This window comes from Pandoraea cepalis (assembly GCF_902459665.1).
Classification (GTDB): Bacteria; Pseudomonadota; Gammaproteobacteria; order Burkholderiales; family Burkholderiaceae; genus Pandoraea; species Pandoraea cepalis.
This window is the reverse complement of the sequence record NZ_CABPSL010000004.1, coordinates 1-230686: the sequence shown is the minus strand read 5'-3', so window position 1 is coordinate 230686 and position 230686 is coordinate 1. Positions and strand designations below refer to the sequence as shown.

Sequence of the window (230686 nt, the reverse complement as noted above, 5' to 3'; positions counted from 1 at the left end):
AATGCCAACTCGCGCTCGCTGAACCCCACCCGGTCCTCGTAACGGGTACCGTCGGGCAAGGGGCCCCGAATCTCGTAATACGTCACCCCGTCACGCGAATACTTCCCGACTTTGGCTGCCATCTTGTCTCAGTACTGTTCGGTTTTTCCCGCCCCAAGTGTTCATTAGTATTTTTTTCGTTTCCGGGGCGTGAACGAGATTGTCACTTGAAGGGTTCAAATTGGCAACCGCGAAAGTGCCCTCGTGGCGGTCGTACCACGGGGCGTTCACGGCGATCAAGCGAATACTGAACGTCGAATTTTTATTGAAACATTGGATCTCGAATTAAAGGACGGTTTTAAATCGCGTCGCAATGATACCGGGGCGACCGACATAGCCTTGCCGCGTTGCGCCGCCACCGATCGATGCGCTTGACGCCGCCTGCGTATAGCGGATAGAGTCTGCGCATGACGAATTTCCTCATCCCCTTCTCGCCGTGTATGCGCATTGTCCCGATGGGACAGCCGGGGGCGTTCGTCAAAAGCAAAAAACAGTCGCTCAACTGACCGGAGCGTACTGTTCCGTCAGTTGAGCGACGGAACAGCTACGTGGACCCGGCAGTCCCGCACCTTGCGCCGCCCAGCCTCACCCGGCGCGCCTGCCTCGAAGTTTCCCACGCGCCTGCCTTTGCCCGTCGCCCCGCTGAACGGTTTTCATACCGGTCGACGCACGTTCGTTCCGTTTCGTTCGTAACGTCCAGGGAGACACTTATGCAAGTCACGCAATCGCAACCCCAGTCGCCCGCTTCATCGCGCTCCCCGCTCTTTCGCGGCATTTGGGTGCCACTCGTCACGCCTTTCACCAGAGATGCCGCCGACACGCCGGTCGATCACGCGGCATTGCGTCGATTGGTCGCGCACTATCGTCGTTCGGGCATCGCCGGCCTTGTCGTGTGCGGTACGACGGGTGAGGCGGCAGCCCTTGACGACGCCGAACAGCTCGCCGTGCTCGACACCGTGCTGACCGAGGCTGGCGACCTGCCGGTGATCGCTGGGCTCGCCGGCAATCACCTGGGTCACACGCTGGCGCGCCTGAACGCCCTCAACGCCCTGCCCCTGGCGGGTGTGCTGACACCTGCACCGTATTACATCCGGCCCGCACAGGCGGGGCTCCTCGACTGGTTTCAGACACTGGCGGATCGTTCGCGTGCGCCGGTGGTGCTGTACGACATTCCGTATCGTACGGGCACAACCCTGACGCTGGAGACGCTGCTCACGCTCGCGGGTCACGACAATATTCGCGGTATCAAGGATTGCGCGGGCAACGCCCACACCACGCAGACACTCATCGCCGACGGACGCCTATCGGTGCTGGCAGGTGAGGACCATCAATTGCTGTCCACGCTCGCGATGGGCGGCCATGGCGCGATCATTGCAACGTCGCACTGTCGGCCGGCGCATTTCGTGGCCTTGTATCGCGCGGTGCAAGCGCAGCAGCTGGATGTGGCGCGCGTGCTGTTCCATGCGCTCATGCCAATGGTGCGGCTCATGTTTGCCGAGGCGAATCCCGGCCCGGTCAAGGCTTGGCTCGCACATGAAGGCCTGATCGCCGATGTGCTGCGTGCGCCGATGACAAGCGCATCGCCTGCGCTGACCCAGCAGTTGGTCGCGGCCGTTGCCGCCATCGACGCCGCGTTCGGCGCGAAGGCGGCTAATGCCGCCTGAGGCGAGATAGAAGACGAGGGGGTGGAACAGCGGACGTCAGGCCGCCGCGCGCTGTCGTCCTGGCGCCGTCGTGCCGCGCTCGCCGCGGGACGGCAGTGGGCCTGTCAACGCCAATGTCGGCGTACGCGGCGTCATGCCCGGGTGTGCGCTGCCGTCGCGTTCAACGCGGAACTTCGCAGTCTCGCCGACCAGTTCGGCGGCCTGCTGACGCAGGTGGTCGGCCGCCGCCGCGGCTTGTTCCACGAGGGCGGCGTTCTGCTGCGTGACCTGATCCATCTGCGTGACGGCTTGCCCCACCTGCTCGATGCCGCGCGCCTGGTCGTCGCTTGCGGCGGCGATCTCGGCGATCAGCTCGCTCACGCGCCGCACCGACACGACGATCTGGTCCATGGTACGGCCCGCGACTTCCACGCGCGATGTGCCATCTTCGACCTGCTGCACCGATGCCGCAATCAATTCGCGAATGTCCTTGGCGGTGCCTGCGGAGCGCTGGGCTAGCGTGCGCACTTCGCCGGCCACCACCGCGAAGCCACGACCCTGCTCTCCAGCGCGTGCCGCTTCCACCGCCGCATTGAGCGCGAGAATATTCGTCTGGAAGGCAATGCCTTCGATAGCCTTGATCATGTCGCTCATGCGCGCCGACGCGCTGGCCATCGCCTGCATCGTCTCGACGACCGCACGTACGCTCTGCGCCCCGGCATCCGCCACCCCGGTCGCTTCGTGCGACAGTCGTCGCGCCTCCATCGCATGTTCGACATTCTGACGCACGGTCGACGTCAGTTCTTCCATCGACGACGCCGTCTCTTCGAGCGAGGCAGCCTGCTCTTCGGTGCGTTGCGACAGGTCGGTGTTGCCCTGCGCGATTTCGCGCGCCGCGTTGTCGATCGCTCCCGACGCGCCCTGGATATTGCGCACGAGATGGCTGAGTTGTTCAACGGCTGTGTCGAGCGCACTCGCCATCTGGCCGATTTCGTCGGCACGCTCGGCATTGACGCGATGCGTCAGGTCGCCACGCGCGAGCGCCGAGGCCCCTGCCACCGCCGCACGCACCGGGCGCGTGACCGAGCGCGTAATCGCCACCGCCGACACCACGGACAGCACGACCGACGCGAGCATCGTGGCGAGCAGCCACAGGCGGGCGGATCCATATGCGGCGGTCGCATCGGCCGCCTCCTTCGCGCTGACCACCTTGCCGACCTCCATCAAACCGTCGAGGGGGGCGAAATACGCCACCTGCGCCTTCTGCAGCGGCCCCATCAGTTCGGTCTTGGCTTGCGCAAAGTTGCCGCTGCGAACCAGTGCCACGACCGCGTCGAGCTGCTTTCCATAGTCCGCGTTCGTATCGGCCAGCGTGCGGTAGAGCGCCTTGCCCTTGTCGGTATAAAAGATCGTCGCCATGCCCGCGATGCTCTTGTTGTTGGTCTGGCGCATCTCGTCGATCTTGGCCAGACGGGCATCGAGTTGTGTGTTGTCTTCGGACATCACGATATCGCGCAGGAGTACGGCAACGTGCGCCGCGCGATCCTTCAGGCCATGAAATTCAAGAATCTTGGTGTTCAGGTCGGAGACGATGAGCTGGGTATTCGTATCCATCGTCGCCATTTTCGTCACCGCCACCACGGCCACGACCAACAGCATGAATACATTGACCGAAAAGGCGGCGGCGAGCCGCTTGCTGATACTGAGGTTCTTGAACATTGCCTTGCGCGCGTTAAGCGATTCGTCCTGCGGTGTTGTCGTGACTTCAGCCCGCCGCCGGCAAGCCTGGCAGGCCAGTGACTCTCTCTGTACCTCTGTGCAGGTATAACGAGTGCATTTGACGAAACTTGAGCCTCTGCGCGACAAATTCGCCGAATCTTCCGTCTGTGCCGTTCAGACAGGCCGCCATCGAGGGATATCCGCACCAAAACGGCGCAAACGACGCCTGTCAGCCTGGCAACTGATAGGGTCCGCCACGCGCCAGAGCGCGCTGATACGCATCACGCGCATGAATGCGTTGCAGAAAATCGGCGATCGCGGGCCAGCGCCCCTGCGCGTTGCCGCGCGCGCTCGCGGCTTCGAGCGGGAAACTCATCTGGATGTCCGCTGCGCTGAAGCGATCGCCGACGAACCAGCCGGTCTTCGTGAGCGCGTCGTTCATGTAGTCGAAGTGCAGGCGCAGTTGCGGATCGACGAAGCTCGACTGCAGCGTGTCGCTGATCTTGCGGGCAATGGGGCGAGCGAAGAACGGCATGGGCGCGCTCGCGATGCGCAGGGCGACGAGCTTGAGCAGCAAAGGCGGCATGGCCGACCCCTCGGCGTAGTGCAACCAGTAGGTCCAACGCAGCCGCTCCGGTGTGCCTCGCGGCGGGGCCAGTCGCCCGAGTTCGTCGCGATCGGCGAGATACTCGATGATGGCGCCCGACTCGGCGAGCGTCAGTTCGCCGTCGGTCACGACCGGCGACTTGCCGAGCGGATGCACCTCGCGCAGTGCCGGCGGCGCGAGCATCGTCTTCGGGTCGCGCGCATATCGACGCAGGTCGTAGGGAATGCCCAGCTCTTCGAGCATCCACAGCACGCGCTGCGAGCGCGAGTTGTTCAAATGGTGAACCGTCAGCATAGGGTCTGGCTCCGGCGGGACGTCCGCTCGCCATTGTCGCCGCAACGCCGGGTTTAAGGGTAATCTTGTCCATCGGCCGATCCGGAATCGACCCTGCGCCCTCTCCCTCTCTTTCATCCCTCATGGACCGAATCGATGCCATGAAAGTCTTCGTCGCGATCGTCGACGAAGGAAGCCTCGCCAGTGCAGCCCGGCGCCTCGGGCGCTCTGCCGCGGCGGTAAGTCGTGCCATCGGCTATCTCGAAGCGCATACGGGTACGGCCCTGCTCCATCGCACGACACGTGCGGTCAAGCTGAGCGTTGCAGGCGAGCGCTATGCCGCTGCCTGCCGACGCATCCTGCTCGATCTGGACGAAGCCGACGTGATCGCCGCCGGCGAACGCTCGGCGCCACGCGGCCTGCTCACCGTCTCCGCGCCGCTCGCCGCCGGAGAAACATTCATGCGCGAGATCGTGGACGCCTTCATCGAACGCTATCCGGAAGTCGTCGTCCGCCTGCAATTGAGCGACCTGCCCGTGAGCCTGATCGACGAGGGCATCGACGTCGCGATGCGCGTGGCCCACCTGCCCGACTCCTCGCTCGTGGCCACGCACGTGGGCGAGGTTCGGCGAATCATTGCCGCCGCTCCCGCCTATCTGGCGTCCCACGATCCTATCGAGTCCCCCGCCGATCTGTCGAAGCAGCAAATCGTGTCCATGACGTACTTCGGCATCGACTCGTGGCGCTTCCCCGCCACGGGACGCGGTTCCGTGCCACAGGTCGTACAGTTCACGCCGCGACTGGTCGTCAATTCGATCCGGGCCACGATTGCCTCGGTCGTCGCAGGACACGGCGTGGCGCGAATGTTGACCTATCACATCGTCGACGAATTGGCGCACGGCACGCTGCACATCGTCTTGCAGGACTACGAACACCCGCCCATGCCGGTTCACGTCATCACACCGCAAGGACGGTTGGCCGTGCCCAAGGTGCGCGCCTTCGTCGACTTCGCGGTGCCGCGTCTGCGCAAGCATTTCGCACGGGTACACAAGCTGGCGAGCCAGGCATAAGGGATGGGCAGTGCCGATGAAGCGGCGTCCTGCCGCCCCGCCATTCCAACATTGTTACGCCGCGCGGAAGAATGACTTCCAAGACATGACCGTTCCCCGGCGCGCCGCCACCGCCTAGACTGAGTCCGTTGCCGTGACGCCTCGCACCGACCGACGTCGGGGCGAAGCCGGTGCTTCCGGAGTCCTCATGTCCCACGCCGCCCTTGGCAGCCCAACCACCGCCACCTTCAACGCCTGGCGCGCCACGCTGTCGGCCGCCTGCGCCAGTCTCATCGGCATTGGCTTTGCCCGTTTCGCCTACACCGCGCTCTTGCCCGCGATCATCGGTGCGCACTGGTTCGCGCCCGCGACCGCCGCCTATCTTGGCGCGGCCAATCTCGGCGGCTATCTGGCCGGCGCCTTGGGCGCCCGCGTGCTGGCGCGCCACGCGTCGAGCGTGACCCTCGTGCGAACGATGATGCTGGTCGCCGTATTCGCCTTCTTTGCTTGCGCGTGGCCCCTCTCGTTCGTCTGGTTTTTCGGATGGCGCTTCGCCTCGGGGTTTGCGGGTGGCGTACTGATGGTGACGGCAGCACCGTCGGTGCTGGCGCACGTGCCCCCCTCACGGCGCGGCATCGTGAGCGGCGCAATCTTCGCCGGCCTCGGACTGGGCATCGCCGCGTCGGGCACGCTCGTGCCGCTCTTGTTGCGCGACGGCCTCGCCGAAACGTGGAGCGGCCTCGGCGTACTTTCGCTCGTGCTCACGGCGGTGGCGTGGCGCGGTTGGCCCGACGGCGCCCCCATGGCAACGGCCGCCAGCGCCCCCGCTCATATCAGGCGCCCACCCACCAGTCCGGTGGCGCTGCGCTCGCTCTACATCGAATACGCGCTAAATGCCGTCGCGTTGGTGCCGCACATGATTTTCCTCGTCGACTATGTCGCGCGCGGGCTGGGCAAGGGACTAGACGCCGGAGCAAACTATTGGGTGTTGTACGGACTCGGGGCGATCGTCGGTCCGCTTTTTGCAGGGCACCTCGCCGACCGGATCGGCTTTGCGCGGGCCTTGCGTGTCGCTTACGTTGCGCAGTTGTGTGCGGTGCTGCTGCCGGTGCTCGGCCTCGGCTTGCCCGCCCTGATGGTCTCCAGCGTGGTCATGGGCGCCTTCACCCCGGGCATCGTGCCGCTGGTGCTCGGACGCGTGAACGAACTACTCGTCCATCATCCTGGCGGGCAAAAAGCCGCCTGGAGCACTGCCACGACCAGCTTCGCGACGTTGCAGGCAGGTGCCGCCTACGGCCTATCGTTCCTGTTCGCCGCCACGTCGGGCAACTATTTGCTGCTGTTCATGGTAGGCGGCGCCGCGATGGCGATCGGGCTGCTCGTCAACGTGGCCTCCGCTCGCCTGGCGCTCCACTTTCCGGGCGACACGCCGAACGCTCGCCGGAAGTAGCGGGTGAAGTGGGACAGATCGTTGAAGCCTTGCGCGACGGCAACGTCGGTCGCTGGCGCGCCGGCGCGCAACGCGGGCAAGGCCCGCACCAGACGCAACTGATTGCGCCAGGCATGCGGCGCCAGGCCAGTTTCCCGCGAGAATAGCCGCGCGGCGTGAAACGGCGACAGGTCGACCGCTTCGGCCAATGCCGTCAGCGACAACGGCTCGGTGAGATCGGCCGAGAGCCGCGCCTTCATGGTCTCGACGCGCACCGCATCGCGATATAACGGCGTGTCCGGCACCCGCGCCTGCGCATGGCGCGCCAGCATGAACGACACGGCCTCGATCAGTACACTTTCCGCCAGCAACGGGTCGGCGCCGGCCTGAAGCAGACGGTGCGCCGCCGTCAGCCGATGCATCGCCTGCGTGTCGCGGATGACCTGCTCGCCAAACCAGGGATGCGCGTCGCCCGGCGTCGTCAGCCCCGCCAACGGACGCGTCACCTGACGCTGTACGCCTTGCACGAAGCCGACCGGCAGGTAAAACACGCGATAACGCCACCCGAAATCGGTTTCGCGCGCGCCGGTATGCACTTCGCCTGGGTGAATGACGGCCACGGATCCGGCGTCCGCCACATGCTCGCCGCCCCGGTAAGCGTAGCGCTCGGCCCCTTCCACGATGCACGCGAACGTATATGCATCATGCCAATGCGGTGCGAAGGTATGGTCGTTGTACTCAGCGGTGACCATATCGCCACCAGGAACCAGCGACGAGCGCCAGTAGTGGGGGGCGTTGCGAAACGGCTGAATCGGCGGGGACAGGACGTTCATGTACGTCACTTTACACTGGTCGTCAAACCGTTTGCCGTGCGCGCATCTCGCCTGCCCGCCCCCCCTTGCGCGCGGCGACCTCAGCCTATCCCGTCCATCAGCGCGTCGCCACCATGAAGAGCCTTGGAAACGGCAGCAATACCGTACCGTCGGCCAGCGCCGGATACGCCTTGGCGATCTCGTCGGTGTAGCGCGTCAGAAACGCCGCTCGCGAAGCATCGTCGAGCTTCGCGAGGAACGGCCGCAACGCACTGCCCTTGAACCACTCGACGACCGCCGGTGCCCCGCCCGCGAGCGGGTGGTAGTACGTCGTGCGCCAGATGTCGACGCGCGAGCACAGCGCGCGAAGCAGCAGGTAGTAGAACGTCGCCGTGTGGCGCGCCGTACGCTCCACCCCTCTGAGCGTTGCGGCCCAACGCGGATCGGCCGCCACTTCCCGCATCAGCCGGTGCGCGGGCTCGTCGAGATTGTCAGGCATCTGCACGGCCAGCGAACCACCGGGCGCAAGACAACCGACCAGGCGTGGATACAGCGCCTCATGATCCGGCAACCATTGCAGCACGGCGTTGGCGAGAATCACGTCGAACGGACCATCGGTCCATGTCGCGATGTCGGCCAAGTCAAAGCGGTATTGCGGCAGTCGCGCACGCGCCGCGTCGACCATGTCCTGCGAACTATCGAGCCCGAGCACGTCGGCGCGAACGTAACGGGCGGCGAGCACCTCGGTCGAGTTGCCGGGGCCGCAGCCGATATCGACGACGCGTGCCACCCCGCGATTCGCAAGGGGCGGAATGGCCGCCACGAGCTCGCGCACGGGACGCGTGCGCTCGTCTTCGAACTTGACGTATTGTTCGGCCTGCCACGCAAGATTCACCGGGGCATTCGACGAGGGGGCTTTCGACATGACGCTCTCCATGGGGAATCGGGCAAGCGTCTTACGATATCAGGTCGCCGCCTGCAACGCCTCCACAAACACGCGCAGATGTGGCGGCTCGGCATCGGTGATCGCCCAGTACGTCATGCCGCCGCGCCGCCAGCGCGCGATGGCATAGCCATCGGACCCCGTGATCGTCGGCGCCGCCGCGCCCATGTCGCGCGCCGGAAACACGTAGACATCGATCGGATGCTTGTCCGTGCGGTAGACGAGCACGGCCACCGTGCGTCCGCCAACGTAGTCGACGCGTCCGCCTTCCAGCGGGAACCCCTTGGCCGACAGATCGGTGACGGGCGGCGCGTAATCGATGCGTCCGTTGAACCACGGCTTGACGGTGTGCTGATCGGTTGAGACCACGTCAATCGGATGTTGCGAGAGCAGCGCACGCACATGGCTTGCCACGATCTCCTGCGGTTGCAGGCCCATGACAGCCGGTTCCTCGATCCCCTGCGGCGTCGCGGGCGGACGCGCCGCCAGCAGCGCCATCGCAACCGCGAGCCCGCCGAGGATCGCGCCACCGGCGCCGCCGAACAACCAAGGCGCAAGGCTCGGCCCCCACGCCAGTTCCGCCGGTCGATCCACCGGCGGCGGCGTCGGAGGCAGGCCCGGATGGACTGGATTCGTCGGGTCCGCCCCGGGCTTCGCTGCCTGCGCAGGCGCTGCCGTGGCAGGCTCCGCCGCCAAGCGCACTTGACGTTCGGCGAGCACCACGTCGTCGCGCAACGGCTTGCCGAGCGGAGTGGCTTCGCCAGCGACAGGCGTTTCGCCGGCACTCGTCCCCGGCGTCCTATCGTTGGGGTCGTCAGGCTTGTTCATCGAGCCCTCCCCGCATGGTGCCCTCGAGCGGCAGACGTGTCAGACGTGCGATCTGCGCCGCACCGTCGCGGCGACGCCACTCCGTCAGCCAGCGCGCGAGGGTGTACGTCGCATCGAGGTGCGGCAAGGCCAGTACATCGAATCGTTCCGACGCAGGCGCGCCGGCTTTTTCAGCGTCGGCCACAGGAGTCTCCCCAGTGCGGGCAACGCGGTGCCCGGGTGAATCGGTCTGTTGTCGCCAATACGACGTCAATGGCCTCATTGAATCACATCTGCCTTTCCCCACGATGATTTCGCGATGACTTCACGAGGATCACTCCGGTCATATGCGGATGAATCGCGCAGTAGTAGGGATACGTCACCGGTTTGTCGAACATGAATGAGAACGTGCCGTTGGTATCGAGCGCGCCCAACGCAAACGCACGCGAGATGATTAACGTCGCCTGCGAGGGCCCGGCGACGCGACATGCGCCGCGACGGGTCGCCCTGGGCAGTCGATTATGACGCGCCCCTTCAGAGCGGCGAGTACTGCCATCGAGTGGCCACCCCGGCCCCCCCATGGAGATGCCACGATGGCACGCCATTGAGCACACTCTGGCAAGGGCGGCCTGTGCCCGCCGGCGATTCGCTCATCTTGGCCGTGCGACGCAGCAACGGACGCGGATCGGCTGGCACACCTTGGCGGCGCAGTTCGAAATGCAGGTGCGGGCCCGTGACCATACCCGTCTTGCCGACCGCACCGATGACGCGGCCCGCCGCCACCGTCTCGCCGACGCGCAGCCCGCGCGCCGTGGCGGACAAGTGGGCGTAGATCGTCTCGCTATCGTGCCGATGCGCGATCACGATGTAACGCCCGAACCCCCGGCGCTCGAAGCCGATGGACTTCACCACGCCGTGCGCCACCGCGCGCACCGGCGTGCCCGAAGGCGCCACGAGATCGATGCCGGTGTGCCGATGCTTCACGCGCCGCACCGGGTGGGAGCGCGTGCCGAAATCCGACGAAACGCGCGAATAGGTCACCGGCATGACGAGCGGCTTCGACGCCTGCACCGTCAGGGGCATGGCATACAGCGGCGTTACCTTGCCGCAGACGGATTGCGGCAACGCCACGCTCAAGTGCGGCGACGATGCGTCGGCCGACGCGCTCGGCGTCGTCGGCGAGAAGGAAAACGACGGGGTCAGACGCGGGTGCAGGCGCAATGTGTCGGCCATGCCGCCAGTTTCGGCCATGGCAGCCGCCGGCACCGCCATGCACAGCCAGACGCACGCCGCGCGCCAGCGAGAGCGGCGGCCTTCGCCTTGCCCCCGCAGGCCTTGCGCGCCGCCGTCCAACGCGGCGCACCTGCGCTTGGAGGAAGGAGAAGAGAAAGACATCGCTCGAGAAACCTGTTCGAAAACGACGCAGTCTACGGGGCATCACGGCGATAATTGACGGGAAAATACGCAAAACATCCATCAAACCCCCGTTAAATGGCGTCATTTGGGGGGGCATGCCCAACGCAAGCCCCCGTTCCGCGCCTTGCATCCGTGCAATGCCGGGCCAGCATTTGTTCTCCCCAGCGTCGCGCGCGTAAGATAGCGCTTTCGCCCGAGGCCCTCCGCCCTCGGGCCTTCATTTGCCAGTCATGTCTAGCTTCTGGATCACGATTACCAATTTCGGCGGTGCCGCCGTGACGGTGCCCGCCGCCGCCGCCCTCACCCTCTGGTTGCTCTCGGCCCGTGCGTGGCGTATGGCATTGACCTGGGTCGCGCTGTTTGCGGCCGGTGCGCTTGTCGTCGCGGCCTCCAAGGTCATGTTCCTCGGCTGGGGGCTCGGGGTCCGCGAACTCGATTTCACCGGCGTGAGCGGCCATACGATGCTTGCCGCCACCGTGTACCCGGTCATTGCATGGTTGCTTGTGCGTCACTTCAAGTGGCCGTGGCGCGTGCTCGGCATGGCCGCCGCCACGGCGGGTAGCGTGGCCGTCGGGGCGTCGCGCGTCGCCCTGTCGGCGCACTCGATTTCGGAGACGGTGGCCGGCTGTGTCGTGGGCTTCGCCATTTGCGCAGCCTTTGCCTGGCACACGCGTCGCGACGCCACGCCCAATCTCAAAACCCTGCCGATGGCGGCCAGCCTGTTCATTCTCGTGATGTGGCTGCACGGCGAGCGCGTGCCGACGCAGCGCTGGATCACTCACGTTGCGCTCACGCTGTCCGGTCGCGAGCACCCGTTCCGTCGCATCAGCTGGCACGCACGAAAGCCCACGCCGCCGTCGACCCTGCAGCCCTCGCGACCCTTGCCGGCGATACCCGCCACCTCGCCCGATACGCCCACGCCAGCCCAGGCGCGATGAACCGCCTCACGGGCGCGGCGCCAGTGTCTGCGCGCAAGTTGTCGCAGATCACGGTAGGGGTACGACGTCTGCGATATATTTGCTGAAACGCCCCGTGACGTATTGACGTCGCGGCACCGGGGGCGTTGCCCATTGCATCCTCCTCGCTTCGTCGTCTGCGGCGCGCGTTCGCACGAGCGTGGCGAGGTAGAACGGAGTCCGTCATGCCCGCTCGCACTGCCAAGACCTCCGACGCGCCGGTGTCCCCATCGTCCCAGTCGTCCTCCGCATCGCGCTCGCGCGGCGCGCCCAAAGCCGCGAACCCGCCGACGCGCCGTGCGACGCCACCGGGCCCGGTGCCCGCCGCCGCAGCGAGCCCTGTCTCGACCACGGCGGGAAGCTCGTCTGCGCCCGCGGATACGCCCGAGGTGGCATTTCCGTCGCCAGCCGCCTCGTTTACAGACAGTCTCGACCGCGCCGCGATGGCGGCGACCGCGCGGTTTACCGGCAATGTCTCTCCCGCAGCGGTGGCGCTCGCCTGGGCCGACTGGGCCATGCACGTCGCGACGGCGCCCGGGCATCAGCTCAACGTCTTCAAGGCGTTCGCCGCCATCGACAAGCCGACGGCCAGTGATCGGGCCAAGGCCGGCGGTCCGCCCGTCGCCGACCGGCGCTTTCGCGACCCACTGTGGGATCAACTCCCGTTCGCCTGGTGGCGTGAACGTTTCCTTCGAACGCAGGATTTCGTCGACACGATGACGGGCGAAATTCCGGGTGTCGACCGGCATCACCGCGACGTGGTGCGCTTCATGGCGAGGCAATGGCTCGACGTGTTCGCGCCAAGCAACGTCTGGTTCCTGAATCCGGAAGTCATCAACGCCGTGCGCGACACGCATGGGCAAAACCTCGTCAGTGGTGCGCAACGCTGGTGGTCCGACCTGCGCGATATGGCGGCGGGCCATGCGCCGGGGGCGGGACCAGAGGCGTGCAAAGCATTCTGCGTCGGCCACGATATCGCCGCGACGCCCGGCAAGGTCGTCTTTCGCAACGCGTATTTCGAGTTGCTTCACTACGCCCCGGCGCAGGCGCAGACGTGGCGCGAACCGATTCTTATCGTGCCGTCGTGGCTGCTGAAGTACTACATCCTCGACTTGGAAGCGCAGCATTCGCTTGTGCGCTATTTGGTGGCGCAAGGCCATAACGTCTTCATGATGTCGTGGCACAACGCCGGGTCGAAGGCTCATGACCGTGGGCTGGACGACTACCTGAACGCCGGACTGCTGACCGCCCTGCGGGAGGTGCATCGCCTGACGGACAACGTGCCCGTGCATGCCTGCGGCTACTGCCTGGGCGGCACGCTGCTCGCCATCGCGGCGGCCACGCTTGCGCGCGGAAACCCGACCGGCGGTGAAGACGGAAGCGAGATCAGTCGCGATAACCGAGGCGGCGACGGACGTTCGAAAGGCGGCGCGCCAGGAAGCGACCTGCTGGCCAGCGTGACGCTGCTGGCGGCGCAATCCGACTTCAGCGAGCCAGGCGAACTGGGACTATTTATCGACGCCAGCCAGGTGGCGTATCTTGAAGCGATGATGTGGCGCCAGGGATTCATCAGCGGCGAGCAGCTCGCGGGGACGTTCCAGTTGCTCAATTCGCGCGATCTGATCTGGTCGCGGCTCATGCACGACTACCTGCTCGGCAAACCGGCGCAAACGACCGACTTCACGGTGTGGAATGCCGACACCACACGGATACCCGCGCGGCTGCACAGTCAGTGCCTGCGCGAGCTGTATCTGAACAATGCGCTGGCGACGGGCACACTGAAGGTGGGCGGACTACCGGTCGCGCTATCGGATATTCGCGTGCCGATGTTCGTGGTGGCGACCGAACGCGATCACATTTCCCCGTGGCGCTCGGTCTACAAGATGCATCTGCTCTACAACGGCGATCTGACGTTTGCGCTCGTCTCGGGCGGGCACAACGTGGGTATCGTTTGTGAGCCGGGACATCCGACCAGTCACCATCGCGTCGCCACGCGCACGGCGGGCGCCGCGTATCGCGATCCCGACGAATGGTTCGGCACTACGCCCGCCAAGCCAAGCTCCTGGTGGCCAGCATGGCAGGCGTGGCTGCTGGCCCACGGCAGCGAAAAATCCGTCGCCGCCGCCTGGCCACCGGCGCACTCGCTATGTGATGCGCCCGGCGCTTACGTGCTCGAGCGTTGAGCCGGAGCCCCGCCGCGCTTGGGCGGTACGCGGCCGTTGAGCGGCGACTGTTGGGAGACGGCCGCCTCGGTGGCCTGTGCCGCCTGCGTCGACAAGCGCCGCCAGGCGTCCATCGTGCCCAGTGTGGCGTCGTTGAATGCCTGGAACCACTTCTGCAACGGCGCTTCGGCGGCCTTGGCGGCGTCTCCGGGCATGGTGCCCGCCCCCATCAAATCGGGCAGCGTCATCGCACCCGCCATGCCGTGCTGCAATTCTTCGCCCGTCTTGCGCAAATGCTCGGTCCAGAGCAGTTGATTGTTCGCGCACACCGCCAGCCACTCGCGCCAGAATTCGTTCTGTTGCGCGAGCTGACCGTTGAGCATCTGCAAGTGCGCGGTCAAGAGCCCATTGAAGTCCTTGGCGCCGCCGAGCGACTTCGCGGCGTCGGCATGCGCCTTGAGCAATTCGGTGTCGCGCTCTGCCTGCAGTTGGTGCATGTGTTGCGCCGCTTCCAGCAGAATGCCGTAGGCGCCCAGCGCGCTCGCGGTGCCGAGTTTGACCATCGTGAGTGCCGGATTCGTTTCCTTTGACATCGTGACTCTCCTGAGTATGTAGTAGGCAGCGTCGCTGCAAGTCACTCCATATGCATGCCACCGTTGATGGCAAGGTTGCTGCCGGTGATGAAGCCCGCGTCGTCCGAGGCAAGGAAGGCCACCAGGGCGGCCACCTCATCGGGCCGCCCCAGTCGGCCGACCGGAATCTGCGGAATGATGCGCGATTCGAGCACATCGGCCGGAACGGCCGTGACCATCTTCGTGGCGAGATATCCCGGCGAGATCGTGTTGACGGTCACCCCGGCCTTGGCGACCTCCAGCGCCAGCGACTTGGTGAACCCATGCATGCCGGCCTTCGCCGCCGCGTAGTTCGCTTGTCCAAACGCCCCACGGCTGCCATTGACCGACGAGATGTTGATAATGCGGCCCCAGCCGCGCGCGACCATGCCACCGAAGACCGGCCGGGTCATGTTGAATACGCTATCCAGATTCGTGCGCAATACCAATTGCCAGTTTTCGGACGTCATCTTGCGCATCGTCGCGTCGCGCGTGATTCCCGCGTTATTGATCAGGATGTCCACCGGACCGGTATCGGATTCGACGGCTTTCGCGCACGCCTCGCACGACGCAAAATCGGCGACGTCGACACGGTAGGCGGCGAACTCTCGGCCAGCGGCGCGCATGCGCTCGACCCACCCTTCGCAATCGTGATTCTGGGGCGAACAAGTGACCGCAACCCGATACCCGGCATCGGCCAGGCGCAGGCTGATGGCCTCACCCAAACCGCCCATACCGCCTGTAACCAAAGCGATGCGTGTTGTCATGGCTATCCATCTCCGGTGAGCATCAATCGCGAAACGTCAGATACCTCCAGCATAGCCGCGAACCCCCAGCTTGCCGCCGCGCGCGATGCCCGCGCGTGCCCTTCGCTTGACCTTGGTCAAAGTCGGACGCCCGTGCGGCGCCGTGCGCGCGAAGACTCACCGATGTCCACGGTGGTTGCGGCGCGTACTCGCTAGGCATCGTACTCCAAATTAATTCGGCGGTTGGCCTTTCCCGGCTTGCCGACAACAATCCAATGACACGCTCCCCGTCGATAGTCACAGGGCGGCAGAAAGTCGTGCGCAACGCCGTTGCACCCCGTCGGCAATCCATATATCATCGCCCGTAGATTTAATCCCGATGTCTCACTTTGTGAGTTACGAGCGCACGATGCCCCTTCTGTCCGACATCGCACCACGCCGCCTTGCCCTGGCCGTCGCCATCACGGCCATTGCCGCCATCTTGAGCGCGTGTTCGCGCAAAGCCCCGCCGGAGGCCCCCCCGCGCCCGGTCGTGGCCGTGGCGGCCAAGGTCGCCGAGCACGCACCCGTTGTGTCGCTACCGGCACAAATCGAGGCGCGCTACGTCACGCCGCTCTCGTTCCGTGTCGCGGGCCAGATCATCGAGCGCAACGTGCGACTCGGCGACGCCGTCAAGGCGGGCCAGATCGTCGCCCGGCTCGATCCGGGCGATCTCTCGAAGCAGGCCGCCAGTGCTCGTGCTCAGCTCGACGCCGCGCAGCACCAACTCGATTACGCGACGCAAACCGTCACCCGTGACCGCGCGCAAGCCCGCGAGAACCTCATCGCTCCGGCGCAGTTGGAACAATCAGAGAATGCCTACGCAAGCTCGCTCGCTCAGCGCAATCAGGCGACGCAGCAGGCCGCACTGGCCGGCGATCAGTTGAACTACGGCAGCCTCAAGGCCGATCGCGACGGCGTCATCACCGCCGAGCAGGCCGATACGGGGCAGAACGTCAGCGCCGGTCAGCCGGTGTACCAGTTGGCATGGACGGGCGAGGTCGACGTGATTACCGACGTGCCCGAAGTCGCGCTCGCCGCGCTGCGCGTCGGGCAGATGACGACCGTCTCGCTGCCCGCCGTGCCGGGCAAGACGTGGCAGGCGCGTGTGCGTGAAATCGCGCCGGCGGCCGATCCCATGAGCCGCACATACCGCGCCAAGCTCTCGCTGCTCGCGCCTGGCCCCGACGTCAAACTCGGCATGACGGCCAACGTTGCGTTCGCACAACCCTTCGCGCCGCCGGCCGCCCCACCCGCGGCATCGTCGCCGACATCGGCCACGCCCGTCGCAATGGCGTCCGGCGTGCCTGCCGCCACCCCGCTCGCGGACGGCCCGCCCATCACACTGCCGTCGACCGCGCTCTTCCACGAGGGCGATCAACCCGCGGTGTGGGTCGTCAAGGCCGACGACACATTGGTGCTGCGGCGTGTGAAGATCGTTCGCTACGGCGAGCGCACCGTCACCGTCGCGGGCGGCATTCAACCCGGCGAGCGCATCGTCTGGCAAGGCGCGCACACCGTCACCGCCGGCGAGAAGGTTCGCGTGGTTGCGCCGCTGCACCCCGAGGACTTCGCGTCATGAGCCCGCAGGACGGTAAGCCGCCCGCGCCCGTGGCATCCTCTGCCACGCCGCCCTCCGCACCCAAGGACTATCGTCACGAGGAGGGCCGCTTCAACCTCTCCGCGTGGGCCCTGCGGCATCGCGCACTCGTGATCTTCCTGATCGCGATGGCCACGATCTTCGGCATTCTGGCCTACTCGCGCCTCGCGCAATCGGAAGATCCGCCCTTTACGTTCCGCGTGATGGTCATCCGCACGTACTGGCCGGGCGCGACCGCCAAACAGGTGCAGGAGCAGGTCACCGACCGGATCGCGCGCAAGCTCCAGGAGATGCCGGCGATCGACTTCCAACGCAGCTATTCACGCCCTGGCGAATCGCTGCTGTTTTTCTCGATGAAGGATTCGGCGCCCGCGAGCGACGTGCCGGAAGAGTGGTACCAGGTGCGCAAGAAAGTCGGTGACATCGCATACACCTTGCCGCAGGGCGTGCAAGGACCGTTTTTCAACGATGAATTCGGCGACGTCTACACGCACATCTTCACGCTCCAGGGCGACGGCTTCGGTCCCGCCCAGTTGCGCGATTACGCCGACTCGTTACGCACCGTGCTGCTGCGCGTGCCTGGCGTGGCGAAGGTCGACTACTTCGGCGACCAGGAGCAGCGCATCTATGTCGAGATCAACAACACACAACTGACGCGACTCGGCATTTCGCCGAACCAGATCGCGCAGGCCGTGGGCGCGCAGAACGCGGTCTCGCCCGCGGGCACGATCGACACGCCCAACGACCGGCTGGTCGTGCGCCCGAGCGGCCAGTTCCGCAGCGTGGATGACCTTGCCGACACGCTCATCCGCGTGAACAACCGATCCTTCCGGCTGGGCGACATCGCCACGATCAAGCGCGGCTATGTCGACCCGCCCGTCTCGGAGATGCGCTTCGGTGGCAAGCCCGTGCTCGGCATTGGCATCACCATGCAAAAGGGGCAGGACGTCGTTCACCTTGGCAAGGCGCTGGCCGGCAAGATGGGCGAGCTGCGTGCTCAGTTGCCCGCAGGCCTCACGCTCACTGAAGTCGCGAGCATGTCGAAGTCCGTGTCACAGTCCGTCGACGACTTCCTCGAAGCGGTGGCCGAAGCCGTCGCCATCGTGCTCATCGTGAGCCTCGTCTCGCTTGGCTTGCGCACCGGCATGGTGGTGGCCATTTCGATTCCGGTTGTCCTCGCCGTGACGTCGCTGTTCATGTACCTCTTCGACATCGGGCTGCACAAGGTGTCACTCGGCACGTTGATCCTGGCGCTCGGGCTGTTGGTGGACGATGCGATCATCGCCGTCGAAATGATGGCCGTGAAGCTCTCCCAAGGCTGGAATCGCAAGCGTGCGGCTGCCTTCGCCTACACGAGCACGGCGTTCCCCATGCTGACCGGCACGCTCGTGACCGTGTCCGGCTTTCTGCCCATTGCCCTGGCGAAGTCGAGCACGGGTGAATATACGCGCTCGATCTTCGAGGTCTCGGCCATTGCGCTGCTCGCCTCGTGGCTGGCCGCCGTCGTGCTCATTCCGCTGCTCGGCTACAAGCTGCTGCCCGAGCGAGCGCGCGAGGCCCATCACGGCGACGATCATGAGCACGAGGTCTACGACACCCGCTTCTACAATCGTCTGCGCGGCTGGTTGACGTGGTGCATCGAGCGCCGCTTGATCGTGCTTGCCATCACCGTTGTGCTGTTCCTGATTTCGATGGCCGGCTTCTCGCTCGTGCCCCAGCAGTTTTTCCCGAGTTCCGACCGGCCCGAACTGATGGTCGATCTCCGTCTGCCGGAAGGGGCGTCGTATCAGGCGACACTGCGCGAGACGCAACGCCTGGAAAAATTGCTCAAGGGTCGGAAGGAGATTGATCACACGGTGAGTTTTGTCGGCACCGGCGCGCCCCGCTTCTATCTGCCGCTCGATCAGCAACTGCCCACGCCGAACTTCGCGCAACTGGTTGTTACCGCCAAGTCCGTGGACGACCGGGAGGCGCTCGCCCAATGGCTCGAGCCGAAGCTGCGCGAAGCCATGCCCGGTGTGCGCACCCGGTTGTCGCGACTGGAAAACGGGCCGCCCGTCGGCTTTCCCGTGCAGTTTCGCGTGAGCGGCGATGACATTGGCACGGTGCGCAAGATCGCCGAGCAGGTGGCGGCGGTCATGCGCAAGAACGGTGACACCGCCGATGTCCAGTTCGACTGGGACGAGCCCTCACAACGCTCGGTGCGCTTCGAAGTCGACCAGCAGAAAGCACGCGCACTGGGCGTGAGTTCGACGGACATCTCGAACTTCATCGCCATGACGCTCACGGGCTACGACATCAGCCAATACCGCGAACGCGACAAGCTGATCTCGATCACACTGCGCGCCCCCAAGGCCGAGCGGGTGGATCCGGCGAAGCTCGCCACGCTCGCCATGCCCACGCCGAACGGCCCGGTACCGCTGGCCACGCTGGGGCATGTGGTGAACGACCTGGAATATGGCGTGATCTGGGAGCGCGACCGCCAGCCGACGCTCACCGTGCGCTCGGATGTGCGCGCGGGCAAGCAGGGGATCGACGTGACCGACGCCGTCTACCGATCGCTCGGCGATATTCGCAAGGCCCTCCCGGTGGGTTATCGCATCGAGATCGGCGGATCGGTCGAAGAGTCCGCCAAGGGACAGTCGTCGATCATGGCGCAGATGCCGATCATGATCATTGCGGTGCTCACACTCCTGATGATCCAGCTCCAGAGCTTCGCGCGCACCCTGCTCGTGGTGCTCACGGCGCCGCTCGGCATGATCGGTGTGGTCGCCACGTTGCTGCTGTTCGGCAAGCCGTTCGGTTTCGTGGCAATGCTCGGCGTGATCGCGATGTTCGGCATCATCATGCGAAACTCGGTGATCCTGGTCGACCAGATCGAACAGGACATCGCGGCTGGACACCCGCGCTTCGACGCCATCGTGAGCGCCACGGTACGGCGCTTCCGGCCGATCACGCTCACGGCCGCCGCCGCCGTGCTCGCGCTGATCCCTTTGCTGCGCAGCAACTTCTTCGGCCCGATGGCTACGGCGTTGATGGGCGGCATCACCAGCGCCACGATTCTGACCGTGTTTTTCCTGCCGGCGCTGTACGCCACGGCATTCCGCGTGCGTCACCACGAACGTACCTCGCCCGCCGACCCCGCACACGCGGCTAACCCGCAAGGAGACCGCTCATGATGCCGCGTCTCGCCCGGCGCTGGTGCGCCCCGCTCGTTCCGATCCTCCCATTGTGGCTGAGCGCCTGCGCGTTCACCCCGGGCGACACGCCGCCTGCCATGCCCTCACCCGCGCACTATGGCGCCAGCGCGCTGCCCGCCCATACCGACTCGGCGCAAGGCACGGCACAGCAGTTCGACGTGGGCGCGGCCCCCGTGAACGCGTGGTGGCATGCCTATCGCTCGGACACCCTCAATGCCCTCGTCGACGAAGGGCTGCGCAACAGTCCCTCGCTGTCTTCGGCGGAGCATGCCTTGCAGGGCGCGCGCGAGCAGTTGAAGGCGCAGATCGGCGCGTCGCTCTTCCCGTCGATCGACCTTGGCGGCGAAGCAGCGCGCGAGCGCAATCTAGGCATCCCGAATCTCGGACCGCCGACGGCGCTATACAACATGTTCGTGGGACAGGTACAGGCACGCTACACGTTCGACTTATTCGGCGCCGCTCGCTTCGCCGATGCGTCGCTGGCGGCCCAGGTCGATCAGCAGGCGTTCCAGCTCGAATCGGCGCGGCAGGCGCTTGCGGCGAATATCGTCTCCGGCGCCATCGGGGCGTCGGTGCTCGGCGCACAGGTCAAAGCGACCGAGCGGCTCGTCGAACTGGCGCAGGCCGACGCCACGGAGATGGCCCGGCGAGAGGTGCTCGGTGCCGTCTCCCGCGCCGACGCGCTGGCGTCCGCTCAAAACGCCGAGACGCTCGCAGCGTCGCTGCCCGGGCTGCGCGCGCAGTGGCAGTCCACGCGCCACGCGTTGGCGGTGTTGCTCGGGCGCACGCCCGATCGCGCCCCCGACGATGTGCCGCTGGGCGCGCTGAAGGTCCCCGAACGGGTGCCGGTCGTCGTGCCGTCGACGTTGCTGCAATCGCGGCCCGACATCCAGGCGGCCGAAATGGCCCTCAAGGCAGCCTCGGCCGAGGTCGGCGTGGCCACGGCGCAGATGTTCCCGAGTCTGACGCTCAGCGCGTCGATGGGCAAAGGCGGTTTCCATTGGCCGATGGTGCTCTCCGGTGCCGGCGCGCTCTGGAGCGTAGCCGCGTCGATCTCGCAGCCGATTTTCCACGGTGGCGCATTGCTCGCGCAGCGTCGGGCGGCGAGCGCCGCATATGCGGCCGCGGTCGACCGATACAAGCAGACGGTGCTCGCCGCCTTCAAAAACGTGGCCGATACGTTGGCGTCGCTCGAAGCGGACAACACATCGCTGCAGCACGCGGACCTTGCCAGCGCGGCGGCCGAGCAGATCTATCGCGACACGGCCGCCCGCGTGCGCCTGGGCGCCCTGCCGGTGTCGGCGGCGCGCGGGCGCGAACAGCAGTACTGGAACGCCTATCTCACGACAGTGCGTGCAACCGGCGCACGTTTGTCGGATACTGCGCTCCTCTTCTACGCAATGGGGGTGCCGCCGGCGCCGGTGGCCGATACGGCCCAGGCCGCTGAGGCCACACGCCCCGCGCACGACGTTGTCCGACAATGACTGCCATATCGACCCCGCGGGGCCGTCGCCCCAAACACCTGCCCGAAGGCCGTGCGGCGTTGCTTGCCGCCGCCATCGACGCCTTTTCGCAACTGGGCTATGACGGCGCCAACCTGCGTGGCATCGCGCGGGCGGCGAAGGTCGACGCCAGCCTGGTGCGCGTGCACTTCGGCTCGAAGGAGCAACTGTGGCGCGCATGCGTGGACACGCTCGAAAGCGCGCTCGAGGGTCCGACCGAGCGGCTGCGCGCGTTGTCGCTCGACACTGCGCGTCCGGTGACCGATCGTCTCAAGGAAGCCATTGCGATCATCGCCGCCCACGCCATCAACCATCCGGAGCACAAGCAGTTCATCACGCAGCACGCATCGGAGACCGGCGAGCGCGGCGCCATCTTGCACCGTCATCTGGTGACGCCCGTCTACGACTGCATGGAGCCCCTCATCGTGCAGGGCATGCAAGCGGGTGTCGTGCGTGCCGAACATCCGGCCATGTACTTTTGCGTGCTTGTCCACGCCCTGCACCCACCGCCCGGCTCCCCGGTGCTGATGCAATTGATTGCGCCGCAGGTCGGCGGCGACGCGTTCGGGCCGGCCCTGATCAAGCAGGTCGAATGCCTGTTCTTCGCCGAACCCAACGCCCCAAAAGACTGACGCCCGTCAGCGCCAAGCGACGCGGCGGTGTCACGAACGCATCTTGACGGTATCCGGGACGCGACAGGTGCGCCGATGCATTACACTGGCGGCCGCCTTCTTTTGCTTTCATCCTCATGTCCGAAGCTACCTCCACCACCGTCATTCTCGGCGCCGGTCAAGCCGGCGGCGAAACCGCCCTCGCCCTGCGTCAACTGGGTTATGCCGGGCGCATCGTGCTCGCCGGCAGCGAAAGCCATCTGCCGTATCGCCGCCCGCCGCTCTCCAAAGCGTTTCTGTCCGGTCAGGCCGATGAAGCCAGCCTGCTGATCCGTCCGGCGGACGCCTGGGAAAAGGCCGAGATCGACGTGCGTCTGGGCGTGACGGCCACTGCCATCGACCGCGCGGCGCGCACCGTCACGTTCGACGACGGCCAGACACTCGGCTACGACCATCTGGTGCTGGCGCTCGGCGGCCGCGTTCGCCATCTGCCCATTCCGGGCGGTGACGCCCCGAATGTCTACTACCTGCGCAACATCGCCGACGCGACGCGTCTGCGCGAAGCGCTCGCACCGGGCAAGCGTGTCGTCGTGGTCGGCGGCGGCTACATCGGGCTGGAAGTGGCGGCAACCGCCGTCAAGGCGGGCGCCGCGGTGACCGTGCTCGAAGCGGCCCCGCGCCTGCTGGCCCGCGTGGCGGAAGCCGATCTGGCGGAATTTTTCGCGACGCTGCATCGCGAGAACGGCGTCGACGTGCAGGTGGGCGTCGGCGTAACGGCCCTCGAGCAGGATGCGGCCGGTCAGGTCGTCGCGGTCGTCGCCGGTGACAAGCGCCTGCCGGCTGACGTGGTGGTCGTTGGCATTGGTCTTGTGCCGAACACAGAGCTGGCACAGGCCGCGGGGCTGGCGGTCGAGAACGGCATCGTCGTCGACGAATTTGCCCGTACGAGCGATCCGGCGATCCTGGCGGTGGGCGACTGCGCGCATCACGAACACCCGGCGCTGGGCCGCCGCATTCGTCTGGAATCGGTGCCGAGCGCGAGCGAAATGGCCAAGGTGGCCGCGAGCGTGGTGCATGGCGATGCGCCCAAGGCCGTCGCGACCGCGCCGTGGTTCTGGTCGGATCAGTTCAACGCGAAGCTGCAAATGGTCGGCCTGACCGACGGCCATGACGCCATGATCGAGCGCCGCTTGCCGGATGCGCAAGGGGCCGCCGTGTTCATGCGCTTCTATCTGCGCGAAGGTGCCGTCGTGGCGGCCGTGAGCATCAATCGGGCACAGGAGTTTCTGGCGGCACGCGAACTCGTCGGCCGCCGCGCCGTGGTCGACCCGGTGCGTCTGGCCGACGCTGCCACGCCCCTCAAAACGCTTCTCGCAGAACTCGGCCCGGCCGCCTGAGGCCGAACGCATTCTTCTGATGTGCCAAACGCCGGGCGCTTCCGCCCGGCGATCAACGCGCCGCCTGACGGCGCGCGCGTCACTCCACCGGTGCGTGCGCGGGCAACAGCAACACCGGCCGACCCGCGTGACGGGCCGTGTCCTCCGCGACGCTGCCCAGCGTGAAGCGTCGGAACCCGCGCCGCCCGTGCGTGCCAAGCACGATGACATCGGCGTCGGTCTCTTTGCCTGCGCAGATAATCTGATCGGCAACCCCCTCGCCGACCGGCTGAAGCTCCCGCATCTCGACGTCGCCGGGCACGCCCGCCTCGTGCAGGCGTCGCATCGCCCACTTCAGCGCCTGCTCGCCCACGGCGCGCACCGCGCCAAGCAGCGGGGCCGAGTCGAAGCCTTCGGGAAACGGCCCCGGCATATCCAGTACATGGACGACGCGCAACGACGCCCCATGCGCGCGAGCCAGGGAAATCGCATATTCAAAGGCGCGGTGCGACGTCTCGCTGTCGTCGAGCGCGACGAGTATCCGTTCGTAGTGTCCGCCCGCACGCGACGGCGAACGCGGACGCGCCTCGCCCGCCACCAGCATCACCGGCACCTCCGCGCTGCGCAGGATCTGTTCGGCCACGCTGCCCAGCATGGCGCGTCGCACACCGCCCCGGCCGTGCGTGCCGACGATGATGATGTCGGCACCCCACTCGTTGGCCTCGCGGGTGACGGCCTCGGGCACGGTCTCGCCGGTCGTGCGCAGATCGAGCAAATGCGCCTGTGGGTCGAGTCCTTCCTCGCGCAGATACAACACCGCGCGCGCCAGATGTTCCTCGCCCTCGCGCTGCATGTCGCGACGCACCTGCTCCAGGTCGATAAGCTTGGCGAAGGCGGAAGTCACCGGCGTGACGGGATCTTCCACCGTGTGAATGACGCGGATCATGTCGCCGTTGCGCGCAAAGGCGGCCGCCTCGCGCAGCGCACGGCGTGACGATTCGCTACCGTCGGTCGCCAGCAGAATGCGTTTTGTCATGAGCAGCCTCGCAAGGAGCGTCAGAGGAAAGCCTCGCACGCAGGCGGCGTGTCCGGCATCGTGCCGCCGCGCGAGTCGCTTCGACTGTCGAACCGTGACACGATGCGCCTACTATAGCGCTCGATCGTAGCGGAAGACTACCTTCGCGGGCTCGAGAATCCCTCTTAAGACGCGCTTGCTTGATGCAACGCAAAAACGCCACGGGCCCGACGTATCGGGCCTGTGTATGCCGCCAGTCCAGCAGAGAACCAGTGGCGGGACGTTGCGCTTATCGGGCGGCGTCGCCCCAGCGATAAGCATGCGACACGTCGTCGAGCTTCGCCTTGAGGCCGACGTCGAGCGCGTAGTCGACGGTGCCGAGTGTTTCGGTCAATTGTTCGACGCGGCTGGCGCCGATAATCGCCGACGTGACGACCGGGTTCGCCAGCACCCAGGCGAGCGACAGACGCGTCAGCGACTCACCCGCGTCCTTCGCAATGCCTTTGAGCGACTCGATCGTCTCGAACTCACGCTCGTGCCAGTAGCGTTGCTGGTACATCGAGCCGGCTTTGCCGACCGTCGCCGTGGTGAAGCGACCTTCGCTGGGGGCGGCGTCGTGTCGGTATTTGCCCGTCAGCAATCCCCCGGCAAGCGGGTTGTAGGGGATGACCGCCAGACCTTCTTCACTGGCCAGCGGCAGCAGTTCGCGCTCGATCTGACGGAACAGCAGGTTGTAGCGCGGCTGCACCGACACGAAGCGGGCCACGCGCAGCACGTCCGCGCGGCCCAGGGCACGTGCGAGGCGATAGGCGAGGTAATTCGACACGCCGACGTAGCGGGCCTTGCCCGACTTCACGATGGTGTCGAGCGCCTCGAGCGTTTCGTCGATGGGCGTGTCGGTGTCGTCGGAATGCAGTTGGTACAGGTCGACGTAGTCGGTTCCCAGGCGGCGCAGCGACGCATCGATGGCATCGAGCAGATGCTTGCGCGACGCCCCCTTGTCCCACGGTGACGGTCCCATCTGGCCGCAAGCTTTGGTCGCGACGATGAACTGGCTACGGCGCCCCTTGAGCCAACGACCGACGATCTCCTCGGTACGTCCGGACAACGAGATGTCGGCGCCGAGCGGGTAGACGTCGGCAATATCGATGAAGTTGACGCCCGCGTCGGCAGTACGGTCGAGAATCGCGTGGCTGGCGGCCTCCTCGGTTTGCAGACCGAACGTCATGGTGCCCAGGCACAAGCGGGAAACGCTCAGGCCGGTGCGGCCGAATTTGGTGTATTGCACAGTAACTCCCGGAAGTTTCGAATGCGTCCATGCCAGGCGACGATTGCGGGCCGCGCCGGCCACGCCCGCTGGCAAGAGCGCACAGTATGCGCGATTCCGGGAAAACGCGTGCGCGAGCCCGAACGCGCATTCGCGTGCGGATCCGGCGAGGATTCGCGCGGGGTTGGCGCGTCACTCCATCGATTTGATGGTCCACCCAGACACCGTCAGTGCCTCGAATGCGCAATCGCAGGCCATCGGTCTCGCCCAACTGGGCAAACGTGACCGTGCGCAGGCGGTTACCGGTCGGAGCCGGGGCGAGCGCAGCGGTGGTGCCGCTATCGCCAGCCGAGTGCCCGCAAGGTCCATCGCTGTGTCAACTAGCAGACAGATGGCAGAGATTTTTTTATAACGCGACCAAGACGCTCGAAGCTGCATGTGCGATGCCTCATCTGTTCTTGTGCTGCATTATTGCCGCTCTCACATCCGGCTTGCTCGAAGGACCCGACGTCTCACCACGTCGTTGTCCGGCAATCCTAAGATTGCCAGTGTCCGGCGGAACTGCACAGCATGTGTGTCTGACAGCGGTAGATGCGCCATGCCAGCCTGCCTGAGTGAGCGGAATCAAGCGAACCTTGGTGTTCGGTCACTGAACGCCCGGTGCACCGGCTGACCGGCCGCCAGCGAAATTGCCCTGCCTTCGAGGCACCTATACAATGCCTTGCATGCGCCAGACCGAACCCTCATCAGCCAAGGTCACGTTGCCCATGACAAATGTCACGCCCAACCCGCAAACCGCCGACGCGATGATCGAGCATCGTTATCCGTCGGATATCGATCGGTTGCGCGAAGTCGTCGGCGTCGATGCGCTGCCGTTCTATCGCGACGAACAAGCGATCGTTGCCAACCGGCAGGCGCGCGAACGCTGGCCGCATCTGGTCGCCTTCGCTGACTCACGCAGCGCTGCATCGACGCTGTCGGCCGCATCGGCGGTGACGACTGCCGCGCCGCTCTCCAGCGCGAGCTGACCTCGCATGCGAGACACCTCGATCGTCGCCGCCTTCGATTTCGACGGCACCATTTCCACCACCGACAGTCTTCGCATCTTCGTGCGCGAGACGGTCGGCACACCGCGCTTCGTGGCTGGCGCCCTGCTCGCTTCGCCGTGGCTGATCGGCGCAGCGCTGCGTGTGGTCGACCGGGGCACCGCGAAGGCCGCGTTCCTGCGCGCGTCGCTGGGCGCACGCACACGGGCTCAGCTTGAGTACGATGCCAAGCGGTTCATCGCGCAACATTTGCCCCGCCTGCTTCGTCCCGAGATGCTCGCGCGTTTGCGGCAGCACCGGGCGATGGGACACCGTATCGTGCTGGTCAGCGCCTCACCCGGCTTGTACTTGCGCCTATGGGCCGCCTCCGTCGGTTTCGATGCCGTTCTCAGCACCGAACTGGCCTATGACGAACTCGGACGTTTCGCCGGTCAATTTTCCGAGCCGAATTGCTGGGGACCGGAAAAAGTGCGACGTCTCGAAGCTTGGTGGGCGGCCTCGCCGCCGCGCGTGCTGTTCGTCTATGGCGACAGCCGGGGCGACAAAGAGATGGCCGAGCGCGCCGATTACGCCTGGATCCGTGGTCAGGGCAAGCTCATGCCACTGCCCGATGCCGACGCATCGCGGCAGGCGCCCTGACGATGACGGATCGTCCGCACATGCCCGCGACGCCAGAGCCCGGCCGCCGCGTTGCGTGGATGTCGCGGCTGGTGCGACTTGAACCCGTGGCATTCTCCCGATGGGACGCGGTGCATGCCGCGCTCTCCGTTGCCGTGCCCACCGCCATCGGCGCGGCCATCGGTCATGGCGCAGACGCCTCGCTCATCGCGCTCGGCGCGCTGCCCGCCATCGTCGGCGACCGAACCGGCCCCTATCACACGCGGGCGCGCTCCATTTTGCTGACCGTCGCCACCGGCGTCATGGGCTTCTACGCCGGCATGCTCATCCACGACCTCGGCATGTCGCACCCGTGGGCCGCGCATGGGCTGCTGCAAGCGGCGATCCTGCTGCTCAGCTTCATTGGCACATTCGGGAACGTCGCGTCGGCGGCGACCTTGCAGGGCGCCGTATACCTGATCGTCGGCTGGGGCCTGGCCCTTCCACCGCCCGAATGGCGCGCGCCGCTGCTGCTTGCGGCGGGCGGGGTTTTCAGCGTGCTGCTCATGGCCGTTCACTGGCTGCGACACCCGGGCGCCGCCGAGCGCGACGCCGTCGCCGCCATCTATCAGCAACTGGCCAACGTACTCGACGCGAGCGGCACGCCGCGCGTCAGGCTCGCGCGCCGTTCGCTCGAGAACGCCATTGCCGCGGCCTACGACACGCTGTTGAGCGCGCGAGCGAGCACAGCGGGCGGGTGGGAAGTGCTTGAGCGCAGGGCCGCCCAGATTCTGGCGGCCGAGCCCATCACCTCGGCCGTCATCGGTCTTGCACAGGGCGGCAGGCCGCTTCCCGCGCCACTCGGACGCGCGTTATACGGTATTGCCCGGCGCATCGCGCGCGATCGGCAGCTCGACGTAGCGGCCACCGTAGCGGTGGCGAAAGACAACCACGCGCCGGCGCTCGCGGCGGCGTTGCATCGCGCCGAGCCGCTGCTCACCGGCGCCGCGCATGCGGCCGAAGCACCCCTGGTTGCCTTGGCGCGTCATCGGGCGCGCGCTGCGCCCGGACGGCAATGGATACCGAAGTGGCCGTGGCCCGACGTATGGCGGTACTTGCTGCGAATTGGCTTGTGCGTGCTGGCCGCGCAAATCTTCATTGCGCTCACGGCACTGCCGCGGTCGTATTGGGTGCCGCTCATCGTCGTGGTCATCTTCAAGCCGAACTATGGCTCCGTGTTCGCCCGCGCGTTGCAGAGTGGCCTGGGCAGTATCGTCGGCGTCGCCGTCTCGGCGGCCGTCGTCGCCATCGACCGTAACGGGTGGGTCAGTCTTGCCGCGCTCGTCCCGCTGGCGGCGTGTCTGCCGTGGGCGTTGCGGCGCAATTACGGGTTATTCAGCGCCTTGCTGCTACCGATACTGATGTTGGTGATGGGCGCATTGCAGCCGGGCAGTCAGGGCATTGCATTTGCGCGGTTCATCGATGCCGTGGCGGCGTGCGCGATCGTGTTGCTCGTGGGGTATTTACCGTGGGCCAAGTGGGAGCGGCATCAACTCGACGAGCGCGTTGCCAATGCGCTCGATGCGCTGGGTCGATATGCGGCGCTTGCCGACACGCAAGATGTCGATGCAGCGTTTGGTGCTCGGCGGGTGGCATACAAAGCGCTCGACGACGCGCGTATTGCGTTACAGCGGGCGTTGTCCGAACCGCCGATGGTGAGTCGTCGGGCGGCGCGCTGGTGGCCGGCGCTCACGGCATTGGAGCGGGTGGCCAATGCCATCACAGACATCGTTCCCCGAGCGGGGACGCATGACGCTCTGGTCAATCCGGGGGCAGCGGTGCTAACGCGGATGGCGGCGGCGATTCGGCATGGTGGGTTGGGGCCGGCGATGCCGTCGGCGCCGGTTGCGGCTATGGATCGGGCGTTGGACGAGGCCTTGCGCGCGGCCATTGGCGCGTTGTTCGGCGCAGCGGAAAAACCGGTCTGAATGGCATGTTGGCGGCAACCGGACGGCACTGATTCCGGTCGGAGGGGAGACAACGCAGGCATAATGCGGGCTTCCGGCGCATCCTGAGGGAAGTGACGAAGACGGACCGGAGCCCCTTTCTGCAGCGAGTTGGGTTTATGTTTGAGAGGCGGAAAGGGGCTCCGGTCCGTCTGGGGCAGGCTTCCCGACAGAGGTTGATCTGCCGACCGAGGCAGGCTCCCGTCACAGGCGGGCGTCCCGCCCAAGCTTCCGTGCGCCGCCACGCTATTCAGAAGACATCGCATGAACACTACCCCGACGCTAGCCTGGACCGAAGACGGTCGCCCCGTCACTGCACGCTGGCGTTCCGAAGCGGGCGTAACGCCGCCGCACCGAGTGGAAGTCGTTGACGACACCGTGACGGCCGACGAGGCCTATCATCTTGCCTGTGGCGGAACGGCGCTGCTGTACCGAGGCGACTACCAGAATGCGCGTCAGTTACTGCAGGCGATGGCGCGGCGGGTAGATCGTCCGCCGCATCGTCCGCGTCGCAAGCCTTCGGCCAAGGGCGAGGCGGTGGTCGTCAGCCCGGCCGACACCTTCCACAAGTATCGGATGGCGCAAGCGCAGCGTGCTCGCATTCTTGGCATGGTGCTGATACCGCTGGACGCTGACTATGGCATTCCGTTGCGCCGCGCGCCGGACGTTCGCGAGGCGTGCACCGAAGCTTGGGGTGCGCCGGACGCCACCCCCTCGGTGGCATCGCTGCGAGAAATCCTCGGCTTGATCGGGGCCCATGAATGGCGCAAGAAGGGTGTGCCGATTGCGGCGTTGGCCGCGTCGATTCACCCCTGGTACGGCGTGTATTCGCCCATACGTGGCGAGTATCTTCAACTGATCGACCAGGCGCCGCTGCCGGCCAAGACGTTGGCGTTCGACATTGGCACAGGCACCGGCGTGATTGCCGCAGTGCTTGCCCGTCGCGGCGTGCAGCAGGTCGTGGGTACGGAGCGCGATGCCCGTGCCCTGGCGTGTGCGCGCGAGAACATTTCGCGGCTTGGTTTCGATCGCGCCGTAAAGATCGTCGATGCCGACCTGTTTCCCGAGGGCAAGGCACCGCTGATCGTCTGCAACCCACCGTGGGTGCCGGCCAAGGCAAACGCGCCCATCGAGCATGCCATCTACGATCCGGACAGCCAGATGCTCAAGGGCTTCCTGAACGGGCTCGCCGCCCACCTGAGTCCTGGCGGCGAAGGCTGGCTGGTGCTGTCCGACCTGGCGGAACATCTGGGCTTGCGCACGCGCGAGACCTTGCTCTCGTGGATTCACGGCGCCGGTCTCGTGGTGCTCGCGCGTCACGACGTGCGCCCGCATCATCCCAAGGCCGGCGACGCGAACGATCCGCTGCATGCGGCACGCACCGCCGAAGTGACGTCGTTGTGGCGTCTCGGCGTTCGTCCGGCATGAGGGTCTGCGATCCCGATTGACGTTCGGTTCACGTAGACCACGCCCGGCGGCCACCTCGCCGCCGGCGGTCGTGTGTTATCAGCGCTGGGCCTGAAGATAGGCCGCGGCGCCGTCGCCTGCTACGCACGCGCTCGCAAAGCACGCCGTGAGCAGATAGCCGCCGGTGGGCGCTTCCCAATCGAGCATCTCCCCGGCGCAGAACACGCCGGGCAAAGTCTTCACCATCAAGCGCGCGTCAAGCGCTTCCAGCGCGACACCCCCGGCACTGCTGATGACCTCGGCAATCGGGCGCGTGCGCAACAGCGTCAACGGCAAACGCTTGATGCCGGCGGCCAACGCCGCCGGATCGTCGAACGCCTCACGCGGCAGGCACTCGCGCAGCAGCGCGGCCTTCACGCCCGCAAGCCCCAGGCGACTCTGCAGATGGCTCGCCATCGAGCGCGAGCCTCGCGGCCGACCCACTTCCTCGGCGACACGCTCGAGACGCCAGTCCGGCAACAGATCCAGATAGACCTGCGTGCTGCCCTCGGCACGAATCGCATCGCGAATGGGCGCGCACAACGCATACACCAGACTGCCTTCGATACCGTGCGCCGAGATCACAAACTCGCCTTTGCGCGTCGTGCCGTCACGTAAAGTCATCGTGACCGACTTCACCGGATGGCCCGCGAACCGCTCGCGCATGTGCGGCGTCCAGTCCGTCTCGAAGCCCGCGTTGGCCGGCAACAACGGTGCGACAGCCACGCCGTGATCGCGCAGCCACGTCACCCAGGCGGCGTCCGAGCCGAGTTGCGGCCAACTCGCGCCGCCCAGCGTCAGCACCACCGCCCTCGCCCGCACCCGGCGCTCGCCCCCGGGCGTTGCGAACCGCAAATCGTCCGGACCGGCCGGCGATCGCGCGTCCCAGCCCAGCCACCGATGCCGCACATGCAGCCGCACGCCCGCCGCGCGCAAACGGGTAAGCCAGGCCCGCAACAGCGGTGCCGCTTTCATATCGACGGGGAAAACGCGACCGGAACTGCCGACGAAGGTATCGATGCCCAGCCGATGCGCCCATGAGCGTACATCGTCCGCGCTGAACCGACGCAACCACTGCGCCACCGCGACCGCACGTTTGCCATACCGAGCCACGAACGGCGCTGCGGGCTCGCTGTGCGTGAGATTCATACCGCCCTTGCCCGCCATGAGGAACTTGCGCCCGACCGACGGCATGGCGTCGTACACATCGACGCGCCACCCCGCCGCCGACAGCACCTCGGCCACCATCAGACCGGCAGGCCCCGCGCCGATCACGGCCACGTCGATCGTCTCGGCGGGGGCAAGGGTGGAAGTGTCGGACGGCGAGAGAGAAACGCTGGATGGGGGCATGCTTGGGAATGATGTCGCGGAATCACGGCTGTCGCACAACGTCGGACGGTCGCAAAATGCTCACAGACGCGGCGGCGAAGGCCACTATTGTCCCACAGCCCCCGCAGACCGTCCTTTCTTTGGCGTTACAATCGCCCCCCGTCCATGCTTCCCCCTGGAGTCGCGCATGTCGTCAGCCGATCTCGCGTCGATCGGACGTACCGCTTACGCAGGTTTTGCCGAGCGCTACGCCGAGATTGCCGTCAGCAAACCGCATAACGCCTTGTACGAGCGCCCTGCCACGCGCCACCTGCTCGGCAGCGTCCACGGCCTGCATGTCCTTGATGCCGGCTGCGGCCCGGGCATCAACAGTGCGTGGCTCGCCGAGCAAGGGGCGACGGTACACGGCATCGACGTCACCCCGGAGATGATCGCACTGGCGAGAAAGCGCTGCGAAGGACTGGCGGCAACGTTCGACGTGCAGGACCTGAGCGCGCCGTTCGCCACGCTGGCTGACCACCGCTTCGACGCCATCGTCAGCGCCCTCGCGCTCGATTACGTGGAAGACCTCGGACCGACGTTTCGTGAGTTCGCCCGGGTTGCCAAGCCCGGCGCGATGCTCGTCTGGTCGATGGGGCATCCGATGCGCGACTGGCTCGACGAGCGCACCCGGCGCAACCGCCCCTACTTCGACGTCACGCGATTCGGCATGTACTGGAGTGGCTTCGGCGAGCCGAAGCCCTATGTAGAGTCATACCGGCGCCCGCTCGCGCACATTCTGAATGCCGCGGCAGACGCGGGCTGGCAACTCGACCGCATGGTCGAACCGCTGCCGTTGCCGGAGATGGCCGCCGTCGACCCACGGCTTTACCGCGAACTGTCGCAAGCACCCGCCTTCCTTTGCCTGCGGGCACGCCTCGCCAACCCGGTGGGCTAAAGTGCCCGCGCGGATGCGCCTGTCGGCGCGTCGCGTCACGACTCGTCGCGCGAACCCCACGGAATAAGCATCGTGGCCGTGCACGTCGCCCCCGCCAAAACCGCGGCCACGCCGTAGCGCGACACCTCCGGCAGGTTGAACAGCAGGCCATGAATGGTGGCGAATATGCCGCCCAGCGTCACGAATGCGGCGATGGAGGCAATCACGACGCGGGTATCGGAACACATACGGCACCTCGCAACGAGACCACGCGCGTTGCGAAGCGTTTCATGCGGGGAAATCGATCCGACGTGGGGCTTGCCCGGTCGGGGCTGCACGACTTTCGGCTGACTTCGACGGCGTCCCTCACTTAGCAGTGTAGAACGCGGCGAACCAAACGGTTACCCCGACTCAGGGCTTGCCCTGGGTATCCTTGCGTTCGCGCTCGTCGTCGCTCGGCCAAGGCGTGAGCATCGCCACGATGAACAGAATGCCGAACAGCACCGTCACCACGCCGCCTTTCATGACGTGCGTTTGGTCGTAAAGCAAACCGTGAATGGTGGCGAACGCGCCGGCCAGCGTCATGAAGGCCGCCACCGAGGCGATGACGACGCGAAATTCCGAACCCATAGCGGCTCCTGATCGTAATCGACGAGGGTGCCGCTGACGTAACCTCCCGAGCGGCAATGCCAGCTTACGCCGATCCTTGCGGCTCGCCTATTGCGTCGTATGACGAAACATTCCCGGGTTTGACGCGAATCAACTCGGCACCGAGAAGTCGTCCCATGGCGGGAAGCCGTTGATAAACGACGATGTGCGTCGATCAGCGCCGCGCGGCTTGCCGCCGGGCTTCGCGCACCCAGCGAAAGTGCCCGCTGCGTAACAATACGGGGCCCGAAAGCCCCATCGTCAGATATTCACGCGTGAGCGCGTGAATATCCGTTCGCCCGTGTTCGAAGGCATGCAACAAATCGTCCGCGCGCGCCGAGTAGGCGCCGAAATGATCCTCCAAGGCTTCGGCCGACACCGCGCAGTCGATCGGCCGGCCATTGACGACAACCGCGAACTCAATCGTCAGATCTTCATAGTTGAATACGGGACGGTGATCCGGAAACTCGATTTGCATGGCTGCACCCCCGGTTGACGAAAGGACGCGTTCGACGTATCGGCCGATACGTTGCATTCAGCATAGTGCATCGCCCAACAATCCGTGAGTCGCATCGCTTATCGGTTCGCCATTGACGATTGGACCAGGCTCCGCACGTCCCATTATCGCATCCATTACACGAGAAATTTTATGCAACCAATTGATTTTTATCAGTAATTATCCAATCGCGCCCTCTCTATGCTCGATAAACTCGACGAATCCGGAGACAAACGCCGCCAGCTGCTGACGAACGGCGTCGTCCTGGAGATTCCCGTCGGCGTCGATGATCTTGTTCGCGCGCGACACCATCAGGCGCCCTTGCCACCAGGGCGTGGTCTGCAGCGTGCGCAGCACCGGCATCCACGCGTTCTGGCTGAGAATCGTGCCGAAGCCACCGGGCGACGCTCCCATGACCGCCACCGGCTTGTCGCGGAACACTCGCTCACTATCGGCAGGGGGCCGCGATAGCCAGTCGAGCGCATTCTTGAACACGCCCGGCATGCCGTTGTTGTACTCCGGCGTAGCGAGCAACAAGCCATCGGCTTGTGCAATGGCGTCCTTCAGCGTGGCGACGGCAGTTGGAATTCCCTCGCTTTCTTCCACGTCGCCGTCATATAGCGGAATGCCATGCAATGTGCGAATGTCCAGCGTGACGCCAGCGGGCGCCACCGCCTTCGCCGCCGCCAGCAACGCCGTGTTGTATGAGCCCTTGCGCAGGCTGCCGGACAAACCAATGATCGTCGTCATCGCGTCGACTCCCGATGGCGCTTACGCGCCGCGTTGAAATGAATAAAGACTGCCCAGGTCGAGCAATTGCGTGAGATCGTCAAGGGCGCTGCGGCTCTCGTCGAGCAAGGCCGGGTCGGCGAGATCGCCCAGTGCCAACCGGTCACGATAGTGCCGCTTCACCCATTCGGTGAGCGTGGCGTACCGTGCATCGTCGATCCAGAGCCCCGGGTGGGTCGCCTTGCGCTCGTCGTCGGTCAACACCACACGCAGACGCAGGCACGCCGGCCCGCCGCCGTTGCGCATGCTCTCGCGCAAGTCGAACACATGCAACTCGCGAATCGGACCACCACTGGCCACCAGCGATTCGAGAAAGCGCCACACGGCCGGGCGCTCACGACACTCCTGCGGCACCACGAGCGACATCCCGCCGTCCGCCGCGGGTGCCCGCGCAAGCAACTGGCTGTTGAAAAGATAGCTGCCGACGGTGTCCTCGATCGAGACGTCGTCCGTGCCGACCTCCACCACCTCCAGCGAGGTGCCCCGGGCCGCCAGCCGCTCGCGAAGCGTCGCAAGCACCGCCGCCTGATCGACGAACGCGCGGGCATGGCAGAACAACACGTTGCCATTGCCCACGGCGATCACATCGTTATGGAAGACGCCGGCGTCGATGGCGTCGGGATGCTGCTGCGCGAACACCACGTCGTCTGCCGCCAGCCCATGCAGACGGGTAACCGCCTGACTCGCCTGCAGCGTCTGGCGTGCCGGGAACCGGCGCGGTACTGGCGCGCTCGCCAGATCGTCTCGTCCGTAGACGAAGAACTCGACCCCGCGCTCCCCGTAGGCCCCGCACAGCCGCGTATGGTTCGCCGCGCCCTCGTCGCCCAAGGACGGCCAGCCCGGCAAGGCGTCGTGATGGGCGAAGCGGGCTTCGTCCGGGAACGCGGTACGCAGCACGCGTGACGTCGTCTCGTGCTCGAACGCGCGGTGCAACTTGCTGCACAGATTGGCCGCCGTGAAATGCACCCGGCCGTCAGCCGTGTCCGCCGAGGGGCTGACGGTGGCGGCGTTGGCCGTCCACATGCTCGCGGCCGAACACGCCGCCCCCAGCAACTCGGGGGCAGTACGAGCCGCCTCGCGTATGACCGTCCGGTCGTTGCCGGAGAAGCCCAGCGTGCGCAACAAGGCAACCGACGGACGCTCTTGCGGCGGCAAGACACCCTGGGCGTAGCCCAGATCGGCCAACGCCTTCATCTTGGCCAGCCCTTGCAGCGCTGCCTCGCGCGGATTCGATACGCGATTGGCGTTGTTTGCAGAGGCAACGTTGCCGAACGACAACCCCGCATAATTATGCGTGGGGCCAACCAGTCCATCGAAGTTGGCTTCGAGGGCAAAACGCGTCATATCCATTCCTAGGAAAGCGGAAAACAAGTCGATATCGAAAGATCAGCACGCGGCAAAGTCCAGGCCAGGGCTGAGGGGCTCGGGCAGGGTCACCTGCGAGGCTTCCATCGAGGCTATCGGGTAGGCACAATAATCGGCCGCGTACCATGCACTGGGACGATGGTTGCCGGACTCGCCGATGCCCCCGAACGGGGCCGCCCCGGCCGCGCCCGTCGTCGGCCGGTTCCAGTTGACGATGCCCGCGCGGATCTCGGCGAGAAACTGTTCGTAACGCGCGGGATCGTCGGACACCAGACCGGCCGCCAGCCCATAACGAGTGCGATTCGCCAGCGCGAGCGCCTCGTCGAACGTGTCGTAGCGCAGCACCTGGAGCAACGGGCCGAAATACTCTTCATCGGGTAGCGCATCGCGCGCGGCCAGCGACGTTACGTCGATCAGCCCCGGCGTGAGCAATGCCGAGCGACCGTCCGGCTGGGCGAGCGGAAGGATCAAGCGGGCGCCAAGCGTCACCAGGTCGGCCTGGGCCGCCGTCATGCGACGCGCCGCCTGAAGTGACACCACCGCGCCCATGAATGGCTGCGGATCGGCATCGTAACGTCCGACGACGATACGTTGCGTCACCCACGCCAGCCGTTCGATGAACGCGTCGCCCTGCGGCCCCCGCGGCACGAGCAGGCGTCGGGCACAGGTGCAACGTTGCCCTGCGGAGAGGAAAGCGGACTGAACGCTCACATGGACGGCAGCGTCGATGTCGGCAGGCGTATCGACGATCAGCGGATTGTTGCCGCCCATCTCCAGCGCAAGGAGCGTGCCGGGCCGCCCTGCGAAGTGCCGGTGCAGGGCGCGGCCCGTGGCGGAACTTCCGGTGAAGCACAGCCCGTCGATACCGTCATGCGCGGCGAGCGCCGCCCCCGTCTCGCGCCCGCCCTGCACGAGGTTCAACACCCCGGGCGGCAGGCCCGCTTCGATCCAGCACTGCATCGTTCTATCGGCCACGCCGGGCGCCAGTTCGCTGGGCTTGAAGACGACGGTGTTGCCCGCGAGTAGCGCCGGCACGATATGCCCGTTAGGGAGATGCCCGGGGAAATTGTACGGTCCGAAAACAGCCATCACGCCATGCGCCCGATGGCGCACGACGCTCTGCCCGTCCGCCACGGCACTGCGTCGCTCACCCGTGCGCTCCTGGTAGGCTTTCGCCGAATGCGTGACCTTCGCGGCCATCGTCGCCACTTCGGTGCGCGCTTCCCACAGGGGCTTGCCGGTCTCTCGACCGATGGCGTCGGCAAGCGTTTCCGTTTGCGCGGTCACGATCGCTGCGAAGCGCTGCAATACGGCCAGTCGCTCGTCGACACTTCGACGCGCCCAATCGCGCTGCACACGACGCGCAGCCTGGACGGCGGTGTCGACATCGGCCGCGTCCGCCGCACGGCCCTGCCAAACGACATCGCCCGACATGGGATCGAGCGTGCGGAATTCTGCTCCGTTGGCAGTGCGCCAGACACCTTCGACGTACAGATCGGTCATGAACGGCAATCCCCAAGGCCACGCTCGATGGAACGGCGTGCGATGCGGATCATGATGACACGGATTCGACCGCCGGAACAATGCGCGCACGCCGAACAGACCGGCAAAACCGCATGTACAGGGCGTTGCCCTGCATGGACGACGTGATACACCGAACCGGCCAACGACGCGCATAAAATACGAGTCTGCATTTCTGGAGATCCTTCATGATGACCGATGCCAATCGTTCGGCCCTGCGCCACTGGCTAAGCGACGTGCGCGAATCGCACGACAGTGTCCCCAGCGAAGGTATCGAGCCTTGTGGCGTACGCTGGCAACGCCACGCTGAAGGGGTGCTCGAACTGACACCCGCCGACGCGGACCAGGTCACCGGCACGATCGACGCGCCTGGCGGTCAACGCTTCGACGCCATCCTCTCGTGCGGGATTCACGGCGACGAAACCGCTCCGATCGAGATCGTTGACGGCATTCTGCGTGACATTGCCGACGGCCGCCTGACGTTGCGCGAGCGTGTGCTCGTCGTGCTTGGCAACCCGGACGCCGTACGTGCCGGCAAGCGTTATCTTGAATACGACCTGAACCGGCTGTTCCAGGGCGCTCACGCCAAGCGTGCGGAGTCGCCCGCCGTGCAGCGCGCGCGTGAACTCGAAGTGATCGTGGCGCAGTTCTTCGCCGAGACGCGCGACGCACGTCGCCTGCGTCGGCACGTGGACATGCACACGGCGATTCGCGCGTCACTCTTCCCCCGCTTCGCGGTGGTGCCGAGTCCGCCGCAGCGTCCAGCAAGCGACGACTGGATCGAGACACTTGCCGCGGCCGATATCGAAGCGGTGATGTTGACCGAGCAGCCGTCCGTCACGTTCTCGTATTACACCTGTGCGAACTTCGGCGCCGAGAGCTGTACGCTCGAGCTGGGAAAAGTCGCGCCTTTCGGCCAAAACCGTCTTGACGATTTTGCCGGCATCGACGCCGCCCTGCGCCGTTGGTTGTCCGGCGCGCAGATGGGCAAGCGCGATGACGGCAAGGTGCCGCGCGCCCGACGCTTTCGCGTGGCCGCCGAGATCGTGCGCCGCACGGACGCATTCGTGCTCGACGTCCCGGCCGACACACCGAACTTCACGCCCTACGTCGCCGGCACCGTGCTGGCGCGCGACGGCGAGACCACCTATACGGTTTCGCATCCGGAGGAACGCATCGTGTTTCCCAATCCCGATGTCGCGAACGGACTGCGTGCCGGGGTCATGGTCGTGCCCGATGCGTAACGTGTGATGCAAAGCACGGTCAATGCCTGATCGCGCATCGCGGAATGGCCTGATGCCGCTACGCAACTTCGCGAATGAACGACTTCAAACGACTGTTCAGGCGTGGCCGTCAAGGGCAGACGGGCGTAGCATCGCCCGCTTCATTTCGTCCCTTCCTGTCTGAGGCCCGGCACCTCGCCGCCGGCCTAGTCCTGCCCACGACGCCATGCTCCGCAACTGCTTCTCGTGCCTTCCAACCATCCTTCTTGCGCCTGATACCCCGCTCGCAACCACCGAGGTGACCGACGCCGAGCGACGCGAGCCCGTCACCCCGCTGGAGGAGGATTTCGCGCGCGCCCAGCAAGCTGCCGCGCAGGCCGGCCTCGCGGCCGGGTCGCCGACCGCTCCCATGGCGCTGACGTACGCGTGCCCGAGCCCAGGCACACTCAGAGAGCCTGCGGCACTCGCACCACGCCCCGTACTCCGAACGTCCTCGGCCCCCGCCGCCCCGACTCGGCCGTCGACAGTCGACGCCCCCACATTCACGATCGACATGTACGCGGGACCGGGCGCAAGCCGCGCGCTACGCATCTTCGATGCGCTATGGCAGGAGGTTGCCTTGCCGGCCCTGAATGCGTTGGGTCCGCCCGCCGTCACCAACGGATGGCGCGCCCCACTCACGCCGCTTGCGCCTCCTTGGCCTGACGACCTGCCAGCGGCCAGCGACATGGCGATGCAACCATGGCACGAGACCTTGCACACGCATCTGCATCGCCAGGCCCGAACGCTTGCCCTCCATGGGTTCGACGTCGGCGATGTGAGCGATCGTCTGGAAGCGCTCTTGCGCGAGCAGCGACCGGTGTTCTCCTGGCGCGCGTTCTGCATCGGCACCCTGCGCGACGCGCTGCCGTTCGCCGTCGGGTCGACGCTCGCCTCGTTGCTGACGGAGACGACCGATCCCACCGGTTCCCAAGCGCCGCTCTGGCCGCCCGTGGCCGCGCTGGCGATCGTGCTGATCAATCTGCTCGGCATGGCGGGCTTCAACGTGACCCAGCGGCAGTATCGCAACCGGATCGCGCGCACGACGCCGGCGCCTGACCTGGAAGGGCTAAGCGCGATCCTCTCTACCCCTTATCGGGCGGCCTTTGCACAAGTGCTCGGCTTCGTGTTTTGTTACGGGGTGCTGCGCAATGGGGCGCGATACGGCATCGAACGCGGCGTGTCACGCTGGTTTCCCGGGATTTTCACCCGGCGATTCGGCGACACCCTCCACGCGGCGCTGGAAATTCCACTGGCGCCCATCCCAGGATTGACGCTGTTGCCTATCATCCACCAGTTGGGCACGAGTCGGCATAACGCCAGCCTGCAAATCCTCACGCAGGACAATCTGGCCGAGTTGCTGCTCGAGACCGCACGACGTGAGCCCGACGACCGGGAAGGGCTCGCATACCTGCAGGCGTTCGTCCGCGATGTCCGTGGCATGCTTCGCTCTGCCCCGCCCCGGCTCATCTGGTTCGCGCTCACGGCCACGTTCTACTACCTTGCCTGGATGGGCGACGGCTCGGCGCACGGCCATGGTCGCGACAACGCCACGCGATGGGACGACGGCGCCGATGCCTTCAACGCCACGCAGCTCACGCCTGGCGACGATTCTCCTAGTCTGGTGGAAGACGCGCATGTCTTTGCAGTGCTCGACGTGCTCTACGGTCTCATCGGCCTCATCTTCTCGATCGGCCATAGCGCCGCGCAGCGCGAGGACATTCGCACTGCGCACGAACGTCGTGCACCGCGACCGAAAATCAGCACCATCACGGTGGTCACGATGGCCGACTCGGGCGTATCGACGGCAAGCGCCATGTCGATGCGCCCCAACAGCCCGCACGGCGCCGTTACCGGGGAAGTCAACAACAACGCCCCAACGCCGACGCTCGCCATCCGCGCCCTCCCCGCCCCCCTCGCATCGCACACCGCGTCGCCGCCCTTCGCGGGCAACCGCCACGTCGATGACGGGCATGCGAGCCTTCGCCCGCCGGGGTCACGCCGACACGGCACGACGACGGCGCCCGGCGCGCTGAGCCCACCGCTGCGCCGTACAAGGTGGCCCAGCCCATCATCCGACGACTCCGACGACGAGCCCCGCGAAACAACACCCCTGTGAGGCGGCTGCGCGGCGCACTTGCCGTGCCTGCGCAGGCATGGCATGGTGCTTCTCACCTGCACACCTCGTGCAACCTGTACGTCCGGACGCGTGTTGATGCGCGTTCGCCCCCCTGCCTGTCGGAGCGACCATGCTTTCCACCACCCCGAGCGAACTCGCCCGTAACCTGCTCGTGATTCTCGTGCTCAGCCTGCTGATGATCGGTACGTTATGGGTCCTGCTCCCGTTTTTGCCGGCATTCATCTGGGCGGTGACGATCGTCGCGTCGACCTGGCCATTGCTCGTTGGTCTGCAACGCCGTCTGTGGGGCAAACGGTGGCTCGCCACCACCGTCATGATCTTCGGGATGCTCGTGATCGTCGTCGCGCCGCTGTCCGCCGCGATCGGCACGCTGATCGGGCACGCGTCCGACATCAGCGAGCAAGTGCACTCCATCGGGCAGCGTGGCCTGCCGATGCCGCCCGACTGGCTGATCCGCATCCCCGTAGTCGGCCAGCGCGCCACCGAAGAGTGGCAGGCGCTTGCAGCCGCCGGCCCCGGCGGTCTCGTCGCGCGGATTCAACCCTATGCGGTCAAGGCAGCGTCGTGGGGATTCACGAAGCTGGGGTCGATCGGCTTGCTCGTGGTTCACCTTGGCCTCACGCTGATCATCTCCGGCATCCTCTTTATGCAAGGAGAGCGCGCGGCGCGTGCGCTGATTCGGATGGCGCGGCGCCTCGGCGGTGATCGGGGAGAAGAATCGGTCCGGCTTGCCGGAATGTCGATTCGCGCGGTGGCGCTCGGGATCGTGGTCACGGCCGTGACGCAGTCGCTGCTCGGTGGCCTCGGCCTGTGGTTGACGGGGGTGCCGCTGTCGGGCTTCCTCACGGCGCTGATGCTGGTGCTTTGTATCGCCCAGATCGGTCCGTTCCCCGTGCTGCTCTCAAGCGTGGCGTGGCTCTACTGGCAGGACAGTCCGACGCTCGCCACGCTGCTGCTGGTGCTCTCGGTCTTCATCGGCATGCTCGACAACGTCATGCGACCGATGCTGATCCGCCGGGGGGCCGATCTGCCGATGACGTTGATTCTCGCGGGGGTACTCGGGGGCATGTTGACGTTCGGGATCGTTGGCCTGTTCGTCGGGCCGGTGATTCTGGCTGTGACCTATACGCTGCTGAACGCGTGGATCAATGAGGGTCTGGCCCGTCCGCCACTGTCGCCGAGCGGCGCACCGGCGGCGCCAACGTCCGCCGCACCTGCGTCGGAGGCGTCGCCGACTGGCCCGGTGGCGGCCGAGCCCCCGGCAGTGCCGGACGACAAACGTCGATGATTGCTCCTGTCTGCGACGGTGGGCTGTCACGCCCATCGGACGCATTTTTCGGATTGCTTCACCTGTCGCCGCTCGCCGCGACGTGGCTAAATATTTCCCGTCTTCACATGATTCCGGGAAATATCAAATGTCACACGCCACCGCCTCCCCGCTACCCGTTGCGCGCGCGCGCCGCTCGCTGCGCGTGCCGCACCGCGCCCGTCTCGGCGACCCGCCGCTGTTACGCCGGGTCGGCAACGAACTCGCCTATACACCCACGCGTTGCCGCGTGAGTGCGAGCCTGATCGTCGGCCGCATCAATCCGTGGTGGCAACGACTGTCGCCGGCACACCTCGATCACACTCACATCTGCGAGATTTCGCCAGGGCCATAAACGAAAAACACGCCGCCCGGGGAACCGGAACGACGCGTCGCGGGTGCATCCGTCAATACGCCCGGCTAACCTCCGGGCATACGTCCGCACATCACGCCGCTCCCGCTTATCTCGCCTTCGCGGGCAGGATCTGGCCCGAGACTTCGCCGAAGCCCACGCGGTAACCATCCCCCTGGCACCAGCCGGTCATCACCACGGTATCGCCGTCTTCGATGAACGTGCGTTTCGCACCGCTGGCGAGCGTGATCGGGTTCTTGCCGTTCCACGTCAGTTCGAGCAGGCTGCCGAACGAGTCCGGCGTCGGGCCGCTGATCGTGCCCGAGCCCATCAGGTCGCCCACGCGCACATTACAGCCTGAGACCGTATGGTGAGCGAACTGTTGCGCCATGCTCCAGTACATGTGACGGAAGTTGGTGCGGCAGATGGACGTCGCCTGCGTGTCGCCGTCGGCTTGCAGCAGCACTTCAAGCGCGATGTCGAAGGCATGCTTGCCCTGCTGCTGCAGGTACGAGACCGGCTGCGGATTCTGCTCGGGGCCGGCCACGCGGAACGGTTCGAGCGCTTCCATCGTCACCACCCACGGCGAGATGGACGTGCCGAACGACTTCGAGTTGAACGGACCGAGCGGCACGTATTCCCACTGCTGCAGGTCGCGCGCCGACCAATCGTTGAGCAACACCATCCCGAAGATGGCCGCTTCGGCCGCGTCCACGCTCAGGCTGTCGCCCAGCGACGTGTCACGACCGACGATGAAGCCGGTTTCGAGTTCGAAGTCGAGCTTGCGGCACGCGTCGAAAATCGGGCGCGGCGCATCGGGCAACTTGATCTGTCCGTTCGGGCGATGAATCGGCGTGCCGCTCACGACCACGGAGCTGGCCCGACCGTTATAGCCGATGGGGATTTCCAACCAGTTCGGCAGCAGCGCGTTGGCCGGATCGCGGAACATGCTGCCCACGTTGGTCGCGTGCTCTCGCGACGAATAGAAGTCGGTGTAGCCGGGCACTTGCACCGGCAGATGCAACGTGACCTGTGCGAGCGGCACAAGTGCCTGAGCCCGCAACGCGGCGTTTTCACGCAGGGCGGCATCGCCGTCCACGGCGAGCAGCGACGTCAGGCGCGCGCGCGTGGCGCGCCACGCCGCGCTGCCCAGTGCCACGAACGCATTGATGGCGGGCTGCGAGAAGACCGTCGCGCCACCGGCCTCGGCGACCTTGAGCACGCCGGCGGCTTCGAGCGCCGCCAGGTCCAGTACCTGATCGCCAATGGCCACGCCAACACGCGGCGTCGGTTGCGACGCGGTGCTGAACACGCCGTACGGCAGGTTTTGCAGGGGGAAGTCGGTCACGCCAGTGTTGGCGGACGCGACCCAGCTTTGTGGGAGTGCTGACATAGGGAATTCCTTGTTTGAGACAGCGCATCGGCCGGCGCTGCACCATCGAAGGGTGCGGCCGGCCGTGTCAGGGGTTGGCGACGTTGCGACGCGAGGCCGCTTACTTCTGGTTCGGGTTGAAGTGCTTCTTCAACCCTTGCCAGCAGGTGTAGTAGTTGTCCTGCCGCTGCTTGGTCTCCAGCGCGAAGCGTGTGGGGCGGATGATCGCCGGCGTCTCGAACATGAACGCCATCGTCGCGTCGACCTTGTGCGGCTGGCTCGTGTCAGCGGCAGAGGCCTTTTCAAACGTGTCCGCATCGGGGCCGTGGCCCGTCATGCAGTTGTGCAGACTGGCGCCGCCCGGCACGAATCCCTCGGCCTTGGCGTCATAGACGCCTTGGATCAGCCCCATGAACTCACTGGCGATATTGCGGTGGAACCAGGGCGGGCGGAACGAGTTTTCCATCGCCAGCCAGCGCGGCGGGAAGATCACGAAGTCGATGTCGTCAACGCCCGGCGCATTGCTTTGCGATTGCAGCACCAGGAAGATCGACGGATCCGGGTGGTCGAAGCTGATCGATCCGATCGTGTTGAAGTGACGCAGATCGTACTTGTAGGGCGCATAGTTGCCATGCCAGGCCACAACGTCAAGCGGCGAATGACCGATGTCGGCACGCCACAGCGCACCGCCAAACTTCGCCACCAGCTCGAAGTCGCCTTCGACATCCTCATAGGCCGCCACGGGCGTGAGGAAGTCGCGCGGATTCGCCAGGCCGTTCGAGCCGATCGGACCGAGATCCGGCAGACGGAACAACGCGCCATAGTTCTCGCATACATAGCCGCGCGCGCGGCCATCGGGCAGCGTCACACGGAAGCGCACGCCACGCGGCAGCACGGCGATTTCGTAGGGCGCCACGTCGAGCACACCGAATTCCGTCGCAATCCGCAAACGGCCTTCCTGCGGCACGACGAGCAACTCGCCGTCGGCGTTGTAGAAGAAGCGGCCGTCCATCGACCGGTTCGCCGCGTACAGATGAATGCCGCAACCGCGCCCGGCATCCGGGCTGCCGTTGCCGGCCATCGTCACCATGCCGTCGACGAAATCGGTCGGCGCCTCGGGCATCTGCAGTGGGTCCCAACGCAACTGGTCCGGGGGCGTCGGCACGTCGTCGAAACGGCTCAGCCAGCGCGACGCCGCGACGGCGGTGAACGGCTTGTGCATCGCGGCAGGACGAATGCGATACACCCACGAGCGACGGTTATGACCACGCGGTGCCGTGAACGCCGTGCCCGAGAGCTGTTCCGCATACAGGCCGTACGGCGCACGCTGCGGAGAGTTCTGCCCGACAGGCAGCGCACCGGGCAATGCTTCGGTCGCGAACTCGTTGCCAAAACCGGACAGGTAGCCCAGCTCCCCCTGTATTTGATCTGCTTGACGCATAAGTAGCCTCGTCTCCTGATGTCGAATGGAAATATTGTCCGACAAGCGATGACATTTTGCGATATAAATAGACGAATCCACTCTATTCATAACGCGAATAATATCGCCGCCTCATGATTTCCTTACGCGACGTCGATTTGAACCTGTTGGTCGTCTTTCAGGCGGTACTCACGCATCGGAGCATTTCTCAGGCCGCACGCGAATTGGGGCTGTCTCAACCCGCAGTCAGCAACGGGTTGGCCCGCCTGCGGCAGACGTTCGACGATGAACTCTTCACACGCACCGGCGCGGGCATGCAACCCACGCCGTTCGCCGAGGCGCTCGCCGAGCCTGTCTCGGTGGCCCTGGCCGGCATCTCGCGCGCCATCAATCACCGGGAGGCGTTCGATCCGGCGAGCAGTCAGCGGGAGTTTACGTTGGCAATGACGGATGTGGGGGAGGTGTACTTCATGCCGACGCTCGTCGATCTATGCACCCGGCTTGCGCCTGGGGTACACCTGCGCACCGTCCGAACGACGTTGCCCGACCTGAAGGACGCCATGGCGTCGGGGCGCATCGACCTCGCGGTGGGCGCGTTCGACGATCTGACCGGGCCATTTTTCCAGCGCCGGTTGTTCCGTCAGCAGTATGTGAGCCTGTTCCGCATCGGCCACGCGCTCGACACGCCGCATGCAGGGCTGGCGGAATTCCAGGCCGCACGCCATCTGTTCGTCGCCACGGGCGACAATCCTTATGCGCGCGTGAATCAACTGCTGGCGCAGGCCGGCTTCGGGGCCGACGCGAATGTCTGGGTCCCCCACTTCATCGCCGTGCCGTACGTCGTGAGCGTCAATGATCTCGTGGTCACCGTGCCGCAGAAGTTTGCAGAGCGTGCCGCCGCGCCGTTCGGGCTGCGCTTCGTCAAACCGCCGCTCCGGCTGCCCGCGCTGCAAACGAATGTGTTCTGGCACCGTCGCTACCATCAGGACGGCGGGAATCAGTGGCTACGCCAATTGATTTCGGAGCACTTCGCCGAGTCGTGACGACGAGCGCCTGACGCTGCCGTCAGGCGTCGTTGGCAATGGCATGTCCCTGTGCACGCAGCCAGTCGTTCCACGCGGCGTCGAGCACTTCGAACGCCGATTCCATCTGTCCGACGGACGCCTGGGGCGCCAGATGCTCCACCTGCGCCGCGAGCGATGCCAGCGAACTCAGCCCGAATGCCATGAAACCGCCCCGCAAACGATGCGCGGAATGACGGAGAGTGTCGCGCGATGGGTCGACCAACGCTGCCCGGCAATTGGCGATGTCCTGATCGGCAATCTTCACGAACGTGTCGAGCATGTCGGACAGCGGTGGCCGCCAGTCCTTCGCCGATGTCGAGTCGGAGGACGGCGTCGGTCCGCTGTCGATCAGGTCCGATGACGCTGGAAGCGGCGCGATGTCCACGCACAGCGAGGGATAGCGCGCCCGTATCCGTTCAATCACGCGCAACAACGAGCGCGCATCCACCGGCTTGTAGACGATGGCGTCGAACGGGGACGTCTCGTCGCGGTCGGTGCGCATTGTGACGTCGGCCGTCGCGACGATCACCGGCACATGGGCCGCGCGCGCCTTGATCTGCGTAGCCAACGCATGCCCGGAGAGGTGCGGCATGTTGGCATCGGTGATCACCAGCATGTGGGATTCCGCATCGAACGCGTCAAGTGCCTCGCGCGGGTCGTGATAGCAATCGACCATCGCGCCCAGTCCTTCCAACTGCCGGGACAGCAACATGCCGCTGATCGGATGATCGTCCGCGACAAGCACGTACCACCCGGCCAACGGCTTGATACGCGCCTGCGCGCCGGGGGCGCCCGGCAAGTCACCGCTCGCGGCAAGCCCGGGCGCCGACACGAGGCCGAGCGCATCCCAGAGCTCCGCCTGCTGGAACAACGCGATGTCGCGCGGCCACGCGGGGGCGCTGCCGGCCGGACGATCGACCGGCGTCGAGCGCAGCAGATACACCTCCGAGCCCGCCATACCGCGCACCGGCCATTCGTCGGCAAACATGAGCAAGCCCGCGTCCTGAACGCGGCCACTGCCCGAAGACCACGATACCGCGTCGTCATATCTGACCGGCAGGTAACCCGCCCGACGAATCAATGCGTCGAGATACGCATGGCGGCGAGCGAGTCCGCTCACATACGCAAACGTCTCGCCTCTCCCGACGACGGGCAACATCTCGCTGTCCGACGCCCAGGGCAGACGGAGCGTGAAGCGCATTGTCGTGCCCTCGCCCTCCTGACTGTCGACCTGCAGCACGCCGCCGAGCATACCCACGAACTGATGCGAGATCGCGAGCCCCAGGCCGGTGCCGTGCTGCATGCCCGGCTCCGACGTACTCTTGCCGAACGGCCGGAACAAGTCCGCCAGATCGGCAGGCGCAATGCCAACGCCACTGTCGCTGACCGTGAAGGCCACGTCACAGCCCTGAGGGTCAGTGCGCGTCACCATGGCGCTGAAGGCGACGTACCCTTTCTCGGTGAACTTGATGGCATTGCCGACAAGATTTGTCACGACCTGTCCGAGTCGCAGCGCATCGGTATGCACGGCACGCGAGAGCTGCGGGTCGATCATCCAGTCCAGCGTGAGTCCCTGCAACCGCGCACGTCCCGTGAACGACAAGCCGATGGCTTCGAGCTCCTTGAGCAACAAGCCATCGCGGCCATTCAGTTCGAAGCGACCGACCTGAATCCGAGAATAGTCCAGCAGATCGTTGATGAGATCGAGCAGATTGCGCGTCGAGCTTTCCATCACATCGACGTAATACCGATGATCTTCGCCCAGACGCTGCGCGCTCAACAGTTCAAGCGACGCGAGCGTGCCATACAACGGCGTACGCATTTCGTGGCTAACGGTCGTCAGGAAGACATCCTTGGCGCGATTGGCGCTCTCGGCGGCAAGCCGCGCCTTGCGTTGCTCCAGTTCGAAGCGGCGTTGCTCTGTCACGTCGGACAGTGTGGCGATGAGCACCGACTGTTCACGAAAGACAGTATCGACGAAGCTCACGGCGTAGTGACGCTCGCCGGCGTCGTCGATCGCGCTCAGCAAACGCCGCACCGGACGCGCCACCACACCGCTGTGCAGTTGGCGGTACATGCGCCTCAACTCGCCATCGCCCAGATTTCGAAGCAAGTCGACGGTGCCCGCATACGCAGGATTGCTCATCACCACACTGGGCTCGAAGGGATCGATGATCGCCATGCCGACGGGGGCCGTCTCGATCAGGGTTTGCGTGAAGGCGTCTCGTTCGAGCAGGGCCGTCGTACGTCGACGCGCCGGCTCGATCATGCGTTGGCGCATGTAGCGCATCCCGGCGTACACGGCGGCCGCATAGAGACACAACAGCAACGTGGCGCCGATCAACAGCGTGGCATTTTGCTGCAGTAAATCTATCGGACGAACGGTATACCGGACGAACCACGGCGACGACGCCGGATGACGCTCGAAGACCAGACGCTCGCCGTCGTAACGCACCGCCATTTGCGCGTCACCAAAGAGCGGCAACGTGGCGAGCGTACGCAAATGTCCCAACGACGAGAGCGACGCGCCGGCGCTTGCCACCACGAACCCGTCCGCCGACACCAATTGGAGGGCTTCGCCCGTGTGCTCCAGCGTTCGCAGCCGCGGCGGCACAATGCTGTCGGGCGCCATGGTGGTGCCGACGTAGGCCATCAGATGACCGTCGAGATCGCGAATTGGCACGAAGCTCGAGACCGCCGTCAAACCGGAAAGTGCATTTTTGTAGTTGTAGGTCCAGAACGGACCGTCGTTGCTCGTGGGACGACGCGCGGCATAACGCTCGACCTTGTTGATCTCGGCGAGCGTCGCGTTGGTGTCACGCGCGAGATCCGTCGCGCTGACGGGCTGCAGGTCGAACGACGTACGGCGAGCGGCAAACGCGCCGTCCGCCGAGATGATGAAGGTTTCGTCCTGCCCACCCAGCGCACTCCAGAAGTTGGCATCGAGAATCATCAACCGGAGGGTGAGGCGCGCCAATCGCTGCGCTCGCTCAGCCGGGATCTCCGCCAGCTTGACAATCTGGAAGTCGCCATCGAACCCCACGCCGGCAACGCGCTTCGCCGTGCCGACCGGCATGGTAAGCAGCGGGCCCAGAATCCGATCGGTGAGTGATTGTGTAACACCGCCCGGACGAACGTTGCTCGCCAGTGCGGCTTGCGCCATCGTACTGGCCTGCTCGTTGAAAATTTCGACGTCGCGGATCTCGTGGCCCACGGTCGCGAAGAACGTCGCCGTCTTCTGCCCCCCTTGCCAGACCATGCCGAACAACGCGTAGGACACCACAGCGACCCAGACCGACAAACCAAAAAGCAGGGCCAGCAAGCCACCGATACGAAGCAGGCGGCCTGCAATCGCGATGTCACGCGTCATCGTCGCATCGGACGCGGACGCCAATGTCGTATGTCGAGTCAAACTCAGACGGCGCTCGGCATTTCGACTTCGCCGTGACGCGAAAACTGAACCGGGCTCGAGACGTGCAGCTTGAACAGCTCCATATCGGTACGGCAGCCCAACTTGCTCATCGCCATGCGTTTCTGATTGTTGATCGTCTTGGCCGAACGCTTGAGGGCATCGGCAATCTGCGACACGTTCAGACCGTCCAGGTACATGCGCAGCACTTCCATTTCCTTCGGGGAAAGCGGACGGCGAGCGGTCGGCTTGCGGCGCATCTGCTCTTCGAGAATCTGCTCGGCGCGCCCCCCCCGATAGCTCATGCCACGTCGGCAACGCTCCACACACACCGTGATTTCGCGCAGATCGTCGGACTTGGTCATCACGCCCAGCACGCCGCAACTGTCGAGCGCGTGGATGATGGCCGGTTGTTCGATCGAGGTGAACACGATGATCTTGACGTCCGGATACTTGCGACGCACACGATTGATCATGACCAGGCCGTCGCCAAAGGTGCCGCCGGGCATGCAGTAGTCGGTAATCAGCACGTCGACCGAATTCGTCTCCAGTGCCTTGAAGAGCTCGGTCGAGTTGGTGACGGGCGGCAGCACGTGGAAACCCGGATCCGGGGACAGCATTTCACGCAGTGTCGAGGCGATGATCGGATGATCATCCGCGATCAGAATTTTTACCATCATTTTGCAGAATCCTTTTAAAAGAAGTCAGCCGTGGGCGCGCGCGATCCTTCGCCGTGTCTACGCGTCATGGCTTCCCAAAAGAGGAATGTGGGTCGAGCCAACACACTCGGTGGTCACGAAGGCGTAACCGCGTTACTACTGTGGACGCCGGCAGGCCGCGACCCGGCGGCGCATCGCCACCTCCGGCCCGGTGCGCCGGAAACGTCATCGCTATCCGGCAACGCCGGCGGCGCCCGCACCCTCGACCGTCGTCCAGCCAGAGCACGTCTTGTGGCCCGTCAAGCGCGCTGCGCCAGTGCCCATGACAGGCTTGACGCAATAGCGAAGGCGCACGCCGCGCAAACCCGCCGACGGCATCATCTCGCGTGCTCGTGCGACAACGCGAATACGCGTCGGTCCCGACGCCGCTTCCCATTGATGCACGCTGTGGGTCTCAGGCCAATCGGCCATCCATCGATACGTCCCGCTCACCACCTGACCGACCTTCGGCGTGGCACTCATCGCCACGGCGGCGGCGACCGGCCGCATCCGCGTTTCAACCGCACGCGGGGCCGCAGCCAGTTGCGCTGCCACCGACGGCGGCGTGCCGACGCGTTCCGACGCCTGCCCCGCCGCCGACACACCCGGTGTCGATGCCTGGTATTCACTGCATCCCGCGAGCCACGTCATCAGAAGGGCGCCGCTCAGGCGTGTCAGCGTAGCAAAAGTGAGGTGGCCCATGACTCGCTTGGCACTCGAACAGCGGAACGAGGAGGACGCCGAAGCGTCAACGTATGTCGTGGTCATCGATGCAAAGCCAATCGACATACCGCGTGACACTTCAACGTCACGCGCTGATTTGCGACCAGCAGAAATATAGGATAAATCTACAAAATCCAGCCATTTTGGATCTCCTTATGGGAAACATCCTAGTCCAAATTAGGCGGATTACCGAATGCGAGGCGCGCAGCGCACGCAATATGCGGCGCCTCCATGCGGGAACAACTCGGATTACGTACCCGTCATGCAAGCACCACGTCTCAGTGGACAACCGGGCGACGGAAAGATTCATTCCATGCATTCCCGGGATGTCAACCACGATGGGTACGCAGCGGGTACGAGAATGCAAGTGACGTCGTGAGTCACTCGCAAGGCGTAGCGATTTTTGAAGGATCTGCGTGTGCCGCGCGATGGCACAACCGCCGCTGCGGCATGTCAGACGCCGAAGGCTTTGGCGAACATGCCCAGGGCGACCGCGGCCATCAGTGCCGAGAAGATTTGCTGCAGTCTGGACGCCGCGATGTGCGGTGTCAGGGCGCGCCCGAGCAGCATGCCGACGATGCCGCCAACCACGAACATCCACCCTTGGGGGCCCGGATGCATGCCGTTCCACCAGGCGTTGGCCACGGTGCCCGCGGAAATCAACGCGATGACGAAAAGCGACGTCGCCACGACGCCGTGTACCGTGATGTCGGTGAAACGCCGCAACGCGGGGACGATCACGAATCCGCCCCCCACGCCCAGCAGTCCCGACGCGAAGCCCGACACCGCGCCGATGAGGCCGAGCGTGGCGGCGACGCGCCGCGTCCAGTGCAACCGTCCCGTCTCTGGATTCATTCGGCATGGCGGTTGCGGCGCGGCACCGGCCGACGCCGCCAGATCGGTGCCTTTATCGGTGCCCGCTGTCCCGGCGCGCGACGCGCGATACATGCGCACCGCCACGACCATCATTGCGATGGCGAAGAGTCCAACGAGCCAACGTTCCGGCAGTCGGTGAGCCATCCACGTGCCAAGCGGCGCCACGGCGACCCCGATCCCGGCCATCAGCATTGCCGCGCGATAGCGCACGAGGCCGACACGCAGTCCATGGGCGCTCCCCACGGCGGCACTTGCGCCTACGGCGAGCAGGGCCACCGGGCCGGCCTGCGGCACGCCCCACCCCAGCCCGAAGACCAGCGCCGGCACAGCAAAAATGCCGCCTCCCGCACCGGTCAAACCCAGCACGAGGCCGACCGCGGCCCCGAGCAAAGCAGCCATCGGGGAAGCACTCAAAAATTCTAGGGACATGGCAAGGAATCCAGCGGAAAGCGACTTGGCGGCCCAAATCACTATTAGTCATATGCTTATGACCATGGATTATATAGAGTCTACAAACAACGGAAAAGTCCCAATCGGTGGGGGAATCGCGAGGCCTGATGCGTCAAGCAGGCAGGGCAAAGCAGGCAACGTCATTCAGACGTCGCCGTACCGGGAAGCGGCAAGCCGCAAACAACGATGGAAAGGTTACCCGCCTTGTGGCGGTTCATCGCGCCGGGTCGAAGGCCCATCCGCGGCATCGAGTTCGGCGAGGATATCGCACGTATGGGCCCCTGGCGCAGGCGGATCCTGATACGTGACCGGGCGCTGGCCATTAAGCCGGACGGGCGAAACGATGGTGTGAGTCGTCTCGCCGCTGGGCAACACCACCGGCCGCACCCAGCCCATATGGGCCACCTGCGGATCGGCCAGAACACGCGAATAGGTGCTGATCTCCGTACATGGCACGCCCACGGCAACCAGCCGGGCGAGCCACTCACTGCGATCCTCCTGCACAAACACGGTTTCCAGCACGTCGCGCAGCGCAGCTTGATGGCGCGCTCGCTCGCGCGCGTTGACGAAACGCGAATCGTCGAGCAGATCGACGCGATGCATCAGCGCGCAAATCGCCTGCCAATGCGCTTGTCCATCGAGATCCATGCCGAAATAGCCATCTCTGGCCCGAAACGTGGGCCACGGTGCCGACGGCCCACCGAAGCGCGCGGCCTCCTCGTCGTCAATTGCCAGCGGCGAAAACTTGCTTCGTGTGGCGGCCACCGTCCCGCCGTATCGATGCCGCTCCGTACCCTGCGCAACATCGGAGGCGGCGGCCGACGCCTCCCCGGGCACCAACCCGGCGCGCTGCGCGGCTAGCGCGCCCTGCTCACCCGCGTGAAGTGACGCGATGGCAAGCGTTGTGCCGAGCATCGGCACGTCGATGTGAACACCGCGGCCTTGCTGTTTGGCAGCGACCAGCGCCGAAGACACGGAGAACGCGGCATAGAGTCCCGCGGCCAGATCGGCGACCGGCAAGTCGCGGGGCGGCTCCAGCCCCCCCGGCGACGCCCCCAGCATGCCTCGCAACGCGTCGAGCGCTGGCACGCCGGGCTGCGGCGCCGCGCGCGGGCCATCCTGACCAAACGCGGAGATCGACACGTAGACCAGGTGCGGCTGTACGGCCGACAACGCGTCGTAACCGAGCCCGGCGCGCGCGAGCGTTCCCGGTGGCAAACATTCGACGACAACGTCCGCGCCGCGCACCAGCGAATGGGCAAGGTTGCGGCCGTCGAGCGTGAGCAAATCGAGTGCGACGGAGCGCTTGTTGCGCCGCAGGCCGACCTGGGCCGATGCGCCGAGCGGACTCGAGTTGTCGTTGGCATTGTCGTCGACCGGATCGTCGACCAAGATAACGTCTGCGCCCATGTCGGCCAGCAACAAGCCGCAGTAAGCAGCGGCCGCGCCACGACTGAATTCGATGACGCGGATCCCCGAGAGTGGTGCGTTCAATATCTGACCCCTATTTGCCTGGCGTTTCTTGTTGTTCTCAACCCTTGGCAACCGTCTGACGCGGCGTTCACGCATTCTAGAGCAAATATTCCACGCCGGTCACGGCAGAAAATGCGGCATCCACGAGGCGCGTTGCCACCGGGCAACAGGGCTGCCGAAGGGGACATCGCAACATGCGTCTGACATAGACGCCGTGCATGGGGACGTACAGGAAACGCTCATATCGGCGCCCGCTCGCGGCCCCGTCGTCACAGCCAGCCGGCCTTGCGGAACTTGACGAACAGCAGCGCATCGATGGCGATCATCACGGCAATGCACAGGGGGTAGCCGTACTGGAACTTCAGTTCGGGGATATCGGCGAAGTTCATGCCGTAGATTCCCGCGATCATCGTGGGCACGGCGAAGAGCGCCGCAAATGAACCCAAGCGCTTGGTTGTCTCGTTCTCAGACAGCGAGATCATGCCGAGATTGACCGACAGCGCGGTCGTGACCATTTCGCGCAGCAGATCGATATTCTTCGTGATGCGCTGAAGATGGTCGAAGACGTCGCGAAAATACTCTTGCATGCCGCCACAGAGCTTGGGCGCCATCGCCCCGAACAGCTTGCTGACCGCCTCCATCAGCGGCACGCAAGCGTGCTGCAGTGTAATGAGCCGGCGCTTGAGTTGATACAGGTCTTCGATGATCGCGCGTCCCTTCGCGGGGGCATTCGGCGTGAAGATCTGCTCCTCGATCGCTTCGAGCTGTGCCTCGAGTTCGTTGAGTACCGGGAAGTAGCTATCGACGATGGCATCCATGAGCGCGTAGAGCACGAAGATCGAGCCCTGACGCAGCAGATTCGGCTCCTTCTCCGCGCGGGCCCGCACGATGCCGAGCCCCTGCGTGGCGTTCGAGCGCACCGACAGCACGTAGTTGTGCCCAGCGAAAATCGCCACCTCGCCCGTCGAAAAATCCCCGTCGGCATCCTTGTTCAGCACGTGCAGCACGGCGAACAGCGAGTCGCCGTACTGCTCGATCTTGGGTCGCTGGTGACCGTGCTGCGCGTCTTCGACGGCCAGGTCGTGCAGACCGAACTCATGTTGCATCTGCGACAATTCGCCGGGCCCGGGGTCCTTGAGCGCCACCCACACGAAGCAGTGCGGGCGCTGTAGATAGTCCGAGATTTCATCGGGATGCAGATCGGCAATCTTGCGGCCATCCTCATAGGCCACGCAATTCACTAGCATTCGTCTTCCTGGTCTAGGCGACCGCCCTGCCCCCGGCGCGAGCCCGGGACACCGTGAGCGGGCCGGCCTCGACCGTCACGCCCCGCGGGTGTCCTGCGCCTGCGCCGTGCGTTGCAGCGGCAGCCGGATATGAAGGACGCCCGCTTCCATCTCCTTGTCCTCGACAAAGCCGAGATGACGGGCGAGGGTCAGCATACGCGTATTTGCCGTGAGCACATAGCCGATCAGTTCCCCGGTGCCGCGCTTGCGGCTGTAGTCGACGATATGCTCCATGAGCGCCCGCCCGAGGCCGCGCCCTTGCGCCTGAGGGCTCACTGTCACGGAGAACTCGGCCACCGTGTTGTCCGGATCGGCGAGCGCCTGCACCACGCCGAGCAGACACGCGTTGCCCGCTTCGTCCTTTTCCGTGGCGACGAACGTCATCGCACGGTCGTAGTCGATCTGCGTCACACGTGCCATCTGCGAATGCGACAGTTCCTTGATCAGGCCGAAGTAACGGAACTGCACGTCCTGTGGCGTGAGCGTGTGGAAGAATGCTTTATAGGCCGGCTCGTCCTCCGGCCGGATCGGACGCACCCGCACCGGCCTGCCTCCCGCATCCACGGTAGACTCCAGTTCCTGCGGATAGGGACGGATCGCCAGGCGCCCGTGGCCCGGCAAGGCAGGCGGCCGCACCACGATACGTGCGTCGAGCGCGAGCACGCCGTGCGCGTCGGCGAACAACGGATTGATGTCGAGCTCCGCGATCTCGGGCACGTCGCACACCAGTTGCGAGAGCTTCACGAGCGTGAGGTAGATGGCTTCGTGATCGGCAGCCGGTCGGTTGCGATAGCCGGCGAGCAGCTTCGCCACGCGCGCGCGCGCCACCATGTCGCGCGCGAGATTGAGGTTGAGCGGCGGCAGACCGATCGTACGATCGGCGATCACTTCCACCGCCGTGCCGCCCTGCCCGAAGAGCAGTACCGGACCGAACACGTTGTCCGTCGCCACCCCGACGATCAATTCGAACGCCTCCGCGCCGTTGGCCATGCGTTGCACGGAATAGCCCGTTACGCGCGCCTCCGGCTTGGCCGCGAGCGCACGCTTGCGAACCTGGCACGCCGCCTCGCGTGCCTGCTCGGCCGATTCGATATTGAGCACCACGCCGCCAACGTCCGACTTGTGCGTGATGTCCGGCGAAATCAGTTTGACCGCGACCGGGAAACCGATCCCTTGCGCCAGTTCGCCCGCTTGCTCGGGGGTCGTGGCGACGAGCGTCTCCACGACCGGAATGCCGTACGCGGCCAACACGCCCTTCGCTTCGGGCTCGGTGAGCAATGCCCGGCCCTCGCCCATGGCGCGCTCGACCATTGCGCGCACGCGGGCCACGTCGGGCGCGAAACCGGGCGGGATCGACGGCGGCGTTTCCATCAGCAGCGACTGGTTGCGACGATAGTTGACGGCTTCCAGAAACGCGCGGGCGGCGTTCTCGGGCGTGTCGTATGTCGGCCATCCGGCTTCGCGGCAAATGCGCCGCGCACGCTCGGCCGTCTCACCGCCCAGCCAGCACGTGAACACGTTCTTCGACGGCTTCGGCAGCGCGGCAAGGCCGTTCGCCACGTCCAGGCTCGGCATGACCGCCGTGGGCGCTTGAATAAACAGCACGGCCGCCGTGTCGGGATCTTCGCACAACGCTTCCAAGGTGGCCGTATAGCGCGCCAGATCGGCATCGCCGCCGATGTCCACCGGGTTCACACGGCCGAGCGTTGTCGGCAGCACGGCGTCGAGGGCGGCGCGCGTCTTGTCGGTCAGATGTGCCAGCTTGCCGCCATCGAGCACGAGGGCGTCGGTGGCCATCACCCCGGCGCCACCGCCGTTGGTCATGATCGACAGCTTGTCTCCGTAGAACGGGCGCAGCCGTGCCAGCGTCTCCACCGCCGCAAACAGGTCGTCGGTCGTGTCGACGCGCAACATGCCCGCCCGCCGGATCGCTGCGTCGTAGACATCGTCCGAGCCCGCCAGTGCCCCTGTATGCGACGCTGCGGCTTGCGCGCCTTCTGGCACCCGCCCCGACTTGATGACGACCACCGGCTTGTTGCGGGCCGCGGCACGTGCGGCGGACATGAACTTGCGCGCGTGCCGAATCGATTCCATGTACATCAGGATGGCGTCCGTGCCGGGATCGCTCGCCAGATAGTCGAGCATGTCACCGAAGTCCACATCGGCACTGTCGCCCAGCGAGACGAAATGCGAGAAGCCGATCTCGCGCGCATCGGCCCAGTCGAGCACCGCCGTGGTGAGCGCGCCCGATTGCGACACGAAGGCGAGCTTGCCCTCGCGCGCCCCCATATGAGAGAAGCTGGCGTTCAGCCCGATACCGGGACTGAGCAGCCCAATGCAATTCGGTCCAAGGATGCGCAGCACATGCGGCTTCGCGTGCTTGAGCATGCGCTCCTGTAGTGTCACGCCGTGGCGATCGCGTTCGCGGGCAAGCCCCGAGGTCAGCACCACGACGGCACGCGTGCCGCGATCGCCGAGCTCACGAATCAAGTCGGGCACCGTCGCCGGCGGCGTACAGATCACCGCCAGATCGGGGGCGTGCGGCAATTCGCCGATGTCGCGATAGCACTTGAGATTCGCGAGCGTCGAATACTTCGGGTTGACCGGATAGATCTCGCCCCTGAAGCCGCCGTCGATGACGTTTTTCAGCACCGTCGTGCCCACTCGCCGCTCGCGCAGCGACGCACCAATCACGGCAACCGACTTCGGCGCGAACATCTGGCTCAGATTACGCGTGGTCATGGAAACTCCGGGTGGATCGAGAGGAACGCATGCGAACGCGCGCACCGGGCATGGCCGGGGCGCGCGTTCGTTGTCGCTTCGCGGGCAGGCGGTCTAGCGGGGCTGCGACCGGGCTCCCGCAAGGGCGCCCGTCGTCATCGCCATTAGTCGCCCCGCAGGTGCGCTTCGACCTTCCAGAGATGGTCGTCCACGCCACGCGAGATTTCCGTGAAGACGTCCGACGTCGTGGCGTCGCCGATCTCTGCCGAGGCGTCGATCAGGCCGCGAATGATCTCGCCGTAGGCCGCGAGCGCTTCGGCCAGCGCGGCCGCGTGATCGAGACCGCGTTTGAATTCGTTCTTGTAGACCGGCAGTTCGGTCTTCTCGGCAACGGACTTCACGCGACCGTCGGCCACACCGCCAAGGGCAACCAGGCGTTCCGCACACAGGTCGGCCCATTCGAGGGCCGCGTTGTAGACGTCGTCGAACAGCAAGTGCAGCTCGATGAAGCCCGGACCGTGCACGTTCCAGTGCGCTTGCTTGGCCTGCCGCTGGACGTCGATGCCGTTGACCAGTCCGCGATTCAGCAGGTTGACCGATTCGATACGAATCTTTTCACCGAGGGTGTTACGCGTATGATTCAGAGCCATTTCACACTCCTGACGTCTGGCAGCCCGCGGGCTGCCGGGGAAGGCGTCGGCATCGGGGCGTCGCAGACCACCCCATGCGGACGAAGGGAACCGCGCAAGACTCGGCACCTCGGCGTGACCACGTCAGCCGATGTCCGAGCGGGATTGCGACGCGCCGTGCGTGACGCCCCGCAACGTGAAGCCTGCCATCACCGACGACACCTACAGGCACAGGGGCCGCAGCGCGATGGCCTATATCACACCGTTGGCGCAAAGTATGTCCGATGCATAGCACCAAGTCATTCTAGAGACTGCTTACTTTCGAGATCAAGTGAAATATGCGCGTCGTCGAGTGCCATCCTCACGCGCTTTGATTGACATCATCGCGCCGCCATTTTCTCGTCGCGCCAGCACTCGCCTCCGCGGGAATTTCGCCTTGCCAACGCCGCCAGCAACGAGGCAACCGCTCATCCATGGGATGAAACTTGCGCCATTGCGTTCCCCAGACGATGTCGACGGGGACAGCGCCGTGCGCACTGCGTCATGCTGATACATGCGCTTTGCGCGTATTCGGTCGATACGTGACGTGCGGCGTCCCGCCGTGAAGATGGGATGATTCCGAAAGCCTTTCGTCAACGCCGAAATCAGGCAAATACCTTCATAGACTACGTAAAAAGCGGCCGCGAAGGACGTTAGAACAGACGCGATTTGCGTAGTTCCCGAGTCTCACTTCAGCAACCTCCCATAGGACTCCAAAGGAGAATGACGATGCATCGATCTCTACTGTGCCTGGCCCTTTCCGGAATCGTCTACCTGCTGGCGCACGGCGCGCCGGCACGCGCCGCCGTCTATACCAACGGGTCGGCGACGGCGCAAATGCGAGTGCAATTGACGATTCTCCCTGGCTGTACCATTGCCGCCACACCGATGACGTTCAACGCGGTGCAGGGATCCGCGACCGGACCGGTGGCAAGTACGTCGTCGCTGAGCGTGACCTGCACGGCGACGACGGGGTACAACATCGGGCTGAATGCCGGTACGGTGCCGAACTCGACGGAGGCGGATCGTCTGCTGGCGGGCACCCTCTCCGGCAATACCACCACCATTCCGTTCGGCCTCTATCAGGACGCCGGCTACGCGACGCCGTGGGGCAACACGCAGGGGGCGAATACGTTGAGCGATTCGGGCACCGGCGCGGTGAAGGTGCATACGGTCTACGGACAAGCGACGCTCTCGGCCACGATGCCGGCCCCGGACGTCTATTCGTCGACGGTCACCGCCACGGTGTACTTCTGAGAAACGGGATCGATCATGCGCCCAAGAAGCCCCATGCGCCCCGCCGTTCGCCGCCCAACGGCCTACGCTTGCGGCGGCGCGTTCGTCGCGCTGTTGACGCTGTACGTGACCGACGGCAACGGCGCCACGCTGCAAGTCTCGCCGGTCATCGTCAATTTCCTGCCCACGCAGCCGGCCACCACGCTGACGCTGGGCAACTCCGGCGACGTGCCGATTCACGGTCAGCTCCGGCTGTTTGCGTGGACGCAGCGCCATGGCGACAACGTGCTCACCCCGAGCGACGCGCTCGTCGCCAGCCCGCCGATCCTGCGCATCGAACCCGGCGAGCGGCAGATCGTGCGGCTCGTGCGCATGGCGCAGGTCGCCGAGCCGCAAGAGCAGAGCTACCGGCTACTCGTCGACGAACTGCCCTCCACCGGTGCCACGCCGGTCGAGGGCATCTCGATCCGCCTGCGTTACTCCTTGCCGGTGTTCGTGCAGGCAAGCGATGCGCGGGCGCCGTCGTTGCGCTTCGATGTGCGCATCACCCAAGGCGAACTGGAGGTGCACAACGATGGCGAACGGCATGCGCAACTTGGCGCCACGCGCGTGCTGGACGCCTCCGGGCGCAGCGTCCAGTTGACGCGCGGCCTGCTCGGTTATGTCCTCGCGGGGCAGACGCGCCGCTTCGCCGTGCGTTGGCCCGCTGGCGCCCCGCCAGTTGCGCCGTTCACGGTCGAGTCGCGCGTCGACGCCGTACCGATGCGCTTTGCCGCGGGCACCGCGTCGGATGGCGAGCGCTAAGCGTGTCCGCCGGGGCCGTGCCGCTACCCTCTCGACTCCCCGGGTCTGTCACTCGCGAACTCCCGGGGCGCAGGGTTGGAGCGGCGCCACGTCCGGAGCGGTGGCTACGGCGCTCGCCACGTCGATGGCGCTCGGCGCGGCCGCCTTCGGCGAGGCCGGCGATGCGCACGCTGCCGCTGCTGCGACGGTGTCGGAGGATGGACCAGCCGCAACCTCTGCACCGGACGCCGCAGGCACCGCGCGGTTCGACAATGCCGCGGTGTCTGACACGGCCACGCCGTCTGCGCAGCGCGCCGGCAGCGTGTCCCGCCTTGACGGAACTTATGTGCTGGAGGTCATCGTCAATGGCGAGTCGACCGGCCGGATCGCGCCGTTTTTGCGTCGGAAGGGGCGATGGTTCGTGCGAGCAGGCGATCTGCGCCTGCTCGGCTTGACCTCGCCCCAACGGCCACCACGCGACGCGACCGACGTCGCGCTCGATTCGCTCGACGGCGTGCGTGCGACGTACGACGCCGCACACCAGACGCTCGCCCTGCAAGTCGGCGACGCGTGGCTCACGCCCTATGCGTTAGGCCGTGCGCCCCCAGTCTTCATGGCCGCGACGTCCGGCACGGGCGTGCTGATCAATTACGACGGGTATGTGCAGCGGGACCGGTTCACGCGGGCGTCCGTCTGGAGCGAAGTTCGCGGCTTCTGGCCCGGCGGCACCGTGCGTCAGACAGGGCTGGCGGAGCACTCCGCCTGGCGCCACGGCTATCGGCGCTACGACACATGGTGGCAGCACGACGACCCCGCCCGATTGACGACCTGGGTGGCGGGTGATCTCATCACCGGCTCGCTCGCGTGGACGCGCTCGCTGCGCATTGCCGGCCTGCAATGGCGGCGCAACTTCAGCCTGCGTCCGGACCTCGTCACCTTCCCGATACCGACGCTGCACGGCAGCGCCGTGGTGCCGTCGTCGGTCGACGTCTATCTCGATGGTGTACGCCGCATGAGCGGACACGTACCGCCCGGACCGTTCGTCATTCAGGATGCCCCCGGTCTGACCGGCGACCTGCAGGCGAGTGTCGTGACACGCGACGCGCTCGGACGCGAGCGGGTCACCACCGTCCCGCTCTACATCGACCCTCGGCGGCTGGCCAGCGGCTTGTCGAGCTTTTCAGTGGAAGCGGGCCTGCCGCGCGACGATTACGGCGTGCGCTCATTCTCGTATCGACGCCACCCTGTGGCGTCGGTGACCGCGCGCTATGGTGCGACCGACGCCGTCACGGTGGAAGCGCAGGCACAAGCCGGCCGCCGACTCGCGCTGGGCGGCGCAGGCGCCCTGATGGCGCTCGGCCAGATGGGCGTCGTCAGCGCGTCGGCCGCGATCTCGGGCGGCCGGGGCACCGGCACACAGTGGAGCGCGGGATACCAATACCTATCGCGACGGATCGGCGTCGACGTGCAAATGATCCGGACCACCGGACGTTATCGCGATATCGCGTCGCTCGACGGTGCGCCCGCGCCACGCGCCAGCGACCGCGTGAGTGTGTCCGTGCCGTTCGGACGCAGCCGCACGGCCTCGCTTGCCTGGTTTTCACAGCGCGTGCCGGGCCAGCCGGCCACCCGCGTGCTGTCGGCCAGCCTCGCACTGCCGGCGGGCACGCGCGGCATGTTCTCCGTCGGCGGATTTCGCGACTTCGCTCGCCACCGCGTCCATGGGGTGTTTGCCATGCTGAGCGTGTTGCTCGGCGGCGGCGCGCTGGGTAGCGTGTCGTTCAACCAGCAGGACGGGCAGACGCAGGTATCGGTGGGTGCCAGCCGTGCCCCGGACTACAGTGGTGGCTGGGGTTGGCAGGTCATTGGCGGACGCGCCTTCTCGCAACGCACCGTGCAAGGCGAATTGCAGTATCTCGGGCGACACGGCCAGATCTCCGCCCTCGCGCAACAGGTGGGACGACGTACCGGCACCGCCCTCGGCATGACCGGCGCGCTGGTCGTCATGGACAACAGCGTGCACGCGACACGGCGCACCTACGATGCGTTCGCCCTCGTGAGCGCCGATCGACAGGTCGACGTGCCGGTGCTGCGCGAATCGGTGCCCATCGGCCGCACCGATTCGCGCGGCTACTATTTCGTGCCGGATCTGAATGGCTTCGAAGCCGCGCGCATCGGCATCGACCCCATGCAGCTACCGGTCGATATGGAAGTGCTGACGACCGAGCGCCGCATTGCGCCTCAGGCGGGAAGCGGCGTGCTGGTGCGTTTCCCGGTGCGGCGCTATCGTGCGGCGCTTGTCACCCTCACAGGCGCCACGGGCCAGCCGCTGCGCCCCGGGACGGCGGTGCGCCATGTGCAGAGCGGCGTCGCGACGGTGGTCGGCTATGACGGGGAAGTCTTTGTCGATGCCCTTGCGCCGAGCAACACCCTGGAGTCCCGAGACGCTGGGCAGCGCTGCCGCGTCTCGTTCGAATGGGCCGCGCCCGCCGAAGGCCGCATCGCCCGCATCGGTCCGCTGGCCTGCGTCGCATTCGGCACGCTCGCCAACGAGCGCCCGGCGCCCTTTGGCCCCGTCCCCGTCCGCTGGGGACAGGAGGATCCGTCATGACCCCTCCCACCGGGACCCTGCCGACGCGGCGGCGCCCGATCGCGGCCGCCGGTGTCGCATTCCTGTGCGCGTACGCGCAGGCGCAGACTTGTTCGGTGGGGGCACCGACGCTCGCGTTCGCGGCCTTCAGTCCGATCTCCGGCGCCGCGCTCTCGGCAACGGGCACGGTGCCCATTTCGTGCACGTGGCCGTTGCTCGGCGGCAGCGCCAACGTCAAGGTGTGTCTCGCGCTGAATGCGAGTCAGCCCCTTGCGCTGACGAACGCGGGCGATACCATCAATTTCGGTCTCTATGTCGATCCCTCATTCGCCACCCCATGGGGAAGCGGTCCGAGTCAGGCGATCGCGTTCACGATGACCCGCAACCTTCTGGGCGGGACGGTGACACAGAACGTCAATGTCTACGGGAGAATCGCAGCGGCGCAGACCACGGTGCCCACGTCCGGCAACGGCAACACGGTCTACACGCGGACATTCACGTCGGCCGACACGAGCCTGCACTATGCGCCCTACGGCCCGCTGTCGCCCGTCCCGGACTGCGGCAGCGCCATGACCGCCGTGCCGGGCACGCCGTTCACTGTGAACGTGAGCGTCATCAACAACTGCACGATCGCCGCGACAAACATCACGTTCGCCACGCAAACGGCGCTCGACCGCCCGGTGACCGGTGCGGGCCAGCTTATGGTGCAATGCACGCAAAACGACGCATATCGCGTCAGCCTGTCCGGCGGGCTGCTGGGCACGGTCACGTCGCGCCTGATGGCTGGCGAGACCGGCGCCAACGTCGCCTATCAACTCTACTTGGACAGTGGTTACGCCACGATCTGGGGGGATGGCTCATCGGGCACGTCGCCACTGACCGGCATCGGCACCGGCCTCGTTCAGTTCATTCCGATCTACGCGCGCGTGCCGTCGCAATCGACACCGGCCCCCGGCGTCTACACGGACACGGTGACAGCAACGATTCAATTCTGAGACGGCGGCGAACCGCCGTCGGCGCACGATCAGATCGCGTCGGCGCGCGGCGGCTTGAGCGGCAGCACCTGAATGCGGTCGCCCTGCTTCACACCCAGCGCCTGCGCCGCGAGCGGGCTGAGCGCGAACGCGCGTCGCTCGGGACGCCCCGTGACGAGCGTGGCGCGAAAGCCGTCCAGCCCGAGGCACGCCACGAGGTAGGGCTCCGCGTTGGGGACGGCCGGCGCCGCCCCCTCGTCCTGACCGGCCGTGCCCGTGAGGGTCACGCTGAGATAACGGCTGTCGCGTGCGGCGCGCAAGTCGGCCACGCGCGCTTCGAGTACCGGGCCGCTGTCGAAGATGTCGACATGTGCCCCGGAGCGCATGCCCTCCTGTTCCAGCAACCGGCGCGCCGGAAGCGTATCGCGATGCGTGACCCCGATGGCGGCCTGCGCCGGCGGGGAGAGGAAGTCGACGTAGATGGGGTACTTCGGCATCAACTCGGCCACAAACGACTTCTTGCCGATCGAGGTGAGGTAATCCGCCTGATCGAAATCGATCTTGAAGAAATGTTGCCCGAGCGACTGCCAGAACGGACTCTGCCCGTTGTCGTCGAAAAAACCGCGCAGCTCGGCACACACATGCGGACCGAAACGCTCGGGGAACTGCGCCATGAACAGAAAACGCGCCTTCGAGAGCAGTGCGCCATTGCCATGTCCGCGCCACGAAGGATCGAGCAGCAACGAGCACAGTTCGCTATAACCGGTGAGGTCGTTCGAGAGCGAGAGCGTCAACATTCGCGACCAGACGTTCAGCTCGCGACTCGCATGCACGATCGTATCCTTGCGATACGTATAGAACGGTTGCTCCAGCCCGACTGCGGCCTCCAGACCGCACACGCCGGCGATCTCGCCGGAGGTGACGTCTTCCATCACGAACAGATACCCTTGCTCTGCCGTGGGGGCTTGCCCCGCCAAGGTAGCGGCAACGCGGGCCAGGCGCGCCTCGAGCGCCGCTTCATCAGGCTTGAATGACGTCATGCCGGGGCCAGCCTGCGCCGCCAGCTTCAACAGCGCGGGAAGATCGCCGCGACGCGCCAGGCGCACGACGCGCAGCGAGGTCGTCGCTGCCGCGTCGGGCGAGTCCGTGTCGGCGGCCGGGGGCGTCGCCATGGTCGATTGACGGGTCATGAGCACCTTCCGCGAATTGAGTAAAACAAAGGCCGGAGCGACGTCATCCGTCGGTCCGGCCCGAAGTCCTGCATACCGTCAGGTCGTGACGTCGGCCGGTGCGATCAGATCGCCTTCACCGTCGCCGCCACGACCGCGACCGCCTTCTCCAGCGACGCGAGACCGGCGTCGATATCGGCGAACGGAATGTTCAGCGACGGCGCAAAGCGCACCACGTCGCCCCCGGCCACAAGCACCATCAAACCGTGCTTTTCGGATTCCGCCACGATGTCCTTCGCGCGACCAGCGAATGCCGGCTTGAGCACCGCGCCGATCAACAGCCCCATGCCGCGCACGTGGTCGAACACGCCATGACGCGCGTTGATCGCCTCGATGCCCTTGATGAAATGATCGTGACGCGCCTTCACGCCGTTGAGCGTCTCCGCCGTGTTGATCAGTTCCAGCACACGCCCGGCGATGGCCGTGGCAAGCGGATTACCGCCGTACGTGCAGCCATGCGTGCCGGGCGAGAAGCTCGCGGCGATCTTGTTCGTGGTGAGCATGCCGCCAATCGGATACCCATTGCCCAGTGCCTTGGCGGTGGTCAGAATATCCGGCGTCACGCCGTATTGCTCATACGCGTACAGCGTGCCGGTGCGGCCGACGCCCGTCTGCACTTCATCGAAAATCAGCAAGGCGTTGTGCTTGTCGCACAGCGCGCGCAGGCCCTGCAGGAATTCCGGATCGGCGGGCAGCACGCCGCCCTCGCCTTGCACCGGCTCGACGATGACCGCCGCCGTAGCGTCCGAAATGGTCGCCTCGACGGTCGCCAGGTCGTTGTACGGCAGGTGCATGATGCCGGCCGGGATCGGGCCGAACCCTTCGGTGTATTTCGCCTGACCGCCAACGCTCACGGTGAAGAGCGAGCGGCCGTGGAACGAGTTGTAGAACGAAATGATCTCGCTCTTTTCCTTGCCGCCGCGCTCGGCCGCATGGTCGTAGGCGTAGCGGCGCGCGAGCTTGAGTGCCGCTTCGTTGGCTTCAAGGCCCGAATTGCAGAAGAACGCCTTGTCGGCGAACGTGGCGTCGGTCAGAGCCGTGGCCAGACGCAGCACCGGCTCGTTGGTGTAGCCGTTGCCGATGTGCCAGACCTTGCGCGCCTGCGCTTCGATGACCTTCACCAGTTCGGGGTTGGCGTGGCCAAGCGCATTGACCGCGATGCCGCCGGTGAAATCGACATACTCGCGACCCTGCTGGTCCCACATGCGCGAGCCTTCGCCGCGCACGGGCACCATCTGGGCAGGAGCGTAATTGGGCACCATCACGTCGTCGAACGTCTGGCGGGTCACAGCGATTGGCTGGCTCATGACTACCTCGTGAAATCGGAGTGCAATCGTCGATTGCGGGGCAGGCCTGGACAAAGGTCACTGCCCTGTGAAAAGAACCTGGCTGGGGGCTCAGGGGGCCGGCGGCGCGCCAATGCCGGACGGCAATGGCACTTGGCGCGCGTACCCTCGCATTGTAATCAGATGCGGCCCTCGGATATACCTCCGCGGGCCTCGCCATCGTGAGAATTACAGGACTTTGCGCAAGAATTCGCGCGTGCGCTCGTGCTTCGGGGCCGAGAAAATCTGCTCCGGCTTGCCTTCTTCCATGATCACGCCCTGATCGATGAACAGGACGCGGTCGGAGACTTCACGGGCAAACCCCATTTCGTGGGTCACAACGACCATCGTCATGCCTTCGTCGGCCAGCGACTTCATGACTTCGAGCACTTCGCCCACCAGCTCCGGATCAAGCGCCGAGGTCGGCTCGTCGAAGAGCATGACCTTGGGCTGCATCGCGAGCGCACGGGCAATCGCCACGCGCTGCTGCTGACCGCCGGAGAGCTGGTTCGGGAACGCATCGATCTTGTCGATCAGGCCGACCTTGCGCAGCAGTTGCTCGGCGATGGTCACGGCCTCGCCACGCTTGATGCCGTTGACCTGCATCGGCGCGAGGATCAGGTTCTCGAGCACCGTCATGTGCGGAAACAGGTTAAAACGCTGAAACACCATGCCCACGCTCGCGCGCATGGCGTTCATGTCCGTCTTCGGGTCTTCCACGTGAAAACCGTTGACGAGCACTTCACCGCCGCTCACGTCTTCCAGGCCGTTCAGGCAGCGCAGGAACGTGCTCTTGCCCGAGCCCGACGGCCCGATCACACACACGACTTCGCTCTCTTCGATGCGGCACGAAATGCCGCGCAGTACGTGCGCCTCGCCGTACTGCTTCTGCAGGTTATTGACGACGATCACCTTTGCCGTACCTCGATTCCAGATGTTGAACAAATGCCGACAGCACCAGCGTGATCACCCAGTAGATGAGCGAAATCGTCAGATACGGCTCCCAGTAACGAGCGTATGCCCCCGATACTGTGCGCGCGGCATACGCCAGTTCCGCCAGACCGATGGCCGACGCCAACGACGAATCCTTCACGATCGCAATGGCGTTGTTGCCCAGCGGCGGCAGCATGCGGCGAAAGGCCTGCGGCAGCACGACCTTGCGCAGCGTCTGCATATAGGTCATGCCCAGCGAGCGCGCCGCTTCCGCCTGCCCACGATCGATCGACTGAATCCCGGCGCGGAAAATTTCGGACACGTAGGCCCCCGCGTTCAGCGAGATGGCCAGCACCGCCGACATGAAGGCGCCGTATTGCGAACGGATTTCCCGCGCGAGGTCGCCACTCACGAGCAACCCTTCCGAGGGGTTGATCAGCACCGGCATCAGCGCGAAGTGAATCAGCAGGATCTGCACGAACAGCGGCGTGCCGCGGAAAAAACTGACGTAGAAGCGCACCGGGTATTGCACCGCGTAGCGCAGGAAATACTTGTAGAAGCCGTGACGCGCTTCGGCCAGTCGGCCGACGCCCAGCACGAGCCCAAGTAACGTGCCGGCGATCACGCAGATCACCGTGCACTTGAGCGTCATCAGCGTGCCCTCGACGAACAGGGGCATGTATTCGCTGATGATGTTCCACTGGAACCCACCCATGAAGCACCTTTCTCACAAAATGAAACGAACCGGCGGGCCGGCAGAAAAACGCTCGCGGCCCGGGGGTTGACGTCGGAAGTCGACGATCAGCTCACGGGCCGCGAGTGGCCAGGTCTCTGGCGAGCGTGGCGCGAATCTTACACGCGTTGCTTACTGTTGCGGCAGCGACGGCACGTCGGCGTCGAACCACTGCTTGTAGATCTTGGCGTAGGTGCCGTCGGCCACGATCTTCTTCAGACCGGTGTTGATCTTGTCGAGCGCAACCTTATTGCCCTTCTTCACGGCGATGCCGAAGTACTGGCGCTTGAACTTGCTGTCGTAGACCAGCTTGAACGGCTTTTCCGGATGGCTCTTGATGTAGAACTTGATGACGCCCACGTCGCCCACGGCGGCGTCAACACCCCCGCGATACAGCTCTTCGAGCATCAGCGGCGTATTGTCGAAGCGGCGGATCGCGGTGCTCGTGCGGCCCAGTTCTTCCGACACGGAAATGTCGCCGGTGCTCGAGTTGACCACCCCCACCTGAAGCTTCTTCAGATCGGCCAGACCCGCGACCTTGGCACCCGGCGAGGTGATGATGACCTGATCGGCCGGGAAATATGGGGCCGAGAAGTCCACCATTTCACGACGCTTGTCGGTAATGGTGATGCCCGAAATGATGATGTCGCGATCGCCCTGGTCGAGCGTGGCGAAGATGCCTTCCCACGGCGTGCTGACCAGCTTCACATTGAACCCGCCGGCCTTGCCGATGGCTTTGATGATATCGACGTCGAAACCGGCCAGCTCCTTCTGCGGCGTTTCGAACTCGAACGGGCGATACGTACCGCCTGCGCCCACCGTGTACGTGGGATCGGCGGCCTGCGCCGCCGGCAACGCGGCGAAGGTCGTCAGAAAACAGGCGGCGGCCAGCACGAGGCGCTTCGTCAACATGTTGATTTCCTTGGCGAGAATTCTTGAAAGAGCGCAATGATACTCCGCGCCGTCACCGAAATGAAAAAAAGCCACCGCCTCGGTTTAGGACGTTGCGATCTCGCGACGTGCGATCCAATTCCCGCCGGATGAGAATGAAAACGCAAGGTTGGCACGCGCCAGAGCCCGCCCGCACGGTCGCGCCTCGCCTGCCGGGCCCGTGCGTCAGAACGCTCCCACCGCGATGGGGCCTGCCGTCTGGCCGGGACCGAAGACCATATCGCGATACGACTTGCCTGCGGGAATCATCGGATAAACGTCGTCCTCGCGGGCGACGAGGACGTCCAGCAGATACGGCTCGCTCGGGTCTTCGAGCATGCGGGCGAGGGCGGCGGGCAACGCGTCTGCCCGGGTCACACGGGCGCCCGCCACCCCATACCCCGCGGCAATGGTGACGAAGTCCGGATACGGACGCCCGTCGCCGGCCCCGTCCGGCGCGTTCGGGTCGACAAGCGACGACGCGACGCGATTGCGTGCGTAGATCATGTCCTGCCATTGGCGGACCATGCCCAGCCACTGGTTGTTGATGACCAGCACCTTGACGCCCAGCCCATAGCGGCGGCAGGTCGACAGTTCGTTGACGGACATGTTCAGACTGCCGTCGCCGTCGATGTCGATGACCGGGACGTCCGGCAACGCCACTTTGGCACCGATCGCTGCCGGCAAGCCGAAGCCCATCGTGCCGAACCCCGCGCTCGACAGGAACGTGCGCGGCTGGCGAAGTCGCAGGTGCTGCATCGCCCACATCTGGTGCTGTCCGACGCCCGTGGTCACGACCGCTTGCGGCGGCAGAAGCGCCGCGAGTGCCGTGATGACAGCGACGCCCGTCAGCGCGCCCACAGAGTCGGCCTCATTGACCGCATCCGCTGCGCCCGCCTGCCGGAGCGCCCGCAGCGGATGCGCCTCACACCGCTCGCGCAAGTAGGCGTGCCAATCCGGCACGTTGCGGCGCGACGCGTGCGCCAGCAGGCCGGCGAAGGCGTCGCGCAGATCCGCATGCACGCCGAGCGCGACGGGCTTGTTCTTACCGATTTCGGCGGCGTCGACATCGATATGGACGATCGTGGCATGCCGCGCGAATGAGGCCGGATCGCCGATCACCCGGTCGTCGAAACGCACGCCGAGCGCCAGCACAAGGTCGGCTTCATTGACCGCGACGTTGGCCGCGTAGGCGCCATGCATGCCGAGCGGGCCGAGCAGCAACGGATGGTTGTCGGGCATCGCACCCAGCCCCATCATCGTGAGCGCCACCGGGCAATCGAGCGCTTCGGCCAGTGCCACGAGCTGCGACCCGGTCCCCGAGGCGATGACGCCGCCCCCGGCGTAGATCACCGGGCGCTCGCTTCGGGCAAGCAAGGCCGCGATCCGTTGGGCGGTCTCGTCGCTCATGCCCGCCGGCACCGGCGCTGTGACACGCTTGTCGGTCGGATGATCGGGACGCGCCTGTTGAATATCCTTCGGAAAATCGAGCAAGACAGGCCCTGGCCGCCCCGCCATGGCGCAGGCGGACGCTTCGCGCAACGCGGCGGGAATGTCCCGCGCCTCTCGGACCTGCCGGGCGAGCTTTGTCACCGGCTGGGTGATAGCGACGATGTCGACTTCCTGAAACGCGTTCTTGCCGAGCCAATGCGTGGCGACGTTGCCGGTGATGGCGAGAATCGGCACGGAATCGCTTGCGGCGTCGGCAATGCCCGTGACGAGATTCGTCGCGCCGGGGCCGGAGGTCGCCAGACATACGCCGAGCTTGCCCGTGGCACGCGCATAGCCTTGCGCACCGAAGACCGAGCCTTGTTCGTGCTCTGTTCGTACCAGTGTGATGGCCACACGCGAGAGCGCGTCGAGCATTTCGAGGTTGGCGCCACCGGGATAGCAGAAGACGGTATCCACGCCAATCTCGACCAAGGTCCGCGCAATCAACTCGGCCCCCTTCGCAGACAACGGGGCAACAGGCTGGGCGACGGCGCCGGTCGCGGTTTCGGCAGCGGGGAACGTCAGATCAAGTTTCATGGGTACGTGTATTCCTGCGGGATCCATCGAATCGGGAGGCATTGTGGCGGCGATTAGGCCCAATGAGAACCCAGCTTACCGGGATCGGCCAGCAAATGCTTCGCGTATCGTTGACAAAACGCCATTGATTTCACATGATTCATTCAAATATTCAGGCCATTGAGAATTAATCATGCAAATTGACGAATTCGACGAGAAAATTCTCGCACTGCTTCAAGAAGACGCTTCGCTCTCGGCCGCACAAATCGGCGAGCGCATCGGACTGTCGCAATCGCAGTGCTGGCGTCGCATCGACCGACTCGATGCCGAAGGCGTCATCGAACGACGCGTTGCGCTCGTCGATCGCAAGAAGGTCGGATTGAACGTGATGCTGTTCGCTCACGTAAAACTGGCCGGCCACAATCGCAACGCGCTGCCCGAGTTCTCGAAGGCCATTCAGGATTTTCCGGAAGTGCTCGAATGCCACGTGCTCATGGGCAATGTCGACTTTTTGCTGCGCATCGTCACACGCGATGTCGAGGCTTATGAGCGATTCTTCTTCGAACGTCTTTCGCAATTGCCAATGGTCCAGGAGGTCAACTCGATGATCGCGCTCTCGCAGATCAAGTCGACGACGGTTCTGCCGATCGGCAACGGTAACGAGCGGTGAGGAACGGTGGGGAACGGTGAGGAGCGCCAAGAAGCGGTAACGCGCCGCAGGCGACGCTCAGGCAGGGCGGCCGCGATCGCGGCGAGCCTGCCGACGCGACCTCGCACGCTTCATGACACGACGGTGACCGAATCGTGTCACGATTCCCGCAGTAGACTGCCGACTGCCCTGCCCCGATGGCTGCGGCATGGAGGGATATCCTCCCCGTTGGACACCGCCGTCGCGAGCCTCTATGCTTAAGCATTCACTCCAGGAGTCCTGCATGAAACGTTGGTTCGGAATCGCTGCCGCAGCCGCCATTGTCGGGGTGACGGCCTGGTGCTTCATTCCCGCGCACGCCGCCCTGAAGAACGGCACCCCCGCCCCTGTTTTCTCTGCCCAAGCGTCGCTCGGCGGCAAGGTCTTCACGTTCTCGCTGGCCGACGCCCTGAAGAAGGGCCCCGTCGTGTTGTACTTCTATCCGGCCGCGTTCACCGAAGGATGCACGATCGAAGCGCACGACTTCGCGGAGGCCACCGACAAGTTCAAGGCGATGGGCGCCACGGTCATCGGCGTTTCGCACGACAACATCGAAACGCTCAACAAGTTCTCCGTGTCCGAGTGCCGCAGCAAGTTTGCCGTGGCGGCCGACACGGATCAGCGCATCATGCGGGCCTACGACGCCGTGCTTTCGCTCAAACCCGACTATGCCAATCGCGTCTCGTATGTCATTGCCCCCGACGGCAAGGTGATCTACAGCTATGTGAGCCTCGATCCGGATAAACACGTCACCAACACGATGGAAGCGGTTCGCAAATGGCGCGACGCACATCCGTCGTGATCGCGAGATCCACACAGGAGAAGGCGGCATGAAAGCGACCGGACGCGCACAGACGCGCGGCGAAGAACTCGCCAATAGCGCGAGTCACGGCATTGCCTGCATGGCCGCCCTCGCCGCCACGCCCGCCCTGTTCACGGCGGTCCGCCCGCCGTTGCCAAGCACGGGAGAGCAGATCGGCATCGGCGTGTTCGCCATCACCATGGTGATCGTCTATCTGGCGTCCGCGCTGTATCACGGCTTGCCCGATGGCCGTGCGAAACGGCTGTTCATGCGTGTCGATCATTGCGCCATCTTTCTCTTCATTGCCGGGACGTACACCCCCTTTACCGTCAAGATCCTTCACGACCCGTGGGGCTGGCCGCTGCTGACCGGCGTATGGGCCATGGCCATTGCCGGGCTGGTTGCCAAGGGACTCGGCCTGCTCGACCGGCCGCTCGTCTCCACCCTGCTCTACGTTGGGCTAGGCTGGATCGCCGTACTGGTCGCCGGTCCGGTGCTCGCCGCCATCCCCGGCCCTGGCGCAGACTGGCTGTACGCCGGCGGCGTTGCCTACACCGTCGGCGCCCTTTTCTACTCGCTCGACGGCCATATCAAATTCGGCCATCTGGTCTGGCATCTATTTGCCATCGGCGGTACGGCCTGTCACTTTCTCGCCGTCTACCGCTACGTCTGATTGTCCAGCGCGATTCGGCAGTCCGTGAGCTTCTCGGCCAGCCGATCGCATCGCGCCGTCAACGCCGGATCGCCGAACATGCGGCACGCCCCGCGCATGCGATGCAGCAGTGCCTGCGCCGCGTCGATGTCCTCCGCGCGCCGTGAGGCGATCAGGCGGCGAAAGCGCGCAAGATCCTTCGCCATTTCCTCGCGCATCAAGCGACGTGCGTACGGATCGTCATGCAGCGGCGGCCGCGATGCCTTCGGGCGCTCACCCGCATTCGGCGGCGCAACGCATTCGCTCACCTCGTTCACCTCGCTCGCCTCGCAAGGCCACCGCACCGCCAGCATCTGCGCCAGCCGTTGGCGCGATACCGGCTTCGTCAACACGCCGTCGATACCGGCGTCTCGTGCTGCCCGCGCGCCGACGACCGACCCCGTCACCGCGAACACCACGGGCGATGCGCGACCGAGCACCGGGGCCAATGTGCGAAGCGTCTTCGCCAGCGTCAGGCCGCATGCACCGCCGAGCTGCACATCGGTGAGCACGACATCGACCTCTTGCGCCGTCCATTGGAGCAACGCGTCGCTCAGTTCACCCGCACGCGCGACGACGCAACCGAGCGACGACAACTGGTCGCCGAGGATCCTGCGATTCATGACGTGGTCGTCCACCACCAGCGCCCGCAACCCGGGACGCACGTCAACGTGTGCGACAGGCACCGCCGGCGCCGATGCGGGCGGCGAAGCCATTGGCGTCGCTGGCGACGCGGGCGACTCGCACGCCTCAGCGCGAGCTACGCCGGAGGAAGGCACGGCATCGGGTGTGGCGAAGGGTACCGACAAGCGAAAGCGGGCGCCGGTCGTCGACGGCTCAACGCTGAGCGCGCCCCCCATGCGCCGCGCCCATTGCTGGGCGATCCACAATCCCAGCCCGGAGCCGGGCACCGAGCGGTCGGCACGGGCAAATGCCGCGAAGACGGCGTTTTCCATGCCCGCCGGAATGCCGGGCCCGGTGTCGCAAACGTGAATCGTCAGTTGTCCCGTACCGGCGTCGCGCCGCTTCCCGGTCAAGGCAGCGTCGTGCGCCGCAGCGGCGCGCCACGATGCCTTGACCGCCACACCGCCACAAACGGTGTATTTCAGCGCATTGTCGAGCAGCGTTCGCAGGATCTGGCGCAATCGGGCTGCGTCTCCCTGAATCATGACGGGCACCTCGGTGGGAATATGGCATTCGAGCACGAGCCCTTTGGTGTGCGCCGCCCCAGCAAACCCGTCGACCTCCGCGTCGAGGCACGCGCGCACCTCGAAAGCGGCCTCGCGAAGCGGGAGTTCCGTGACGTCGTCCTGCCCCAGGTGCAGCACGTCGTCCACCGCGCTCGCAACGACGTCGAGCATATTGCGCATGGCGCCAAGTCGTTCCCTTGGCGCCATCGCGCCCGCATCGACAGGCGGGTCACCCAGGTCACGCCTATCCTCCAGGCGGCCGCCCTCGCCCCAAAGCGCATCCAGATGCCCTTGCAGCACCTGCAACGGAGCACGCAATTCGTGCACCAATGCCAGTCGAAAGGTACTGGCAGCCCATGGGGCATCACTACCCCACCCCTCCGGCCCGCTTGACGTTGCCACGTGTGCCCCGTCGGAGGAAAACCCGCCGACATCGCGGCCGCCGCGCGGGAATTTGAATTTGTCGAGATTCATCGCGTCGTTGACGCCGCATCACGATTCGCGCGTTTTGGCGTACTGAAGAAACCGTAAGAGTCTTCAAGTCTGGCCTTTTGCAAGTCGTTTGCGACTGCGCAAATTCCGATCTTCTCTTGTGGACGCCGCACTTTCGGAATCGCCCGAGCCGAACGGTTCAAGTTCTGCCTCTCATCTGCCGATAATCCCTATGACCCGTTCTGGAGACACCGACGGGCAGGGAGGCCGCGCGCGCTGACTCTGCGGCCCAGGCATTCAAACTATCGATCCCTATGTATAAGAACATTACGATTCGGACCAGTCTGACACTGGTCCTCGGTTTGCTTGGCGCACTACTCGTCCTCGTTAGCGTCCTGGGCCTCCAGGCGCTAGGGTCCAGCAATGCCTCCCTGAGCGAGATGGCTACGCAAGACACGCCGGCCCTGGCCGAGGTCAAGGGAACTGCAGAGCAGATGCTGCGCAACCGCCTGGCGATGGCGGCCTATGCGTCATACGTCAGCCTGGGCGCCGACCCGGACGAGTCGGCGAAAGTCCTCAAACGAGGCAGCCAATACATCGCGGCGTCGGACGCTCTGTGGAGCGATTATCTGAAACGTCCCAAAGAAGATGCGCACGAAGCGGAGTTGGCGAAGTCAACCGACGCCAAGCGCCGCGCCTTTTTCGATCAGGTCGTCACGCCTGCGCTCAACGCCCTGAAACAAGGCGATGTCGCTGGGTTCCATCAGATTCAGGCGCGCGTCGCCCCGCCGGCCTATGCGGCGCTCGACGCGGCCATGCGCGAGTTGCAGGAGATCCAGATCGCGCGGCAAAAGGCCCGATTCGACGTGGCCCAGCACCGCTACAACGTCATGCGCATCACCCTGGGGGCAACCCTGGCCGTTGCGCTGCTCCTCGCGCTGTGGGGCCGCGCCATGCTCGCGCGCGCCGTGCTGCGTCCGATTCGCGACGCCATCTCGCATTTCGAGCGGATGGCCGCCGGCGATCTGAGCCAGCGCGTCGAGCAACACACGCGTAACGAGATGGGTCAACTGTTCGGTGCCCTCGGCCGGATGCGCGACGGTCTCGCCAGCACGGTCGGCACGGTGCGCGAGAGTACGGAAGCCATTCACGCGAACGCTCACGAGATTGCCGAAGGCAACGCCAACCTCTCGCAGCGTACGGAAGCGCAAGCGTCGTCGCTGGAGCAAACAGCGGCGAGCATGGAAGAGCTGACCGCCGTGGTCAAACAAAATGCCGAAAACGCCCGAGCCGCCAGCCAACTCGCCGTCACCGCGTCGGAGACCGCGTCGCGCGGTGGCGACGTGGTGCAGGAGGTCGTGACGACGATGCGCGACATCGCCGCGGCGTCGCAAAAAGTCACCGATATCCTGACGGTCATCGACGGCATCGCCTTTCAGACGAACATCCTGGCGCTCAACGCAGCGGTCGAAGCCGCCCGCGCTGGCGAGCAGGGCCGCGGCTTTGCCGTGGTGGCAGGCGAGGTCCGCACGTTGGCGCAGCGCAGCGCGTCGGCGGCCAAGGAAATCAAGGGCTTGATCGAGGCGTCGGGTAACCGCGTCGAGACGGGCACCCGCCTGGTCGAGCGCGCGGGCGCGACGATGGTGGATGTCGTGCAGTCGGTCAAACGCGTGACCGACATCATGGGCGAAATCTCGGCGGCCGGTGTGGAGCAGTCGAGCGGGATCGAACAAGTCAACCGGGCCGTGACGCAAATGGACGAGATGACGCAGCAGAACGCCGCGCTCGTGGAAGAGGCTTCCGCCGCGGCTGCCGCGCTGGAAACGCAGGCCATGCGCCTGCGCGAGTCGGTCGCGCTGTTCCGACTGTCGGCTCACGAAGCCGCGCGGCCCCCCGCGCTCAACGAGACCGTCGCGACGCTCGACACGCCCCAGGGCAGACTGGCGCTCGCGGCTTGAGGATCGCCACCGCCGATCAAATGCTCGCGCGCTGCTCGAAGCCTTTGATCGGCGAATCCGCAACCCAGGCCTTGTCGACTTCGCACGACGAGACCTGCGCGTGCTGCGGCCCCTCGCGCATCCATTCGCACAACGCGAGTAGCTGATCGGGCTCCCCCTGCGCGATGGCCTCGACCGTACCGTCGCGCCGGTTGCGTACCCAACCGCGGAGTCCGATCCGGCGCGCCTCGTCCACGCACGCGGCGCGATAGCCGACGCCCTGCACCAGCCCATGCACTACGATCTGCCACGTTGCCGTCATGGCCCCTCCTACGGTGATGGACGATGGGCAAGTCCACGCGAAACCAACGGACGAGGGGCCCGATCGAGACCGGGCCCTGTCACTACGTTAGCACACCGCCTCGGCACGTCTAATACACGTCGCGGCGATAGCGTCCCTGCGCCGACAGGTCGAGCAGGACGTCCGTTCCGATGGCGTCGGCCAGCGCGGCATCCACTGCGGGCGCCATGCCGGAGAGGCTGCCGCACACATAAATCGACGCGCCGCGCGCCACCCAGGCCGCAATGTCCTGTGCGGCTTCGCGCACCCGATCCTGGACGTAGCGGCGTTGCGCCTGGTCACGCGAATACACGCGGTCGAGGCAGGCAATGCCGCCCTGCGCGTGCCATGCACACAACGTCGCGTCGTGGAAATCATCGTGCGCCGCGTGACGCTCACCGAAAATCAGCCAGTTGCGCCGCTGTCCGTTAGCGATACGTTCGGCAAGGTGCGCTCGCAGTCCGGCCAATCCCGTGCCGTTACCGATCAGGATCATGCCGCGCCCCGCCGCCGGGCCGTGAAAGCCGGGATTCGGACGCACCCGCATCGACACAGACTCGCCCAACGCCACGCCCTCGGTGAGCCAGCCGGAACCCAGGCCCAGCGAGCCATCGGGATGGCGAACCTGGCGCACGAGCAACATCAGTCGCCCCTCGTCGCAGGTCGATGCAATCGAATACTCGCGCACGGGCAACGGCGCCAGACGCGCCAGCCAATCGTGCAGATCGATGCCTGCCGGCGGAGCGGTGTCGGGCAACAGGCGTTCGCGCAACGCGTCGCCCAGCGTCGTCTCGCGCCCAGCGACACTCACCCGCACGTCGCGTGCCCAGACACTCCTCGAGAGGAAAGTGTCCACGCGTGCGACCGAGTGGCGCGGCCGCACGTCGACCCGATCGCCCGCCATCCATTGCACGCCCGACGGCGGGGTGAACGCCAGGTGAAAGGCCGGCAAACCAGCGCTGCCGGGATTGAGCAGGTCGCGCTCGACCAACGTCCACGGCTGAAAGCGGGGGCCGTCGTGTGGCTTCGACGCCGCCAGCGGATGGCCGAACCACTCGCCAAGCCGGTCTTGCCAGCGCACCCACGCGCCCGGATCGCCACGGTCGACTTCGATGGGCTCGAATGCCGCCACGCCGCCCTGCGCACGCAGCCAACCATCGAGTTTGCGGCCGAATCCGCAGAATCGGTCGTAATGACTGTCCCCCAACGAGAGCATCGCGAAGCGCAACGTCGGCAAGGCCATCGCCCGATTCATCAATTGCTGTGCAAAGCGGCGCGCGCTGTCGGGCGGCTCGCCATCGCCGAACGTGCTGACGATGAACAGCGCCCGCCTGGCCGAGCCGAGTTGCGCCTGACCGATGCGCGCCAGCGGCTGGATCTGGGCCCGGACGCCCGCGCCTTCGAGCATGCCGGCCGTCTGCCACGCAAGGTCTTCCGCCACGCCACTCTGACTGGCGTAGCCGATCAACACCCCATCGTCCGCGAACGTCCCCCCCGCAGCGACCGGCGAGCCAGACCTCGCCACGACCGGGCGCGATGCCGCCAGCGCGCGTTGCTTCCTGCGCCGGTCCAGATACAACATCCAGCCCGTGACGAAAAACACCGGCATCATCAGGCTCGAGAGCATCATGACAACGACGCCCGCGGGTCCAAAGAAGCTGCCGCGATGCAGCGCGTAGATGCTCGCCATCCATTGGCCGCCCGTGGTTTTCTGAGCGTACCGGTCTTCGTTGCGAATCGCGCCGGACGCCGCATCGATCTCCAGACGGTTGAACGCCCGCTCGTGCGGCGCCGACGTGTCGAGCCACGTCACCTGCAGCGGACCACCGGATTTCTGCGCCGGACGCAGGGACACCTTGGTGTAGTCCGGCACGTGCCCGGTGAAGCTGCGCCACGCCGTGGTCATCTCGGATGTCGTCGTCGCGGCCAGATCCGGCAGCGCCGCCGGCTTGCCTTCGCCGTGCGCGCGCCGCGTCGGCGGGGCAGCCGGCTTATTGCGCACCGGCGGCGACACACCCGCGATGGAAAACAGCATGCCGCGCCACCAGTCGTATGACCAATACAAGCCTGTCGTGGCGGAAAGCAGATACGGCACCAGCACCACCGTGCCGATCACGGCGTGCAGGTTCCAAAGGAATGGACGACCGCGCTTCTTGAGATCGATATGTAACCAGGCTCGCCAGTGACCTACCCGTCGCGGCCAACGCAGATACAGGCCGCTCAGCGCCAGCACGAACAGCAGCATGGTGGCCGCCGCCGTAATCTGCTTGCCGATTCCGTCCACCGTGAGGAAACGGTGAATATCCATAATGAACCGGAAGACGGCATCGGCCTGCGACCGGCCAAGCATCTGCCCGGTGTAGGGGTCGACGAAATACGTCTCGCCGCGCGGCCCATCGCCCACGGACAGCCGCACGCCGACCGCGTCTTGCGGCGCGCGCGTCATCGTCATGAGCAGAACGCGCCGGTCGGGCGCCGCCTCATGCACGCGCGCGAGCAACTCGGGAATCGGCAGCGGCGCCGTGTCGCGCACCGCTACGGTCATCACGCCCGGACTGAAGGCCCGAGTCAGGGCGTCGTCATAAGAAAGCAGCGCGCCGGTCAGACCGACGACGGCCAACACCAGCCCGGCGGTAATGCCGAAAGCCCAATGCAACTGAAACCAGAGTCTTTTCATCATCGTTATCGTCCGGCGCACATTCGAGCGCCGGAATCGGCGCATGCGCGGCAGGTATGCCGTGCCGCCGTCCCCGATCGTCTACTTTACGGCAATTGTGGAATGTTATTGCAAACGATTCTCATATTCAATACCAATTTAACTTTCCAAACCTTGTAGGCGTCATCCGACAAGCGTTTCATTGAACGGACGACTTCCTGTCGGTTTTTGACGGGGTAGGATGATGTCTTCCGCGCGGATGTCCGCGCTCCCGCCCACCGAACCGCCGCACGTCACGTCTCGTCTGCCCTCCCCTGCGCCCGCCGCTCGGCCCCGGCGATGACCTATCGACCTGCGGCACGATAGCGACGGAGTGCCATGCAACCCCTAGCGTCTTCCCCGCCCGCGACACGCGACACGACACCGGCCGACACTTGCCACGTCGATGTCACCACGGTCGCCTTCTTTTTCGACCTCGACGGCACGTTGGCCCCGCTCGCACCGCGTCCCGACGCGGTCAGGCTGCCGCTCGACACGGCCAATGTTCTCGCCAGCCTGTTCCACCGCGCGTGCGGCGCCATCGCCGTCGTCTCGGGGCGCGCCATCGACGATATCGACGGCCTGCTCGCCCCGTTACGCGTGCCCGCCGCCGGCCTGCACGGGGCGGAAATCCGCCATGCCGACGGCGAACGCGTTCGCGCCGAGGGCTATGCCGTCGACGCGGAGCGAATTGCGTCGATGATCGCGCCGCTGCACGCGCTCGTCGCCCAGCACCCCGGCCTATTATTGGAGAACAAGGGCAGCGCGCTGGCGCTGCACTACCGTGGGGCCCCTGAACTGGCAAGCGTGGCGCGCGACACCATGCGCGCCCTGGCCGAACTGCATGCCGAGCGCTTCGTGCTGCAACCCGGCAAGCTGGTCTTCGAGCTGCGTGCGCGCCACGTCAGCAAGGGCCGAGCCATTACCACCTTGCTGCAAGAGGCGCCGTTCGCCGGTCGAACGCCGCTCTTCGCGGGCGACGACCTGACCGACGAGGCCGGGTTTGCCGAGGTGAATGCGCTGGGCGGCATCACGATCAAGATCGGCGACGGCGAGACGTGTGCCCGCCACCGTCTGCCGTCGCCCGAGGCCCTCACGGCCTGGCTGCTGACATTGCCCCCCGCCAGCCCGCCCCCACCCTCAAAGGAGAACGGAGCATGAGTCGCTTGGTCATCGTATCGAATCGGGTCGCCCCCATCACCGAGGGCAAACCGACCGCAGGCGGACTGGCGATCGGTGTGTACGAAGCACTCAAGGATACCGGCGGCATGTGGTTCGGCTGGAATGGGGAAATCGACGCCGAGCCGGCCACGGTGCCCGAGATCGCCCACCGCAACAACGTCACGTTCGCGACCGTGCCGCTCACGCGCCGCGACTACAACACCTACTATCGTGGCTTTTCGAACGCGACCCTGTGGCCGACCTTCCATTACCGCGACGACCTCACGCGCTACCAGCGCGACGACTACAACGGCTACCGCCACGTCAACGCGCGCTTTGCCGCGCTGCTCGCACCGCTGCTTGAGCACGACGACCTGATCTGGGTGCACGACTACCACCTGTTGCCGTTCGCGCAGGCGTGTCGCCAGATCGGCGTACAGCAGCGACTCGGCTTCTTTCTGCACATTCCGTTCCCCTCGCCACAGGTCCTCATGACCGTGCCGCCGCACGAAGCGCTGGTGCGCGCGATGTGCGAGTACGACCTCGTCGGCTTCCAGACCGAAACCGACCGCACGGCGTTTACCGACTATCTGGTACGCCACGCCGGTGCGACCCTGCACGACGACGGCACCGTCACGGCCTTTGGTCGCACGCTGCGCACGGGCGTCTACCCGATCGGCGTGTATCCCGACGAGATTGCGCAGCAGGCGACCGCGCGCGCGACGGTCAAGCACATCCTCGATCTGAAACAGGGGCTGCAGGACCGCAAGCTCATCATGAGCGTGGATCGCCTCGATTATTCGAAGGGGATGCTCGAACGATTTCGCGCGTTCGAGCGCCTGCTCGAACTGTGGCCGAACCAGCAAGGAACCGTGAGTTTCGTTCAGGTCGCACCGCCCAGCCGCTCGGACGTGGCGGGCTATGGGGAAATTCGCCAACAGTTGGAAACCGAGGCGGGGCATATCAACGGGCGCTTCTCGGATCTGGCCTGGACGCCGCTTCGCTATATCAACAAACGCTACGCTCACGAAGTCCTGATGTCGTTCTTCCGGGCGTCGCAGGTGGGTTACGTCACGCCGCTGCGCGACGGCATGAATCTCGTGGCGAAGGAATACGTGGCGTCGCAGGATCCGGCGGATCCCGGCGTGCTGGTGCTGTCATGCTTCGCGGGCGCCGCTCAGGAACTGGACGGCGCGCTGATCGTGAATCCCTATGACATCGACGGCATGGCCGAAGCGTTGCGCACGGCGCTGAACATGTCACTTTCGGAGCGCCAGACGCGCCACGCCAGCATGATGGCGACGCTGCGCGAGCACAATCTGTCGACGTGGCGCAACCGGTTCATCGCCGATCTGCGACCGCCGACGACCGCCGCTAAACCAGCCTTGCTGCGTACGCAACCGGCCGCGGCCTCAGTCGACGGGTGAACGTCGCCAGAGGGCGCGGCGAGCCGCACGACGCGCCGCCATGATCTGCCACGATAAGGTCGCGACGGGCGGACGGTCTTACTTGCCCGCCGGACGCGACTGCTGCACCTGTGCCAAACGTTTTTGCAGGCCGTCCGCGATTTCCTTCTGGTGGGTTTGCTTGGCAAAGTCGATGGCCGTCATGCCGATCTGGTTCTTGAGACGGACATCCGCGCCCCCATCGAGCAGCACCTTGCACGTGGTGATGTGCCCCCCGCGAGCGGCCATCATGAGCGGCGTGGTGCCGTTGGGCGACTCGGCATCGACGTAAGCCGACGCGTCCAGCAGGATCTGCACGATGTCATCGTGCCCGTTGGTCGCGGCGTAATGCAGCGGCGCCCAACCCTTCTTGTTGACTTCGGCATCCTTGTCGATGAGCAGCTTGACCATCGGCGTGAGGCCTTGCAGCGAGGCGATCATCATCGCGTTCTCGCCTGCCGCGTTGGTCGCATCGAGATCCGTGCGCTTATCGTCGATGAGCAGGCGCGCCACGTCCACCGACTTTTCGCGCATCGCGATCACCAGCAGCGGGTTGCCCTTTTCGTCCGTCGAATTCGGGTCGACCCCCGCCTTGAGCGCTTGGGCGATGGATTTTGTGTCGTTGAAGACGACCGCCTTGACCAGAGCGCTATTGGAAGTGGCCGCCGTGGCGCATGCCGTCAGACAAAGCACGCTGAGCAACATCCAGGCTCGGATCATCGAAAATTTGCGCATTGGGAGCTCCTGTCGGTAGTCCGGTGAATAACGGAAAGGCAGTTCGGTCGATTAGGGGTACGGGTCTTACGGTTCAGGGCTTTGCCGTGGAAAACAGGCGGAAGAAATTCTCCGTCGTGACATCGGCGATCTTCTGCAGCGGCTCGCCGCGCAGATCGGCGATAAATTCGGCCACATGCCGCACGTAGCCCGGCTGATTGAGCTTGCCGCGATAGGGCACGGGCGCGAGGTACGGCGAATCGGTCTCGATCAGCATGCGCTCGAGCGGCACGCGCCGCGCCACGTCCTGCAAATCGCGGGCGCTCTTGAACGTGACGATGCCGGAGAACGAGATATAGAAGTTCTGATCGAGCGCGCCTTGTGCGACCTCCCAGCTCTCGGTGAAGCAGTGCATCACCCCGGCGGGCTCGCCCGCCTGCTCTTCGCGCATGAGGCGCAGCGTATCCTCGGCGGCCGCGCGCGTGTGAATGATGAGCGGCTTGCCGGTGAGGCGCGCGGCACGAATATGCGTGCGAAAGCGCTCGCGCTGCCACGCCATGTCCTCGATGCTGCGACCTTCGAGCCGGTAGTAGTCGAGCCCGGTTTCACCAATGGCCACGACTTTCGGGTGGGCGGCCAGACGCACGAGGTCGTCGACGCTCGGCTCGGGCGTGTCTTCGTAATCGGGATGGACACCGACCGAGGCATACACGTTGTCGTGCTGTGCTGCGATGTCCAGCACCTGCGGCAGCGTCGGCAGGTCGACCGAGACACACAGGGCGTGGCTCACCTTGTTCTCACGCATGCGCGCGAGCAAGTCGGGCATCTGCTCGGCCAGTTCCGGGAAATTGATATGACAATGCGAATCGATGAACATGATGTGCGATCGGTGTCCGGTGCCCTGCGTCAACGCGACGCCGGCCCACCGAACAACTGTTGGTATTGCAGGAAAAGGGCCTCGAGCAGCACGCGGGTATTGAGCGGGTGATTTTGCACCTGACGCTGCTGCGCCAGCTCACGCAGGAAGCCGAGCAGGTGCACGTCGTCCGTCGCGTCGCCGCAACGGCGCAACGCCTGGGCATGACTCGGGAAGAAGCGTACGGTGCCCGTCATGCGCTGCGCGAGCACATCGAAGCACCAGCGTTGCAGCGTCTCCAGAATGCCCGGCAAATTGCCCTTGTGCAGTTGTTCCGCACAGGCAAAGCCGTCGATCGCGGCGCCCTGCGCGAGCTGGCCGATCAGCCAGTCGCGCCAGGCGCGCTCGTCCGGCTCGGCGAGTGCGCGGGCGGCAAGCGGCGCCCCGCCGGTCTCGGCCAGTACCGCGGCGGCGGTGGCGGCGTCGAGTCCCGCGTCGCCCATCAACCATTGCGTTGCCTGCGCGTGATCGGGCCGGGTCAACACCATGCGGCGGCAACGCGACAGAATCGTCGGCAGCAGACGGTCCGGCTGCGTCGTCACCAGCAGGAACACCACGCCCTCGGGCGGCTCTTCGAGCGTTTTGAGCAGGGCATTCGCCGCATGCACGTTGAGCGCCTCCGCCGGATAGAGCAGCACCACGCGTCGCCCCTGACGGTGCGAACCCAGGCTCGCGAAGTCGATCACTTCGCGGACCTGCTCGATCTTGATTTCCTTGCTCGGTGTCTTGGTTTTCTTGTCGCCCTCGGCGTCGGCACGGGCGTCGGCACCAGGCAGGCTATCGGCCAATATTTCAGGACAGACGGCACGAAAATCCGGGTGATTGCCGCTGGAGAACCACTGGCACGCACCACACGTGCCGCATGGCAGGTGGTCGGCGCGCGGCGATTCGCACAGCAGGGCCTGCGCGAACGTGCGGGCGAGCGCCAGCTCGCCAATGCCGGGCACCGCCTGCAACAGCAGCGCGTGCGGCATCTGGGCGCGCAGGTCGTTCAGGCGTGTCCAGTCCTGTGACTGCCAGGGATACAGCATATGGGCTCCTTGGCCGATAAATGCGTCGGGCGAGACAGCGAAATTACGCCATGGCGAATTCGCGAAATACCGACGCTGCGAGTCGGTCGAACAAGCGGATTATCGCGCGTCAGCGCGGCCCGTGCCCGGGCACGCCCAGACGGGCGAATACGCCCGCGAGTTGTCCGGCAATGGCCTCGATGCTTTGCGCGGCGTCAATCACGACGAATCGCTCCGGCGCGGCCTTGGCACGACGCAGGTACTCATCTCGCACCCGTGTGAAAAACGCCGCCGATTCGCGCTCGAACTTGTCCGGCGCCCGGGCGCCCGCCAGCCGCGCGGCGGCAATCGCCGGATCGAGATCGAACAGAATCGTCAGATCGGGTTGACGCGTGCCCTGCACCCATTGTTCGAGGATCGCCAGCTTGTCGCGTGACAGCCCCCGCCCGCCGCCCTGATAGGCAAACGTCGCATCGGTGAAGCGATCGGAGACGACCCAGTCGCCGCGCGCGAGCGCCGGTTCGATCACCTTCGCCAGATGCTCGCGACGTCCGGCGAACATCAGCAGCGCCTCGGTTTCGAGATCCATCGGCTCATCGAGCACGAGCTTGCGCAACGCCTCGCCCAAGGGGGTGCCCCCCGGCTCGCGCGTGGCGACGACGCTGCGCCCCACACTGGCGAGGCCCTGACGCAGCGTGTCGACAAAGGCGTTGACGTGCGTGCTCTTGCCGGCGCCGTCGATGCCTTCGAACGTGACGAACCTGCCCGGCACAGTGGCCGTGGCCTCGGGGGAATGCGTCATTGCTCACCTCGCTGGAATTTGTCCACGGCGCGATTGTGCTCCTGGAGGTTCGCCGAGAAATGGCTCGTGCCGTCGCCGCGCGCCACGAAGTACAGCGCGTCGGTCAACGCGGGATTCAACGCTGCCGCAAGCGACGCCATGCCCGGTAGCGCGATCGGCGTCGGCGGCAGGCCGGCGCGGGTGTAGGTGTTGTAGGGCGTGTCCGTCTGCAAGTCGCGCTTGCGCAGGCGCCCCGTATACAGATCCCCCATGCCGTAGATCACCGTGGGATCGGTCTGCAGCAACATACGCTTGCGCAGCCGATTGACGAACACGGCCGCGACCTGGCCGCGCTCCACCGCCTGCCCGGTTTCCTTCTCGATGAGCGACGCCATGATAAGCGCCTCGTACGGTGTCGTGTAGGGCAACCCCGGCGCACGCGCGGCCCACGCTTCGTCCAGGCGCTTCTGCATCAGGCGATAGGCCCGCTTGTAGATATCGACGTCGCTCGTGCCTTTTGGAAACAGGTAGGTGTCGGGAAAGAACATGCCCTCGGCTTCCGCACGATCGGCGCCCACGAGCTGCATGAGATCCGCGTCGGGAAGCCCGGCCGTGTCGTGCCGCAACGCCGGGTTCGCGTCCAGTTCGGCACGCATCTTCTTGAAGGTCCAGCCTTCGATGATGGTCACGACATACTGGTTGACGTCACCACGCGCGAGCTTTTCCATCACCTCGAATGGCGTGATGCCGGTCGCAAACTCGTAGTTGCCCGACTTGAGCTTGGTCCCCACGTCCATGACGCGAGCCAGCAGATTGAACAACAGCGGTTGTACCGGCACGCCGCCGGTACGCAATTGCGTCGCCACGCTGCGCACCGAGCTGTAGGGTTTGATCGTGACGTCGAGCGTTGGCTTGCCCAACTGCAAGGGGGCTTGCGCCCAATAATAGAATGCGCCGCCCGCCGCGAGCGCAGCGACAATCAACAGTACGAACAGGCGTTTGATGAAAGACATGAATTGCAGGGTAAGCCATCCAGCGACGGCAGCGGGTTCGGGGGACTCGGTCAGACAGCGTGGCGCCGACGGCGTCGAGCGGCGCGTTTTGCGCGTCGAACCGAGCTCGCACGTTCTGGCGGAAGACCCAATATAATACTTTGACTTGCCGAACCCTCACAGATTGACAGCCACCTTCGTTTATGACCTCCCAATGGCGTGATCTCCTGCCGCAAGCGGCAGACGTGAATTCCCCCGATATTTTGTCCAACGCGAGCGCACGCGCCGCCCAGTTCGACGCCTTGCAAACCGGCAGCTTCGTCGCGCTGGCGAGCGACACCGGCCTGATCGCCCTGAGCGGCGCCGATGCTGCGAGCTTTCTGCACGGCCAACTGACCAACGACGTCGAGCGCCTGGCGCCCGCACAGGCGCGGCTGGCCGGCTACTGCTCGGCAAAGGGGCGCCTGCTCGCCACCTTCCTGATGTGGCGCGATGCGTCCGCCGACGCCACGATCTATCTGGCGTGCGACGCCACGGTGCAGGCTGCCGTACAGAAACGACTGTCGATGTTCGTCCTGCGGGCCAAGGTCAAGCTGACCGACGGTGCTGCCACGCACGTGTTGCTGCAGGTCGGTGGCCCGGCGGCGGAGGCCGTCCTCGCGAACACGTTCGCCGCACTGCCCACCGAATCGCTGGCCGTTGCCCACGCAACCCTCGGCGACGACGCGACCCACCTGATCCGACTGCCGGCGGCCGGCACGGCACGCTCGCTCTCGCGCTTCCTCTGGAGCGTGCCGGTGGCGCGTGTCGCCGAGGTCTGGGCCTCGCTGACGCAAGCCCCCGGGGTGGTCGCCGTTGCCCCGGCCCTCGCGGCATGGCTCGATGTGCATAGCGGCGTGGCGCGCGTCACGAGCGCGACGCAGGAGCAGTTCGTTCCGCAGATGGTGAACTGGGAGGTCGTGGGTGGCGTGAACTTCCGCAAGGGCTGCTATCCGGGCCAAGAGGTTGTCGCGCGCAGCCAGTATCGCGGCACCATCAAACGGCGTCTGCATCTGGCGCACGTCGATGCCACGCAACCCGCACCGGGCCAGGAACTCGTCGAGACAAGCGATCCGGACCAGCCATGCGGCATGGTCGTGCACGCGGCACCGGCACCGAACGGCGGCTACGACGCGCTCGTCGAAGTGAAGCTCACCGCGCGCGAAGCCGACGACGTGCGCCTTGGCGCCGCCAATGGCCCCGCGCTGACCTTCGCCGAATTGCCGTACGACATCGTGGACCCGACGGAGTCGCCCGCGTCGTCTGCGGCGGCGTCCTGACCCGGCCGCCGCGGCGCCCGAGAATGGACTGTTACGTCTACTACCGCGTTTCATCGCACAACGCCGGCGCGGCTCGTCTGGCCGTCGCGCAACTTTTCGCGCTGACGGCAGCGCGCTTCGGCGTCACGGGGCGCCTGCAATGGCGCGCCGACGCCTCCGCCCACGACACCGCCGCCGGCACCACAACGTGGATGGAGCGCTACGACGGCGTCAGCGACGCGTTCGTCGCGGCGCTGACGCCGTTGGCCGCCGAGGCCGGCTTGACGATGCGCATCGACGGTGAGCGTCACGCCGAGTGCTTTGTCGACGCCGAGCCACCATGTGCCTGATCGTCTTCTCCTGGCAGCCCGAGGCCGCCACGCCGCTGGTCCTGCTCGCCAATCGCGATGAGTTCTTCGAGCGTCCCGCCGAACCGTTGCACTGGTGGCGCGATCGCCCGGACGTCCTTGCCGGCCGAGATCTACGCGGCGGTGGAACGTGGATGGGCGTCAATCGTGCGGGACGCTTCAGCGCACTGACGAATTTTCGCGACGGGCGCGCCCCAATGGCGCCGAAAGACTCGCCATCGCGTGGCCTGCTCGTCTCGGCCATGCTCGATGCAACTTCGTTCGACGACGATCTGGTGCGCATTGAACGGCACGCGCACGAGTACACAGGATTCAATCTTCTCGCGGGAGACTTGCCGGCGGGCAAGCTGTTCTGGTTGGGAAATCGCGCCCACCACGTCGGCGGCACGGCACCGGCCGCCTTCGCCATGCCACTCGCTCAGGCCATCGCGCCCGGCGTCCACGGTCTGTCCAACGCCGTGCTCGACACGCCCTGGCCCAAGCTGGTCAGCCGTCGCGAGGCTTTCGCCCATGCACTGACACACCATGCCGACGACGCCAGCCTGCTGCGGATCATGCGCGACGCCAGCGAAGCGCCCGACAGCGCGTTGCCGGAGACGGGCGTCTCACGCGCGTGGGAACGCTCGCTATCGGCGGCATTCATTGCGTCGCCCGCGTACGGGACCCGATGCACCACCCTGCTTCGCTACCATCGTGACGGCACCGTCGACATGACGGAAGTCACCGTAACGCCAGGTCAGTCGCCCACGGTCTTGTCCGGCCGTCGCGATTTCACCTTCACCGCCCAGGCCACACTCGCTCGATAGTGCGACCCCTTCACGCTTGTCGCCTCAAGGGGATGCGCCCCGCCGTTTCTGGATGACGCCCGAGACGTTCGCCCAAAACTGTCATTAGGCATTTCCTGATTTCCTGCGGAAACGCCACAAATTTCGCCTGACAGATATTTCGGTGTCTTACATTTGGCTATAATTGCTCGCCAACCATTTTTGGGGGGCTATGGAAGGGCGACCCGATTCATTATCGAATCTCCCGCCATATCCGGCCGTATCGAGCGACGGCCGTGACAACGCATTTAGCGAAACAGCGCGTGGCTCAGCAAAGCGGCAATCGCTTTTTTTCACTCAAACGCCATGCCAGACAACATCGACCCGCGAACGATGCGTCGCACAGCCCTATGGAGTTCGGAAGCCGTTCCCGCTGGGGAATCGACGCCGCTACCCACGGTGCCCGCGCACTCGGCGACGGCTGGATCGTCCCGCACCGTTGCCCACTGGGCATTGCCTGTGCGCCGGTGGGCCTATCGTCAACATGACGCAGCGTCGGCCCGCAAGCCGGAGGTCGGCGACATCGATCCCATGTTGCGCCGGCGTCTGAGCCCGCTCGCCCGACTGGCGTTGTCGGCCGCCACGGCGTGCGGTCCGCTGCCGCCCAAGTGCCGGGTCGTGTACGCCTCTCAGCACGGCGAGATCCAGCGCACCACGCAAATGCTTGACGCGCTGGTTCGCGGCGAGCCGCCCTCGCCAACCGCGTTCAGCTTGTCGGTCCTCAATGCAACCCCCGGCGTGCTCAGCATTGCGCGCGACGACCGCTCGGCCATCAATGCCATCGCCGCGCTCGACGATACGCTTGGCTACGCATTGCTCGACGCATGGACGCAACATCGGGAGGCCCCCGACGCGCCGCTGCTGGTGATTTACGCCTTCGAAGCGCCGCCGGCCTGCTTTGGCCCGACGTCGCGCCAGATCGACGACAGCGCGAGCGCTCTGGCGCTACTGATCGAATCCGGTGCCACCGCGCGCCTGACCTGCACGATGCATCTGCCGACCGCTCGCGAGGCGCACGCGGAGCGCCGCGCGCAATGTCAGAGTCTGGTCACGTCGCTGCTGGAGGGCGGCAGCGACCTCTGGCGCGGCGAACGCCACGATTGGCAGTGGGAATGGCACGAGGACGCACGGCATGCCAATGTCTGATTCTTGTACACAACTACGGTGGGAGCTCCTGCGGCGGCGCACGGCGTCGCTGTGGCTATGGTCGTGCTTCGCCGTCGGCGGTCTCCTCTTTTCGCTGATCGTATTCCCCGCACTCCTTTTGCTTCCGATGTCCACGCGCCGCCGCCGCCGCTGCGCCATGGCTATCGTGCATCACGGCTTCGCCGCGCTCGTCGCGGCTTCGCGTGCCCTGGGCGTCATCCGCTTCGACATCCAGAATGCCGAGAAACTGCGGCACCTGGGCCGCGCCATCGTGATCGCCAATCACCCGTCGTACATGGACGTCATGGTGTTGCTCTCACTCATGCCGCGCGCCTGCTGCATCGTCACCAGTCGGCACTGGCGCAACCCGCTGTTCGCCGGCATCGTACGCGCGGCCGGCTATCTCCGTAACGACGGCGGACCCTCGCTCGTCGGTGCCAGCGAAGCGGCGCTGGCCGACGCGGTGCCCCTCATCGTGTTTCCCGAAGGCACACGCAGCCCGTCGCGAGGCCAGCTCGGCAAGTTCTCCCGGGGTTTCGCGCACATCGCGCTGGCACATGACTGCCCGATCCTGCCCGTGCTGATCGACTGTGATCCGCCTGCCTATACGAAACAACACCGGTGGCACTCACTCCCCCCATCCACGCCGACCCTGCGCGTTCGTGTGCTGGAAGACGACTTGAGCGAGCACGTGGCCGCCGCGCCGGTTCGCTTCGCGCCCGCCAACGAGGACGTGCTTGCCCCATTGGCGGCGAGACGCCTGACGGCGCTCGCCGAACATTTTTTCATCGATCAGATTTCTCAACATGGCTTCACTAGAACTTGAAATCAAGCAATTGATCGTCCAGTCCCTTGAACTGGAAGACATTGCGGTGGACGACATCGCCGACGACATTCCCTTGTTCGGCGATGGCCTCGGCCTGGACTCCATCGATGCGCTCGAGTTGGGCATCGCCCTGCGCAAGCGCTTCGGCCTGCAAATCGAAGCGGGCGACGACGCCGCGCGCGCCCAGTTCCGCAGTGTTGCCACCCTCGCCCAGTTGCTGCGCGAGCGCGGCTGCACCCAGTAAGGAAACCGAATGATGAGTTCATTGACGTTGCCCTTGTCCGACGAAGACATCCTTTCCCGTTTGCGCACCATCCTGCACGACACCTTCGAGATCGAACCCGAACGGGTGACCTTGCAGGCGCACCTGTTCGAGGAGCTTGACCTCGACAGCATCGATGCCGTAGACCTTGCCATCCAACTGCAGCGCCTGACGGGCAAACGCATCAAGCCCGACGAGTTCAAGAGCGTGCGCACCGTCGACGACGTTGTGGCGGCCGTGCGTACGTTGCTCAACGACTGATCGTCCGGCATGCCCCGACTTCACGCCGACGCGCCAGCGTCATTGCCGCGCACCCCACAAGCCCGAGTCCGCTGGCCATCTGTCGTCGCGGCACTCGCCTACCCGGTGCTGATCCTCGCCGGAATCTCGCTGGTTCCGCCGCGCTATCTGGCACTGCTGCTCCTTGCCGGCCTCGGCCTGCGATACCGGCACAACTTGCGCGCCCATCGGCTGCTTATGCCCGTCGAATGGGCGGTGGCCGGTGGATTGGCCGCGCTCGCGTTCGCGACAGCGCTGAGCAACAGCGAGCTGTTGCTGCGGTGTTATCCGGTCGCTGTCAATCTCGGGATGGGGCTCACGTTTGCGATGTCGCTCCGCGCCCCCATGTCGATGGTCGAGCGCATCGCGCGGTTGCATCAGCCCGACCTGCCGGTGGACGCGACGCCCTACCTGCGCAACGTCACTCGCGTGTGGATCGTATTTTTCATCTTCAACGGCGCCGTCGCGCTCGCCACGGCGCTTTGGGCGTCGCGGGAGATCTGGTCGCTCTATAACGGCGGAATCGCATACGTACTGATCGGCCTGCTGTTTGCGGCGGAATGGTGGTGGCGTCGGCGCATGTTGGCGCGAAAAGCGTCCGCTTGCGCGGCAGGCACGTCGCCGCCGGAGGGCGCGGCATGAGCGTTCCCGCCTCGATCGAATCGTCCGCCCCGTCAGCATCGCCTGCCTCACACGAGCGTTCCGCAGGACTGGCGCCCTGCGCGTGCACGCCGCTAGCCGAACTGCTGCGCGCGCCTCGCGCGCCGTCGCTCGTCGTATGCGTGGACGGCCGATCCGCCGCAGACGACGTGCATGGGCTCGGCACGTTTGGCTCGCTCACCACGCGCGCCTGGCGCGAACGCGTCGGGGCGTTGCACGCTGTCTTTGCGGCACGCCCTGCCCTGCGACTGGCGATGTGTCTGGACGATCCGTACGACATGAGCTGCGCCCTTTTCGCCGCGTGGGCCGCGGGGCGAACCCCGGTCGTGTTACCCAACGCACTGACCCAGACACGCCGCGACTTCGCCTTCGCCTTCGACGAGGCCATCGATGCGGCCACGTTGGCTTCCTGTGCGGATCGTCGTGATGACATGAACGTCGTGCCAGGGATCGGGCACACGGCGCTCGCCGCAGCGCTGCCCGCCTCGAGCGAATTGATTGTCTACACCTCGGGAAGTACCGGCGAGCCGAAAGCCATCACGAAGACGCTCGCGCAACTCGATGACGAAGTGCAGATGCTGCACCGGCATTGGGGTGCGCAATTGCAAGCGGCGCTCGTCGTCGCGAGCGTGCCGTGCCATCACATCTACGGGCTGTGGTTTCGCATGCTCTGGCCGTTGGCCGCTGGCGTGCCGTTTGCTCGGCACACCTTCGCGGAGCCCTCGCAAACGCAGCAGTGGCGCACGTGGCCTGCCGTCGTCTGGATCGCTGGCCCCGCGCAGCTGACGCGTTGGCCCGCATGGCTGGGCGACGACGTTTGGCGCGATGCGCCCCGCCTCACCTTCTCGTCGGGCGGTCCACTGCCCAAGGACGCGGCGCTGCAATGCGCCCACCTCGTGCGAACCGCTCGGCCTTCGTTGCCGGCAGACGTGGCGCACGCCCCGGTCGAAGTGTTCGGCAGTACGGAAACAGGCGGCATCGCGTGGCGTCAGCAGGATCGCACGTCCGACTGGACCCCGCTCGACGACACACGCGTGCGATTGACCGACGAGGGTGCACTGGCAATCTGCTCGCCGCGTGTCAACCACGGGCGCTGGTGGCCGACCGACGACGGCGCCGTCGTGCATCCCGACGGGTCGTTCGCCTTGACGGGGCGCCTCGATCGCACCGTCAAGATCGAGGGCAAGCGGCTCTCATTGCCCGGCGTTGAAGCGGCGCTGCTGCGCCACGAATGGATCGACGATGCCGCCGCGGCCGTGGTCGCGGGACGCCTCGCCGTCGCCGTCGTCCTCAGCCCTGCCGGCCGGTGCGCTTGGCGAGAGCGCTCGCTCAAGACCGTGCGTGAGACGCTGCGTCACGCGTTGGCCGCGACCTTCGATGCGACGATGCTCCCGAAGCGCTGGCGTTTCCTGATGACATTGCCCGTCAATGAACGCGGCAAGCGCACGGCCGCTGACATTGCGGCACTTTTCACACCGGCGTCCCCGTGGCTGCCCTCGGTGCTGGGCGTTCGGTGGAACGATGCCGACGACCCTGCCCCCGCAACCGCACTCGACGGTTCGCTCGTGATGTCCCTGCGCGTGCCGCCCGAGCTGGCGCACTTCAACGGTCACTTTCCAGGACTGCCGCTGCTGCCCGGCGTGGTGCTGATCGACTGGGCAACGCGGTTTGCCGCAGCGCATGCGTCGCAAGACGCCGCACGTCATGGCTGGGCGGTCGCGCCAACGTCGTTACATCAAGTCAAATTCTCCGCGCCCGTATTGCCGGGAACACGCTTCGACCTCACGCTGACGTTCGATACCTCACGCCGTCGCGTGCACTACGCCTACGAAGGTGCCCGCGGACCTGCCGCGACCGGATATCTCGTCTACGCCGCGCCGCCCGCGCTTGCCGGAGAGGCGCAACGATGACGACAACACTCGGTCCCAGCCTGTCGCCATGCCCTTTCCTGCCGTGCGTGCTGATCCCGGTGTACAACCACCCGGCGCAAATCGCACGCATCGTCGACACGCTGCTCGCGCAAGGCCTTCCGGTGCTGCTGGTCGATGACGGGAGCGACGCCCCGACGCGCGACTTGCTCGTGGCCATTCAGGCCAACCACCCGCAGACCGTGACGCTGGAACGGCTACCGCGCAACGTCGGCAAAGGCGGCGCCGTCTCCCACGGATTGCGCCGCGCCCACGCGCTCGGATTTACGCACGCCCTGCAAGTCGATGCCGACGGTCAGCACGATCTGTGCGACGTCTCCGCCTTTCTCGAAGACGCCCGCCAGCACCCGAGCGCCGTGATCTGCGGCACGCCACGCTACGACGCGTCCGTGCCCAAGGGGCGTTTGTATGGCCGCTACATCACGCACTTCTGGGTGTGGATCGAGACATTGTCGTTCGACATCGCCGATTCGATGTGCGGCTTCCGGGTCTATCCGCTTTCGGCCACCACCGCGCTGCTGGCGCGCCACCGGCCACCATCGCGCATGGCCTTCGACACCGACATTCTGGTGCGTCTGTACTGGCGCGGCGTGCCGATCCAGAGCCGGCGCACACGCGTCGTCTATCCGGAGAACGGGGTTTCGCACTTCCAGATGTTGCGCGACAACGTCGGCATTTCCTGGATGCACACGCGGCTCGTATGCGCCATGATCCCGCGCGCGCCGGGACTGCTGTGGCGGAAGTGCCGCCGCAAGCCGAGTGCACATGCCCAGGCGGTGGCAGCCATGCCGGCCGCCGCAACATCCTCCGCGACATCCTCCGCAACGCCCACCGTCGACGACGGCCTGGCGTGGTGGCGGCGCCCCGAGCGCGGCAGCTTGCTGGGCATGCGCCTGTTGGCACTGGCTTGCCGGTGCTTCGGTCTGCGCACGGCGCGCGTCTGCCTGATTCCCGTGGCGGCCTATTTCGCGCTGAAGGACACACAAGCGTGCGCGGCCTCGCGCGATTATCAGCAGCGGCTCCGGAACGCAGCCCCCGAACTCGGGCTGCCGGCGCCCACGCGATGGCACACGTTCCGGCATCTTCTGGCGTTTGCCAACGCGGCACTGGATAAATTCGCCGCCTGGCGCGGACTCCTCGGCGAGCGCCATGTCCAGATCGACGACCGTGCCACGCTCGACGCGGCGGCCAGCGATGCGCGCGGCGCCCTCGTCATCGGCTCGCACCTCGGCAACCTGGAGATGACCCGCGCACTCGCCCGTTCGCGCGGCATCGACCGCATCCATGCCGTGGTCTACACCCGTCACGCCCAGCGATTCCGCTCGATGCTCGCCGGGTCGAACGACGCGTTTGCCGAGAACCTGATCGAGGTCGACGACATCGGCCCCGCCACGGCCATCATGCTGCGTGAGCGCATCGACCGGGGCGACTGGCTTGTCATCGTCGGAGACCGCGTGCCTTCCACCGAGGGTGGTCGGGTCGTGCCGGCCCCGTTCCTCGGCGCATCGGCGCCGTTCGCGCAAGGGCCGTTCATTCTCGCCGCCTTGCTCGAGTGCCCGGTGTATCTGCTTTTCTGCCTGCGCGACAAAGCGTCTTACCGACTCTATTTCGAACCGTTCGCCGATGCCGTGGCGTTGCCGCGCGCCCAACGCGAGGTCGCCCTGCGCACCTACGCCGAGCGCTATGCGCGTCGGCTCGAGCACTACTGCCGTCAGTACCCGATGCAGTGGTTCAACTTTTTCGATTTCTGGCGAGGCAAGTCGCCACAATCATGATGCAACTACCGACTTCACTGAGCGACGCCGATGCGCGCGCCGGCACACCCCCGCGCCATGGGCTTCACGACGCGCCCCCTGACGCCGACGCGCGCCGCGCGACAGCGCCGGCCGTCGTGTTCGGCCAGGCCCGTCTGACGATCGAAGACATTCTCGCGCTGGCCCGACGCACCCGCAGCGCGCGTCTGTCCACCAACCCCGTGTGGCAAGACCGCATACGCCGCGGCGTGAGCGCGCTGCACGCGCACCTTGCGGCCGGTCGTCCCGTCTACGGCGTCACGACCGGTTACGGCGATGCCTGTGTCGTCGACGTGCCCATGTCGCTCATCGAAGCATTGCCCGCACAACTGACGCGCTACCATGGGTGCGGCATGGGCGAATGGCTCGACGACCCGGCCGTGCGCGCCGTGCTCGCGTGCCGGCTGGCGTCGCTCGCCCAGGGGTACTCGGCCGTGCGCCCGGAACTCCTCGAGGCACTCGTCCACCTGCTCGCCCACGACGTGCTGCCGCGCATTCCGTCCGAAGGCTCGGTCGGCGCGAGCGGCGACCTCACGCCGCTGTCGTACGTCGCGGCTACGCTCATCGGCGAGCGCGACGTGACGTATCGCGGCCGCCTCTGCGCAGCGTCGGCGGCCCTGGCCGCCACGGGGGGCGCGCCGATCACGCTGGCCCCGAAGGAAGGCCTCGCGCTCATGAACGGCACGGCCGTCATGACCGCGCTGGCGAGTCTCGCCTTCGCACGCAGTCGCACGCTGGCGCGTCTGGCCGCCCGGCTCACAGCGTTGACGACCGTAGCGCTCGACGGCCGCGCCGCGCACTTCCATCCGACGCTGTTCGACGCCAAGCCGCACGACGGTCAGCGCGACGCCGCCCGATGGATTCGCGACGACTTATCCGGACGCACGGAACCGCCCGAGGCGCGCCTCCAGGATCGCTATTCGTTGCGATGCGCTCCGCACGTCATCGGCGTGCTCGTCGACGCGCTGAGCTGGGTCCGGCGCGACGTCGAAAACGAGATCAACAGTGCCAACGACAACCCGCTCATCGATCCCGACACCGGCGAAGTCCATCACGGCGGCAACTTCTACGGCGGGCACATCGCCTTCGCCATGGACAGCCTGAAGACGGCGGTCGCCAACCTCGCCGACCTGATGGATCGCCAACTCGCCCTGCTGGTGGACGACAAGTTCAACAACGGCCTGCCCCGCAATCTCAGCGGCGCGACGGGCCCTCGCGCACCAATCAACCATGGTTTCAAGGCGGTGCAGATCGGCGCATCGGCGTGGGCGGCGGAAGCGCTCAAGCACACCATGCCGGCCAGCGTATTCTCACGCTCGACCGAATCGCACAATCAGGACAAGGTCAGCATGGGAACGATCGCCGCACGCGATTGCCTTCGCGTGCTGACACTCACCGAACAGGTCGGCGCCGCTCACACGCTCGCGGTGGCGCAGGCCGTCAAGTTACGCTTGCGGCACTCGCCGGACGCCGCGCCGCTGCCCGCCGCACTGCGGGCGTGGCTCGAAACGGTCACCGCGCAATCGCCGTTCGTCGACGAAGATCGCGCGCTTGAACATGAATTGCGCGCCGTGCGTGCCTGGCTTGCCGATGGAGGCGATCTGCCTAATGACGACTGAGACGACCGGTCGCCGACCGGAAAAGGCCCCCTGGCTCAGCGCTTTCGCCGACGTCGAGATTCCGTTCCATGACGTCGATGTCATGGAAGTCGCCTGGCACGGCCACTACGTCAAGTATTTCGAGATCGCACGCTGCGCGCTGCTGCGCCGCTTCGACTACGACTATCCACAGATGCAGGCGTCCGGCTATCTCTGGCCCATCGTCGAGTGCCATCTCAAGTACGTTCGCTCCGCGCGCTACGGGCAGCGGGTGCGTGTCACGGCATCACTGACCGAGTATGAGAATCGGCTTCGCATCGCCTACGAGATTCACGACATCGCTACCGAAACGCGCATGACCAAGGGATATACCGTCCAGGTCGCGGTGGACGCGCGCAACGGCGAACTGCAATTCGTGAGTCCCCCCGTCGTACTGAGCAAGTTGGAGGCCGTATGGGCCGCCATCTGATGCCGCGTGCTACGAGCGTGCTTGCCCTCGCCCTACTGGTCGGCGTCGGGCTGTCGTCGGCACCCGCCGTCGCGACCGAAACCGAGACCGCCCCCGTTGCGGCATCAGCGGCGGCCGATTCGGCGTTGCTCCAGCGAATCCTCGCGCAGGTCAGTGCGCATCCCGTGGTGCACGCCGATTTCGTCCAGACGCGAACCTCGGCCTTGCTGACGGCGCCTGCGCTCACGCGCGGCACGCTGGTTTTCGCGCGCGAGCGCGGCGTGATCTGGCAAGTGCGTTCGCCGCAGCCGCAAGGGTATGTCTACGGCCGGCAACGCAGCGCGCGCATCGATGCCGACGGCAAGCTGCTGTCGCTCGACGGGCAGCCGTCGGCCATCTCGCAGCAGATCAACGAATGGGCCAATGCATTCATGCAGGGCGACACCAGCGGACTCGCCTCCCAATTCGGCATTTCCGTCACGGGCACCCTGCGTCGCTGGCAGGTGGTGCTCACGCCCGCACAACCACAGATCGCTCAAGCGATGCGGCGTCTCACGCTCAGCGGCGACACGACCGTGCGCACCGTGACGCTGGAGACCCGGCGCGGTGAGACCGTCCAGTGGCAGTTCGACAAGGTGCGCACCGGCGACACGCTCGACGTGCAAGCGCAACGCCTGCTGCGAATGGTCGAATGACGCCACGCACTCGGGCATTGCGCCGCACACTCACCTTCGCCCTCGTCGCGGGCCTCGTGCTGCTGGGTATCTGGCTGCTAGCGGTGCGCCATCTGCCGCTGCAGACCAATGTGCTCGCGCTGTTGCCCACGACCGAGCGCGATCCCGTCGCGGAGCAAGCCGTGGACCATCTGGCGGGCAGCGTCAGCGACCGTGTCGTGGTCCTGATCGGCGCGCCCGACGCCCACGCGGCCCGCGCCGCCGCTGCGCGTTTCGACGCGCTGGCCCGTGCGAGCGGCGCTTTCGCGAGCGTGCAGGGTCGGGTGCCGCCGTTCGACCCGGCCTTCCTCTCGAATTTCTATCGGCCGCATCGCTTCCAACTCCTCTCGCCAGCGGATCGCGGCGACCTGGAGGCGCAGCTTCGCCGACATGCGTCTGGCGACGCGAGCTTGCCGCCGCTATCGCTGGCCCATTCCCCCTTCGGCCTGACCGACGCGGCCGATGACCCCTTTGGCTGGCTCGACCGCTGGCTCACGCGGCTGCCGTTCGGCCAGCTTCGGATGTTGCCCGACGACGGTTGGCTGAGCGCGCGCCAAGCGGGGAAGACATGGGTGCTCGTGTTGCTGCAAACGCAAGGCCCGGCCTTCGACAGCGCGGTGCAGCAGCGAATCACTCAATTCTTCGACACGGCACAAGCGCGGATCGTAGACCTCTCGCCCGGCGTGGAAGTGCTGCGCAGCGGCGCGGTCTTCCATGCGGCAGGGGCACGATCGCAGGCGGAAACGGAGTTGCATCGCATCGGCATCGTTGCAACGCTCGGTATTGCGCTGCTCACGCTCTGGGCGTTCCGTTCGGGCCGCCTGCTCGCCATGGGGCTCGCGACCATCGCCTTCGGCACGCTGTGCGCTGCGCTCGCCACGCTGCTGATCTTCGGTGAGCTGCACTTGCTGACGCTCGTCTTCGGCGCGGCCCTGATCGGCGAAACCGTCGACTATGCCATTCAGTATTTCGTCGGCGTTGGCGGTCTGACGCGCGAGGCAGCCCAGCGCACCCTGCCGATGCTGCGTCCGGCATTGCGCATCGCCCTCGCGACCAGCGTGCTGGGCTACGCGATTCTCGGCACTGTGCCGTTCCCTGCGTTGCGTCAGATCGCCGTGTTTGCGCTGGCGGGCCTGCTCTCGTCCTATGTGTTCGTCGTTTGGGCCTTGCCCGCCTTTCTGCCGCGCGAGGTGCCTGCGCTGCGCGCGCCGGTCGTCGCCCTTGCCCAACGCTGGCTGGCGATCTGGCGCGGCGCGCTTGCCGGGCGGCGCGGCACGGCGGTGGGGGGGCTGATCCTGCTGGCATGCGTGCCGGGCTGGTGGCGGCTGGGCGTCGACGACGACGTTCGCCGGCTCATTGCCCGCGATCCCGCACTGGTCGCGCAAGAGCAGGCGATCTCGCGCATCACCGGTATCGACGGAGCCACGCAGTTCTGGCTGGTACAAGCCGACAGCGAAGAAGCGCTGCTCCGGCGCGAGGAACAACTTGGCGCGCGCCTTGACGACGCGGCGGCCCGCCGCGATGCCCCCTTCGACGGATGGACCGGCGTCTCCCAGTTCGTGCCGTCCATGCAACGTCAACTCGACAATCGGGCGCTGTTGGGCGCGGCTCGCTTCGACGCGCCCGACGCGTTGGTCGACGCCATGACGCGGGCCGGGTTCCGCCCGGCATTCGCACGGCAATACGCTGATGCCTACGCCGTCGAGAGCGACACGCCACCGCTTCGGGTCGACCAATGGCTCGCGTGGCCCGGTTCGACGCCGCTACGCATGCTCTGGATGGGCCGGGTGAGCACGTCGGCGGGGGCGGCGTCCGCCCCGGCGAAGGCCGGTCATTTCGCCAGCCTCGTGCGCCCCCACGGCCTGCGCGACAGCGCCGCAGCCTGGCGCGTGGCGGCCGACTTGCCCGGCGTGACCTACGTCGACAAGGCCGCATCCATCTCGGCGCTTTTTGCCCGGTATCGCGTCGCAAGCGGAATTTGGTTCGCCGCCGCCCTCGTCGTGGTGACTGGACTGCTCACGCGTCGCTACGGGTGGCGCGGCGCCATCGCCACCATCACTCCGACGTTGCTCGCCACCGCGGCAGTGTTCGCAGCGTTTGGCTATCTCGACCTGCCGCTGACATTGTTCGCGCAGATGGGCTTGATGCTGGTCCTGGGCGTCGGCGTGAATTACGCGATCTTTCTGCGCGAGGGCGAACTACGTGCCGGCGGCGACCCGCGCATGGCCGCGATTGCGGTCGCCGGCACGCTGATGTCGGCCGCGACGACCCTGCTCTCGTTCGGCCTGCTCGCCTTCAGCGCCATGCCGAGCCTGCATGCCTTCGGCCTGACCTTGACGATCGGCATCGCATTTGCGTTGTGGCTCGCCCCCTATAGCCTGCGCTACCCGGAACTGCGCTCATGAAGTCTCCTGTCTATCTCCACGCTCTTGGCATGATCAATGCGCTGGGTCACGACCTGCCGGGCATCGCCGCGCGACTGTTCGCCGGCGATACGTCCGGTATGCGGGTTCGTGACGAGGTGCCCGCGCCGCCTACGTCCCCCGCCCCCGTGGTGGGCGCCGTGCGCGTGGCCACTGACGCGCTGCCTTCGCTTCCCGCCCGGCTACAGCGGTACGACTGTCGCAACAACCGGTTTCTGGTCGCCGCGGCGCAACCGTTGCGCCCCACCCTCGCACGCCATATCGCGCGCCATGGGGCAACGCGCATCGGGGTCGTGATCGGTACGAGCACGTCGGGTATCGCCGAAGGCGAAGCCGCGCTGCGCACGCTCGCGGACCGGGGCGCGTTACCGGCGGCGTATCACTACGTCCAGCAAGCCCTCGGGGCACCGGCGCAGTTCGTTGCCGAGTTGCTCGGCGTGCACGGCCCCGCCTACACAATCTCGACCGCGTGCACGTCGAGCGCAAAGGCATTCGGTGCGGCGCGTCGCCTCATCGACAGCGGGATCTGCGATGCCGTAGTGACCGGCGGTGCGGACACGCTATGCGATCTGACCCTCGGCGGCTTCGGCGCGCTCGAGTCGCTCTCGCAGGGGCTCGCGCGCCCGATGAGCCGCCAGCGCGACGGCATCAACATCGGGGAAGGCGCGATGCTCTGCCTGATGTCGCGAGCGCCCGGCGACATCGTCGTGTCCGGCATTGGCGAATCGAGCGATGCTTATCACATCTCGGCCCCCGCGCCGGACGGCCGTGGCGCCATCGACGCCATGCGGGCCGCCTTGCACGACGCCTGCCTGGCGCCCTCGCAGATCGACTATGTTCATCTGCATGCGACCGGCACGCCGAAGAACGACGCGATGGAAAGCCTTGCCACGCATGCCTGCTTGGGTGCCACCGCGTGGGCAAGCGGCACCAAACCCATGACCGGACATCTGCTCGGCGCCGCGGGCGCGACAGGCATCGGATTGTGCTGGCTCACGCTTTCAGGCGATGGCCGCCTCCCGCCGCACGTCTGGGATGGAGACGCCGCCCCCGAGCTCAGCGCCCTGCGGCTCGTCACCCCCGGCACCACGCTCGGTCGCGCCCCTCGCCACGTCATGACGAACGCCTATGCGTTTGGCGGCAACAACGTCAGTGTCATCCTCTCGCGCGCGGAGGCCCTGTGATGCCCGCCGCTTCTGTCTGGCCGCCGATCGAGACGTTGTTGCCGCACCGGCCGCCGATGCTGCTCATCGATAACGTATGCGAGCACGACGCCGAGTCGATCTGCGTGCAGGCAACGCCCGATGCTCACGCCTGGTATGCGGATGCGCACGGCAACATGCCCGTTCACATCGTCATCGAACTCATGGCGCAGGCGATTGCCGCGCACGAAGCGCTCACCCGTCGTATCGAAGGCCTGCCCCCCGCGCCGGGCGTGCTGCTCGGCACACGCCGCCTCGAAGCGCGTGTGGCCTCGCTGCCCGCCGGCGTGCCGGTTCTCGTGCGTGCCACATGCGTGCTACGCGACGACAACGGCAACGGTGCCTACGACTGCTGCGTGCAGGCCGACGACGAGACAGTGGTCGATGCCACGATCAAGGTGCATCAGCCAACCGATTTCTCTGCCTTCTTGATGGAGCCCCAATCATGACCCGACGCGTTCTCGTCACCGGCAGCAGCCGGGGCATCGGACGGGCCATCGCCCTGCGCCTCGCGCAGGACGGCTTTGCCGTCACCGTTCATTGCCGTGAGCAGATCGCTCCCGGCGAAGCCACCGTCGCGCAGATTCGCGAAGCGGGCGGCACAGCCACGCTCGTGTCGTTCGATGTCCGTCATCGCGATACCTGCCGACAAGTGCTCGACGCCGACGTTGCCGAACACGGCGCGTACTACGGCATTGTCTGCGGCGCAGGCATCACGCGCGACAACGCGTTCCCCGCGCTGTCCGACGACGATTGGGACAGTGTCATCGACACCAGCCTCGACGGCTTCTTCAATGTCGTCCATCCCCTCACGATGCCCATGGTGCGACTGCGCGCCGGCGGTCGCATCGTCACGGTGGCGTCCGTCTCCGGGGTGATGGGCAATCGCGGCCAGGTGAACTACAGCGCCGCGAAGGCCGGTCTGATCGGCGCCACGAAAGCCTTGTCGGTCGAATTGGCGTCGCGCCGAATTACCGTCAACTGCGTGGCGCCGGGGCTGGTCGACACCGGCATGCTCGAGGGCGTGGCGCTCGACGAAGCGCTGCGCATGGTGCCCATGCAACGCGTCGGCCGCCCTGACGAGGTGGCGCATGTGGTGTCGTTCCTGATGTCGGACGGGGCCAGCTACGTGACTCGCCAAGTCATCGGCGTGAATGGAGGGATCGTCTGATGACACGCGTCGTAGTGACTGGATATGGCGGAGTGACAGCGCTTGGCAGCCGCTGGGAAGACATTGAGCGGGCGCTGCGCACCGGGCAGAACGCCGTGCGCCGCATGCCGGAGTGGGACTACTTCGAAACGCTCAACGGGCGCCTCGCCTGCCCGGTGGAAGACTTCGCTGCGCCGCCGCACTGGCCGCGCAAGCAATTGCGGTCCATGGGACGGGTTGCCCAACTCGCGCTTCGGGCCACGGAACATGCCCTCGCCCACGCAGCGCTGGATGTCGCCGCGCACGACCCCGGCGATATCGGTGTGGCGTACGGGTCGTCATCGGGCAGCATCGCGCCGATTCAAGCCTTTGGCGTCATGGTCGACACGGGATCGATGGCCGGCGTGACGTCGACGAGCTACATCCAGATGATGCCGCACACGACGGCTGTCAACATCGGCGTGCACTTCGGACTCCAAGGCCGCATCATCCCGACGTCGAGCGCCTGCACCTCGGGCAGCCAGGCCATCGGATACGCATACGAAGCCATTCGCTTCGGCCGCGCGAAAGTCATGCTCGCTGGCGGTGCCGAAGAATTGTCCGGCCCCGGTAGCGCCGTCTTCGATACGCTGTACGCGACGAGCACGCGCAATGACGAACCGAAGCTCACGCCGCGCCCGTTCGATGCGGCGCGCGATGGCCTCGTGGTCGGCGAGGGCGCGGCCACGCTGGTGCTCGAATCGCTCGAACATGCGCAAGCGCGAGGGGCCACGATTCTCGCGGAAATCGTCGGCTTCGGCTGCAACACCGACGGCAATCACGTCACGCAACCGACCGCGGCCACAATGGCACGCGCCATGCGGCTCGCGCTCGACGATGCGGGTCTCGCCCCGCAGGCCATCGACTACATCAGCGCACACGGCACGGCCACGGACCGCGGCGATGTTGCCGAGAGCGAAGCCACCGGCAGCCTCTTCGGAACGCACGTGCCGATCAGCGCCATGAAGAGCTATCTGGGCCATACCCTCGGTGCGTGCGGCGCCATCGAAGCATGGTGGGCCATTGAGATGATGCTTCGCGACTGGTTTGCCGGCACGCTCAATCTCGACACACCGGATCCGGCCTGTGCGCCGCTCGATCACATCGCGGGCGCTCAGGGCCGCGATCTGGAAACGCAGCGAATCATGAGCAACAACTTTGCGTTTGGCGGCATCAACACGTCGCTGATCTTTCATCGATTTGCGGGTTGACGGGCGTTGCGCAGCGCAACGTCCATTCACAACGGAGAAGGAGAACCTATGCAGACTCGTCGACACTGGCTGATCGCCTCGCTTGCCATCACCGCTTCGGCCGTCCTCGCGCCCGCCGCCCACGCGGCGCGCCCGGCGGTGCCCATCGTGCCGCACGATAACGTGCCGATCGTCACCGGCAGCGGCAAAACACTCTCGCTCGACGAGATTCGCGGCGCCATTGCGCGCGGCGCCGCCGTGCACGACTGGACGGTGAGCCCCGTGCATCCGGGAGAACTCGTGGCCTCGCTGAACGTGCGCAACAAACATTTTGCCTCGGTGGCGATCACATACACCGAAACGGCTTACTCGGTGACCTATCGCGACAGCACCAATCTTGAGTACCAACTCTCCCACCCCAACGCCTCGGCGCGCCGCGAGGACTTCCCCTCCGCGCCGCCCCCCAATACGCCGTTGATCCATCCCAACTACAACCGCTGGGTCGACACGCTCATCCGCGACATCAACACGGAGCTGCGCCGTCTCTGATGACGTCCTTTCATCGCCCCGACGGATTGCCCCGGGTCGTCGTCACCGGCATCGGGATGGTGTCCGCCGCCGGTCACACACGTGATGCCATCCTGGACGCCCTGCGACATCGGACGAGCGGCGTTCATGAGGCGCCCGATTATGTCGCTCACGACCTGCGCACGACAGTCACCGGACGCCCTCACGCCGGATCGCTCGACGACACGGTGGTGCCGCGCAAGCTGCGCCGCTTCATGGGGGACACGGCGCTGTATGCCTGCCATGCCGGCCTTCGCGCCGTGGCCGACGCCGGGCTCGATACCGCGACATTGAGTCGCGGGCGATGTGGTGTCGTCGTCGGCTCCGGCACCGGGGCGATGAAGGATTTTGAAGCGGCGCTGGACGTCGCGCGCGAAAGCGGCGCGGCGCGGGTGCTGCCCTACGTGGTGCCACGCGCCATGTCGAGCACCGCGCAAGCCGCCCTCTCCGCGCTCTTCGACCTGCGCGGGGTCGGCTATGCCATTTCGTCGGCGTGTTCGACATCGATTCACTGCGTGGGGCACGCCGTCGATGTGTTGCAGCTCGGACGGCAGGACGTGATGCTCGCGGGCGGCAGCGAAGAGGCCCCCTGGGGCGCGGCGATGTGTTTCGATGCGATGGGGGTACTCTCGCGCGCCCACAATGCGACGCCCGAGGGCGCCTCGCGCCCGTTCGACGCCCAACGCGACGGTTTCGTCCTCGGCGGTGGTGCCGCCATCCTCGTCCTGGAAACACTCGCCCACGCCGTGGCGCGAGGCGCACGCCCGCTCGCCGAGATCACGGGGGTCGGTTCCGCCACCTGCGCGTCGCAAGCGTTCGGCGTCGACATCCCGACCATGAGCGCGGTGGTCGAAACAGCGTGTCGTGGGCTGACGGCACCGCCCACCTTCATCAGCGCCCACGCCAACGGATCCATCGACGGCGATATCGCGGAACTGCATGCGCTGGCGCACGCCTTCGGCCGGGTGGCCGAGGTCCCGGCCATCACCTCGATCAAGGGCCTGACGGGACACACCGTGGCGGCCGCGGGGGCAATGCAGATCGCGTGCGCGATCTGGGCGATGCACGAGGGTTTCGTGCCGGGCGTAGCCAATCTGGCATGCCTGGACGCCGCCGCCGCACCCTTTCCGATCCAGACAGCCCTGCAAGAGACGCTGGTAAGCCGCGTGCTGATCAACACCTTTGGCTTCGGCGGCACTTACGGCGCGCTGACGCTCGCACGAGTTTAGCGCCCGTGCCCGACCTTCCGCGCACTAGACCTTAGACGCGACAAACACGTTAAACACGTCAAACCCGTTAAACGCTTACGCGAGCGGCTTTCTCGCAACGACGTTGACCAGCGTCTCCTCACGCGCGCCGAATGCAGGGCGACGCTGCAACTTCAACCCCTCCAGCAGCCCGAAGTCCTTGGCTCGGCTCCACCACAGGTACGGATAAGACACGTTCTCGGGACCAAAGGTAAATCCCGCCGCGCGGATCATGTCGAGATACCCCGTTGCGCTTCGCTGAACGTGCATCGGATGCCGGAACAGCAGTCTGATCACCCACGAACGGATATAGGCCTCGGTCGACTCGGCGAAACACAGCAAACCGCCCGGCTTCAGCACCCGATAGAACTCAGACAGAGCCGCCTCCTGGTGCACGAGGTGATGGAAGGTCTGATGGCAGAACACGATGTCGCAACTGGCATCGGGCAGCGGAATCGCGGCGCAATCGCCCGCGCGCAGATCGACGGAAATCCCCGCGCTTCGCACGTGTGTCTGCGCTTCGCTCAGCGCCGGGGCGAAGCAGTCGAACCCGATCAGGCGCGACGGTGCGAAATAGCGATGCAGAAGCGGCAGAGATTGTCCGTGGCCACATCCCGCATCGAGAATGACGGGGGCCTGCGGTATCGCACCGTGCGCCAGCCTCATCAGGTCTTCGATGGCGACGCGCAGCACGTGATGACGCCAGGTGTAGGTCTTCAGAAACCAGTTCCCGAAGCGGGTCTCGGGAACAAAGGCCTTTGCGCACGATTCGGGGCGCGGGGGAAGCGCAGGCGGTGCGGGAGGCGCCGGTGGCGCGGGTGGCGGTTTGGCAGCAGTGGTCACAATAGCGAATACCGCCCTGGCGGCTTATCGGGTGGAAGCCCGCTATTGTGCCCACTGCACGAGTCCATGAGAAGTACGTAAAGTGCAATACTCCTGAAATTCAGGGATGCTTTCTAAATTCGAGAAAAATCCCGAATCACACGAGCCTCACGATCTGCTTGCCGAAGTTCTCGCCCTTGAGCAGACCGAGGAATGCGGCAGGCGCGTTCTCGATCCCTTGCGCCATCGTTTCGCGATAGCGCAGCTCACCTGCGGCGATGGCGTCGGTGAGCTCCTTCAGTGCCTGTGGCCAGACGTCCAGATGCTCGGTCACGATGAAGCCCTCGAGCCGCACCCGGTTCGTCAACAGCAGCCCCGGGTACTTCAGCGGAATGGGCTCGCCGTTGTAGCCGGAGATCATGCCGCACAGCGCGATACGCGAGTGGGCATTGAGGTTGCGCATGACCGCGTCGAACACGTCGCCGCCGACGTTCTCGAAATAGCCGTCGATGCCATCCGGCGCAGCAGCGCGCAGTGCTTCGTCGAGATGACCCGCCTTGTAATCGACGCACGCATCGAAGCCAAGCGTCTCCACGACGTAGGCGCACTTCTGGGCACCCCCCGCAATCCCGACCACGCGACAACCGGCGCGCTTCGCCAGTTGACCGACCACGCTGCCCACGGCCCCCGAGGCCGCGCTGACCGCGACCGTCTCTCCGGCCTTCGGCGCGATGATTCGATTCAGGCCATACCAGGCCGTCACGCCCGGCATGCCCGCTGCGCCAAGATAGGCGCTCATCGGAATGCGTGCATCGTCGATACGGCGCAGGTTGCTGCCGTCCGAAATGCCATATTCCTGCCAGCCGAACATGGCGGCAACGGCGTCGCCCGGCTGCCAGTCCGGATGGCGCGACTCGATCACCTCACCCACGGTCGCCCCGATCATGACCGTGTCGAGGGGTTGCGGCGGCGCGTACGACTTGGTGTCGTTCATCCGCCCGCGCATGTATGGGTCGAGGGAAAGATAGAAGTTGCGCACCAGCAACTGCCCTTCGCCGATCTCCGGCAATTCGGGCGCCGCCAGGTGAAAATTGTCAAGCGTGGCTTCGCCCTTCGGGCGTGAAACCAGCAGAATCTGTCGATTGATCGTCATGGCATTTCCTCCACGTTAGCGAGTCGCCGCGACATCTCGAATGCGCGTTGTCTCGCGGTGACATCATCTCAGTGACATCATTGATGAGTCGTCTGGCAACGACACAAAGCATCGACGGCCGTCAGTCGCCGCGCGCTTCGTCCGGACGTCGCTGCTCGCGCACGGCGCGCCCCACCGCGAGTCGACGCAAATACTTGAAGGTGCCCATCGCCTTGGCGACGAGCTTGCCATCGGCGTCGCGCACCTCGCCCTCGCAGTACGCCATCGTTGTCGTGCGGTGCAGCAGGCAACCAAACGCCCGCATCTCACCGGCGCCCGGCTGCATGAAGCTCGTCTTCATCTCGATCGTCACGACGCCCGTGCCTTCCGGCGCCACGCTCCGGCAGGCGGTGCTCATTGCAATGTCGAGCAGCGCCATCGTCGCGCCGCCATGCACGACCTCCCAGCTATTGAGATGGTGAGGCGCCAGCGGGAGACGCAGTTCCGACTCGCCTCCTTCAGCGCGCAGCAGTTCGATGCCGAGATGGTCGGTAAACCCAGAACGAATCGATAGCGTACTCATCGGGCACTCCGGCCGCACCGGCCATTACGGTAAAGCTTGTCCATCGTCATTTCATCAGCTTGCGACGCCGCGCATCATGCGCGGCGTCTGGTATTCAATCAGTCGCCTTCGACTCACTCGCGCGACACGCCGGCCGCGCTCAGCGAAGCCCAAGCGTTGGCGAGCGAGCCATTGAGATCGATGGCACGACAGGCGTGCTCGATCACACAGACATCGAAACCCGCCGCCTTCGCGTCGAGCGCGCTCCATGCCACGCAGAAATCCGTCGCCAATCCTACGCAATGCACCCGTCTCACGCCCTTGTCGCGCAGATACCCCGCCAGACCGGTCGGCGTCTTGCGATCCGCCTCCAGAAACGCCGAATAACTATCGACGTGCGCGTGATACCCCTTGCGCACCACCGCCTGCGCATGCGGAATTCGTAGCCCGGCATGCAATGCGGCGCCAGGCGTGTCCTGAACGCAATGCGTCGGCCACAAGACCTGTTCGCCATACGGCAGAACCATCGTCTCGAACGGCCGACGCCCCGCGTGATTCTCGGCAAACGACACATGCCCCGCGGGATGCCAGTCCTGCGTCAACACCACTCGCGCGAACTTGCCCGCCAAGGCGTTGATCGCGGGCACCACGGCGTCGCCCCCGGGAACCGCCAACGCGCCGCCCGGCATGAAATCGTTCTGCACGTCGATCACGAGCAGCACTTCGTCCATCGGTTTCATGGGTTTGCCCCTCATTCGTCGCAGCGACCGCCCCATTCTGGCCCCATCGCGCGCGTCCCGCTTATCCGTTGAAGCGCTTGCCGGCGTCGGCAAGTTCAACAAGCCGCGCGGCAGGCATCCAATCTTCGCCGTGCGCGTCCTGCGCAAACTCGCGCACCCGTGCGAGCACCTTGTCGAGCCCCACCGCATCGGCATAGTGCATCGGCCCGCCACGCCACAACGGGAAGCCGTAGCCGTTCAGATACACCATGTCGATGTCCGACGGGCGTGCCGCCGTGCCGTCGGCCAACACTTTCGCACCTTCGTTCACCAGCGCGTAGACGAGGCGATCCACGATCTCTTCGTCCGAGAAGGGGCGCGGCGCGATACCGTTCGCCTTGCGATAGTCGTCGATCATCTGCCCGACCTTGGCCGATTCACGAGGCGAGCGATCGCCCTCGGCGTAATCGTACCAACCCGCGTGCGTTTTCTGGCCGAAGCGTCCGGCTTCGCATACGACGTCGGCAATCTTGGGATAGACGATGCCGGGATGTTCGGCATGTCGGCGCTTGCGAATGGCCCAGCTAACGTCGTTTCCGGCCAGATCGCTGGTGCGGAACGGCCCCATCGCGAAGCCGAAGCGCTCTATGGCGGCGTCGATCTGCGCGGGCGTCGCGCCCTGCTCGACCATCCACTGAGACTGCTTGAAATACGGCTCGAGCATGCGATTGCCGATAAAGCCGTCGCAGACGCGTGCCACCACGGCAAGCTTCCCAATGCGTTTGGCCAGCTTCATCACCGTTGCCAGCACGTCCTTGCCGGTCTGCGCACCGCGCACGACCTCGAGCAAGCGCATGACGTTCGCCGGGCTGAAGAAGTGCATGCCGACGACGTCCTGCGCCCGCGATGTGGTCGCGGCCAGGGCATCGAGATCGAGCGTCGACGTGTTCGACGCCAGGATTGCCCCCGGCTTGGCCACTTTGTCGAGCTCACGGAAAACGACCTGCTTGATGGCCATCTCCTCGAACACCGCTTCGACAATCAGATCGGCATCGGCCACCGACGCGAAATCGGTACTGCCGTGAATACGTGCCTGCCGCATCTGCGCGTCGTCTGCCGTGAGCTTTCCACGCGTGACTGCACGCGCATAGTTGCCTCGTATCGCTTCGATACCGCGGGCAAGCGCCGCGTCGGTCGTGTCGACCAGCGTCACCGGAATTCCCGCGTTGGCAAAGGTCATGGCGATGCCGCTGCCCATCGTCCCGGCCCCGATGACGGCCACGCGCTCGATGTTGCGCACCGGCGTGTCGTCCGGTACGTCCGCAATCTTGGCGGCCGCGCGCTCGCCGAGAAACGCATGACGCAGCGCCTTCGACTCCGGCGAACTCACCAACGCCACAAAACACTCGCGCTCGAACTTCACACCGTCATCGAACGGGCGTTGAAGCGCCGCCTCGACGGCAGCCACGCATTTTTGCGGCGCGGGGAAATGCGGTTGCTCGCGTTGCACCTTTTCACGTGCGGCATCGATCGCGGCCTGCGCCGAGCCGTCGGCGTCATCGAGCGCCACGTCACGCAATCGCGGCAACGCGCCGCCTTGCGAGGCGATGTTGCCGGCGAAGGCGATGGCGCCCGCAAGCAGGTCGTCGCGGTTGCCTTCGAACATTGTCGAGAAGAGCGTACCGACGAGCGCTTCCGACTTCACCACACGCCCCGTCACCACCAGGTCGAGCGCACGCGCCACACCGATGGCACGCGGCAGGCGCTGCGTCCCCCCCGCGCCAGGCAGCAGGCCCAGTTTGACCTCGGGCAGCGCGATCTGCGCGCCGGGCAACCCCACGCGATAGTGGCAGGCGAGCGCCAATTCGAGTCCGCCCCCCATCGCCACCGCATGCACGGCCGCCACAACGGGTTTCGCGCAGGCATCGAGCGCGGCGATCACCTCGACCAGCAGCGGGCTCTGGGTTGCCTTCGGCGTATTGAATTCGCGGATGTCGGCCCCGCCGGAAAATGCCTTGCCACCGCCGATCAGTACTACGGCGCGCACCTGAGCGTCGGCCTGGGCTTTCGCGAGCCCGTCGGCGATGCCGGAGCGCGTGGCGTGTCCCAAGCCATTGACCGGGGGATTGTCCAGCGTGATGACGGCCACGCCGTCACGAACCTCATAAACCGTGCTCATCGTTGTCTCGTTCCTTATATTCTTGGGGGCTATGTGCGGTGACGCGGTGCGTCGTTGGGCGCGCTGCGGGTGCGCAAGCAGCGGCAAGACGATCCGTGGATTCTAGCGCAGCGCTACACCTCGAGCCATTCACGGCGTATCGCGCAAGCCTCCGCCAGCCTATCGGGCGTGCCCTCGAAGACCAGTGCGCCCCGGCCCATCACGGCGACACGCTGCGCGCAGCTGAGCGCGAGCGATAGCTTCTGCTCGATGAGCAGAATGGCGACCCCGGTTGCACGCAAATCGGTCAGAATCCGGCCAATGCGCGCAACCACACGCGGTGCGAGGCCTTCCGTCGGCTCATCGACGATCAGCAGATCGGGCCCGGCCATCATCGCCCGGCACAGGGAAAGCAGTTGCTGCTCGCCGCCGGACAGCGATGCGGCTGGCGCATCGCGTCGCGGTGCCAGCTCTTCGAAGCGCTCGAACGCCTGGGCCAGTGTAAGTGCGCGATGGTTGCCGGACGTTGGCCGCACCGTACGCCCGTTCCCGGCCCGCTGCCCGAGCCATAGATTCTGCGTGACGGTCAGCGGCCCGAACACATCACGCGTTTCCGGCACATAGCCAACGCCCAGCCGCGCAATCTGATGCGGTGCCAGCGACGTCAGCGATCGACCCTGCCAGCGAATCTCCCCCTCGCGCGGCAACTGCCCCATGATCGCGCGCGCCAACGTGGAGCGCCCCGCCCCGTTGCGCCCGAGCACTGCCACGATTTCGCCCGGCGCCACGCGCATCGTCACCCCGTGCAGCACCCGGCTGCCGCCATACCCGGCCCTCACGTCGATCAACTCAAGCATCGCGCGCCTCCCCGGCACGGGCGGTCTCATCGATGGCATCCGCAAATTCCCCGAGATACGCCGTACGCACGTCGGGATGCGCACGAATCCGCTCGGGTGTATCGCACGCGATGATGACCCCGCGCACCAGCACAGCGATCCGGTCGGCCAGCGAGAAGACCACCTGCATGTCGTGCTCGATCATCAACAGCGAGCGCTCCCGGCTGAGGTCGGCGATCAACGCGACCATCCGTGCCGACTCGGACTGGCTCATCCCCGCCGTCGGCTCGTCGAGCAACATGACGCTGCCCGCCGATGCAGCGCACAGCCCGATCTCCAGGACGCGCTGCTCCGCGTAGCTCAGGGCTGCCGCCGGCACGTTGCGTCGCGCCGACAGCCCGAGACGCGTCAACCACAGCTCGCTACGCCGTGTGACGTCGCTCAGCCCCTGCATCCGCCGCCAGAACGTGTAGCGATGACCTTCCGGCCAGAGCCCGGCGCAACGCAAATGATCAATGACGCTCATTTGCCCGAACAACTGCGACGTCTGGAAACTGCGCGACAGGCCAAGCCGGCTGATGACATGGGATGCCCGACCGGTGACATCGCTGGTGTTCATCAGAACACGCCCGTCGTCGGGCCGTGTCCTGCCCGTGATGACGTCGAACAGCGTGCTCTTGCCGGCGCCGTTGGGCCCGATGATGGCAAGCCGCTCGCCGGGCATGAGCGTCAGATCGACGCCGCACAGCACCGACGTGGGCCCGAACGATTTGCGCACGCCTCGCACGCTGAGTGCCGCGCCAGACGGAAGGGTTGGCCTCGCCGCTTGCGTCACCGCTTGCGTCATTGCCGGTCCTCCACCGAGTGTTGGGCGCCCGCCGCCGTGTGGCGCAACCAATGCCCGGCGCGCGCGACGACCACCGCCCCCGCCACGAGCGCCACGGTTGCCAGCGCCCAAGCCCCCGGCCCTGCGTATGCGCCGAAGCCCCCCACCGCCTCCGGCCCGGCGTCGCTCGCAAGGCGCGCGCCGTAAGTCATTTCGACGATGCCGATCAGCCCGCCGGTGCACATCGCCAGACCGACACAGACCACCGCGTAGGGGCGCCACAACGCACGTGCCATGCCGGTGCGCCAGGCGCGCCCGTGTGCCGCGATCAATCCGGCGATGCCCCCCGGCGCGAACAGCACGACGGCGAGGAATCCCAACCCGAGATAGAGCTGCCAGGCGCGCGTCAGTGTTGCCAGCATCACCGTCGCGAACACACCGACGACGGCGCCCAATATCGGCCCCGCGAAGTACATCGTCCCGCCAAGCACCGTGAAGACGAGTACGACGCCGGAGCGCTCAAGACTGAAGGCGTCGGCGCTGACCAGTTCGAAATTCAATGCGCCCAGCGCGCCCGCCACCCCCGCGAAAGCCGCCGCCAGGATCTGCATGCGGTAGCGCACCGCCGATGCCGATGGCCCAAGGAAAGCGACCCGCGCCGCATTGTCGCGCACGGCGCGCGCCAGGAACCCCAGCGGCGTGCGCGTGATGCCGTACATCAAGGCTGCGCAGACGAACACCCAAACGGCAACCAGCCCGTAGACCTCGCGCTGCGTTGCAAACGTCACCCCGAACCACGCCGCACCGAGCGTGCGGTCGGTCGGAATGCCGCGCTCGCCGCCGAACCACTCGGGCAGCATCCCGGCCATGACCCAGACAAGCTCCGCCACGCCCAGTGTAATCATCGCGAACGTCATTCCCGCGCGTCGTGTCGTGACGTAACCGAGCGTAGCGCCCGCCACACCTGCCGCGAGCGCACCGGCGAACGGCACGAGGGCCATCGACACCGGCAGCCCGTGCGCCCCAATACGATTCATGCACCACACGCCCGCATACGCCCCAACACCCGCATACGTCGCATGACAAAAGCTCAACAAGCCGGTCGAACCGAGCAGCAGATTGAACGACAGCGCCAGAATGGCCGCGGTCCCCATCTGCGTCATCAGGGTGAGCGCCCCATCGGAAGGAAAGCACCACGGCGCCAGGCCGAGGATGGCGGCAAAGGCCGACCACGCGCCCAGGTGGCGGCGCCAGGATACAGGCGGCGCCACCGGCGAACGGGCGATCACATTGTCCATTACCCCTCCCGCACGCCGAAAAGCCCGCGCGGACGCCATAACAGCACCGCCACCATCAGCAGATACGGCACCGCTGGCGCGAGCTGCGCCACGGTCAGGTGCGACAGGGGCGCCACGGCTTTCATGACGGCACCCGCAGCACCAGCGGTGCCGTCGGTTCCCCCAGGGCTCTGCGCCAACCACCGTGCGAGGCTCGCATCGCTCGTCACGGCCCATGTCTGGAGCAGGCCGATCAGCAACGACGCCGCAAACGCCCCGCCCAGCGAACCCAGCCCGCCGACCACGACCACGACAAACACCACGCTGCCGACCGTTGCCGCCATGCCCGGCTCGGTCACCAGCACGTTGCCCCCCGCCGCCCCCGCAAGCGCCGCCAGCGCCGCGCCACAGGCGAAAACGCCTGTGTAAAGCGCAGGCACGTCGTAACCGAGGGCCTGGGTCATCGCTGGCTGCGATAGGGCGGCCTGCAGTATCCACCCCGCCCGCGTCGCGCGAAACACGCCCCACACGAGCAGGGCAATGGCGCACGCAAGCCCCATCAGAAACAGCCGGTACGCGGGCACCGCGATGCCCGCCACATGAACGAGCACGCCTTCGAAGACCGTTGGTACGCCGTAATCGACCGGGCCGCGGCCCCATGCGAGTTGGACCAGCTCCACCACGATATACGCGAGGCCGAACGTCGCCAGCAACTCCGCCAACGCACCGCGCGCACGCAATCGCCGCAACACGCCGCGCTCGAACGCAGCCCCGATCAGGCCAACGATCAGCGGCGCGGCGAACAGCGCCGGCCAGAACCCGACCGCTGCCGAGAACGTGTAGGCAAAGTACGCCCCAAGCATGTAGAAGCTGGCATGCGCGAAGTTCAGCACGCCCAGCATGCTGAAAATCAGCGTGAGTCCGCTCGACAGCATGAACAGCAGCAGGCCGTAGCTCACGCCATTCACAAGCACGAGGCCGGCCGTGGCACTCAGCAGATGCACTGCATCTCCTTCGGGAAGACCAATGAACGACGCGGCTGAGACGGCCGCATCCAGAGGAATTTCAGGCTGACATTATAGAGGGGACGGGCGACCACGGCGGTGCGGGATCGCCCGAAAAACGGCGTCAATGCTGGATTTCGGGCGCCATCCGCGTGCCAGGTGAGACGTTTCCGAGCGGGTTCTCGGCCGACGCCCCCCACCCCGGAGACGGCAACACGACGCCTAGGATGCCGCCTGATAATCGCGGAACGCCTCTCGCAATTTGAGCTTGAGCATCTTGCCGGTTGCCGTGTGGGGAATCTCGTCGACGAAGACCACATCGTCAGGGATCCACCATTTCACGACCCGGCCTTGGTAGAACGCCAGCACGTCCTCGCGTGTGAGCGTCGAGCCGGGCTTGCGAACGACCACCAGCAGCGGCCGCTCCTCCCATTTCGGGTGACGAATCGCGATGCAGGCCGCCTCGTGGATCTCGGGATGCGCCATCGCGACGTTTTCCACGTCGATGGAACTGATCCACTCGCCCCCCGACTTGATCACATCCTTGCTGCGATCCGTGATCTGCACGTATCCCTCAGGATCGATCGTGGCCACGTCGCCCGTGGGGAACCAGCCGTCGACCAGCGGCGGGGTATCCGAGCGGAAGTAACGATCCAGCACCCATGGCCCGCGCGCGTACAGATCGCCAAACGCCTTGCCGTCCCACGGCAGTTCTTTGCCGTCGGGGCCCACGATTTTGAGATCGACGCCGTAGATCGCCGTCCCCTGCTTCTCGAGAATATGCTGCTGCGCCTCGGCCGGCAGGTCGCGATGATGCTTGCGCAGATGGCACAGCGTGCCCAGCGGCGACATCTCACTCATGCCCCACGCATGGATGACGCGCACCCCGTAGTCGGTCTCGAACGTGTGCAACATGGCCGGCGGGCACGCCGAACCCCCGATCACCGTGCGCTCGAGCGTCGAGAAGCGCGCGCCGATCGATTTCACATGCGTGAGCAATCCCAGCCAGACCGTCGGCACGCCGGCGGAAAACGTAACGCCCTCCGCTTCGAAGAGTTCATACAGCGACTTGCCGTCCAAATCCTTGCCGGGGAAAACCAGCTTCGCACCGACCAACGCGCTCGAATACGGTAGCCCCCATGCATTGACGTGAAACATCGGCACCACGGGCAAAACGGCGTCACGCGCCGACATGGCCATCGCGTCGGGGAGCGCTGCACCGAAGGCATGCAACACCGTCGAGCGATGACTGTAGAGCACGCCTTTCGGGTGGCCCGTCGTGCCCGACGTATAGCAAAGTCCCGAGGCCGTGTTCTCGTCCATCGACGGCCACGGGAAGTCGCCGTCTTCAACGCCGATAAGATCCTCGTAGCACAGTAGCGCCAAACTCGATGTCGGCAGATGCGCGCGATCGGTCATCGCAATCCAGCCCTGCACGCCGGGGCACTGTGGCGCGATAGTCTCGATCAGCCCAATGAAGTTGATGTCGAAGGCCACATACCGATCTTCGGCGTGATTGACGATGTAGGCGATCTGCTCAGGAAACAGGCGCGGGTTCACCGTATGCACCACGCTGCCCATGCCGGAGACGGCGTAGTACAGCTCGAGGTGGCGATAGCCGTTCCACGCCAAGGTGCCCACGCGCTCGCCGTCGCCCACGCCCAGCCGGCGCAGCGCCTGCGCGAGCTGGCGGGACCGGTGCTCGACGTCACGCCAGGTATAACGGTGGATGTCGCCTTCGATGCGACGCGACACGATTTCGGTATCGCCGTGATGACGCGCGGCATGGGTGAGCAATGTGGAAATCAGGAGCGGCGCGGCCATCATCTGGCCGAGAAGCGGTGTTGCCATGCGTCGAATCTCCAGAAAAGTCGGGACAGCCTGTATGACGGAGTACGTCGTGGGACGACGGTCGTGATTTCGTGCTTCGCCAGTCGACACGTCTGAAGCACGTCGTTGGGCGCGCTTCACCGAATCGCGCTGAATCATTCTTGACGCGCGCGCGCGCCGGGTCAACGCCGATCGCTTGTGCGCCGCAGCACAGGCGCACGCGCGTGCGCGGCCGCACGCCGGCAGCACGCGACGGACACCTCAAGTAGAATGTTTGTTCACCTTCAGGAACGTCCCCAATGCCGGCTACCGACCGCTCCGCCGCTGTTTCCGCCTCACTCAAGCCCTACGGACCGCTGTCGTTGTCGAACCGTTTTGCCGCACTCGGCCCCGACTTCTACACGCGCCTCGCGCCACAGGCGTTGCCCGCGCCGTACCTGGTCGGCTTTTCCGCCGACGCGGCCCGCCTGCTCGGCTGGTCGCCCGAAGCCGCACGCGATCCCGAGTTCGTGACCACGTTCGCCGGCAATACGCCGCTGCCCGGCGGCGATCCGCTCGCCAGCGTGTATTCGGGCCACCAGTTCGGCGTGTGGGCCGGCCAATTGGGCGACGGCCGGGCACTGCTGCTCGGCGAGTCGGACGGCCCCGGCGGGCGCTGGGAAATCCAGATCAAGGGCGGCGGACTCACGCCCTACTCGCGCATGGGTGACGGACGCGCCGTGCTGCGTTCGTCGATTCGCGAGTTCCTCGGCTCGGAGGCCATGTTCCATCTCGGCGTGCCGACCACGCGCGCCCTATGCGTGATCGGCTCCGATGCCCCGGTGCGTCGCGAAACCATCGAGACGGCGGCCGTGGTCACGCGTTTGTCGCCCAGCTTCGTCCGATTCGGACACTTCGAACATTTCTGGGCAGGCGATCAGTATGGCGCGCTGCGTCAGCTGGCTGATTTCACGATCGATCATCACTACCCCCATTGCCGCGACGAGGGCAATCCGTACCTCGCTCTGCTCAGTGCCGTGTGCGATGCGACGGCCGAACTGGTCGCGCACTGGCAGGCCGTGGGCTTCTGTCACGGCGTGATGAACACCGACAACATGTCGATCCTCGGTCTGACGATCGATTACGGCCCGTTCGGCTTCCTCGACGGCTTCAACGCGCATCACATCTGCAATCACTCCGACGCGCAGGGACGCTACGCCTATCAGGCACAGCCGAACGTGGCGTACTGGAACCTCTTCTGTCTCGCCCAGGCCCTGTTGCCGCTGTTCGGCGAGGGCGAGGCGGCGATCGAGCAGGCGCAGTCGGTGCTGCCCGCGTTCAAGACCCGGTTCGCCGAGGAGATCGATCTGCGCATGCGTGCGAAGCTCGGATTGCGCGAATCGCATGCCGACGACGAAGCGCTCATCAACCGTCTGTTCAAGCTGATGCACGAGGGACGGGTCGACTTCACGCACCTGTTCCGCACGCTGGCGGGGCTTGAGCTGGAGAACCCGGCCGCCGACACGCCGCTGCGCGACATGTTCATCGATCGTGCCGGCTTCGATGCCTGGGCCGTGGATTACCGCGCGCGACTGCGCCACGAGGCCAGCACCGACGCGAAGCGTGCGGTCGCGATGCGGCTTGTCAATCCGAAGTACATCCTGCGCAATCATCTGGCGGAGATTGCAATCCGGCGTGCGCGCGAAAAGGACTTTTCGGAAGTCGACACGTTGCTCAAGGTGCTCTCGCACCCCTACGACGAACAGCCCGAATTCGAACGCTATGCCGAGCTGCCGCCCGACTGGGCCGGGCAACTCGAGGTCAGTTGCTCGTCTTGATCGACGGCACGGCGCGGCACCGACGGGACGCGGGCGTCAGCGATGCATCAGCGAGGTGTCACGCATTGCAAAACGGCGCGTCGCCCCCATCTGGGCCAGGTCTGACCATAGACGACGCGCGGCGGCAACACCGGGGCCGCCGCCCATCAGGAGACTCTCATTCATGAGCAAAGTGGAAAAAAGCGACGCCGACTGGCGTGCCCAACTCGACGACGTCGAATACCAGGTCACGCGTCATGCTGCCACCGAACGCGCCTTCACCGGCCGTTACTGGGATCATTGGCAAGACGGCACCTACCGCTGCATCTGCTGCGGCGCGCCGTTGTTCGAATCGACGGAGAAGTTCGATGCGGGTTGCGGCTGGCCGAGCTATGCGAAGCCCATCGACAAATCCGGCATCGACGAGGTGATGGATTACAGCCACGGCATGGTGCGCGTGGAGGTGCGGTGCCACAACTGCGACGCCCACCTCGGACATGTGTTCGAAGACGGCCCGCAGCCGACTGGACTGCGCTATTGCATCAACTCGGCGTCGCTCGACTTCGAGGACAAGGACGGCCAGGCCGACAAGCCGGTCGACGACTGACCCGAGAATCCCCTCGGCGTCCCGTCAGCGCGCCGCTTCAACGCGCCCGATCCGTGAATTCGATCAATTTGCAGCGGGCGCCGCGCGCTTTGGGACATCCCTCGCGGGCGGGCGTCCCGGCGTGACGCGCCCGTCTGCTAAGCTGGCGCTCCCTCAATGGAACACAGGAAACGCCGCCGATGACCCGTCCGACAATTCGCTTCGCACCCCTGCTTTTCTCTGCAGCGGCATCGTTCGGCACCTTGAGTGCCGCGCCAGCCATCGCGCAGTACATGGGCCCGGCGGCCAGTGTTGCGACGACCGGCAGCGTGGTCGTGCCATCGGCCATGCCGCATGTCGCGACCGTCGGTCAGGCACTGGCCGCCCCCGACGATGCCATGACCGTCATCGAGGGCTACATCGTCAACCGACTCCGGCATGAGCACTACACGTTCCGCGACGACACGGGCCGGACCATCGTCATCGAACTCGACGACAAATACCTGCCGCCCGGCCACCAGATCAACGACAAGACGCGCGTGCGCATCACCGGCGAAGTCGACCGCCATCACCTTCGCGCCAACGATATCGACGTCAAGCGCATCGACATCCTGCCGTAAGGCACGCGGCCGCCGGCCTCGGGAAGCGATCCCGCGCCCCCGCGAACCGGAGGCAAGCCGGGGTGAAGCGGCGGCACAGACGCCGCGACGCGCATTTGGCGATGTACAGCGTCCCACCACGGGCCTTTGAAATATAATGTGGGTTTGCCCCGGCGCCTGTTGCCCGAGGGCGATTTCTCCCGAAGCCCCCGAGTCGAGACTTCATGAAATTCTTTTTCGACCTGTTACCGGTCATCTTGTTTTTCGTCGCCTTCAAGTTTGCCGGCATCTATGTCGCCACCGGCATCGCGATCGCGACGACGATTGCGCAAGTCATCTGGATGTGGCTGCGTCACCGCAAGGTCGAGCCCATGCAGTGGGTGAGTCTGGCGATCATCGTGGTGTTCGGCGGCGCGACCATGTTGCTGCACGACGAGACCTTCATCAAGTGGAAGCCCACGGCGCTTTACTGGCTCTTCTCGATCACCCTGTTCGTCGCCGAACTCATCTTCGACAAGAATCTGATTCGCGCCATGATGGAAAAGCAGATGGCATTGCCCGACCCCCTGTGGCGGGCGGTGAATTTCAGCTGGGCGCTGTTCTTCCTCGCAATGGGCGCGCTGAATCTGGTCATCGCCTACCATTACTCGACCGATACATGGGTCAACTTCAAGCTCTTCGGCGGCATGGGCCTGATGGTCGTGTTCATCGTCGTGCAGAGCCTGTGGCTCTCGAAGTACATCAAGCAGGACGAATAACGTCCGTCAGGAAGTCACAGCCATGACCATGGAACAGCAAATCGAAGCGCGCCTCACCGCGGCGCTCGCCCCCCTGGAATTCGCCCTTGAGAACGACAGCGCCCGTCACGCCGGTCATGCCGGCGCGACGTCGGGCGGGCATTACAACGTCAGAATCGTGTCTGCAGCGTTTGCCGGACGTAACCGCGTGGCGCGGCACCGCCTGGTGTATGATGCGCTAGCCGATTTGATGCAAAACGGCATTCACGCCCTCGCCATCGTTGCGCTCGCCCCCGGCGAAGCGTAACTCGCATGCGACCATGCGACGTATCCCCCGTCGATTAACCTTGCCTTCGTCATTCGTTAGGAAAAACAGCATGGCATTGAAACTCGCCCGCACGGCACTGGCGCTCGGCGCCGCCGTGTCGCTGACCGCCGTCTCCCTCCCCGCTCTCGCTCAGAACGTCGCCGTCGTGAATGGCACGCCGGTGCCCGTGTCTCGTGCCGACGCCATGGTGCGTGAAATGGTCCGACAGGGTCAGCCGAACTCGCCGCAACTGCAACAGCAAGTGCGCGAAGAGCTGGTCAAGCGCGAGATCCTCGCGCAAGCGGCCGTCAGCAGCGGACTGGCTGCCAAGCCGGACGTCAAGGTGCAGCTCAAGCTGGCCGAGCAAGGCGTGCTGATTCGCGCCCTGATCGCTGACTTCCAGAAGACCTCGCCGGTCACCGACGCCGAGGTTCAGGCGCGTTATGACCAGCTCAAGAAGCAGTTCGGCGACAAGGAATATCACGCCCGTCACATTCTGGTGCCGAGCGAAGACACCGCCAAGGACATCATCGCGAAGCTCAAGGGCGGCGCGAAGTTCGCCGACCTCGCCAAGCAGTACTCGAAGGACCCCGGTTCGGCACAGAACGGCGGCGATCTCGACTGGTCACCGGCCAACGCCTACGTGCCCGAGTTCTCCGACGCCCTGCAAAAACTGCAAAAGGGTCAGTACTCGCAGACGCCGGTCAAAACGCAGTTCGGTTATCACGTGATCGAACTGGACGACGTTCGCGACGCGCAGATCCCGGCGCTCAACGATGTCAAGCCGCAGCTCGTGCAGCAAATGCAGGAAGAGAAGCTGCAAGGCTTCATCGACGGCCTCGAGAAGAAGGCCAAGATCCAGTAAGCGTTACCGGCTATCGGTTCGGCTTTGAAACGAAAATCCCGCCTTCCGGCGGGATTTTCGTTTCCAGCGTGGTATTCCACACGCGCTGACGTGCAGAATATCGTCGCTTAAGCCACCCAGCGGCGCGCGTTGCGGAACATGCGCATCCACGGGCTGTCCTCGCCCCACTGCTCGGGCGCCCAGCTCATCTGCACCGTGCGGAACACGCGCTCCGGGTGCGGCATCATCACCGTGAAGCGCCCGTCGCCCGTGGTCACCGCCGTCAGGCCGCGCGGCGAACCGTTCGGGTTGAACGGATACTGCTCGGTCGGCTGTCCCCGATGGTCGACGAAACGCACGGCGGCAATCGCCTCATCGATGTTTCCTTGCTGACCGAAGTTGGCATAGCCCTCGCCGTGCGCGATCACGATCGGCAGTTGCGAGCCGGCCATGTCCTTGAAGAACAGCGACGGCGAATCCAGCACTTCCACCTGCGTAAGCCGCGCCTCGTACTTCGACTGGTTGTACGTGAACTTCGGCCAGGCCGCCGCCCCCGGGATCAGGTTCGACAGGTTGCTCATCATCTGGCAACCATTGCACACGCCCAGTGCGAACGTGTCGGCACGGTTGAAAAAGCCGGCGAACTGTTCGGCCAGCGCCGGATTGAACAGAATCGTCTTGGCCCAACCCTCGCCCGCCCCGAGCGTATCGCCGTACGAGAATCCACCGCAGGCGATGAAGCCCTTGAACGCTTCGAGCGAGTGACGGCCGGCGAGCAAATCGCTCATGTGCACGTCGTAGGTATCGAAGCCGGCCTTGTCCAGCACGTAGGCCATTTCCAGATGCGAATTCACGCCCTGCTCGCGCAGGATCGCCATCTTCGGACGCACGCCCGTCGCGATGAACGGGGCCGCGACGTCTTCGCTGGCATCGAACGTGAGCTTCGGCGAGAGACCGGGGTCGCTCGTGTCGTTGAGGGTTTCGTATTCCGCATCGGCCGCGGCCGGGTTATCGCGCAGACGCGCGATGCGCCAGCTCACTTCCGACCACTCGCGTTGCAGCGCCGCGCGCGGCGCGCCAAACACCTTCTTTGCATCGCGATAGATTTCGATGACGTCATTCGTGTTCGGCTTACCGATCACGTGCGAGCATGCGGACAATCCGGCTTCACGCAGCATTTGCAACACCGCATCGCGCTCCGAGGCGCGCACCTGGATCACCCCGCCAAGTTCTTCCGAGAAAAGCGCGCGCAGCGTCTTGTCTTCGCGACGGCCCACCGTCTGCTTGGCCCAATCCTTGGCATCGCCGTAATCGGATTCGAAGCCGTCGTCGAGCGTGAGCATGTCGACATTGAGCGAGACGCCAACGTGGCCCGCAAACGCCATTTCCGCCACGGTCGCGAAGAGGCCGCCGTCCGAACGATCGTGATACGCCAGGAGCTTGCCGTCGCGGTTCAGTGTCTGGATGGCGTCGAAGAAGCGTTGGAGATCGGCCGGATCGTCCAGGTCCGGCACGACGTCACCGATCTGCTGTGTGACCTGCGCGAGGATACTGCCGCCCAGACGGTTCTTGTTGCGACCCAAATCAATGGCGATCAGCACCGTCTCGCCCACTTGCGCGACCGAGCGCAGTTGCGGCGTGAGATGACCGCGCACATCCTCGATCGGTGCGAAGGCCGAGACGATCAGCGACACCGGCGCGACCACGTCCTTGCTGCGGCCGGCGTCTTCCCACTTGGTGCGCATCGACAGCGAATCCTTGCCGACGGGAATCGACAGGCCCAGCGCCGGGCACAGTTCCATGCCGACCGCCTTGACCGTATCGAACAACGCAGCGTCTTCCCCTTCGGTGCCGCACGCGGCCATCCAGTTGGCCGACAGCTTGATCTGGTCGAGCGACGCAATCGGCGCCGCCGCAATGTTGGTGATGGCTTCGCCAACCGCCATGCGACCGGACGCCGGCGCGTCGATCACGGCCAGCGGCGTGCGCTCGCCCATCGTCATGGCTTCGCCACGATAGCCCGTGTAGTCCATCAGCGAAATGGCGCAATCGGCCACCGGCACCTGCCACGGGCCGACCATCTGGTCGCGGGCCGTCAAGCCGCCCACGGTACGGTCGCCAATCGTGATGAGGAACGACTTGCTGGCCACCGTCGGGTGACGCAGTACGGCACGTGCCACGTCGTCGAGCGACAGGCCCGTCACGTCCACCGGCGGGAGCGTCGTCGCCACACGCGTGACGTCGCGATGCATGCGCGGCGGTTTGCCGAGCAGCACGTCCATCGGCATGTCGACCGGGTCCGGCGACTCCGGATGCATCGCATCGACCAGCTTCAGTTGACGCTCATCGGTGGCGATACCGACCACCGCCACCGGGCAACGCTCGCGTTGGCAGATCGCCTGGAAGGCCGGGAAGCTGTCCGGCGCGATCGCCACGACATAACGCTCCTGCGCTTCGTTACTCCAGATTTCCGCCGGGGACATGCCCGACTCTTCGAGCTGCACCTGACGCAGATCGAAGCGCGCGCCCTTGTCGGCGCCGTCGACCAGTTCCGGGAACGCATTCGACAGACCGCCCGCGCCCACGTCGTGAATCGACAGGATCGGGTTGGCTTCCCCCTGACGCCAGCACGCATTGATCACTTCCTGCGCGCGACGCTCGATTTCCGGATTGCCGCGCTGCACCGAGTCGAAGTCGAGCTCGGCCGTGTTCGTGCCGGTGGCCATCGAGCTGGCGGCACCGCCGCCCATGCCGATACGCATGCCCGGGCCGCCGATCTGAATGAGCAGCGTTCCGGCCGGCAGATTGTGTTTGTGGGTGTGCTGCGCGGCGATGTTGCCCATGCCGCCCGCGATCATGATCGGCTTGTGATAGCCGCGCACGCGGCCGGCCACGTTCTGCTCGTACGTACGGAAATAGCCGCCGAGAATCGGACGGCCGAATTCGTTGTTGAACGCGGCGCCGCCCAGCGGGCCGTCGACCATAATTTGCAACGGCGACGCAATGCGGTCCGGGCGGCCATAGTCGGCGCCCGTATCGCCGGGATTGCGCAGCGACGGCGGCACCGCCACGTCGAGATCGTTCTCCCACGATTCGCGCGCGTCCGGCAGCGCCAGATTCGACACGGTGAAGCCGGTCAGACCCGACTTCGGCGTAGAGCCGCGGCCGGTCGCGCCCTCGTCGCGGATCTCGCCGCCCGCCCCCGTCGACGCCCCCGGAAACGGCGAAATGGCCGTCGGGTGGTTGTGCGTCTCCACCTTCATCAGCGTGTGCGTGAGTTCAACGCTGCGGCCATACTGGCCGTCGGCGCCACGCGGATACCAGCGCTCGACTTCGGCGCCTTCCATCACCGAAGCATTGTCCGAATAGGCCACCACCGTCCCCTGCGGGTGCAGTTGGTGCGTGTTCTTGATCATCTGGAACAGCGACTTGTCCTGCGCCTGACCGTCGATGGTCCATTGCGCATTGAAGATCTTGTGACGGCAATGCTCGCTGTTGGCCTGCGCGAACATCATCAGTTCCACATCGGTCGGATTGCGCTTCAGGCTCGTGAAGGCGTCGACCAGATAATCGATTTCGTCGTCGGCCAGCGCGAGACCCAGATCCCGGTTGGCGGCTTCGAGGGCGCTGCGGCCCACGCCGATGACGTCGATCGTCTGCAGCGGCTTGGCCGGCAACTCGACGAAGAGCGCCTCGGCGTCGTGGCGCGTGGCCACGACCGTCTCGGTCATGCGGTCGTGCAGCACGCCGGCCACGCGCGCCAGGACATCGGCCGCCAGCGACTTCTTGCCGCCAAGAAGGCCCGACTTCACACCGATCGTGTATTCGACCGCGCGCTCGATACGGCGCACGTGATCGATGCCGCAGTTGCGGGCGATATCCGTCGCCTTGCTCGCCCAGGGGGAAATCGTGCCCAGACGCGGGATCACGAGCACCTGGTCGCCCACCGGCTCTTCACGCACCGGCTCACCATAGGTGAGCAGACCGGCGACGCGGGCCACGTCTTCGCTCGACAGCGGTTCGGCGCTGGCCACGAGATGCACGTAGCGGGCGTCGACACGCACGATCGAACTGTCGATGGCTTGCAGGGTCTGCAGAAGACGTTGCTGGCGGAATTCGGAGAGCGCCAAGGCGCCGGCGAAGCAGGCAATGTGAGTCATGGAAGGACGGAAGGCGAGGCGTTCAAAACGCGGGGGAACGACAAAGCGAGATTATACCCTGCTTACCCCGGGTTATACCCGAGTGCGCCACACGCATTATGGGGAGCCTCTCGCCCTGCGAGGGCGTCTCTCTGGTAACCTATGCGCCCCGTCATCTACACGGGCCGCGAAACCGGCATTCGGGTGCGGCACGGCATAAAACGACACTAACAAGCGAACGTACGGGCGTTCGCCACACACCAGACGGTTGGGAATGAAGGTCATCGTTATCGGCGGCGGGGTCATTGGTACGTGCACCGCCTACTATCTGGCCGCCGCGGGGCATACGGTCACGCTAGTCGAGCGCAACAGCACGGTGGCGCAAGAGAGCAGCTTCGGCAACGCCGGCGTCATCGCGCCCGGCTACGTCACGCCATGGGCGGCGCCGGGCATGCCACGCAAGCTGCTCGGCCATCTGTTCAGCTCGGCCAGCCCGCTTATCTTCCGGCCGGGCCTGTCGGCCGGCACTTGGCGCTGGGCCGCCCGTTGGCTGCGTGAATGCAAACTCGAACGCTACCGTGCCAACCGCGAGCGGATGCAGCGTCTCGCGTTCTATAGCCAGCGCTGCCTGCATGCACTGCGCGAGACCCATGTCTTCGAGTACGAGCACACGCAAGGCTATCTGCAACTGTTCCGCACCGAACGCGACGTCAAGATGAACGAACCGGCGCGCGCCATGCTCGCCGAGAACGAAGTGCCGCACCGCTTGCTCACGGCCGACGAGTGCCGCAAGCTCGAACCAGCGATTTCGACCGATGCCCAACTGGCGGGTGGCCTGCACCTGCCGCGTGACGAGACCGGCAACTGCCCGCTCTTTACCAAGCGCCTCGCCCAGATCGCCCGCGAGATGGGCGTCACGCTCGCGACCGAGACGACGGTGCTGTCGGTGCGCCCGAACGTGGGGCGATCGGGGGTCACCGTCGAGACGGCCAGCACCGCGCAGCTTGCGCAGCGCACGGCACTCGACGCCGATGCCGTCGTGATCGCGGCCGGCGTGGCCAGCACGGCGCTGCTGCGTCCGCTGGGCATTGACCTGCCGCTCTGGCCGATCAAAGGGTATTCGATCACGGTGCCGGTCAAGACCGAACTGTTCAGCCCTCGCATCGCCGTCATGGACGAGTCGTACAAGACCGCCATCACCCCGCAAGGCAACCGTCTGCGCATTGCAGGCACGGCCGAACTGGGCGATTCCGAACTCGTGCTGCGCGAGCGCGCCATCGCCACGCTCTACAAAGTGGCGACGGACTGGTTCCCGGGTGCAGGCAAGTACCGGGAGGCGCGCGCCTGGGTCGGCGCACGTCCGATGCTCCCCGACGGCCCGCCCGTGCTCGGCGCGACGCCGCTGCCCGGCATCTTCCTGAACGTCGGCCACGGTTCGACCGGCTGGGCGATGGCCTGCGGTTCCGGTCGCGTGCTCGCCGACGTCATCTCCGGACAAACGCCGGAAATCGATCTGAACGGTCTGACACTCGCTCGTTACGCGCACTGATATACGCATGTTGGCGTGCGAGGATGCCTGCGGGCCACCCCATGACGAGGGCTGGCCCGGCCCGACGCTCGTAAGCGCGTTCACAGGCCGGCATCGTCGGTAGCCAGCCCCGGTCCGGCAGGGCCTTGTCGTAAGCCACCGACACCGCGTCCAGATTCGCACCGGCAGGCAGAACGTTGCGTTGAGGGCATAATCTCCGAATGGCCCGCAGAACACACCGCGCCCAAGCCGTCGATGCCGGCATGCGACGATGTGCAGCGTTCGCCGCCCCTCGATACCGGGAGCCTTGTCTGTCATGTCCGATTCATTGCGCGCCGACGCCCCTGCTGCCGCTGCTGCCGACGCCCTTGCCGCTGCTGCCCCTGCCGCTGCCAGCGCCACTGTCGGCGTGGATCCCCTGACACGATCCATCGGGTCGCCACACGATTGTGCGACGTCATCCACTGCCGCATGCGCGCGCGATACCCTCGACTTATGGCTTCCCGACACGCTGCGCGAGGTCGAGCGAGCCGCTGCCGCCCAACTCCCTGCCCATACGCTCATGGCCCGCGCCGGGGCCGCCGTCGCCGAGTGGCTCATCGGTCGATTGCCCGCGCTCGCGAGCGCGGGACGTCAACCCGTGTTGTTGCTCGCAGGGCCCGGCAACAACGGGGGCGACGCTTACGTTGCGGCGCGCGAATTGCATCGGCGCGGGGTGCGTGTCGATGTGTGGCAACTTGGGGCGCCGTCGACCGACGACGCCCGCTGGGCGCACGCCCACGCCCTCGCCGCCGGCGTACCCATCCAGCCTGCCCCGGCCCTCTGGCCTCAACCCTCCTCGGGCTACGCCTGGATTGTCGACGGCCTCTTCGGCATCGGCCTGACGCGCCCTCTCGACGGCCCCGCCGCGGCGCTCGTTGCGCACATCGTCGAGGCCCACGCACAGGGCACACCGGTGCTCGCCATCGACATTCCCAGCGGACTGGCGGCGGCCACCGGCGTAGTCGACGGACCGGTCATACACGCCGACGTTACGATGGCAATGCTGGGCGCCAGCCCCGGGCTGCTCACCGGGATGGGGCGCGACGTTACCGGGGACGTGCTCATTGCCACCCTGGGAACGGACGAGGTGCTGGCCGCGGTGCGGTCCGGACGCCCCGACGGCCAAGCCATCGCGACGAGCGCGCCGGCCGCGTTCGGTGCGCATTTGCCGCAGCGTCATCATGCATCGCACAAGGGAAGCTATGGATCGCTGGCGGTGCTGGGTGGCCATGAAGGCATGATCGGTGCGCCGCTGCTTTGCGCGCGTGCCGGATTGATGACGGGCGCGGGACGTGTCTATGTGGGCTTCGTCGCGCACGATGCACCCGCCTGGGATCCGCAGCATCCCGAACTGATGCTGCGTCATGCGGAAAACCTTGACCTCGCGACGATGCAGGCCGTCTCCGTCGGCCCCGGGCTCGGGACCTCCGCCGCATCGGCCGCGTGCCTGTCGCGCGCGCTCGCTCTGGACGACACGCCCCTGGTCATCGATGCCGACGCCCTCAATCTGCTGGCCGCCGAGCCCGCGCTCGCCGAGCGCGTGCGCCGTCGCGCCGGTCCCACCGTCCTGACACCGCATCCGCTCGAAGCGGCGCGCCTGGCAGGGGGCGACGTCGCGCGCGTTCAATCGGATCGGCTGGCTTGCGCACGGGCGCTCGCCCAACGCTTCGACGCAACGATTGTGCTCAAGGGCTCAGGCAGCGTCATCGACGACGGAACGCACGCCTGGATCAATACGACGGGCAATGCCGGGCTGGCGACGGCGGGCACGGGCGACGTACTCACGGGCGCGATCGGTGCGCTGCTCGCGCAGGGTGTGCCAGCGCCGCAAGCCGCACTGGCCGCGGTCTGGCTGCACGGCCGGGCCGCAGAACGGTGCGTCGCCGCAGGGGCTGGTCCCGCTGGACTGACCGCAAGTGAACTTTTGCCCGCCATGCGCGCCGAACTGGCTGACTTGCTGCACGAGGCGGGGTGCGCGAAGCGATGAACGCAAACGCGCCGCACAACGCCGGCCGGCTCGCCCTGACATCGCGCGTGACGTGGATGCGGGCCCTCAAGACGGTCGCTCGCCGTCGCATTTCCGCGTGATTTCGCGACGACTCCCGTTATACTCCGCTTTATCGAAATGTCCTTATCGCACATGCCGTACAAGCCATCCGCGCCTTCCACTCGTCTGGATCAACTCCCTGCCTGGCGTACCCTGCTCACGCACCGCGACGACATTGCCGCGCAGCACATGCGCGACTGGTTCGCGAGCACCGGCGCCCACGCACGCGTCGAACAATTCTCATTGCGTGCGGCCGGTCTGTATCTCGATTACTCGAAGAACCGCATTACCGGCACAACACGCGCGCTGCTGGCACAACTCGCGCGCGAGTGCGGCCTGCCGGCCAAGCGCGATGCGATGTGGGCCGGAGACGCCGTCAACATCACGGAAAACCGCGCGGCGTTGCACGTTGCGCTGCGCGCACCGCAGAACATGACCTTTCGCGACGCGGCCGGCGACGTCAGCCGCGGGGTGCGCGAGACCCTCTCGCGCATGCGTGCTTTCAGTGAAAGCGTGCGCGACGGGCGCTGGGTCGGTGCGACGGGCAAGCCCATTCGACATCTCATCAATGTCGGGATCGGCGGATCGGACCTGGGTCCGCGCATGGTGTGCGACGCGCTAGCCGTCTACGGGCGGCGAGATCTGAGCGCGCACTTCATCGCCAACATCGATCCCACCGAACTGGCACGCACGCTGCCCTCGCTCGACCCCGAAACCACGCTCGTCGTGGTGTGCTCGAAGACCTTCACCACGCTCGAAACCATGACCAACGCGCGCACGATTCGCGCCTGGTTGGTCGCGCATGGCATTCCTGAGGGCGAACTCGGCAAGCACTTCGTGGCGGTGTCGACGAATGCCGAGGAAGCGATGCGCTTCGGCATTCACCGCGAGAACGTGTTCGAGTTTGGCGAGTGGGTCGGCGGGCGGTATTCGCTGTGGTCGTCGATCGGGCTCATCATCATGCTCTATCTCGGCCCGCAGCATTTCGACGCGTTGCTCGCCGGTGCGCATGCCATGGACGAACACTTTCGCAGTGCGCCACTCGAGTCCAACATGCCGGTGCTGCTTGGCCTGCTCGGCATCTGGTACCGGAATTTCTTCGACGCCCAGACGATTTCCATCGCGCCGTATACCGACGCCTTGCAGAAACTGCCGCCGTATCTGCAGCAGTTGGACATGGAGAGCAATGGCAAGTCGGTGCAGCTCGACGGGACGCCTGTCTCGTGGCAAACCGCGCCGATCCTATGGGGCGAGCCAGGCACGAACGGTCAGCATGCCTACTTTCAGATGTTGCACCAGGGCACCACGCTGGTGCCGGTGGACTTCATCGCCGTCCTGAATCCGCAATACGATGCGCCCGCCTATCTCGATCATCACCGCAAGCTGCTCGCCAATTGCTTCGCGCAAAGCGAAGCGTTGCTGCAAGGCGGCTCGATGGCCACGGCGGAACAAGCTGGAGGACCGCTGGGCGCACAACGCCGCTTCGACGGCAATCGTCCGAGCAACACGCTCGTGATCGATCAATTGTCGCCCGAGCGCCTGGGTGCGCTGATCGCGCTCTATGAGCACAAGGTGTTCGTGCAGGCCGCCATCTGGAACATCAATCCGTTCGACCAGTGGGGGGTTGAACTGGGCAAGACGCTGAGCCGCGCCATCGAGCCCGAACTCGCCGATCCGGACTTGCTCACGCCCGACGCGCACGACGCCTCGACCACGTCGTTGATTCGCCTTGCAGGCGACGCCCTGAAACGCAAGCACTGAAACGCGCGATCGCCGCGGCAACATCACTGCGGCGTTTTCGACCCTGCGTCTCGTGCGTCCGACGGGCCATCGATCCTTCGTCCGCCGGCGAGTTGCACTGTCGTGTCGCAACGCTGCGCGATCGCCTGATCATGTGTCACGAGCACCAGCGTTGCGCCACGCGCCTTGTTGAGCGAGAACATCAGGTCAATCACGCGCTCCCCCGTCGCCGTGTCCAGACTGCCCGTCGGTTCGTCGGCAAACAGTATGGCGGGTTCGGTGACGAAAGCACGCGCCAGCGCCACGCGCTGCTGTTCGCCGCCGGAGAGCTGCTTCGGATAATGCGCCAGACGCGAGCCCAGCCCCACTTGATCAAGCAACTTGATGGCACGATCGCGCACGTCGCATGTCTCACCCAGCAACTCGAGCGGCAGCATCACGTTCTCGAGCGCGGTGAGGTGCGGCATCAGTTGAAACGATTGAAAGACGAAACCGACGGCACCGCGTCGCAACGCGGCCCGGCCCTCTTCGTCGAGATCGCCGAGCGACTTGCCCAGCAGCGTGATACTGCCGTCGCTTGCCGTGTCGAGCCCCGCCATCAGGCCTAGCAACGTAGACTTGCCGGACCCCGACGCGCCGACGATGGCCACGCTTTGACCTTTGGCGACACTGACATCGATATCCTGCAGAATGACCAGCTCGCCGGTCGCGTCGCGCAACCGTTTGCCCAGCCCCCGCACCTCAATCACGTTTTCGGAAAACGACATGGTTAGAAGAGAGTTCTTGAAAATGGCCGCCTCCGCCCTCGTAGGCGGGTGCATGCTGTCAGGGACCGCGGCGCACGCGGCAAGTTCGGGGACGCCAACGATTTTGGTCGTCGGCGACAGCCTTTCGGCGGAATATGGCATCGCGCGCGGCACCGGCTGGGTCAATCTGATGCAGCAGACGATCACGCGAAGCGGGTTTGATTATAACGTCGTGAACGCGAGCATCAGCGGCGACACGACGAGCGGCGGACGCGCGCGCCTCGCGCCGCTGCTCGAACGCTATCATCCCGCCATCACGATCCTGGAACTCGGCGGCAACGACGCGCTGCGCGGCATTTCACTCGACCTCACACGCAGCAATCTGCGCGAGATGATCGGCGCGGCACGCAAGGCAGGCAGCCGTGTGATCGTCGTCGGCATGCGCATTCCGCCTAACTACGGGCTCGACTACAGCGAGCAGTTCTTCACGATGTTTTCGCTGGTGGCCAAGCAGGAAAAAACGGGCTACGTGCCGTTCCTGTTGGCGGGTGTCATTGAACACCCCGACTGGTTCCAGCAGGATCAGATTCACCCTCTGGCCAAGGCGCACCCGCAAATCCTGCAGAATGTCTGGCCGACGGTCAAACCACTTCTCAAGCCCGCCGGCAAGGCGCCCTCGCGCCCCGCGCAACCACGAACGCCGAAGACGTCCGGCACATAAAAAACGCGGCCGGTTGGCCGCGTTTCTCGTTTCATTCAGCGATGGTGCCGGCCGCCCATTCAGGCCCCCGACTTGGTGACATCGTTCACGATCTTCACCTTCGAGCGCGCACGCAGGTCGCCCAGCCAGGCGTTCCATTCGGCCTGCGCCGCCAGTTGGTTGAGTTGCTGCGCCTCGGCGGCAAGATGCTGCGCGTCCTGCTCGGCCGGCTGCGTGACCTTGCCGATGCGATACACGGCGTAGCCCTGACCTTCGCCCAACGCGACACCGACATACGCCGGCAACCGGGTCGTATCGGCACTGAAGATTGCCCCCAGGGCCGTCGCCGGCAGCTTGCCAGGGTTGTCTCGCGATACGGTTTGCGCAGCGCCGAATTCGGCGTCGCCCCCCTTCTTGAGCGCTTCGAGCTTGGCCTGGCCGGCCGTCGTCGCTGCCTGCTCGGCCAGATCGGCCACGACCTTCTCTTTGACTTGCGCCTCGATCTGCGCGAGCGGCGGCGTGGCGGCCGGGTGATAAGTCACCACGTGCGCCGACACCAGTACGCCCTGACCCACATCCACCGCCTCGGTGTTGCGCTTGTTCTTGAGCGCTTCGTCGCCAAACACGGCCTTGAGTAACTTCTCATTGCCGATCGGGAGTTTCGCCTGCGACGGATCCGGCGTCCGCGTGACCGTGGCCGTCTGCACCTTCAGGTTGAGCTTGTCGGCCGCCGGCTGCACGCTGTCGGGTTGTTCGTACACGGCGTTGGTGAACTGGTCGGCCAACTTCGCATAGGCCTTCGCCGACTCCTGCTGTCGATACTGATCGGCAAGCTGCGCCTTCACTTCATCGAACGACTTGGTCTGCTCGGGCTTGATGCCGGTCAGCTTGATGATGTGATAACCGAAATCGCTCTTCACGACATCGCTCACGTCACCCTCGTGCTTGAGCGCGAACGTGGCATCGGCAAACGGCTTGACCATTGCGTCGCGTGCGAAGAAGCCCAGATCGCCGCCGTTGGCCTTCGAGCCCGGGTCTTCCGAATCGGCGCTGGCCAGCTTGGCAAAATCATCCGGATGCTTCTTGATCTCGGCGAGCAGCGCGTCGGCCTTCGCCTTCGCCTTGGCGTGATCGGCCGGCGATGCGTCGGCGGGCGACGCGATCAGGATGTGCGATGCGCGGCGCTGCTCCGGCGTGGTGTATTGCTTCAGGTTGTCCTGGTACATCTTGCGCAGCACGTCATCGCTCGCGGGCGTCTGTGCCGAAGCCGGCATGGCCTTCGGGTCGAGCACGACATACTGGATCTCAGCCGATTCGGGCGTCTGGAAGGCGGCCTTGTGCGCATCGTAATACGCCTGAATCTGCGGCTGCGTCGGTACGATCTTGCCGGCGTAGTCCGTGACCGGGAAGGTCAGCACCGAGACGTCACGCTGTTGAGCACGCAGTTGCGCGAAGCGTTCGAGCACCGTCTTCGGCAGCATGGCGCTCGCCTGCACGCTCGACGGCAATTGGTTCGACGCCAGCTCGAAGCGAATTTGCGCTTCAAGGCGCTGCGGCGTGAGGTTTTGCGCAGAAAGCAATTGCGCGTACTTCGCTTCATCGATGGAACCATCCGGGCGGCGCAACTGCGCAATCGCCGGAATGGCGAGCAGCGCCTCACGCACCTGGGCATCGGGCACCGAGAGATTCTTCTTGAGCGTTTCCTGCGTGAGCAGCTTCTGCTGGATCAGGTTATCCAGCACCGCGGCGCGCATTTCGGGGGTGTTGATCTGGTTGGGATCGACAGCGCCGCCAAACATCTGTTGCATGCGCTCGGTCTGCGCGCGAAGCACACTGTCGTATTCCTGACGTGTCACGGTTTGATCGCCGACCTTGGCGATGGTGCTGGCGTCTGCGGCGTATTCCTGCCAGCCATGTACGCCAAACACCACGAACGACGGCACGATCAACACCGTCAGGAAGATGAGAACCAATCGTTGATGACGGCGGATGAAGTCGAACATACGAAATCGGAATAGTCGTCTGGATGCGTCTTAAGACGCCATATGGCAAAAAAGGCGAACCGAAGTTCGCCTTTTCACAATTTGGCGGAGCGGACGGGGCTCGAACCCGCGACCCCCGGCGTGACAGGCCGGTATTCTAACCAACTGAACTACCGCTCCCCAAGATCTGGAACTGGTGGGTGCTGAGGGGCTCGAACCCCCGACCTACGCCTTGTAAGGGCGCCGCTCTACCAACTGAGCTAAGCACCCGTTCCCGATTCAAGTGTTGTTCTTGCTGCAACTCCCCGCCGAAACAGGGAAGCTGATCAGTTTAACGTATCTTTCAATACTTTGCCAGGGCGAAATTTCGGAACCTTCGCTGCCTTGATCTTGATCGCGGCCCCCGTGCGCGGATTGCGTCCGGTACGCGCCGCACGCTTGGCCACGAGGAAGGTGCCGAAGCCGACCAACGTCACGCTGTCTCCCTTCTTCAGCGATTTTTTTACCGCGCCCACCAATGCTTCAAGTGCCCGACCGGCAGCCGCTTTCGAGATGTCTGCTTCACCCGCGATATGATCGATCAGTTCCGTCTTGTTCACTGTAACCCCCTTGCAAGGATAGTAGGCGATTGAGCCGCGGAGGCGCTCTTTGCGCGCCTTGACTTTGATCTGCTAGGTCCGTCGGCTTTGCCATTAGACAAGCCGGAAACCCTGATGTCAAGCCGTTTTGCGCCCTTTGGGCGGCTTAGGAAGCACTCCTGAATCTGCGCTTCCCCGGTGTCATTTTCGAGCGCATCGCCTGAACAAAAAAAAGCCCGGGGAAACCCCCGGGCTATTTACGCACTTCCCGCGTAGCGATCAGCGGCCAATCCGCCCGTTGCCCACTACACGAAAAATTATCGTCAGTGCTTGATGACTTCCTGCTTGCCGCTGGCATCCGCATTCGGCGTGACAGGCGCGGCCTTCGCCTCTTCCTCGGGCAGCGGCGTCGGTGCATGCTCCAACGCCAGCTCAAGCACCTTGTCGATCCAGCGCACCGGCACGATCTCCAGCGCGTTCTTGACCGTATCCGGAATCTCTGCGAGATCCTTCACGTTCTCCTCCGGAATCAACACGAGCTTGATGCCACCACGGTGAGCCGCCAGCAACTTCTCCTTGAGACCGCCGATCGGCAACACTTCACCGCGCAGCGTGATCTCACCGGTCATCGCCACATTCGCACGCACCGGAATACCGGTGAGCACCGAGACCAGCGCCGTCGTCATGGCGATACCGGCAGACGGACCATCCTTAGGCGTCGCCCCTTCCGGCACGTGGATGTGGATGTCCTTCTTCTCGAACTGCTCATCCGTCACCCCGAGGCGGCGCGCACGCGAACGCACGACAGAGCGCGCGGCCTCGACCGACTCCTTCATCACGTCGCCGAGCGAACCCGTCCGAATGATGTTGCCCTTGCCCGGCATCAACGCGGCTTCGATGGTCAGCAGATCGCCGCCCACTTCCGTCCACGCCAGACCCGTGACCTGACCGATCTGGTTTTCCTTCATGGCCAGACCGAAGTCAAACTTGCGCACGCCCAGGAAGTTGTCGAGATTGCCCGCATCGACCTTGATCGACGTACCGTCAACCTTCTTGAGCAACAGCATCTTCACGACCTTACGGCAGATCTTCGAGATCTCACGCTCGAGCGAACGCACACCCGCTTCGCGCGTGTAGTAGCGGATGATGTCGCGAATCGCCGCTTCGGCCAGATCGATCTCGCCTTCCTTCAGCCCGTTGTTCTTCTTCTGCTTGGGCAGCAGATAACGCTGGGCAATGTTGACCTTCTCGTCTTCCGTGTAGCCCGACAGGCGAATCACTTCCATACGGTCGAGCAGCGGCGCCGGAATGTTCAGCGAGTTCGACGTGGCCACGAACATCACGTCCGACAGATCGAAGTCGACTTCGACGTAATGGTCCGAGAACGTGTGGTTCTGCTCGGGGTCGAGCACTTCGAGCAGCGCCGAACTCGGATCCCCGCGAAAATCCATGCCCATCTTGTCCACTTCGTCGAGCAGGAACAGCGGATTGCGTACGGCCACCTTCGACAGACTCTGCAGGATTTTGCCCGGCATCGACCCGATATACGTACGACGGTGACCGCGAATCTCGGCCTCGTCACGCACGCCGCCCAACGCCATGCGCACGAACTTGCGGTTCGTCGCACGCGCGATCGACTGACCGAGCGAGGTCTTGCCCACACCGGGGGGCCCCACCAGGCACAGGATCGGTGCCTTGACCTTCTCGACGCGCTGTTGCACGGCAAGATACTCAAGGATGCGTTCCTTGACCTTCTCCAGGCCGAAGTGATCCTCGTCGAGCACCTTCTCGGCGTTCGACAGGTCGTTGTTGACCTTGCTCTTCTTGCGCCACGGCAGACCGACCAGCGTGTCGATATAGTTACGCACGACGGTCGCCTCGGCCGACATCGGCGACATCAGCTTGAGCTTCTTGAGTTCGGCGTCAGCCTTCTTCTTGGCTTCCTTGGGCAGATGCGCGGCCTTGATCCGCTTCTCGAGCTCTTCGAGATCCGCGCCTTCTTCACCCTCGCCCAACTCCTTCTGGATCGCCTTGACCTGTTCGTTCAGGTAGTACTCGCGCTGGCTCTTCTCCATCTGGCGCTTCACGCGGCCACGGATACGCTTTTCCACCTGAAGAATGTCGATCTCGCTCTCGAGCTGCGCGAGCAGGTGCTCGAGACGCTCGATGACCGGGAACATTTCCAGGATGTTCTGTTTCTGCTCCAGCTTGAGCGGCAGGTGGGCGGCGATCGTGTCCGCCAGACGACCCGCCTCGTCGATACCCGAGAGCGACGTCAGGATCTCCGGCGGAATCTTCTTGTTGAGCTTCACATACTGATCGAACTGGGCCACGATCGCGCGGCGCAGCGCCTCGGATTCCGGCGAGTTGCCGTCGTCCGGTTCGAGCGGCATCACTTCCGACGTGAACTGGGTTTCCTCTTCGTCCACACTCAGGGTGCGGGCGCGCTGAATCCCTTCGACGAGCACCTTGACGGTGCCATCGGGCAATTTGAGCATTTGCAGAATGTTCGCCACGCAGCCGATCTCGTAGAGATCCTTCGACGTGGGCTCATCCTTGGCCGCCGCCTTCTGGGCGACGAGCATGATGTGCTTGCCGCCTTCCATGGCGGTTTCAAGCGCTTTAATCGATTTTGGACGCCCCACGAAAAGGGGAATCACCATGTGCGGAAACACGACCACGTCGCGCAAAGGCAACAGGGGCAGTTGAATCGCTTCGGGCGGGAGGATTTGGGTGCCTGACATCTCGTTCCCCATATTTAACGATACCGTTGTGTTCCAGCTAATTGAGGCCGCCGACGGGAATTACAAGGGGGAGTGGAACAGCCCTTTCGCCGGTAAGTTGCACCGCTCGGGGTTTCATTGCCCGCGGCACTAGTATGAAGGAAAAAAAGCCGTCCATGTTTCCATGAACGGCTTCGGGTAGCGCTGAGTTGACCGTTCAATTGGAGCCGGCAACCTTGGGCGACTCCTGGTAAATCAAAAGCGGTTTTCCGTCGCCGCTGATCGCGTTTTCGTCGAGGATCACCTTGGTGACGCCCTTTAGCGACGGGAGCTCGTACATCACTTCGAGCAAGGCCTGCTCGATGATCGAGCGCAAGCCGCGCGCGCCCGTCTTGCGCTTGATGGCCTTGCGCGCCACCGCGTGCATCGCGGCCGGCCGAATCTCCAGTTCCACGCCTTCCATCAGGAACAAGCGCTGATATTGCTTGACCAGCGCGTTCTTGGGCTCGACGAGGATCGTCACCAGCGCGTCCTCGTCAAGCTTGCCCAGCGTGGCAACCACCGGCAGACGACCGATCAGCTCCGGAATCAGGCCAAACTTGATCAGATCTTCCGGCTCGACGTCACGCAGCAACTCGCTGGCGTCGCGCTCTTCACCGGTCTTGACCGTTGCACCGAATCCGATGCCTGTCTTCTCGGTACGGTTCATGATGATCTTCTCGAGACCATCGAACGCTCCGCCGCAGATGAACAGGATGTTCGTCGTGTCGACCTGGATGAAATCCTGGTTCGGGTGCTTGCGACCGCCTTGCGGCGGCACCGACGCCATCGTGCCTTCGACCAGCTTGAGCAGCGCCTGCTGCACGCCCTCGCCCGACACGTCGCGCGTAATCGACGGATTGTCCGACTTGCGGCTGATCTTGTCGATTTCATCAATATAGACGATGCCCTTCTGCGCCTGCTCGATCTCGTAATTGCAGTTCTGCAGCAGCTTCTGGATGATGTTTTCGACGTCTTCCCCCACGTAACCGGCTTCGGTCAGCGTGGTGGCGTCGGCAATCACGAAGGGCACGTTGAGCAGGCGGGCGAGCGTTTGCGCGAGCAATGTCTTGCCCGAGCCGGTCGGCCCGATGAGCAGGATGTTGCTCTTGGCGAGTTCGACTTCGTCGCGCTTGTCGCCGAGGTGCTTCAGTCGCTTGTAATGGTTGTAGACCGCCACGGCCAGAATCTTCTTGGCACGGTCCTGACCGATCACATACTGATCGAGACTCTCGCGAATTTCCAGCGGCGACGGCAGATCGGACTTGCCGCCGCTGCCGCTCTCGTCTTCGGCCGCAGCGGCCTCGTCGCGGATAATCTCATTGCACAGATCGATGCACTCGTCGCAAATGAAGACCGACGGCCCCGCGATGAGCTTCTTGACCTCGTGCTGACTCTTTCCGCAGAACGAGCAGTAGAGCAGCTTTTCGCCGTTGGAAGTGCTTTTTTTATCCACCATATCTGTGTCAGCCTGCTAGCAATTTGCGCCCCGGTCGTCCCCCGCCGGGGGCGGCAAACGCGGCATACGTGAATCCCATTGTAACGCCATGCCGTGCGAGCGTGTGACCCAGCCGCATCGGTAATAATTTCCCTTTTACGACAAAGACTTGGCACGAACACCTGGCTTTCAAAAACGACACCGCCCGGTGTCGCGCCAACCTTTTGTCGTTGCGCGCTCTCGAACTCGAAACCGAATCAGGGACGCTTTTCGAGCACGCGGTCGATCAACCCATACTCGACGGCATCGGCCGCCGACTTGAAGTTGTCGCGATCGGTGTCGCGCGCGATGACCTCGAGCGACTGGCCGGTGTTGTCGGCCAACAGTCGATTCAACCGATCCTTGAGCAGCAGGATTTCCCTGGCGTGGATCTCGATGTCCGACGCCTGACCGCGAGCGCCGCCCAGCGGTTGGTGAATCATGATGCGCGCGTTCGGCAGCGCGAAGCGCTTGCCCTTCTCACCGGCCGCCAGCAGAAATGCGCCCATGCTCGCCGCCATGCCCAGGCACAGCGTCGAGACCGCCGGCTTGACGAACTTCATCGTGTCGTAAATCGCCAGGCCCGCCGAGACGGAACCGCCCGGCGAATTGATGTACATCGAGATTTCCTTGTCCGGATTTTCGCTCTCGAGGAACAGCAACTGTGCGACGACGAGGTTGGCGCTCTGGTCGTTGACCTCGCCCACCAGGAAAATGATGCGCTCCTTGAGGAGTCGCGAGTAAATATCGTAAGCGCGCTCGCCACGACCACTTTGCTCGACGACCATCGGCACGAGGCCAAGGCCTTGCGTCTCGAGTGCGGAGTTGTACGTCGGGGAGGCGAGTTGGGCGAGCAATTCGGAACGGGTAATCATATCGGTTCGACCCTTCTATCGAGATGGTTTTGCGCGCCGCAGGGAGGAGGCCCGGAGGCCATTTGGAAAAGAACCGCCACGGCATTGCGGCCGCGGCGGTTCAATCGGTCGTGTCGCGTTCGATCAGGCTTGCGAGTTGCCGGCCAGCTCTTCGAAACTGACCTGCTTGTCGGTCACCTTGGCCTTACCCAGGACGAATTCGACCACGTTGTTCTCGACGACGAAACCTTCCATTTCCGCCATGCGCTGCTGATCGCCATAGTACCAGCGGACGACTTCTTGCGGGTCTTCGTAGCTCTTCGCGAACTCTTCGACTTCGGCCTTGATTTGCTCCGGCTTGGCTTGCAGGTCATTCTGCTTGACCAGCTCGGCCAGAATCAGACCCAGCTTCACGCGACGCTCGGCTTGCTCCTTGAACATTTCCGCCGGAATCGGCACGTTGCCGGCGTTCGGCACGCCGCGTTGCGTCAAATCCTGACGGGCCATTGCCACCAGGCGCTCCTGGTCCTGTGCGACCAATGCGTTCGGCACGTCGAGCTCCGACACCGAGATCAGCGCGTTCATCACCTGATCCTTGAGCAAGGCCTGCGTACGACGCTTCACTTCGCGCGACAGGTTTTCCTTGATATCGGCGCGCATCTTTTCCATGCTGCCGTCAGCGATGCCGAGCGACTTGGCGAACTCGCCGTCGACTTCAGGCAGGTGCGCCCACTCGACCTTCTTCAGCGTCACGGTGAACGTAGCGGTCTTGCCGGCCACTTCCTTGCCGTGGTACTCGTCGGGGAACTTGAGTTCGAAATCCTTCGAATCGCCCACCTTCAGGCCCAGCGTGGCCGTCTCGAACTCAGGCAGCATGCGGCCTTCGCCCAGCACGAACACAAAGTCTTCGGCGCTGCCGCCGGCGAACGCTTCCCCGTCGATCTTGCCAACGAAGTCGACCGTCACGCGGTCGCCGTCCTTGGCTTCGACCGAGCCGCCGTCGCCGTGGGCGCCGACTTCGCCGCGCACGTGGTAGTGCACGCGCTGCTTGCGCAGGATGTCGATGGTGCGGTCGATCTCGGCTTCCGAGACGTCCGTCGTGGTACGGCTCACCTCGGCCGTGGCCAGGTCACCGATCTTGACTTCCGGGTAGATCTCGAACGTGGCATCGAATGCGTACTCGGCCTCGCCCGCATCGACCTTCGGCGCGAAGCGCGGCTGACCCGCGACGCGCAGATCCTGTTCCTTGCTGATGTCGAAGAATTGCTGGCCGACCTTGTCGCTCACGACTTCGGCTTCGACCTGACCACCGTACTGCTGGGTGACCATCTTCAGGGGCACCTTGCCCGGGCGGAAGCCCGGCATACGCACCGTCTTCGACAGCTTCTGAATGCGTGCCGCAACTTCTTTTTCGACTTCCTGCTTGGGCAGGGCGATGGTAAAGCGACGCTCGAGCTTGCCGAGGTTTTCAACAGCGATAGTCATGAGGATATTCGTCCTTCCAGAGGGTCGTTCTGTGTTGCGGCGAGGGAATGCCACAAGCGGACCCTGTCAGTTAATCAACCTTGGGCCGGAACCGACGTTGCGACGCCGGCTTCCCTCCGCCCCCGACATGCGGGGTAGCGCCAAAACGGTTTTGAACACAAAGCGGAACATTTTAGCAAACTATTGCCCCGCCTCCAGACTTTCCGCCCCGATATCAGGGAAATCGGACCATTTTGCCTTCACGTGCCTTCCCGACGCCGCCCGCCCTGCCGGGCATGTCGCAACAGGTCGGTACAGGCCGGCATTACGCTTTAGAGGATCGCGTCCAGAAAAAGATCTTGGGGGAAGCCCACTTACGGCTTAGGATTCATTCGTACGTTTGAATGAAACATCGGTTCCATCCGATGGCGCGGCCTCGCGCCGCATCACACTGGAGGTGCTTCGTGAGCCCACGCCTTTCCGCCGGCCGGCACGTCGGCGACACCAAGCTACGCATCCTCGATGCCGCAGAAGACCTTTTCATCGAATACGGCTACGAAGCGATGTCCTTGCGTCAGATCACGTCGCGAGCCGACGTCAACCTGGCCGCCGTCAACTATCACTTCGGCAGCAAGGAGACCTTGCTCCAGGCCATGTTGGCGCGTCGGCTCGACCGGCTCAACGACGAGCGGCTCGCGCTGCTGACGCGCGCCGAAGCCGAGTGGCCGGCACCGCAGCTCACGTGCGAACACGTGCTGGGGGCAATGTTCATCCCCGCCCTTGCCATCTCGCATCATCGCGATATCGGCGGCCCGGCGTTCCTGCGCCTGCTCGGGCGGGTGTACGCCGATCCGTCGCCGTTCATCCGGGACTATTTGCAGCAGCATTACGCCCCCGTCTTCGAGCGCTTCTTCGACGCCTTCGCCCGCGCGTTACCTGAGCTGCCGCGCCAGGAACTGGGCTGGCGTCTGCACTTCGCGCTTCAGGCCCTGTCCGGCGTGCTCGCGAGCAGCGACACCGCTCGACTGATCGACACGTTCGCCCAAGGCCAGGCGATGGGCGACCTGCAGGTCGTGGCACGGCTCACGGCCCTCATGGTCGCGGCGCTCAGGGCGCCGATGCCGGGCGAGGAACAACTGGCGAGCTTCGCCGACGTCTTCGCGCTGGCGAAGGCCGCGGACATTACGCCGCCACGCGACGCCGGATACGTCGCCGCCCCGCCCACGACAACCGCAGAAGCGAATGCCGCGCCTCGGATCCCCGGCGCCGACGACCGCTCCCTCGCCAATGCCTGAATACCGATCACCGACAGCCGGAGAAGGTCCGAGCCAGTCGACGACGATCGAACACGAAGGCCAAACCTGAACAGACGCCCGAACGCCAATCGGGAGGCGAGGCCCAATCGACGCTGAGGCGTCCCCGACCGGTGCTACGGCACCCCCGGCCGGGAGGATGAACCGAGAGGGAGGACAGCATGATGGCTCTATGGATTCTTGCGTGGGTCGCGGGCGTAAGCGCCCTGCTCTTTTATCGTGCGCACGCCTGGCAGTGGTTGTTGGCGACTGTGGTGTGGGCGGGCGCAGGCGCGGTGAGCGGGCTGACGGGGACGGTGGCGACCGTCTTACTCGCCGTCATCTTCGTCTTGCCGGCACTGGTCCTCAGCATTGGCCCGCTGCGGCGCGCTTGGATCACCGCACCGCTGCTCGCCAAATTCCGCACGATCATGCCGGAGATGTCCGAGACGGAGAAAGACGCCATCGAAGCCGGCACCGTCTGGTGGGATGCGGATTTGTTCTCCGGCCGTCCCGACTGGAAAAAATTCATGGCGCTGCCCGCGCCCACCTTGTCCGCCGAAGAGCAGGCCTTCCTGAACACCGAGGTCGAACACCTGTGCGACCTGTCCAACGACTGGGAAAGCACCCAGGTCTGGCAGGACCTGCCGCCAAACGCATGGCAATACGCGAAGGATGCCGGCTTTCTGGGAATGATTATCCCCAAGCGCTACGGTGGCCTCGAATTCTCCGCGTACGCGCACTCTCAAGTGGTGATGAAGCTCGCTTCGCGTTGCTCGGCGGCCGCCGTTTCGGTCATGGTGCCGAACTCGCTCGGCCCCGCCGAACTGCTGCTTCACTATGGCACCGAAGCCCAGAAGAACTACTATCTGCCGCGCCTGGCGAAGGGGGACGAAGTCCCTTGCTTCGCACTCACGAGCCCATACGCGGGCTCGGACGCCGCCGCCATCCCCGACGTCGGCATCGTCTGCCGAGGCGTTCACGAGGGCCGCGAAACGCTTGGGTTCCGTGTCACGTGGAGCAAGCGCTACATCACCCTGGGGCCGATCGCGACGGTGCTCGGCCTCGCCTTCCGAGCCCTCGATCCCGACCATCTGCTCGGTGACGACGACGCCCCAGGCATCACCTGCGCACTGATTCCCACGCACCATCCGGGCGTGGTGATCGGGCGTCGCCACTGGCCGCTGAACGCCGTCTTCCAGAACGGCCCGAATGCCGGCAAGGACGTCTTCATTCCGCTCGACTGGGTGATCGGCGGGCAGGCACAGGTCGGCAAAGGCTGGCGCATGCTGATGGAATGTCTCGCGGCGGGCCGTGCAATTTCGTTGCCCTCCTCGAACGTCGGCTACTCGAAGCTTGCCGTGCGTGCCACGGGGGCTTATGCGGCGGTACGGCGTCAATTCCGCACGCCGATCGGGAAGTTCGAAGGGGTGCAGGAGGCGCTTGCGCGCATGGCCGGCAACCTTTACGCGATGGACGCCGCACGCCGCATGGCAGCGCTCGCCGTCGATCTTGGCGAGAAGCCCTCGGTGATCTCCGCCATTGCGAAATACCACGTGACCGAACGCGCCCGCAAAGTGGTCAACGACGGCATGGATGTCGTCGCGGGCAAAGGCATCTGCATGGGCCCGAACAACTTCCTTGCCCGCGCCTACCAGCAGATCCCGGTATCGATCACAGTGGAGGGCGCCAACATCATGACGCGCTGCCTGATGATCTTCGGTCAGGGCGCGATCCGCTGCCATCCGTATGTGCTCAAGGAGCTGAGCGCCGCGCAAATGGCGGATCGAGCGGCGGCCATGCACGCCTTCGACGACGCCCTCTTCGGCCATCTGAGCTTCGTCACGAGCAACATCGTGCGCGGTGCCCTGCACGGCATCACGCATGCGCGCTTCTCCACCGTGCCGTCGAACGCCGCGCCGGAGTTGCATGGGTACTACCGCGCCGCGAATCGTCTATCGACGCTGCTCGCCATTGCATCCGACGTCTCGATGGCGGTGCTCGGCGGCTCGCTCAAGCGGCGCGAGCGCCTCACGGGGCGGCTCGGCGACATCCTCTCTCAATTGTTCCTGTTGACGGCGACGCTCAAGCGTTACGAAGACGAAGGCCGCCCCACCGCCGATCTGCCACTGGTGCACTGGGCCGCGCAGGACGCGCTCTGGCAGGCACGCGAGGCGTTCGAAGGCGTGCTTGCGAACTATCCGTCGCGCGCCGTCGCCTGGTGGATGCGCTGGAAACTCATGCCGCTCGGCCTGCCCTATGCCAAACCGTCCGATGCGCTGGCCACTCAGGTCGCCGAGTTGATGCAAACGCCGGGCGACGCGCGCGAGCGCCTCATCACCGGCAGCTATTCGCCGCGCCCCGAAATCGACGGTCTGGCTTACGGGGAGATCGTTTTCCAGATGACGCCGCAGGTCACCGCCATCGAGCAGCGTTTGCGCACGGCGGTCAAGGAGGGCCGCCTGCCGACGATGCCCCAAAGCCTGCCTGAATTCTCCGAGTGGGTGGAGCAGGCCGCGCATCTGCATCTCGTGAGCGACGGCGAGCGCCAGGTGCTGGCGCAGTACGCCGACTTTGCGGCGCGGGCCGTGGCCGTCGACGATTTCCCGCCCGACTTCGGTCGCCTTGCCGACATGCAGCACGCCCAGCAACAGGAAGCGGCCGACGAAGCGCTCACGCCGTGAGCTCGTCCGCCTGCCGTTGCCTATCACTCTGAGGATTTCCGCGCCGTGACGACGTCCGACCGATATCTGGCTTTCGCCAACTCCGCCGTGGGCAGCCGCCTGGCCAATGCGCTGGGGCTACCGCGCCCCGTGCCGCTCGAGCGGATGCCGTCGCGCGACGACAGCCGCACCGAGGCAGACACCGATGCGTCGCCACGCGCCATGCCCACACCGCCCGCGGTCGTGGGCGGCGCGGGCGACGCCCCGCTGTTGCCGGACCTCGCACGAGAGCTGCATCGGCTCGGCATGTCTAGCCTTGCGCACGCCGAGCGACTCGACTGGATCTCGCACGCCAACCAGGCGGGTACGATGAGCGGACGCTTCAATCCCAGCGAAGGCGTACGTGCCAAGGCGTTGCTGTTCGATGCGAGCGCCATCGCCAGCACCGACGGGCTCAGCGCGCTCTATACGTTCTTCCATGACACCCTCGCCTGCCTCGACCGATGCGCCCGCGTGCTCGTGCTGGGCGTGCCGCCCGCGCTGGCACCGACACCCCAGGCCAGCGTGGCGCAGCGCGCGCTCGAAGGCTTCGTGCGATCGCTCGCCAAGGAACTCAAGCGCGGGGCCACGGCGCAGTTGCTCTACGTCGCGCCGCACGCTCGGGACGCCCTGCACTCCACGCTGCGCTTCTTTCTCTCGCCGCGCGCCGCCTACGTAAGCGGTCAGGCCATCACCCTGCAAGCGCCGGTATTCACAACGCCGCCGACTCACGACGATCGTCCACTCGCCGGACAGGTCGCCGTTGTGACAGGCGCGGCGCGCGGCATCGGCGAAGCGATCGCCACCGTGCTGGCACACGACGGCGCGCATGTCGTGTGCGTCGACATCGCGCAAGCACAGAGCGCGCTCGAGGCTGTGGCGATGCGTCTCGACGGCAGCGCGCTCACGTGCGACATTGCCGCGCCCGAAGCGGGGGCGACATTGCTCGCGCATCTGGCCACGCATGCGCCACACGGCCTTGACATCCTCGTGCACAACGCCGGCATCACGCGCGACAAGACGCTCGTGCGCATGAGCGAAGCGCAATGGCAGAGCGTGCTCGACATCAATGTCGGTGCGCCGCAACGCATCAATCAGGCGCTGCTCGATGCTGGGGTGCTGCGCGCCAACAGCCGGATCGTCGGTGTGGCGTCGATCAGCGGCATTGCGGGAAATCGGGGGCAGACCAACTACGCGGCGTCGAAGGCGGCGGTGATTGGCATGATCGAAGCCTGGTCGCCGGTGCTCGCCGAGCGCCACATCAGCATCAATGCCGTCGCTCCCGGCTTCATTGAGACGCAGATGACTGCCGCTGTGCCGTTCGCCATTCGCGAAGCCGGGCGCCGGATGAACTCCCTCGGCCAGGGCGGCCAGCCGGTCGACGTGGCGCAGGCCATTGCCTGGCTGGCGCACCCCGCATCGGGCGCATTGACCGGACAGGTGGTGCGCGTGTGCGGCCAGAGCCTGCTAGGTGCATGACCATGCCCAACGACCGCCCTCGCGATCCGCTTGGCAAGGCGTTGCCGTCGGACGCCGGGCTCGCCCCGATCGACGTCACACGCCTGCCCTCCCCGCACACGCTGTTTCTGCGGGCACTGCTCTCGTCCCGCAAGCCAGCGAACGCGCAACGGCTCCCACCCTTGGCATTCGCGCGACGCAATGTCACGCTCGACGCCGACGCCATCGCCCGTTACGCGCGCTTGTGCGGCTTCACCGCGGCGCACGGGGTGCCACCCACGTGGCCGCATCTGCTCGCCTTCCCGCTGCATATGTTGCTGATGACCGACCGCGCATTTCCGTTCGCCATGCTCGGCATGGTGCATCTGGATAATCGCATTCGTCAGCACGCTTCGCTCACGCCGGGAGAGCGGCTCGATCTGGATGTCCGGTGCGGCCCGCTGTTCGCCCATGACAAGGGACAGGTCTTTACGGTCCTCACCACGGCGCGACGCGATGGGGTTGTCGTGTGGTCGGGAGAGAGCGGATACCTGCGCACCGGTGTGCCCGACCCGCTCGGCGCACCGTATCGCGCCGCGTTGGGCGCCGACCCATCGCTCGCGAAGACCGCCGCATGGCATGTGCCGGGCGACCTTGGCCGCCAGTACGCGCGGGTGTCCGGCGATTACAACCCGATCCATCTCTGGCCGGTCACGGCCCGGCTGTTCGGCTTTGCGCACCCCATCATTCACGGCATGTGGAGCTTCGCCCGAAGCCTAGCGGCCGTGTTACCGGCCGACGCGCCCTGCCTCGATCTGCTCGTGGAGTTCAAAAGGCCGCTGCCGCTGCCGGGGGATGTCACGCTCTGGCGCGATGCTCGCGGCGGCGCCTTCGAATTGCGCGACGCGGCAGGCACGGTGCCCCATCTGCGCGGACGGTGGCAACACGCGCCGACCGTGTCGGCTTCTCCCCTCGACTCGGACCTTTCATGAGCGCCTTCACGCCTACCGCGCCGGCCCCCGCCTTGCGCCGCGTTGCCATTCTCGGCGGCAACCGCATCCCGTTTGCGCGCGCCAACACGGCATACGCCACCGCGTCGAATCAGGACATGCTCACCGCCGCGATTCAGGGACTCGTCGACCGGTTTGCGCTGCATGATCAGCGCCTGGGGGAAGTCGCCGCGGGGGCCGTGCTCAAACACGCGCGCGATTTCAACCTGACGCGCGAATCCGTCCTGTCGACGACGCTCGCCCCGCAAACGCCCGCCTACGATGTTCAGCAAGCGTGCGGCACGGGCCTCGAGGCCGCCATCCTGACCGGCAACAAAATTGCGCTCGGCCAGATCGACGTGGCGATCGCCGGCGGGGTCGACACCGCCTCGGACGCCCCGATCGCCGTGAACGAGACACTGCGCAGGATTCTGCTGGAGGCCAACCGACAGCGCAGCGCTGGGGGCAAGCTCGGTGCGCTAGCGAAGGCGCGTCCCGGCATGTTGTTCAAGCCGGCGCTACCTCGTAACGGCGAACCACGCACCGGGTTGTCGATGGGTGAGCATTGCGAGCAGATGGCCAAGCGCTGGCAAATCGAGCGCGCCGCACAGGACGAACTCACGCTCGCGAGCCATCAACATCTGACCGCCGCGTATGAACGCGGGTTCTTCCTCGATCTGATGACGCCGTTTCGCGGCCTGCAACGCGACAACAACCTGCGCCCCGACGTCACGCTGGAGACCTTGAACGCCCTCAAGCCGGTGTTCGATCGCAGTGCCGCGGGCACGCTCACGGCGGGCAACTCGACCCCGCTGACGGACGGCGCCTCGTGCGTGCTGCTCGCGAGCGAAGACTGGGCACACGCGCACGACATTCCCGTGCTCGCTTATCTGACGTACTCGCAAACCGCGGCCGTCGACTTCTTTCATCCCGATGAAACCCGGCGCGAAGGACTGCTCATGGCGCCGGCGTACGCCGTGCCACGCATGCTCGCCCAGGCCGGCCTCACGCTGCAGGACTTCGACTTCTACGAAATTCACGAGGCGTTCGCGGCGCAGGTGCTTTGCACATTGAAAGCGTGGGAAGACCCGCAATACTGCCGCGATCGGCTGGGCCTCGCCGCGCCGCTGGGCACCATCGAGCGGCAGCGGCTGAACGTGAATGGCAGTTCGCTTGCCTGCGGGCATCCGTTCGCGGCCACCGGTGCACGCCTGCTTGCCACCCTCGCCAAACAGCTCGCCGAGCGTGGCGGCGGGCGTGGCCTCATCTCGATTTGCGCGGCCGGCGGACAAGGCGTGGTCGCCATGCTGGAACGATAACGCAGACGACGTTACAGGGGCAGTCACAAGCACGGCCCCGCCGCAGCAGGCGAGTCGCCAACAGAGCCACCGCCTGATCTCGGGTGCCCGTGCCAAAAGACCTCAAGGGAGACAACGATGGACTCAGCTGTTCAGCACGAACGCGTGTGGCTAGATGCTTACCCGCCTGGCGTTCCCGCCGACATCGATACGACACGCTACACGTCGCTGGTGCAGGCGTTCGACGAATGGATCGACAAGTACCGCGAACGCATTGCGTTCGTGAGTCTGGGGAGCGAAATCACCTATGGCGAGGTCGCCCGCCAGGCGTATGCCTTTGCCGCGTGGCTGCAAGCCCACGGCGTGCAGAAGGGAGAGCGCGTGGCGCTCATGATGCCCAATTGCTTCCAGTACCCGATCGGCCTGTTCGGCACGCTGATCGCCGGGGCCGTGGTCGTCAACGTCAATCCCCTGTACACCGTTCGCGAACTCAAACATCAATTGCAGGACAGCGGCGCACGTACGATCGTCGCGTTTGAGAACTTCGCGAAAACCGTGCAGGACGCGATCCCTGGCACCGAGGTGCGCCACGTGCTCGTCACGCAGATCGGCGACTTGCTCGGCACCGGCCTGAACGTCAAGGGACGCCTCGTCAACTTCCTCATGCGGCGAATCGCGAAGCAAGTGCCGCCCTACGATCTTCCGCAGGCGATCCCGCTGCGCCGAGCGCTCGCCGAGGGCGCAAAGCACACGCCTGCGCCGGTGCCCCTCGCGCGCGACGACCTCGCCTTCCTTCAATACACGGGGGGCACGACCGGCGTGGCCAAGGGGGCGATGCTGACGCACGGGAACGTGCTGGCCAACCTGTTGCAAACCGAGGCATGGGCCGCCGGCCAGCTCGACGGCGACATCGAGGTGAATCTGTCGCTGCTGCCCATGTATCACATCCTGTCGCTCACGGTGAACTGCCTGGTGTTCATGAGCCTGGGGGGGCGCAACATCCTGATTGCAAATCCGCGCGATGTGAAGAAAGTCGTCTACATCATCCGCAACGAGACATTCACCGGCGTCACGGGCGTGAACACGCTGTTCAACGGTCTGCTCGAGAACCAGGACTTCTGTGCGCGCGACTTCTCCCGGCTGAAGCTCTCGCTTGCCGGTGGCATGGCAACGCAACGTGCCATTGCCGAGCGATGGAAACAGGTCACCGGCAAGCCGATCATCGAGGGCTACGGCCTCACCGAATGCTCGCCCATCGTCACGATGAACCCGGTCGACCTCTCGCATATGGACGAGGTCGATTTCACCGGCTCCATCGGTCTGCCCGCCCCGTCGACCGACGTGCGCTTCAAGCGCGATGATGGCACGTGGGCCGATCTCGGCGAGCCGGGGGAGTTATGCGTGCGGGGGCCGCAAGTCATGCGCGGCTATTGGCAGCGCCCGGAAGACACTGCCAACACGTTCGACGCCGACGGCTGGCTGATGACAGGTGACGTCGGTGTGATGGACGCGCGCGGTTACGTACGGCTCATCGACCGCAAGAAGGACATGATTCTCGTGTCGGGTTTCAACGTCTACCCGAACGAAATCGAGGACGTCGTGATGCTTCACCCAGGGGTTCGGGAAGCCGCGGTGGTCGGCGTGCCCGATCCGGTTGCCGGCGAGCGCGTGAAGCTCGTGGTCGTCGCAAAAGACCCCGGGGTGACCACCGAGATTTTGCTCGCCCACTGCCGCGAACACCTGACCGCGTACAAGGTGCCGCGCATCGTCGAATTCCGTGACGGCGAACTGCCCAAGTCGACCGTCGGCAAGATTCTGCGGCGCGAACTGCGCGCGCCGCTCGGTCACGCGTAAGGGAGACGAACAACATGCACAAGCACCACGCGTTTCACGCCGGCCGCCTCGGCCGCATCGCACTGGCCATCGCCTTGACACCCACGGTGCTCGTTGCCGGCGCGCTGAGTGCGTCGAATGCCCTCGCCCAGAGCAACGTCTCGTCGGATGCAGGCCTATCGGCGGTCACGTCCTCCGCCCCTGCGGCACCGCCCACGCCCCACGCGACGGCAAACACCGCTGTCGCGGATGCCGAGGTCGCCAAGCTGGCCGCCATGCCTGTCGCCGCGCAAGCCCAATGGCTGTCCCACACGATCAAGTCCGGCGAGTTGGCGAAGCTGAGCGACGACCAGATCGTCGCTCGCATGCAGGCGATCCACGCCGACGCGCTCGTGCGGTTTCTGAAGACGGAGTCGGCCGCGCTGCCCGAATACCAGTACGAGCTAACACGTCATGAACGTATCAATGACCAGTGGCAAACCACGCCCGACCGCATGCTCGTGAAGATTCGCGAGACGCCGTTGCAGATCTATGCGAAATGGCTGCCGGGCGGCGCCCACGCGGGTCAGGAAATCATTTATGACGAGACGAAGCATCCCAAGGAGATGTACGGCCATCTCGGTGGCATTTTCGGCTTCGCATCGATCTGGAGCAGTATCGACGGCCCGCTTGCGCGCTCGCAGTCCAACCACACCGTGCGCGATCTGGGCTTCGCGTTCATTGCCGAGCGAATTGCGCACGACGGCCGCAGCTTCCACGCCGAGGGACTCCCCGCGACGCCCGCAAGAATTTCGGTATCCGAATCGAACGGCATGCGCATGCTAGCTCTGGAATGGGACGCCCCCGCCGGTCCACCGCAACATTACGCGTACAAGTCGCGCGTGCTGCTCGACCTGACGACCGGTCGTCCGCGCGGTATCGAAGCGTGGAATGCGTCGGGACAGAAGGTCGAGGAAATGCGCTTCGAGAAGGTGCGCAAGGCCTCGTGGACCGACGCAACGTTCGATCCGAAAAATCCCGACTATAAGTTCTGATTGCCCACTTGATGTCGGCGACGACTGGCACCGGTGGATCGCATCGGTGTGACGGTGCGCGACAAATGAACGACGAAAGCCCGCTGCCTCTGAACGGAGGTGGCGGGCTTTCGCCCATGCGCACATCGGATGCCGGCATCCGCGAGGTCGCGAGCTCGCAGCAACGCCGGCCTGCCGGGGCCGATCAGGTCTGCGGCAGTTCGATCTTCACTTCGAGCACTTCCAGGTTGTCCTGGTGCTCAACGCTGACCTTGATGTCGTCTTGTGCGATCTTGACGTACTTGGAGATGACGGCGACCAGCTCACGTTGCAACGCCGGCAGGTAGTCCGCCGGCGGCGACGAGCCCGCGCGTTCGTGCGCCAGAATGATCTGCAGGCGCTCTTTGGCGACGGAAGCGGTCTTTTTCTTCTCCCCCAGGAGGAAAGACAGGAATGACATGGGCACTCCTTACTTCGAGCCGAAAATACGCTGCAACAGTCCCGGCTTTTGATAGTCGGTAAAGCGCATTGGCTTGTCTTCGCCCTTGAAACGGCTCACCACGTCGCGATACGCGTCAGCCACGTCGGTGCCGTCGAGATGAATGGCCGGCGTGCCCTGGTTCGAGGCATGCAGCACAGACTCCGACTCCGGAATCACGCCGATGAGCTTGATTCGCAGGATTTCCTGAATGTCGTCGAGCGACAGCATCTGACCGTCGTTGACCCGCTTCGGGTTGTAACGCGTGATGAGCAGGTGCTCCTTGATCGGCTCGCCGCCCTCGATGGCGCGCTTCGTCTTCGACGAGAGAATGCCCAGAATGCGGTCCGAATCGCGCACCGACGACACTTCGGGGTTCGTCACCACGAGCGCCTCGTCGGCGAAATGCATGGCGAGCAGCGCGCCCGATTCGATACCGGCCGGCGAATCGCACACGATGTATTCGAATCCCATGTCGGCCAGATCCTTGATGACCTTCTCGACGCCGGCTTGCGTGAGGGCGTCCTTGTCGCGCGTCTGCGACGCGGGCAGGATGAACAGGTTCTCGCAGGCCTTGTCCTTGATGAGCGCCTGATTGAGGTTCGCTTCGCCTTGAATCACATTGATCAGGTCGTACACGACGCGGCGCTCGCAACCCATGATGAGGTCGAGATTGCGCAGGCCGACGTCGAAATCGATGACTGCCGTCTTGTGCCCCTGCAAGGCGAGGCCGGCGGAAAAGCTGGCGCTGGTCGTCGTCTTGCCGACGCCACCCTTGCCAGAGGTCACCACAATCACTTTTGCCATCTGTCGATGCCTTCCCAAACTTGAGGATGAATTTAGCTACGAATCATTTGAGCCCGAGGGGCTCGAAAATCAGTTTGTCGTCTACCAGCCGCACCTGCACCGAACGCCCCTGCACATCAGGCGGCAGTGCATGCTCACCGGTCCGGTAGATACCGGCGATGGAAATCAGCTCGGGCTCGAGGCAGGTACAGAAGATGCGAGCATCGAGCTTGCCCTTCACGCCTGCCAGCGCCCGCCCCCGCAGCGGTGCGTAAATGTGGATATTACCTTCCGCGATCACCTCGGCCCCATAACTGACCAAATCGAGGATGATCAGATCGCCCTTCGCGTAGACCTGCTGGCCCGAACGCAACGGCTTGTCGATGATGGTCGAAGGGACGGCAACGGCGTCAGGCACCACCGGTTCCGATACCGCCTGGGCTGGCTCGACCGCCGTCTCGGCTGGCGCCTCGCTCTCCCGGGCCGGACGCGACAGGCGCCGCTCGTGGCTGTCGAGCCGTGGCAGTCCTTCCACCACCGCCCACTCGGCTTGCTCGGCGTTGGCGACCACCCCGATCGGCTTCATGCGGAATTCGGCCAGCATGTCGGCCAACGCGGGCACGGCAACGCGCTCGTCGCCGGTCAGGCGTCGAACGTCGATGGCGACCGTGTCGCCGGCAAAAAACTCCGGGGTCGCTTCGAAACGTTGCGACAGTTCGGTGCGCAGCGTCTCCAGTTGCGGCGTCTTGACCACGAAATGCAGGGTATCGATGGCACCGCTGCGTAACTCGAAGTACGGGGTTTTCTTTTGCGGCATGTCAGGTTGTTGTGCGCGAATTGCTGGCAAATTGGGCCATTCTACCGTCCCTTGACGAGACGCCAACCGCAAATCAACGGGTCGCCTCCGTCATTGACGGGAAAATCACCGTTATCGCATTGCAGCATTTTGTATCATGAACCAACGGTTCCGACAGTAAGGAACGGGGGCTGCTGACATGCCAGTGACATGAGGAAGGGCTATGCTGGCAGTGGGAAAGTGTCGTAAGAGACGTGCTGCGAAGCAGCATCGAAAGTGCGAATTTTGTCGCGCAAGTGCCATATTCGTGACCTATCCTTAAATTCCCTGACGAGGGACCCCCTGTGGAACCGCAAACCGGGAGACGACGATGCTGAGTCATCATGAATTTGCCACCCTGATGCTGGTCAAGGACGCTCCTGAGCAAGTGGAGCATGATCGCCTGGACCTCGAGTCATTGCTCGAAAGCAAATTGATCGAATGGGAAGAGTTGGCGTCGGGTGAGAAGTCCCCGCGACTGACCGTCCAGGGCAAGTATGTCCTTCAGGCCGTTGCCTGAGCGCCCAGCGTGCTGTTGAGGTGTCCGTAAGATGTAAAAGCCCGCCGGAAGGCGGGCTTTTCATTGGGTGAGGGGATCGCCCCCTCGATACCTGCGCGCTCAACCGTGCCGGACGTCCCGAGAGTGACGCCGCCACGTGTGTCGCGCCGCCGGATGCTCCCGGCACCAATTGCGATCAACGAGCCACGCAACCGCCGCGCCGACGACCAGCACGATGATCAACATGGCAATCAAGCTCCCTGTCAGCATAGCGGCCTCCTAACTTCGACATGGCGGGATGGCACGCTTTCATTCTAGGCAATCCCTATCGAAATAGGTACCCGAAAGTGATCCGGGTATACCGTGTTTGCGCGACATCAAGCGCCTCGACATCATCGCGTTGCTCACCTGCTGCGACGCAACATATCGTTCGCTTTTTAATGGCATTTTTGCCGTCGAGACGCAGGATTCGCATCGTCGAGAGGCTCGCCGTCAGGCGATCGCACCGCCCGCGTCGATCAGCACGGTCGAACCCGTGGCACTCGGCGTGCCCGCCAGATAAAGAATCGTGTTGGCCACGTCCTCCGCAGCGACCACACGGCGCGCGGGCAAGCGCTCCGCCGCGTTGCGATACATCGCCTCGCGATCGGCCTCTGACAGCTTGTCCCATAGCGGCGTGACGGTGAGCCCCGGCGAGACGGTGTTCACACGCACGGGTGACAGTTCCAGTGCCAGCCCTCGCGCCAGCGCCTCGATGGCGGCGTTGATTGCGCCTTGAACGACCGACGACGTGCTCGGGCGCACGCTCAGAAAGCCCGACGTCAGCGTGAGCGAACCGCCGTCTTCAATGCGCGCATAGCGCGCGACGTGGTAACTGCCCCAAAACTTGCTGTCAAAGGCGGCATGCGCGTCGTCCAGCGAGAGCTTGCGCACCTGCCCGGTCGGGGTTTGCGCGGCCGAGACGACCACGTGTTGCCAGGGGGCGTGGTCGGCGAAGCACCGTTCGACGGCAGCCGCGTCTTCCGTGTCCAGTACCAGAGCGCGGGCGGTCGGGCCTAGCGTGGCAAGCGCGTCGTCGAGCTTCGCCTGACTACGCGAGGCAATGGTCACGGCCGCGCCTGCCTTGGCGAACGCCTGGGCGGCGGCACGACCAATGCCGGAGCTGCCGCCGATGACCAACACACGCTGACCTTCGAAATTGAACATGATGAAACTCCTGAAAACGATCGGAACGAGGGCGGAATCGCGCCACCTGCCGGTGGCCGCCGGTGGATTGACCGTCCAGCCCCGGCACGCGATGTCACGGCGCCATTGTGATACTCATCTCATGGAACGATAATCCCGTTGAAAACTGAATGACTATCTACAATTCATTGAGAATCTGCACAAGATGATCGACCAGACGCTGGATCTCACCGTATTCGACCGTGTCGTTACCACGGGCAGCATGTCGGCCGCCGCGCGGGAGATGGGGCTGTCGCTTGCCGTCGTGAGCAAGCGGCTCGGGCTGCTCGAGCAGCGCCTTGGCGTTCGCCTGCTCAATCGCACCACCCGCAAACAGGCGCTCACCGACGAAGGGCAGGTGTTTCATACGTGCTGCCAGCGAATCCTCGCGGAAATTGCCGAGACCGAGCGGCTGATGACGCGACAGGCGGGCACCGTCGGTGGCGTGCTTCGCATCAGCGCGCCGCGCGCCTTCGGCCGTCGTCATCTGGCGCCGCTGCTGGTCGCGTTTCGCGAACGGCATCCCGCCCTGAAAGTGCATCTCGAACTCAGCGACCTATGGGTCGATCTGGTCGCGCACGGCATCGACGTGGCCATCCGCGTCGGCACCCTGCCCGATTCCAGCCTCGTCGCGCAGGAACTCGCCCCGAACTACCGCGTGCTGGTCGCGTCTCCGACCTATCTGGCGCGGCGTGGCACGCCACATGACGCTGGCGATCTGCAACAGCATGACTGCATTCTGTTCGGCCACGCGCCGCACGGCGACTGGCGATTCGTGTGGCAATCCGAAACGTTGCGCATCCAGGTCCGCGATACCTACGTTGTCGACGATGGGGATACCGCGCACGAATTGGCGCTGCACGGTGCGGGCATCACACAGAAATCCATCTGGGACGTGGGGGACGATATCCAGGCGGGACGTCTTGCGCGCGTATTGCCCTCGCTGCAAATGCCGGCGTCGCCGCTGCATGCCGTGTATCCGCACAGCCGGCATCTCGCACCGCGCACACGCGCCTTCGTTGACTTTCTACGGGACGGGTTGCGCGCCGCATGGCGCTGGCCCCAGCACTAGGGATTCACGCCTTGCGCAGCGTCTGGCGTGTCTCCCCCACGGCGCGCTGCCTCGCGGCTTTCACTTGACGCCGTCGGTGTCGCGTCCGTTGAGCGCGTCACGTCCGGCGGCCAGCAATGCCTCCGAGAGCGCCGGATCTGCGCTGACGACCGCGCGCGACAGCACGAGCGTGCCCACCATTTGCGCGAAGCGCGCCATCGCCGCCCGATTCGCGTGCGCCCGACTCAGGCCTTGCTCGATACCGGCCTGCGTCATTCGCTCGATCATGTCGGCCAGCCCCTTCGCGTACCATGCTTGCGCTTCGTCGCCGATGCGCGGGGCATCCCCCGCAAATCCAGCCATCGGGCAGCCACACGCCACGTCATCGCGGTGCGCCATCGACAGATACCGCTCGACGCGCGCCGTGGGCGACAACACCGCCTCCGCCGCCGCGTCGCCGCCTGCCAGCAACCCGTTGCTCGCCGCCACCGCGCGCGACATCACGGCCGCAACCAGTGCGTCCTTCGACTTGAAGTGGTTGTAGAAGCCCCCCTGCGTGAACCCCGCGGCCTTCATCAGCGCCGTCAGCCCCACGGCGTCAACGCCGTGCTCACGAAACAGCCGTTCCGCCGCCGCGACGATCGCCTCGCGGTTTTCCGCAGCCTGCTCTCTTGAAATTCCCATCCCCCGCTCCTCAGGACTCGCAACGCTCGTCCAGACGCGCTCTCACCATCGAACTATCGTCGTCATCGACAAAGACAATGACGATCACCATTGACATATCGATGCCAGACTCGGCACAATGCGTCAACGATGACGATTACGATCACCATCGTCATGAAGTATAACCCAACGCTCACGTCTTCCACAGGGTCGACGTGACTCGATGACCCTGCTGGAGTTCTGAAATGAAGATCAAAGATGCCGTGGTATTCGTGACCGGCGCCAACCGTGGCCTGGGATTGGCGTTTGCGAAACAGGCGCTCGAACGTGGCGCGAAGAAGGTGTACGCCGGGTCGCGCGATCCGTCGAAGGTCACGCTGCCGGGGGTCATCCCGGTCAAGCTCGACGTCAACGACCCGGAGGCGGTGGCGGCTGCGGCAAGTCTGGCGGGCGACGTCACGCTGCTCATCAACAACGCGGGGATTGCACGCCTCACCGAAGGGCTGACCGGCCCGGGCGCCACCGAGCTGCTGCGCGAGACGCTGGAGACGAACCTGTTCGGCGTACTCGGCATGACGCAGGCGTTCGCCCCGGCCCTGGGACGCAACGGCGGTGGCGCACTGCTCAATGTCCTGTCGATCGTGAGTTGGATCAGCGCAGACGCGCTGCCTGAATACTCCATCACGAAGTCGGCCGCGTGGTCGCTGACCAATGGCTTGCGCAACGCGTTGCGTGCCCAAAATACGCAGGTGGTCGGTTTGCACGCAGGTTACATCGATACCGACCTGACTCGGGGGTTCGACGCCGACAAGCTCGACCCGGCCGACGTGGTGCGTCAGGCTTACGACGCCATCGAGGCAGGCGAAGAGGAGGTCTGCGTCGACGAAGGCACGCGACAAGTCAAGCAAGCGCTGTCGCTGAGCGTGTACCTGCAGGAACCGGCGGCGTAGCCACCAACGCTCAACCCGGCACGCCACGAAAAAACGCCGCGACACCCTCAGGGGCCTCGCGGCGTTCGTCGTCCTGCGGCAAGCGACGCCTGCGCTTCAGGCGGCCTTGTCCATCTGACCCATTTGACGCTCGCCGCCCAGCGCCTCGACCAGATCGTCGAGCATGCGGGCGAGCTCACCGGTCATGAGCGCGATGTCGGCGTCGAACTTCTCGGCTTCGCCTTCGGCCGTCGGATCGGCGGCATCCTTGATGACGTCGAGCGGCGTCACACGTTTGATGACGAAAGCGTCGGTCAGCACGAAGGAGATCCGGTCGTTCCACGTCATCGCCAGCCTGGTGCAGCGCTTGCCAGCCTCGATATGCTGACGCACGTCCGCCCCGTCGAGTGGGTGGCGCACATAGCGCACTGCCGCCTTCTCGTCGGTATTCGAGCGCAACTCCACGTCCTGGTCGACGGTGAAGCCGCCCGGCGCGTCATTGCCCGCGAGCCACGAGGTCATCATTGCCACGGGCGCCTCGTTGAGTTCCACGTTCTCGAGCGTGATGTCGAGCGTCTTGAGGAGCAGGCTGCGCACTTCGTCGGCCTTGGCGGGCGACGCGGCGTCGATCACGAGCCAGCGATTGGCCGGGTCGATCCACACGCGCGTGTCGCGGCGAATGCCGAATGCACGCGGCAGCAGTTCGTCGGTGACCTGCTCCTTGAGCTCACGCATCTGCTTGCGGCCCGGCTTGAAGCCTTGCTGCTCTTCCAACTCGACCGCCTTGGCGCGCGTGACCTGATTCACGACGGTGGACGGCAGCAGCTTCTTCTCGGCACGATAGGCGAGCAGAAACTGACGGTTGATGCTGTGCACCAGTTCGCCCCCCTCACGCGGCGGCGCCCAGCCCTGCACTTGCATTTCGAGGCTACCGCCTTCGCAGAAGGCGTGCTTCTCCAATGCCGTTTCCATTTGCGCGACGCTCATGGACCAACCGGCAGGAATTCGGTGCAACTGAAGATTCTTGAACCACATCGGCATCACCGCAAAAAGCAAAAGCCGAGATTTTACCAGTGCCGGGCGGCACGGCGAAATTCGGCAACGCGCATCGTGTCAGAGAAAGCGATCGAGGATCTTCCGGCTCGGCTTGTCGAGCGTGCCGGTGTCCCGAATCAGGAAGTGAATACCGTGGTTATCGGTAATGAGCAACGTCTGCCCGCCCAGGCGCCGAATGTCCTCTTCGCCGCGCAACACGAACGCCGCCTCGCCGCGATTCGTCTCGACGGTCCATGTGCTGGGCGTCGCGTAGGTCGAAACGCTCTTGATGCGCAACACCTCCGGCATGAATTCGCGTGCGGCGAGTTCGTCCTGCAACAGCGCGCGCATCGCGGCGGGCAGTCCGTCGAGCGAGTCGAGCCAGACCAGTTCGCGCCCCTCCTGACTCACAAGCGCGAGGCCGTCCTGCGGCGCCGCAATCGGAAACGCGCGCACGGGCACCACGCCTTCATGAGAGACGCCAGCCGCGTCGGTCAGCACCAGGCGGCCGAAGGCGTTACGAGACAAGGTGAAATCAATCTGCATGAGTGTCTTCGCGAACGTTCAGTTGGCGGAAAGCGGCTGGGCCGGTGCCGCGGTCACGGCCGCCAGCACGGCGGCGGCTTCGACCGTCTCGAGTGCCGCGTCGATATCCGTGTCGACGTTGCGTTGCTGGGCCTGGTACAGCGTGTAGTAAGCGCCTTCGCGGGCCATCAGCGCATCGTGGTTGCCCACTTCGACGATCTTGCCGCGATCGAGCACCACCAGCCGGTCGGCCTTGCGCAGCGTCGACAACCGGTGTGCAATGGCGATCGTCGTGCGGCCCTTGACGAGGTTGTCCAGCGCTTTCTGAATTTCCTTCTCGGTGGCCGTATCGACCGACGACGTCGCCTCGTCGAGAATCAGGATGCGCGGGTCGATCAGCAGGGCGCGAGCGATCGAGATGCGTTGACGCTCGCCGCCCGACAGCGCCTGTCCGCGCTCCCCGACAAGCGAATCGTAACCGTGCGGCAGACGCAGGATGAACTCATGCGCGTGTGCGGCGCGCGCGGCCGCCACGATCTCGGCGCGCGTCGCCTCCGGCTTGCCGTAGGCGATATTCTCGGCAATGGTGCCGAAGAACAGAAACGGTTCCTGCAACACCAGACCGACGTTGCGGCGGAAGTCCGATACCGGCAACGCGCGAATGTCCACGCCGTCGATCTGGATCGAACCTTCGGACACGTCGTAGAAACGGCAGATCAGGTTGACCAGCGTGCTCTTGCCCGAACCGCTGTGCCCCACCAGACCGATCATCTCTCCCGGCGCGATGCGCAGGTCCATGCCCCGGATCACCGCTCGGTTGCCGTAGCGGAAACCGATGTCGCGCAGATCGATGGCGCCCTTTACTTCCTTCAGGTGCACCGGGTTGACCGGCTCGGGAACGTTCGAGACGTGATCGAGAATATCGAAGATGCGCTTCGCACCGGCCGCGGCCTTCTGCGTGACCGACACGATACGGCTCATCGAATCGAGACGCGTGTAGAAGCGGCTGATATAGGTGAGGAACGCGGTGAGCACCCCGACGGTGATCTCGTGCTTCGAGACCTGCCAGATGCCGAAGATCCACACGACGAGCAGCCCCACCTCGGTGAGGAACGTGACCGTCGGCGAGAACAGCGACCACACCTTGTTCACACGGTCGTTGACCACCAGGTTGTGACGATTGGCTTCCTTGAAGCGCGCGACCTCGCGGTTTTCCTGAGCGAATGCCTTCACCACGCGAATGCCCGGAATGGTATCGGCCAGCACGTTGGTGATTTCCGACCAGATCCGGTCGACCTTCTCGAAGCCGTGGCGCAAACGGTCACGAACCAGATGGATCAGCCAGGCGATGAACGGCAGTGGCAACAGCGTGACGGCAGCCAGCCAGGGATTGATCGACACCAGAATCACCGACGTCATGACGATCATCAGCACGTCGGTGGCGAAGTCGAGCAGGTGCAGCGAGAGGAACACGCAGATGCGGTCGCTTTCCGAGCCGATACGCGCCATCAGGTCGCCCGTGCGCTTGCCGCCGAAATACTCCAGCGAGAGGCGCAACAGATGCGAGTATGTCGCGGTGCGCAGATCGGCACCGATGCGCTCCGACACCTTGGCCAGCAGATACGTACGCGCCCAGCCCAATATCCAGGCGACCACGCCCGCCCCCATCAGGCCCGACAAATAAATTCCCACCAGGTGGTAATCGATCGGCTTGCCGTTCTGGAACGGGATCAGCACGTTGTCCATGAGCGGCATCGTCAGATACGGCGGGATCAACGTGGCCCCGGTGGCGCAGAGCGTGAGCAGGAAGCCGGCCAGCAACTGGAAGCGGTATGGCCGCGCGAACCGCCACAGGCGCAGCAATGCCCATGTCGACGGTGGGGGCTCGACTTCCGGGTTGCATTGCGGACACTCGTCGGCACCCGGCGGCAGTTCCGCCTGACAGATCGGGCAGGTGCCCACTTCGTTCGGTACCTCGCTGGCGGTATGGCCCGCCACCCGCGCGTCGCGCTGCCGTAACACCGTGTCCAACAGCGTCAGCGCGGCCGGATTATGGCCCAGCGTATAGCGCCAGCTCGCCAGCTTTTCGCGCGCGTCGCACAATTCCAGCGTCCCAACGCCCGCATGATCGGTATGTGTCAGCGACAGGTCGGCGCGATAGGGCCACGACTGCCAACCCGGCTGGCTGCCCGTTTGCGCATGCGCGTCTCGACGCGCGTCGAGCGCCAGGATCCGGCGCTCGGTCGCAACCACCACGCCATGCGCGAAATGCAGTTGTGCGTCGAGATCGACCGTCAACCAGGTCAGTACGGTTTCGTCGTCGGCCAGTTGCGAAGCGACGTCGGAATACCAGGACTCGGCAGCCGCGCCGGAAGGGCCACCCTCGAAAGGGGCAGTCGGGGCCGCCGCGGGGGGCGCTGTCGAAGTGGGGATGTCGGTCATTGCTGCGGCAGACGTGTCCTCAAGGGGCGGACATCGAGGCAAACGAGGAAATAGCGAGGCGGACTTTCCCTGTCAGTCCGCGAAATTGCCGCAAGTATAACCACAGCGACGCCTTTTGCGGCGTGGAGTTCCGCGATGACACGGTGCAGCATGGAAATATTGTTGCGACGGTCAACCGTTTACGGATTCTTACGTTAAGTAACCAGTTAACTGCACGAGCGCAAGCGGCCGTGCCGCCTGAAAGCGGCCTGGCCAGCTTCTCCGAACCCCGCCTTGATGCGTGAATTTGCCTTGAGTATGAAAAAGAAAGACATTGAGATTTTCGATGTCCTGTCGCTGCGCGGCCCGAATATGTGGACATATCGGCCGGTGCTTGAGGCATGGGTCGATATCGGCGAACTCGAAGCGTTCCCGTCCAATAAGATCCCTGGATTCCCCGAGCGACTGTCGGCATGGCTGCCGTCCCTCGTCGAGCACCGTTGCAGCATCGGCGAGCGCGGCGGCTTCCTTCAGCGCCTGCGTGAAGGTACCTGGCCCGGCCATATTCTCGAGCACGTCACGCTCGAGCTGCAAAACCTCGCCGGCATGCCCGGGGGCTTCGGCAAGGCGCGTGAAACCCCGATCTCAGGCGTCTATAAAGTGATCGTGCGGGCCTGGCACGAAGAGGTGACCCGCGCCGCGCTGTTCGCGGCCCGCGATCTGGTCATGGCGGCCATCGAAGACCGCCCCTACGATGTCGATGCCGCAGTGGAAACGTTGCGCGGCCTGGTCGACAAACACTGCCTCGGCCCAAGCACGGCGTGCATTGTCGACGCCGCCGACGACCGCGACATCCCCCACATTCGTCTGTCCGACGGCAATCTGGTGCAACTGGGCTACGGTGCCGCCGCCCGTCGCATCTGGACCGCCGAAACGGACCGTACCCCCGCGATCGCCGAGAGCATCTCGCGCGACAAGGATCTCACGAAGCAACTGCTTGAATCGTGCGGCGTGCCCGTGCCGGAAGGCCGTCTGGTCGAGAACGCCGACGATGCGTGGGAAGCCGCCGAAGACATCGGCCTGCCGGTCGTCGTGAAGCCATACGACGGCAACCACGGCCGCGGCGTGTTCATCAATCTCACCACGCGCGACGAAGTCGTCACGGCATTCGAAGTCGCGCTGGAAGAGGGCAGCGGCGTGATCGTCGAGCGATTCGTGCCGGGTCTGGAACACCGTCTGCTGGTCGTGGGCGGGCGCGTCGTGGCTGCGGCCATGGGGGAACTGGCCACGGTGGTCGGCGACGGCCAGCACACCGTCTCGGAACTCATCGAATTACAGATCAACAGCGACCCGCGCCGCGGCAGCGCCGAAGATCAGCCGCTCAATCGCGTGCGCATCGACTCGTCGGCTCGCCTAGAACTCAAGCGCCAGGGCTTCGACGCCGATGCCGTGCCGCCCGAGGGCAAGAACGTGCTGATCCAGCGCAACGGCAACGTCGCGTTCGATGTCACCGACCGCGTGCATCCGAGCGTGGCGGCGCATGCGTCGCTGGCCGCCCGCATCGTCGGTCTGGACATCGCCGGCGTCGATCTTGTGGCGGAAGACATTTCGCGCCCGCTGGTCGAACAGCGTGGCGCCATCGTCGAAGTCAACGCCGGCCCGGGCCTGCTCATGCATCTGAAGCCGGCCGATGGCGTGCCGCGCCCCGTCGGTCGCGCCATCGTCGACCATCTGTTCCCCGATGGCGACGCCGGGCGCATTCCGGTCGTCGGCATTACCGGCACGAACGGCAAGACCGTGACCGCGCGCCTGCTCACGCACCTGCTGCAACTCGCGGGCGAGCGTACCGGCCTCGCATGCAGCGACGGCCTGTTCCTCGACAAGCGCCTGGTGCAAGCCGGCGACCGTGCCAACTGGGACGCCGCGCACCGTGTCCTGATGAATGCCAGCGTGACGGCAGCCGTCTTTGAGAACGACAACACCGCCATCCTCTCGGAAGGCCTCGCGTACGACCGCTGTCAGGTCGGTATCGTGACGAACATCGACCGGCCGGATCATCTGGGCCAGTATTTCGTCGAAGACGTCGACCGGATGTTCAGCGTATTGCGCACCCAGATCGACGTGGTACTGCCCGACGGCGTGGCCGTGCTCAACGCGCGCGATCCGCTCGTCGTGGAAATGGCTGAGCTGTGCGATGGCGACGTGATCTTCTTCGGGCTGGATGATCACCTGCCGGCCATCGTGGCGCATCGCGCGGCGGGCAAGCGCGCGGTGTTTGTGCGCAATGGCGATGTCATGCTGGCCAACGGTACCGAGGAAACCACGCTCGGCGCGACGGCCACGATGCCGCTGACCTATGCCGGCCGTGTCGGCTTCCAGATCGAAAACGTACTCGCGGCTGTCGCAGCCGCCTGGTCGATGGGCGTGACGCTCGACGTCCTGCGCACCGGCGTGACCACGTTCGACGTGGGGCAGGTCGACGCCCCGGGCCGCTTCACGCTGTTTGAAAAGCAAGGCGCGACGGTCATTGTCGACGACGCCCATAACGCCCCGGCGCTCACGGCGCTGGCCGCGGCACTGGCGACCCTGCCCGCCGAGCGGCGCATGGTGGTGTACGGCCCCGGCGTCGACCGGATGGACGACGACCTGCAAGCCGAGGGCAAACTGCTGGCGCAGACGTTCGAGCACGTCGTGCTGTGCGACGACCTGAGCGTCGAGCGCAAGCGCCCGCTGGCCGAGTCGCGTGCGCAACTGCGCGCGGGCATCGATGCCGAGCGCAAGGTGCAGGTGATCGACGCCGGCGAGCGACGTGCCGCTGCCGAAGCGGCGCTCGCCCAGCTCGTGAGCGGTGACCTGCTCGTGTTGCAAGCCGACGAAGGCGGAGCGGCCGCGATGCTCGATCTGGTGCATCAGTGGATGGGCCAGCCGATGCGTGCGCTGGCGGCCTGACCGACGTGAGCCGCGAGTGGCGGCGTGCAGGGTTATCTGCCGCCGTCCCCTCGCCTATTTAGCCCGTTACCGAATACCCAAGCCACAGTCGTTTTTCTCGCCAACCCACCGCCATACAGGGACGCGAAGTGGACAGACAGGGATTGCAATTTATGGAAGTCTCCCGTATCCGCGCATTGCGCGGGCCCAACCTCTGGAGCCGTCACACCGCCATCGAGGCGATCGTGACGTGCACCGATCTGGAATACTCGATCGGCAATCTGGCCGGTTTCGAGGCTCGCCTGCGTGCACGCTTTCCCGAACTGCCCGCGCTGACGCCTGACGCCGAAGAGCGTCCGGTGTCGCTGGCAGACGCCCTCGCCACGACGGCCCTGCATCTGCAGGCCGCTGCAGGGTGCCCGGTAACATTCAGCCAAACGACGCAGACCATCGAACCCGGTACGTTCCAGGTGGTGGTGCAATACAGCGAAGAACCCGTCGGACGCCTCGCCTTCGAACTGGCACAGCAACTGATCCACGCCGCCCTCGACGACGGTCCGTTCGACCTGGCCGATGCCCTCTATCGTCTGCGCGATCTCGATGAAGACGTGCGCCTCGGCCCGTCGACCGGCTCGATCGTGGATGCCGCCGTCGCACGCGGCATTCCGTATCGCCGCCTGACCGAAGGCTCGATGGTGCAGTTCGGCTGGGGCAGCAAGCAACGGCGCATTCAGGCGGCGGAGACCGACCGCACGTCGGCCGTGGCCGAGTCGATTGCGCAAGACAAGGATCTGACCAAGACGTTGCTGCACGCCGCCGGCGTGCCGGTCCCGCTGGGCGGCACCGTGCGCGATATCGAAGCCGCGTGGAAGCTGGTGCAGGATATCGACGCGCCGGTCGTCGTCAAACCGCGCGACGGCAACCAGGGCAAGGGCGTGGCCGTGCGTCTGCGCACGCGCGAAGAGATCGAGAAAGCGTTCGAAGCCGCGCAGGACATCAGCCGCGACGTCATCATCGAGCGCTACATTCCTGGGCACGATTTCCGTTTGCTCGTGATCGGCAACAAGCTGGTCGCCGCTGCCCGCCGCGATCCGCCGCAAGTGACCGGCGACGGCGTGCACACCGTGCGCCAGTTGGTCGAGACGGTCAATGCCGATCCACGCCGTGGCGAAGGCCATGCGACCTCGCTCACCAAGATTCGTTTCGACGACATCGCACTCGCCACGCTTGCCAAGCAGGGGTTGAACGCCGACTCCGTGCCAGCGGCCGGCGCGCGAATCGTGCTGCGCAACAACGCCAACCTGTCGACCGGCGGCACGGCCACCGACGTGACCGACGACGTCCATCCGGAAATCGCCGCGCGCGCCATCGCCGCTGCGCAGCAGGTGGGGCTGGACATCGCCGGTGTCGATGCCGTGTGCGAGACCGTCATCAAGCCGTTCGAAGATCAGGCGGGCGGCATCGTGGAAGTCAACGCCGCGCCGGGCCTGCGCATGCACTTGCAGCCGTCTTACGGCAAGGGCCGCGCAGTCGGCGAAGCCATCGTCTCGACGATGTTCGACGACGGTGACGATGGCCGCATTCCGCTCGTGGCCGTCTCCGGCACGAACGGCAAGACCACGACGGTGCGTCTGATTGCCCACCTCATCGGCCAGCAAGGCCTGCGCGTGGGCATGACCGGCACCGACGGCATCTATATCAGCGGCCAGCGCATCGACACGGGCGATTGCAGCGGCCCGCGCAGCGCGCGCAACGTACTGATGCATCCGGACGTGGATGCCGCCGTATTCGAAACCGCGCGTGGCGGCTTGCTGCGCGAAGGCCTGGCCTACGACCGCTGCGATGTGGCCGTGGTGACCAATATCGGCATGGGCGACCACTTGGGCCTGTCGTACATCAACACGGTGGAAGACCTCGCCGTGCTCAAGAGTGTGATCGTGCGCAATGTGGCACCGCGCGGCATGGCCGTACTCAATGCCGCCGATCCGATGGTGGCGCGCATGGCCGACGCCTGCCCGGGAGACGTGACCTTCTTCGCCATGGACATTGCACATCCGGTTCTGGCCACGCATCGCGCGAAGGGCAAACGCGTGGTCTATGTCGACGGCGGCAATATCGTGACGTGTCACGGCGGCAACCAGACCCGCTACGCGCTCGCCGCGATTCCGCTCACGCGCGGCGGCAGCATCGGCTTCCAGGTCGAGAACGCGATGGCGGCCATTGGTGCGGCCTGGGCGCTGAATCTCGATCCGGCGACGATCCGGGCCGGGCTGGCCACCTTCGTGAACGACGCTGGCACCGCGCCGGGGCGCTTCAACGTGTTCGACTACCGCGGCGCGACCGTGATTGCCGACTACGGCCACAATCCGGACGCCATTGCCGCGCTTGCGCAGGCGGTCGAGACGATGCCGGCGCGACGCCGTTCAGTCGTGATTTCCGGCGCGGGCGACCGTCGTGACGAGGATATCCGCCGTCAGACACAGATCCTTGGCGATGCGTTCGACGACGTGCTGCTCTACCAGGATCAGTGTCAGCGCGGCCGCGAAGACGGCGAAGTGCTGGGTCTGTTGCGCGAAGGTCTGGTCGGCGCGCGACGGGCCAGCCACATCGACGAGATTCACGGCGAGTTCGTGGCCATCGACACGGCGCTCGCGCGCCTGCAACCCGGCGATCTCTGCCTGATTCTCATCGATCAGGTCGACGACGCCCTCGCGCACCTCTCGGAACGTGTGGCGCAGGCGAGTTCCTGAACACGCTTTTGCACCGTTGAGCCAGGCAGGGCTGAGTTCGATGTTTCACAGACTCAGCCCTTTGGGTTTGCAATGAGCGAGATCGGAGACGTCACCCCCTGCACCCGCGCCCTGACGTGGCGATAAAAGCCCAGCAGCGCGTGACAATAAAAACTGGGATTGTCGTAACTGCGCCCGTCGAATCGATGGGCAACGTATCCCCCGCCGCACGCCGCAAATGCCTCGCATTGCAGGCAAGCCGCATCGGGCTCGGGGTAGCGAGTGCGCGCGTAATCGCTGCAGGCCTGCAACGGGTGAGACGTGAGGTTGAACCCCGTGTGGGTGGCCCCCTCCTCGCAGATGGCGAGCACGTCGAGCAAGCGATAACTGCCATCGCTCTCCACGACGACGATCGGCGCAAGCGCCCCGCCAAAGGCATCGAGTTCCGAGCGACGACCGAGCACGCCGCGAATGAACGTTTCGAAGATGCGTACGCTGAAGCCCGGATCGTCGATGGCAAGCCAGGCATCGAACCCTCGACACAGGAAGCTGAGCAGCCGAGCGTGCGTGTACGCCTGAATGTGACGGGGCGGTGCTGCGAAATTGGCATCGGGGAGCAGGAAGTCGATGGCCGTCAGTCCGAGCGACCGAAAGTAATCGAGCATGCGCACCGGGTCATGATTCGGATCGATCACCGCCAGCACCCCATTGAAGACCCGCTGCGATGCGCGATGCGCAAGGCATCGCAGAATCGCCTGCTCGACGCGCTCGCCCGTACCTTGTCGCGCGAAGTCGTACCGATGCCGGTCATGCATGTCGGGCGGCCCATCGCAGCTGATGCCCAGGCTCGCGTCGTACCGCGCGTAAAGATCCAGCCAGTCATCGTCGATCAACACGCCGTTGCTCTGTGTAATGATGGCGAGGTCCGACGCCGGCAGGCGCCGTCGCAAGTTCGAGAAGAAGCGCTCGGTATGGGATTTGCCGAGCAGCAGCGGCTCACCCCCGTGAACCTCCAGCGTCATGCGCCCCGTCGGAAACGCACTGCGATGTTCCGCCAGACGCGTTACCAGCACATCGAGGTGGGACGCGTGCAACCGCTTCGGCCGCTCGCGCCAGCCCTGATCGACACCGTGATACATGTAGCAATAGCGACAGTCGATATTGCAACGCTCGGCGACCTTGACCATCACCAACAGATCGCCGTTAGCGTTAGCGTTGCCGTGCGCCGTCGCGCCGGGTGAGGTCAGCATGGTGCGGGACGACGCGCGGCGCCGCTCACTTGCGCTTGCCGGCCGCCGGCGGCCCGTTTTTGGCGGACTCGCTCTCGGCTCGCGGCGCCATCAGCTTCGTGTGTGCCGCGAAGACGGCGGAGTCGTCCGGTGCGCGCGCCATTTCCGCCCTGACCGACGCGATGATCTTTCCGCCTTGGGCAGGATCTTCGTCGCGGTAGTGCACCAGAATTCCCGGCAAACCCGGCACGCCCTCCAACGCAACGTACCGGTCACTGGACGACACGGGCACTACACGATAGAGCGGCACGGCCGCCATCTCATGTCCGAACGCCGATTTGATCTCTGCTGACTGCGCCTCGCTCAGGTCGAGCGAACCCACTGGGAAGAAGAGTTCCGAAGCCGTCATGAAAGTACCTCCGATCGAAAGGAAGGGGAACGTCAATACTGCGTGTTGAAAAAGAACGTTTGAAACAGGCGCCCGTTCTCCTTGCAGTCGCCGAAATGCCCCTGGCTCGCGTGAAACCGTCTACCGCGAAACAGGATGAGGCGATTGAAGCGATTCGCGATGCGGTCGGTCATCTCCCAGCGCTCCCATGCGGCGGCATCGGCGTCGCAACGTTGCCGCTGGTCGTCGTCATCGGGGTAAAGGTCGAAGCCGGTTTCGATATGCTGGAAGAAGGCCGTTCCTGCCGTCGGTGGTGCGTCGGGCGTGAGATAGACCACGCCGGACCACACCGTGGTGTGGTCGGCATGCACCCACGTGATATCGCGCTGCACGCTGTATTGAAACGCACCGTTGTAGGTGTCGACCGGCCAATAAGTGATGGGAGACTTCACGATGTCCTGGATTGCCGACGTGACGCCGTCGTGAAGAAACGCCTCGGTACGCGCACCGGGATAGTTTCCCTTGACCGCGAAGGTCTGCTTCAACGCGAAATCGCGCACGTCGGCGGGATCGCGATAGAAATTGTCGGTCACGATGATGGAGTCGTGCATGGCGCTCACTTTGGCGTAGCCGGTTCGTCGCGCTGGCGCCCTCGTACATCGGCCTCCCCCGGGACATTGTCGGCGTCGCGTGAGGTCGCCGTCTCGGGCGCATCCGGCAGCATCCGCTCGCGCACCCATTGCAGTTGCTCGGCGGATATCTCCGGACGATCGACTTTGCCAAACCCCGTGCGTCGATCGTAGAAGCCGGCGCGAATCTCCTTCGACACCTCGTAGATATGGGGATTGAATCCTTGCACGTCATAGAGATGCTGCTCCACCACACCGATCAGCTTGCAGTTCGATGTGTTGCCCGCCATGGCCGTGGGTTGCCAACCGGCGTCCCGGATCCACTGCATCTGCTCGGCCTCGCTCAGCCCTCGCGCGAGCAAAGGCGAGGCACAGAAGAAGCCGTTGTCGGCGTCACGCTTCGTGAATCCGCTCACCGGATACGCCAGCGGCGGAAATCGGTGTCCACTGAGAATGAGTCGGACACCGTACGTTCTGCACGTCTTTGCCATCGCCGCGAACACGCCGCCGATGCACGAGGTACACGGAATCTTGCCGGAACTGGACGCCAGCGATTCGCGGGCCACCTGGCGAATGTCGATCGTCTCGATCACCAGCTCAACGCCAAAGCGCGCGCAGAATGTCCTCGCGTTGTCCTTGACCTCATCGGGAATGAAGCCGTTGTCGACGAGCACGGCGATGGGGCGCAAATGCAACTCCTTTACAGCAAGGAGCAGCGTGAGCGCACTGTCCTTGCCCCCGGAATAGGCCACTACGGCGTCGGGCGTGCCTTCGCCGCGACAGGATTGCACAACGTCCAGTAGACGGCGCTGCGTGTAGTCGCCACGAGCAGCTTCTGCCGCGAACGCGTGACAGGCCTGACAAATGCCGTCGGCTTCGATATGCACGCCAGGCAAGTCTTCGGTGAGCAGGCACCGGGCACAGTAGCGATCGACGGCAACGCCGATGCCAGTGGAAGGTTCCACACGGAGTCTGCGTAACGGCGCGCCGGTCGCGTTGAACAACCGCGAGCGCTGTTCTGCTGATAAAGGTAAGAGCGTTGACGACATGACAGCGGCTCCCATGCCGGGTGCCCGCCGGGGCACCCGGAATTCGCGACTCGACGCACAACCGGTTCGAGCCGCATCACACGCAAAAGACACAAGCCGCCGAGAACCTCTGCGGTTTCGCGCCCGTGTCCGACCAAGGTGTCACGTCGAATCAGTGGAGTCCTTGCGAGCCTTGCATGCCTTGCGGACCTTGTATGCCCTGAGCGCCTTGCACGCCTTGCGGGCCCTGCATACCCTGAGCGCCTTGCACGCCTTGGCCGTGCTGATACCCTTGCGGACCCTGCATGCCCTGGACGCCTTGCATACCTTGCGGACCCTGCACGCCCTGGACACCTTGCATACCTTGCGGACCCTGCACGCCCTGAGCACCTTGCATACCTTGCGGGCCCTGCATGCCCTGGACACCTTGCATACCTTGTGGGCCCTGCACGCCCTGGACACCTTGCATACCCTGCGGTCCCTGCATTCCCTGGACACCTTGCATACCTTGCGGACCCTGCACGCCCTGAGCACCTTGCATACCTTGCGGGCCCTGCATGCCATGGACACCTTGCATACCTTGTGGGCCCTGCACTCCCTGAGCACCATGCATGCCCTGCGGTCCCTGCATGCCCTGGACACCTTGCATACCTTGCGGTCCCTGGATGCCCTGAGCACTTTGCATACCTTGTGGACCCTGCATGCCTTGCATACCCTGCGGTCCCTGAATGCCCTGGACACCTTGCACACCTTGTGGACCCTGCATGCCCTGAGCACCTTGCATACCTTGTGGACCCTGCATGCCCTGAATGCCTTGAGCGTGCTGATACCCCTGAGGACCTTGCACGCCCTGAGCGCCTTGCGGACCCTGTATGCCCTGGACGCCTTGCATACCTTGCGGGCCCTGCATACCCTGAGCGCCTTGCATACCTTGCGGGCCCTGCATACCCTGAGCACCTTGCATACCTTGCGCCCCCTGTATGCCCTGTACACCTTGTACGCCCTGCGCGCCTTGCAAACCCTGACCGTTCAGATGGCCTTGCACCCCGGCCCCTTGCCCGCCGTATACGCCGCGCAGTTCGGGAAAGCTCGACACGACTCGGATCGCGCCGATGCGCTGCCCGGTGATCGCTTGAATGTGTCGGATTTGGTCTTCGTTGAGTTGCAGTTCCAGATCGTTCTCGTTCATGGTGCTTCGCTCCTTGAATCAATTAAACATCGGACACCTGCGAAAGCGATTCTGATGAATTCCGACAGACCCAAACGGCGTGTCGTCTCGCAAACGCGCCGCGAAAGCCATCGATTCAAGTCGGGAAGGAGACGCAATAGAGGGACGAGCGACGGTCGCTCAGCCGCAGCAGCGCTGGCGCCTTACTGCATCGCGGCACACGGCGCCGGGCGGCAAGCGCGATACGAAATTAATCCGGTCGCGACACGTTTGGTTTTTTTCGATTAAGAATTATCCCAAGCGCGGTGCGCTTTGCGTCGCCGCGAAGGTAGCGACAGTTGGCGAGTTGAATGCGGCCATGCCCGCATGGCCAATCACTGTGACAGCGGCATCCCATCATCGTGGCCCGCGCCCCGCTCCACGCCGGCTGGCCCAAAACGAAGCGCCCGCGCGGCGCCTGATGGGCGGCTGCGCGGGCGCGTCTTCCAGCGTTGCGAAGTGGACCGGCACTGTGCCGGCGAATCCGTCAGACCACGACGTCTTGCGGCGCCATTTGCGTGCCGTACGAGGCCCAGTGACCGTCGGCGTCATCGGCCGCCACGGTCGGCTTGCATGAGCCCGCGGTTTCGTCGAGCCCTTGCAGCAACGGGCAACGTTCGAAGAGTTCCGCGATGAAGTCGACAAACACGCGAACCTTCGGCGATAGGTGTCGGTTATGCGGATACACGGCCGAAATCGGCATGGGAGGCGGCTTCCACTGGTGCAGAATCTCGACCAATTGGCCCGATTGCAGATACGGCAGCGCCATGAAGCGCGCGAGCTGCACCGTCCCGAACCCCGCGAGTCCCAGTTGCAGATACGCCTCGGCGTCGTTGACCGCGACCGCCCCCGGCATGGGAATCTCGACTTCCTTGCCGTCCACCAGGAACTGGTCCTCGACGACGCGCCCCGTTCGGCTCGAGAAGTAGTGCACCGCTGTGTGCCGTTGCAGGTCGTCGAGCGAATGCGGCATGCCCATGCGCTCGAGATAAGCCGGTGACGCGCACGTCAGGCTTTGGAACAGGCCCACGCGTCGCGCGACCAGGCTCGAATCCTGAAGCGTGCCAACGCGCAACACACAATCGACGCCCTCCTGGATCAGGTCGACCGGCTTGTCGCCCATGCCCACCATAAGTTCGACTTCCGGGTAGCGTTCGTGAAATTCGCACAGCGCCGGCAGCACCACCAGCTTGCCGAGCGAACCCGGCATGTCGATGCGCAGCTTGCCGCGCACGCGCTGGCTGCTCTCCCGGAACGACGATTCGGTCTCCTCGATATCCGCGAGGATGCGCAGGCATCGCTCGTAATACGCGGCCCCGTCAGGCGTCAGGTTGAGCCGCCGGGTCGTACGCTGCAACAGCCGCGTCCCCAGATGCGCCTCGAGGTTCTGAATAATCGTGGTCACCGAGGTGCGCGGCAAACCGAGATTGTCGGCCGCGCGTGAAAAGCTGTTTGCCTCGACGACGCGCGTGAATACCTGCATCGCTTGCAAGCGATCCATGACATTTCCCCATTCGAAAACGTGGTTGCATCAGCCAATCCGGCTTATTTCACGCGCATCGCAAGTGCATAAGCAAATTGGTCGGCGGGAGAAGCCAATACCGGCAAGGCCGACATCGATTAGTCGATCTGACCGAATAGTGTTGCCAAATTATAGGCGTTTATCCCGATGTCCGTCGCCTCTAGACTTCGATCCATCGAATGTCATCAGAGGGGTATCGCGCTCGCGAGCCCAACGCCATATGTCAGCCAACCCCAAGTCGCCCTCGGGACGTCCGGGCCAAACGCACCGCACCGACGACGGACTGCGCATCGAAGAGGTGAGCGTCGCCGGTCATGCCGGCCCGGTCACCCTGCGTCTGTATCGGCCGACCGGCCACGCCGGCGCCGACGCCGCGCGCGCCGGGGCGGCGGGCGTCGTGGTGCCGCTCGAAGCGCATTTGCCGGTGGTGCTGTACTTCCACGGCGGCGGCTTCTGCCACGGTTCGCTCAATGACGGCGACGCCGCGGCCCGCTATCTTGCCCTGCACATCCCCGCGCTGGTGGTCTCGGTGGGGTATTCGCTCGCCCCGGCACACCCGTTCCCCGCAGCGCCGGAAGATGCGTGGTGCGCCGCGCGCTGGCTGCACCGCAACGCCCGGCGCTACGGTGCCAGTCCGCGCCGTCTTGCCGTGGCCGGGCACGACGCCGGCGGCAACATCGCCGCAGCGTTGACGATGATGGCGCGCGATCGCGGTGAAATTGCCATCTCGGCACAGGTACTGCTCGCCCCCCTGCTCGACCCCAGCATGACGCGCCTGGCCGACGGGCGCACGCCAAGCGATATCGAAGCCAGCGAGTGCGCCCGCTGCTATCGGGCCTATTTGCCGCACGCCACACAGCGTCTGCATCCGTATGCCGCGCCGCTCGAATCGCGCCGTCTCGCGGGCCTTCCGCCCACGCTGATCGCTTCTGCCGAACATGACCTGCTGCACGTCGAAGCCGAAAAATACGCGGCGGAGCTCATCGCCGCCGGCGTGCCGACACAGGTCACGCGCCATCGCAGCGCGTCCCATCACGGCCTGGCCGCCCTGCCCGCCGCACTGCGGGAAGTGGCCGCGTTCCTGACACGCCGGCTGGCGCCACCCGCCACCGGTGCCACCCAGTGAGTCCATCCGATTCCGGAGATTTTAAAAAAATGACCACCCTCGCTCGCAAACCCGTTCTTATTGCCGCCGCCGTTACGGTCGCGCTCGTGGCCCTGGGCACGCTCACGGTCGTGCGCGTCGACGCCAGCACGCCTCCCAGCGCGCAAGTCATGCCGACAGTGGAAGTCGACGTAGCCAACGTGATCTCACGCACCGTGACCGATTGGCAAAGCTATTCCGGCCGCCTCGACGCTGTGGATCGCGTCGACATCAAGCCGCTCGTGTCGGGCACCATCACCGCCGTGCATTTCCGGGACGGACAGCTCGTGAAAAAGGGCGATGCGCTCTTCACGATCGATCCGCGTCCGTACGCGGCCGAAGTCGACCGCACGGCGGCACAACTCGCGTCGGCGCAGGCGCGCGACGTCTTCACCAGCACCGACCTCGCCCGCGCGCAGCGGCTGATCGCGGATAACGCCATCGCGAAGAAGGACTTCGACCAGAAGGAAAACGCCGCGCGCGAGGCCGCCGCCAACGTGAAAGCGGCGCGCGCCGCGCTCGAAACCGCTCGCATCAACCTCGGCTATACGCAAATCGTGGCACCGATCGCAGGTCGCGTCTCGCGCGCGGAAATCACGGTGGGCAATACGGTATCGGCCGGCGCCCAATCGCCTGCGCTGACCACCGTGGTCTCCGTTTCGCCGATCTACGCGGCGTTCGACGTCGATGAGCAGACCTATCTGCGCTATCTCGCGCGCGATACCGCGAAGCCGAACGGCGTCCCCGTCGACCTGGGCCTGGCCAACGAGTCCGGCTATTCGCGCAAGGGTACCGTGTATTCGGTCGATAACCGTTTCGATACGACCTCGGGCACGATCCGCGTGCGTGCGCGCTTCGATAACGCCGACGGCGCGCTCTTGCCGGGCCTGTACGCCCGCATTCGCGTGGGCGGGGGCGAGCCTCACCCGGCACTGCTCGTCGACGAGGCAGCCATCGGCACCGACCAGAGCAAGAAGTTTGTGCTCGTCGTCGACCCGCAGAACAAGGTGCAGTATCGCGAAGTCCAGTTGGGCGAGCGCCACGGCGGCCTCATCGAGATCGCCGGTGGCTTGAAAGACGGCGAGCGCATCGTGGTCAACGGTCTGCAGCGCGTGCGTCCGGGCGATCCCGTCACGCCGAAAGCCGTGAAGATGGCCGGCGACACGGGCGACGGGCACGACATCGTCGCGCCGGCCATGGCCACCAACGCCACCGATACCGGCACCGCCAGCCGGCCCCCTCAGGCCCCTCCCAAGGACAGCGCGAGCGCCAAGCCGGGCACGACCCGATCGGTCGCCACGGCCACCACGGCGACGCGTTCGTGAAATGCGCCCAGGCACGCCTGCGCACGCACGAACCGCGTCCTGAACGACCCCCAAGAGTCTCGTCATGAACATCTAAAAATTTTTTATCGACCGGCCCATCTTCGCGGGGGTGCTCTCGGTCATCACGCTGCTGGCCGGCCTGATCGCCGTGTTCCAGTTGCCGATCTCGGAGTACCCGGAAGTGGTTCCGCCGTCGGTCGTGGTACATGCCCAATACCCCGGCGCCAACCCGAAGGTGATCGCCGAGACCGTTGCCGCGCCGCTCGAAGAGCAGATCAACGGCGTGGAGAACATGCTTTACATGCAGTCGCAGGCCAACAGCGACGGCAATCTCACCACGACCGTGACCTTCCGCCTGGGCACCGACCCGGACAAGGCCCAGCAGCTCGTGCAGAACCGTGTCTCGCAAGCGCTGCCGCGTCTGCCGGACGACGTTCAGCGTCTGGGTGTGACGACGATCAAGTCCTCGCCCACGCTCACGATGGTGGTGCACTTGCTCTCGCCGAACCAGCGCTACGATATGACCTATCTGCGCAACTACGCGCTCATCAACGTCAAGGATCGCCTCTCGCGCATCAAGGGCGTGGGGGAAGTGCAGTTGTGGGGCGCGGGCGATTACTCGATGCGGGTGTGGCTCGATCCGGCGAAGGTGGCCCAACGGGGCCTGACCGCCTCTGATGTGGTGAAGGCCATTCGCGAACAGAACGTACAGGTCGCGGCGGGTGTCATCGGCGCATCGCCGGCCGGTCCAGACACGCCGTTGCAGCTCAATGTCAACGCGCGTGGCCGGTTGAACACGGAAGACGAGTTCCGCGACATCATCCTGAAGACCTCGCCGGACGGTGCCGTCACGCACCTGGGCGACGTGGCCCGCGTGCAGCTCGACGCTTCGCAATACAGCCTGCGCTCGTTGCTCGACAACCAGCCGGCGGTGGCGTTGGCGATCAACCAGTCGCCGGGGGCGAACTCGCTGCAGATCTCCGATCAAGTACGCGAAGCGATGGCGGAGCTGCAAAAGGACATGCCTCCGGGCGTCGAATACCGCATCGTCTATGACCCGACGCAGTTCGTGCGTTCGTCGATCAAGGCCGTGGTGCACACGCTGCTCGAAGCCATCGCCCTCGTGGTGCTGGTGGTGATCGTGTTCCTGCAGACGTGGCGCGCGTCGATCATTCCGCTGCTCGCCGTGCCGGTATCGATTGTGGGGACGTTCGCCCTGCTGCTCGGCTTCGGCTATTCGATCAACGCGTTGTCGCTGTTCGGGATGGTGCTCGCCATCGGTATCGTGGTGGACGACGCCATCGTGGTGGTCGAGAACGTGGAGCGCAACATTGCGGCCGGGCTCTCGCCCAAGGAGGCGACGTATCAGGCCATGCGCGAAGTGAGCGGTCCGATTATCGCGATCGCGCTCACGCTGGTGGCCGTGTTCGTGCCGCTCGCTTTCATGTCGGGCCTCACGGGCCAGTTCTACAAGCAGTTCGCGATGACCATCGCCATCTCGACGGTGATCTCGGCCTTCAACTCGCTCACGCTGTCGCCGGCCATGGCCGCGCTGCTGCTCAAGGACCATCACGCCAAGCCCGACTGGCTTACGCGGCAGATGAACCGATACCTGGGGGGCTTCTTCAACGCGTTCAACCGCGTGTTCCATCGCGGCTCGGAGAAGTACGGTCAAGGTGTGACGCGCGTGATCGGGCGCAAGGCGATCATGATGGCGATCTTCGCCGTCCTTCTCGGCGCCACGATGCTGATGAGCAAGGTCGTGCCGAGCGGCTTCGTGCCGGCGCAGGACAAGGAGTATCTGGTCGCGTTCGCCCAGTTGCCGAACGGCGCGTCGCTCGATCGTACCGAAAAGGTGATTCGCGACATGACCGACGTTGCCTTGAAAACGCCGGGCGTGCAGAGCGCCGTGGCCTTCCCCGGGTTGTCGGTCAATGGATTTACCAACTCGTCGTCGGCCGGCATCGTATTCGTCACGCTCAAGCCGTTCGCCGAGCGTCACGACAAGACGCTCTCGGCGGCAGCCATCGCCGGGCAGCTCAACGGCGCGTATTCGAAGATGAAGGACTCGTTCATCGCCGTCTTCCCGCCCCCGCCGGTGCTGGGTCTGGGAACGCTGGGCGGCTTCAAGCTGCAAATCGAAGATCGCGGTGCGCTCGGCTACGCCGCCTTGAACGACGCCACGCAGGCGTTCATCAAGAAGGCCTCGCAAACGAAGGAACTGGGCCCGACGTTCTCGTCGTATCAGATCAACGTGCCGCAGTTGAACGTGGATCTCGACCGCGTGAAAGCCAAGCAGTTGGGTGTGCCGATCACCGACGTGTTCGACACCATGCAGATCTACCTCGGCTCGCTGTACGTAAACGACTTCAACAAGTTCGGGCGCGTGTATCAGGTGCGTGTCCAGGCCGATGCGCCGTTCCGCGCCCATGCCGATGACATCGGACTGCTCAAGACGCGCAACAGCCATGGCGACATGGTGCCGCTCTCGTCACTGGTGAAAGTGTCGCCAACGTTCGGCCCGGAAATGGTGGTGCGTTACAACGGCTACACCGCCGCCGACGTGAACGGCGGCCCGGCCCCCGGGTATTCGTCGGGTCAGGCGCAGGCTGCCGTGGAGCGCATTGCGGCCGAGACGCTGCCGCGCGGGGTGAAGTTCGAATGGACGGACCTGACGTATCAGCAGATTCTCGCGGGCAACTCAGCGCTGTGGGTGTTCCCGATCTCGGTGCTGCTGGTGTTCCTGGTGCTCGCCGCACAGTACGAAAGCCTGACGCTGCCGCTCGCCGTCATCATGATCGTGCCGATGAGCATTCTGTCCGCGCTGTTCGGCGTGTGGCTGACCGGAGGAGATAACAACATCTTCACGCAGATCGGTCTGATGGTGCTGGTGGGGCTCTCCGCGAAGAACGCGATCCTGATCGTGGAGTTCGCACGAGAGCTGGAAATGCAAGGCCGCAGTCCCGTGGCCGCCGCGATCGAGGCAAGCCGCCTGCGTCTGCGACCGATTCTGATGACGTCGATCGCGTTCATCATGGGGGTGGTGCCGTTGGTGACATCGACCGGCGCCGGCTCGGAAATGCGTCACGCGATGGGGGTTGCCGTGTTCTTCGGCATGATCGGCGTGACCGGCTTCGGTCTGATGATGACGCCGGTGTTCTACGTGTTGCTGCGCACGCTGGCGGGCAAGAAGCCGCTGCACAGCGCTCACGCATCGACCATGCCCGCCAACGTCAAGGCCGAAGTCTGAAGGATGCCAATCATGCAATCGCAATGGATCAAACGAAGTCTGGGTATCTCGAGCCTGCTCGGGGCCCTGCTGGTGGTGGCGGGCTGCTCGATGGCCCCCACGTACGAAGTGCCGACGGTGACCGACAAGGGGACGCCCACGGCATTCAAGGAAGCGTCGCTCCCGGCGGGTGAAGCCGGGACGTGGAAGCCTGCCGAGCCTGCCGAAGCAATGGCGCGCGGCCAATGGTGGAAGGTATTTGGCGACGCCACGCTGAACACGCTCGAGGATGATGCGCTGGCGGCCAACCAGAACCTGAAGGCGGCCGCCGCCCGCGTGCAGGAAGCGCGAGGGGTGCAGCGTCAGGCCCGTGCGGCGCTGTTCCCGACGCTCGACGCCGGGTTCGGCCCCACGCGGCAGAAGCTCTCGCCCGACTCGCAGATGCAGCCGGACGGCACGAACATCGCGCCTTACACCCTGTGGCGCGCACAAGCGAGCGTTGGCTATGAAGTCGATTTATTCGGACGCGTGTCGGATAACGTGGCCGCGGCCCGCGCGGACGCCGAGCAGAGCGAAGCGCTCTACCGTTCGGTGCAGCTTGCGCTGCAAGCCGATGTCGCGCAGAACTACTTCAGTCTGCGCGAACTCGACGCGGAACAGGCGCTCTACACGCAAACGGTGACGCTGCGCGAAGCAGCGCTCAAGCTGGTACAGCGACGCTTTGCCGAAGGCGATATCGACGAGCTGGACGTGGCGCGCGCCAAGGCCGAGCTGGCCACGGCGCAATCCGACGCGCTGGCGGTCGCGCGTCTGCGGGCAGCCTCGGAACACAGCCTCGCGATTCTGCTCGGCAAGGCGCCCGCGCAGTTCACGTTCGCGCCGTCGCCGCTCACGCCGGTCGCCGTGCACATCCCGGCGGGTCTGCCGTCTGCCTTGCTCGAACGGCGTCCGGATATCGCGGCGGCCGAACGTGCCATGGCAGCCGCCAATGCGCGCATCGGGGTGGCGAAAGCCGCGTTCTTCCCGTCGCTGTCACTGACTGGCGCGGGTGGCTTCGAAGCGGCCACGCTGGGCGACCTGTTCAACTGGTCGAGCCGTACCTTCCTGCTCGGACCGGTGGTGGGCGGACTGCTCTCGATGCCGATCTTCGATGGCGGCGCGCGCAGCGGTAATCTATCGCGGGCGCGGGCGCGCTACGAGGAAGACGTCGCGAACTATCGCCAGCAAGTCCTCGTCGCGTTCCAGGAAGTCGAGGACAACCTGTCCAACCTCCGCTTGCTTGCCGCGCAGACGCGGGCGCAGAACGAGGCGGTGACAGCGTCCAACCGTGCCGCACAACTCTCGCGCATGCAGTATCAGGAAGGCTCGATTGCCTATCTCGATGTCATCGATGCGGAACGTACGGTGCTCCAGGCGCGGCGCAGTGCGGTCCAACTCGCCGGCGCGAACGCGGTCTCGACCGTCAACCTGATCCGCGCCCTCGGCGGCGGCTGGGGTGACGCGCCAGTGGCCGATGCCCCAGCGACGTCGACAACACCGGGGGCGCCCAACGGGCCGGCCAACGGCCCGACGGCGGCGACTTCCGCTGCCAACGCCACGGTAGCCGCCCGATAGATTTCATCTGCGTCAAAGTTTCTTCCCTGCGTCCCTGCTTGCCCGGTGCCTGCCCTGCGTCAATCGACGTTCGGCATGCCCGGGCTTTTTTTACGGGCGCACACCGGATGAACGCACACGTCTCGCGTCTGCCCATCCGCCGGAAAGTGCCCCCGCTTCCCCTGCCGGCAAGGTTCACGCCTTTCGCGTCTCGTTTTCCTGATTTTGGTGCGCCGCTTCAGTGTCAACCGGTTCCTGTCCGAGATTTCGCTGCGGCGCAGCATTAAAATCTCGCGCTCATACTCTCCCAATCCATCGATATACGATATATCATGCACAAAATATCAACACGCCGCCCTAAACGGGTGCAGATGGTGGAGCGGGACGACATGGCAATGACACGACGCGACGTGAGGGATTGGCTGGCAGGTTTCCTGCCTGCCGTGGTGGCCGTTCACTGGCGCGAACGGCTTCGCGCGGGCTTTGGTGCGCTGTGCGGGATTGCACTGACCGGCGGCCTGATGCTGTGGATGCTCGGCCCCGCGACGTATATCCCCTGGCTCGTTGCGCCGATGGGCGCGTCCGCCGTGTTGCTCTTCGGGGTGCCGGCCAGTCCTCTGGCCCAGCCCTGGTCGATACTCGGCGGCAATCTGGTCGCCGCCATCGTCGGGGTGACGTGCGCAATATACATTCCGTCGCCGATCGCCGCGGCGGCCACGGCGGTCGGCGTGTCTATCGCGTTGATGTTTACGCTGCGCGGTGTGCACCCGCCGTCGGGTGCCGTGGCATTGACCGCCGTGCTCGGCGGCCCGGCTGTCCACGCCCTTGGATACGGTTTCGTCCTCGAGCCGATTGCCGTCCAGTCGGTGGTCCTGCTCAGCGCGGCCATCGGCTATCACGCGCTCACCGGCCATCGTTACCCGCACGCCATGCGTGCGCAGGCCACGGTGCGTCCGGTCAACGCGTCCGCCATACCGGTCACGACGGCCGACGCCGAGAAGGCGCTGGCTCGCCGCAGCGAACTGCTCGACATTTCCGCTGACGATCTCGCCAGCCTGCTCCGCGACACCCAGCGCGAGGCCTATGCGCGCCGCGCCCGCGAGTTGACCTGTGCCGATGTCATGACGCCGCCGCTGGCGAAGGTTCAGGCGCACGACGAAGCGCCGGCGGCGTGGCGTCTGTTGCAGCGCCACGGGCTGGAGGCCCTGCCGGTCGTCGACGGCGACGCCCGCGTCATTGGATTGATCACGCGCCACGACCTTCACACGCGCCGTGCGCGCCGTCAGCATTGGCCGCGCTTTGGCATGTCTATCGGCACGGGGCAGCGCCCGGCGGTTCGCGACGTCATGCAAGCGCAGCCACCGTCGGCTACGGCCGGCATGCCGCTCTCGGAGTTGGTGCCGCTGCTGATGACGCAACGTCACGGCACCTTGCCCGTGCTCGACGAAGCCGCCCGGCTCGTGGGCGTTGTCACGCACGCCGAAGTGCTTCGCAAGGTCATGGCCGCGTGAAACGCCAGGCGCCAGGTACTGAGCACTGAGCACTGAGCACTGAGCACTGAGCATCAAACGCCTGCGATGCGCATCAAGCAGCGCAGGCGTAGCTTCCTCCGCCCCACCCCGATCCGACGCCCGTCGTGGTGCTGGCGCCGCCGGCCCCCTCCTCCCTGCGTGCAATTGTCAGTCCTGAGCCGATCTGCAAGAATGGCGGCAGCGTGACGTACCGACGCCGCAGTGCTTCGTTTAACGAAGCGAAATTCGCTCAAGGGAGAGCATGGAACCGATCACGTTCAAACAATGTTTCAAGGGGGCATGGCGCGACGGCTTCAACGCGTTGCGCCAACGGCCATGGCTATGCCTGGCGATTGCCGTCGTGTTCCTCGTGACGTCTGGACTTAGCGTTTCGCTCGATCAGCTCGCACGGACCGCATCGCAAGTCGGCGAACCCGCCCTCTACCGTCTGCGCATTGCGCTCATGTCGTTCGGCGTCTTTTTCGTGAACGTGGTCGCGTTCTCCGTGCTCGTCATCCATGTCTTTCGCTACACGATTCTCGGCCCCGACGCCGCACGGCAAGGCCGGTGGTATGGGCGCGATCTCTGGCGCTATCTCTGGACATCGACCCAGGTCTTCGTCGGCTTCGCTACGGTTTGGCTGATCGTCGGCGTCGGTGCGATGCTGGCGCTGCGGGCGACGGGACACGGCAATTCGTATGCCGGGCTTGCCACGTTTTGCGTGCTGTTGATTTGTACGGTGCTCTACGTGCTGACGCGCGTATCGCTGATCTTTGCGCAGATTGGCGCGGGACGCAGCAAGCGCTGGCGCGCCGCTTGGCAGGATTCGTGCGGGCACTTCTGGACGATGTTCGGCACAACGATAGGGACGGTGTTGCCGTTGATGATTGCGGGCATTGTCGCGACGGCCCTGTTCACCGCATTGCTGCGCGTCGCGCCGGCCGCCAAGTCGGTAGCGCTCGGCACGCTAGTGCTTCAAACGGTGATGTCGGTGGCATGGATCGCGGTCTCCACGGGGAGCGCCGCATGGCTGTACCGTCGCTTCGCCAATCAACTGCTGACGCTCGACGACGCACCGGACGACGTCTGAGGCGCGCACAGCGCGCCCCAGCCGCTGCCATCCGTTGTCAGGCGGCGTTGGCGGTTGCCGCGCTGCCGTCGAGCGTGCCGAAGCGAGCGTACTCGCCAAGGCCGTCGGGCCATTGCGTGAGCACCTCGAAACCAGTCTCCGTCACGGCCACCATGTGCTCCCACTGGGCAGACAACGAACGGTCGCGCGTCACGACTGTCCAGCCATCCGCCAGTTGCTTCGTGTCCGGCTTGCCGGCATTGACCATCGGTTCGATGGTGAAGATCATCCCGGGGCGCAGCGTAAGCCCCGTACCCGGACGCCCGTAGTGCAGCACTTGGGGATCGTCGTGATAGGTCGTGCCGATGCCGTGCCCACAATAGTCGCGCACGATGCTGAAGCCTTCGCGATGCGCCACCGTCTGGATCGCGTAGCCGACGTCACCCAGCGTTGCACCCGGACGCACGGCCCGGATGCCTGCGAGCATCGCCTCGAAGGTCGTATCGACCAGACGCTTGGCAAGAATGCTCGGCTTGCCGGCGTAATACATGCGGCTCGTGTCGCCGAACCAGCCGTCCTTGATGAGGGCGACGTCGATGTTCACGATATCGCCGTCATGCAGCGTCTTTTCACCGGGAATGCCGTGACAGACGACGTGATTCACTGACGCACACACGGTCTTCGGATAGCCGTGATAGCCGATATTGGCGGGAATCGCCTTCAGTTCGTCCACGATGAAATCATGACAGAGGCGGTCGAGCGCATCGGTCGTGACGCCGGGCTTGACGTGCTCGGCAATCATCGCAAGCACCTGCGCGGCCATGTCGCCTGCGCGACGCGACAGCGCAATTTCTTCTTGGGATCGGATGACAACGCGTTCGCGCACCATTACGCCACCTTGTTGAATACGGTGACGGGGGCACCGGATGTTGGGGAAGCGGCGACCTCGACCTCACCGGTCTGGACGCCATCGGATTCGATGAGCTTGCGGCAGATGTCGCCGTAGCTCAGCGTGGGATTGAGTTCGGCGAGCATGCCGACGCGCAGCCAGTGCTCGGCTTGCGCGTTGATCGAGCGGCTGAGCGCGCCGCTGGTGTTTCGCAACGCCGCGTGCATTTGCTCCGATATCTTGACGATACCCATGTTGGGGACCTTTATATACGAAATGGCTATGAAACGTATATTACCAGACCTGTGCCCGGTTGTCGCCCGCGGCCGCAAGTGGCGATACATGAATCGCGCGGTGGCAACGAGAATCTGACACGTAACTGTCCCCTTTCCCCTAGGGGATTCAAAGCGACGTTACCTGTTGGCATTGCGCCCGCCAGGCACCAATGGCGCGATGAAGTCCTGCGCCACCTGCAGATTGATTAGCGCAAGCGCTTTGAACTCGCGAGAAATCAACGGGGAATCGCTTTGCGCAACACTTGCCCAAAATGCGTTGGCTGCCTCGATCGCCCTGCCCCACACGAACGGCCTTGCGCCGATAGTGCCGACTTTCGGGGTGATCGGCAAAAGATCGGGATCCACGCCTCCCCCCAATGACGCATAACGCATTGGCAGAATGTCATACGCCGGGGCCACGCGATCGAACCTCCCGCGCTCGTCCAAAAGCACTGAAATATTCTCGAAGTGCCTATCTCCGTTCCCGATAAGTTCGCTGAACGCTGCCATGACGTGAATCGTCGATGCATCGTTCTCGGAGAGGTATCGCGCCTGCTCGCAGCGCGCCGCAAATTCCGACCATGTGTCGCGCTTCCCGAAATACTCGTCGTCGACGGCCCCTGCGGACAGCATCCCGATACGACCATGGCGCCCCACACGATCAAAGCGCCGCACCTCCAGAAAAACATAATCATCCGAAGCGATGATCGTCGACTCCGCGGCCGGCACCGAGGCGACGCGAAGCGATTGCGACGCCAGTTGCTCCAACGAAAGGAGGTCGGCCATGCGACTCCCCCGCCTGGCAAACTTAACGATCACATGCCCTGCGTCTTCGGTGAGTGCGAGAAACTTTGGCTGTTCTCCGCCAGCACTCGACCCAAACGCGGCGTCTTTGAGCTGGTTGGCCATGCCGTCGTACTGCTCTGTTTTTTGCTCGGACGGGATTGGCAGAAGCTGACGAAACTCCATCTCCTTCTGCAAGGACGTGTCCCCGTACACCAGATTCCCGGGCAGGTTCAGTCCTCGCATAAAAAGGTAGGCGATGCGATGTTCGTCGCGCCAGTCTCTAAGGCTCTCTGGAAAGTGCATTTCCAGCGCCGCCGTCCGAGCGACTTCTCTACCGAGAAATCCCGAGGGGGAAACAAACGCCATGTATGGCGGCAAACCGTCGTACAGCGTGTTTGCGTGACCGGAGACTTCCAGGGTGGTGCCACCACTGAAGAACTCGACGCCAGCAAACGGCTCGATCGCCCCGTCGGTCAACACGCGATATACCGTTTGTCGCGGATTGAGCCCCCCTGGAAGCTGCCTTAACAGGCCATACTTTGGCGTTCTTTCACCGGAAACCCTGAAGCTCGTGAATACTTCGGAGGCTCCCCGAATCGTTCGCGATAGCGTCGGTTGGCTGATGGACAACGCCGACATGATGTCTTGCGCCGTCCGTGGCTCATGCCGCAGCAGACGACGCATCTCGTCCACACGAAGCAGCTCATCAGCCATATGCCCCCCATTTCGCGGCAAATTAAATAATTCATGAATAGTTCAAGAATAGCACAAACGCAGATTTCCGATGCTTGGCAGGGTATCCGGGGCGTCACTTGGCGGTGCTGGCTGGACTTCCCCCAGCAAGACCCGGGCAGCCCTCAAATGCCGCGCGGAAGCTGCGTTGTTGCGACGCGAGGGGCGTCGAACGCGAACCACCTCGGGATTTGACGGGACCTAAACACTTGAGCGAATGGAGCCCTCTTAAATGCCTGGGAGATTCTGATGACGACCTTCCGGGTTTGGCCAAGCGCTGTCATTCCCCACTATTTCGCTCGCTAAGCAAAGCGCAAGCGGATCAGAAAATCGACGCCCTGCACGTCCGGTCGGCTATCATGCCAGTCCTCCCTGAAGTAGCCCCTTATGATTTCCGTCCGTAATCTCACGCTGCGCCGCGGCGCCAATGTCGTACTCGACCGCGCGTCCGTCACCTTCGCCCCCGGCGAAAAAATTGGCCTCGTTGGCCGCAATGGTGCCGGCAAGTCCTCCTTCTTCGGTCTTCTCAACGGCACGCTGCATGAAGACAGCGGGGAGTTCTCGATTCCCACTACGTGGAAGATGGGCCAGGTCGCGCAGGAGATGCCGGAGACCGAGCAGGGCGCGACCGACTTCGTTGTCGAGGGTGACACCGTGCTGCTGGCCGCGCAGGCAGAAGTGGCCGCCGCCGAGGCCAGCGACGACGGCATGCGCATGGCGCACGCCTACATGAGCCTGCACGACGCCGGGGCGCACGATGCCTCCGCACGTGCCCAAGCGCTGATCCTGGGTCTGGGCTTCAGTGCGGCGCAGCTTAGCCAGCCGGTCAGCAGTTTCTCCGGCGGCTGGCGCATGCGACTGCAGTTGGCGCGCGCGCTCATGTGCCCATCCGACCTTCTGCTGCTCGACGAGCCGACCAATCACCTCGACCTCGACGCGCTGGTCTGGCTGGAAGCGTGGCTCAAGCGCTATCAGGGAACCCTTGTCGTGATCAGCCACGACCGCGAATTCCTCGATGCAGTGACGCAGGTGACGGTGCACGTCGACAACGCCAAGCTGGTGCGTTATGGCGGCAACTACAGCAAGTTCGAAGACATGCGCGCTGAGCAGCTCGTGTTGCAGCAGGCCGCGATGGCCAAGCAGGTGGAGAAGATGGCCCACCTACAGAAATTCATCGACCGTTTCAAGGCTCAGGCCTCGAAGGCGAAACAGGCGCAGAGCCGGGTCAAGGCGCTCGAACGGATGGAGAAGATCGCACCGGTGCTTGCCGATGCCGAGTTCAACTTCGAGTTCAAGGAACCTCTCAACGTCCCGAACCCGCTGTTGTCGATGCTGGACGCAAGCTTTGGCTACCCCGCGCCGACCGGCGCGCTGCCGGGCACGCCGCCCACGGTCATCGTGCGGGGCATCAACCGTTCGGTGCTGGCGGGGCAGCGCATCGGGATTCTTGGCGCCAATGGCCAAGGCAAGTCCACATTGGTGAAGACGGTGGCGCACGCGCTGGCGCCGATTGACGGAGAGATCAGCGAAGGCAAGGGCCTGAACATCGGCTACTTCGCACAGCAGGAACTCGACGTGCTGCGTCCGCTCGACACGCCGATGGAACACATGATTCGCCTTGCCAGGGACACACCGACGCACATGCGCGCCCCGGGCCAGAGTGGCACAGAACAATCGCTTCGGACCTTCCTCGGCACCTTCAACTTCAGTGGTGACATGGTCCATCAGGTGGTCAGCACGATGAGCGGCGGTGAAAAAGCGCGGCTTGTGTTGTGCATGATCGTGTGGCAGCGCCCCAACCTGCTGCTGCTGGACGAGCCGACCAACCACCTCGACTTGGCCACACGCGAAGCGCTCGCCGTGGCGCTCAACGAATTCGAGGGTACGGTGATGCTGGTCAGTCACGACCGGGCGCTCCTGCGCGCCGTGTGTGATGAGTTCTGGCTGGTCACCAAGGGCGGCGTCGAGCCCTTCGACGGCGATCTGGACGATTACCAGCAGTTCCTGCGCGACGAAGCTCGTCGCATGCGCGAGCAGGCTGCCGCGGAGCAGCCGGTCATCGCCTGAGCTCCCCGAGGTGGGCGGTGGACGTGGCAGGGGAGGCGAAGCGGGCACCAGACCCGCTACCATTTGCTCGCCAGTAACCTCAGCGGCGTTGGCACTTTCTAAGCTTCTGGTCTTGCATCGGGATTTAAGCGCGCAGAGTTCGGCAACTTTGGCGATTCGAAATCGCTTGGGGCTGGGCTTTGGGAAATGAGAATCGACTTTGGTCCGGGATACCGCGTGTATTACGGGCAAGCGGGTGAGATCACTTACCTGCTTTTGTGCGGAGGGAATAACTCGACTCAGCCAGGCGATATCGCGCGGGCCAGGGCACTGTGGGAAACCACCACGAAGGAGTGATCGAAATGAGTAAAGCCGACATCACACGCTTTGATGCTTCCGAGTATTTGGACAGCGACGAAATGATCGCCGAATACCTCAACGCCGCGCTCGAAGAAAATGACCCGGCGATCTTTCTGTCCGCGATTGCAGACGTTGCCAAAGCGAAAGGCATGACGCAAGTCGCAACCGCGGCAGGGCTCGGCAGAGAGAGTCTCTACAAGGCACTCGCCCCAAACGCACAGCCGCGTTTCTCCACGATACTGCGCGTCATGCATGCGCTGGGCATCAAGCTGTCGACGATGCCAGATCGAGCTATTCACGCCTGATACGAGCGAGGACTCCCAGCCCCCGCTCCGCCTTATTCAGCGAGCGTTTGCGAGATTTTCCGGGAAGAAGTGAGACCTACGTAACCGATGCCAAAACGGGGAGTTGGTGCGAGGAAGGGGAAACGCTTTCCCTTTGCAATCAATATAGTTGCGGCGTTTTGGGGAGCAGATGGGGACGGGGGATTGCCCGCAGATTGCGGGGATTCGAGTCCGGAGGAGGACTCGAACCCCCGCACAATCCTTATTGGCCAAGGCTCTCAGCCAGTATGCTGGCAAAATGCTGGCACTTAACCGCACTGCCCCGTAGCAGACATCAATGAATGCCAGCTATGGTCAGTGACGCCAATCCGTCGAACCGTCGCCGCCGTTGTGCCTTGTCGTGGGCCATCCGCCGCCCAGCTCCGTACTGGGATGGGATTGCGCAAAGCATGGCAAGCAGGCGTCGTCGGGTCATCGGCATTTTGAGCGGCAGAAGGCAATGCCTCATGTGGTGGCACCCGCCTTACGTGGCGCATGCCCGTTTGAGCGCCCTTTCCGACGCCTTACCGAGACCGCGATTCACTTGGCCTTGCCGACGATTTGTGCAAAAAATCCGTTTGAAACCCGTCCCGGCATTGCCTTGCATCTGCCAAACATCGTGAGAACCTGATTCCGACTTCCGCAACGAACCGCGGCATCAGAACGGATCGGAGCCGTCCGGTCTACACACTCTCGAGGTCAACATGCGACACTCCGCCATTCAGAAGCCGTTTCCCGGCCGTAAGTCCAAGCTCTTCGTTGAAGGCTCCCGCGCGTGGATTCCCATGCGTCACAAAATCACCCGCTCCCGTTGTGTAGCAGGGGCAACGGTTCACGCTTCTCCTGAAGTCGCACCAGTAGCCTTACCCGCGCTAGAGGCTCCGGCTACAACCGCTGTTGCGTCGGCATCACTTGCTTCCTCGACACCCCCTGCCGTACCGATGAGCCCGTCACCGGCACTCCGCCCCGTTGAGCGCCCGGAAACTCCAGCGCGCATCAAGACAGATGCGATCCCCCACGATTGCAGCGACCTCGTCCGTCGCGCCCGGGGTTCGTTCAAACACCTCGCCGGGATGGCCGACACCAAACGCCGCCTGCTGCGTGCCGGGCAGGACATCCTGGCCGGTCTGGATGGCGAGCCGCGCAACGGCATCCTGCTCTTTGGCGAACCTGGCAACGGAAAGACGATGTTCGCCGAGGCACTGGCCGGCGAGTTGGGAATACCGCTCCTGCCGGTCGCTTTCGGCGACATGGCCTCGAAGTGGATCAACGAGACGCCTGAGAGGCTTCGCGGCCTCTTTCGTACTGCGCGTCGCTATGCGCCCTGCGTACTCTTTATCGACGAGGTCGACTCGTTCCTCAAGCCCCGCGACGGCTCCGGCATGAGCCACTCGATGGATCGGGACGTGGTCAATACCTTGCTCAGGGAAATTGTGGATCTGCGCGATGCCCGGGTTGTGCTGGTCGTAGCGACCAACTACATTGAACAGCTCGACCGTGCCGCGATCCGCTCCGGGCGCTTTGACTTCCACATCGAAGTACCTGCTCCGGACTTCGAGGCCCGCCGAAACCTGATCTGGGCAAACATCGTACGGTGCCTCGGAAGAGAAGCGATCGATACTGCCATCGTCAATGACCTTGCGCGCCGCTGGGACGGTTTCAGCGCCGCACGACTGGCGGCCCTCGGACCGCAACTGCGCGACATGAAGCGCGACGACGAATTCGATGGCCCCATCACCTTCGAGCTCGTCACTCGGGCTATGCGCATCATCCAGGGGCAGCGCAGCGCGCTTCCACAGCATGTGGTTAGGCTTGAGGACATTGTCATGCCTAAAGCCTCCCGTGGGATGTTGACGAGTCTCGGCGACCGGCTTCGCAACATCTACGACTTCACCCAGCTCGGTGGCACCCTGCCGCGAGGGATCCTGTTTTACGGCCCGCCCGGCACCGGCAAAACCATGGCAGCGATGTCGCTTGCAAAGGCGTCAGACTGGCTGTTCCTGTCGACCACCGGCACCGACCTGATTTCCCGTCCCGATGAGTGGGAAAAACTCGTGCGCAAGGCAAACGACCAGCGCCCGGCAATCGTGTTTATCGACGAGGCCGACTCAATTCTTGCTAATAGACGTGGATCGAACGTCTCAGCCCTCACCAATCGGATACTGGCCACGGTGGATGGCACCGGCGGACGGATACCGGATGTCGTCTACATTGCAGCCACCAATCATCCGGACGTGCTCGACCCGGCCGTATTGCGTGGCGGGCGCTTCGCGATGCAGGTACGTTTTGACGTGCCCGAGGCGGACGACATGCTCGCATGGGTTAAGTCCACACTGGCTGACAAACAGATACGGCTGGACTTTGCGATGGAGGGCGGCACAGAAGAGCTGGCGGCACAGTTGCTGGCCGGACGGCCAATTGCCGACGCGGAGGCGCTCGTTGCCGAGGCTATCAACCTGAGCGCGGTCCGGTTTCTTGACTGTTGGGAAGACGAGGATCGGCCCTTTCTGAACCTTACGGACATTCGAGCCGCCGCCCGGACACTCGGCGTTGGCGCCTCGGAGCGCCCGATCTGAAACCGGGTCGCACTCCTCCTGCCCGTGCGATCCTCGATTCACCGTCGCACGACATGCGGCGGTTGCCGCCGTCCCCCCCACTATGCTAAAAAATTTTCTTTGCAGAATTTTTCGGCCCGGGCATTCGGTAAGCGAAACCGAATGCGTGATCATGCTCTATTTTCTTCAGCGCTTTCAACCATCCGCCCCTACTCGTGCCCCTGCGAAATCACATCCCAATGGATGCTAGGCCCCACCAGCCAGCGAACGCAACAACACTGGAACCTTTTGCTTGCTGGTAACCTGCACACGTGAGATGAGTGCGTGATCGACTCGACCCACGCCGTAAGTCTGTGCAATATCGCTTTTCAGTCGGTACCAGAGATGACACGTCATTTCCGCATCAACCATAGCTCGGTGGGCACGACCGGTTTTCGGTAATTGCAGCATCTCCGCCAGGCTGGATAACCGGTGACTTTGCGCGTGCGGGTAGATCCGCCTCGACGCCAACATCGTGCAGGCGAAGGACTGATCTGACGCTTCCCCGATTAGCGCAAGCTCCGCCTGCCAAAACCGTCTGTCGAAGCCGGCGTTATGAGCTACGACTGGATGTTTGCCGACGAACTTCGCCGCTTCACGCATGACCTTCGACGCCGTGGGCGCCGATGAAATCATGTCGTTCGTGATGCCCGTCAGATTTGCGACATCGGACGGTATGCGTCTTCCGGCATTCATTAAGCTCTGGTAGCGATCGACGATTTGACCCTCACGCAAAAGCACGACCGCAATTTCAGTGGCCCGGTCACCCTGCGCCGGCGAAAGGCCTGTCGTTTCAAAGTCTAGTACCGCAACGATTTGCATGGCTAAATTAGATCGAAAATTCTCGGGGAGGGAGCATCGGTTATCGCAACAGCACCAACTGCGGCACAGCATCGTCTCCCGCCCAGACGATCGCGTTTTGCTCGTAGCGTTCGCCGAGGTCCTTCGCAGCTTCTAGCGAAACCCCCAGCACCAGAAAACTAGGCTCCCCGGGCCACTTGTTTGATGGATGCTGCCCGATGCCACCAATGAACCTCAAACCGACCTGAGTTAGCTCACAGGCCAAATCCTTCTGGCGCAGAGCATTGGCTCCATGTTCACAGGCGTGGCTGAACGGGTTGCAGGCAGTAATGAAGGCACTCGACTCAACATGTGCAGCCTCATGAAGTATGAGCAATGAGGAGTTTTGCACACCAACCCGCAAGGTCATCGGCAAAACGCCTTCGACACAGTAATGTGTTTCCAGGTAGGCCTGAATCGTGTCCGAATTGATGTTCGATGAAAAAATCATGAGGCGTCTCATCTACGTGGTTGTGATTGATAAAGCAGGACAGTGATGACCGCCAATTTCGTCCGCATATTGCGGTGTATGTGAATCGGGTACGCACATGCGAGACTTGCTTCTGGCATAACCCGCCGTTGCCGTAGTTCACAAATTTTAGAGACTGGTGGGCAATCAAACACAGAAAAGCGTGATCGGCTGGCCACTTTCCGCCTCGGGCGTTCCCTAATATTTATTGTAGTGAGGAAGGCGGCAGCAACGCTCCATCCCGGATGGCACCGCGTGCGCTTCTAAGGCCGTTCAGGCGGCTTTCAAATCGGCTGTCGAGGCTCACAAATGATCGCCTAGCAGGCCTGCTCCGCCAGATCAACCCACCGCATTGCGAAATCAGCTCCATGAACAAGGGCGTCCGACTGACTGGCAAATACTACGGAGCGAATGTCGGATCGGTGTATTGCAAGTCGGTCGCCGCATCGAGTGATACTTATGCTCGGATGAAATCGCTTGTCACGTTGCTGCACGGCAAGAACGGTAATAATGTGCCGTGCGTATCCGAATACTCGGCTATCCATGCGTTACCTCTTGCTAGCGAGTGCTCCAAGCGAGCAGCGTAGGTGTATGTCTGCGCTGCGGTCAAGAGGGGGCAAGGAAATGGAACTGCGAAAAGCAGTTCATACGGGCGATTGAAGTAATTTTTGATGCGCTAAAAATGGCCCCCACTGTCGTGATAACCAAAAGGGGACTATGGCGACCACCCCCTAAATGAGGAATATCGGGCGGCGGGCACGAGCAAGGATCGTCAGGCCGAGTTGCGCGCCGCGATGCAAGCTAACCAGAGCCGAGTGATGGTGCCGCAAGGCGTCATCGGCATGGAGTGGAGCAAACCATGACTTTCTATTACGCGTTCGACGACGGCGATAGCCTGATGCGTCTTCAAGACGATGGCGGGCTGGCCTACCTCAACCCCAACACCGGCCAGTGGGTGGAAGACAACACGCTGATCGGCATGATGTACAACGGTGACGCCGAGGCGCTGGATCTCGACGAAGCGCAAGATTTGGCCGAACGGGTGTACCCAAGGACCGTGCTTGACTGACTCTCTATCCGATCGATTGGACAGGCCCTGATTAACAAACGAGCAGGACGTCGGGTTCACGGTTCAGGCTGGCAAGCTCTATATCCTCTAGACCCGCAACGCCTAGCGCAGCGCCAAGGCCGCGATCAAGATCGCGGTGGAAATGGTCGTTGGAGGCAGCCTGAGCCGCAAGCAAGCGCTCAAGCGCGTCACGGCCAAGCAATACGACCTAGCGCAGCAGCCGGTGATCGACCCAAGGTTCACGGGCGATACGGATTTCTTCGGCATCCCGGCTTGCTCGGGCATCGTCACGGGCAAGGTGGTCAAGAGCGACGAGAAGACGCTTGCCAACAGCCGAATCAAGCTCGCACCGCGCATGGGCAAGGGCCTCGCTGCGTATTTCGGTGATGGTGATCAGCTGTTTCGGCGAACGTGATCAGTCTGGAGGGTGGTGTTGCGCGGTTAAGGAATTATAGCGAAGGTGATCACAATCAGGATGCGGAGGACTGCTTGGCGTTGGTCTTTCGCATCGATTCGCCTTTGAGCGGCAGCTTGTGGGCCTGATGAACGAGCCGGTCGAGGATCGCATCGGCCAGCGTCGGGTCTTGCAGCCAGGCATGCCAGTGTTCGAGCGGCAACTGGCTGGTGATGATCGTGGAGCGCGTGCCGACGCGATCGTCCAGGACTTCAAGCAGGTCATTGCGCGCGCCCTGATCGAGGTCTTGCAGGCCCCAGTCGTCGAGCATCAGGACGTCGATCTTGGCCAGTTGCGCGAGCCGACGCGTGAAACTGCCGTCGCCGTGGGCAATTTTAAGTTCTTCGAATAGGCGGGCCACGCGCACGTAAAGCACCGAGAATCCTTGCCGGCAGGCCTGCTGCCCAAATGCACAGGCTATCCACGTTTTGCCGGCCCCAGTGGGGCCTGTCAGAATGATGTTCTGCGCGTTGCGGATCCAGTCGCCGCCGGCGAGCGTGGCGACGACGTTACGCTCGAGTCCACGGCTTTGGCGGTATTCGATGTCTTCAATGCAGGCCTGCGGGTTCTTCAGTTTGGCGGTTTTCAGCAGGCGCTCGAGGCGCCGGGTATCGCGCCAGGCGAGTTCACGCTCGACCACGATGCCAAAGCGCTCTTCAAACGATAAACTCGAACTCGCCGTGAGGCCTGCCTGCTCCTCAAAGGCACGGGCCATGCCGTCGAGCTTGAGGGCTTTCAGTTGGGAAACGGTTTGCTGCATCAACATCGATGACCTCCTTGGGTCAGTGGTAAATCAATGGTAGTAATCTGGGCCGCGCACATTCTCATGCTCGGGGGAATGCCATTCGGCGATTCGAATCGAAGGTACAGGTTGGCGGTCGGCACCGGACGTGAGGATCGAGAGCACGGATTGACGAGTGGGCGAGCCGATGACAAGCGCCCGCTGGCACGCCGCCTCGAGCCGCTCTTTGCCATACTTGCGGGCAAGCGAGAGCAGCCCCAGGCAAGTTCGATAGCCCATCTCGGGATGAGGCCGATTGGTCAACTGGTGTTCGACGATCGCCCGTACACTGGGTCCGATCGCTGCCCCCCAGTTCAGTAGGCGCCCCGGCGTCCATTCCATATGCGCGCGGTGGGCGGCCGGCATGTGCTCGGCTACCGTTGTGTGCTTGCCTTTGAGGCGACTGCGGGCGTGGGCCGCGACACGTTTGCCGCCGTGAAGAATCTCGACGCCATGGCGAGTGACGCGGGCTTCAACCTCCTGACGAACGAGCTTGTGGGGCACGCTGTAATAGTGGTGCTCGATCTCGACGTGATAATCGATATTGACGCGGCATTTGCTGAAGGCCGCGATCTGGTAGCGCTGGACGGGCAGCGGACGCAGCGCAGGCAGGTCCAGGCGCTCAAACCATTGCCGACGATTGCCCTCGAGCTTTTTGAAGGGACGCTGATTCAGATCGGCGATAAGTCTGGCGATCTCCTTGTTGAGCTCGGCCAGATGGAAAAAGCGGTGATTGCGCAGACGCGCCAGGATCCAGCGCTCGACGATCTGCACGCCGACTTCAACCTTGGACTTATCCTTTGGCTTGCCTGGGCGCGCCGGCAGCATCGCGGTGTCGTAGTGGTGCACGAAGTCCTCGGCGGTGCGCCCCAGGATAGGCTCGAAACGGTCGGCTTTCGTAACCAACGCCTTCGGGTTGTCCGGCACCAGCAACTGCGGCACGCCGCCGTAAAACTCCATTGCCCCGATCATGCCGCCGATCCAGTCGGGCGTCGCCTCCGAGCGGGTGGCGCAGGCGTAGGTGTAGTTTGAAGCGCCGAGTACGGCCACGAAGATGTGTGCGTCAAACGCGACGCCACCCTCGCGAGCGAGAATCGGCACGGTTTGCCCGGCAAAGTCGGCGAACAGCTTCTCACCGGCCTGGTGCTGCTGGCGCATCGAGCGCTTGAGCGTCTTGGCCCAGTCCCGGTAACGCTGGCAGAACTGGGTGTAGCGGTAGGTACGCTGGCCCGGGTGGGCCGCGACGTATTCTTCCCACAGCAGTTGCAACGTCACGCTCTTGCGGCGCAGCTCTCGATGCATGGCGGCGTAATTGAGCTCGATTCGTTGAGCTGAGGTGGTTGGCTCAGCCGACAGATTCAGCTTGGCTTCGAGCTCGTCCTCTGACAGTGGCTCGACAGCGGCCCAGTCCAAGCCTGCCACACTCGCCCGAGCGGCGTAAGCAGAGATGGCACCGACACTGATGCCGATGGCCCGGCTGATCTGGCGGTGCGACAGGCCGCTCGTCCACTTCAACCGTAGAACTTCCTTCAATTTACGCATGCTCATCCGAGGTGCCGGCATCGGCCCGTCTCCCATGAAAAGGGACAAGGCTAACGCCTGTCGTTGACGACATGCGCAACACCACCGCCAGACCGAAACCGCCATCGCGTTTCGGGAGAATGATCACCCATTTCGGTCCGGTGATCACTCATTCCGGCAACGTGATCACCGATTTCGGCAAGATGATCACCCGTTTCGGAAACCCGTGATCAGCGATCAACTTCGACCGAAACGAGTGATCACTATCCTCCGGAATAACTGATCACGATCAACCGAAATCACTGATCACGTTCGCCGGAATACGCAGCGTATATCCGTCACGTGCCCAACTGATTCAGAAACTGGGGCTCAAGGTTCCCACTGCCGACAAGCCGCACATCAAAGCGGGGGCCTGCAGTTGCAAGCCCGGCGAATGTTAACCGGCGCACCGATATGACCCTTCCTGCCGTTACAACTCGCCATCTCTTTTTCACCGGCAAGGGCGGCGTCGGTAAGACGTCGCTCGCCTGCGCAACGGCGCTGCAGTTGGCTGAAAAGGGTAAGACCGTGCTGCTCGTCAGCACCGACCCGGCATCCAATCTCGATGAGGTGCTCGAGACTCAACTTTCCGGGCGGCCGACGCCAATTGGCCAGGTTCCAAACCTCCACGCGCTGAACATCGACCCGGAACTCGCTGCTGCGGCCTACCGCGAGCGTATGGTCAGCCCTTATCGAGGCGTGTTACCCGATGCGGCCATTCGCAGCATGGAGGAACAGTTTTCCGGTGGCTGCACCGTCGAGATAGCGGCGTTCGACGCCTTTGCCGACCTGCTGGGCGGTAGTGTCACCGCGAAGGCGTATGACCACATCATTTTTGACACCGCACCCACGGGGCACACGTTGCGCTTGCTGACGCTGCCGTCGGCCTGGAGCAACTTTCTGTCGACAAACACAACCGGCAATTCGTGCCTCGGGCCTCTGGCAGGCCTCGAGCAAAACAGGCAACTGTATGCAGCGGCCGTTGCCGAACTAACCAACCCGGACCGCACTACTGTGGTCCTGGTGACCCGACCGGAGGCATCGGCATTCCGTGAGGCGGAGCGAACCCGTATCGAACTGGCCGACCTCGGGGTCCGAAACCTTGTGCTCGCTGTCAATGGTGTTTTCAAGGCTGTTTCTTCTGACGATGACATTGCCTGCGCGATGGAAGAACAACAGGCTGTAGCCATAAGGGCAATGCCGCCGGGACTCGCAGCACTTGCGCGAAGCGAAACGGGCTTCATTCCCAAGGGATTGGTTGGGCTGACCGCGTTAAATGCGTATTTGCACCCGGAGCAGATTGCCGCGCCCAGGATAGATGCCCCGTTGGGCATGAAGTTGCCTGGCGGCCTTTTGCCGCTCATTGACGACCTTGAGAAGGCGGGACACGGCCTTGTCATGACGATGGGCAAAGGTGGGGTTGGCAAGACGACGGTGGCTGCGGCGATAGCACTTGAACTGGCGCAGCGCGGACACGCAGTCCTGCTTTCGACCACTGACCCGGCCGCACATGTGGCGTGGACTCTTCAGGAGTCGCTGCCGGGTCTAAGTGTGAGTCGCATCGACCCGGACCTGGAGGTCAACCGCTACCGTGATGAAGTTCTCGCCAAGGCCGGTGCTCACCTCGATGCCCAGGGGAAGGCGATGCTCGAGGAAGACCTACGGTCGCCGTGCACCGAGGAGATAGCAGTTTTTCGCGCATTTGCGCGAACGGTGGATGAGGCCCGGGACTCGTTCGTGATACTCGACACGGCCCCTACTGGACACACCATCCTGCTGATGGACTCAGCTGAGGCCTACCATCGCGAAGTCATGCGCAACCAGGGTGATATGCCAGAAGCGGTTCGCCAGCTTCTGCCACGTCTGCGCGACTCCGGTTTCACGCACGTACTTATCGTGACGCTCGCCGAGGCGACACCTGTTCATGAGGCGGAGCGACTGCAAGCCGACCTGCGCCGGGCCCAGATTGAACCGTATGCGTGGGTCATTGACCAAAGTCTGCTGGCAAGCGGCACCCACGACCCGGCACTCGCCGAGCGAGGGCGCTACGAGGTGCCATTTATCGAGCGTGTGGTGAAGCAGGATACAAAGCGGGCTGTGTTGTTGCCGTGGCAGTCGCGCCCGCCCGTAGGTCTGCAAGGGCTAGAAGAGTTGGCCCGCGGACATTGACCGTTAAAGCGGCCCGAAGCGGACAGCCTGCGCCGACAGTCATCGAACCGTGCTCACACGAGCACGAGGCCGTTCAACATATGCCGCATCGATTTCAACTGGCGGAATTCCGGCGTGAAGGCTACTGGGCTGTCACGCTTCCTGTTCGTACCAACGTCGCGAGGCGTTGACCACTTTTACAACGGCCAGCATCACCGGTACTTCCATAAGAACACCAACCACGGTTGCCAGTGCTGCTCCCGATTTAAGACCGAAGAGGCTAATCGCCGTCGCAACCGCCAACTCAAAGAAGTTGGATGCCCCAATCAAACATGACGGTGCTGCGACATCGTGAGACACGCCGAGCTTCCGGTTGGCCAGGTAGGCAAGCGACGAATTGACGACCACCTGAATCAGGATGGACACCGCCAGAAGCAGAATGACCAGCGGTTGCGCGATGATTTGCTCGCCCTGGAATCCAAATAGCAGCACCAGCGTCAGCAACGGTGCGTAGATAGAGAACGGTCCGATTTTCGCCAACGCGCTCTGGAAATGCTGCTCGCCCTTGCGAAATAGAAACGTGCGGAGTATCACCGGCAGCGACCGCCGCATGCCTCAATTCCATCCGCTGTTTCGCGTGAGGCCCGCGCCATCTGAGGCAATAACTCCGCGAACTCCTGCAGCGCATCGCGCTGGTTGGCGCATGGCATGGCAGCCACACCGGCATAAAGCTCTAGCGCCCGTTCTATCAATAGCTGCAGACGTGCGGCGGACGGCCCGAGGCCGCTGGTAATCTTCGACAGGTCAGAAGTCAATACACACCTCGCAGACTCACATCGAACACGACACATCCAGTATTATCGAAGTATCATCTACCTCATTCGATATGTCCATCAGCAACGCGTCAGCGCCTATTCCAATCGATGTGGTCCTTGTCGGCGGCGGTCAATCGTCGCTGGCAGTCGCCTATTTCCTGCGCCGCGCCGGTATCGACTACGTCGTGCTCGATGACCAGTCGGCTTCGGGCGGAGCGTGGCAGCATACCTGGGACTCGCTTCACCTCTTTTCGCCGGCACAGTGGAGTTCACTGCCCGGATGGTTGATGCCCGCTACATTGGAGCAATATCCGTCGCGAGACCATGTCATCCGCTATCTCACAGAATACGAGAAGCGCTACGAAATTCCGGTCCGTCGTCCTGTGGACGTGACGTCGGTGTCGCGCCGCGAAGGCGGGCTGCTTGTTTCAACGGACCGCGGCGAGTGGCTTGCAAAGACCGTAGTCAGTGCCACCGGAACATGGGCGCGCCCATATATCCCGGACTATCCGGGACAAGCCTGCTTCGAAGGCGAGCAGCTGCATTCAGCTCACTATAGAAAACCCGAGGTATTCCATGGAAAGGATGTACTCATTGTAGGTGGTGGAAACTCAGGTGCGCAGATACTCGCCGAACTGTCGCAGGTCTGTCATACAACATGGGTTACGTTGGAAGAGCCCACTTTATTGCCGGATGATGTTGACGGACGCGTGCTTTTCGAACGTGCAACTGAACGGTGGAAAGCCCGTGCGGAAGGTCGCGCGGACCCCGCGCCTACGGGCCTAGGCGACATTGTGATGGTGCCGCCCGTGCGCGACGCTCGTGAACGGGGAGTGCTGCATTCTGTGCGACCGTTCTCGCATTTCACGGTCGACGGCGTCGTATGGAAAGACGGCTCCCACGCGCGTGTCGACGCCGTTATCTGGTGCACCGGATTCCGCCCGGCACTCGAACATCTGCGGCCTCTGCATGTCCTTAACGACGCTAGCCGCGTCGAAGTACTCGAAGGTCGCGCGGTGCTGGAGCCGAGGCTATGGCTGGTCGGATACGGCGAATGGTGCGGCTTCGCATCCGCGACACTCATCGGCGTGATGCGCTCTGCCAGGTCGACGGCAACACAGATTGGCCAATATTTAATTTCTATTGAGGACTAGGCACCATGAACGTCACGATTTACCACAACCCGGAATGCGGCACCTCGCGGAACACGCTGGCCATGATTCGCAATGCCGGTATCGAACCGACCATCATTGAATACCTGAAGACACCACCGACACGTGAACGACTGGTGGAGCTTATCGCCAGGTCCGGCCTCAGCGTGCGCGAAACATTGCGACAGAAGGGTACGCCTTACGCGGAACTTGGCCTGGATGACCCCTTGCTTGGCGACGACAAGCTTCTGGATGCAATGTTAGAGCACCCAATACTCATCAATCGCCCATTCGTGGAGACTCCGCATGGCGTCCGGTTGTGCCGTCCGTCCGAGGTCGTCCTGGACATCCTGCCGGAGGCCCAGAATGTGCCGTTCACGAAAGAGGACGGAGAGGTTGTTATCGACGAACACGGGCGTCCCGCGAAGTAAAACCTGAAGCGGCGACCGGACGGTGAGGCGGTGCCGTCATTCCCAATGGACAAAGAACGGCCGTAGGAATGTCATCAACCGCCGATGAACGACATTTCGACTTTGGACTGGTCAAGCGCGATGCTGCTTTCATCACGTTGCTCTGAATAGCGGTCAGCCCTCCGCGTCCACAGGTCAGCAACCAGTTGGCATAACGCACCATCGGTGCACCCGTTCCGCAATGGTTTGCGGATGTCCAGACCGCGAGAGGCGAACAGACAGGTGAAGAGTTGGCCGTCCGCAGACAACCGTAGCCGGGTGCAGTCGCCGCAGAAAGGCTGCGAGACGCTCGAGATGACGCCGATTTTTCCTTGGTCATCGGCGTAGCGAAATCGAACCGATGTGTCTGACGGCTTTTCCCGCCCCGTTGGTACCAACGGAAATACCGCATCAACCCTACGGACAATCTCGGACGACGGCACTACCGACTTCATGTTCCACCCGTTGCTCGCACCCACATCTATGAACTCGATGAAACGGACTTCCACGCCAGTTCCCCGGAAGTGGCGTGCCATTGGCAGAATCTGCGTGTCGTTCACGCCGCGCTTGACCACCATGTTGACTTTGACCGGAGCGAGGCCGACGCGCAGTGCTGCGTCAATTCCCTCCAGCACCCGCGCGGCAGGAAAGCCGACACCATTCATCCTCTGAAACACAGCCTCGTCTATCGAGTCGAGACTGACTGTGATGCGTTTCAGTCCCGCATCCAGCAGAGACTGCGCTTTACGACCGAGCAGGGAACCATTGGTCGTCAGCGTCAATTCGACATCCTCGCCGTGAGGTGTCCGCAACCTGGCCAATAGCTTGACAAGATATTCAAGGTCTTTCCGCAACAGCGGCTCTCCACCCGTAAGTCGAATCTTTTCAACACCGAGCCCAACGAACACGCGGGCAATGCGCTCAATCTCCTCGAAGCTGAGCAATTCGCGACGAGGCAGGAACGCATAGTCCTTGCCAAATACCTCCTTCGGCATGCAGTAGACACAACGGAAATTGCAGCGGTCCGTGACTGAGATACGCAGGTCTCGCAATGGCCGCAGACGCGTGTCCCGAAGCGGTAACTCAATCGGCCCGACCGCCGGCGCGCGGAGGGTATGTTCGGCCGCGTCGTCGACGTCGATTGGCACCAAGGGGATGACGCGCGCCAAGGTGAATGCCTTCATCGCAGCTCCACTCCTACGTGCGGATAGTCGCCGGCTCAGGAAGAGAGAATACGGCCGGCAATGCGCCGGCCGTCGTCACCTATGTATAACGGCGACTCTTGAAGCTGACCGTTTGCCTGTAATCCTCCACTGAACCAACCCGCCGGATGTTCGCCCACGTGCCCTTGTAGTACGGAATGATGTTGCGGTCCGTCCATGTAGTCGTGACGTTATCCTGGATGCCATTGATGTGGCCGAACACCATGAAGGTCTGGTCATGCTTCTGTTCCGCGACTGGGTACGCCATCGCGTACGTTGACCCGAAGTCATTGAAGACCTCGACGATGTCGCCGGCGCCAATTCCGAGTTCCTGCGCGTCGGCGGGGTTGATTTCGATATAGGCCATCGGGTCCCGGGCGCGGACGAATTCGTTGTACTGGTCGTGGTACACCGTTTGCCATACTTCGTTTGTGCGGCCGTTGTTAATCCAGAAGCGGTATTTCCCCTTCTGGTCGGCGACTGTCTTCGGCAGACCGGGCCACGGCGAGGGCTTGAACTGGGCCTTGCCGTCCGGCGTATCGAATTTGCCATCCATGTACATCATTTCTGTGCCGACCAGCTTGCCTCCTTCCCACGCCTTCGCTGGCAACTGCACGCCGTTGTTGGCCATGACGCGTAGCCGCTCATAGGTAACCAGGTTTCCGGTGTTGCCGCCCTGGCTATCTATCTTTTCTACACCCGGTTGCCCGGCACGACGGAACCCATCGTTGAAAGCGTCCTCTTCGGTCTTCCAGTCGAAACCGTCAAACCGCGCGGCCATCTTCGTGTTGCCGTCTTTCTGATACATGGCGCGCAACGTGTTGGCGACGCGCGCGGCGATGAGACAGTCCGGCATCGCGCTTCCGGGCGGGTCCATGAATCGTTCCGACAGACGCATGCGACGCTCGCCGTTCATCGAGGTCAGATTCATCTCGCCGGGGTGCGTTGCGGGCAGCATGAGGTGCGCTGCTTCCTCCAGCTTCGTCGGGTAGATGTTGATGTTCGTCACGAACAGACCACCCTTACTGGTCGCGTCGTAAATCACGTCGACCAACTGCTCCGTGCTCGCACCGCGTGCACCCTGCATCGCATCCTTGACGATTTGCGAGCGACGCAAGACCACCTCGCGCAGTTGCTGCGCGTTGTTGCTCGTCTGGAAGTTGTTGCACGCCCACCACGTCATCATCCGTCCCTTGCCGTTGATGAGTTCCTGGTCGATGTATATCTTTGAGTTACCCGGATATGGCGGCCTCGTGTATCCCTCCTGGTGTCCGCCCATTCGCACGCAGCCCGTGCCTCGCCGTCCGACATTGTGCGTGGCCACAGCAACGTCCAGTAGCGACGACTGAATCAGATAATTGTCGTTGCCCCAGATGATGCCCTTTTCGTAGGTATGCATCGTTCTCGGAAGCTGCCCCGGCCCCTTCGGCTTATACGACCATTCCGCTGCGGTCTTGATTTTTTCAACAGGAACGCCCGTGATTTTGCTGCACTCATCAAGTGACAGCTTGTTGGCCTGCACAGCTGCATCGAACCCGTTCGTGTGGGCGGCGATGAAATCCTTGTCAATCCACCCCTGCTGGACCACGTAGGTGAAGAGCCCATTGAACAGGGCGATGTCCGTGCCCGGCTGGATGTCCAGATGCAGTACGTTGTCCTTCCCGGCCACCTGCTCGGCGATTGCAATCGTCGGCGTACGTCGCGGGTCCACGAAGACGACCTTTGTCTTCGGGAATGCTTCGCCCGGGAAGCGTTGTTTTTTCTTGTCGAGGGTCCCGCCCTGCAGGTTCGGTACCCAGTGATTGAGGAAATAGTTTGTCTGCGTTTCATACGAGTTCGCGCCGATGGACCAGATGACATCGGCCAGTTCGGCATCCTCGTACGAATTGTTCAGCTCGCCGATACCCATCTCGCGAGTCGCGTGACACTCCGAGTTGTACGCGGGGCGGTTGTGGATGCGGACCATCGGGGTCTGCAGCGCCGTAAACATCAGCTTGCCGGAACCCCATGTGTTTTCGAATCCGCCTCCCGCACCACCGTGGTCGAAGGCAGAAAAGACAATACCGCTCGGGCCATCCTTGTCGAGCACCTTCTTCATCAGGCCGGCATATAGCGCCATCGCCTGGTCCCAGGTCGTATCCACCCACTGGTCGCTTAGATAGATGCGCGGTTGTCTCAGCCGTTCCTGGGTGATTCCGTCCGCCGCGTACATGTACATCGCCATCTTGCCGCCGCGTGTCGAACTCAAGCCACTGTTCACGACGCAGCTCTTGTCCGGAACAATCATGATGGTGTGGCGCGAGCCATCGCGGTCGGTGACCACGTTTTCCATGGCAGGCGTCATGATGAGCGAGAGTGGCGGCACCTGTTTGCGAAAATCAACACCGAGCGCATTCTGGTTCGGCGCGCGACCACCTTCCTGGTCTTCCGGCCATTTGTACACGTGGTACCCGCATCCAACAATGCAGAAATGGCAGGTCATGTTGGTTCGCTGGGCCGTGACCGGCGGTAGCGCAATGCGGTCCTTATCGGTAGGCATTTTCAGCTCCTCGAACTCAAAGCACATTGGCCTGACGGCCGTATATCAAACCTTCCATGCCGACTGCTGACACGGTGCCCGTCTTCTCGTCATAGTGAAGACGCACGCGGGGCAGATTTTCGGTGGCCTGCCCGACAATCATCTGGCCGGCTTTCTCAGCATCGAACATACTGAAGTGGCAGGGGCACTTGAAAACCTTCGTCGTCGGCTCGTAGATGACGGGGCAGCCCATGTGCGTACACATGGTGCTATAGGCGACGATGTCCCCGTCGGGTCCGACGCCGCCTGGTACACGGCTCCCGAGCTTGAGAGCTGTGCACGGTGACGCCGCATCAGGATAGGCAAACGTGACCGGAGCGTTGACCGTCATGCGTCCCGCCTGCCCGACGGCCTTTTTCGGGTAAGGGAGCTTCGTCTTGCTGGTATCCACAGGGTTTGCGCCCGAGGCCACGTTGGGTACCAGGGCAGAAGCGGCGGTTGCGGCAATCGAGCCGCCGCCCAATTTCAGGAATGTGCGACGCCGGATTTTGAGTTCGGACATGGTCTCCTCCTCGCTTGAATCTTGCTCGTGTAGTGGTTAGCATCGAGCTAACGGCAAGAGGTATGCCATGCGGTCCGACGTCCGCCGGAAGGCTTGCGCCAACACGATTTGAATTCAGCAGACCTGATGGACGCCATTACCGTCCGGTAACGGTTCGTGATGGGGAGTGAGCCGTTATGTCACCAATTCGTAACATCCGGCGGCGGCAGGTCCTACGCTTCGCGCTAGGCCTTCCACTGCTCTCGTCCTTCAAGCTTGCAACTGCTGGCGAAGGCCCGACGGTTGCGTTCGGCACGACTGCCGTGTTTCTCGATAACGAAATCAGCCTGCTCGACCGTTGGAGCCGCGAACTTGGTGAGGTATGCAACTCTGATGTGAGGTTTGTGCAGCGCAATAGCTATCGTGAGATTGATGACCTTCTCGCCGAGAATCGGCTTGATGTGGCGTGGGTATGCGGGTTTCCATACGTCACCAACTCACAAACGATGCGCTTGATGGCGATACCGGACTATCAGGGCAAGCCGCTTTATCGTTCATATCTGATTGTCCCCAAGAGCGATACGCAGACGACCCATATCACGCAGCTTCGAAACCGCGTGTTCGCATTCAGCGACCCGCAATCGAATTCCGGCTTTTTGGTCCCGACCACTGAGCTGATACGTGCGGGCATCCGGCCGACCCGCTTCTTCAAGAAGTCCTTCTTCACGTATGCGCACAGAAAAGTCGTTGACGCCGTGACGACCGGACTTGCGGATGCGGGTGAGATTGATGGGTATGTCTACGACACCATCGAGAAGCAGTACCCGGAACGCACCCGTGACGTACGGGTGGCGTGGCGCTCTCCGCAGTACGGTTTTCCGCCGATTGTCGCGCGCCGCTCGCTTGACGACGAATCGTTTCTTCGTATCCAGCGCGCGTTGGTCGGTATGAAAGACCGCCCTGCAGCCCGGGAAGTGCTGCAGCGATTGAACCTCGATGGCTTCGTGCCGGACGACGACAAGGTGTTCGATGGCATACGCCGCCTGGTTGCCATTCTGAACTCTGGGCCCGTTTAGGACCGCGCAGATGCTGTCCCATCTCAGCTACCGTTACAAGATTCCTCTCGCGCTGAGCGCAGTCATCCTGCTGACGGAGATACTCGTGACCTTCGCGCTCGTAAGCGTTGCGGTTTCCGATGCCAGAAATGACCTCGAAAGTAGCGCCCAGAATCTGTGCCGCGTCCTCACACTGTCGCTTCGCGACCCGATGGTCAAGGACGACCTGTGGCGTGCCTTCGAAGTGATTCGGACGCCGGTGGCGGTCAGGGAGCCCTCAAATCCGCTGAAGGAAATCGTTCTGTTCGACTCGAAGGCTCGGGTGTACGCCTCCACGTCTCCCCGCAAGGAACCTGTCCAGCGCCCGGTCGCCCAGCTTCCGGCACAGTTTGGTGCGGTCATCCCACATCTACGAGGTCCAGGCGACCCGTTCTTTTTCGACTTTCCGGGATTACTCGCGAGCCGCGACGTCACCGCCGGCATGCCGGTGAATTCGGACGATGGAAGCCGACTCGGCTATGTGGTTCTGCTCTATGACGCCAATACCTTTTACGGTCGTGTCCGCTCCACGCTGCTCAAGCTAGCTGTGGCTACTGTGCCCGCCTTGCTACTACTCATACCGCTAGGCTGGCTCTGGGGCGACCGGATGGCGAAGCCGCTCTTGCGCCTCACGGCCGCCATGGGCCGCATTGGAAAGGAGCACCCTGAAGAAGTTGGCGCGGAAATCACAGTGCAAGGGAACGACGAAATAGGTCAGCTGGAACAACAGTTCCGGGCCATGCTCGCCGAACTGGCGCAGAAACAGGAGTTGGAGAGAGAAGTCGTCGTCGCCGAAAGACTGGCGGCCGTCGGGCAAGTCGCAGCTGGCATCGCGCATGAAATCAACAACCCCCTGGGCGGCATGCTTAACGCTATAGACACACTCAATACGCATGGGGAACCCGACGCCCAAACCCGAAAGACCCTAGGTTTGCTCGAACGAGGTCTCGCGCAAATTCGTTCTACCGTTGGCGCATTGCTGTTTGAGGCGCGGCTGGACTCCCCGGCAATGAGTCTGTCGGACTGGCAGGACTTGAAGCTCTTGATAGCGCCGCAGATACAGGCTAAGCAGGCAGCGTTTCATTGGAACATTCAGTTGGACGAGGCGATAGCATTACCCGCACACCTGGTGCGCCAGCTTGTGCTCAATTTGCTGTTAAACGCGGTGAAGGCCGTGGAGGTTGGCGGGCGTGTTGACTGCCTGGTTGCGGCCAATGGGGTTGGGCTGCAGATAACGGTATCGAACACCGGTCAGCACATTTCGGGCGTGGCCATGGAGCACCTATTCGAGCCGTTCGGGTCGGTTGCCATGGCCGATGGTCGGCGGTCGCACAGCCTCGGATTGTGGGTGAGTTATCAAATCGTTACGCAGCTCGGTGGCACAATTTCAGTGGATAGCGCACCGGGACGGACGTACTTTGCCGTGCTATTGCCGGTTACTTCTCCATGAATCAGGAGAGCATTATGTCGACCACGCTTATCTGTGTCGTCGAGGACGACCGCATCATGGGGGAGTCGTTGGCCGACCGCTTCCGTCTGGAAGGTTTTGACGTGGACTGGCATACCGACGGCGAATCCGCCCTGGATACCTTGCAGAACCGACCGTATCAGGCCGTCATCAGCGACATCCGGCTACCCGACATATCGGGTGAAGAACTGTTCTCGCGGTCGGTCGCCGCGCATACGTCAGTGCCGCCATTCTTGTTCATCACCGCGTACGCTTCGGTCGACACGGCGGTGTCTCTTCTGAAGAGCGGCGCTGCCGACTACATCACGAAGCCATTCGACATCGGCGCACTGGTCGACAAGGTCAGGCTTCTCACAGGAACGGGCATACCTGACCAGGCCATGCCGGCGCAGAGCGAACTGGGTGTGTCCGAAGCGATGCGGCGCCTTGCGGAACTGGTGCCACGAGTCGCGGGCCGCGCTAAATCGATTCTGATTACGGGCGAGTCGGGCGTTGGCAAGGAAGTGCTCGCGCGGTTCATTCATCGACATGCGCCCGGCGACGCGTCGCCGTTCATCGCAGTCAACTGTGGTGCCGTCCCGGAGACGCTTCTCGAGTCTGAATTTTTCGGCCACGAGCGAGGAGCCTTCACGGGTGCGGAACGGCAAAAGAAAGGCTACTTCGAGCAGGCCGAGGGTGGCACGCTCTTCCTCGATGAGATAGGCGACTTGCCGCTGTCGATGCAAGTGAAGTTGCTCCGAGCGCTTCAGGAGCGACGCGTCACGAGAGTCGGCGGTGAGAGAGGGTTCGAAACCACCTTTTGGCTGGTCTGCGCAACGAATCGAGACCTCGCGGAACTGGTCCGGGTCGGGAAGTTTCGGGAGGACCTGTTTTATCGCATCAACATCCTGCAGCTACGCGTCCCGGCACTTCGCGACAGGCCCGACGATGTCCTTTGGCTCGCCCATCGTTTCGTACGCGACATTGCGGGCCGGCTTGGTGAACCAACGAAACTGTTTCATCCGTCGGCCGAAGCGCGATTGGCGACATATGGATGGCCCGGGAACGTGCGAGAGTTGCAGAATCGCCTCGAACGAGCATGCATCGTGTGCTCACGCAATATGCTTTTCTCCTCCGATATTTTCGAGGAAGACGGGTCTCAGGCTGTAGCAGCGCTGGATATGGATACTCCACTCGACGGCTACATGACCGCATGCGAAAACGCGTTCATTCGCGCCGCGCTGCTGCAGCATCAGGGCCACATTTCCGAGACCGCCCACGCCCTCGGCATTTCAAGGAAGAGCCTGTGGGAAAAGATGCGCAAGCACGCGATTGCGGCCGAGCCGCTTCATTGAACCCAGCTCGTCGATGCACCAATCTGCAACTGGAGTAGATACATGGAATCCCGCGACACGGACGAGCCGCTTGAGACCCGACTGGTCCGGGTGCGCGGTTAGTTCAGGGCATCGGCTATAGAGAGGCTGGTGTACGCCGGGCGACAGCGCTAGGCGTCACAGGCTGGGTTCGCAACCGCATGGATGGTTCGGTAGAGGCGATGCTGCAGGGCTCGCCGGAGCAACTGGCGGAGATGTGCGCCTGGCTTAGCGAAGGCATGCCCGCGGCACTTGTGGACGAGCTCGAGGTGACCGAGGTGCAGCCACCGTTTACCCGCTTTGACAGCTTTGAGCGCATACCCACCCTGTGAGAGCACGCAAAGTGGCGAGTTTGGAACATTACCGCCTTCCTGTATTTCCAGTGCACTGTGGCCGTCACAGTGAGCGTAGCCTGCCGAGCACGCCGCGGAACATATGTCAGGCGCGTTCGTCCGGCCGATAAAATTCATCTCCCGCTCGGAGACGCGCCATGGAATCACAGGCCCTGCCCCCGGTGTAAATACATTGAAGCCCTCGCTTGCCCGCTACCTTAGTCCCGATTCGCATCAAAACTGCAGTCGCACTGCCAAGGCCGCCAAGGTGACAACCAAGATGGGCAGCGTTAAGACGATACCTGTCTTGAAGTAATAGCCCCATGTGATTGTTACTTTCTTGCGAGCCAGCACATGCAGCCACAGCAGCGTCGCAAGGGACCCGATTGGCGTTATCTTCGGGCCGAGGTCGCTGCCAATCACGTTGGCGAACACCATGGCTTCCTTAACGATTCCGGTGGCATTGCTTGCATCGATAGACAACGCGCCCACCAGTACCGTCGGCATGTTATTCATCACTGACGATAAAAATGCCGTGAGAAGTCCTGTTCCGAGCGCGGCTGCCCACACGCCGTGTGCTGCCAGGTAATTAAGAATCTGTGCAACGTAGCCCGTGAGCCCCTGATTTCTCAAGCCGTACACGACGAGGTACATACCCAAGGAGAAGATAACAACTTGCCACGGGGCTTCCTTCAGTACCTTTCTGGTGGAAATAATGTGGCCCCTTCCTGCGACGCCCAGTAGGACGGCCGCACCGACAGCGGCGACAGCGCTGATAGGCACACCAACGTGCTCAAGACCAAAGAACCCAACTAGCAGCAACGCCAAAACCCACCAACCTGCCCTGAAGGTCGAGGCGTCTCGTATCGCTTCTCGAGGTTGCTTGAGTTCAGCCACGTTGTACGCAGCCGGAATATCGCGACGGAAATAGAACAAAAGCATCGCGAGTGTCACGGCAACGGCGACGATGTCGACCGGCACCATTACGCTTGCGTACCCGCCGAAACCGACCTTAAAAAAGTCTGCCGAGACGATGTTGACCAGGTTCGAAACGACTAGCGGCAAACTTGCTGTATCTGCGATGAACCCCGCAGCCATGACGAACGCGAGAGTCGCGGCTGGACTGAATCCGAGTGCGAGCAGCATGGCCATGACGATGGGCGTCAGGATAAGTGCCGCGCCGTCATTTGCGAACAACGCCGCAACAGCTGCGCCAAGCAAAACTAGAAACGCGAACAACTTACGGCCGCTGCCGCTCCCCCACCGTGCAACGTGCAAGGCGGCCCACTCAAAGAATCCCGCCTCGTCAAGCAGCAAGCTGATGATAATCACGGCGATAAATGTCAGCGTCGCGTTCCAGACAATGTGCCAGACCACCGGAATATCTGAGATATGAATGACTCCGGCCAAGAGCGCAACAACTGCCCCAACGGCCGCACTCCAACCGATGCCCAGGCCCTTCGGCTGCCAGATGACAAAGGTGATAGTCGCGAAAAATATCGGTATAGCGGTGAACATTGACAACTTCCTTATAACCACGACTGTTCAGTCGGAGAGCCAGCAGCATCGATGCAGGGTCTCTCATGCGAGGCACCAAGCGACAATAGGCGGGAATGGCCGACGCCGGCGCGGTTCGCGCTGGGTGGCTTTGACGAACGATTGAGCCCTGCGTTTGTTACTCGCCTTTGTCCCGCAGCGACGTGCCGATGTTCTGCATTTCCTTCTGGACTGCGACGCGGTCCAGCTTTTCGAAGGGCAGGCTCGCAAAGAGTTCGATGCGCTTTTTCATTTGCGCAAAGGCCCGTAGGAATGCCTTGCGCTTTTCTTCGTCAGAACCTTCAACCGTCGACGGGTCAGCCACGCCCCAGTGTGCTTTCGCAGGGTGACCGGGCCATATCGGGCAAACCTCGCCCGCCGCGTTGTCACACACCGTGAAAATGAAGTCGATTTCGGGCGCGCCGTCTTTCGCAAATTCGTCCCAGCTCTTGCTGCGCAGACCTTCGGTCGAAATACCTTGCGAGTGCAGGAGTTCGAGCGCGAAAGGATTCGGACTCGTGCCTGGATGACTGCCAGCGCTGTAGCCAACGAAACGGTCGCTGGCGAGGTCGTTGAGCGCAGCCTCCGCTAGAATGGAGCGCGCAGAATTGTGGGTACAAAGGAAGAGTACGTTGTATTTGCGATGTTCGGTCACGAGGTTCTCCAGTCCGATGCCGGACGCATGGTACGTTATATATCAACATCTCCAATATAATGGAAATGATATGTCCCGACAAGTCCTTCGGGGCGGATGATGCACCGGGAAGGGCTCGGCTCACGAGCCGTCACAGAAATTTCACGTAGCCTCGACCTTGTCACCCCAATGTCACGAACTATACTTAGCATCCCGACAGGCATAACGTATCTAGTTTTATGGAATTGACGGCTACTTACTGAGGATAACCAAAATGAAAGCGCAGCTCGTGCAATGCCTGGTGGGTGCTGTCGTGGCTGTAACAATTCCGTCCGCTGTCCACGCGGCAGCCATCACGGGGGCCGGTTCCACGTTCGTGTACCCGGTCCTGTGGAAATGGGCTGCGGACTACAACCGTGCGTCGGGCAACAAGGTCAATTACGAGTCCATTGGTTCCGGCGCCGGCATCGCGAAAATCAAGGCGGCGACAGTAGATTTCGGCGCGACCGACATGCCGCTGTCCAGTAAAGACCTGAAAGAAGAGGCGCTAGGGCAGTTCCCTACGGTCATCGGCGGCGTCGTGCCGGTCGTCAATATCGACGGCGTTCTGCCGGGCAATATACGCTTCACCGGGCCGCTTCTTGCCGACATCTATCTGGGCAAAATCAAGACGTGGAGCGACCCGGCCATCGCCAAAATCAACCCCGGTTTAAAGCTGCCGGATGCGAACATCACGGTGGTGCATCGCTCGGATGGCTCGGGTACGACGTTCAACTGGGTGAACTACCTCTCGAAGGTCAGTCCGGAATGGAAGAGCAAGGTCGGTGAAGGCTTGCATGTCGCGTGGCCGGCGGGCGTAGGTGGAAACGGCAATGAAGGTGTCGCCGCTTACGTGAATCACGTCAAGAATTCCATCGGCTTTGTCGAGTACGCGTATGTCCTGCAAAACAAAATGACGTACGGCTCCATTCAGAACAAGGCCGGCAACTTCATTGAACCGAGTGCAAAATCATTTCAGGCGGCTGCCGCGGCCGCTGACTGGACTAAGGCGCAAGACTTTGACCTCGTCATGACCGACGCAACCGGGTCAGAGGCTTATCCGGTAACCGCCGCGACGTTCGTCGTCATGTACAAGCAGCCAAAGAACGGTACGCAATCGAAGGCGACCATCGACTTCTTCAAGTGGGCACTGGAAAAGGGTCAACAGCAGGCGCAGTCGCTTGGTTACGTCCCATTGCCGGATGCGCTCGTCAAGCAAATCGAGCTCTATTGGTCAACCAACTTCAAGTTCTGATATTTCGGGTAACCCCTGGCAACGCGGAACGCCAGGGTCATGATGCACCATACCGCGCGAGGCCCGTCTGTCCTGTCTCTAACTGCCCGATAATGCCGGTCGGGCCGTCACGCTGCCCTAAGCAGGTGCGTTCCGGCGAAACACAACAATGACGTCGAAAGCTCGCACCCGGGAGCGACGGCGCCCATTCGCGGTCACGATGTCCGCTGATACCAGCGGCGGGAAGAGTTGACTATCTTGACGACGGCGAGCATCAACGGCACTTCGATGAGCACACCAACGACGGTCGCCAGCGCCGCACCCGACTTCAGACCGAACAGGCTGATTGCCGTTGCTACAGCCAGTTCGAAAAAGTTGGATGCTCCAATCAGACACGACGGTGCCGCGACATCGTGTGCAACGCCCAGTTGACGATTCGCGAGGTAAGCCAACGAGGCATTGATAACTACCTGAATCAGGATGGGCACCGCCAACAGCAGAATGACCAGCGGCTGCGCGATGATTTGCTCGCCCTGGAAGGCGAACAGAAGCACCAGCGTCAACAGCAGTGCTGAGATGGAGAACGGACCAATTTTCGCCAGCGCACGCTGGAAATGCTGCTCGCCCTTGCGCAAGAGAATCCTGCGAAGAATCTGGGCGATGATGACCGGGATAACGATGTAGAGCACCACCGACGTGAGCAGCGTATCCCACGGCACCGTGATGTTCGAGATACCGAGCAATAGACCGACAAGGGGCGCGAACGCGAAAACCATAATCAGGTCATTCAACGCGACCTGAGACAGCGTGAAGTACGGGTCACCTTTCGTGAGCTGGCTCCAGACGAAGACCATCGCCGTGCACGGCGCTGCAGCCAACAGAATCAGGCCGGCGACGTAGCTGTCCAGCTGGTCCGCAGGCAGTAGTGACGCAAACGCATGCCGCACAAAGACCCACGCCAGGAAGGCCATGGTGAACGGCTTTACGGCCCAGTTGATGACAAGCGTCACGCCGATGCCCTTTACCTGGCTGCGCACCTTCCCGAGCGAGGCAAAGTCGATGCGCAACAGCATCGGAATAATCATCACCCAGATGAGAACACCGACCGGGAGGTTGACGTGGGCGACCTCGAGCGTTGATACCGCATGGACCGCGCCCGGTAGTAACTTGCCGAGAAAGATGCCAGCCAGAATGCACAGAGCGACCCAGACCGATAAATATCGTTCAAAGAAGCCGATGCCTCCGGGCTCGCGGCGGGCAATCTTCGCGGGGGTTTGACTGCCTGCCATGATTACTCTCCTTTTTCGCGCAACGAGGTGCCGATTTTCTGCATTTCGTGCTGCACTGCAAGGCAGTCGAGTTTCTCTAAAGGCAGACTGGTGAAGAGTTCGATGCGCTTGCGCATCTGCACGTACGCCTGCAGGAAAGCCCTGCGCTTTTCGTCGTCGGTGCCCTGAATCGTCGAAGGGTCCGCCACGCCCCAGTGTGCCATTGCCGGATGGCCCGGCCATATCGGACAAACCTCTCCGGCTGCGTCGTCGCACACCGTGAAGATGAAGTCGATTAGCGGTGCACCTTCTTCAGCGAATTCATCCCAGCTCTTGCTGCGCAGACCGTCAGTCGAAATGTTTTGCGAACGCAGCAGGTCAAGCGCGAACGGATTGGGTGCCGTCCCAGGGGTAACTGCCCGCGCTATAGCCTACGAAACGGTCGCCGGCGAGGTCATTAAGCGCAGCCTCTGCGAGGATGGAGCGAGCAGAATTGTGGGTACAAAGGAAGAGTACCTTGTATTTGCCATGTTCGGTCACGAGGTTCTCCAGGCCGATGCCGGACGATTGCACGTTATATATCAACATCTCCAATCTAATGGAAATGACATGTCCCGACAAGTTCTTCGGGGCGGATGAGGCACCAGGAAGGGGCTCGGCTCACGAGCCGTCACAGAAATTTCACGTAGCTTCGACCTTGTCACCCGAATGTCACGAACTATACTTATCATCCAGACAGTCGTAACGAATCTAGTTTTATGGAATTGATGCTTACTTACTGAGGATGACGAAAATGAATACGCAGTTCATGCAACGTCTGGCGGGTGCTGTCGTGGCTGCAACCCTTGCGGTCTCCGCCCACGCAGTGGAAATCACCGGGGCAGGCTCTACCTTCGTATACCCCATTCTTTCGAAGTGGTCTTCCGACTACAACCAGAATACGGGCACCAAGGTCAATTACCAGTCTATCGGTTCCGGCGGCGGCATCGCACAAATCAAGGCGGCGACGGTAGATTTCGGCGCGACTGACATGCCGATGTCCGTCGAGGACTTGAAGGCGAAGGAAATGGGGCAGTTCCCGTCGGTTATCGGCGGGGTCGTGCCCGTCGTCAATATCGAAGGGGTCGCACCCGGCAAGATTCGCTTCACCGGCCCGCTCCTCGCCGACATTTACCTGGGCAAAATCAAGAAGTGGAGCGACCCGGCTATCGCCAAAATCAACCCGGGCCTGAAGTTGCCGGATACAAATATCACAGTGGTGCATCGTTCAGACGGCTCCGGGACCACGTTCAACTGGGTGAACTACCTCTCGAAGGTGAGTCCCGAATGGAAGAGCAAGGTAGGCGAAGGTACGTCTGTCGCGTGGCCGACCGGTGTGGGGGGTAAGGGGAACGAAGGCGTCGCCGCATACGTAAACCGCTTGAAGAACTCCATCGGATACGTCGAGTACGCGTACGTCCTGCAGAACAAGATGACGTACGGCTCCATACAAAACAAAGCCGGCAATTTCGTGGAACCGAATGCCAAGTCGTTCCAAGCCGCAGCGGCGACCGCCGACTGGACGAAGGCGCAGGACTTTGACCTTGTGATGACCGACGCAGCTGGCCCGGATGCCTACCCGGTGACTGCCACCACGTTCATCGTCATGTACAAGCAGCCCAAGAACGCCGCGCAATCCAAGGCGACTATCGACTTTTTCAAGTGGGCACTGGAGAAGGGTCAACAGCAGGCGCAGTCGCTTGACTATGTTCCGCTGCCCGAACCGCTCGTCAAGCAGATTGAGTCGTACTGGTCGACCAACTTCAAGTTCTGACGCTCCCGCAATCCACGGTGGCGCCGGCCGACGGCTTCGCGCCACCGGTAGAGGAAAAGCTGATGCCTACCACTGCTGAAGAACTGGCGAAAGGGCTAAACGGTGAGCGCCGCAAAGGCACCGTGCTCGGAACCGAGTTGACGTTTCGTACGCGAAAACGCTGGCTGCCCGACGAAGCAGCGGACCGCATGTTCTGGTTAGCGGCCCTATCTGCTGCAGTATTTGTGCTGGTCCTTCTTTCGGGCACCGCGCTGTCAATGCTATGGGGCGGCCGTCTCGCATTTCAGACCTTCGGCTGGCGTTTCCTTATCAGCACCGATTGGGATGCCGTTGCACACAAGTTCGGTGCGCTCATTCCGATTTACGGTACGTTGGTCAGTTCCCTTATCGCGTTGCTTATCGCAGTTCCAATCAGCTTCGGCATCGCGATGTTCCTCACCGAAATCGCACCGCGCTGGATGAAGGGTCCTGTCGGCACGGCCATCGAATTGCTCGCGGCGATTCCGAGCATCATCTACGGCATGTGGGGTTTGTTTGTTTTTGCGCCCGTTCTCGCCGACCATGTTGAGCCATGGCTCATTGACACCCTGGGCAATGCATGGCTGATTGGTCCGCTGTTCTCCGGCGCTCCCATCGGGCTGGGTATGCTGCCGGCTGGCCTGATTCTCGGCATCATGATTATCCCGTTCATTACCGCCGTGATGCGCGACGTATTCTCGGCCACTCCTCAGATGCTGAAAGAGTCGGCCTTCGCGCTCGGCGCGACGCGCTGGGAAGTGGTTCGCAAGGTCGTACTGCCCTATACACGTTCGGCTGTCATCGGCGCCATCTTCCTCGGATTGGGGCGAGCATTGGGTGAAACCATGGCGGTGACGTTCGTCCTCGGCAATGCACATGACCTGAGCGTGTCGCTGCTGGGCCCGAGCAACTCCATTGCCGCGACGCTTGCTAATGAATTTACCGAAGCGGATTCGCCCATCTATCTGTCGTCGCTCATCGCCCTCGGCTTTGTCCTCTTTGTGGTCACGTTCATCGTCCTCGCGTTCGCGAAGCTGCTGCTGTTGCGACTCAATCGCATGGAGGGAGCAAAATGATGGAAGGCTTCGACATGAGGAAGTTCCGACGTCGGCGCATCACGAACAACATCGTGTTCGTGCTGTCGGTGGCGTCGACTCTATTCGGTCTGTTCTGGCTGTTCTGGATTCTGGCGACCACTGTTATCAATGGCTTTGCGGCGCTAGGGCCAAGCTTGTTCACCCAAATGACGCCTCCACCGGGACAGCAAGGCGGGCTGCTGAATGCGCTGTACGGCAGCTTCCTGATGATAGGTATCGCTGCCGTCATCGGCGTGCCACTGGGGCTGCTGGCTGGCACCTATCTGGCCGAGTATGCCCGTGGCACGCGGCTCGGCGCGGTGGTTCGTTTCGTCAACGACATACTGTTGAGCGCGCCGTCGATTGTCATCGGGTTGTTCACCTACGAACTCATCGTCCGTCCGTTGGGACACTTTTCTGGCTGGGCCGGGGCAGTCGTATTGGCCATCATCATGTTGCCAGTCGTTATCCGCACTACCGACGAGATGCTTCAGCTCATCCCGGACAGCATGCGGGAAGCAGCATTGTCGCTGGGCATTCCGCGCTGGAAAATCAACTCGCGCATTTTGCTGAAGGCTGCGAGTGCCGGCATCGTGACGGGCGCCTTGCTCGCGGTCGCGCGTATCAGCGGGGAAACGGCACCACTGCTGTTCACGGCACTGAACAATCAGTACTGGTCGACCACCCCGAACGGGCCGCTCGCCAATATTCCGGTCGTCATCTTCCAGTTTGCGATGAGTCCGTACGAGGCGTGGCACACCCTGGCGTGGGCCGGAGCGTTCCTGATGACCGTGTTCGTGCTGGCACTTGCCATCGTGTCCCGCACTTTCTTCAATCGCGCTCATGCCACCCGTTAAGATGCCATCCGCCCGGACTACCAAAGCACGCATTATTGTGCGCGGACTCAATTTCCACTACGGCCGGCGCCAGGCGCTGTACGACGTCAACGTCGACTTTCCGGACCGCGAGGTGACTGCCATCATCGGCGCGTCGGGCTGCGGCAAGTCCACACTTCTGCGCGTGCTGAACCGGATGTATTCAATATATCCGGACCAGACCGCCACCGGCATTGTCGAACTTGACGGGAGGAACATTCTGGAGCCGCGCTTCAGATTGAACGAGTTGCGACTGAAAGTGGGCATGGTCTTTCAAAAGCCGACGCCTTTCACGATGTCGATTTACGACAACGTCGCGCTGGCCATCACGCATCACGAGGCCCTGACGCGTAGCGAGCTCGACGAGCGTGTTGAGTTCGCGCTGCGTCAGGCGGCTCTCTGGGACGAGGTCAAGGACAAGCTCGACCAGAGCGCGCTTGCGCTGTCCGGCGGGCAACAGCAGCGCCTGTGTATCGGCCGCGCTCTTGCCATCGACCCTGAGGTGTTGCTGCTGGACGAGCCGACCTCGGCACTGGACCCATTGGCCACAGGGAAGATTGAGGACCTGCTTCATACTTTGCGCAAGCATTACACCGTCGTCATCGTGACGCACAACATGCAGCAGGCAGCCCGAGTCTCTGAGCGCACGGCCTTCATGCATCTGGGCAAGCTTGTCGAGTTCGGCGCCACCGAGCATATCTTCTCGAAACCGACCCAGAAGGCTACCGAGGACTACATCACTGGCCGCTTCGGCTGAGGAGCGAACATGCCGGACAAACATCTCTCAAGTCAGTTTGATGCCGACCTCAATCTGCTCTCCTCCAAGCTGCTCGAAATGGGCGGACTTGTGGAGTCACAAATTGCACAGGCGATGCACGCGCTGGACACGTTCGATATGGCAATTGTGGACCAGGTCGTTGAGGACGAACACCGGCTCAATGCGATGGAAATCGACATTGACGAAGAAGTTAGCAACATCATCGCGCGTCGACAGCCGGCGGCCCGTGACTTGCGACTGCTGATGGCTGTTTCCAAGACCGTCACCAATCTTGAACGCGCAGGTGACGAGGCTAGAAAGATTGCGAAGCGGACGCGCCGCATCGACACCGACAGCGCCGCGCGGACCATCAATATTGCTGAAATCAAGCTTTCTGGCGAGATGGCTTCTCATATGCTCCGTAGAGCGCTTGATGCATTTGCTCGGCTGGATACCGTCGCAGCGGCACAGATTGTCCAGGACGACCAAGCTATCGACGTGGAGTTTCGTTCCTTCGTACGAAAGCTTATGTCCTACATGATGGAGGACCCGAAGAGCATCTCGGTCGGCCTCGATTATCTGTCTGTCGCGAAGGCTATCGAGCGTATCGGTGACCACGCGACCAATATCGCCGAATTCGTCGTATATGTCGTCGAAGGTACCGATGTTCGCCACGTGTCCCGTAAATATCCCGTGCGGGAAATGCCCGGTAGCGAGGAATGAAGGAGACGCGATGCCCGCGAGTGTTCTGATTGTTGAAGACGAGCCCGCAATAGCCGAACTACTGGCCGTCAACATAAAACATGCGGGGTATCACCCGCTGCATGCGCGGGACGTCGAAGCGGCGAATGCACTGGTTGCCGAGGTGCTTCCCGACCTCATTGTCCTCGACTGGATGCTGCCGGGAGCATCTGGCCTGGTTTTTCTCCGAAGGCTACGTGCAGATTCGCGAACAAGAGAAGTGCCGGTCATTATGCTAACGGCGCGCACGCAGGAGGAGGACTCAGTGGATGGTCTTGAGGCAGGTGCCGACGATTACATGGCCAAACCCTTCTCCCCAAAGGAACTGGTCGCACGCATCAAGGCGGTTCTGCGCCGGCGCGCTCCCCAGCTCACCAATGATGTCGTAACCGTAAATGGGCTGACTCTGGACCCATCGACACACCGGGTTTATGTCAAAGAGAACGGCGTCGAGCTGCCCGTGCATCTCGGCCCGACAGAGTTCAAGCTTCTGCATTTCTTTCTCACGCACCCAGAACGAGTCCACAGTCGGACCCTGGTTCTGGAGCAGGTCTGGGGTGACCATGTTTTCATCGAGGAGCGAACGGTCGATGTGCACATCAAACGGCTTCGCTCCGCGCTGAAACTGGTCAGCTATGAGGCCATCATCGAAACCGTACGTGGCAGCGGCTACAGGCTTACGCGATTGCCGCTATCACATCGCATGGAAAACGCGGCGTAGCCAGGGCAGTCATCGCGCGGCATTGCATTGGCTGTTTCGCAACTGGACATTCCGCATAGAAAAGGCGACAGGACGTGAAAGCTGTTAAACACCACGAGGAATCCGGGGGCGAGCACCGGACGGGCAATGCTATCCTGGAACACAGGCCGGTCCTGAGTTCACGCGAAAAGCACTACCTCGTCTGGGGGATTCTTCGACTTACCCTCGGTGTTCTGCAGATGACGTTCGCCGCAGCCGCCATCCTCCAGCTGATTTTTGTTGGCCTGACGCCAGCCACTCTCAGTTACGCGGCTGTCGCAACGATTGCAACGTTGCTGAGCCGGCTACTGTTTCGCGGTCGCAGTGGACCTCATCGGTAGCTACCAACTTGCGGCCAGCCTCTGGGTGATGGCGGTAGCGCCACCTTCGTGAGGACGGCGACTCACAAAACGGAACTGTCGCGCCGCTGACATCTCAATAGCGTTAGAATCATCGACTTACCAAGACGACGTGCGCATCATGAAGGAAAAAGACGCAATCAAAGCCTTGTCTGCGTTGGCCCAGCCCACACGCCTCGGCATTTTTCGACTGCTCGTGACGGCCGGGCCGGACGGGTTAAGCGTGGGCGTCATCCAGGAGCAACTGGAATTGGCGAGTGCGACACTGTCCTTTCACCTGAAAGAGCTGACGCACTCCGGTCTGGTAACGTCGCGCCAGGAGGGACGCTTCGTCTATTACGCGCCGGAAATCGAGCACATGAACGACCTGGTCGGTTTCCTCACCGAAAACTGTTGCCAAGGCGTGGATTCGGCTGACTGCAAGCCGAGAAAGAAGGTGAAGTGCAAGCCGGTTCCGGCATGACCGGAACTCGAGGCCAATAACCCGGCCCAGAAACGGTGCTCCATCGGATGTGAAAGCGCAGCGCCGCTCGGCAACCCGTCCCGCCAGAAGTGAATTTCGTGCGAAGCCGGAAGGGAATTTCGACTGCGACGGCCGCCTTGGGCGGCCGTTTGCTTTAAGGCCGCGGCTTCAGCAGCAGCTGACCTTTTTCTCAATCACAGCGGGGATGGACGTGACGGGGGCGCAGCACGCGCCACTGGACTCCGACATGGCCGCCTGTCGGCTGTCCGCGCCGAACACAGGAATGTTGCCGAGCGTGTGATAGGTCTCCCATGGCACTCCAGCGGGGTCCTGCGTCCAGTACTTGTTGGAACTCGCGTAGCAGCACTGGGCTCCAGGCTGGTCCTCTACCGTGACGCTGCCGGCAACGACCTGCTCGCGAAGAGCTGTCAGCTCCTCCTCGCTGTCGACCTGGAAGCCCAGGTGATTGACACCTGTTTCACCGCCACGCGCCGAAATGGCGAAATTCATGCGCGGGTCTTCGAGCATCCATTTCGCGTAATCGTCTTTAAGCACAGACGGCTCGGCACCGAACATGCTGCTGTAAAACCGAACGCTTTCGTCGAGTTTCGGGACAACAACGTGCACGTGAAATCGCTTCATTTAAGCCTCCGTTTCGTTGGTCGCGCAGCCGCATTGCTCTGCTTGCTCGGCCGCGCAGCAGTTTTCCATCAGGAAATCCATGAGCGTCTGCATGTGCTCGTAGCTGGCGCAATAGATGATGAACCGGCCCTGACTCTTGCCCTCAATGAGCCCTGCGTGTGCGAGCTCCTTCAGATGGAATGACAGCGTGGGCGCAGGAAGCCCCAGCTTTTCGGCGATGGCACCCGGACTCATACCCGACCGGCCCGCGGTCACCAGAAGGCGAAAGACCGCGAGACGGGTCTCGTGTGCAAGCGCCGCGAGCGCCTTGACTGCCAGCTTCGAATCCAGAGTTGCCATCACAATCCTTTATTGGTTACCCGCCTTCGCTTCCTTCACGGAATAGTCGGCAATTGCCACGGAGGCCAGGTCGGTCGCTGGGTCGAGCGGACGTTCGTCCTTCACGCGTTCGCTGTATCGGTCGACGAGATACTCGGCGCGGCCGCGTAGCAGCAGCGTGAATTTGATGAGCTCCTCCATCACGTCGACCAGCCGGTCGTAGTAGGACGAAGGCTTCATCCGGCCGTCCTCTTCAAACTCCTCAAAGGCCTTGGCAACAGACGACTGGTTGGGGATGGTGAACATGCGCATCCACCGTCCAAGCTGGCGCAATTGATTGACAGAGTTGAACGACTGCGAGCCGCCACTGACCTGCATGACGGCAAGCGTGCGCCCCTGCGTCGGCCGGATACCGCCGCTGACCAGCGGCAGATGGTCAATCTGCGTCTTTATCAGGCCAGTGATGGTGCCGTGACGCTCAGGGCTGCACCAGACGTGTCCTTCCGACCAAAGGGACAGCTCGAGCAGCTCTTTCACTTTCGGATGATTCTTCACGTCAACATCGTCGGCGTGCGGCAGACCGCGCGGGTCGAAAATGCGCGTTTCTGCGCCGAACGTCTGCAGCAGGCGCGCGGCTTCTTCAACGAGCAAGCGCGAGTACGAACGCTCGCGAAGGGAGCCGTAGAGCAGGAGTATCCGGACGGGCTGCTGTCCCTCCATGCCGAGGCGCGCGGCAATGTCTGTGTCGAAAAAATCCGGCTTCGCGGCAGGGAAGCTGGCGTCGCCGTTGATTGCATGCACTGTCATGTTGCGTTCCTGCAGTTTGATATTTCCAATTATATGGAGGTATTGAGCCTGTTCAAGACGCGGTTCCAAGGTTTTATCGAAAGAGGCCCTCACTCGACACTTGCATTCTACTACATTTCCGGTATTCTGGAAATGTGAAATGATTGATGTGCGTGCCTGCCCTTCGGTGGCGCCGGCAACCTAACGATGAAGTGGATAGGCCCATATAAATGAGCACGATGTCGAGTCGAACCGAGAACGCCAGCGAAGACAACGCGCCGGCAGACAGCCATGACCGACTGGTTACATGGGCCTTGGCGCTGGCGCAGCTTGTCTCATGGGGCTCCGTCTACTATTCCTTTTCGCTCCTCGTTGTGCCGATGGAGCAGACAATGGGTTGGAGCCGGACAGCCACGAACGCCGCGCTTTCCGTTGGACTCTTGGTTTCCGGCTTCGCTGCCTATCCCATCGGCCGCTGGATTGACCACGGACTCGGGCGCCGGGTGATGGCTGTCGGCTCGGTTATCGCGGCGACGATGCTGCTCCTTTGGGCCGGCGCGCAATCCCTGACCGTGCTCTTCGTCGCGTGGATAGGTCTCGGCATTTCAATGGCGGCCACGTTCTACGACCCGGTCTTCGCCGTTGTGACGCATCGGTATCCGCGAAGCTATCGAACCAAAATTACGCTCATCACGCTGGTCGCCGGATTCGCCAGCACGGTCTTCATACCGCTGACCCAGGTACTGGTTGGCTCGGTCGGATGGAGGACGTCGCTTGTTGTCCTCGCGGCGCTGAACCTGATTATCTGCTTGCCTATCCATGTGCTGGCAATCCGCTCCTCACGCGCGGACCCGGGCTCGCGGCCAACCAATGGTGCAGTAAAGCTGGCCAACGACGCAGCCACGCGTCGCGCGCTCCGTTCGCCGACCTTTTGGGCGCTCGCGCTGTGCTTCACAGCCTATTACGCGACGTTCGCGGCACTGACCTTCCACCTCGTGCCGCTGATGGTCGAGCGCGGTGTGTCGAACGCCGTGCTGGTCACAACCATGGCGCTCATCGGTCCGGCTCAGGTCGCCGCTCGTGCGGTGTGGTTCACGTTCGGCCGGACCGTTCAGGTGAGCACGGTCGGCATCATCGTCGTGACGCTTTTCCCGCTGTCGACCATTGTCCTAATAAGCGCTGGGCACGCGGCCGTGCTGCTGTGGTTGTTCGCGCTCTGCTATGGCGCTGCAAACGGGATGATGACAATCCTGCGAGGCACCATTGTCCAGGACCTAATGTGGACTGAGGGCTATGGAGCGGTCAGCGGTATGCTTTCCTTTCCGTCGAACGTCGCGAAGGGAATTGCGCCGATTGCCGCAGCCAGCATCTGGAGCTTCACGCACGGATACGTGGACGTCGAGTGGACAGTGTTCCTCGTCTCGATACTGTCAGCAATCGCGTTCTTTGTAGCTGTTCGGGTCAGCCGCCACGCGGCGACTAGCGTAGCCTGATATTTCCTTCCGCCTAGTGCAGCATTCATACATTCGCCATGACGATACGTGTCGCACGAAGTGATGACCTCGATGCCATCAAAGCATTGCTCGCGGAGAACGAACTACCGGTCGCCGATGTGACTGGCGACCTATTGCGTGATTATGTTGTCGCAGAAGACGCCGATGGCGCAGTGGTAGGCAGCGTTGGCCTGGAGCGGTTTGGCCGCAATGCGCCGTTGCGGTCATTGGCGGTTGCGCAAACTGCGCGTGGGGTTGGCTTGGGGCGTAGCCTAATGATGCATGTGGAAGACGTCGCGCGTGCCGCCGGCATATCGGAGTTGTGGCTGCTCACCACGACAGCAGAAAACTACTTCCAGCGGCTGGGATATGCGGTGGTGAAACGGACCAGCGCTTCTGCGGAACTACTGGCGAGTGCGCAGTTCTCGCAGTTATGTCCAGCGAGCGCCGTCTGCATGAAGAAGACACCTTAGCTTGCCTGGTCAGATTGGGGACTAACCATGAAAGACATCGACTCCTCGTTCGTTTTTGATGGCGTGGGCTCTAGTGGTGCGCTTACTAGCAGTCGCAACTCTGGCTGGTTGCTCGACTTATGCTGTTCCCGGATATTCAATTTCGGCTGACAACGTGGTGCCCTCAAGTCGATTGCTCCTCGCAGTGCGCGCGGAGTGCTCTGCTGTGTCGCCCAGTTCACCTTGAGTGGCCAGATTACATTAAGGCCCGTGTTCCCTAGGCACAAAAAGTAAAAGGCCCCTCAGACTTCCGTCGCGAGGGGCTCTCTCCCGGCGGTCCGGTTTAGACCGCGGCGTCCTTCAGCTTCTTCAGCGGGCGCACTTTCAGACGCACCGAAGCGGGCTTCGCGGCAAACCACTTGTCTTCACCCGTGAATGGGTCCTTGCCGAAGCGCTTCTTCTTTGCCGGCACGTCCTGAGCAACGACCTTCAGCAGACCCGGCAGCGTGAACTGCTTCGCGCCCTTCTTGTGGACCGACGCGAGCACTGTTTCTTCCAGAGCGGCCATCAAAGCCTTCGCGGCTTTCGGCTCGACACCCGCGCGCTCGGCGAGGTGGGTAGCGAGCGAAGCCTTTGTGAACGAATCCTTGATGGGCTTCAGCGGCGTGACAGCGACCGCCTTCTTCGTGACAGGTGCCGCAGCCTTCTTCACCGTCGGCGCTTTCGCCTTTTTCTCGACCGGCGTTACAGCTTTCTTCGGAGCCGGCTTTGCTGCAGCTTTCGTTGCACTCGTTGTTGCCATAGATTCCTCGTTATTGGTCAAAGGTTGGCCCGAGACCCTTGCCTTTGCACAGTCACCGACAATACGCAAAGGTCCAAATCCTCAGGCTGGCGCTATCACGCTTCCGCCCCAAGCCGGCATGCAAGTTAGGCCAACCGAGGCTCGCTCATGCTTGACCCGTGTGCAAAGTAAGCAACCTCGTTCGGTTGGAGCATATCGTCCCCTAATCGTAGCTGTCCGGCAGTCGACTCTTAAAGTTCGTTTCGAAGCACAGTCTGTTGATGGATGCGCTCCCGGACCTGGTCCAGCATGGGCCGAATGGTCTGCGCGACTGCATTAAATTCGTCGCTCCGCAAAAGGCCATGCGGCGTCTCAAACGTCTTCACGTCAAACCCTTTGACATTCGTATCGCCCGGCAGACGCTCCATCGCGATGAAAAGCTGATGGCTATCTCCGATGTGGTCGGTCGCGATTTTGAACATCCGACCGAGGTTCAGGTCGTCCTGCCCGGACTGCTGCAACGTATCGAGGATTACAGGGAACAGTGGCAAGTCGCCTTTCTCAAAATTGCACGCAAGCATCGCAAGGTGCACCGCGAGGATGGCGCGACGACCAGAGCTTCCACCGGTCTTAGGTCGCTTCCCAATCCCGGTTTCCTCGATGCGTTCGGACGTCGGGATGTTGAGCAGGTCAGAGAGGCGACGCAGTTCGGCGGCGTAGAACTTGCTCACATCAGCTTTGCGATGCCTGTCATCGAAGTGCTTCACCGCCTCGTCGGCCTCTCTCTGGTCCTTCCTCAATGCAGCAACTTCGGTTCCGAGGCCCGCTTCGACCTTTGAAAACGCCTCGTCGAGCGCGCGTTTGCTGTGAGCGCTCAAAACCTCGTCCAGCCGAGTGCGTGAGCGGCCTGCCGACAAAGCCTCTTCGTACTTCTCGACATGCCGTTCGATGTTGCGAAGCGTCTGGCGTAACTCCGACTCCTTAAGCTTACATGCATCAAGGTGGTCGCCCAGTTGCGCCACAAGCTCATTCATCTCCTCGAGGTCTTGACCAAGGGAAAGCCGCGCATGAAACGAAGTGGTGTGCAACACGCCACAGGTGGGGCACTCAATCTCAGTGTCGTCGGGGACTGCGCTGAGATACTCAAAATCTCCCCCCAAATCACGCTGCGCAGCCGTCGCCAGCTTCAACTTGGACTCGAGGCTCTGGCGCTCTCCCGTGACTACGATGAGACGTTCGCGCGCTTTCATCTGTTCAACCTGCGCAGCCTGCGCTGACTTCGCAAGCTCCACGAGCTCCGCCCGAAACGTGCTGATGTCCAGCGAAGGCGCAGTCTTTGGAAGCGATTCACGAACGCGCTGGAACGCTTCTCGTTGGGCAGTGAGGTCAGCTTCCTTCAGGCGAAGGCGTCGGTCGAGCTCGTCTTTTCTCTGCTTCGCCACGAGGTACGCGGTTGGGCGCAGGCCGGTAACCGTGGCAAACACCGGTTCCTTCCAGCGAGCAAACTGGCCCAGGTTTTCGTACGTCGCCCAGTCGGCGCCCCAGCTGGCATCCTGGTCAACGTTGAAAGGCAAGGACATGTAGTCCAGTCCAGCTTGGGCGTAGGGGCCGCCGCTCGGCCGAGGTAACCTGAGATGAAAACCGAACAGCTTAGCTGTTCGCTCTACCCAGTTGCCGGCCAGGTACGATTTCGGCTCACATCCAAGGACCCAGTAAAGGCTCTTGCACACACGCGACTTTCCCGTGTGATTAGGCCCCAGCAGGAGTGTCTTTGGCCCGAAGCTCAGAGCGCGCGCTCGCTTGTCTCTCTCTGATGCGAGCCAGAGCTTTTTGAAGGTCACCAGCCGGGTCACTTTTTAGCCTCTTGTTGCGCACCAGGCGCAGCAGTGAATATAAGGATGTCGGTTGCATTTTTGATGATTAGAAGCGCGAGACAATGAAGGTATCTGGAGTTGCCCCTGTAACTCAGGACACGTGGACACCGTTAGGTTGATGACGCCGCTGCTCGCCTGAACTCGCGAGGCGAGCGGTATTTCAGGGCTTTGTGCGGGTGGCGCTCATTGTAATGTTCAAACGCAATGGC

192 protein-coding genes, 2 tRNA genes and 5 pseudogenes (1 of these 199 cut by a window edge) are annotated in these 230686 nt (G+C 64.0%); 103 read left to right on the top strand and 96 right to left on the bottom strand.

Annotated elements, in window-relative coordinates; genetic code table 11:
* Positions 1-122, bottom strand: the start of a protein-coding gene (locus PCE31106_RS08365) for a hypothetical protein (RefSeq protein ID WP_150562986.1). 127 nt of this gene lie to the left of the window's left edge; only the first 122 of its 249 coding nucleotides appear in the window; it begins with the start codon at positions 120-122; its stop codon lies off the left edge, out of view.
* Between the two features lie 627 nt (positions 123-749).
* On the opposite strand from PCE31106_RS08365, the gene dapA reads away from it, so the two are divergent.
* Positions 750-1703 carry a 4-hydroxy-tetrahydrodipicolinate synthase gene (gene dapA, locus PCE31106_RS08360; protein WP_150549952.1) on the top strand — a complete coding sequence of 318 codons (954 nt, stop codon included), beginning with the start codon at positions 750-752 and terminating at the stop codon, positions 1701-1703.
* Positions 1704-1739: 36 nt separating this feature from the next.
* On the opposite strand, the gene PCE31106_RS08355 is transcribed toward dapA, so the two are convergent.
* Positions 1740-3401 (bottom strand): methyl-accepting chemotaxis protein, encoded by a 1662-nt coding sequence (locus tag PCE31106_RS08355; RefSeq protein ID WP_150562985.1) that lies wholly within the window; start codon positions 3399-3401, stop codon positions 1740-1742.
* A gap of 229 nt (positions 3402-3630) precedes the next feature.
* Positions 3631-4302, bottom strand: a complete 672-nt coding sequence (locus tag PCE31106_RS08350) for a glutathione S-transferase (protein WP_150562984.1) — start codon at positions 4300-4302, stop codon at positions 3631-3633.
* A gap of 122 nt (positions 4303-4424) precedes the next feature.
* On the opposite strand from PCE31106_RS08350, the gene PCE31106_RS08345 reads away from it, so the two are divergent.
* Both PCE31106_RS08345 and PCE31106_RS08340 read left to right on the top strand, forming a co-directional pair.
* Positions 4425-5351 carry a LysR family transcriptional regulator gene (locus PCE31106_RS08345; protein ID WP_150562983.1) on the top strand — a complete coding sequence of 309 codons (927 nt, stop codon included), beginning with the start codon at positions 4425-4427 and terminating at the stop codon, positions 5349-5351.
* 187 nt (positions 5352-5538) lie between these two features.
* Entirely contained in the window at positions 5539-6780 is a 1242-nt protein-coding gene (locus tag PCE31106_RS08340) for a YbfB/YjiJ family MFS transporter (RefSeq protein ID WP_150549956.1), read from the top strand.
* On the opposite strand, the pseudogene PCE31106_RS24280 reads toward PCE31106_RS08340, so the two are convergent.
* The 5 genes and pseudogenes from PCE31106_RS24280 to PCE31106_RS08315 all read right to left on the bottom strand — a co-directional run.
* Positions 6741-7592: pseudogene (locus tag PCE31106_RS24280) on the bottom strand (helix-turn-helix transcriptional regulator); the annotation flags it as partial. The gene PCE31106_RS08340 and the pseudogene PCE31106_RS24280 overlap by 40 nt on opposite strands.
* A 97-nt stretch (positions 7593-7689) precedes the next feature.
* The gene (gene tam, locus PCE31106_RS08330) at positions 7690-8496 is read right to left on the bottom strand and encodes a trans-aconitate 2-methyltransferase (protein WP_150562982.1); all 807 of its coding nucleotides are present in this window, start codon (positions 8494-8496) and stop codon (positions 7690-7692) included.
* 39 nt (positions 8497-8535) lie between these two features.
* Positions 8536-9342 (bottom strand): anti-sigma factor family protein, encoded by an 807-nt coding sequence (locus tag PCE31106_RS24275; RefSeq protein WP_254440950.1) that lies wholly within the window; start codon positions 9340-9342, stop codon positions 8536-8538.
* On the bottom strand, positions 9329-9526 hold the full coding sequence (locus PCE31106_RS24270) for a hypothetical protein (RefSeq protein WP_246176181.1): 198 nt from the start codon (positions 9524-9526) through the stop codon (positions 9329-9331). Before PCE31106_RS24270 ends, PCE31106_RS24275 begins: the two co-directional genes overlap by 14 nt.
* Positions 9527-9855: 329 nt before the next feature.
* On the bottom strand, positions 9856-10716 hold the full coding sequence (locus tag PCE31106_RS08315) for a M23 family metallopeptidase (RefSeq protein ID WP_150562981.1): 861 nt from the start codon (positions 10714-10716) through the stop codon (positions 9856-9858).
* Positions 10717-10967: 251 nt separating this feature from the next.
* Here PCE31106_RS08315 and PCE31106_RS08310 point away from each other — a divergent pair, with 251 nt between their 5' ends.
* Entirely contained in the window at positions 10968-11675 is a 708-nt protein-coding gene (locus PCE31106_RS08310; RefSeq protein ID WP_254440949.1) for a phosphatase PAP2 family protein, read from the top strand.
* Positions 11676-11878: 203 nt separating this feature from the next.
* Complete coding sequence (locus PCE31106_RS08305; protein WP_254440948.1) at positions 11879-13876, top strand: PHA/PHB synthase family protein; 1998 nt, start codon at positions 11879-11881, stop codon at positions 13874-13876.
* Here PCE31106_RS08305 and PCE31106_RS08300 read toward each other — a convergent pair.
* Positions 13858-14448, bottom strand: coding sequence for a hypothetical protein (locus tag PCE31106_RS08300; RefSeq protein WP_017232207.1), 591 nt, complete (start codon positions 14446-14448; stop codon positions 13858-13860). The two genes, PCE31106_RS08305 and PCE31106_RS08300, sit on opposite strands and share 19 nt — an antisense overlap.
* Before the next feature lie 41 nt (positions 14449-14489).
* On the bottom strand, positions 14490-15233 hold the full coding sequence (gene phbB / locus PCE31106_RS08295; protein WP_150549962.1) for an acetoacetyl-CoA reductase: 744 nt from the start codon (positions 15231-15233) through the stop codon (positions 14490-14492).
* 388 nt (positions 15234-15621) lie between these two features.
* On the opposite strand from phbB, the gene PCE31106_RS08290 reads away from it, so the two are divergent.
* The 5 genes from PCE31106_RS08290 (at position 15622) to PCE31106_RS08270 (ending at position 23561) form a co-directional block, all read left to right on the top strand.
* Positions 15622-16833: an efflux RND transporter periplasmic adaptor subunit gene (locus tag PCE31106_RS08290; protein ID WP_150562979.1), complete on the top strand. Its 1212-nt coding sequence runs from the start codon at positions 15622-15624 to the stop codon at positions 16831-16833.
* Positions 16830-20030, top strand: a complete 3201-nt coding sequence (locus tag PCE31106_RS08285; RefSeq protein ID WP_246176184.1) for an efflux RND transporter permease subunit — start codon at positions 16830-16832, stop codon at positions 20028-20030. Before PCE31106_RS08290 ends, PCE31106_RS08285 begins: the two co-directional genes overlap by 4 nt.
* Positions 20027-21535 (top strand): efflux transporter outer membrane subunit, encoded by a 1509-nt coding sequence (locus PCE31106_RS08280; RefSeq protein WP_150549964.1) that lies wholly within the window; start codon positions 20027-20029, stop codon positions 21533-21535. The genes PCE31106_RS08285 and PCE31106_RS08280 overlap by 4 nt, the downstream gene beginning before the upstream one ends.
* Positions 21532-22185 (top strand): TetR/AcrR family transcriptional regulator, encoded by a 654-nt coding sequence (locus PCE31106_RS08275; protein WP_150562978.1) that lies wholly within the window; start codon positions 21532-21534, stop codon positions 22183-22185. The genes PCE31106_RS08280 and PCE31106_RS08275 overlap by 4 nt, the downstream gene beginning before the upstream one ends.
* 116 nt (positions 22186-22301) lie before the next feature.
* On the top strand, positions 22302-23561 hold the full coding sequence (locus PCE31106_RS08270; RefSeq protein WP_150562977.1) for an NAD(P)/FAD-dependent oxidoreductase: 1260 nt from the start codon (positions 22302-22304) through the stop codon (positions 23559-23561).
* A 79-nt stretch (positions 23562-23640) separates the two neighbouring features.
* Here the strand turns inward: PCE31106_RS08270 and PCE31106_RS08265 are convergent, their stop codons facing one another.
* Positions 23641-24576 (bottom strand): universal stress protein, encoded by a 936-nt coding sequence (locus PCE31106_RS08265; protein ID WP_150549967.1) that lies wholly within the window; start codon positions 24574-24576, stop codon positions 23641-23643.
* A gap of 268 nt (positions 24577-24844) precedes the next feature.
* Positions 24845-25843 (bottom strand): aldo/keto reductase, encoded by a 999-nt coding sequence (locus tag PCE31106_RS08260; protein ID WP_150562976.1) that lies wholly within the window; start codon positions 25841-25843, stop codon positions 24845-24847.
* 746 nt (positions 25844-26589) lie between these two features.
* Here PCE31106_RS08260 and PCE31106_RS08255 point away from each other — a divergent pair.
* From PCE31106_RS08255 to PCE31106_RS08240, 4 genes are all read left to right on the top strand, one after another.
* Complete coding sequence (locus PCE31106_RS08255) at positions 26590-26850, top strand: cellulose biosynthesis BcsR family protein (protein ID WP_150549969.1); 261 nt, start codon at positions 26590-26592, stop codon at positions 26848-26850.
* Between the two features lie 6 nt (positions 26851-26856).
* Positions 26857-27507: an HAD-IB family hydrolase gene (locus PCE31106_RS08250; RefSeq protein ID WP_150562975.1), complete on the top strand. Its 651-nt coding sequence runs from the start codon at positions 26857-26859 to the stop codon at positions 27505-27507.
* Positions 27508-27509: 2 nt separating this feature from the next.
* Positions 27510-29453, top strand: coding sequence for an FUSC family protein (locus tag PCE31106_RS08245; RefSeq protein WP_150562974.1), 1944 nt, complete (start codon positions 27510-27512; stop codon positions 29451-29453).
* A gap of 282 nt (positions 29454-29735) precedes the next feature.
* Positions 29736-30899 carry a methyltransferase gene (locus PCE31106_RS08240; RefSeq protein WP_150562973.1) on the top strand — a complete coding sequence of 388 codons (1164 nt, stop codon included), beginning with the start codon at positions 29736-29738 and terminating at the stop codon, positions 30897-30899.
* A gap of 78 nt (positions 30900-30977) precedes the next feature.
* On the opposite strand, the gene PCE31106_RS08235 is transcribed toward PCE31106_RS08240, so the two are convergent.
* Positions 30978-32267 (bottom strand): TIGR03862 family flavoprotein, encoded by a 1290-nt coding sequence (locus PCE31106_RS08235; RefSeq protein ID WP_246176185.1) that lies wholly within the window; start codon positions 32265-32267, stop codon positions 30978-30980.
* Between the two features lie 166 nt (positions 32268-32433).
* On the opposite strand from PCE31106_RS08235, the gene PCE31106_RS08230 reads away from it, so the two are divergent.
* Positions 32434-33183, top strand: a complete 750-nt coding sequence (locus tag PCE31106_RS08230; RefSeq protein ID WP_150549973.1) for a class I SAM-dependent methyltransferase — start codon at positions 32434-32436, stop codon at positions 33181-33183.
* A gap of 35 nt (positions 33184-33218) precedes the next feature.
* On the opposite strand, the gene PCE31106_RS08225 is transcribed toward PCE31106_RS08230, so the two are convergent.
* The 6 genes from PCE31106_RS08225 to astD all read right to left on the bottom strand — a co-directional run bounded on the left by PCE31106_RS08225 (position 33219) and on the right by astD (position 37963).
* Positions 33219-33410, bottom strand: coding sequence for a DUF2964 family protein (locus PCE31106_RS08225; RefSeq protein ID WP_130026092.1), 192 nt, complete (start codon positions 33408-33410; stop codon positions 33219-33221).
* Between the two features lie 163 nt (positions 33411-33573).
* Complete coding sequence (locus tag PCE31106_RS08220; RefSeq protein WP_150549974.1) at positions 33574-33792, bottom strand: DUF2964 family protein; 219 nt, start codon at positions 33790-33792, stop codon at positions 33574-33576.
* A 193-nt stretch (positions 33793-33985) separates the two neighbouring features.
* Entirely contained in the window at positions 33986-34288 is a 303-nt protein-coding gene (locus PCE31106_RS08215) for a DUF1488 family protein (RefSeq protein WP_017232227.1), read from the bottom strand.
* Between the two features lie 198 nt (positions 34289-34486).
* Positions 34487-35056 carry an NADPH-dependent FMN reductase gene (locus tag PCE31106_RS08210; RefSeq protein WP_150562972.1) on the bottom strand — a complete coding sequence of 190 codons (570 nt, stop codon included), beginning with the start codon at positions 35054-35056 and terminating at the stop codon, positions 34487-34489.
* A gap of 21 nt (positions 35057-35077) precedes the next feature.
* Complete coding sequence (astB, locus tag PCE31106_RS08205) at positions 35078-36439, bottom strand: N-succinylarginine dihydrolase (protein WP_150562971.1); 1362 nt, start codon at positions 36437-36439, stop codon at positions 35078-35080.
* A 42-nt stretch (positions 36440-36481) separates the two neighbouring features.
* Entirely contained in the window at positions 36482-37963 is a 1482-nt protein-coding gene (astD, locus tag PCE31106_RS08200; protein WP_150562970.1) for a succinylglutamate-semialdehyde dehydrogenase, read from the bottom strand.
* A gap of 206 nt (positions 37964-38169) precedes the next feature.
* Between astD and astE the strand changes: the two genes are divergently transcribed.
* The 4 genes from astE (at position 38170) to PCE31106_RS08180 (ending at position 43044) form a co-directional block, all read left to right on the top strand.
* The gene (astE, locus tag PCE31106_RS08195; protein WP_150562969.1) at positions 38170-39225 is read left to right on the top strand and encodes a succinylglutamate desuccinylase; all 1056 of its coding nucleotides are present in this window, start codon (positions 38170-38172) and stop codon (positions 39223-39225) included.
* 205 nt (positions 39226-39430) lie between these two features.
* The gene (locus PCE31106_RS08190) at positions 39431-41362 is read left to right on the top strand and encodes a hypothetical protein (protein WP_150562968.1); all 1932 of its coding nucleotides are present in this window, start codon (positions 39431-39433) and stop codon (positions 41360-41362) included.
* Between the two features lie 130 nt (positions 41363-41492).
* Positions 41493-42671 carry an AI-2E family transporter YdiK gene (gene ydiK / locus PCE31106_RS08185; RefSeq protein ID WP_150549980.1) on the top strand — a complete coding sequence of 393 codons (1179 nt, stop codon included), beginning with the start codon at positions 41493-41495 and terminating at the stop codon, positions 42669-42671.
* 127 nt (positions 42672-42798) lie between these two features.
* Entirely contained in the window at positions 42799-43044 is a 246-nt protein-coding gene (locus tag PCE31106_RS08180) for a hypothetical protein (protein WP_150549981.1), read from the top strand.
* A gap of 106 nt (positions 43045-43150) precedes the next feature.
* Here PCE31106_RS08180 and fahA read toward each other — a convergent pair whose 3' ends face one another.
* Both fahA and hmgA read right to left on the bottom strand, forming a co-directional pair.
* Positions 43151-44434 (bottom strand): fumarylacetoacetase, encoded by a 1284-nt coding sequence (gene fahA / locus PCE31106_RS08175; protein ID WP_150562967.1) that lies wholly within the window; start codon positions 44432-44434, stop codon positions 43151-43153.
* A 100-nt stretch (positions 44435-44534) separates the two neighbouring features.
* Positions 44535-45854: a homogentisate 1,2-dioxygenase gene (gene hmgA, locus PCE31106_RS08170; protein WP_017232236.1), complete on the bottom strand. Its 1320-nt coding sequence runs from the start codon at positions 45852-45854 to the stop codon at positions 44535-44537.
* 113 nt (positions 45855-45967) lie between these two features.
* Here hmgA and PCE31106_RS08165 point away from each other — a divergent pair, with 113 nt between their 5' ends.
* Positions 45968-46876, top strand: a complete 909-nt coding sequence (locus PCE31106_RS08165) for a LysR family transcriptional regulator (RefSeq protein ID WP_017232237.1) — start codon at positions 45968-45970, stop codon at positions 46874-46876.
* A gap of 22 nt (positions 46877-46898) precedes the next feature.
* On the opposite strand, the gene PCE31106_RS08160 is transcribed toward PCE31106_RS08165, so the two are convergent.
* The 8 genes from PCE31106_RS08160 to dps form a co-directional block, all read right to left on the bottom strand.
* Positions 46899-50267, bottom strand: a complete 3369-nt coding sequence (locus PCE31106_RS08160) for a hybrid sensor histidine kinase/response regulator (protein ID WP_150562966.1) — start codon at positions 50265-50267, stop codon at positions 46899-46901.
* Positions 50268-50311: 44 nt separating this feature from the next.
* Complete coding sequence (locus PCE31106_RS08155) at positions 50312-50986, bottom strand: response regulator (RefSeq protein ID WP_017232239.1); 675 nt, start codon at positions 50984-50986, stop codon at positions 50312-50314.
* A gap of 210 nt (positions 50987-51196) precedes the next feature.
* On the bottom strand, positions 51197-51706 hold the full coding sequence (locus PCE31106_RS08150) for a hypothetical protein (protein WP_150562965.1): 510 nt from the start codon (positions 51704-51706) through the stop codon (positions 51197-51199).
* A gap of 474 nt (positions 51707-52180) precedes the next feature.
* On the bottom strand, positions 52181-53032 hold the full coding sequence (locus PCE31106_RS08145; protein WP_254440947.1) for a sulfite exporter TauE/SafE family protein: 852 nt from the start codon (positions 53030-53032) through the stop codon (positions 52181-52183).
* A 216-nt stretch (positions 53033-53248) separates the two neighbouring features.
* Entirely contained in the window at positions 53249-54547 is a 1299-nt protein-coding gene (locus PCE31106_RS08140; protein ID WP_174975040.1) for a CaiB/BaiF CoA transferase family protein, read from the bottom strand.
* A gap of 248 nt (positions 54548-54795) precedes the next feature.
* A complete protein-coding gene (gene corA, locus PCE31106_RS08135) occupies positions 54796-55773 on the bottom strand; it encodes a magnesium/cobalt transporter CorA (RefSeq protein WP_017232243.1) in 978 nt (325 codons plus the stop codon).
* 75 nt (positions 55774-55848) lie between these two features.
* Positions 55849-58554: a bifunctional acetate--CoA ligase family protein/GNAT family N-acetyltransferase gene (locus tag PCE31106_RS08130; protein ID WP_150562963.1), complete on the bottom strand. Its 2706-nt coding sequence runs from the start codon at positions 58552-58554 to the stop codon at positions 55849-55851.
* Positions 58555-58697: 143 nt separating this feature from the next.
* A complete protein-coding gene (gene dps / locus PCE31106_RS08125; protein WP_017232245.1) occupies positions 58698-59183 on the bottom strand; it encodes a DNA starvation/stationary phase protection protein Dps in 486 nt (161 codons plus the stop codon).
* Between the two features lie 747 nt (positions 59184-59930).
* Between dps and PCE31106_RS08120 the strand changes: the two genes are divergently transcribed.
* The 4 genes from PCE31106_RS08120 to PCE31106_RS08105 all read left to right on the top strand — a co-directional run bounded on the left by PCE31106_RS08120 (position 59931) and on the right by PCE31106_RS08105 (position 64805).
* Positions 59931-60458 (top strand): Csu type fimbrial protein, encoded by a 528-nt coding sequence (locus tag PCE31106_RS08120; protein WP_017232247.1) that lies wholly within the window; start codon positions 59931-59933, stop codon positions 60456-60458.
* A gap of 33 nt (positions 60459-60491) precedes the next feature.
* Positions 60492-61241, top strand: a complete 750-nt coding sequence (locus tag PCE31106_RS08115; protein ID WP_017232248.1) for a fimbrial biogenesis chaperone — start codon at positions 60492-60494, stop codon at positions 61239-61241.
* A gap of 100 nt (positions 61242-61341) precedes the next feature.
* Positions 61342-63831 (top strand): fimbria/pilus outer membrane usher protein, encoded by a 2490-nt coding sequence (locus PCE31106_RS08110; RefSeq protein WP_174975038.1) that lies wholly within the window; start codon positions 61342-61344, stop codon positions 63829-63831.
* Complete coding sequence (locus tag PCE31106_RS08105) at positions 63828-64805, top strand: Csu type fimbrial protein (RefSeq protein WP_174975036.1); 978 nt, start codon at positions 63828-63830, stop codon at positions 64803-64805. The genes PCE31106_RS08110 and PCE31106_RS08105 overlap by 4 nt, the downstream gene beginning before the upstream one ends.
* A gap of 29 nt (positions 64806-64834) precedes the next feature.
* Here the strand turns inward: PCE31106_RS08105 and astA are convergent, their stop codons facing one another.
* From astA to ilvB, 6 genes are all read right to left on the bottom strand, one after another.
* The gene (astA, locus tag PCE31106_RS08100) at positions 64835-65899 is read right to left on the bottom strand and encodes an arginine N-succinyltransferase (RefSeq protein ID WP_026132063.1); all 1065 of its coding nucleotides are present in this window, start codon (positions 65897-65899) and stop codon (positions 64835-64837) included.
* Between the two features lie 179 nt (positions 65900-66078).
* A complete protein-coding gene (locus tag PCE31106_RS08095; RefSeq protein WP_150549997.1) occupies positions 66079-67320 on the bottom strand; it encodes an aspartate aminotransferase family protein in 1242 nt (413 codons plus the stop codon).
* Between the two features lie 207 nt (positions 67321-67527).
* Positions 67528-68250 (bottom strand): amino acid ABC transporter ATP-binding protein, encoded by a 723-nt coding sequence (locus PCE31106_RS08090; protein WP_017234560.1) that lies wholly within the window; start codon positions 68248-68250, stop codon positions 67528-67530.
* The gene (locus PCE31106_RS08085) at positions 68234-68986 is read right to left on the bottom strand and encodes an amino acid ABC transporter permease (RefSeq protein ID WP_017234559.1); all 753 of its coding nucleotides are present in this window, start codon (positions 68984-68986) and stop codon (positions 68234-68236) included. Before PCE31106_RS08085 ends, PCE31106_RS08090 begins: the two co-directional genes overlap by 17 nt.
* 150 nt (positions 68987-69136) lie before the next feature.
* Complete coding sequence (locus PCE31106_RS08080) at positions 69137-69916, bottom strand: basic amino acid ABC transporter substrate-binding protein (protein ID WP_017234558.1); 780 nt, start codon at positions 69914-69916, stop codon at positions 69137-69139.
* A gap of 204 nt (positions 69917-70120) precedes the next feature.
* Complete coding sequence (ilvB, locus tag PCE31106_RS08075) at positions 70121-71962, bottom strand: biosynthetic-type acetolactate synthase large subunit (protein ID WP_150562960.1); 1842 nt, start codon at positions 71960-71962, stop codon at positions 70121-70123.
* 172 nt (positions 71963-72134) lie between these two features.
* On the opposite strand from ilvB, the gene PCE31106_RS08070 reads away from it, so the two are divergent.
* The 3 genes from PCE31106_RS08070 to trhA all read left to right on the top strand — a co-directional run bounded on the left by PCE31106_RS08070 (position 72135) and on the right by trhA (position 74104).
* Positions 72135-72611 carry an Lrp/AsnC family transcriptional regulator gene (locus tag PCE31106_RS08070; protein WP_017234556.1) on the top strand — a complete coding sequence of 159 codons (477 nt, stop codon included), beginning with the start codon at positions 72135-72137 and terminating at the stop codon, positions 72609-72611.
* 262 nt (positions 72612-72873) lie between these two features.
* Positions 72874-73431: a peroxiredoxin gene (locus tag PCE31106_RS08065; RefSeq protein ID WP_017234555.1), complete on the top strand. Its 558-nt coding sequence runs from the start codon at positions 72874-72876 to the stop codon at positions 73429-73431.
* 28 nt (positions 73432-73459) lie between these two features.
* Positions 73460-74104 carry a PAQR family membrane homeostasis protein TrhA gene (trhA, locus tag PCE31106_RS08060; RefSeq protein ID WP_130026117.1) on the top strand — a complete coding sequence of 215 codons (645 nt, stop codon included), beginning with the start codon at positions 73460-73462 and terminating at the stop codon, positions 74102-74104.
* On the opposite strand, the gene PCE31106_RS08055 is transcribed toward trhA, so the two are convergent.
* On the bottom strand, positions 74095-75786 hold the full coding sequence (locus tag PCE31106_RS08055; protein WP_150562959.1) for a sensor histidine kinase: 1692 nt from the start codon (positions 75784-75786) through the stop codon (positions 74095-74097). The genes trhA and PCE31106_RS08055 overlap by 10 nt on opposite strands.
* A 272-nt stretch (positions 75787-76058) precedes the next feature.
* On the opposite strand from PCE31106_RS08055, the gene PCE31106_RS24470 reads away from it, so the two are divergent.
* Positions 76059-77702, top strand: coding sequence for a methyl-accepting chemotaxis protein (locus PCE31106_RS24470; protein ID WP_026132061.1), 1644 nt, complete (start codon positions 76059-76061; stop codon positions 77700-77702).
* Positions 77703-77718: 16 nt separating this feature from the next.
* On the opposite strand, the gene PCE31106_RS08045 is transcribed toward PCE31106_RS24470, so the two are convergent.
* Together PCE31106_RS08045 and PCE31106_RS08040 are read right to left on the bottom strand one after the other, a co-directional pair.
* Positions 77719-78003: an acylphosphatase gene (locus tag PCE31106_RS08045; protein WP_017234551.1), complete on the bottom strand. Its 285-nt coding sequence runs from the start codon at positions 78001-78003 to the stop codon at positions 77719-77721.
* Between the two features lie 109 nt (positions 78004-78112).
* Positions 78113-80701, bottom strand: coding sequence for a PepSY domain-containing protein (locus PCE31106_RS08040; RefSeq protein WP_174975034.1), 2589 nt, complete (start codon positions 80699-80701; stop codon positions 78113-78115).
* A gap of 354 nt (positions 80702-81055) precedes the next feature.
* Here PCE31106_RS08040 and otsB point away from each other — a divergent pair, with 354 nt between their 5' ends.
* Both otsB and otsA read left to right on the top strand, forming a co-directional pair.
* Positions 81056-81877: a trehalose-phosphatase gene (gene otsB / locus PCE31106_RS08035; protein WP_150562957.1), complete on the top strand. Its 822-nt coding sequence runs from the start codon at positions 81056-81058 to the stop codon at positions 81875-81877.
* A complete protein-coding gene (otsA, locus tag PCE31106_RS08030; RefSeq protein WP_039830461.1) occupies positions 81874-83304 on the top strand; it encodes an alpha,alpha-trehalose-phosphate synthase (UDP-forming) in 1431 nt (476 codons plus the stop codon). Before otsB ends, otsA begins: the two co-directional genes overlap by 4 nt.
* 78 nt (positions 83305-83382) lie before the next feature.
* On the opposite strand, the gene PCE31106_RS08025 is transcribed toward otsA, so the two are convergent.
* From PCE31106_RS08025 to mltG, 5 genes are all read right to left on the bottom strand, one after another.
* A complete protein-coding gene (locus PCE31106_RS08025) occupies positions 83383-84057 on the bottom strand; it encodes an ankyrin repeat domain-containing protein (RefSeq protein ID WP_017234548.1) in 675 nt (224 codons plus the stop codon).
* A 73-nt stretch (positions 84058-84130) separates the two neighbouring features.
* Positions 84131-84913, bottom strand: a complete 783-nt coding sequence (locus tag PCE31106_RS08020; RefSeq protein WP_150562956.1) for a TatD family hydrolase — start codon at positions 84911-84913, stop codon at positions 84131-84133.
* A gap of 29 nt (positions 84914-84942) precedes the next feature.
* Positions 84943-85983, bottom strand: a complete 1041-nt coding sequence (gene holB, locus PCE31106_RS08015; RefSeq protein WP_017234546.1) for a DNA polymerase III subunit delta' — start codon at positions 85981-85983, stop codon at positions 84943-84945.
* A gap of 109 nt (positions 85984-86092) precedes the next feature.
* Positions 86093-86764 (bottom strand): dTMP kinase, encoded by a 672-nt coding sequence (tmk, locus tag PCE31106_RS08010; protein WP_150562955.1) that lies wholly within the window; start codon positions 86762-86764, stop codon positions 86093-86095.
* Entirely contained in the window at positions 86761-87756 is a 996-nt protein-coding gene (gene mltG / locus PCE31106_RS08005) for an endolytic transglycosylase MltG (RefSeq protein WP_150562954.1), read from the bottom strand. Before mltG ends, tmk begins: the two co-directional genes overlap by 4 nt.
* Positions 87757-87938: 182 nt before the next feature.
* On the opposite strand from mltG, the gene ygfZ reads away from it, so the two are divergent.
* The 20 genes from ygfZ (at position 87939) to PCE31106_RS07905 (ending at position 107678) form a co-directional block, all read left to right on the top strand.
* Positions 87939-89054: a CAF17-like 4Fe-4S cluster assembly/insertion protein YgfZ gene (gene ygfZ, locus PCE31106_RS08000; protein ID WP_174975032.1), complete on the top strand. Its 1116-nt coding sequence runs from the start codon at positions 87939-87941 to the stop codon at positions 89052-89054.
* A gap of 23 nt (positions 89055-89077) precedes the next feature.
* Positions 89078-89383, top strand: coding sequence for a DUF4936 family protein (locus PCE31106_RS07995; protein WP_017234542.1), 306 nt, complete (start codon positions 89078-89080; stop codon positions 89381-89383).
* Entirely contained in the window at positions 89374-90207 is an 834-nt protein-coding gene (locus PCE31106_RS07990; protein ID WP_017234541.1) for an NRDE family protein, read from the top strand. The genes PCE31106_RS07995 and PCE31106_RS07990 overlap by 10 nt, the downstream gene beginning before the upstream one ends.
* A 351-nt stretch (positions 90208-90558) precedes the next feature.
* The gene (locus PCE31106_RS07985) at positions 90559-91371 is read left to right on the top strand and encodes a beta-ketoacyl synthase chain length factor (protein WP_157211500.1); all 813 of its coding nucleotides are present in this window, start codon (positions 90559-90561) and stop codon (positions 91369-91371) included.
* Between the two features lie 157 nt (positions 91372-91528).
* Positions 91529-92197: a lysophospholipid acyltransferase family protein gene (locus PCE31106_RS07980; RefSeq protein ID WP_174975030.1), complete on the top strand. Its 669-nt coding sequence runs from the start codon at positions 91529-91531 to the stop codon at positions 92195-92197.
* Positions 92178-92441, top strand: a complete 264-nt coding sequence (locus PCE31106_RS07975) for a phosphopantetheine-binding protein (protein WP_026132056.1) — start codon at positions 92178-92180, stop codon at positions 92439-92441. Before PCE31106_RS07980 ends, PCE31106_RS07975 begins: the two co-directional genes overlap by 20 nt.
* Before the next feature lie 33 nt (positions 92442-92474).
* On the top strand, positions 92475-92720 hold the full coding sequence (locus tag PCE31106_RS07970; RefSeq protein WP_026132055.1) for an acyl carrier protein: 246 nt from the start codon (positions 92475-92477) through the stop codon (positions 92718-92720).
* A 105-nt stretch (positions 92721-92825) separates the two neighbouring features.
* Positions 92826-93380: a COG4648 family protein gene (locus PCE31106_RS07965; protein ID WP_017234536.1), complete on the top strand. Its 555-nt coding sequence runs from the start codon at positions 92826-92828 to the stop codon at positions 93378-93380.
* Positions 93377-95308: an ApeI family dehydratase gene (locus PCE31106_RS07960; protein WP_174975028.1), complete on the top strand. Its 1932-nt coding sequence runs from the start codon at positions 93377-93379 to the stop codon at positions 95306-95308. Before PCE31106_RS07965 ends, PCE31106_RS07960 begins: the two co-directional genes overlap by 4 nt.
* Positions 95305-97101 (top strand): glycosyltransferase family 2 protein, encoded by a 1797-nt coding sequence (locus PCE31106_RS07955; RefSeq protein WP_017234534.1) that lies wholly within the window; start codon positions 95305-95307, stop codon positions 97099-97101. The genes PCE31106_RS07960 and PCE31106_RS07955 overlap by 4 nt, the downstream gene beginning before the upstream one ends.
* The gene (locus PCE31106_RS07950; RefSeq protein ID WP_254440946.1) at positions 97098-98738 is read left to right on the top strand and encodes an HAL/PAL/TAL family ammonia-lyase; all 1641 of its coding nucleotides are present in this window, start codon (positions 97098-97100) and stop codon (positions 98736-98738) included. The genes PCE31106_RS07955 and PCE31106_RS07950 overlap by 4 nt, the downstream gene beginning before the upstream one ends.
* Positions 98728-99186: an acyl-CoA thioesterase gene (locus PCE31106_RS07945; RefSeq protein WP_017234802.1), complete on the top strand. Its 459-nt coding sequence runs from the start codon at positions 98728-98730 to the stop codon at positions 99184-99186. Before PCE31106_RS07950 ends, PCE31106_RS07945 begins: the two co-directional genes overlap by 11 nt.
* Complete coding sequence (locus tag PCE31106_RS07940) at positions 99171-99860, top strand: LolA family protein (protein WP_017234801.1); 690 nt, start codon at positions 99171-99173, stop codon at positions 99858-99860. The genes PCE31106_RS07945 and PCE31106_RS07940 overlap by 16 nt, the downstream gene beginning before the upstream one ends.
* Entirely contained in the window at positions 99857-102283 is a 2427-nt protein-coding gene (locus PCE31106_RS07935) for an MMPL family transporter (protein ID WP_150562951.1), read from the top strand. Before PCE31106_RS07940 ends, PCE31106_RS07935 begins: the two co-directional genes overlap by 4 nt.
* Positions 102280-103485: a beta-ketoacyl-ACP synthase gene (locus tag PCE31106_RS07930; protein ID WP_150562950.1), complete on the top strand. Its 1206-nt coding sequence runs from the start codon at positions 102280-102282 to the stop codon at positions 103483-103485. Before PCE31106_RS07935 ends, PCE31106_RS07930 begins: the two co-directional genes overlap by 4 nt.
* On the top strand, positions 103485-103952 hold the full coding sequence (locus PCE31106_RS07925) for a hotdog family protein (RefSeq protein WP_150562949.1): 468 nt from the start codon (positions 103485-103487) through the stop codon (positions 103950-103952). Before PCE31106_RS07930 ends, PCE31106_RS07925 begins: the two co-directional genes overlap by 1 nt.
* Positions 103949-104674, top strand: coding sequence for a 3-ketoacyl-ACP reductase FabG2 (locus PCE31106_RS07920; RefSeq protein WP_150562948.1), 726 nt, complete (start codon positions 103949-103951; stop codon positions 104672-104674). Before PCE31106_RS07925 ends, PCE31106_RS07920 begins: the two co-directional genes overlap by 4 nt.
* Entirely contained in the window at positions 104674-105903 is a 1230-nt protein-coding gene (locus PCE31106_RS07915; RefSeq protein ID WP_150562947.1) for a beta-ketoacyl-ACP synthase, read from the top strand. The genes PCE31106_RS07920 and PCE31106_RS07915 overlap by 1 nt, the downstream gene beginning before the upstream one ends.
* Before the next feature lie 48 nt (positions 105904-105951).
* The gene (locus PCE31106_RS07910) at positions 105952-106431 is read left to right on the top strand and encodes a hypothetical protein (RefSeq protein WP_150562946.1); all 480 of its coding nucleotides are present in this window, start codon (positions 105952-105954) and stop codon (positions 106429-106431) included.
* Entirely contained in the window at positions 106431-107678 is a 1248-nt protein-coding gene (locus PCE31106_RS07905; RefSeq protein ID WP_150562945.1) for a beta-ketoacyl-[acyl-carrier-protein] synthase family protein, read from the top strand. Before PCE31106_RS07910 ends, PCE31106_RS07905 begins: the two co-directional genes overlap by 1 nt.
* A gap of 75 nt (positions 107679-107753) precedes the next feature.
* Here the strand turns inward: PCE31106_RS07905 and PCE31106_RS07900 are convergent, their stop codons facing one another.
* The 10 genes from PCE31106_RS07900 to PCE31106_RS07855 all read right to left on the bottom strand — a co-directional run bounded on the left by PCE31106_RS07900 (position 107754) and on the right by PCE31106_RS07855 (position 118883).
* Positions 107754-108389, bottom strand: coding sequence for a class I SAM-dependent methyltransferase (locus PCE31106_RS07900; RefSeq protein ID WP_150563004.1), 636 nt, complete (start codon positions 108387-108389; stop codon positions 107754-107756).
* A 286-nt stretch (positions 108390-108675) separates the two neighbouring features.
* Positions 108676-109671, bottom strand: coding sequence for an NADP-dependent oxidoreductase (locus tag PCE31106_RS07895; RefSeq protein WP_017234793.1), 996 nt, complete (start codon positions 109669-109671; stop codon positions 108676-108678).
* A gap of 121 nt (positions 109672-109792) precedes the next feature.
* Positions 109793-110233 (bottom strand): PaaI family thioesterase, encoded by a 441-nt coding sequence (locus PCE31106_RS07890; protein WP_017234792.1) that lies wholly within the window; start codon positions 110231-110233, stop codon positions 109793-109795.
* 113 nt (positions 110234-110346) lie between these two features.
* Positions 110347-110952 carry a bifunctional nicotinamidase/pyrazinamidase gene (gene pncA / locus PCE31106_RS07885; RefSeq protein WP_026132117.1) on the bottom strand — a complete coding sequence of 202 codons (606 nt, stop codon included), beginning with the start codon at positions 110950-110952 and terminating at the stop codon, positions 110347-110349.
* Positions 110953-111013: 61 nt separating this feature from the next.
* Entirely contained in the window at positions 111014-113110 is a 2097-nt protein-coding gene (locus PCE31106_RS07880; RefSeq protein ID WP_150562944.1) for a 3-hydroxyacyl-CoA dehydrogenase NAD-binding domain-containing protein, read from the bottom strand.
* Positions 113111-113223: 113 nt separating this feature from the next.
* On the bottom strand, positions 113224-113946 hold the full coding sequence (locus PCE31106_RS07875) for an ABC transporter ATP-binding protein (protein ID WP_017234789.1): 723 nt from the start codon (positions 113944-113946) through the stop codon (positions 113224-113226).
* Positions 113939-114772, bottom strand: coding sequence for an ABC transporter ATP-binding protein (locus PCE31106_RS07870; protein ID WP_150562943.1), 834 nt, complete (start codon positions 114770-114772; stop codon positions 113939-113941). Before PCE31106_RS07870 ends, PCE31106_RS07875 begins: the two co-directional genes overlap by 8 nt.
* Positions 114769-116049 (bottom strand): branched-chain amino acid ABC transporter permease, encoded by a 1281-nt coding sequence (locus PCE31106_RS07865; RefSeq protein WP_150562942.1) that lies wholly within the window; start codon positions 116047-116049, stop codon positions 114769-114771. Before PCE31106_RS07865 ends, PCE31106_RS07870 begins: the two co-directional genes overlap by 4 nt.
* Positions 116049-117032, bottom strand: coding sequence for a branched-chain amino acid ABC transporter permease (locus tag PCE31106_RS07860; RefSeq protein ID WP_017234786.1), 984 nt, complete (start codon positions 117030-117032; stop codon positions 116049-116051). Before PCE31106_RS07860 ends, PCE31106_RS07865 begins: the two co-directional genes overlap by 1 nt.
* Before the next feature lie 222 nt (positions 117033-117254).
* Complete coding sequence (locus PCE31106_RS07855; RefSeq protein WP_150562941.1) at positions 117255-118883, bottom strand: 3-(methylthio)propionyl-CoA ligase; 1629 nt, start codon at positions 118881-118883, stop codon at positions 117255-117257.
* A gap of 278 nt (positions 118884-119161) precedes the next feature.
* Here PCE31106_RS07855 and PCE31106_RS07850 point away from each other — a divergent pair, with 278 nt between their 5' ends.
* The 6 genes from PCE31106_RS07850 (at position 119162) to PCE31106_RS07825 (ending at position 123752) form a co-directional block, all read left to right on the top strand.
* Complete coding sequence (locus PCE31106_RS07850) at positions 119162-120679, top strand: protein adenylyltransferase SelO (protein WP_150562940.1); 1518 nt, start codon at positions 119162-119164, stop codon at positions 120677-120679.
* Positions 120680-120842: 163 nt separating this feature from the next.
* On the top strand, positions 120843-121265 hold the full coding sequence (msrB, locus tag PCE31106_RS07845) for a peptide-methionine (R)-S-oxide reductase MsrB (RefSeq protein ID WP_017234782.1): 423 nt from the start codon (positions 120843-120845) through the stop codon (positions 121263-121265).
* Positions 121266-121444: 179 nt separating this feature from the next.
* Entirely contained in the window at positions 121445-121864 is a 420-nt protein-coding gene (locus PCE31106_RS07840) for a YgiW/YdeI family stress tolerance OB fold protein (RefSeq protein ID WP_017234781.1), read from the top strand.
* 203 nt (positions 121865-122067) lie between these two features.
* Positions 122068-122601, top strand: a complete 534-nt coding sequence (locus PCE31106_RS07835) for a septation protein A (RefSeq protein WP_017234780.1) — start codon at positions 122068-122070, stop codon at positions 122599-122601.
* Positions 122602-122623: 22 nt separating this feature from the next.
* Complete coding sequence (locus tag PCE31106_RS07830) at positions 122624-122887, top strand: BolA family protein (RefSeq protein ID WP_017234779.1); 264 nt, start codon at positions 122624-122626, stop codon at positions 122885-122887.
* Between the two features lie 70 nt (positions 122888-122957).
* Complete coding sequence (locus PCE31106_RS07825; protein ID WP_150562939.1) at positions 122958-123752, top strand: peptidylprolyl isomerase; 795 nt, start codon at positions 122958-122960, stop codon at positions 123750-123752.
* Between the two features lie 107 nt (positions 123753-123859).
* On the opposite strand, the gene purL is transcribed toward PCE31106_RS07825, so the two are convergent.
* A complete protein-coding gene (gene purL / locus PCE31106_RS07820) occupies positions 123860-127891 on the bottom strand; it encodes a phosphoribosylformylglycinamidine synthase (RefSeq protein WP_150562938.1) in 4032 nt (1343 codons plus the stop codon).
* 253 nt (positions 127892-128144) lie between these two features.
* Between purL and PCE31106_RS07815 the strand changes: the two genes are divergently transcribed.
* From PCE31106_RS07815 to pgi, 3 genes are all read left to right on the top strand, one after another.
* The gene (locus PCE31106_RS07815; RefSeq protein ID WP_150562937.1) at positions 128145-129419 is read left to right on the top strand and encodes a D-amino acid dehydrogenase; all 1275 of its coding nucleotides are present in this window, start codon (positions 128145-128147) and stop codon (positions 129417-129419) included.
* Positions 129420-129714: 295 nt separating this feature from the next.
* The gene (locus PCE31106_RS07810) at positions 129715-131427 is read left to right on the top strand and encodes an NAD(P)H-hydrate dehydratase (RefSeq protein ID WP_150562936.1); all 1713 of its coding nucleotides are present in this window, start codon (positions 129715-129717) and stop codon (positions 131425-131427) included.
* Between the two features lie 138 nt (positions 131428-131565).
* Positions 131566-133248 carry a glucose-6-phosphate isomerase gene (pgi, locus tag PCE31106_RS07805; protein WP_254440945.1) on the top strand — a complete coding sequence of 561 codons (1683 nt, stop codon included), beginning with the start codon at positions 131566-131568 and terminating at the stop codon, positions 133246-133248.
* A gap of 23 nt (positions 133249-133271) precedes the next feature.
* Here pgi and PCE31106_RS07800 read toward each other — a convergent pair whose 3' ends face one another.
* On the bottom strand, positions 133272-133994 hold the full coding sequence (locus tag PCE31106_RS07800) for an ABC transporter ATP-binding protein (RefSeq protein ID WP_150562935.1): 723 nt from the start codon (positions 133992-133994) through the stop codon (positions 133272-133274).
* Positions 133995-134046: 52 nt separating this feature from the next.
* Here PCE31106_RS07800 and PCE31106_RS07795 point away from each other — a divergent pair, with 52 nt between their 5' ends.
* A complete protein-coding gene (locus PCE31106_RS07795; protein WP_017234146.1) occupies positions 134047-134694 on the top strand; it encodes an arylesterase in 648 nt (215 codons plus the stop codon).
* Between the two features lie 59 nt (positions 134695-134753).
* Here PCE31106_RS07795 and PCE31106_RS07790 read toward each other — a convergent pair whose 3' ends face one another.
* From PCE31106_RS07790 to tig, 8 genes are all read right to left on the bottom strand, one after another.
* Positions 134754-136676 carry a SurA N-terminal domain-containing protein gene (locus PCE31106_RS07790; protein ID WP_150562934.1) on the bottom strand — a complete coding sequence of 641 codons (1923 nt, stop codon included), beginning with the start codon at positions 136674-136676 and terminating at the stop codon, positions 134754-134756.
* A gap of 82 nt (positions 136677-136758) precedes the next feature.
* A tRNA-Asp gene (locus tag PCE31106_RS07785) sits at positions 136759-136835 on the bottom strand.
* 14 nt (positions 136836-136849) lie between these two features.
* Positions 136850-136925 (bottom strand) — tRNA-Val (locus PCE31106_RS07780).
* 56 nt (positions 136926-136981) lie between these two features.
* Positions 136982-137254 carry an HU family DNA-binding protein gene (locus PCE31106_RS07775; protein WP_017234148.1) on the bottom strand — a complete coding sequence of 91 codons (273 nt, stop codon included), beginning with the start codon at positions 137252-137254 and terminating at the stop codon, positions 136982-136984.
* Between the two features lie 302 nt (positions 137255-137556).
* Complete coding sequence (gene lon / locus PCE31106_RS07770; RefSeq protein WP_026131987.1) at positions 137557-139977, bottom strand: endopeptidase La; 2421 nt, start codon at positions 139975-139977, stop codon at positions 137557-137559.
* Between the two features lie 196 nt (positions 139978-140173).
* Positions 140174-141454 carry an ATP-dependent Clp protease ATP-binding subunit ClpX gene (gene clpX / locus PCE31106_RS07765; RefSeq protein WP_017234150.1) on the bottom strand — a complete coding sequence of 427 codons (1281 nt, stop codon included), beginning with the start codon at positions 141452-141454 and terminating at the stop codon, positions 140174-140176.
* A gap of 236 nt (positions 141455-141690) precedes the next feature.
* On the bottom strand, positions 141691-142344 hold the full coding sequence (gene clpP / locus PCE31106_RS07760) for an ATP-dependent Clp endopeptidase proteolytic subunit ClpP (RefSeq protein ID WP_026131988.1): 654 nt from the start codon (positions 142342-142344) through the stop codon (positions 141691-141693).
* Positions 142345-142470: 126 nt separating this feature from the next.
* Positions 142471-143811 carry a trigger factor gene (gene tig / locus PCE31106_RS07755; protein ID WP_017234152.1) on the bottom strand — a complete coding sequence of 447 codons (1341 nt, stop codon included), beginning with the start codon at positions 143809-143811 and terminating at the stop codon, positions 142471-142473.
* 404 nt (positions 143812-144215) lie between these two features.
* On the opposite strand from tig, the gene PCE31106_RS07750 reads away from it, so the two are divergent.
* The 7 genes from PCE31106_RS07750 (at position 144216) to PCE31106_RS07720 (ending at position 154375) form a co-directional block, all read left to right on the top strand.
* Positions 144216-145085 (top strand): TetR/AcrR family transcriptional regulator, encoded by an 870-nt coding sequence (locus PCE31106_RS07750; RefSeq protein ID WP_051060198.1) that lies wholly within the window; start codon positions 144216-144218, stop codon positions 145083-145085.
* Positions 145086-145267: 182 nt separating this feature from the next.
* A complete protein-coding gene (locus PCE31106_RS07745; protein ID WP_437343804.1) occupies positions 145268-147766 on the top strand; it encodes an acyl-CoA dehydrogenase in 2499 nt (832 codons plus the stop codon).
* Between the two features lie 45 nt (positions 147767-147811).
* A complete protein-coding gene (locus tag PCE31106_RS07740) occupies positions 147812-149263 on the top strand; it encodes a 3-oxoacyl-ACP reductase (RefSeq protein ID WP_150562932.1) in 1452 nt (483 codons plus the stop codon).
* Positions 149264-149265: 2 nt separating this feature from the next.
* Positions 149266-150213 (top strand): MaoC/PaaZ C-terminal domain-containing protein, encoded by a 948-nt coding sequence (locus tag PCE31106_RS07735; protein WP_150562931.1) that lies wholly within the window; start codon positions 149266-149268, stop codon positions 150211-150213.
* Positions 150210-151529, top strand: a complete 1320-nt coding sequence (locus PCE31106_RS07730) for an acetyl-CoA C-acetyltransferase (protein ID WP_150562930.1) — start codon at positions 150210-150212, stop codon at positions 151527-151529. The genes PCE31106_RS07735 and PCE31106_RS07730 overlap by 4 nt, the downstream gene beginning before the upstream one ends.
* 117 nt (positions 151530-151646) lie before the next feature.
* Positions 151647-153362, top strand: coding sequence for an AMP-binding protein (locus PCE31106_RS07725; protein WP_150562929.1), 1716 nt, complete (start codon positions 151647-151649; stop codon positions 153360-153362).
* A 14-nt stretch (positions 153363-153376) separates the two neighbouring features.
* A complete protein-coding gene (locus tag PCE31106_RS07720; RefSeq protein ID WP_150562928.1) occupies positions 153377-154375 on the top strand; it encodes a DUF1571 domain-containing protein in 999 nt (332 codons plus the stop codon).
* Positions 154376-154559: 184 nt separating this feature from the next.
* Here the strand turns inward: PCE31106_RS07720 and minE are convergent, their stop codons facing one another.
* From minE to minC, 3 genes are read right to left on the bottom strand one after another with little or no spacing between them, the layout of a single operon-like run.
* A complete protein-coding gene (minE, locus tag PCE31106_RS07715) occupies positions 154560-154814 on the bottom strand; it encodes a cell division topological specificity factor MinE (protein WP_017234160.1) in 255 nt (84 codons plus the stop codon).
* Between the two features lie 9 nt (positions 154815-154823).
* Positions 154824-155639: a septum site-determining protein MinD gene (minD, locus tag PCE31106_RS07710; protein WP_017234161.1), complete on the bottom strand. Its 816-nt coding sequence runs from the start codon at positions 155637-155639 to the stop codon at positions 154824-154826.
* 43 nt (positions 155640-155682) lie between these two features.
* Positions 155683-156435, bottom strand: coding sequence for a septum site-determining protein MinC (gene minC, locus PCE31106_RS07705; RefSeq protein WP_017234162.1), 753 nt, complete (start codon positions 156433-156435; stop codon positions 155683-155685).
* Between the two features lie 349 nt (positions 156436-156784).
* On the opposite strand from minC, the gene PCE31106_RS07700 reads away from it, so the two are divergent.
* Positions 156785-156973, top strand: a complete 189-nt coding sequence (locus tag PCE31106_RS07700; protein ID WP_017234163.1) for a hypothetical protein — start codon at positions 156785-156787, stop codon at positions 156971-156973.
* 471 nt (positions 156974-157444) lie between these two features.
* Here PCE31106_RS07700 and PCE31106_RS07695 read toward each other — a convergent pair whose 3' ends face one another.
* Positions 157445-158161 (bottom strand): SDR family oxidoreductase, encoded by a 717-nt coding sequence (locus PCE31106_RS07695; RefSeq protein ID WP_174975046.1) that lies wholly within the window; start codon positions 158159-158161, stop codon positions 157445-157447.
* A gap of 181 nt (positions 158162-158342) precedes the next feature.
* Here PCE31106_RS07695 and PCE31106_RS07690 point away from each other — a divergent pair, with 181 nt between their 5' ends.
* Complete coding sequence (locus PCE31106_RS07690) at positions 158343-159248, top strand: LysR family transcriptional regulator (protein ID WP_017234165.1); 906 nt, start codon at positions 158343-158345, stop codon at positions 159246-159248.
* A 60-nt stretch (positions 159249-159308) separates the two neighbouring features.
* Here the strand turns inward: PCE31106_RS07690 and PCE31106_RS07685 are convergent, their stop codons facing one another.
* Entirely contained in the window at positions 159309-159911 is a 603-nt protein-coding gene (locus PCE31106_RS07685; protein ID WP_017234166.1) for a TetR/AcrR family transcriptional regulator, read from the bottom strand.
* A 224-nt stretch (positions 159912-160135) separates the two neighbouring features.
* Here PCE31106_RS07685 and PCE31106_RS07680 point away from each other — a divergent pair, with 224 nt between their 5' ends.
* Positions 160136-160840, top strand: a complete 705-nt coding sequence (locus PCE31106_RS07680; RefSeq protein WP_150562926.1) for an SDR family oxidoreductase — start codon at positions 160136-160138, stop codon at positions 160838-160840.
* A 96-nt stretch (positions 160841-160936) separates the two neighbouring features.
* Here PCE31106_RS07680 and PCE31106_RS07675 read toward each other — a convergent pair whose 3' ends face one another.
* From PCE31106_RS07675 to PCE31106_RS07665, 3 genes are all read right to left on the bottom strand, one after another.
* Entirely contained in the window at positions 160937-161854 is a 918-nt protein-coding gene (locus tag PCE31106_RS07675; protein WP_026131992.1) for a recombination-associated protein RdgC, read from the bottom strand.
* Positions 161855-161932: 78 nt separating this feature from the next.
* Positions 161933-162400: a cyanophycin metabolism-associated DUF1854 family protein gene (locus PCE31106_RS07670; RefSeq protein WP_017234169.1), complete on the bottom strand. Its 468-nt coding sequence runs from the start codon at positions 162398-162400 to the stop codon at positions 161933-161935.
* 18 nt (positions 162401-162418) lie between these two features.
* Entirely contained in the window at positions 162419-164821 is a 2403-nt protein-coding gene (locus PCE31106_RS07665) for a cyanophycin metabolism-associated ABC transporter (RefSeq protein WP_017234170.1), read from the bottom strand.
* Positions 164822-165118: 297 nt separating this feature from the next.
* Between PCE31106_RS07665 and cphA (PCE31106_RS07660) the strand changes: the two genes are divergently transcribed.
* Positions 165119-167749: a cyanophycin synthetase gene (cphA, locus tag PCE31106_RS07660; protein ID WP_150562925.1), complete on the top strand. Its 2631-nt coding sequence runs from the start codon at positions 165119-165121 to the stop codon at positions 167747-167749.
* A 152-nt stretch (positions 167750-167901) separates the two neighbouring features.
* Entirely contained in the window at positions 167902-170478 is a 2577-nt protein-coding gene (gene cphA / locus PCE31106_RS07655; protein WP_150562924.1) for a cyanophycin synthetase, read from the top strand.
* A gap of 53 nt (positions 170479-170531) precedes the next feature.
* On the opposite strand, the gene PCE31106_RS07650 is transcribed toward cphA (PCE31106_RS07655), so the two are convergent.
* The 4 genes from PCE31106_RS07650 to PCE31106_RS07635 are packed head-to-tail and all read right to left on the bottom strand — an operon-like array spanning position 170532 to position 173668.
* Positions 170532-171707 carry a radical SAM protein gene (locus PCE31106_RS07650; protein ID WP_150562923.1) on the bottom strand — a complete coding sequence of 392 codons (1176 nt, stop codon included), beginning with the start codon at positions 171705-171707 and terminating at the stop codon, positions 170532-170534.
* Between the two features lie 25 nt (positions 171708-171732).
* Positions 171733-172095: a hypothetical protein gene (locus PCE31106_RS07645; protein ID WP_017234174.1), complete on the bottom strand. Its 363-nt coding sequence runs from the start codon at positions 172093-172095 to the stop codon at positions 171733-171735.
* A 32-nt stretch (positions 172096-172127) separates the two neighbouring features.
* Positions 172128-172685, bottom strand: coding sequence for a DUF6445 family protein (locus PCE31106_RS07640; protein WP_150562922.1), 558 nt, complete (start codon positions 172683-172685; stop codon positions 172128-172130).
* 5 nt (positions 172686-172690) lie between these two features.
* Positions 172691-173668, bottom strand: coding sequence for an adenine nucleotide alpha hydrolase family protein (locus tag PCE31106_RS07635; protein WP_150562921.1), 978 nt, complete (start codon positions 173666-173668; stop codon positions 172691-172693).
* 247 nt (positions 173669-173915) lie between these two features.
* On the opposite strand from PCE31106_RS07635, the gene PCE31106_RS24465 reads away from it, so the two are divergent.
* A complete protein-coding gene (locus PCE31106_RS24465) occupies positions 173916-175187 on the top strand; it encodes a glutamate-rich protein 5 (protein WP_217425902.1) in 1272 nt (423 codons plus the stop codon).
* Positions 175188-175425: 238 nt separating this feature from the next.
* On the opposite strand, the gene PCE31106_RS07625 is transcribed toward PCE31106_RS24465, so the two are convergent.
* Positions 175426-176439 (bottom strand): LysR family transcriptional regulator, encoded by a 1014-nt coding sequence (locus PCE31106_RS07625; RefSeq protein WP_017234178.1) that lies wholly within the window; start codon positions 176437-176439, stop codon positions 175426-175428.
* Positions 176440-176680: 241 nt separating this feature from the next.
* Between PCE31106_RS07625 and PCE31106_RS07620 the strand changes: the two genes are divergently transcribed.
* From PCE31106_RS07620 to PCE31106_RS07595, 6 genes are all read left to right on the top strand, one after another.
* Positions 176681-177586, top strand: coding sequence for an alpha/beta hydrolase (locus PCE31106_RS07620; RefSeq protein WP_150562919.1), 906 nt, complete (start codon positions 176681-176683; stop codon positions 177584-177586).
* A 29-nt stretch (positions 177587-177615) separates the two neighbouring features.
* Complete coding sequence (locus tag PCE31106_RS07615; RefSeq protein ID WP_017234098.1) at positions 177616-178929, top strand: efflux RND transporter periplasmic adaptor subunit; 1314 nt, start codon at positions 177616-177618, stop codon at positions 178927-178929.
* A gap of 85 nt (positions 178930-179014) precedes the next feature.
* Positions 179015-182179, top strand: coding sequence for an efflux RND transporter permease subunit (locus PCE31106_RS07610; protein ID WP_150562918.1), 3165 nt, complete (start codon positions 179015-179017; stop codon positions 182177-182179).
* Positions 182180-182191: 12 nt separating this feature from the next.
* Entirely contained in the window at positions 182192-183772 is a 1581-nt protein-coding gene (locus PCE31106_RS07605; RefSeq protein WP_150562917.1) for an efflux transporter outer membrane subunit, read from the top strand.
* Positions 183773-184146: 374 nt separating this feature from the next.
* Complete coding sequence (locus PCE31106_RS07600) at positions 184147-185262, top strand: HPP family protein (RefSeq protein WP_174975044.1); 1116 nt, start codon at positions 184147-184149, stop codon at positions 185260-185262.
* Positions 185263-185524: 262 nt separating this feature from the next.
* Entirely contained in the window at positions 185525-186352 is an 828-nt protein-coding gene (locus PCE31106_RS07595; protein ID WP_150562915.1) for a hypothetical protein, read from the top strand.
* A gap of 37 nt (positions 186353-186389) precedes the next feature.
* On the opposite strand, the gene map is transcribed toward PCE31106_RS07595, so the two are convergent.
* The 3 genes from map to PCE31106_RS07580 all read right to left on the bottom strand — a co-directional run bounded on the left by map (position 186390) and on the right by PCE31106_RS07580 (position 188995).
* Complete coding sequence (gene map, locus PCE31106_RS07590; protein ID WP_017234093.1) at positions 186390-187220, bottom strand: type I methionyl aminopeptidase; 831 nt, start codon at positions 187218-187220, stop codon at positions 186390-186392.
* Complete coding sequence (locus PCE31106_RS07585; protein ID WP_026131976.1) at positions 187220-187474, bottom strand: ParD-like family protein; 255 nt, start codon at positions 187472-187474, stop codon at positions 187220-187222. The genes map and PCE31106_RS07585 overlap by 1 nt, the downstream gene beginning before the upstream one ends.
* A 159-nt stretch (positions 187475-187633) precedes the next feature.
* Entirely contained in the window at positions 187634-188995 is a 1362-nt protein-coding gene (locus tag PCE31106_RS07580) for a HipA domain-containing protein (protein ID WP_150562914.1), read from the bottom strand.
* A gap of 405 nt (positions 188996-189400) precedes the next feature.
* On the opposite strand from PCE31106_RS07580, the gene PCE31106_RS07575 reads away from it, so the two are divergent.
* The 4 genes and pseudogenes from PCE31106_RS07575 (at position 189401) to PCE31106_RS07560 (ending at position 194318) form a co-directional block, all read left to right on the top strand.
* Positions 189401-191080: an ABC-F family ATP-binding cassette domain-containing protein gene (locus tag PCE31106_RS07575; protein ID WP_017234090.1), complete on the top strand. Its 1680-nt coding sequence runs from the start codon at positions 189401-189403 to the stop codon at positions 191078-191080.
* 135 nt (positions 191081-191215) lie between these two features.
* A pseudogene (locus PCE31106_RS07570) lies at positions 191216-191416 on the top strand (type II toxin-antitoxin system RelE/ParE family toxin); the annotation flags it as partial.
* A 5-nt stretch (positions 191417-191421) separates the two neighbouring features.
* A complete protein-coding gene (locus PCE31106_RS07565; protein WP_150562912.1) occupies positions 191422-191724 on the top strand; it encodes an addiction module antidote protein in 303 nt (100 codons plus the stop codon).
* 959 nt (positions 191725-192683) lie between these two features.
* On the top strand, positions 192684-194318 hold the full coding sequence (locus PCE31106_RS07560) for an AAA family ATPase (RefSeq protein ID WP_174975026.1): 1635 nt from the start codon (positions 192684-192686) through the stop codon (positions 194316-194318).
* Between the two features lie 225 nt (positions 194319-194543).
* Here PCE31106_RS07560 and PCE31106_RS07555 read toward each other — a convergent pair whose 3' ends face one another.
* Both PCE31106_RS07555 and PCE31106_RS07550 read right to left on the bottom strand, forming a co-directional pair.
* Positions 194544-195158, bottom strand: a complete 615-nt coding sequence (locus PCE31106_RS07555; RefSeq protein WP_150562910.1) for a 3'-5' exonuclease — start codon at positions 195156-195158, stop codon at positions 194544-194546.
* A gap of 40 nt (positions 195159-195198) precedes the next feature.
* Positions 195199-195627 (bottom strand): DUF3293 domain-containing protein, encoded by a 429-nt coding sequence (locus PCE31106_RS07550; protein WP_150562909.1) that lies wholly within the window; start codon positions 195625-195627, stop codon positions 195199-195201.
* Positions 195628-196504: 877 nt separating this feature from the next.
* On the opposite strand from PCE31106_RS07550, the gene PCE31106_RS07545 reads away from it, so the two are divergent.
* Positions 196505-196714 carry a hypothetical protein gene (locus tag PCE31106_RS07545; RefSeq protein ID WP_150562908.1) on the top strand — a complete coding sequence of 70 codons (210 nt, stop codon included), beginning with the start codon at positions 196505-196507 and terminating at the stop codon, positions 196712-196714.
* A gap of 136 nt (positions 196715-196850) precedes the next feature.
* The gene (locus PCE31106_RS07540; protein WP_150562907.1) at positions 196851-197129 is read left to right on the top strand and encodes a hypothetical protein; all 279 of its coding nucleotides are present in this window, start codon (positions 196851-196853) and stop codon (positions 197127-197129) included.
* A gap of 55 nt (positions 197130-197184) precedes the next feature.
* Here the strand turns inward: PCE31106_RS07540 and istB are convergent, their stop codons facing one another.
* Positions 197185-197934, bottom strand: a complete 750-nt coding sequence (istB, locus tag PCE31106_RS07535; RefSeq protein WP_150562906.1) for an IS21-like element helper ATPase IstB — start codon at positions 197932-197934, stop codon at positions 197185-197187.
* A gap of 27 nt (positions 197935-197961) precedes the next feature.
* Positions 197962-199512, bottom strand: coding sequence for an IS21 family transposase (istA, locus tag PCE31106_RS07530; protein ID WP_150563000.1), 1551 nt, complete (start codon positions 199510-199512; stop codon positions 197962-197964).
* 50 nt (positions 199513-199562) lie between these two features.
* Here istA and PCE31106_RS23965 point away from each other — a divergent pair, with 50 nt between their 5' ends.
* Entirely contained in the window at positions 199563-199700 is a 138-nt protein-coding gene (locus PCE31106_RS23965) for a hypothetical protein (protein ID WP_174975024.1), read from the top strand.
* Positions 199701-199923: 223 nt separating this feature from the next.
* Positions 199924-201678, top strand: a complete 1755-nt coding sequence (gene arsA / locus PCE31106_RS07520) for an arsenical pump-driving ATPase (protein WP_150562905.1) — start codon at positions 199924-199926, stop codon at positions 201676-201678.
* A 132-nt stretch (positions 201679-201810) separates the two neighbouring features.
* Here the strand turns inward: arsA and PCE31106_RS07515 are convergent.
* A pseudogene (locus PCE31106_RS07515) lies at positions 201811-202248 on the bottom strand (arsenic resistance protein); the annotation flags it as partial.
* Between the two features lie 295 nt (positions 202249-202543).
* On the opposite strand from PCE31106_RS07515, the gene PCE31106_RS07510 reads away from it, so the two are divergent.
* Positions 202544-203626: an ArsO family NAD(P)H-dependent flavin-containing monooxygenase gene (locus tag PCE31106_RS07510; RefSeq protein WP_150562904.1), complete on the top strand. Its 1083-nt coding sequence runs from the start codon at positions 202544-202546 to the stop codon at positions 203624-203626.
* A gap of 5 nt (positions 203627-203631) precedes the next feature.
* On the top strand, positions 203632-204054 hold the full coding sequence (gene arsC, locus PCE31106_RS07505) for an arsenate reductase (glutaredoxin) (RefSeq protein WP_150562903.1): 423 nt from the start codon (positions 203632-203634) through the stop codon (positions 204052-204054).
* Positions 204055-204128: 74 nt separating this feature from the next.
* On the opposite strand, the gene moaA is transcribed toward arsC, so the two are convergent.
* From moaA to PCE31106_RS07490, 3 genes are all read right to left on the bottom strand, one after another.
* Positions 204129-205256 (bottom strand): GTP 3',8-cyclase MoaA, encoded by a 1128-nt coding sequence (gene moaA, locus PCE31106_RS07500; RefSeq protein ID WP_150562902.1) that lies wholly within the window; start codon positions 205254-205256, stop codon positions 204129-204131.
* A gap of 79 nt (positions 205257-205335) precedes the next feature.
* Positions 205336-207813: an arsenate reductase (azurin) large subunit gene (locus tag PCE31106_RS07495; protein WP_150562901.1), complete on the bottom strand. Its 2478-nt coding sequence runs from the start codon at positions 207811-207813 to the stop codon at positions 205336-205338.
* A gap of 16 nt (positions 207814-207829) precedes the next feature.
* Positions 207830-208354, bottom strand: a complete 525-nt coding sequence (locus PCE31106_RS07490) for an arsenate reductase (azurin) small subunit (protein ID WP_150562900.1) — start codon at positions 208352-208354, stop codon at positions 207830-207832.
* 176 nt (positions 208355-208530) lie between these two features.
* On the opposite strand from PCE31106_RS07490, the gene PCE31106_RS07485 reads away from it, so the two are divergent.
* From PCE31106_RS07485 to PCE31106_RS07470, 4 genes and pseudogenes are all read left to right on the top strand, one after another.
* Positions 208531-209409, top strand: coding sequence for a substrate-binding domain-containing protein (locus tag PCE31106_RS07485; protein WP_150562899.1), 879 nt, complete (start codon positions 208531-208533; stop codon positions 209407-209409).
* Positions 209410-209419: 10 nt separating this feature from the next.
* The gene (locus tag PCE31106_RS07480; RefSeq protein WP_150562898.1) at positions 209420-210877 is read left to right on the top strand and encodes a sensor histidine kinase; all 1458 of its coding nucleotides are present in this window, start codon (positions 209420-209422) and stop codon (positions 210875-210877) included.
* A 14-nt stretch (positions 210878-210891) separates the two neighbouring features.
* The gene (locus tag PCE31106_RS07475; protein WP_150562897.1) at positions 210892-212229 is read left to right on the top strand and encodes a sigma-54-dependent transcriptional regulator; all 1338 of its coding nucleotides are present in this window, start codon (positions 210892-210894) and stop codon (positions 212227-212229) included.
* Positions 212230-212271: 42 nt separating this feature from the next.
* A pseudogene (locus tag PCE31106_RS07470) lies at positions 212272-212579 on the top strand (acylphosphatase).
* A 234-nt stretch (positions 212580-212813) separates the two neighbouring features.
* Here the strand turns inward: PCE31106_RS07470 and PCE31106_RS07465 are convergent.
* Positions 212814-214097 (bottom strand): arsenic transporter, encoded by a 1284-nt coding sequence (locus PCE31106_RS07465; protein WP_150562896.1) that lies wholly within the window; start codon positions 214095-214097, stop codon positions 212814-212816.
* Between the two features lie 157 nt (positions 214098-214254).
* Positions 214255-214770 carry an arsenate reductase ArsC gene (locus PCE31106_RS07460; RefSeq protein WP_150562895.1) on the bottom strand — a complete coding sequence of 172 codons (516 nt, stop codon included), beginning with the start codon at positions 214768-214770 and terminating at the stop codon, positions 214255-214257.
* Between the two features lie 253 nt (positions 214771-215023).
* Here PCE31106_RS07460 and pstS (PCE31106_RS07455) point away from each other — a divergent pair, with 253 nt between their 5' ends.
* A complete protein-coding gene (gene pstS, locus PCE31106_RS07455) occupies positions 215024-216043 on the top strand; it encodes a phosphate ABC transporter substrate-binding protein PstS (protein ID WP_150562894.1) in 1020 nt (339 codons plus the stop codon).
* Positions 216044-216237: 194 nt separating this feature from the next.
* Here the strand turns inward: pstS (PCE31106_RS07455) and arsB are convergent, their stop codons facing one another.
* Together arsB and PCE31106_RS07445 are read right to left on the bottom strand one after the other, a co-directional pair.
* Positions 216238-217311 (bottom strand): ACR3 family arsenite efflux transporter, encoded by a 1074-nt coding sequence (gene arsB, locus PCE31106_RS07450; protein ID WP_150562893.1) that lies wholly within the window; start codon positions 217309-217311, stop codon positions 216238-216240.
* Positions 217312-217313: 2 nt separating this feature from the next.
* A pseudogene (locus PCE31106_RS07445) lies at positions 217314-217830 on the bottom strand (arsenate reductase ArsC).
* Positions 217831-218083: 253 nt separating this feature from the next.
* Here PCE31106_RS07445 and pstS (PCE31106_RS07440) point away from each other — a divergent pair.
* From pstS (PCE31106_RS07440) to PCE31106_RS07410, 7 genes are all read left to right on the top strand, one after another.
* Complete coding sequence (gene pstS / locus PCE31106_RS07440) at positions 218084-219103, top strand: phosphate ABC transporter substrate-binding protein PstS (RefSeq protein ID WP_150562892.1); 1020 nt, start codon at positions 218084-218086, stop codon at positions 219101-219103.
* Positions 219104-219165: 62 nt separating this feature from the next.
* Positions 219166-220197 carry a phosphate ABC transporter permease subunit PstC gene (gene pstC / locus PCE31106_RS07435; RefSeq protein ID WP_174975022.1) on the top strand — a complete coding sequence of 344 codons (1032 nt, stop codon included), beginning with the start codon at positions 219166-219168 and terminating at the stop codon, positions 220195-220197.
* A complete protein-coding gene (gene pstA / locus PCE31106_RS07430) occupies positions 220194-221054 on the top strand; it encodes a phosphate ABC transporter permease PstA (protein ID WP_217425901.1) in 861 nt (286 codons plus the stop codon). The genes pstC and pstA overlap by 4 nt, the downstream gene beginning before the upstream one ends.
* Positions 221041-221829 (top strand): phosphate ABC transporter ATP-binding protein PstB, encoded by a 789-nt coding sequence (pstB, locus tag PCE31106_RS07425; protein WP_150562891.1) that lies wholly within the window; start codon positions 221041-221043, stop codon positions 221827-221829. Before pstA ends, pstB begins: the two co-directional genes overlap by 14 nt.
* 9 nt (positions 221830-221838) lie before the next feature.
* The gene (gene phoU / locus PCE31106_RS07420) at positions 221839-222552 is read left to right on the top strand and encodes a phosphate signaling complex protein PhoU (RefSeq protein WP_150562890.1); all 714 of its coding nucleotides are present in this window, start codon (positions 221839-221841) and stop codon (positions 222550-222552) included.
* A 10-nt stretch (positions 222553-222562) separates the two neighbouring features.
* On the top strand, positions 222563-223291 hold the full coding sequence (gene phoB, locus PCE31106_RS07415) for a phosphate regulon transcriptional regulator PhoB (RefSeq protein ID WP_150562889.1): 729 nt from the start codon (positions 222563-222565) through the stop codon (positions 223289-223291).
* Positions 223292-223789: 498 nt separating this feature from the next.
* Positions 223790-224131 carry an ArsR/SmtB family transcription factor gene (locus PCE31106_RS07410; RefSeq protein ID WP_150562997.1) on the top strand — a complete coding sequence of 114 codons (342 nt, stop codon included), beginning with the start codon at positions 223790-223792 and terminating at the stop codon, positions 224129-224131.
* Positions 224132-224299: 168 nt separating this feature from the next.
* Here PCE31106_RS07410 and PCE31106_RS07405 read toward each other — a convergent pair whose 3' ends face one another.
* The 3 genes from PCE31106_RS07405 to arsH are packed head-to-tail and all read right to left on the bottom strand — an operon-like array spanning position 224300 to position 225898.
* Entirely contained in the window at positions 224300-224773 is a 474-nt protein-coding gene (locus PCE31106_RS07405) for an ArsI/CadI family heavy metal resistance metalloenzyme (RefSeq protein WP_150562888.1), read from the bottom strand.
* A complete protein-coding gene (locus tag PCE31106_RS07400; RefSeq protein WP_150562887.1) occupies positions 224774-225112 on the bottom strand; it encodes an ArsR/SmtB family transcription factor in 339 nt (112 codons plus the stop codon). It abuts the gene before it with no gap.
* A 9-nt stretch (positions 225113-225121) separates the two neighbouring features.
* Entirely contained in the window at positions 225122-225898 is a 777-nt protein-coding gene (gene arsH, locus PCE31106_RS07395) for an arsenical resistance protein ArsH (protein ID WP_150562996.1), read from the bottom strand.
* Between the two features lie 218 nt (positions 225899-226116).
* Between arsH and PCE31106_RS07390 the strand changes: the two genes are divergently transcribed.
* Together PCE31106_RS07390 and arsN2 are read left to right on the top strand one after the other, a co-directional pair.
* Complete coding sequence (locus tag PCE31106_RS07390) at positions 226117-227370, top strand: MFS transporter (RefSeq protein ID WP_437343803.1); 1254 nt, start codon at positions 226117-226119, stop codon at positions 227368-227370.
* A gap of 38 nt (positions 227371-227408) precedes the next feature.
* On the top strand, positions 227409-227843 hold the full coding sequence (gene arsN2 / locus PCE31106_RS07385) for an arsenic resistance N-acetyltransferase ArsN2 (RefSeq protein WP_150562885.1): 435 nt from the start codon (positions 227409-227411) through the stop codon (positions 227841-227843).
* 322 nt (positions 227844-228165) lie between these two features.
* Here arsN2 and PCE31106_RS07380 read toward each other — a convergent pair whose 3' ends face one another.
* Both PCE31106_RS07380 and PCE31106_RS07375 read right to left on the bottom strand, forming a co-directional pair.
* Positions 228166-228624 carry an HU family DNA-binding protein gene (locus PCE31106_RS07380; protein ID WP_150562995.1) on the bottom strand — a complete coding sequence of 153 codons (459 nt, stop codon included), beginning with the start codon at positions 228622-228624 and terminating at the stop codon, positions 228166-228168.
* 230 nt (positions 228625-228854) lie between these two features.
* A complete protein-coding gene (locus PCE31106_RS07375; protein ID WP_150562884.1) occupies positions 228855-230183 on the bottom strand; it encodes a hypothetical protein in 1329 nt (442 codons plus the stop codon).
* Positions 230184-230686: the final 503 nt, after the last annotated feature.

Coding starts and splice junctions, on each gene's coding strand:
- dapA (WP_150549952.1), top strand. CDS start 750: ATGCAAGTCACGCAATCGCAACCCCAGTCGCCCGCTTCATCGCGCTCC.
- PCE31106_RS08355 (WP_150562985.1), bottom strand. CDS start 3,401: ATGTTCAAGAACCTCAGTATCAGCAAGCGGCTCGCCGCCGCCTTTTCG.
- PCE31106_RS08350 (WP_150562984.1), bottom strand. CDS start 4,302: ATGCTGACGGTTCACCATTTGAACAACTCGCGCTCGCAGCGCGTGCTG.
- PCE31106_RS08345 (WP_150562983.1), top strand. CDS start 4,425: ATGGACCGAATCGATGCCATGAAAGTCTTCGTCGCGATCGTCGACGAA.
- PCE31106_RS08340 (WP_150549956.1), top strand. CDS start 5,539: ATGTCCCACGCCGCCCTTGGCAGCCCAACCACCGCCACCTTCAACGCC.
- tam (WP_150562982.1), bottom strand. CDS start 8,496: ATGTCGAAAGCCCCCTCGTCGAATGCCCCGGTGAATCTTGCGTGGCAG.
- PCE31106_RS24275 (WP_254440950.1), bottom strand. CDS start 9,342: ATGAACAAGCCTGACGACCCCAACGATAGGACGCCGGGGACGAGTGCC.
- PCE31106_RS08315 (WP_150562981.1), bottom strand. CDS start 10,716: ATGTCTTTCTCTTCTCCTTCCTCCAAGCGCAGGTGCGCCGCGTTGGAC.
- PCE31106_RS08310 (WP_254440949.1), top strand. CDS start 10,968: ATGTCTAGCTTCTGGATCACGATTACCAATTTCGGCGGTGCCGCCGTG.
- PCE31106_RS08305 (WP_254440948.1), top strand. CDS start 11,879: ATGCCCGCTCGCACTGCCAAGACCTCCGACGCGCCGGTGTCCCCATCG.
- PCE31106_RS08300 (WP_017232207.1), bottom strand. CDS start 14,448: ATGTCAAAGGAAACGAATCCGGCACTCACGATGGTCAAACTCGGCACC.
- phbB (WP_150549962.1), bottom strand. CDS start 15,233: ATGACAACACGCATCGCTTTGGTTACAGGCGGTATGGGCGGTTTGGGT.
- PCE31106_RS08290 (WP_150562979.1), top strand. CDS start 15,622: ATGCCCCTTCTGTCCGACATCGCACCACGCCGCCTTGCCCTGGCCGTC.
- PCE31106_RS08285 (WP_246176184.1), top strand. CDS start 16,830: ATGAGCCCGCAGGACGGTAAGCCGCCCGCGCCCGTGGCATCCTCTGCC.
- PCE31106_RS08280 (WP_150549964.1), top strand. CDS start 20,027: ATGATGCCGCGTCTCGCCCGGCGCTGGTGCGCCCCGCTCGTTCCGATC.
- PCE31106_RS08275 (WP_150562978.1), top strand. CDS start 21,532: ATGACTGCCATATCGACCCCGCGGGGCCGTCGCCCCAAACACCTGCCC.
- PCE31106_RS08270 (WP_150562977.1), top strand. CDS start 22,302: ATGTCCGAAGCTACCTCCACCACCGTCATTCTCGGCGCCGGTCAAGCC.
- PCE31106_RS08265 (WP_150549967.1), bottom strand. CDS start 24,576: ATGACAAAACGCATTCTGCTGGCGACCGACGGTAGCGAATCGTCACGC.
- PCE31106_RS08255 (WP_150549969.1), top strand. CDS start 26,590: ATGACAAATGTCACGCCCAACCCGCAAACCGCCGACGCGATGATCGAG.
- PCE31106_RS08250 (WP_150562975.1), top strand. CDS start 26,857: ATGCGAGACACCTCGATCGTCGCCGCCTTCGATTTCGACGGCACCATT.
- PCE31106_RS08245 (WP_150562974.1), top strand. CDS start 27,510: ATGACGGATCGTCCGCACATGCCCGCGACGCCAGAGCCCGGCCGCCGC.
- PCE31106_RS08240 (WP_150562973.1), top strand. CDS start 29,736: ATGAACACTACCCCGACGCTAGCCTGGACCGAAGACGGTCGCCCCGTC.
- PCE31106_RS08235 (WP_246176185.1), bottom strand. CDS start 32,267: ATGCCCCCATCCAGCGTTTCTCTCTCGCCGTCCGACACTTCCACCCTT.
- PCE31106_RS08230 (WP_150549973.1), top strand. CDS start 32,434: ATGTCGTCAGCCGATCTCGCGTCGATCGGACGTACCGCTTACGCAGGT.
- PCE31106_RS08225 (WP_130026092.1), bottom strand. CDS start 33,410: ATGTGTTCCGATACCCGCGTCGTGATTGCCTCCATCGCCGCATTCGTG.
- PCE31106_RS08220 (WP_150549974.1), bottom strand. CDS start 33,792: ATGGGTTCGGAATTTCGCGTCGTCATCGCCTCGGTGGCGGCCTTCATG.
- PCE31106_RS08215 (WP_017232227.1), bottom strand. CDS start 34,288: ATGCAAATCGAGTTTCCGGATCACCGTCCCGTATTCAACTATGAAGAT.
- PCE31106_RS08210 (WP_150562972.1), bottom strand. CDS start 35,056: ATGACGACGATCATTGGTTTGTCCGGCAGCCTGCGCAAGGGCTCATAC.
- astB (WP_150562971.1), bottom strand. CDS start 36,439: ATGACGCGTTTTGCCCTCGAAGCCAACTTCGATGGACTGGTTGGCCCC.
- astD (WP_150562970.1), bottom strand. CDS start 37,963: ATGACCGATCTGTACGTCGAAGGTGTCTGGCGCACTGCCAACGGAGCA.
- astE (WP_150562969.1), top strand. CDS start 38,170: ATGATGACCGATGCCAATCGTTCGGCCCTGCGCCACTGGCTAAGCGAC.
- PCE31106_RS08190 (WP_150562968.1), top strand. CDS start 39,431: ATGCTCCGCAACTGCTTCTCGTGCCTTCCAACCATCCTTCTTGCGCCT.
- ydiK (WP_150549980.1), top strand. CDS start 41,493: ATGCTTTCCACCACCCCGAGCGAACTCGCCCGTAACCTGCTCGTGATT.
- PCE31106_RS08180 (WP_150549981.1), top strand. CDS start 42,799: ATGTCACACGCCACCGCCTCCCCGCTACCCGTTGCGCGCGCGCGCCGC.
- fahA (WP_150562967.1), bottom strand. CDS start 44,434: ATGTCAGCACTCCCACAAAGCTGGGTCGCGTCCGCCAACACTGGCGTG.
- hmgA (WP_017232236.1), bottom strand. CDS start 45,854: ATGCGTCAAGCAGATCAAATACAGGGGGAGCTGGGCTACCTGTCCGGT.
- PCE31106_RS08165 (WP_017232237.1), top strand. CDS start 45,968: ATGATTTCCTTACGCGACGTCGATTTGAACCTGTTGGTCGTCTTTCAG.
- PCE31106_RS08160 (WP_150562966.1), bottom strand. CDS start 50,267: ATGACGCGTGACATCGCGATTGCAGGCCGCCTGCTTCGTATCGGTGGC.
- PCE31106_RS08155 (WP_017232239.1), bottom strand. CDS start 50,986: ATGATGGTAAAAATTCTGATCGCGGATGATCATCCGATCATCGCCTCG.
- PCE31106_RS08150 (WP_150562965.1), bottom strand. CDS start 51,706: ATGGGCCACCTCACTTTTGCTACGCTGACACGCCTGAGCGGCGCCCTT.
- PCE31106_RS08145 (WP_254440947.1), bottom strand. CDS start 53,032: ATGTCCCTAGAATTTTTGAGTGCTTCCCCGATGGCTGCTTTGCTCGGG.
- corA (WP_017232243.1), bottom strand. CDS start 55,773: ATGCTAGTGAATTGCGTGGCCTATGAGGATGGCCGCAAGATTGCCGAT.
- PCE31106_RS08130 (WP_150562963.1), bottom strand. CDS start 58,554: ATGACCACGCGTAATCTGAGCCAGATGTTCGCGCCGAAGTCGGTTGCC.
- dps (WP_017232245.1), bottom strand. CDS start 59,183: ATGGCTCTGAATCATACGCGTAACACCCTCGGTGAAAAGATTCGTATC.
- PCE31106_RS08120 (WP_017232247.1), top strand. CDS start 59,931: ATGCATCGATCTCTACTGTGCCTGGCCCTTTCCGGAATCGTCTACCTG.
- PCE31106_RS08115 (WP_017232248.1), top strand. CDS start 60,492: ATGCGCCCCGCCGTTCGCCGCCCAACGGCCTACGCTTGCGGCGGCGCG.
- PCE31106_RS08105 (WP_174975036.1), top strand. CDS start 63,828: ATGACCCCTCCCACCGGGACCCTGCCGACGCGGCGGCGCCCGATCGCG.
- PCE31106_RS08095 (WP_150549997.1), bottom strand. CDS start 67,320: ATGAGCCAGCCAATCGCTGTGACCCGCCAGACGTTCGACGACGTGATG.
- PCE31106_RS08085 (WP_017234559.1), bottom strand. CDS start 68,986: ATGGGTGGGTTCCAGTGGAACATCATCAGCGAATACATGCCCCTGTTC.
- PCE31106_RS08080 (WP_017234558.1), bottom strand. CDS start 69,916: ATGTTGACGAAGCGCCTCGTGCTGGCCGCCGCCTGTTTTCTGACGACC.
- ilvB (WP_150562960.1), bottom strand. CDS start 71,962: ATGAAACTTGATCTGACGTTCCCCGCTGCCGAAACCGCGACCGGCGCC.
- PCE31106_RS08070 (WP_017234556.1), top strand. CDS start 72,135: ATGCAAATTGACGAATTCGACGAGAAAATTCTCGCACTGCTTCAAGAA.
- PCE31106_RS08065 (WP_017234555.1), top strand. CDS start 72,874: ATGAAACGTTGGTTCGGAATCGCTGCCGCAGCCGCCATTGTCGGGGTG.
- trhA (WP_130026117.1), top strand. CDS start 73,460: ATGAAAGCGACCGGACGCGCACAGACGCGCGGCGAAGAACTCGCCAAT.
- PCE31106_RS08055 (WP_150562959.1), bottom strand. CDS start 75,786: ATGAATCTCGACAAATTCAAATTCCCGCGCGGCGGCCGCGATGTCGGC.
- PCE31106_RS24470 (WP_026132061.1), top strand. CDS start 76,059: ATGTATAAGAACATTACGATTCGGACCAGTCTGACACTGGTCCTCGGT.
- PCE31106_RS08045 (WP_017234551.1), bottom strand. CDS start 78,003: ATGACGGCAACGTGGCAGATCGTAGTGCATGGGCTGGTGCAGGGCGTC.
- PCE31106_RS08040 (WP_174975034.1), bottom strand. CDS start 80,701: ATGATGAAAAGACTCTGGTTTCAGTTGCATTGGGCTTTCGGCATTACC.
- otsB (WP_150562957.1), top strand. CDS start 81,056: ATGCAACCCCTAGCGTCTTCCCCGCCCGCGACACGCGACACGACACCG.
- otsA (WP_039830461.1), top strand. CDS start 81,874: ATGAGTCGCTTGGTCATCGTATCGAATCGGGTCGCCCCCATCACCGAG.
- PCE31106_RS08025 (WP_017234548.1), bottom strand. CDS start 84,057: ATGCGCAAATTTTCGATGATCCGAGCCTGGATGTTGCTCAGCGTGCTT.
- PCE31106_RS08020 (WP_150562956.1), bottom strand. CDS start 84,913: ATGTTCATCGATTCGCATTGTCATATCAATTTCCCGGAACTGGCCGAG.
- holB (WP_017234546.1), bottom strand. CDS start 85,983: ATGCTGTATCCCTGGCAGTCACAGGACTGGACACGCCTGAACGACCTG.
- tmk (WP_150562955.1), bottom strand. CDS start 86,764: ATGACGCATTCCCCCGAGGCCACGGCCACTGTGCCGGGCAGGTTCGTC.
- mltG (WP_150562954.1), bottom strand. CDS start 87,756: ATGTCTTTCATCAAACGCCTGTTCGTACTGTTGATTGTCGCTGCGCTC.
- ygfZ (WP_174975032.1), top strand. CDS start 87,939: ATGACCTCCCAATGGCGTGATCTCCTGCCGCAAGCGGCAGACGTGAAT.
- PCE31106_RS07995 (WP_017234542.1), top strand. CDS start 89,078: ATGGACTGTTACGTCTACTACCGCGTTTCATCGCACAACGCCGGCGCG.
- PCE31106_RS07990 (WP_017234541.1), top strand. CDS start 89,374: ATGTGCCTGATCGTCTTCTCCTGGCAGCCCGAGGCCGCCACGCCGCTG.
- PCE31106_RS07985 (WP_157211500.1), top strand. CDS start 90,559: ATGCGTCGCACAGCCCTATGGAGTTCGGAAGCCGTTCCCGCTGGGGAA.
- PCE31106_RS07980 (WP_174975030.1), top strand. CDS start 91,529: ATGGCTATCGTGCATCACGGCTTCGCCGCGCTCGTCGCGGCTTCGCGT.
- PCE31106_RS07975 (WP_026132056.1), top strand. CDS start 92,178: ATGGCTTCACTAGAACTTGAAATCAAGCAATTGATCGTCCAGTCCCTT.
- PCE31106_RS07960 (WP_174975028.1), top strand. CDS start 93,377: ATGAGCGTTCCCGCCTCGATCGAATCGTCCGCCCCGTCAGCATCGCCT.
- PCE31106_RS07955 (WP_017234534.1), top strand. CDS start 95,305: ATGACGACAACACTCGGTCCCAGCCTGTCGCCATGCCCTTTCCTGCCG.
- PCE31106_RS07950 (WP_254440946.1), top strand. CDS start 97,098: ATGATGCAACTACCGACTTCACTGAGCGACGCCGATGCGCGCGCCGGC.
- PCE31106_RS07945 (WP_017234802.1), top strand. CDS start 98,728: ATGACGACTGAGACGACCGGTCGCCGACCGGAAAAGGCCCCCTGGCTC.
- PCE31106_RS07940 (WP_017234801.1), top strand. CDS start 99,171: ATGGGCCGCCATCTGATGCCGCGTGCTACGAGCGTGCTTGCCCTCGCC.
- PCE31106_RS07935 (WP_150562951.1), top strand. CDS start 99,857: ATGACGCCACGCACTCGGGCATTGCGCCGCACACTCACCTTCGCCCTC.
- PCE31106_RS07930 (WP_150562950.1), top strand. CDS start 102,280: ATGAAGTCTCCTGTCTATCTCCACGCTCTTGGCATGATCAATGCGCTG.
- PCE31106_RS07925 (WP_150562949.1), top strand. CDS start 103,485: ATGCCCGCCGCTTCTGTCTGGCCGCCGATCGAGACGTTGTTGCCGCAC.
- PCE31106_RS07920 (WP_150562948.1), top strand. CDS start 103,949: ATGACCCGACGCGTTCTCGTCACCGGCAGCAGCCGGGGCATCGGACGG.
- PCE31106_RS07915 (WP_150562947.1), top strand. CDS start 104,674: ATGACACGCGTCGTAGTGACTGGATATGGCGGAGTGACAGCGCTTGGC.
- PCE31106_RS07910 (WP_150562946.1), top strand. CDS start 105,952: ATGCAGACTCGTCGACACTGGCTGATCGCCTCGCTTGCCATCACCGCT.
- PCE31106_RS07905 (WP_150562945.1), top strand. CDS start 106,431: ATGACGTCCTTTCATCGCCCCGACGGATTGCCCCGGGTCGTCGTCACC.
- PCE31106_RS07895 (WP_017234793.1), bottom strand. CDS start 109,671: ATGACGATCAATCGACAGATTCTGCTGGTTTCACGCCCGAAGGGCGAA.
- PCE31106_RS07890 (WP_017234792.1), bottom strand. CDS start 110,233: ATGAGTACGCTATCGATTCGTTCTGGGTTTACCGACCATCTCGGCATC.
- pncA (WP_026132117.1), bottom strand. CDS start 110,952: ATGAAACCGATGGACGAAGTGCTGCTCGTGATCGACGTGCAGAACGAT.
- PCE31106_RS07880 (WP_150562944.1), bottom strand. CDS start 113,110: ATGAGCACGGTTTATGAGGTTCGTGACGGCGTGGCCGTCATCACGCTG.
- PCE31106_RS07875 (WP_017234789.1), bottom strand. CDS start 113,946: ATGCTTGAGTTGATCGACGTGAGGGCCGGGTATGGCGGCAGCCGGGTG.
- PCE31106_RS07870 (WP_150562943.1), bottom strand. CDS start 114,772: ATGACGCAAGCGGTGACGCAAGCGGCGAGGCCAACCCTTCCGTCTGGC.
- PCE31106_RS07865 (WP_150562942.1), bottom strand. CDS start 116,049: ATGGACAATGTGATCGCCCGTTCGCCGGTGGCGCCGCCTGTATCCTGG.
- PCE31106_RS07855 (WP_150562941.1), bottom strand. CDS start 118,883: ATGGCAACACCGCTTCTCGGCCAGATGATGGCCGCGCCGCTCCTGATT.
- PCE31106_RS07850 (WP_150562940.1), top strand. CDS start 119,162: ATGCCGGCTACCGACCGCTCCGCCGCTGTTTCCGCCTCACTCAAGCCC.
- msrB (WP_017234782.1), top strand. CDS start 120,843: ATGAGCAAAGTGGAAAAAAGCGACGCCGACTGGCGTGCCCAACTCGAC.
- PCE31106_RS07840 (WP_017234781.1), top strand. CDS start 121,445: ATGACCCGTCCGACAATTCGCTTCGCACCCCTGCTTTTCTCTGCAGCG.
- PCE31106_RS07835 (WP_017234780.1), top strand. CDS start 122,068: ATGAAATTCTTTTTCGACCTGTTACCGGTCATCTTGTTTTTCGTCGCC.
- PCE31106_RS07830 (WP_017234779.1), top strand. CDS start 122,624: ATGACCATGGAACAGCAAATCGAAGCGCGCCTCACCGCGGCGCTCGCC.
- PCE31106_RS07825 (WP_150562939.1), top strand. CDS start 122,958: ATGGCATTGAAACTCGCCCGCACGGCACTGGCGCTCGGCGCCGCCGTG.
- purL (WP_150562938.1), bottom strand. CDS start 127,891: ATGACTCACATTGCCTGCTTCGCCGGCGCCTTGGCGCTCTCCGAATTC.
- PCE31106_RS07815 (WP_150562937.1), top strand. CDS start 128,145: ATGAAGGTCATCGTTATCGGCGGCGGGGTCATTGGTACGTGCACCGCC.
- PCE31106_RS07810 (WP_150562936.1), top strand. CDS start 129,715: ATGTCCGATTCATTGCGCGCCGACGCCCCTGCTGCCGCTGCTGCCGAC.
- pgi (WP_254440945.1), top strand. CDS start 131,566: ATGTCCTTATCGCACATGCCGTACAAGCCATCCGCGCCTTCCACTCGT.
- PCE31106_RS07800 (WP_150562935.1), bottom strand. CDS start 133,994: ATGTCGTTTTCCGAAAACGTGATTGAGGTGCGGGGGCTGGGCAAACGG.
- PCE31106_RS07795 (WP_017234146.1), top strand. CDS start 134,047: ATGCTGTCAGGGACCGCGGCGCACGCGGCAAGTTCGGGGACGCCAACG.
- PCE31106_RS07790 (WP_150562934.1), bottom strand. CDS start 136,676: ATGTTCGACTTCATCCGCCGTCATCAACGATTGGTTCTCATCTTCCTG.
- lon (WP_026131987.1), bottom strand. CDS start 139,977: ATGTCAGGCACCCAAATCCTCCCGCCCGAAGCGATTCAACTGCCCCTG.
- clpX (WP_017234150.1), bottom strand. CDS start 141,454: ATGGTGGATAAAAAAAGCACTTCCAACGGCGAAAAGCTGCTCTACTGC.
- tig (WP_017234152.1), bottom strand. CDS start 143,811: ATGACTATCGCTGTTGAAAACCTCGGCAAGCTCGAGCGTCGCTTTACC.
- PCE31106_RS07750 (WP_051060198.1), top strand. CDS start 144,216: ATGGCGCGGCCTCGCGCCGCATCACACTGGAGGTGCTTCGTGAGCCCA.
- PCE31106_RS07745 (WP_437343804.1), top strand. CDS start 145,268: ATGGCTCTATGGATTCTTGCGTGGGTCGCGGGCGTAAGCGCCCTGCTC.
- PCE31106_RS07735 (WP_150562931.1), top strand. CDS start 149,266: ATGCCCAACGACCGCCCTCGCGATCCGCTTGGCAAGGCGTTGCCGTCG.
- PCE31106_RS07730 (WP_150562930.1), top strand. CDS start 150,210: ATGAGCGCCTTCACGCCTACCGCGCCGGCCCCCGCCTTGCGCCGCGTT.
- PCE31106_RS07725 (WP_150562929.1), top strand. CDS start 151,647: ATGGACTCAGCTGTTCAGCACGAACGCGTGTGGCTAGATGCTTACCCG.
- PCE31106_RS07720 (WP_150562928.1), top strand. CDS start 153,377: ATGCACAAGCACCACGCGTTTCACGCCGGCCGCCTCGGCCGCATCGCA.
- minE (WP_017234160.1), bottom strand. CDS start 154,814: ATGTCATTCCTGTCTTTCCTCCTGGGGGAGAAGAAAAAGACCGCTTCC.
- minD (WP_017234161.1), bottom strand. CDS start 155,639: ATGGCAAAAGTGATTGTGGTGACCTCTGGCAAGGGTGGCGTCGGCAAG.
- minC (WP_017234162.1), bottom strand. CDS start 156,435: ATGCCGCAAAAGAAAACCCCGTACTTCGAGTTACGCAGCGGTGCCATC.
- PCE31106_RS07700 (WP_017234163.1), top strand. CDS start 156,785: ATGCTGAGTCATCATGAATTTGCCACCCTGATGCTGGTCAAGGACGCT.
- PCE31106_RS07690 (WP_017234165.1), top strand. CDS start 158,343: ATGATCGACCAGACGCTGGATCTCACCGTATTCGACCGTGTCGTTACC.
- PCE31106_RS07685 (WP_017234166.1), bottom strand. CDS start 159,911: ATGGGAATTTCAAGAGAGCAGGCTGCGGAAAACCGCGAGGCGATCGTC.
- PCE31106_RS07680 (WP_150562926.1), top strand. CDS start 160,136: ATGAAGATCAAAGATGCCGTGGTATTCGTGACCGGCGCCAACCGTGGC.
- PCE31106_RS07675 (WP_026131992.1), bottom strand. CDS start 161,854: ATGTGGTTCAAGAATCTTCAGTTGCACCGAATTCCTGCCGGTTGGTCC.
- PCE31106_RS07670 (WP_017234169.1), bottom strand. CDS start 162,400: ATGCAGATTGATTTCACCTTGTCTCGTAACGCCTTCGGCCGCCTGGTG.
- PCE31106_RS07665 (WP_017234170.1), bottom strand. CDS start 164,821: ATGACCGACATCCCCACTTCGACAGCGCCCCCCGCGGCGGCCCCGACT.
- cphA (WP_150562925.1), top strand. CDS start 165,119: ATGAAAAAGAAAGACATTGAGATTTTCGATGTCCTGTCGCTGCGCGGC.
- cphA (WP_150562924.1), top strand. CDS start 167,902: ATGGAAGTCTCCCGTATCCGCGCATTGCGCGGGCCCAACCTCTGGAGC.
- PCE31106_RS07650 (WP_150562923.1), bottom strand. CDS start 171,707: ATGCTGACCTCACCCGGCGCGACGGCGCACGGCAACGCTAACGCTAAC.
- PCE31106_RS07645 (WP_017234174.1), bottom strand. CDS start 172,095: ATGACGGCTTCGGAACTCTTCTTCCCAGTGGGTTCGCTCGACCTGAGC.
- PCE31106_RS07640 (WP_150562922.1), bottom strand. CDS start 172,685: ATGCACGACTCCATCATCGTGACCGACAATTTCTATCGCGATCCCGCC.
- PCE31106_RS07625 (WP_017234178.1), bottom strand. CDS start 176,439: ATGGATCGCTTGCAAGCGATGCAGGTATTCACGCGCGTCGTCGAGGCA.
- PCE31106_RS07620 (WP_150562919.1), top strand. CDS start 176,681: ATGTCAGCCAACCCCAAGTCGCCCTCGGGACGTCCGGGCCAAACGCAC.
- PCE31106_RS07615 (WP_017234098.1), top strand. CDS start 177,616: ATGACCACCCTCGCTCGCAAACCCGTTCTTATTGCCGCCGCCGTTACG.
- PCE31106_RS07605 (WP_150562917.1), top strand. CDS start 182,192: ATGCAATCGCAATGGATCAAACGAAGTCTGGGTATCTCGAGCCTGCTC.
- PCE31106_RS07600 (WP_174975044.1), top strand. CDS start 184,147: ATGACACGACGCGACGTGAGGGATTGGCTGGCAGGTTTCCTGCCTGCC.
- PCE31106_RS07595 (WP_150562915.1), top strand. CDS start 185,525: ATGGAACCGATCACGTTCAAACAATGTTTCAAGGGGGCATGGCGCGAC.
- map (WP_017234093.1), bottom strand. CDS start 187,220: ATGGTGCGCGAACGCGTTGTCATCCGATCCCAAGAAGAAATTGCGCTG.
- PCE31106_RS07585 (WP_026131976.1), bottom strand. CDS start 187,474: ATGGGTATCGTCAAGATATCGGAGCAAATGCACGCGGCGTTGCGAAAC.
- PCE31106_RS07580 (WP_150562914.1), bottom strand. CDS start 188,995: ATGGCTGATGAGCTGCTTCGTGTGGACGAGATGCGTCGTCTGCTGCGG.
- PCE31106_RS07575 (WP_017234090.1), top strand. CDS start 189,401: ATGATTTCCGTCCGTAATCTCACGCTGCGCCGCGGCGCCAATGTCGTA.
- PCE31106_RS07565 (WP_150562912.1), top strand. CDS start 191,422: ATGAGTAAAGCCGACATCACACGCTTTGATGCTTCCGAGTATTTGGAC.
- PCE31106_RS07560 (WP_174975026.1), top strand. CDS start 192,684: ATGAGCCCGTCACCGGCACTCCGCCCCGTTGAGCGCCCGGAAACTCCA.
- PCE31106_RS07555 (WP_150562910.1), bottom strand. CDS start 195,158: ATGCAAATCGTTGCGGTACTAGACTTTGAAACGACAGGCCTTTCGCCG.
- PCE31106_RS07550 (WP_150562909.1), bottom strand. CDS start 195,627: ATGATTTTTTCATCGAACATCAATTCGGACACGATTCAGGCCTACCTG.
- PCE31106_RS07545 (WP_150562908.1), top strand. CDS start 196,505: ATGACTTTCTATTACGCGTTCGACGACGGCGATAGCCTGATGCGTCTT.
- istB (WP_150562906.1), bottom strand. CDS start 197,934: ATGTTGATGCAGCAAACCGTTTCCCAACTGAAAGCCCTCAAGCTCGAC.
- istA (WP_150563000.1), bottom strand. CDS start 199,512: ATGCCGGCACCTCGGATGAGCATGCGTAAATTGAAGGAAGTTCTACGG.
- PCE31106_RS23965 (WP_174975024.1), top strand. CDS start 199,563: ATGCGCAACACCACCGCCAGACCGAAACCGCCATCGCGTTTCGGGAGA.
- arsA (WP_150562905.1), top strand. CDS start 199,924: ATGACCCTTCCTGCCGTTACAACTCGCCATCTCTTTTTCACCGGCAAG.
- PCE31106_RS07510 (WP_150562904.1), top strand. CDS start 202,544: ATGTCCATCAGCAACGCGTCAGCGCCTATTCCAATCGATGTGGTCCTT.
- arsC (WP_150562903.1), top strand. CDS start 203,632: ATGAACGTCACGATTTACCACAACCCGGAATGCGGCACCTCGCGGAAC.
- moaA (WP_150562902.1), bottom strand. CDS start 205,256: ATGAAGGCATTCACCTTGGCGCGCGTCATCCCCTTGGTGCCAATCGAC.
- PCE31106_RS07495 (WP_150562901.1), bottom strand. CDS start 207,813: ATGCCTACCGATAAGGACCGCATTGCGCTACCGCCGGTCACGGCCCAG.
- PCE31106_RS07490 (WP_150562900.1), bottom strand. CDS start 208,354: ATGTCCGAACTCAAAATCCGGCGTCGCACATTCCTGAAATTGGGCGGC.
- PCE31106_RS07485 (WP_150562899.1), top strand. CDS start 208,531: ATGTCACCAATTCGTAACATCCGGCGGCGGCAGGTCCTACGCTTCGCG.
- PCE31106_RS07480 (WP_150562898.1), top strand. CDS start 209,420: ATGCTGTCCCATCTCAGCTACCGTTACAAGATTCCTCTCGCGCTGAGC.
- PCE31106_RS07475 (WP_150562897.1), top strand. CDS start 210,892: ATGTCGACCACGCTTATCTGTGTCGTCGAGGACGACCGCATCATGGGG.
- PCE31106_RS07465 (WP_150562896.1), bottom strand. CDS start 214,097: ATGTTCACCGCTATACCGATATTTTTCGCGACTATCACCTTTGTCATC.
- pstS (WP_150562894.1), top strand. CDS start 215,024: ATGAAAGCGCAGCTCGTGCAATGCCTGGTGGGTGCTGTCGTGGCTGTA.
- arsB (WP_150562893.1), bottom strand. CDS start 217,311: ATGGCAGGCAGTCAAACCCCCGCGAAGATTGCCCGCCGCGAGCCCGGA.
- pstS (WP_150562892.1), top strand. CDS start 218,084: ATGAATACGCAGTTCATGCAACGTCTGGCGGGTGCTGTCGTGGCTGCA.
- pstC (WP_174975022.1), top strand. CDS start 219,166: ATGCCTACCACTGCTGAAGAACTGGCGAAAGGGCTAAACGGTGAGCGC.
- pstA (WP_217425901.1), top strand. CDS start 220,194: ATGATGGAAGGCTTCGACATGAGGAAGTTCCGACGTCGGCGCATCACG.
- pstB (WP_150562891.1), top strand. CDS start 221,041: ATGCCACCCGTTAAGATGCCATCCGCCCGGACTACCAAAGCACGCATT.
- phoU (WP_150562890.1), top strand. CDS start 221,839: ATGCCGGACAAACATCTCTCAAGTCAGTTTGATGCCGACCTCAATCTG.
- phoB (WP_150562889.1), top strand. CDS start 222,563: ATGCCCGCGAGTGTTCTGATTGTTGAAGACGAGCCCGCAATAGCCGAA.
- PCE31106_RS07410 (WP_150562997.1), top strand. CDS start 223,790: ATGAAGGAAAAAGACGCAATCAAAGCCTTGTCTGCGTTGGCCCAGCCC.
- PCE31106_RS07405 (WP_150562888.1), bottom strand. CDS start 224,773: ATGAAGCGATTTCACGTGCACGTTGTTGTCCCGAAACTCGACGAAAGC.
- PCE31106_RS07400 (WP_150562887.1), bottom strand. CDS start 225,112: ATGGCAACTCTGGATTCGAAGCTGGCAGTCAAGGCGCTCGCGGCGCTT.
- arsH (WP_150562996.1), bottom strand. CDS start 225,898: ATGACAGTGCATGCAATCAACGGCGACGCCAGCTTCCCTGCCGCGAAG.
- PCE31106_RS07390 (WP_437343803.1), top strand. CDS start 226,117: ATGTCGAGTCGAACCGAGAACGCCAGCGAAGACAACGCGCCGGCAGAC.
- arsN2 (WP_150562885.1), top strand. CDS start 227,409: ATGACGATACGTGTCGCACGAAGTGATGACCTCGATGCCATCAAAGCA.
- PCE31106_RS07380 (WP_150562995.1), bottom strand. CDS start 228,624: ATGGCAACAACGAGTGCAACGAAAGCTGCAGCAAAGCCGGCTCCGAAG.
- PCE31106_RS07375 (WP_150562884.1), bottom strand. CDS start 230,183: ATGTCCTTGCCTTTCAACGTTGACCAGGATGCCAGCTGGGGCGCCGAC.